Genomic DNA, 230686 nt, shown 5'->3' with positions numbered 1-230686 from the left:
GCGGAATGGTCGTTCCGGCGCTTTATCCTGCATTACGCGAAACTCTGCGCGCTGGCGGGCGGGGTCGATGCGTTCCTGTTGGGCTCGGAATTGCGCGGGATCACCACGACCCGCGATGAAGCCGACAATTACCCGGCCGTGGCGCAGATGATTGCGCTGGCGGGCGAAGTGCGCGCCATTCTCGGCCCATCGGTGAAGATTTCCTATGGCGCCGACTGGTCTGAATATTTCGGCCATCAGCCCGGCGACGGCTCCGGCGATGTGTTCTTTCATCTCGATGATCTGTGGTCGGATGATGAGATCGATTTCATCGGCGTCGACAATTACATGCCGCTCGCCGACTGGCGCGATGGTTTCGCGCATCTGGATGCGCTGGCTGGCGCCAAGAGCCAGTATGACCTCGCCTATCTTCAGGGAAACATCGAAGGCGGCGAATATTACGGCTGGTATTATGCGAGCGATGAAGACCGCGCGGCGCAGACAAGAACGCCGATCGCCGACGGCGCCTATGGCGAGCCATGGGTGTTCCGGCCCAAGGATTTCAGGAACTGGTGGTCGAACGCCCATTATAATCGTCCGGGCGGGGTGCGCGATGCTTCGCCCACATCGTGGGTTCCGCAATCGAAACCGTTTTATTTCACCGAGACCGGATGTCCCGCCATCGACAAGGGCGCGAACCAGCCCAATGTTTTTGTTGATGCGAAAAGCAGCGAAAGCGCGATCCCCCATTTCTCCAGCGGGTATCGCGATGACATGGCGCAGCGGCGCTTCTTAGAAGCGCAGGCGGCTTATTGGGGCGAGGCGTCGAACAATCCGTTGTCATCGGTCTATGGCGAACCCATGGTCGCGGCGTCGCGGCGCTATGTGTACGCATGGGATGCGCGGCCCTTTCCGGATTTTCCCGCCCGCGCCGATGTCTGGGGCGATACGGCGAATTGGGAGAAGGGCCATTGGCTCAACGGCCGGCTTGGCCGCGCGCCGCTCGACATGCTGGTCACCGCGCTCGCTGCCGAGGCGGGCTTTGATGCGGTGGAAAGCGATGCGCTGGAGGGCGTGCTTACCGGCTATGTGGTTGACCGGCCATTATCGGCGCGGGAAATGATTGATCCGCTGGCGGATGTTTTTCAGTTCGATGTGGTGGAGTCGAATGGCGGCTTGCGGTTTCAGCCGCGCCATGGCGAGCCGGTTCTGTCGCTCTCATCGGGCGCGCTGACCGAGCGCGGCGAGGGCGCGTTTTCCCTGTCACTCGGTCAGGAAACGGATTCGCCCGCCGCCTTCCGGCTCGGTTTCTTCGATGAGCAGGCGGATTTCGCCGCCGCCGTCGCAGAGGCGCGCGACCCCGGCGCGCGGCCGCACCGTCAGGCGGGCGCCGATATTGCGGCGGTCATCCCAGCGGCGGAGGCCGAAGCGCGGGCGCGCTCTATCCTCGCCGATGCGTGGGTGATGCGCGAGACATTGGCGTTTTCCCTGCCGCCATCGGCGCTGGCGCTGGAGCCCGGCGATGCGATCATTCTCAGTGATCTCGGCGCCGAGCGGCGCTATCGCATCACCGAGATTGATGACGGGCTTGCCCGCGATTGCGCTTTGGTGCGGGTTGCGCCGCCGGTTTATGACGCGCCAGCGGCGGGGGCGGGCTTTGCGGCGCCGGGCGAGGTGGCGGTGTTCGCCGCGCCGGTCTGGGCCTTGATGGACCTGCCCTTGATCCGCGAGGGGCAGGACCCGGCGGCGCCCTGGTTCGCCGTCTTTTCCGATCCGTGGCCCGGCGGCGTCGCCTTGTATAAGAGCGCCGGCGGCGCGCCGTCGCTTGCCGGTCTGGCGCCCGCGCGCGCAGTGATGGGCCGGCTGGAAAGCGCCTTGCCGCCCGCCGGCGCCGGGCGGCGCATCTGGCGCAGCGTCGAGGTGCGGCTTTCCTATGGATCGCTGTCGTCAAAGGCGCAGGAAGACTTGTTCGCCGGGGCCAACGCCTTCGCGGTCATGGCCGATGGCGGCGGCTGGGAGGTCTGTCAGTTTCAGGATGCGGCGCTGCTCGAAAACGGCGCCTGGCGGCTTTCCGGTCTGTTGCGCGGACAGGCGGGCAGCGAGCTTGAAGCGCTGAGCGGCGCCGGCGTCGATGCGCGCTTTGTCCTGTTGTCGGCGGCGGTGACGCAGGCCGCGTTTTCCGCCAGCTCGCGCGGCCTCGCCCTTGACTGGCAGGCCGGGCCGGAAGCCGATCTTCCCGATACGGAGCATTTCACCAGCGAAAGCCTCGTCATGAGCGCGCGCGGGCTTGTCCCCTTGTCGCCGGTGCATCTGCGCGCGGGCTGGCAAGGCGCAGACATTCGCCTCAGTTGGATACGGCGCGCCCGCGAAGGCGGCGATAGCTGGGAGGGCGAGGTTCCCCTTGGCGAGCTGACCGAGGCTTACCGCGTCACCATCTATGATGGTGAAACTCCGGTAAGAACGGCCCAGCTTTCAACGCCGGACTATCTTTACGCCGCCGCCGACATCCTCGCCGATTTCGGATCGCCGGACCCGGGCGAGGCGCTCTCCTTCTCCGTGGCGCAGATCTCCGACGCGGTGGGGGAAGGGATTGAGGCGTCCGCTGCGCCCGCCATCGCACACTAATTCAACCACACCAATAAGGAGTAGCAGGCCATGCCAAAACAAAACCATTTTAAAGGCGCAAACCTCGCCCAGGCGGTTGCGCAGGCGACGGCGGTTTATCGCAAGCCGCATGCTGACTTGGAGCATAAAGACGCATGTAGTGATCTCGCTTTAGATCTTGATGATTTTAAACGTGAAGCGGCGCGTGCTTTGGATCGCGCAGCGGCTTGCGCGGGAAGCAGCAAGGGAAGAACAAAATGCAGACCGTTTGGGCGATGAGATATTGCGGATAGCCGACCAATATTCGCGACTGAATTGCGGCGCCTCAAGTCGAATAGCCTGATACGTATTATGCTATGGCTGCGTGAAGAAGTCGCGCAGCCAGAATACCTCCAGCGCCGCCAAGCTGACAATCAATACAGCCACGAGGATAATTGTTAAAAGGGAAGAGGCGCCCAGATGTGTACGTGCAAAAATCGCAGCGCCGGCAGCCATGGCCACAGCAATTAAAATTGCCGTGGCATTGTAAGTGAGATCAATAATGAAATTGTCGGAGATTTTTCCTTCATTGGCTTCATGGAAGACCATCCAGACAAGACCGGCCCATGCAAAAATCAACAGGAAAGATCGCAAGCGGGTCATCATCCCTCCCCATCGTCTCCCCTGCGTCAGGCTTTCCACTTATGCATATGGCCCGAGCATGGCCATTGGCGTGGCGTCAGTCAAACCGGAACAGCCTCGCAAATCCCCCGTCCGCTCCAATTCCGCGCCCAAAATTAACCCTAAACTCTTCATTTCGGGGGAAAATCACTTATCTCTATGCCTGCGGGCGGATTGCGCCCATAGAGCAAGGCTTAACAAGGATTTAACCGGCAGTGGCGCGGAACCCTTACATAGTGCTGGGCTTGAGCCCGAAGGCCACGGATTCTGAAATCCGCGCCGCCTTCCGCCAGCTCGCCAAAAAGTACCATCCGGACCGCAATCCCGACGACAAGAAGTCCGAGGAGAAGTTCAAGGAAATCTCCGGCGCGTTCGACATTCTCGGCGATTCAGAGCGGCGCAAGAAATATGATCGCGGCGAGATCGACGATGACGGCCGCGAACGCCCCAACCCGTTCCATCAATGGACCCAGCGCGAGGCGGCGGCCGGGCGCGGTCAGGGCGGCTATGCGGGCGGCCCCCATGGTCCCGGCGGCGGACCCGGCGCGGGTGCGTCCTTTGAAGATTTGTCCGACATCTTTTCCGACATTTTCGGCGCCCGTCAGGCGCGCGCCGGCGCGGCCGGTCAGATGCGCGGCCGCGACACCCGCTACCGGCTGGAAGTGGAGTTTCTCGATGCGCTGAACGGCGCCAAGAAACGCGTCACCATGCCCGACGGCAAAACCCTCGACCTGTCGATTCCCGCCGGGCTTGAAGACGGCCAGACCCTGCGCCTTAAGGGACAGGGCGAACGCGGCGCCGGCGGCGCGGGCGATGTGTATGTGGAAGTGAAGGTCAAGCCGCATCTTCTGTTCGAGCGCAAGGGCGACGACATTCATATCGACGTGCCGATCACGCTGCGCGAAGCGGTGCTTGGCGGCAAGATCACCGCGCCGACCATCGCCGGCGATGTGTCCGTCAATGTGCCGAAATATTCGAGCTCGGGCACGGTGTTGCGGTTGAAGGGGCGCGGCGCGCCAAAGAAAACCGGCGGCGCGGGCGATCAATATGTGAAACTGAAAATCGTCCTGCCTGATGGCGGCGACAAAGAGCTCGAAGAGTTCGTCAAGAGCTGGAAGGGCGCGGAGAAAACCCGCAAGGATTTCGCCGGGGCGTAAGCGCGCTGGCGCGCAAAAAGTTTGGCGGCGGTTTGACCGCGCGACCATGAGACCGTACGACTGAGGACGATCTTCGAGACGATCACCGGCAGGACCAGAACCAAGCGTCATGACCCTTTCTCCACGTAAAAGAGAGCGCCTTGCTGCGTTTTTGGGCGAGCTGCCGGTGGCGGTCGCGCTGAAGCTGTTTTCTGCGCTTGAGATGGACCGCGCCGCTGGGGGAAAAGGCATTCCCCATGACGCCATTCTCGACGATTTGCGCAGCCGTCTCGTGGAGCGCGGCGTCCCGCTGGCCCGGCCGCTCAGCGCCAAGCGGACCTTTTTCGATCCGTTCGACGATTTCTTCGTCACCGTCAGGGCCGGCCGCAAGCGCCGGGCGCAGATCGCGCGGACTTCGCTGAACCCGATCTGGCGGATGATGATGACCGACCCGGCGCTGACCGAAACCGCCATGGCGGCCGCCGCGCTTGATGACGCTTACGCCGCCGGGAAAAAAACCGGCGAAGATGTGAAGGCGCTGGAGCGCGCCATGTTCGGCGCGGCGGAGACCGGGCTCGCCCGGCTTGGCGACCGGATCAAGGAAAGCGAAGTCGCGCGCGCCGGTCTGATAGAAGATCTCGGCGGCGAGGGCGCGCTTGGCGACCTTGAAGAAATCCGCATACTGATGGATTGCGCCGAAGCCTTGCGCACCCTGCGCGTTGTCGCGCCGTCTTCTTCGCCGGCGCTCACCGAAGAACAGCTTTATGATCTGCGCCAATTGTTTTTGAGCGCTTATGAACAATCACCTTCCGCCGGCGCCTATTTGTTGCTGGCGCTGAAGGGCCGGCTCGAGGCGCCTTGGCGCGCGCTCGGCGTTTACTACCATCTTGCGCAAAGCGCGGACGAACGGCTGACGCCGGCGCGCGAAACCGTGATGGCGCTGCCGGAAAGCCTGTTTGAAGACCTTGAGGGCATGGCGCGGGCGCTGGAGCGCGCGGGCGTGAATGAGCTTGATGCGCGCACGGCGACGGCGCGGCTCTCCTGGTTCACCGATTATGCGGAAGGCCTGTCGCGGCAGGCGGCGCGCGCCGGCGATAATGTATTTCTGAACCGCATCGAGGCATGCCGCGACGTCGCCGGCGAGGCCCATGCGCGTTTTGTCGAACAGGCTTTTGCGGCGCTTCGCGCATCCTTGCCGGTGCGCCATGCGGGCGCGTCGAGCCGGCTGGTGTCGCCGCGCCCCGACATTTCCAAAGCGCTGGCGCCGGAGATCATCGATGATGCGCGCGGCGCGGTGGAGCTGCTCAATGCGGCCCCGGCGGAAGCGCGCCGTCTCGGCGCTGATCCCGGTCTTGTCCAGAGCGTGCTCGAAGAGGCGTCCGACAAGGCGCGCACCTACGCCAATGATCTGGTGGCGGAAATTCGCGCCGCGGAAGGCGCGGAACGGGCCGCCGCACGACGCCTGCTGGAACAGACGCTGGATGTGGTCACGCCCTTGCTGAAAAGTGATGAGCTGGGCCTGATCCGTGATCGCGCTGCGGCTGCGGCGGTGACGGTTTAGGGCTACCTCTTCGGCGGCCATATAGATGAGTCCGGCCGGGCGGTTCTACGAGCGACAGACCGCGAAGCGGGCGCAGGAAGGATCACGCTGATGACCGGAGAAACCAGAAAAACCGAATTCAAATCCGCCGCCGGGGAGACGCTCGCCGCGGCGCTGGAACTGCCCTCGCGCCCGCATGCCTATGCGCTGTTCGCCCATTGCTTTTCCTGCACCAAGGACATCAAGGCCGCGCGTGAAATCGCCAAGGCGCTGCGGGCTGAAGGCTTCGCGGTGATGCGCTTCGACTTCACCGGGCTCGGCGCGTCGGAAGGCGATTTCGCCAACACCAATTTCTCCTCCAATGTGGACGACCTGGTCGCTGCGGCGGACTTTCTGCGCGAGACCTATGAGGCGCCGTCGATCATTATCGGCCATTCGCTGGGCGGCGCGGCGGCGATCGTCGCGGCCTCGCGCATTCCCGAAGTGAAAGGCGTCGCCGTGATCGGCGCCCCGGCGGAAGCCGATCATGTGGCATTGCAGATCGGCGACAGCCGCGCCGAGATCGAAGCCAAGGGCATAGCGACGGTAAAGCTTGCAGGGCGGCCCTTCACCATCAAGAAACAGTTTCTCGACGATCTCGCCAATCAGGATGTGCTGACCTGCGCGGGCAAACTTAAAAAACCGCTGCTCGTCATGCATGCGCCGCTGGATGAAACCGTCGGCATCGACAACGCCACGAAGATTTTCACCGCCGCGAAACATCCGAAAAGTTTTGTCAGCCTCGACAGCGCTGATCATCTGCTGTCGAAAACCGAAGATGCGCGTTATGCGGCGAATGTTCTGGCCGCCTGGGCCGGGCGCTATATTGGCGCGCCGGTGAAAGACCGCGCGCCGACGGGTGCAATGACGGGCGCGGCGGCGTCTTACACGGCGCCGGAATTTCTGGGCGGCGCGCTGGGCGAGAACATGCCCGGAGAGCCCTTCGCCGTTGCGCTTTCAGTCGATGGCCACCCGATGGTGCTCGATGCGGGGATAGAAGAGGGCGGGCATAATCTCGGGCCGACCCCGACCCATGCCGCCGAAGGCGCGCTCGCTGCTTGCGGCGCCATGACCATCCGCATGTATGCGCGCCGCAAGAAATGGGATGTGCAGCGCGTTGAAGTGCGCATCCGCCGCGCGCCGTCACAGGACTCCCACGCGCCCAAAGTGCTTGAAAAGGAGGTCAGGCTGGAAGGCGAGCTGGATGAGGCCCAGCGGGCGCGGCTCCTTGAAATCGCCGACAAATGCCCGGTTCACCGCATGCTCACCGAGGGCGTCACCGTAAATTCCCGAATCGTTTCATAGATTTAACAAATTTTAATGCGGGCTGGGCGCTTTTGCTTAGGTCTCGCCATACTTAATTACATTATGGTCGATCGTAGGGGCGCTTTCGATTCTGAAGGCAGAGAAGGAACATGAAGTTGTCGATACAGTACAAGACCAAATCCAAATCCCGTCTCGCCGCAATCGCGGCTGCAAGCATCGCCGCGACCGCCTTGACCGCCGCCAGTTTCGGTTTTTCCGGCGCGCAAGCACAAGCGCCGCGCCTGATGGCGCCGCCACTCGCCGCTGACGGCACACTGTCTTTCGCCGATCTCGTGGAGCGGGTCAGCCCCGCCGTGGTCAGCGTTCTCGTCGAGCGCGAAGTGGAAGCCCGCCCCAATGTTCCTTCCGAGCTTGAGGGCCTGTTCCAGTTCCGCTTCGGCAATCCCAATGAAGCGCCGGCACCGGACCAGTTCGACAATGGCGTGCGCCGCATGGAAGCGCAGGGATCGGGCTTCTTCATCGATCTCGAAGGCCATGTGGTCACCAACAATCATGTGGTCGAAGACGCAGACAAAGTGAAAGTCCGCCTCGCCAATGGCGAAGAGGTGGATGCAAAGGTCGTCGGCGTCGATCCGCTGACCGATCTCGCCGTGCTGAAAGTCGCGCCGCAATCCGGCCAGCCTTATGTTGAATTCGCTGATGATGTGAATTTGCGCGTTGGCGACTGGGTCGTTGCGGTGGGCAATCCCTTCGGCCTTGGCGGCACCGTGACCAGCGGCATCGTCTCGGCGATTGGCGGGCAGAACCGCGAAAACCAGTATCTCGATTTCATCCAGATTGACGCGCCGATCAATCGCGGCAATTCCGGCGGTCCGACTTTTGACCTCAAGGGCCGCGTTGTCGGCGTCAATACGGCGATCTTTTCACCCAATGGCGGCAGCGTCGGCATTGGTTTCGCGATCCCCGCCCGCGTCGCCAAGGAAACCGTGGCGCAGCTTATTGAAAACGGATCGGTCACGCGCGGCTGGCTCGGCATTCAGCTACAGGAAGTGACGACCGAAATCGCCGCGGCGATCGGTCTGAAAGAAAAAGGCGGCGTGCTTGTCGCTGACGTGATTGATGGCACGCCGGCGCAGAAGGCCGGTCTTGAAGACGGCGACGTCATTCTCGGCATCGCCGGGGAAGATGTTCAGTCTGCGAATGAATTGTCGCGCCGGGTCGCCTCCTATGCGCCGGGCAAGAAAATTGATTTGCGCGTGCAGCGCGACGGCAAGATCCGCAACGTCAAGGTGACGCTCGGTCAGCGTGACGAAGATACGCAGGTTGCTGAAAACGATGTTCCGTCCAATGACAATGACAGCCTCGCCGCCAATGTGGGCGTGCGGGTTTCAAATCTGGACCCGGCGCTGCGTCAGCAGTTCCGCGTGCCTGATGATGTGGACGGCGTGATCGTGACGGCGGTGCGTCCGGGCAGCCCGGCGGAAGATGCGGGGCTTCAGCCCGGCGTCGTGATCCTCCAGGTTGACGGCCAGTCCGTCCGCTCCGGCGACGATTTGCGCGGCAAGATCGACAACGCCAAAAAGTCCGGCAAGGACGCGGTGCTGTTGCGCATGCAATATGGCGCCAATCGCCAGTTCGGCGCCTTGTCGCTCGACAAGAAATAGGCGTTTTCCACGCTTTTTCGCGCCCGCGAGCCCGGCTGGAACGGCCGAATCGCGGGCGCAAGTTTTTGTACAGATCGAACAATTTCGGCTAAGGTGTCCCTATGCAGATCCTTTTGGTTGAAGATGATGCGGAAGCGGCGGCCTATGTGGCCAAGGGCCTGCGCGAGGCCGGCCATGTGGTCGATCATGCGCTGGACGGCGAGGCCGGGCATAATATGGCGTCCTCGGGCGGTTACGACGCCTATGTGATCGACCGTATGCTGCCGAAAATGGACGGGCTGTCGCTGCTTTCCAATCGCCGCGACGATGGCGACGAAACTCCGGCATTGTTCCTTTCGGCCCTGGGCGAGGTTGATGACCGCGTGTCCGGCCTGAAGGCTGGCGGCGACGATTATCTCGTCAAACCCTATGCGTTTTCCGAATTGCTGGCGCGCATTGAAGCGCTGGGACGGCGGCGTTCCGGTCCGACGGAAGTGACGACGCGGTTCAAGGTCGGCGATCTTGAGCTCGACGTTTTGACGCGCACCGTGCGCCGGGCCGAACGCAAGATCGATTTGCAGCCGCGCGAATTCCGCCTGCTGGAATATTTGATGCGCCATGCGGGCCAGGTGGTGACGCGCACCATGCTGCTCGAAAATGTCTGGGAATATCATTTCGATCCGCAGACCAATGTCATTGATGTGCACATCTCCCGACTGCGCGCCAAGATCGACAAGGATTTTGACAAGCCGCTCCTGAAAACCATCCGCGGTGCGGGCTACCGGCTCTCCGACGCCGAATAGGCATTTCATGCTTCGCATTCTCCGCACGACATCGTTCCGCTTCACGCTGATCTATGTCGTGTTTTTCGCCGGGGCGGTGGCGCTGCTGGGCGCCTATCTTTATTCGGCGACATTCGGCGATGCGGCGAAGCAGACCGACAGCGTTATCGACACCGAAATCAGCGTGCTCGCCGATCTGTTCTCGACCAGCGGGTCGGGCATGCTCACCCGCGTCATCCGCCAGCGCACAGCCTGGTCTGATGATGCGATCTATATGCTGATCGGCGCGCCGTCGGGGGCGGTGCTGGCGGGCAATCTCACCGCGCTGCCGCCGGAAGCCCTGCAGGCCGAGGGCGATTTCTTCGATTTCAAATTTGAAAAACCGCTGGTGGATGCGGCGGGCCGCGAGATCGGCATTCAACAACGCGAAGCGCGCGGCAAGATGATGCGCTTTCGCGCCTCGCCGGAGGCGGAGCAATCCTTTCTGGTGGTTGTCGCGCGCGATGTGGCGAGCCGGGAATATCTGCGCAGCCGGACCCAGGCGGTGATCACGCGCGCCGCGCTGGTGACGGTGGCGCTTGGCGTGGTCATCGGGTTGTTGTTCTCGCGCACCTTGTTGCGCCGGGTGGAGACCGTGAACCGCACCGCGCGGGCGATCCGCGGCGGCGACCTTTCCCAGCGCGTGCCAATGACCGGCGCCGGCGACGAGCTTGACGATCTGGGCGCCAATCTTAACTCCATGCTCGATCAGATTGAACGGCTGATGGCCGGCATGCGCGATGTCTCCGACAATATCGCCCATGATCTGCGCTCGCCGCTCACCCGCATTCGCAACCGCCTCACCAATGCGCTGGAGGGCGATGGCGACGCGAAGGATGCGGCGCTGCGCGCCACCATTGATGATTCCGAAAAGCTGCTGGCGACGTTTAACGCGCTGCTTTCCATTGCGCGCATTCAATCCGGCGAAGGCGCCGGGGCGATGAAGCCGATTGATATTGTCGCCATCGCCGAAGAAATGGCGGAGCTTTACGAGCCGGCGGCGCAGGATGCGGGCTTTGAATTCACGCTGATCACGGCGCCGACCCCGCCGGTGAAAGGCTCGCGCGAGCTGGTCAGTCAGGCAGTGGCGAACTTCCTCGACAATGCGCTGAAATATGCGGAAGGCGGCGCCCATATCGAACTGAAAGTGGCGCCGACGAAAAATGGCGGCGCGGTGCTTTCCGTCGCCGATGACGGGCCGGGCGTCGCGCCGGAAGATCGAGAGCGCATCTTTGAACGCTTTGTGCGGCTGGAGGCGAGCCGCTCAACGCCGGGCTCGGGACTGGGGCTTTCGCTGGTCTCGGCGATTGCGCGCGCCCATGGCGCCAAGCTGGAGCTGACCGACGGGCTCAAACACGCCGATGATGACGGTTTCGGCCTCGGCATTGTGATGACGTTTTCGCCATCTGTTTGAGGCGGGTTTGTTTCCGCTTGCGCGCGCGGCGCAACTTTCCATAAAACAAATGGCGTTCCAGTACAGATCACAAATCACCATTGCGCCGCGTGCAAATGCGCCGCGCATGAAAGGACGAGATATATGAGCAAAACGGAGTTCATCGCCAATGTCGCCGAAGCGGGCGGGCTTTCCAATGCGGAAGCAAAACGCATGATCGAACTTGTCTTTGGCGAAATTGAAAACGGATTGAAGCGCGCCCGCAAGGACGGCAAATATACGATTGGCACATTCGGCACGTTCACCATCTCCAAGCGCGCCGCGCGCAAGGGGCGTAATCCGCGCACCGGCGAAGAGATTGCGATCAAGGCGTCAAAGTCTTTGCGCTTCCGCCCTTCCGCCGCCTTGAAAGAGGCTGCGGGGTGTTGACGCGCTAGCGTATTTAGTTGGGTTTTTTGCTGGATTTCATCGCCGCGCCAGTGTCATTTGAAGGCTTATGAACAACGTCTCAGACGATCACAGTCTCGCCGCGCGCCTTGTGAGCGCGCCGGCGATCTATGACGGGGAGGCGTCGGCGCGGTTTGTTGATGCCTTTGGCGCGGCGCTTGCCGACTTTCCCGAAGCGGCGCGCGCGCTGTTAAAGGGCGTTGCGGGATGTTCGCCTTATCTGCGCCGGCTCGCCTTGCGCCGGGCTGACGGGCTCGCCGCAATGTTCGCCGCGCCGCCCGAAAAAACCCTCGAGTCGATACTCGCCGCCGCCGAAACGATAACCGCCCATAGCGACATGGACGCGCAGATGAAGGCGCTGCGCGAGGCGAAGCAGGATGCGGCCTTGTTGATCGCGCTTGCCGATATTGGCGGCGCTTGGGATGTGATGGAGACGACGAACGCCTTGTCACGTTTTGCGGATGCGTCCTTGAAGGGCGCGCTGGCCGCCGCGATCGGACGCTCGAAGCTGGAGACAAGCGACGGGATTGTGTTCCTCGCCATGGGCAAGCATGGCGCCTTCGAGCTCAACTATTCCAGCGATATTGATCTCGTTGTTTTGTTCGATAGCGAGCGGATGCAAATCGCCGATCGCTATGACGCGCAAAAACACGCCGTCGCGGTCACCCGCGATGTGGTCAATATGATGCAGATGCAGACCGCGGACGGTTATGTGTTTCGTACGGATCTGCGCTTGCGTCCCGATCCCGGCGTGACGGCGCTGGCGCTCTCTGTCACGTCGGCGGAAGGATATTACGAAGCCTTCGGTCAGAACTGGGAGCGTATGGCCTTCATCAAGGCGCGTCCCTGCGCCGGCGATGTGGAATTGGGCGAGACCTTTCTGAAAACCCTGCGGCCGTTTATCTGGCGCAAATTTCTCGACTATGCGGCGATTGAAGACGTGCATGCGGTGAAGCGCCAGATGCATTCCGCCAAGGGCGGCGGCGAGATCGCTTTTGAAGGTCATGACGTCAAGCTCGGCCATGGCGGCATTCGCGAAATCGAATTCTACGCGCAGACCCAGCAGCTCATTCTCGGCGGCAAGAACCCGGCGCTGCGATTATATGCGACGCTGGATGCGCTGGCGGCCTTGGCGGCGGCGGGCGCCATTACGGAAGCGGACCGCGATGAGATGAGCGCCGCCTATCGCTATTTGCGCCATGTCGAGCATCGCCTGCAAATGGTGAATGACGAGCAGACCCACCGTGTGCCGCAAGCTCCGGAAGACATCGAACGGGTGGCGATTTTTTCCGGCGCGCAAAACACGGACGCCTTCCGCAAAAAATTGCTGGCGACTTTTGAATGCGTCGGCGAGCGCTATGACGGGTTGTTTGAAACCGCTGATGTTCCCGAATCGCGCCTCGGGCCCATGGTGTTCACCGGCGTCGAGCCGCATCCCGCAACTGTTGAAACCCTCGACAAGCTTGGGTTCAAGCGCGGCGCGGAAGTCAGCGCCGCGATCATGCATTGGCACAAGGGCGGTTTGCGTGCGACCCGCACCGAACGCGCCCGCGGGCTGCTCACCAAGCTGGTGCCGCCCTTGCTTGAGGCGCTGGCGCAAGCCAGCGAGCCCGACGAGGCGTTCTTTGCGTTTGAACGGTTTCTCGCGCGCTTGCCCGCCGGGGTGCAGGTTTTCTCGCTGCTGCTCAACAATCTCGACATCTTCGATGCGCTGATCCGCATCATGACGATCTCGCCTTATCTCGGCCGCGAATTTTCAAAGCACATAAACCTGGTCGAGCGCGTGCTCGATAATCGCTGGTCCGAACCGCCGCCGCCCTTGGAAAGCTATGAGCCCGCATGCCGGGCAGCCGTCGCCGCCGCGCCCGATTATGAAGGAGCGCTCAATGCTGTGCGCCGCTGGGCCAGCGAGCAGCAATTTCAGGTGACGGCGCAATTGGCGGTCGGACTGCTGGCGCATGATCTGGCGGCGCGCCATTTCACCGCCATCGCCGACGCCTCGATCCGCGCGCTGGTGGACGCGGCGATTGCGGAAATGCGCGCCCAGCATGGCGCGGTCGATGGCGACTTTGTGGTGGTCGGGCTCGGCCGTCTCGGCGCGCAGGAAATGACCGCGACTTCTGACATCGATTTGATGTTCATCTATGACGCGTCGATGGAGGCGCAGTCGGATGGCGCCCGGCCCTTGGGGGCTGTCGACTATTTCACCCGGCTGGTGCGCCGCGCGGTGACGGCGCTGTCGGCGGCGACCGAGGAAGGCGCGCTTTACGAGGTCGATATGCAGTTGCGGCCATCGGGGAAAGCCGGGCCGGCGGCGGTCAGTCTCGCCGCATTTCAGCGTTACTATGCTGAGGAAGCGTGGACCTGGGAGGCGATGGCGCTGGTCAAGGCGCGGGTGATTGGTCCGGCGGGCCCGCTTGCGGATGCGGTGTCGACCGAGATTGAGACAATTCTCTCCCGTCCGCGCGATCCCGGCGAGTTGGCTCAGGATGTTGCGAATATGCGAATGCGCCTTGATGAGGCCAAACCCGGCGCCGGACCATGGGACGTGAAGAATATTATCGGCGGTCTGACGGATATCGCCTTTATCTGTCAGTTCTTAACCTTAAAGTCAGGTGCGAGGGCGCCGCGCGCCATGGCGGAGGCGCTCGCCTGGTTTGCGAAAACCGGCGAACTGGCGCAGAAAGATGCGGATATGTTATTGGCTGCGCAGCGCATATTTGAAGCGGCGTTGCAGGCCAGCCGGGCGGCGACCGGCGGCGTGTTTTCGCCAGAAAAGGCAGGGGAGGCCTTGTGCGTCAGAATGGCGTCCGTATGCGGAGAACGCTCCATAGATGCGGCGGAACAAAACTTGCTGCTATTGGAAGCGCAGACCGCCGAGCTGTTTACCAAGATTGTCGGCGAACGGCGCGCCCGCCAATAGTAAATGGGCGGACGAAGACGGGGTAGACTGCGCGGAGCATGAACGGGCAATTCGATTTTCTGGTCGTCGGTGATGACGAAGCAAGCCTTGCGGCGGCCGGCGCCGCGGCGAAGGCGGGCGCACGCATTGCGGTTTACCGGCCGGCCGAGCGCAAAAAGCGCTCTCCGGCGGCGACCCCGGCGGTGCCGAATTTCGTCTGGCGCCGGCTCGATTTGCAGGATTATGATCTGACGCTGGAGCCGGTGAGCGCCCGGGTGACCTTGCTCAGGGATGGCGATCCGGTGAAGAGCTTTGCGGGCGCGCGCGAAACTACAGACGCGATTGAAGCCTCTGACAGCGGCGATCACGCCCTTTGGCGCGACTTTCTCGAAGACATTGCGGCGCTGGCGGAGAGCAATTACCTGACCAATACGGTGTTTCAGGCGGCGACGCCGAACGGGCGCCAATTCGCCGCGCTGCTCGCCGACCCGCAATTGCTCGACAAGGCGGGAAGGCTGTTCGGTCCGTGTGCGGACCTCCTGGATGATTATTTTTCCGACCCGCAATTAAAGGCCCATGTGGCGGCCCATGCGCTGGCGCTGGCGGGCGAGGGACCGCGCACGGCAGGGTCCGCTGCGGCGCTGTCTGAATTTTTCGATGCAGACGCCTGGCGCGTGCGCACGCCGAAAGACGGACCGTCCCTGCGGGCGGTGCTGGAACGCGTGTGTCAGGATGCGGGCGTGGAGTTCACCTCGGAAAAGATCGCGTCGATTGCGCCGGCGGGCGGCAAGCATGCGACAGTCACTTTCGCTAATGACGACAAGGCGAAGGTGCGGCACATTTTCTTCGCCACCCCGGACGGCGCGGCGAAAGCCGGCGCCAGCGCGGGCAAGGCCGGGCTCGGACAGGCGGCGCATGCGGCGTTTTCCATGCGCTTCCGGCTGGCGGACGGGATTGAGCCGCCGGGCGGCGACCAAAAGGCGCTGTATCAGATCCTCGATAGCGCCGATGATATGCAGAACGCCCGCGATGCGGCGATTGAAGGCAGGCTTTACGACAACATGCCGGTGGAATTTGAATTCGCGCCGAATGGCGAGCTGATCGCGCGCTCGTCTTATTTGCCGGCGGCGTTTTTTGAAGATGGCGAATGGCGCGGCTGGACCGGACAGGACCGCCAAGCGGTTGCATCGATCATCAAGGAAAGACTGGCCAGCAGGATGCCGGGTTTTGCAAGCCACATCCGCCGCTCTGAAGCGGAAGTGTCTGTTTCGCCTGCGGGCCCATCGCCCTTCGGCGCCTGCGACCGCATTGTGGTCCAACCGCGCCGCCATGACGCAATCAGCGCTGCGGTGAAACTCATTGATCAGGTGATGGCCGGCGATGAGTGATCCGAAAACAAATCCAGTCGGCGATCAGGACGAAGGCGAAAAGCAAAGCGCCAGCGCGCACCGGATTGAAGGCGGCATTGACGCCATCGTCATCGGCGCCGGCGCAGACGGTCTCGCCGCCGCCGCCTATCTCGGCCGGGCCGGACTGCACACGGTGCTGGTCGGGGCGGGGCCGGAAATCGGCGGCCGCATCGGCGCGCGTGAAATTGCGCCGGGCGTTGAAGGCGTCGATGGCGAGCATCTCATCACCCAGCTCGATCCCGATGTCATCGCGGAGCTTGATCTCTACCGCCATGGACTTGAATTCGCGGCGCGCCGACTCGACACGACGTATTTTTTCGAAAGTGGCGGCGTGTTGCGCTTTGACGGCGATCTGACCCAGGCCGCGCTGATGTCGCTTGATGATGATGGCGACCGTGAAGCGCTTGAGGCCTTTATGGCGGATGTGCTGGAAATGTCGGCCTATCTGCGCCCGGCGTTCAAGCCGCTGGCCTTTCCCGGCGGCGAGGGCAATGCCCAGCGCGCGCTTGAAAAAGCGCTGACGTCTGCGCCGCCGGAACTGGCGGCGCGCCTGCGCCAATATCTCCTCGCCAATGCCGATGATATTTTGCGCGGGCGTTTCGGCGATGGTCCGCTGCGCACCTTGTTGTTGGCGGAGACTGCTTTCCGCAGCGCCGCGCCGCCAAATGAGCCGTTCAGTTTCCTGTCTTTGCTGCGCCGCTATGCGGGAGAGGCTGCTGGCCTGCAAGGGGCGGCGGCCTATCCCAAAGGCGGCGCCGTCTCGGTGATTGCCGCCCTGCGCCGGGCCGCGCAAAGCGCGAAAGTCGATGTGCGCGCGGCGACGCCGGTGAAGTCGATCCTGATCGAGGGCGACCGGGTCGGCGGCGTCACCTTGCTTGATGGCGGGCAATTGCGCGCGCCTTTGGTGATTGCGGCGATCGATGCGGAGCAGGCTTATCTGAAGATGATCGGCGTGCAGATGATCGATATCGGCTTGCAGCGGGCGCTGACCGCGCGCCGTCCCGAGGTCGCCAGCGCGCGTATGCAAATCGTCCTGAAGGGCGTCGCGCAGGATGAGGCGACGCGGCGGAACATGATGCGCCGGCTGGTCTATGCGCCCTCGCCCGAAGCCCTCGCCAAGGCGTTCAATGATGCGCGCGCCGGCCGTATTCCCGAAAGGCTGATCGTTGAGGCGATTTTCCCGACCGCGCTTGATGAGGGCGCAGCTCTCGACAAGCGGCAGGTGATTTCGGTGATGGCGCATCCCCTGCCATTTGACGCCGAGCCGGGCGCCGAGCGGCGCGAAGCGATCCGCTCCGCCATTCTCGATTCCATCGAAATGTTCGCCGCCGGATTTTCCGGCCGCATCGAGGCGGATGATTTGCGTCTCGCCTGTGATGAGGCCGCCGCCGCCAAGGCAAGCCCGTCCGCCTACGCGGCCAAGCCCGACATGGTGCGGCAATGGGCGCTGGCCTCCGCCGTGACCGGTTCCGGCGATATTAACGGCTTTTATTTCTGCGGGCCCGAAGCGCAGATCGGCGCGGGCCTTTGCTGCGCCTCCGGCCGCGCTGCTGCAAAAGCGGCGCTGCGCGCCTTTAAGAAGGGGGCGGCATGATTTTTCCCGCAGAAGACTTCTTCGCCGATGCGCCGCGCCCGACGCCGCTTTTCGCCGCCGTCGCCTCGGTCAGCGAGGCCAATCTGTGGACCTCGGTCAATGGCTGGACGGCCGCAAAGGTTTATTCTTCCGTAACCGGAGAATATGAGGCCGCCAAAAGCGCCGCCGCGCTCGCCGATCTGGGGCCGATGGCGCGCTATGCAGTGCGCGGGCGCGAAGCGGCGGAATTTCTCGGGCGCCTGACCACGGCGCCGGCGATTGCGCTGCATGTGGGGGAGAGCGCGCGCGGGCTGATGCTCAACGATCAGGGTTTCGTCATCGATCTGGCGGAAGTCTCGCGTTTGTCGGACGATCTTTTTCTGCTGACCTTGCCGACGCCTCATGCGCGCCATATCGCGCTCGCCGCGCGCGGCATGGATGTGGGCGCTGACGATATTTCCGGACAGGTCGCCGCGCTCGGCGTGTTCGGACCGCAAACCGCCGGCGTGTTGTCGGCGGCGGGATTGAAATCGGTGAGCGAGACCATGGCGGCGTCGGGCGTGTTGCGCGGGGTTGAAACCGCAGCCCGGCCGATCCAGTTCGGCTCGATGCCGGGGGTCGAGCTGATCTTTCCGAAGGAAGAAGCGCTGACCATCTGGGAGCGGATCATCCGCCGCAGCGCCGGCGCGCCGATCGGCCTCGACGCGCTGGAGATCTTGCGGCTGGAAGCTGGCGCCCCGCGCCCGGGCGTCGATTTCACCCCGGCCGGCAAGGCGGGCGCCAGTCCGCGCACCCCGGAAGAGCTGGGCCTTGCGCATCTCGCGCCGCTTGATCGCGGCTGGTTCAATGGCCGCCGCGCCCTGAGCCATATGGCCGGCAAGCCCCGGCGGCGGCTGATCTCCCTGACCGTCGATGATGAGCAATCCATGGCCGGCGCGGCTGTTTTCTATGAGGGCAAGCCGGTCGGACGGGTCACCAGTTGCGCTTGGTCGCCCGCCCGCAAGCGGGTCATCGCATTCGCCGATGTGGATGCGGTAACACGCGGAAATGAATACGAAATTTCCGTTTCAGGCCCGGCGGAAGGCCGGGTCGCGGCGAAGCGCTTCGAGACCGCTGAAAGCGGCCTGGCGCGGGTTTTCGCCGGGGTGCAGGGAACTTCGACGGATTTTCGCCGCTGAGCCGTTCAAGAGGGGCTGGTTAGGCGAATTAGAGAGGACCCCTCGATGAAGAAGATCATGATAGCTACGATAGCCGCCGCGGGCGCTGCGCTGATGGCGACGACTGCGATGGCGGCGGGAGAAGGCCGCGGTCACGGCAAGGGCTTTGACCGGATGGATGTGAATGGCGACGGCGTGCTGACGGCGGATGAACTGTCCGAAAAGCATGCCAAATTCATTGCGGATGCGGACGCCGATGGCGATGGCGCGGTGACGAAGGATGAGATGAAAGCCTTCCACGAAGCCAAGCGCGCGGAATTCCGCGAGAAGCATAATCCGGATGCGAATGGCGACGGCGTCGTTGACCGCACGGAATATATCGCCGCCGCGCAGGAACGCTTCGAGAAAAAAGACAAGAATGGCGACGGCGTTCTGAGCGAAGATGAGTTGGATCACCGGCGCGGCCGCCATGGCCGTCGCGGCGGCGACAAGGACTAATTGTTCTAGACGTTTTTCGGTCTCGCCCCCGCTGGGGGCGGGCGGGACCGGAACCAAACCCAGACCGGCGCTTTGTTGAAGCAGGAAACCGATAGCGATGAGGCGCTGGTCAGGCGCGCGGGAGCGGGGGATCAATCCGCTGCGGCGCTGCTTGTGGAAAGGCATACGCGGATGATTTACGCCGCCAGTTACAGGATGCTCGGCTCCAAACACGCAGCAGAAGATGCGGCGCAGGAGACGTTTTTGCGGCTGTGGCGGCATGCGGGAAAATGGAAGCCGCAAGGCGCGAAGTTTGAGACTTGGCTGTATCGGGTGGCGATGAATATCTGCCTCGATCAGTTGCGCAAGAAAAAGCGCGAGGCGCCGGAGGATGCGGCGCCGGAACAGGCCGACAGCGCGGACAGACAGGATCAGGCGATCTTCCTGCGCGAACGGCGCTTTGCGATTGACGAGGCGCTGGAGAAATTGCCGGAGCGGCAAAGGATGGCGATCACGCTCTGCCACTATCAGGAGCTGAGCAATATCGAGGCCGCAGAAATTATGGAGGTCAGCGTGGATGCGCTTGAATCCCTCCTGGCGCGGGGCCGCCGGGCTCTGCGTGACGCGCTCGCGCCCATGCGCGAGCATTTGATGGGAAAGATGGACGATGGTGAAAGCGCAATTATCAATTGACCAGCTCGACGCGTTGCGTCGCTGCATGGACGCCTATGGCGCTGAACCGGCCCGCTGGCCGGAAGCGATGCGCGCCGAGTTGCGCGACATTCTGGATGCGGATGAAGCGGCAGGCATGCTTGCAGAGGCGCAAGCGCTAGACAGCTTTCTGGATGCGGCGACGGCGCCGCGCATGAGCGAAGATCTGACGCGGCGCATCATGGCGTCTTACCAGGCGCCGGCGGCGCCGGCCGGTCTGTTCGATTTTCTGCGCGGGCTCGCGCCGGGCATGCGGCTGATCCCGGCCGGAGCGCTGGCGGGACTTGGCGCGCTGGGGATGGCGACCGGGGTGATGAGCGCATCGGCGCAGGATGTCTTGTCGCCGGAAAATGAAGCGCTCGCTTATGTGAATGATCTTTCGGTTGCGACGCTGGATGAAAATGGAGACCTGTCATGGGACGCGGAGTAGCGATTGCGCTTGGCGCGCTGTTGTTCATATCGCTCGGCATTAATGTTTTCACGCTGGGTCACATGTCGGGCCGGATCATCGCCGGACAGCCGCCGGCGCATGGCGAAAAACATGGCCCGCGCGGCGGTTTTGACGATCCGTTCAAAATCCTGCGCGATGCGGAGAACCTGTCTCCCGAATTGCATCAGCAATTTCGCGAAAGCTTCCGTGAACAATTACCTGCGATGCGGGAGGAGCATCGCGCCAAGGGCGCCTTGCGCCGCGAGCTTGGCGTGCTGATGAGCGCCGAGGAGTGGGATCGCGCTGCGATCGACGCCAAGCTGGAGGAGCTTCGTCTGGTCGAGGATCGCCAGCAAAAAGCCTTCGCCGACGCGTTCCTCGACGTTTTTGAAAGCGTGCCGGCGCAAGAGCGCAAGGCCCTGATCGACGCCGCGAATGAACGGCGCGCCGAGCGGCGCAAGCGCTGGAAAGACAAGATCGGCGAAGGCCGCGGCGACCACAAGAGAGACGGACCGCCTCCGCCGCCGGAAGAAGACTAGGAAACCGGACGATCAAACCGCATCAGCTCTTCATCCTGAGGAGCAAAAATCCTTCATGTTCTTCGAGACGCTTCCGCTTCGCGAAAGCCCTCAGGATGAAGGATTTTTGTGTCTCGAAGGACGATGATGCGGATTTATCGTGCGGTTATTCCGCCGCCGGTTTCTTGTCCCAGTCGGTCTTTCCTTCATCCTTGCCGGCGACCGAATACATGATCTGCGCGTTGCGGGTCTTCTGGAAATCCTCCAGCGTTTCGCCGCGCATCGCCGCATAGATATGCAGGTTGGAAACCCCGACCGCAGCGCCGAGTTTTTCCAGCATGAAAAAGATCACCCCGTAATGGATGAGCCCGCGCCAGTCGCGCTCCCGCACCAGCTTGCGTTCCTCTTCGGTTAGCGCTGCCTGTTCAAAGCTTGCTTCTTCATCTTCGAGGAACAGTTTGCGCGCCGCCGGTTCGATCAGGCTATGCAGGTAATTGTTAAGGCGGAACGCCTGGACGCCGCGCCCGATGGTGAAGGGATAGGTGCCGTCAAGTTTTTCAATGCCGGCGGTCTGGTGGTCGATGCGCTTGAGATAGGCGGCATCGGTCTCTTCGGGTTTTTCGTCCGACGTTTCTTCCATCACCATCGTCGCGATCGGACACATGGAGGGCAGGTAGTAAGCCTTGTGCGTCGTCTTCACCTCTTTCGACAGGGCGCCGCGCATGATCATCCACATCACTACTTCCGCGCCTTCAAGCCCGCCAAGCTCGGCGAGTTCCGCATGGGTGTAGTCGAGGAGGCCTTCCGGGTCTTTTTCCAGCCGCTCCATGAACTCCATGTCCCAGGGCGTGTTGTTGAAGCCGCAGCGTTCGCCATGGACCTGATGCGAAAGCCCGCCCGTGCCGGCGATCGCCACTTTGATGTCTTCGGGAAAGTGCTGGATCGCGCGGCGGATCGACTGGCCGAGCTTGTAACAGCGCCGCATGGTCGGCGCCGGAAATTGCAACACGCCCACCTGCAGCGGGATGACTTTCAGCGGCCATTCTTTCTCATGGGGCAAGAGCAGCGACAAAGGCGAGAAACAGCCATGGTCGAGGCCCTTGTTCTGGAAGGTCGCGATGTCGAATTCATCGGCGACAACGCCCTTGGCGATATGCTCCGCCAGCGGAGGATAGCCTTTCAGCGCCGGCAGGGCGCGCGCGCCGCCGCCTTCATCGGCGACCGGAAATTCCGATCCGACGCCGAATGTATAATGCGAATAATGGTCGATGAAGAATGACGTCATATGATCGTTGAATATGTAAAACAACACATCAGGCGCGGTGTCGGCGAGCCATTTCTGCACCGGCTCATAGCCTTTGAAGATCGGCGCCCAGACCGGATCGTCATGCTTGCCCGCATCAAGCGCGAAACCGATTGTGGGCGTGTGCGATGTGGCGATGCCGCCGACGATCTTGGCCATGGGATCCTCCGTTTGTGTTTTCTTGCCCGCCTTCTATCACGGTGCGCGCGCCGCGTGAGACAAGTCTCGGTGCTATTACTTCCGGCGCCACCTTCACAATCAAGCGCAGCGCCGATAACCTTTATGTTCGGTCAGCAGATGGGGGCGCAGCAGCCCCGACAGAGAAGGAAAAACGATGATTTGGCGGCGCATTGGAATGGGGATCGTATCCGCGTTGGCATTGCTGGCGTTGTGGCTGGGCTTTGCAATGACCGGCTATCCTTCCGCGCTGAAACCGGCGCCCGCAGCGCCTGCGATCCTGATCGACAATGTGCGCCTCGTTTCCATGGCGCCCGGCGCGCCGGAGGCGCAGGACAATGTCGCGGTCCTCGTCGCCAACGGCGTCATCGAAACGATTGCGCCCGCCGGATCTCTGTCGGCGCCGGAAGCGGTGGAGGATGTTGTCACGATAGACGGCGCCGGCAAGACGCTGCTGCCCGGCCTGATCGACGCCCATGTTCATATCTGGGACGAAGCGGAGCTTGCCGGTTATCTCGCTCACGGCGTGACCGGCGTGCGCAATCTGTCGGGCATGCCGTTTCACCTGCCGTTGATCGAACGCATCGAGGCGGGGCGCATTCTCGGGCCGGATATGAAAACCACCGGACCGATCCTGAACAGTCCCGGCCCCAATCAGCAGGACAATCACCAGCTTGTGGTTACGGGCGAAGAAGCGCGCGCCGCCGTCGCCGAACAATATGAAGACGGCTACCGCGCGCTCAAAGTCTATTCAAACCTCCGCCGCGAAGCCTATGACGCGATCCTTGATGAGGCCGCCGCGCGCGGCATGAGCGTTTCCGGTCACACGCCTGAGGGCGTGAGGGACGAGGGCGTGCCTTATGACAAGCCCTATGCAATTGCGTTTGAAGAATCGCTGGGCCGCGGCTTTGAAACCATTGAGCATGTGGAGTCGATTGTCTGGCACGGCCTGCGCGATGAACTTGATGACGACAAAATGCGCGCTTTGGCCGAACAGATCGCCGCGGCCGGCGATGTTGTGACGCCGACGCTGGTCGCCCACGCCAATCTGGTGCGCGTGGCGGACTCCAAAGGCGAGTATATCAACCGGCCCGGCGTGAAAACGGTCAACCCGCTTTTGCGAAAGCTGGATGCGGGAACCTATGAGTTCTGGAGCAATATGGACCCCGCGCCGCGCGAGGCGCCGCGCGCCGCCTTTTATCTCAAGGCGACAAAGATGCTGCATGATGCTGGCGTGCCGCTGGTCGCGGGCACCGATGCGGGCATCTTCGTCAATGTTCCCGGTTCTTCTTTAACCCGCGAGTTGGAATTGCTGGTGGAGGCGGGGCTGACGCCTTACGAGGCGCTGGAAACCGCGACCGTGAATGCGGGTGCGGTGCTGGGCTTTGACAATACCGGCGAGGTCGCGCCGGGCTATCGCGCCAATCTGATCCTTGTCGATGGCGATCCGCTTGCTGATGTCAGCGTCGTTGAAAATCCTGATGCGGTGATCCTTCGCGGAATTTATCTTGATGCGGACAAACTCGCCGACCTGCGCAAGGGCGCGGCGCAAACATCAATCCCGCGCACGGCGCGCCGGGTGATCGCCTTGCTTCTTGAATTTTAGCCTTTTGCCATTCTGGTTCACTTGTAGATTCCCGCAAACTCAGGGTGCTTTTTTATATAGTGGTCAATTTCAGTCGGCGAAGGCGTTCCGAATTTAGTCGAAAAGAAACCCACTGCATTTGAGTCAGCGATAGTACCTAACGGGTCGTCACCAACATCTAAGTCAGCGCCAATCAAAAAGAATGCGAGCGCTTCTACCGAATATATAGATTTTTCAGCTTCATCGTAGTTTTTGAAAAATATTTCGCCGTGGGCGGTTCTGCCGCGTGTCTTCCAAGCGTCGTGGACCTGACCGTATAGCCACGGTGACAGTTCCGGTGAGGTTGGAAATCGATTTTGCAAACTGTTGAAGAGAGAGGTAAAACGACGTGGTCTTGCGCTATTTAGCTTGAGCAGCAGGCTTTCAATTCGTGTTTCAATGTTTCTATCAGTTAGGCCAAGCTGTTTTGCCTCGTGCTTTGTCCTTTCTATTAGCGAGGCTATTCGGCTTTTTCGTTCGCCATCGTGATTAGTTTCGGCATCGACTTCGTATGGAACGGATTCAATCATTTTAAAGGCATTTTCTAGCCGTTCGGCGCTAAATACATTTCCATATCCAAGTTGTACGTCTAGGAGTTCATACAGAGTGCGCCATTTGTCACGGCGATCCATCCAAACGCGCATGCTTTTTCTGATTCGGGACATGGATGCTTCGTCATTTATATGCCAAATTGTCTTGTGGCGCAGGATGCGCTGACCTTGGTCTTGATGCTTTGGCAAGCATGCAAAAAGCAAAAAATTTTCCGTTCTCGGGTGCTGCGGTCCGTATGGCGCCTCTTCGTAAATGCACATGCTGTGCGGGGTTACGTTTTTTCCTATCGAGTAGGAAAAGAACCTAGCAAATGAGATGGCGTCTTGGACGGCTTGCTTTGCAGGTACAGGGTTAAAAAAGCCTATTGAAATAATAGGGCGTACTGTAACTGACTGCGAATAATTGTCAGGAGATACTGAGCTAAATCCAAAAAAGATGTCGATTTGTATATCACGACAAGTTACCGAAATTGTATCTTGTTTTGCGTGTTGCCAATACGAAGCGGCTCTTAAACTCTCGACGAGCTTGTGTGGTAAGTAGAGCGCTATGTCAGAGTCGCTTATCTCGAACGTGATGCGTTCAACCTTGCTATTTCTTGGCCATATGCGGCTGCCGCATACAGACAAGTTCGACCAGAGTGAAAAGTGCCTTACGGATTGTTCGCGCCAAATTGCGCGACTATCTCTGTGTGATACCTCCGTGTTGTCTAAGACGGAAACGCGTGCAGCATTCGCAAGGATTAAGTTTAATTCGGTTTCAGGTGTAATTTCGATTTTTTCGTTTGAAAACGAATATAGTTGTATTTCAGCCCAGCCCTCTATTACGCTGAACGTACCAGAATAGCTGCTGTTGAGCCCGGTGGTCTGACAAGCTATCTTTTCGTACTCATATATTTTATCTGGAAAAGCTGTCATTAGAAATTAAGAATGTAGTTTCGTTTTGTGCCGGGTTCGCTACCGATAAAGTGTTCATCGGCCATACTAAAAATATGCCAGCTACTCCGCCGCTTGGGTCGCGACGATCTGCGCCGGGGGCTGATCGCGGCCCGTCAGCACATGGGCTTCCTTGCGCACGAATTGCGGCAGGCGGACTTTCGCTTCCTTGCGGCGCGGGAAGGTGGCGCAGGCGACGGTGCCTTTGCCCGGCTGGGAGGCGAGCGCGAGAATGCCGCCCTGCATGTCCATCAGCGATTTCGACAGAGCGAGACCGATGCCTGAGCCGCCGCCGGCGCGGGCGAAATGGCTGTCGGACAGTTCAAAGGGCGCGCCGAGCTTGATCAGCTTGGCGCGGTCGATCCCAGAGCCTGAATCGGCGACGATCACCGTCACGCCATCAAGATCGGCCTCGGCGGTGAGGGTGACTTCGCCGCCCTTGGGCGTGAATTTCAGCGCATTGGACAACAGGTTCAGCGTCACCTGTTTCAGTGCGCGGGAGTCGGCCCAGACCGCCGGAGCGTGCCCGATGGAGGCGGTGAGTTTGACGCCGCTATCGCCGGCGCGTTTGGCCACAAGGCGCACGCATTCATTGAGGATTTTCTCAAGCTCGATGCGCTTGGGTTCGAGCGTCAGGCGGCCCGCCTCGATCTTCGACATATCGAGCACATCGTCGATCAGCTCAAGCAGATGGCGTCCGCTGGAAAGAATGTCGGAGACATATTCCTTGTATTTATTGTCGCCCAGCGGGCCGTAAAGCTCCGACTGCATGACTTCGGAAAAGCCGTTAATGGCGTTGAGCGGCGTTCTGAGCTCATGGCTCATATTGGCGAGGAATTCCGACTTCGACCGGCTCGCTTCTTCCGCGCGGTATTTTTCATATTCATATTTGCGCAGCGCTTCGGAGAGTTCCTTGCGCGAGCTTTCAAGGTCTTCAACCGTATGCTGAAGTTCGCGCTCTTTTTTCTTCTGCGCCCAGGCGCGGCGTTTGAGGTCGGTCACATTGCTGGCGACGCAGACATAGCCGCCTTCCGCCGTCTTGCGGCGCGAGACATGGGCCCAGCGCGAGCCGGGCAAGGCGACCTCGATATTTTCCTCGTCGCCATCGTCAAGCGGGCCGAAATGCGCGGCGAGCACGTCGCCGGCGATCCCGGCGGTGGTGACCACTTCATCGAGGGTCAGGCCGGGCTTCAACACTTTCGCCGGGATGCGGAAGATCGCGGTGAAGCGCTTGTTCCAGATGGCGAGACGCCCTTGCGCATCCCACAACACGAAGGCTTCGGGAATGCTTTCAATCGCATCGCGCAGGCGCGTTTCGGCGATCGCCGCGCCCGGCGCGATATTCGCCGCGCCCACCAGATCAAAGGCAACCCCTGCGCGATGGAAACGGGTGGCGTCCGGCGCGGTGCGGAAATAGCTGCGCGACCAGCCGCCGCCGGGTTCGCGCACGCGCACAACGCCCTCGGCGACGCCGGAGGGCTCGCCGGAGATCACCGCCATCGCCATGCGCAGATCCTGCGGATGCACCAATGCGGAGATTTCGCGCATGGTGAATTTGCGGTCGCGCGCGGATAGCCCCAGCGGCTGCAGGAACGCCTTGGTCAGATGCACCGTGCGGTCCTTGTGATCGTAAAACCACGGCGAACAACGCCCGCCGGTCAGCGCGGCGTTGAAATCGGTGAGCGTCGACAGCGCATGCGCCGCGCTTGCGGCCGCCTGGGATTGGCGCATGAACGCCGCCATCAAAGAGGCGATGACCAGCGTGATCGCGCCCATGATGATTGCGTATAGAACCCAGACCCGCGAGCGGTCGAACATGTCGCGCGCAGGCGCGGCGACTAAAAACGCATCGCCATTGTCGAGACGGCGCCAGGCGAGGGCGACATCGCCGCCGGGCAGGTCGAGGCGCGCATGGTTCGCCCCGTCAAGATCGAGCGCCCGCACGGCGCCGGCGGGAAGGTCGATCAGATCCGTGCGCCCGTCCGCCGTCAGAATGTCGCCGGAGGGCGAGAGATGAAATTGCGCGGTGAAGCCGCCGGGCCGCACGCTCGCCATGGTGTCGCGCACCGGGGCGCCGGTCATGATCGAAATGTTGAGAGCCGCGGCGCCGTCGCTGGCGGCTTGCGCCAGGCGCAATTGGGTTTCGGTTTCGCGTAAATGCGCCTTCTCGTTCATTTCGAAAATGAACAGGGCGGCCAGCGCGATCAGGAAGGCGCCGGTCAAAATGGCGAGACGGCGCGGGCTGAGCGCGTCAATGCGCGCTGCAAGCTTGTCGCCGTCCATTTTTTGAAACTCTTCCGCCATTTTTATTTTAGGGCCCGGATTCCAGAGGCGGCGCATGCAGGGGGAAAACCCGCAAGAGCCGAAAATTTTCAAGAGACGCAAAACTACCATTCCGGCGCGCCCGCCGCCAAGCGGGGAACCGGTTAACGTTTTGGAAACTATTCTGTTTCGCTCGAAACTGTCACGCCCGAATCGCTCTTTGGCGGGCGCGGTATTTTCCCCAATTCTCCCCGCTATTTGGCCCGATGAAGCTTGGAATTGGCCGAACTGACCGCTAAACACCGCCGATGAAACATTTTCTGAACACAGCGGACTGGAGCCGCCCCGACCTGCAGGCCATGATTGACGAGGCCCGGACCTTCAAAGCCTCTCCTCACGGGGACGCCCTGAAGGGCAAGACCGTGGCGCTCTTGTTCCTCAATAATTCGCTCAGAACCCGCACCTCCTTTGATGTGGGCGCCCAGCAGCTTGGCGGCCATGCGGTGGTCCTGTCCCCCTCCGGCGGCATGTGGCCGCTGGAATTCGAGGACGGCGTGGTCATGGATGGCGACGCGGAAGAGCATGTGAAAGAGGCCGCCAAGGTCCTCTCGCGCTATTGCGACATGATCGGCATCCGCGCCTTCCCGAAATTCGTCGACTGGCAGGAGGACCGCAAGGACAAGATCCTCAACGCCTTCGCGAAATATTCCGAGGTGCCGGTGGTCAATATGGAGACCATCACCCATCCCTGTCAGGAGATGGCCCATGTGATGGCGCTGCAGGAGCGGCTGGGCCAGCTCGACGGCAAGAAATTCGTCCTCACCTGGACCTATCACCCCAAGCCGCTGAATACGGCGGTGGCGAACTCCGCGCTGATGATCGCTGCGAAATTCGGGATGCAGCCGACGCTGCTCTGCCCGACGCCGGATTACGTGCTGGATGAGCGCTATATCAACCAGGCGACGCAAGACGCCGAGGCGCATGGCCACAAGCTGACCATCACCCATAACATCGAAGACGCATATAAAGGCGCTGATGTGGTCTATGCGAAAAGCTGGGGCGCGTTGCCTTACTTCGGCAATTGGGCGCCGGAAAAACCGATCCGCGACGCCCACAAGGATTTCATTGTCGATGAAGAAAAAATGGCGATGACCAACAATGCACTCGTCTCTCACTGCCTGCCCATGCGCCGCAATGTGAAGATGACCGACGCGGTGTTCGATAGCGCGAACTGCATCGCTTATGAGGAAGCGGAAAACCGGCTTCATGTTCAAAAGGCGATTATGAAGGCGGTTGTGGGGTGAACGGCGCTAGCCCCCCTTCATCCTGAGGAGAAAAATCCTTCATGTCCTTTGAGACGCTCGCTTCGCTCGCCCTCAGGATGAAGGATTTTTATCTCCAAGAATTCAAGAGAGAGGGGCGTCGTGGATCAAGTCACCGTCTGGGTTTACATGCTGAGCTGCGCTGACGGCTCCTATTATGTGGGCAAATATCAGGGTGACGATCTTCAAACGCGCGTTCATGAGCACAACAATAAGCAATATCCGAACGCTTACACCGCTAGACGTCTCCCGGTAAAGCTCGTCTGGTCGGAATGGTTCTCCCGCTTTGACGCTGCTGTCGCATTTGAGCGTCAGGTCAAAGGGTGGAGCCGGGCGAAAAAAGAAGCGCTAATTCGCGGCGATTGGGATGGGCTTAAGGATTTGTCCAAGCGAAGTGCGCGCCCTGCGTCGATCCTTCGAGACGGCGCTACAGCGCCTCCTCAGGATGAAGGCGTTTCGCTAGGGGACGGATTTAACAAAGGGTCAAAAAATCCTTCATCCTGAGGAGCCGCACATTTGTGCGGCGTCTCGAAGGATATGGAGGATTTTTGCCTCGAAGGACGAAGGGTGTATTGGTAAGAGCGGCGAAAGCGGAGTCACCCATGAAACTCACCCGCGTCACATCCTTCAAAGCCGACCGCCCATGGGGCAGCGAGGAGCTGGCGCGTTTCGGCGACATCGCGGTCAAGGCGCATTGGACCGATCAGCCCTATCGCTGGCACGCCAATACCGGCCGTGAGGTGTTCATGGTCGTCGATGGCGTCGTCGACATGCATGTCCGCGAGGGCGGCGCGGAAAAGATCATCACCCTGAAGGCCGGGGACGCCCTGACCATTGAAGACGGCGAGGAGCACATCGCCCGTCCGCGCGGCGAGGCGCGGATCCTGGTGATCGAAGACATCAACAGCGAATAAAGCGCGGCTGGCTAGCCGCTTATGCTTAAGCACCGCGTCTGCTGCCCGGAAATCTCCCGCCCGGACCCGGCCTGCCCTTTACAAGAAGGGGTGGAATGCGCATCAAAGCGCCTGAAATCGCTGTTATTTGGTAGGCCGACGCAAGCTCATGACCCAGACCGCCTTCACGCGCCAGACGATCGTCCAGTTGCTCTCCAATATGAGCGACGGCAAGGAAATCCGCGCCTATCTCCAGCGCTTTTCCGAGGTCGATCAGTCGCGATTCGCGGTCATCAAGATCGGCGGTGCGATCCTCGGCGAACAGCTCGAAGAGACCGCCTCGGCGCTCGCCTTCCTGCATACGGTGGGCCTGACGCCGATCGTCCTGCATGGGGGCGGACCGCAGCTCGATGTGGCGCTGAATGAGCGCGGCGTTGAGACCAAAAAGATCGACGGCCTGCGCGTCACCGATGAGGCGACGCTGGATGTCGCCCGCGACGTCTTCATCGGCGAGAACATCAAGCTGGTCGAGGCCGTGCGCAAACAGGGCGTCGAGGCCGAAGGGCTGGTCGCCGGGGTGATCGAGGCGGATTATCTCGACAAGGACAAACTCGGTTTCGTCGGCGAGCCGACGACCATCCGTAAGGGGCTGATCAGTTCGGTGGTGCGCTCGGGCGCCATGCCGATCATCACCTGTCTCGGCATTGCGCCCGGCGGGCAACTGGTCAATGTCAACGGCGATAGCGCGACCCGCGCGCTGGTCGCCGAACTCCAGCCGATGAAGATCGTCTTCCTCACCGGCGTCGGCGGCCTCTTGGACAAGCATGGCAAGGTGATGCACTCGATCAACATCGCCTCCGATTTCGACAAGCTGATGAACGCCAGCTGGGTCGAGGGCGGCATGCGGCTCAAGCTGAACGAGATCAAGCGTCTGCTCGAAGCCTCGCCGCTTTCCACTTCGGTCTCGATCACCACGCCGGACGGGCTGATCCGCGAGCTGTTCACCCATGGCGGCTCCGGCACGCTGGTGCGCATGGGCGAGGACATTCATTGCCTGAAAGACAAGGCGAAGATCGATCGCGCGCGCACTGAAGCGCTGGTCGAGAATGCATTCGGCCGCAAGCTGAAAGACAATTGGTGGGACGGCGTCGATCCGCATGAGGTCTATATGTCGGCGAGCTATCGCGCCGGGGCGATCCTGACCAAGGTCGATGACTTCATCTATCTCGATAAATTCGCGGTGGTCGAGGATGCGCGCGGCGAGGGGCTGTCGCGCACGGTCTGGCGCAGCTTTACGAAAACCAATCCGAGTTTCTTCTGGCGCTCGCGCACCTCGAACGGGTTTAACGCCTTCTATCACGACAGCGCCGACGGTTCGGTGAAAGCCGGTCCGTGGACCGTGTTCTGGAAAGGCGAACAGGATTGGGGTCGGATTTCGCGCATTGTCGAACGCGTCGCCGGCATGGCGCCGTCTTTTGTGGGGGATGACGCATTATGAGCACGCCCTTTCTAGTCGGTCTTGTCGGCGCGCGCGGCCATACGGGCCGCGAGTTGATCCGGCTTATCGCCGGTCATCCCGAACTGATGCTCGCCTATGCGGTGAGCCGCGAATTCGCCGGCCGCCCGGTCGCCGACATCGCGCCGGAAGACAAGGACGAATGCGTCTTCGAAGCTTTGTCGCCGGAAGAAGTGGCGAACCGCCGCGCCGATGTGGTGATCCTCGCCATGCCTGACGGCGCCGCCGCCGATTATGTGGAGGCGATCGACCGGCTCGCGCCGCAGCGCATCATCGTCGACCTCTCGGCGGATTACCGCTTCAATGATGACTGGGCATACGGATTGCCGGAGCTCAATCGCGCGAATATCGCCGGCAAGACCCGGATCGCCAATCCCGGATGCTATGCAACTGCGCTGCAGCTCGCCATCGCGCCGCTGCTGTCGCGGCTCGGTGGCGTGCCGTCGGTCTTCGGCGTCTCGGGCTATTCCGGCGCGGGCACCAAGCCGTCGCCGAAAAACGATCCCGAACGGCTGAAGGATAATCTGATGCCGTATTCGCTGACCGGTCATAATCATGAACGCGAAGCGACCCGCCATCTGGGTACGAAAGTGCGCTTCACCCCGCATGTGCATCCGGCCTTCACCGGCATTGTCGTCACCGCACATATTCCGCTTGCGGAGAAAATCGATGCGGCGAAGCTTGCTGAAATTTATGAAGAAAAATACGGGCGTGAGCCGCTCATCGCCTTGCGCAATGCGCCGCCCGAACTTAAGGATGGAACAGGCCGCAAAGGTGTTCTCATCGGCGGCTTCACGATCAGCGAGGATGGCGGACATGCGGTTGTCATCGCAGCGGAGGACAATCTCCTCAAAGGCGCGGCGGTGCAGGCGATCCAGAATGTCAATCTGGCCCTAGGTCTCGATGAGTTGAAAGGCATTAGCTAACGAAAGGATGCGATAGGAGCCTATGGCGGCGGCGGAAAGCGACTTCCTGGTTCAGTCTGCAACCTATCTCGGCGCTGCGGCGATCGCGGTTCCGCTTTTCAATCGGCTCAAACTCGGCTCCATCCTTGGCTATCTCGCCGCCGGCATTGCGGTCGGCCCTTTCGGTCTCAATCTTCTGCATCAGGCGGAGGGCGTGTTTCACATCGCCGAACTTGGCGTTGTGCTTTTCCTTTTCGTTATCGGGCTAGAGCTTTCGCTGTCGCGCCTGTGGTCCATGCGCCAGCAGATTTTCGGACTGGGCGCGGCGCAGATGGGTCTCACTGGCGCGGCCATTGCGTGCATGTTTGTCATGGCGGGGGTGATGCCGCCGCCCGCCGCCGCCATCGCCGGTTTTTCGCTCGCCTTTTCGTCAACCGCCTTTGCGCTGCAATGGCTGAAGGATCGCGGCGAATTGAGCACGCCTTACGGGCGTCAGTCCTTTGCGGTGTTGCTGTTTCAGGATCTGTCGGTCATCCCGCTGCTTGCCGCGGTGCCGATCATCGCCGGGGCGGGCGGCGACGGCGCGGACTGGATCGCGATTTTCAAATCCGTCGGGGTGATCGCCGCGGTCGCCATTATCGGCAAATTCGGACTCGACCGGATGTTCCGCCTGGTCGCATCATCAGGCTCGCGCGAGGCGTTTGCGGCGGCGGCGCTGCTTGTGGTGGCGATTACGTCCCTGGCGGTCGCCTGGGCCGGGCTGTCCATGGCGCTCGGCGCGTTTCTCGCCGGCGTTCTGCTCGCGGAATCCTCGTTCAAGCACCAGATTGAAACCGATATCGAACCGTTTCGCGGATTGCTGCTCGGCTTGTTTTTCATTTCCATCGGCATGCGGCTCGATCTGTCGTTGATCCTGCAATTCTGGCCGGTGGTGATTGGCGGCGCGCTCGGGCTGGTCTCGATCAAGTCGATCATTCTCTACGCTTTGGCGCGGATTACGGGCACCGCGCGGGAGACGGCGCTGAAAACCGCGGCGACCCTGTCTCAGGGCGGTGAATTCTCCTTCGTCGTGTTGAGCCTCGGCGTCGGCTCGGCCTTGTTCACGACCGGTCAGGCGAGCGTGATGACGGCGGTCGTCACGCTGTCGATGGCGCTGACGCCTTTGCTGGCGGCGCTGGCGGCGCGCATGGCGAGCGATCCCGGCGAGAGCGCAGACGGCCTCGATGAACCGGAAGGCGGCCGCGATCATGCGCTGATTGTGGGTTTCGGGCGCATGGGCCAGATCGTGTCGCAGGTGCTGGTGAATTCGGGCGTCGAGATCGTCGCCATTGACCGCAATCCCGGTCACATTCGCAACGCCGAACGCTTTGGCTTCAAGGTCTATTATGGCGACGGCGCCCGTCTCGACATGCTCATGAATGCCGGCGCGGCGGACGCCAAAGCGATTATTCTGTGTATGGACGATCCGCCATCGGTGAATCTCGCGGTGACGATGCTGCGCGAGAAGCTGCCCAATGCAACGCTGATCGCGGTCGCCCATGACCGGTTTCATGAAATCGAATTGCGCAAGCTGGGTCCGGATGTGATCGTTCGCGAAACCCTGGAGTCGTCGATCATGATGGCGCGCGAGGCCCTGCTGCATATGGGGCTCGAGGCGCCGGTGATCGAGGACTATATCCAGCAATTCCGCTCGATGGACCGCGAGCGCCTGCTGGCGCAGATCGACGCCGGGCCGGAAGCCGGCCAGCATCTGATGCATCGGCGTTACGTAAAACCGGAGCGGGAAGACGCGCGCTAGCTCGCCTGTTCGCCGGCGATTTCGATCACCGCTTCGCAGATGAAATCGACCTGATCGGGCGTGAGGTACGGATGCATCGGCAGGGAGAAAATCTCCGAAGCGACCTTTTCCGTCACCGGCAGGCCGTTCGCCGGCGCGAAGTCGGCAAATGCCGGCATCAGATGCAGCGGTGTCGTGTAATAGATCGCCGTGGGAATGCCGTTTTGCTTGAGTTGCTTGACCATGTGGTCGCGATTGGCGACGCGCAGGGAGTAATAGCCAAAGCCTGACTCGGCGCCGTCCACATGGGCTTGCGGCTTGGCGACTTGGGCGAGGCGCGCATCATATTCCGCCGCGATCCGGCGGCGCGCTTTGCGCTCATCATCGAAGATGGCGAGTTTTTCCAGCAGCACCGCCGCCTGAAAACTGTCCATGCGGCCGTTAAAGCCAACACGCACCGATTCTTTGCGTGCTTCATCCGTGCCGTGCCAGCGGATCGACGCCCAGCGTTCCTTGTCCAGCGAGTTGCGGCTGAAAATCGCGCCGGCGTCGCCATAGGCGCCGAGCGCCTTGCCCGGAAAGAAGCTGGTGGCGGTGGCCGGCGCCAGCGCGCCGACTTCGCGGCCGTCAAGTTCGCCGCCAAAGCTTTGCGCCCCATCGGATAACAGGAACAAGCCTTCGCGGTCAGCGGTCGCCGAAATCGCCCGATAGTCCGCCGGCGAACCAAACAGATCCACCGGAATGACCGCGCGCGCCTGCAATTTGCCTTCCGCTCGCACGGCGGCGACGCGGCGCTCAAGATCGACAGGGCAGATGTTGAAAGTGTTCGGGTCGATATCGACAAAGACCGGCGTCGCGCCCGCAAGAAGAATGGCGTTCGCCGTGGCGTTGTAAGTAAAGGCTGGCGCAAAGACCGCATCGCCCGGACCGACGCCGCGCGCCAGCAAGGGAATGATCAGCGCCGCCGTGCCGCTTGCGCAGGCGATGACGGTTGAAGCGCCGGTGCGCTCCGCCAGCAAGTCTTCAAGCTCGTCGATTTCCGGGCCGGCGATATAACGGCCATGATCGAGCACATTCTGCAGGCGTTTTTCAATCGCCGGACGGATGCGTTGCTGCTGAGCCTTCAGATCAATGAAAGCAATGTCGCCGACACGGGATTTGCCGGCGATGGAAAGATTGACGACGCTGTTCATGCCCTCAATCTTTCATTTGCTTCGAACGCATCTGCAAGTCCGATGTCCGCCGCCGCCTCAATGCGCCGCGCCCAATCCAGTGCGTTGCGTCCATCCTCGCCGGTGACGATCGGTGTTTGCGAGCGTGCAATGGCGCGAATAAAGGCGTCTGAGCCAAATCCGAGCGGATCGGAGAAGGCCAGCGGCGGCGCGTCCATGTCGAAACTGCTGTGAAGGGTTGTGCCCGTTGTGTTGGCGGTCTTGCGATTGACGAAGTCGAATTCAATGATCCCGTCTTCATAGACCAGCGTCATGCGCCGTTCCGGCGTGCTGGCCCGGCGGCTCGCCGCCAGAGTCACTGTCGCGCCATTGGAGAGGATCAATTCCGCTTTCGCATCATGGGCGTCGCCGCTGGCGGCAACGGTTTCGATCTCGGCGCCAGTCAGTTTCCGGATGAGGTCGAGATCATGCACCATCAGATCGAGGACGACGGATACGTCTTCGCAGCGCCCTGACGCGGCGGTGCGGCGCACGCTGTCGATCTTCACCGGAGATTTCCCGATGGCGAGCAGGCCCGCCGCCTCGGCGACATAACGTTCCTGATGCCCAACTTGCAGAACAACGCCTTTGTCATTCGCTATCGCGATCAGCCTATCGGCGTCCGTGGTATCAAGAGCGATTGGTTTTTCGACGAACACATGCTTGCCGGCGGCCAGCGCGCCTTGCGCCAGCGTGAAATGCGCGCTCGCCGGAGCGGCGATAACCACCGCATCCGCAGCGGCGAGAAATGCGCTGTAGTCTGAGAAAGCTGGAACATCCAGCCGCGCCGCCAAGGCGTTTGCGCGGTTCTGGTCAATATCGAATATGCCGATTAGGGACGCGTTCTCATGCGCAGAAATTTTTGCGCTGTGGTGTCCGCCAAACACACCGGCGCCTGCAACGCCGATCTTGATGGGCTCTTTCACAATATACACTCCGCCAGTTGCGCCCCGCACCGGCGGGAACGGCCCCTGAGAACACCGCTCCCAATATTATCTTAGCCTGCGTCATCTTAAGGAGAAGCACCCCTCAACTATTAGGGCGTTCACACTATATTTCCACCTGTTTCGCCTGATGTGAAGCGAGCAGTTTATGACAAATTGATCACAAGCTGGCGATTAGGCGCCGGCAGTGCGTTTCGCCTTGAACCGGTCTGCAAGAATGAAGGCCAAATCAAGGGCCTGACTTGCGTTCAGGCGGGGGTCGCAATGTGTGTGGTAGCGTGAGTGAAGGTCTTCTTCGGAGATTTCCCGTGAGCCGCCGAGGCATTCCGTGACATTTTGCCCCGTCATTTCGAAATGCACGCCGCCGGGAATAGCGCCTTCAGCGTTGCAGACATCGAAGAACGACCCGACTTCCGACAGGATCGCGTCCACATGGCGGGTTTTATAGCCATTGCCGGACTTCACCGTATTGCCGTGCATCGGATCGCAGGACCAGACCACATTGCGGCCTTCACGCGTCACGGCGCGCGCCAGCGCAGGCAGTCCTTCTTCGACCTTGCCGGCGCCGAAGCGTGAAATCAGGACGATGCGGCCTTCCTCGTTTTTCGGATTGAGCGCGTCGAGCAGCGCGAGCAACTCATCCGGGTCAAGGCTCGGACCGCATTTCATGCCGATCGGATTTTCGATGCCGCTGCAGAACTCCACATGCGCGCCGTCAAGCTGGCGGGTGCGGTCGCCGATCCAGACCATATGCGCGGAGGTGTCGTACCATTTTCCTGTGGTGGAATCGACGCGCGTCATGGCGCTTTCAAAACCGAGCAGCAGCGCTTCGTGACTGGTGTAGAAATCGACTTCGCGGATGGCGCGCACGGTCGAACCGTCAATGCCGCAGGCTTCCATGAAGGTGATCGATTCCGAAATCTTGTCGGCGATCTCGCGATAGCGGTTTTCCTGCGGATTGCCGGAAACGAATTCGAGGTTCCATTTCTGGACGTTGCGCAAATCCGCATAACCGCCATAGGCGAAAGCGCGAATAAGGTTGAGCGTCGCCGCCGCCTGCCCATAGGCCTTGAGCAGCCTTTGGGGATCGGGCGTGCGCGAACCGGATTCGAACTCCATGCCGTTGATATTGTCGCCGCGATAGCTCGGCAGGGTTTCGCCGTCGATTTTCTCAACCGGCGAGGAGCGTGGTTTGGCGTATTGCCCGGCGATGCGGCCGACTTTGACCACCGGCATGGCGGCGCCGAAGGTCAGGACGACCGCCATCTGCAGGAGCACGCGAAAGGTGTCGCGAATATTGTTCGGATGGAATTCCTTAAAGCTCTCGGCGCAATCGCCGCCCTGGAGCAAAAACGCTTCGCCGCGGCCGACCTGCGCAAGCGATGAGCGCAAAGTTCGGGCTTCGCCGGCGAATACCAGCGGCGGATAGCTCGACAGTTCCTTTTCCACGGCAGCCAGCGCGTCCGGGTTGGGATAGTCAGTCGGGATGTGCAGCGCGGCTTTCTCGCGCCAGCTTTGAGGTGTCCATGTCATCTTAAAAAACTCCGTACGCGTAACCCTTTAGCCCGCAGGTCCCGGCGCCGCAACACGCGCCGGGCGAGGTTGTGGAACGCGGCGGATAAAAAAACGGCGCCCGATACAAGGGCGCCAGTTTTCAGGGTTGATTTTGGGGTCTTGCCTGCAGCGGGCGGGCGCGTAGTGACAGGGACGCCGCCCGTTACAGGGTATTTGCGGTTCTAGGCTTTGACCGCAAATTCGGTGACTTCGCCGCGGCGGATCTTGCATTCGGCGGTGATGGCTTCGCCCTGGTCCGGGCGGAGCTCGATAGCGACGGTTTTGGTTGCGGCGCCTGAGCCTGTGAGGAATTTCGCACGATATTCGCCGGCGGTGACGACGCCTTGCGATTCCGCGTGGGCGGCGCAAATTCCGACCTGTTTTGGCCAATCGGCGGCGTTAGCGGGGGCGGCTGCGAACGCGACGGCGCAAAGGGCGGCGCCAGCGAAGATATTGTTACGCATAGGGTTTCTCCATTTGAGGCGCCCGGCCTGGCGCATGTTTTATATTCGCCGATTGAAAACACGGTGGAGTTTACTATATAAAAATGAAGTGTCAAATATATTTTGTACATAAGCTGCGATTTTGTTAGAAGCAGAACAAAGTAGCGGCGCTTGTAATACGTTAAGAAAAACTGCCGGAACAAAGACGTGGAGGACGCCGAATGGCGCGCACATATAATCAGGATTGTATTTTGGCTCACGCGCTCGACCTTCTGGGCGAGCGCTGGACGCTTTTGATTCTAAGGGATCTGTTTTTAGGGCCCCAGCGTTTCGGCGATTTACAGGCGGCGCTGCCGGGCATCGGCGCCAATCTGTTGAGCAAACGATTGAAGGAACTTGAAGAGGCCGGGTTGATCGACGCGGTGTCGACCGGCGATGCGCGAGGGCGCTACCGGCTGACCGACACCGGCGAGGCGCTGCGGCCAACCATTCGCACGCTGATGAAATGGTCGATCCTGTATTTTATGGAACGTCCGGAATCATCCCCGGCGCGCGAGTGCATTTACACGGATAATTTGCAGCCGGACTCGGTTGCGCTGGCGATCGAAATTTTCGCCGCCTATTGCCCGGAGCCGGACAATAATTATGTGGCCCATATCCTGATCGATGATTTTCCTTATACGATCTATAATATGAACGGACAGATGACGGTGCGCCGCGGCGGCGACGGCCCGGCTGTGGCCACGATCATTTCCGATGTGGCGACCATCATGCAATCATTCCGGATGGAGCTGACGCTAGAGGAAGCGAAATCCCGCATGAAAATGAGCGGCGACCAAAAAGCGCTCGCCCATTTGCTGCGCTGTATCGTGCACAAGGATGTGCATGACAGCGAGAGCACTGTCACGCCGATGGCGGCGTCATTCTAGCGTTGCAGCAATAAGCCTAGACGGCGACGTCGAATGTGGCTTCGGTCATGGATTTGACCTCATCGACCGTGACGCCGGGCGCCAGTTCAGTGAGTTTCATGCCCTTGCCGCGCTCAATCTCGAACACGCCGAGATTGGTGATCACCATATCGACGACTTGCTTGCCGGTAAGCGGCAGCGCGCAATCATGCAGCAATTTCGGGTCGCCCGCTTTTGAGGCGTGATCCATGACAACGACGACGCGCTTTACGCCGGCGACGAGGTCCATCGCGCCGCCCATGCCCTTGACCATTTTGCCGGGGATCATCCAGTTGGCGAGGTCGCCCTTTTCGGAGACTTCCATAGCGCCGAGGATCGACAGGTCGATATGGCCGCCGCGGATCATGGCGAAACTGTCGGCGCTGGAGAAATAAGACGTCCGGCGTAATTCGGTGATGGTCTGTTTGCCCGCATTGATGAGGTCGGGATCGACTTCATCCTCATAAGGGAAGGGGCCCATGCCGAGCATGCCGTTTTCCGATTGCAGCGTGACATCGACGCCATCGGGAATGTAATTCGCCACCAGCGTCGGAATGCCGATGCCGAGATTGACGTAAAACCCGTCTTCAAGTTCTTTGGCCGCGCGTTCGGCCATCTGATTGCGATCCCAGGGCATAGCAAGTTCCCTTCTTTACATCCGTTTTTTGTCAGCATGGGGCGGCAAACGCAATATCGGCATTCGCCGCCGGTTCATTTCATCCGGTCTTTTGCGGGCTCGCCGCCATTCGGGCCGTGTTCCAGCTGCCGGTGGGGATGGTTTCATCCGCAAGGCAGGCGTCAATGTCGTCTTTCAGCAGGGAATAGAAGTAAGCCCTTTCGCTGTCCGATAGTTTCAATTGTCGGCGGAAGGCGGCGTCTACGACGTCGCGGCCTTTTTCGCGCAATTGCGTGCCCGCAAGTTTGTCGGCGATAAAGCGCAGGGCGGGGTTTTTGCGGACCGCCCAAACGCCCGGATCGACAAATTCATTCGACTGGTTCAGGCGGGGCGGCTGGCGCGGCGCGACGGCGGCGCCCATGAAACGCGATACCGTGTCGGCGGTTTCTTCCGGCGACGCCAGCGCTTTGTAATCCAGCAACAGCAGATCGTCGCCGAAAGCCTCCCGGTATCGCGCAATATCCGCATAATAGCGGCTGCGGCGCTGATGAAAAAACAGCGGCTGCCAGCCTTCGGCGATGCGTTTTGGTTCAAGCTCCAGCGATTTGCGAAAGCTCACGGTTTCCAGGCCATCGCGCCGCGTATGCTGATATTCGGAAAAAGCGCGGTCTATGGGGTCGCGCAGCATGCACAAAAGTTTGACCGACCGTCCTTTTGCGAATTCCTTCAAGCGGTCCGGCGTGTTCTCGCAGGAGAGGTAATCGGTGGACGCGTCGATGGCCCATTGGTCGTCGCGCGCGGTTTCGAACAGGGCGAGATATTTTTCAAAATCGAAATTGACCTTGGTCGATGTGCGCGCGCCATGGGCGTTGAGCACATAGCTGTCCTGCTGGTCGCGGAAGTAACCGGGCTCCTTGAATTCGGGCTCGAAGAAGCCGTCATTCTGACAGAGCCAGCTCGCGAAGGAGGTGGTCCCAGCTTTCGGCGCGCCAATAATGAACAGATATTGCGTCGCCGCCATGAATTAGCGGGTCCGGACGGTGCGGTTTTCGATGCGCTTTTCGTGTTCGCCCTTGATCAGGCGCTGCACGTAAATGCCGGGCGTGTGAATATTGTCCGGATCGAAGCTGCCGAGCGGGACGATTTCCTCGACTTCGGCGATGGTGACTTTGCCGGCTGTCGCCATCATCGGATTAAAATTGCGCGCTGTTTTGCGGTAAAGCAGATTGCCCTGCGGGTCGGCCTTCCAGGCTTTCACAATCGACAGATCCGCCACCAGACCGGTCTCCATAATATAGGTCTCGCCGTTAAAGTCCTTGTGTTCCTTGCCTTCCGCGATCAGCGTGCCGACGCCGGTCTTGGTGTAGAAACCGGGAATGCCCGCGCCGCCGGCGCGGCAGCGTTCGGCCAGCGTGCCTTGCGGATTGAATTCCAGCTCCAGCTCGCCGGCGAGATATTGCCGCTCGAATTCCTTGTTTTCACCCACATAGGAAGAAATCATTTTCTTGATCTGATGCGTATGCAGCAGCAGCCCGAGGCCAAAATCGTCAACGCCCGCATTGTTGGAAATGAACGTGACGTCTTTCACGCCGGAATCGCGCAGCGCGGCGATCAGGTTTTCCGGAATGCCGCACAATCCAAATCCGCCGGACATGATCGTCATGCCGTCAAAAAGCAGCCCGTCGAGGGCTTCGCGCGCGTCCTTGCAGGTCTTATCCATGAGTGTCTCCGACTTTGCGCATTCGACTAGCGCAAAAGCTGCGGGGCGTCCACATTCAGGCGGCGCCCGAATAGGCTGTTTTCGCCGCTTTGCGGTCGCATCGGGCTGGTTTAGGCTTGCGGCCATGACGGAATGGAAAACACAGCACAAAATTTTCGCCGGTCTGGGAGCGCTCGCAGCCCTTGGCGTCATCTATGCCGGGGTCAAAGCGGACCGCCTGGCGCGCATTGGCGCCGGCTATAAGGCCAAGATAACCTGCTCTGAAGTTTTCATCGCGGGCCGCGATGCAAAGACCGTGATCAATGGGGAATTCAAGGGCATGCCCGCGGCGATGGCGCAATTGTCGGTCAAGGTCGACAAGAACGCCAACGCCGTTCGCGCCCGTGGTCCGTTCGGGCTTGGGCGCGCCCGGGCGATCTATCGCGAAGGATATGGCTGCACCCTGGCGAATGCCGGCCGGGTGGCGCCGCTGCCCGCGCCGCCGCCGGGCTTCGCCGCCGAACCCTGGGGGAGGCGCCGCCGGTTTCCGGCAAGGCGATCATGCGTGTCGATTATGGCGCGCTGGCTTTCGCCTTGACGCGCGCCTTTGACGAAAACACAACAAACCATCGCGCCGTCCTCGTGGTTGTCGACGGCAAGATCGTCGATGAGCGCTATGCGGACGGGTTCGAGGCGACGACGCCGTTCCTGTCATGGTCCATGGCGAAAAGCGTGACCACCACGCTTGTGGGCGCGGCGGTGAAGCAGGGCTTCATCGACATCAACGATCCGGCGCCGGTCCCCGAATGGGCGGGCGATGCGCAAAAATCGAAGATCACCTGGAACGATATGATGCGCATGCAGTCGGGCCTCGCATTTGGCGAGGAATATGGCGAAGTGCGCTCCGACGTGAATGTCATGCTGTTTGAAAAAGCCGATGCGGGCGCGGCCGCCGCGCGGATGCCGATGGAGCATGCGCCGGGCGAGGTCTGGTATTATTCCAGCGGCACAGCGAACCTTATTGCGCGGACCTTGCGTCAGGTGCTGACGGATCAGGGCGTTGAATTTTACCGCTTCGCCCATGACGCTATTTTTGAACCGATCGGCGCGTCGAGCATCATCCTTGAGCCCGACGCATCAGGCACATTCATCGGCTCATCTTTTGTTTATGGCACGGTGCGCGATTGGGCGCGTCTCGGACAGCTCTATCTTCAGGACGGCGTCTGGAATGGCGAACGCCTGCTGCCTGAGGGCTGGACCGATTATGTGCGCGAACCGGGGGCGGCGTCCGATGGTCAGTATGGGGCGCAATTCTGGCTCAATCTCGATGGCGAAACCCGCGAACGTTTTTTCCCCGGCGTAAGCGAAGAGATGTATTTCTTCGCCGGTCATGAGGGGCAGTATGTTTTCATCATTCCGGAAAAACGCATGGTCATCGTGCGGACCGGCATGACGCGCGGCGAGCCGGGCATGGCGGCGGTCGGACCGCTGGTGAAAGAAATCTTCGATGCGGTCGGCATGCCTGATGAGACGGTGAATTGACCGAGCCGGATCTTGAAGGGTTCGACCGCCTTGTGCGGGCCGCCTATGCGGGCCTACCGGTAGCGTTCCGCGCTCTATGCGGCAATGTGGTGGTGCACACGGCGGAAGAGGCGGAGCCAGACATTCTCGCCGATCTCGGCATTGTCGATCCGCTGGAGCTTTCCGGCCTGTTTGAAGGCGTCGCCTTTGGCGAAGCCGACGAGGCGCCGCCCAATCATGTCCATTTATACCGCCGGGCCATCCTCGATGAATGGCGCGAGAGCGCGGAATTGAGCCTTGAAGAGCTGGTGACCCATGTGCTGGTTCACGAAATCGGCCATCATTTCGGGCTTTCCGACGCGGATATGCACGCTATTGAAGATGCGTCGGCCTGACTTCGGGTTGGGACCTTAACATCTGCTCAAAAAGAGCATAAATGCGGAATATGACAGAAACACTCGCCATAGCCCTTTGCCAGATCGCGCCTGTCGTTGGCGACATTGACGGCAATGTCGCGCGCATCCTGAGCGCACGCGCCGAGGCCGAAAAGCAGGGCGCCGATCTCGCCGTCTTTTGCGAGCTGGTGGTTTCCGGCTATCCGCCGGAAGACCTGGTGCAAAAGCCCGCCTATCAGCGCGCCTGTATGGAGGCGGTGGAAAAGCTCGCCGCCGAAACCGGCGATGGCGGGCCGGCGCTGATTGTCGGCTCCCCCTGGCGGGAGGGCGATGCGCTGTACAATGCGGCGTTCCTGCTCGCCGACGGCAAGATCGCCGCGACGCGCTACAAGGTGCGCCTGCCGAATTACGGCGTCTTTGACGAGCCGCGCCGGTTTACGCCGGGTCCGGACTATCCGGAACCGATAGTGTTTAAAGGCGTCAAGCTCGGCCTGATGATCTGCGAAGATATGTGGCTGCCCGGCGCGGGCGAACATTTGGCGGGCAAGGGCGCCGAGATGTTCATCGTGCCCCATGGCTCGCCTTTTCGTAAAACCGCGATCAAGGAACGCACGCAAGCGGCGCGGGCGCGCGTCAGCGCGACGGACAAGCCGCTGATTTTTGTGAACCAGCTTGCGGGGCAGGACGAGGTGCTGTTCGAGGGCGCCGCCTTTGTGATGGACTCCGCGGGCGTGGTGCAATATCGCGCGCCGCAATTTGCAGAATCCATTGCGATCACCCGCTGGAAAAAAGACGTCGCCGGTTGGGCCTGCATTGAAGGGCCGCAAGCTGAATGGGTGGACGGCGAAGAGATGGTCTATCGCGCGGTGACAAGGGCTGTGCATGATTATGTGACCCGCAACCACTTCAAGGGCGTTGTTATCGGGCTTTCCGGCGGCGTCGATTCAGCGCTCACCGCCGCCATCGCTGTCGATGCGCTGGGCGCGGATGCGGTTCACTGCGTGATGATGCCGTCGCGCTATACCTCGAAAGAAAGCCTTGAAGATGCGGCGGCATGCGCTGACGCATTGGGGGTTGTCTATCGTTCCATCGATATTGAGCCGGGGGTCGAGGCGTTTGACAAAATGCTGGCGCCGTCTTTCGACAATTTGCAGAAAGACGTGACCGAGGAAAATATTCAGTCGCGCTTGCGCGGCGTCTTGTTGATGGCGCTCTCCAACAAGTTCGGCGATATGGTTTTGACCACCGGCAACAAGTCGGAAATGTCGGTCGGCTACGCAACGCTCTATGGCGACATGAATGGCGGCTTCAATCCGCTCAAGGATCTTTACAAGCTGGAAGTGTTTGCGCTGTGCCGCTGGCGCAACGCCCATCACGCGCCGGAGCTGAAGGGGCCGAAAGGCGAAGTCATTCCCGAGCGGATCATCACCAAGCCGCCTTCGGCGGAATTGCGCGAAGACCAGAAGGACGAGGACTCGCTGCCGCCATATGAGGTGCTCGATCCGATCCTTGAAATGCTGGTCGAAAAAGAAATGGGGGTGAAGGACATCGCCGCTGCGGGCTATGACGAAAAAACCGTGCGCCGCATCGAACACTTGCTCTATGTCGCCGAATATAAGCGCCGCCAGGCGCCCCCCGGCCCGAAAGTCGCGAGCGTCAATTTCGGCCGCGACCGCCGCTATCCGATCACCAATGGCTGGCGGGATAAATAAACTGTTGCCATTATGTTCTCAATAGGGCAAGGTGCAGGAGTTCTATATGTAGACGTAGGAGTCCAAGGTGGCCCTAAATGCTACCAAATCTAGTACCCACACGGGATGGATTGCGAGGAAATCTGCTGAAGGGCTGTTTCATGCCGTGAGGTACGCAGATGAGACCGGCCGTCCATTGAATCAATTGGTTACGATAAATTTTGACTGCTTGAGCGTGCCAGCGGAAGCCGCTCCGAAACAGTTTAGCCGCCTACGTGAAAATACGGTTCGTGCCTGGGCTTATCAAAGGCGGCTCGATGGCACTTTAGGTCCCTTTGCGGATTGCCATACTCATGAAAATCCAGCGAATCAGCAGCCACATGTCCATTGGATGATCCATGTGCCGCCACAGCACTTGGCCCGCTTTCGACGCGGGTTGCTGAAAAGGATGAAGCGGCAATTCTCGCTTGAGGAGCTTGGTGCAGCAGTGGAATTTACGCCGGTAAAAGGTGCGGGTGGCTTAGCTAAGTACATGGTGAAGGGGGTTGATCCTCTCTATAAAGATTATTTTCATATGGACTATGTTTCGGATCAGGGGAAAGTATTCGGGCGTCGCGTGGGAATAAGCAGAAGCATTGGAAGAGCGGCGCGCGCCAATGCTAAATGGAAAAGACGCAAACAGCACTAAGCGTGCAATGCCGAGATCGCTAACCGCAAATCACCTTCAACGCTTTCGCCAGCGCCATCACATCATCCGGTGAATTATACATGGACGGCGTGACGCGCACGCAAGCGCCCGCCGCGACGCCATCGCGATACACCGTGAAAATGTTGAACTCGTCGAGCAGTCGTTTCGAAAGTGCGACATTATCTGCAATGGATGTTTTGCCCGCGAGGCGCAGGGACGTGATGCCCGCATGCAGGCGCGGATCGTCCGGCGTCAGGATTTCCAGGCCGGGAAGGTCGCGCGACGCCTCGACCCAGAGATTGCGCAAATAAGCGAGGCGGTCGGCCTTCGGCGCCGGGCCAATCTCCAAATGGAATTTCAACGCGTCGGGAATGGTGAGCGCTGCGGCGAAATCCGATGTGCCGGTGTGGATGCGCCCTGAGATGCGGTCCTGCTCCCATGCGCCCGCGCCCGGATCGGGGCTGATCGCATCGAGGCGGTCTTTGCGGATGTAAGCGAGGCCGACGCCGATCGGCGCGCCGATCCATTTATGTAAATTGAAGCCGACGAAATCCGCGCCGAGATCGTCCGCGGTGAAATTCATCTGGCCCCAGCTATGGGCCGCATCGACAATGCAGTCGGCGCCGGCAGCGCGCGCGGCCGCGACGATTTCCTTCACCGGAATCGCAAGGCCGGTGCGGTGGCTGATATGGGTGAGCAACAACAGCTTGACGGACGGATTATCCGCCAGCGCTTTTTTATAGAACGCCACAAGCCCGTCATGACTCGCTGGTTCGGGAATGTTGACGCGCACCACCTCGCAGCCGCTTGCCGCCGCGCGCCAGTCCATCATCGCCTGCATGGAGCCGTAATCGAGATCCGCATACATCACTGCATCGCCCGGCTGTAAGCGGTTATAGCCGGTGATCAGCGCTTTCAAGGCTTCCGATGCGCCGCGCGTCAGCGCGATCTCGTCTTCACCTGCGCCCAGAAAGGAGGCGAGTTGCGCATGCACTTGTTTGTAGTCGCCCGCATAGGCGCGCCGCGCATAATAGGAATTGTCGTGATTGACCTTTTTCAGGTTTTCAAAATAGCGCTCGGTCACCGGGCGCGCCATGACGCCCCAATTGCCGTTTTCGAGATTGATGATGTCTTGTCTGACGTCATAGGCCTTGGCGATGTCGCGCCAGAAGGCCTCGTCCTGAACGGCGTCGCCGGATGAGGATGCGCTGGCCGCCGCGCCGATGAAAGAAGGCGCCGCCAGTGCGGCGGCGCCTTTCAATATTGTGCGTCGTGACTGGTTCATGCTGCGAAGTCTATCACAGCTTGACGTCAAACCGAACGTAGTAGAACCCGCCATCGGTGTCGTAGGGCGCGTTGCGCGAATAGATGAGGCCGCGGCTCGCCTGGAACTCGGCTTCATCCGGATAGGTGTCGAGGATGTTTTCCGCGCCGGCGCGAATGGAGAGCTGATCGCTCACATGATAAGTCGCCGCGAGATCGAAAAACACTTCTCCGCTGAATTCCTGGAAGATGTCGCCGTCGGAATTGAAGGAGAAGTCCGTCCAGCCGCCATAATACCGTGCGCGGGCGAGAAGGTCGAAAGCGCCGAGCGTATAGCCGACGGATGCGGTCGCCGTGTGGTTCGGCAGCAATTCCTCAAACCGCACGCGGTTTGTTTCATTGTCGGCGAGTTCGCCATCGGTGACCTTTGTGGAGTTGTAATTATACGCCGCCGTCAGGGTCATGTCGCCCGGACCGGCCGGCGTTGCATAGGTGGCGACGATGTCGACGCCGCGTGTGCGGGTGTCGAAATCATTCTGGAAGAAGTTGACCCGCGTGATGCCTTCGCCGCCGGGCACGCCGAGCGCCACAAATTGCGCTTGCTCTTCCGCGGTTGGGTTGAAGGTCTGCGAGGTGCCGAAGCGGTCGGCGATGTTGATCTGATAGAAATCAACCGTTGCGGTCAGCCCGCCCTGACGCCAGGTCATGCCGACTGTGTAGTTTTCCGAGGTTTCCGCTTCGAGCGCGCGGATATCTGCGTCGGCGCGCATATTGATCACATCCGCCACGGCGCCTTGCGGGCTGAACCGGCCGGCGGTGAAGATGTTGAGCGTCACCGTGTCGAGGCCTTGCGAGGTGCGCTCACTAAAGAGCTGGCCCGGCGTCGGCGCGCGGAAGCCGGTGGAGGCGGTGGCGCGCAGAGCAAAGCCCGGCGTCAGTTCGATCCGGGTTGAGATCTTGCCGTCAACCGTATCGCCATATTCGCTGAAGTCTTCGTAACGGCCAGCCAGACCAATCGTCCAGATATCCGTCAGCGGGACTTCCACATCGATATAGGCAGCGTGGCTGGTCTGTTTGAACTTGCCCGCTTGCGCTTCGCTATAGCCAGGAAAGCCGTTGGAGCCCGAAGGCAACCCGTCAGCGGCGCCCGGCCCGATCTCGTAAGAGGCGAGATCGCCGGCGACGATCTCATAGGTTTCTTCACGGCGTTCAGCGCCCCAGGCGATGTTGACCGGCTCGGCGAAGAGGCCTGAATCCCAAGCGTAACCGAAATCGGCGTTCAGGTTGAATTCGCTTTGAATGAGCGAACCCGGATTGAACGTCGTCGGGCTGTTCGGGCCGAGCGACGCGTTGATCGTCTCCGACATGAAATAGTCGATGTCGTTGCGGCCATAGGTGGCGCTGACATCATAGCTGAAGGCGCCGTCGCCATTGCTGCGGAAACCGCCGGCGATGGAATAGTCTTCGTCATCCTGACCGAATTGGGGCGAGAAGCCCGCCGGGAAGATGTCATTGAGATCGAACTCAGGGAAGGCGGCGCTAGAATTATAAGCGCTGGTCGTCGCCGGGTTGCGCCAGTTGAAATCCGACACGCCCGTGCCCCAGCCATAGGTTCCGAAGGCGTAGAGTTCGGTAAAGCCCGCATCGAATGCGCTGTTGGCGGCGAAGCGGTAAGAGGTGCGCTCCGGCTGACCCCAGTTCTGCACCGGATCCGCGACATCGATGTCCGGATTGGCTTCCTGGAACGCGATGGCGTCGGCGCGCTGGCGCGAACGCGAAGTGCGCGCAGAGTCGGAGAACTCGAAAGTGGCGTTCAGGAAACCATAATCGCCGGAAATTCCACCTTGAACTCCGGCGCGATACTGGTCGCCGTCATTTTCGTAATACTGTCCGAACTGACCGAAGGCATTGAGGCCCGGCTCGTCGTCGAGAATGATGTTGATCACGCCTGCAATGGCGTCCGAACCATATTGCGCGGAAGCGCCGTCGCGCAGCACTTCGATGCGCTTCACGGCGGAAGAAGGGATCTGCGCAAGGTCAGGCGCCTGCGCGCCGTTTGACCCAAGCAGGGCGGAACGATGCAGGCGCTTGCCATTGACCAGCACCAGCGTGTGGTCCGGCGAAAGATTGCGCAGGCGCGCCGGGCGAACGAAGATCAAGCCGTCATTGAGCGGCAGCCGCTGGACATTGAAGGACGGCGTTAGTTGCGCGAGCGAGATCCATGATTTCATCGGAAGCGGTCAGATCGAGCGCTTCATCGGAAATGACATCGACAGGCGCGAGGCTGTCGAATGCAGTGCGCCCCGTGGCGCGCGTGCCCGTTACAATAACGGTGTCTTTGTTGTCCGCAGACGATCCCCCCAGATCTTGCGCATAGGCTTGCGGCGCGATGCTGACGGCGAGCGCCAGCGTGCTAACGGATAGTTTTTTGAGCATACCCCACCTTTTGGTAAAACACTTAATGGGGCGGCGATTAACCCGAATGTGATGACGCTTTTGTTTTAGAAATGTGAGAGTTTTTTGATCCTTGCGTAGCGCGCAATGAATGCGTAATCCGCGCCCTCGCATGCATTCATCGGCGCCATTGTTTCATGCATGTGCGAAATGGATATGTGCATTGCGTGCAGGCCTGTGAAACCGGTTTGACCGCCCCTGACCGCGCGCCTAAAAACAATGCGCATCTCCGAAGGCGGTAAATGACTGACATCACCATCAAAAACGGGTCGATCAATCTCGCTGCTTCTGTCTATGGGCCGGAGGGCGCGCCAGACCTGTTGTTTCTTCACGGCATTGCCGGGGCGCGCGACACTTGGGACGAATCGGTCGCCCGTCTTAAGGACCGTTTCCACATCTGGACGCTCGATTTTCGCGGACACGGCCATAGCGATCGCGCCGTTAGCTATCTCGTTGAAGATTACGCCGCCGACGCCGCTGCGGCGCTTGATTTAATTCGTAGACCAACGATCATTGTCAGCCACTCGCTCGGGGCTGTGACGGGCGCGCTATTGGCGCAGGCGCCGCATCCCTATCTGAAGGCGCTGTTCATGGAGGACCCGCCCTACTTCTTTGGCGAGGCGGCGGAATTCGCGAAATCCGGCAATGACAAGCGCTTCGCCGCTGTACAGGCGAGGCTGGTCGAGATGCAAGGCGCGGGGGCCGAGCTTGGCGACTATCTGCGGCTCGCTGCTGATGCGCCGGCGCCCCAAGGGGGCGTGCAGGCGGACCATTCGAGCCCGCGCCATATTCTCAGCGCTGCCTCGGGTCTGATGCGTCAGGACCCGGATTGCTGGACGCCGGCGAAGACGACCGCCGTCTTTGAGCGCTTTGACGGCGACAAACCGCTTGAAGTTCCGGCGAAGCTGTTGCGGGCTGACCCGAAACTGGGCGCCGGTTTCGCGCCGGAACATGAAGCGCGCTTCCTGAAGGCCAATCCTGCGGCGAGTGTTGAGCTGATTGAAGGCGCGCCGCACCGAATTCATGCGACGGCGGCGAGCGCCGGGCGTTGTCTTGACGCCATCGACGCTTTTGTGACGGCGCAGACGCGCTAGCGAACACATGCATCGTCAGAACGTGAAAAAGGCCGGGCGATGCCCGGCCTTTTTCGCCCCGTCCCCTCGATAATCTATTCTTTGCGTTGTCTGCGGCTCGCAAAGCCCAGTCCCGCGATGCCGGACAACAAGAGCGGCAACGCAGCCGGCACCGGCACAGCAGAGGTAATCAGGTCCTGCGTGCCGCGTGCATGGAACACGTCGATCGCAACGGCTGAGTAGTTTCCTGAGATGATCAGCGCCCACAAGGTGTTGGCTTCGGTGAGCACGCTTTGGGTGAACAGTTTGAAATCGCCGGCGGCAAGGTCAAAGGATGTCGCGCCGTCTTCAACGATTTCCCAGATGATCGCTTGAGCGGCGGCGGCGGTGTTGGCGTTTTTAAGGCCGGTGTCGGTGGTCAGCAGGTTGCCGTAAAGAATGCCCAGGGCTTCAAGGTCGTCCGCGGAAGCAAAGTAGGCATCACCCGCAACGCGCTCATGATCCTTCGGCAGGGTCAGATATTCGGAAAGCTGGAGGCAGAAGGTGACGAAATCGGTCCAGCCGTCGCCTTCATTAAACTGCAGCGAAAACGCGCCAGCCTGAACGTTCCGGTTCGCGCCGTCATGCTGGATGCTGATCGAGCGGCCGAGGCCGTTGGCGAAAACCGATCCGCCATTGTCAGGATTGTCCCGAACGGAAACAGTCGCCGCATTGGCGATACCGGGCAGGGCGATGGCGGCGGCGAGGCCGATGAGAGCTGTTTTAAGGCGGGACACTTTTATTCTCCTACATGCTGCAACGGGTGTTGCTGGCCCTCCCATTTCAAATTCGGGACCAACCTTCCGGGCGGGGGCCCGCCGCTAGCTCTGCGCCAGCCCTTTTCCGGGCCAATGCCGGGCCCGTTTGACCCCGCTTCGCCGAAGGGCTAGAGCGTCGATTTTTCAGATGCTGGAAGCCTCATGACCGTCAAAGTCCGATTTGCGCCGTCCCCGACCGGGAAAATCCATGTGGGCAATGTGCGCGCCGCCCTGTGGAACTGGCTGCTCGCGCGCAAATCCGGCGGGATTTTCGTGCTGCGGATCGACGATACGGATCTGGAGCGCTCGACCAAGGAATATGAAGACGGCATCCGCGCCGATCTCGCCTGGCTGGGCCTGACCTATGACGAGACCTTCAGCCAGTCCTCGCGCATCGACAGCTATGACGCCGCGACGGCGAAGCTGAAAGCCGACGGGCTGCTCTATCCGTGCTATGAAACCGCCGAGGAGCTTGATCGCAAGCGCAAGATCCAGCGCGCGCGCAGCCTGCCGCCGGTTTATGATCGCGCAGCGCTGGCGCTTACCGCCGAAGAGATCGCGGCTTACGAAGCGGAAGGGCGCAAACCCCATTGGCGCTTCAAGCTGACCCAGGGTCAAGTGAAATGGAACGACCTCATTCGCGGTGAAACCACGGTGGATACGTCAAGCGTTTCCGACCCGGTGCTGATCCGCGAAGACGGCATGTATCTTTATACCTTGCCGAGCTGCGTTGACGATATTGACGCAAAGATCACCCATGTGATGCGCGGCGAAGATCATGTGACCAATACGGGCGTGCAGATCGAGATCATCAAGGCGCTGGGCGGCGAGGCGCCGCAATTCGCGCATCACTCGCTGCTGGTCGGCGCCGACGGGCAGGGCTTGTCCAAGCGTCTTGGCTCCTTGTCTATTGAGGCGATGCGCGAGGACGGGCTTGAGCCGTCGGCCATCACCAGCCTTCTCGCCAAGCTCGGCACCGCCGATCCGGTGACGCCGCAACGCGATCTGATGGCGCTCGCGGCGAGCTTCGATTTCGATCAGGTCGGCCGGGCGCCGGCGCGTTTCGATATGGCCGAGCTTGAAGCGCTGAACGCCAAGATCCTGCATGAAACGCCCTTCGAAGATGTAGCGGCGCGGCTGGAAAAGATCGGTGTCGGCCCTGCGCTTTGGGAAGTGGTCAAAGGCAACATCACGCGGTTGAACGACGCGGCGGACTGGATCGCCGTGGTCGATGGCGAGATCGATCCGATAATCGACAATCAGGAATTTGCTGCAGCGGCGGCGGCGCTGGTGCCCGACGCACTTGATGGCGAAAGCTGGAGCGCCTTCACCAATGCAGTGAAGGAAAAAACCGGCGCCAAAGGCAAAAGCCTGTTCATGCCCTTGCGTCATGCTTTGACGGGGCGTCAGCGCGGTCCGGAAATGGCTGCGTTGTTTCCGTTGATCGGGGCGGAAAAAGCGCGCGCCCGCCTGCGCGGCGAACGCGCCTGAAAAAGCCTGCGCGTCGAACGCGCCTGAGAAGTCTCAGGCGGCGTCATGCGCGGGCGCGCAGCGAGTGATTTTCCGCTGTTTCAAAAACCGCTTCGACTGTCGGCACAAAGATCAGGTCATTGACCAGCCGTTTGTCCGCCAGTTCTTTTTCCACGAAATGGCTGAGCAGTTCTTTCAGGGGCGACCAGAAGCCGTTGATGTCGAGCACGATGATCGGCTTGCTGTGCAGGCCGAGTCGCGCCCAGGAGACAACTTCAACAAGCTCTTCAAGCGTGCCGATGCCGCCTGGCAAAGTCAGGAAAGCGTCTGACTCCTCATACATCATCATCTTGCGCTCATGCATGTTGGTGACGATTTTATGATCGACGCCTTCCAGCACGCCTTCCATCTCAACGAGGAAATCCGGGATGACGCCGAACACCGCGCCGCCGGCGTCGCGCGCGGCGCCCGCTGTAGCGCCCATCAAACCGAGCTTGCCGCCGCCATAAACGATGCGGCAGCCACGTCGGGCGGCGACTTGTCCGACTTCGATTGCGGCTTTCTCAAATGCCGGATCATTGCCCGGTCGGGAGCCGCAGTAAACACATAATGATTTCATAGTCTTACACGTTTCTTGTTGTTGGGGTGGCATTGTACGCCAATTTGCATATGGGTAAAGTACATTCGAGGCTTCATAAAAAGCGTTAAGGGGCGGGTTTCCATGCGTGTCATCATCATAATCTTGTTACTGATTGTTCTCGGCTTCATCGGCTGGAAGGCCGCCGAGCGGTTCAAGATCATCGAAGGCCCTGCGCAGGAAACGGTAACGCCCGCCAAACCGGACGCGCAAACGCCGGAGGCGGAAGAACCCGCAGAAGCCGCCTTGCCGAGTTTTGACATCGTGCGCGTCGATCGCAGCGGTTACGCCGTCATCGCCGGCCGCGCCAAGCCCGGTTCTGAAGTCACTCTATATGCAAATGATGAAGAGCTTGCGAAGCTCCCGGCGGAAGCTGACGGCGCATGGGTGGTCGCGACCGACACGCCGCTGGATGCGGGGCCGGTCGAGCTGAGCCTGTCCATGAAAACCGCCGACGGAACCGTGATCCGGTCGGAAGACACGATCGTGATTTATGTGCCGGAGCGCGAAGGCGATCTGCCGCTGGTGCTGCGCACCACGCCGGGCGGCGCGACGGAAGTCTTGCAGGACCCGAGCGAGCGTCCTGAAGGACTTGGGCCTTTGTCGCTTGACGTCATCGACTATGACGATACGGGCGCGGTGATTTTTTCCGGACGCGCAACGCCGGGCCGCGTGGTTGAACTCTATATCAACCGGCAATTGATTGGCCGCGTGCCGGCTGATGAAGATGGCCGCTGGACGATTGCGCCGGAAGTGCAGATTGAGCCGGGCGTCTATCAGCTTCTGGTCATTCAACTTGACGAACAGAACCGGCCGGAATTTGCAATCGAATTGCCGTTCCAGCGCGAGCGGCCCGATCAGATTGACCTGCGCGACGGCCGCGTCGTCGTGCAGCCGGGCAACAGCCTGTGGCGGATCGCCCGGCGCGCTTATGGCGAAGGCTCGCAATACACTATCATCTACGCGGCTAACGCAGCGCAGATCCGCAATCCGGATCTGATTTATCCCGGCCAGATTTTCGATGTTCCTGAGACGGATGAAGAGACCGCGCCGGAAGAAGACGCCAACTAGGATTATTCCGCCGCGCGCGGCACATCCTGATCGGGGCGGGGCTGGGTTTCCAGCGCCGCCGCATCGCTGCGGCGTCTGATGATGCGTTGATTGACCCATATGACCGCGCCGGGAATGCGGTTGCGCAGGATTGTCGGCGCCGCCAGCATCACCGGCGTCAGGATAAGCGTCAGCACGGTTGAAAAGGCGAGGCCGTAAACCACAGCCGATGACAGGAGCACCCACCAGTCCGACGTGGTTGAGCCATGGGTGACGGTCCCGGCGCCGAAATCCACATTGATTTCAAACACCATCGGCAACAGGCCGAGAATTGTTGTTGCGGTGGTCAGCAGCACGGGACGGATGCGCTGCGCGGCAGTGCGCACAACGGCGTCTTCCACCGTAAGACCCTTGCGCCGCAAATATTGATAGGTGTCGATGAGGACGATGTTGTTGTTCACAACGATGCCCGCGAGCGCGACGATGCCGGTGCCGGTCATGATGACGCTAATATACTGGCCGGTGATGGCGATCGATAAAAGCACGCCGAACACCGACAGGATGACCGCGCTCAACGTCAGCAGCGCGTGATAGAAGCTGTTGAATTCCAGCAGCAAGATCATCGCGATCATAAACAGCGCCGCCAGCATGGCGTTCTGGAAGAAGCTCGCCGCGGCTGCGGTTTCTTCATCGGCGCCGCGCATCACCCAGGTGACATCTGACCCGAGCGCGCCTGTTTCGAGCCATTCCTTCATCAGGTTGATGGCGCGGTCCTGACTGACCGCATGGCCTTCAACGCTGGTGTTGCCGTTGGCTTTTACTTCGATGATGCGCGCGCCGTCGCGGCGCACGATCCGGTCGATTTGCGGCTTGGCGGTTCGGGTGACGAAATTCGACAGCGGCACGGAGCCTTGCGGCGTCTGCACGCGGACCTGATCGAGCGCGAAAATATTGCGGTTTTCTTCCGGATAGCGGACGCGAATATCAACTTCGTCATCGGCGTCTTGCGGGCGGTATTTGTCGACCAGAAGGCCATTGGTGACGAATTGCAGGACTGCGCCGGCCTGCTGAACGGAAAGCCCGTAACGCCCGGCGAGCGCGCGATCGACTTCGATCACCCAGTCAATGCCGGGCAGGGGCAGCGTGTCTTCCTGATCCATATAGGCCGGGACTTCCTGACCATCGATGGTGATTTTCGCGGTGTCCATAAATTCGCGCGCTTTTTTCGACGCGGCCACCATCGCTTCGAAGCTTGGCGAGGAAATCTCCACCTGCGCGTCCTTGCCCACATCGGGGCCTTGCGCGCGTTGGCGCACTTCCACATGCACGCCGGGAATGCCTTTGACCTGTTCGCGCAGTTGCTCGAGCACGATCAGCGAGTGCTCGCGCTGTGTGTAATCTTTCAGCGTAATCCCGACCTGACCGATGGTCTCGACCGGCATTTCCCGGCCGCGCGCCAGTTCCGGGCCGGTTTGCAGATAGATGTGTTTGATCGCCGGATTGTCTTCGATGCGCGAAGCGACATCTTTGACGATGTCGATTTTCTGGCCAGCGGAAAGATTGCCCCGCGCCAGCACCAGCACATTGATCTGATCGTCGTCATTGCGAATGAAGAATTCGACTTCCGGCGCTGCGGCGATGAACGAGGATATGCAAATGAAGACAACGCCGACAGCGGCGGCGGCGACCATTAACGGCCGCCGGACAAGCTCTTTTAGAACCTTCGAATAAGTCGCAATGGGTCCGTCCAGCGTCGTCGGGTCGATCTCGTCGACTTCGTAACGCCGCTCCGTTCCCTCGGTCTTGCCCTTCATGTGGAATTTTTCTTCATCCATTCGGGAATGCCGAACAGCGAACCGAGCACCGGCAGGAAGATCAGCGCCACGAGCAGCGAAGACAGCAATACGAAAATCAGCGTGATCGGCAGGAACTTCATGAACTGCCCGACCATGTCGTTCCAGAACAGGAAGGGGACAAAGGCGGCGAGGGTGGTCGCGGTCGAGGTGATCACCGGCCAGAACATGCGCTTGGACGCTTCGAGATAGGCGTCGCGCCGGCCGGCGCCTTCCGCCATGCGGCGGTCTGCATATTCGACAATCACAATCGCGCCGTCGACGAGCATGCCGACCGCGAGGATGAGGCCGAACATCACCATCATGTTCAAGGTAAAGCCGAAGGACGACAGCAGCAGGAAGCCCATCAGAAAGGTGCTGGGAATGGCGATGCCGACCATCAGCGCCGAGCGCAGGCCGAGCGCCGCGACGACAACGATCATCACCAGCAAGATCGCGGTCATCACCGAAGCGGTCAGGCCTTCAAGGCTGTCTTTGACGAAGACCGACTGATCGCTGATGAATTCGTAGTGAATGGTGGCGGGCCAGTTTTGCGAGTCTTCGGCGATCACCTTGCGCGCTTCTTCGATGGTCTCAACAATGTTGAAACCGGAGCGCTTGGAGATCTCGACGCCGATGGCGAGATCGCCATTGAAAATCGCAGAGCCTTCGCGGTCTTTAAAGGTGCGGCGCACGGATGCGACATCGCCGATGGTGACGACATTTTCCCCGCTAACGCGCACCGGCGTATCGGCGAGGTCTTGCGCATTGCGCACCAGGCCCGGCGCCTTCACAGTGAAGCGGCCATCGCCCAGATCGACCGAACCCGCTGTGACAAGCTGGTTGTTCGAGGTCACGGCGTTCAGGACTTCAAATTCGGTGAGGCCGTAGGATTCGAGCGTTTCCGGATCGACAATGACTTCCAGCAATTCCTCGCGCGCGCCGGTGAGGCGCGCTTCGAGAACCCCGGAAATGCTTTCAAGTTTGTCCTCAAGCCGCTGCGCGAGCTGCAACAGCGTGCGCTCGGGCGCATTGCCGTAAATGATCGTTGTCAGGATTGGAAATTGCGTCTGTGCGTTGAATTCGGTGACGATCGGTTCTTCTGCGTCAGTGGGCAGTTCTGATTTGGCGCGGTCCATCGCCTCGCGCACATCAAGCACCGCCTGATCGATGTCGACCGTCGCCTGAAACTCCAGAATGAATTGCGCCGCGCTGTCATAGGCATAGGCGTCCAACTGCTTGAGGCCTTCAACATTTTGAAGTTCAAGCTCGGCCGGCCGCAAGAGCAGCCTTTCACCGTCTTCGGGCGAGATGCCCGGCAGCGGAATGGTGACGCCGACAAACGGCGCCGGCACATCCGGGTCCGCTTCGCGGGGGATTGTTTTATAGGCGTAGAGACCGAAAAACACGATGACGACAAGCGCCGTCATGACGACGCGCATGCGTGAGAATGCAGCGTCGATTATCGAGGTCATGCGCCCGCCTCGTCGGCCTCAACGGCGCCGACTTGCTGGCCTGCGGTTACGTAAAGCTGTCCGCCGGTGATCACGCGGGCATCGCCGGAAAGCCCGGCGACCCAGACGCCCAACGGCGTCTCGCCGATCAGGCGCACGGGATTAAACTCGACGATGTTGTCCTCATTCAAGGTGCGAACGCCGATCTCGCCGTCATCCGCCAGCACCAGCGCGACGCGGGGAACCCGGTGGGCGCTGCGCGCTTCGGCGAATACGGTGAACTCCGCGGTGACGCCGTCGCGCAGCAATCCGTCCTCATTGGGAATTTCCAGCTCCACATCGAAGGTGCGCGTCGCCGGTTCGGCGCTGGTCGAGACAAAACGCACGACGCCTTCGACGGTTTCGCCGGTGGCGAGACGCGCGCGGCCGCGATCGCCCTTGTTGATTTTCGCGACATCGCGTTCCGACACGGCGCCGACCACCAGAAAGGGCGAGCGCTGAATGACTGTTGCGCAAGGATCGCCGACATTCATGAAGTCGCCGGTTTCTACATGGCGTTCATCATAGACGCCGTCGAAGGGCGCTTTGATATCCGTCTTCGCCAGATCATTTTGCGCGCGTTCAAGCTGCGCCGCGGCCTGGTCGCGCAATGCTTTTGCGGAGGCGACGGCGGTTTCGGAACGGAACCCGCCTTCGCTCAGTTTCACCGCCGCATCATAATCGAGTTTGGCCTTGGCCAGGCTGGCGCGCGCTTCCGCAAGCTGCGCTGCGCGGGCGTCGACATTGATCCGGCATAAAACGTCGCCCTCGGAAACGAGTTCGCCAAGCTCCGCCGGGGTTTCCGCAATCGCGCCGCTGATTTCCGCGCGGACGACAACCTTGCGTTCGGCCTTGGTGCGGCCGCGCACGATCACTTCATCGCGCCAATCCGCCGGGGCGATGGTTTGATAAACAACGGTGAAGCTTTCAGGCGCAGCGCCGGGCGTTTCCTCTGACGGCGCAGCGCCGCCGCCGAACAGGCCCTTCATCAGAAAATAAAGGACGATCAGGGCGACGAAGATGCCGGCTAGCTTGACGGACTGGGATACATTCATGGCGCCGGCTTTGCGAAAATAAGGATAACAGGGAGTTAAAAGGGTATTGCGTGAATAAAGTCTTCACAGCGCACTATACTGGTAAGTTTACCGGCCCGCTTCAAGCGAAACAGGCAGCCTTAGCCGCGAATTGGCGCATTTATGCAACGCCTTGGCGCAACACGGGGCGCAACACTGGGGCGCAAGGCCGGGCGGGGTCGTCGGCCAGGGTCGCGCCCCGGCGGAGACACAACGCCTAGTAGTACTGGTTGGGCAGGAAGGCGGAGGGGGACTTGTTGAGCACCGAGCCGACAATATTGGACCGGCTCAAAATCCGCTTGGCCTCTTTAAGTTCCTGAACCCGCGTATCGCCGCTCGCCGCCACCAGCAGCACGCAGTCGACCTTGGGCAGGAAGGCGATGGTGTCATCGCAGCCCAGCAGAGGCGACATGTCGAAGATCACCGTCTGCGATCCGAATTCGTTGATGGCGGTGTCGATCATCTCATCTGCTTTCGATGAGGTCAGATGCTCCGCCCCGCGGCGGCTCACGCGCTCATTCGCCGCCAGCACCACATCAGACAGGCCCGGGCGCACGGCGACGTCGCGGAAATTGCGCTTGCCCTCGAAGAAATCGAGAACCGACGGGGCCGCTTTCAGGCCGAGATAGCGTGCGACGCTGGGGCGGTAAAAGTCGAGATCGATCAAGGTGGCGCGCGAGCCGGCCTTGCTGCTGATGGCGATCGCCAGATTGATCGCCGTCACGGTTTTGCCGGCGCCCGACCCCGGCGACACGACGGCCAGGGTTCTCCACCCCTCCGCCTGCATCTTTTGCTGAACGCGGGTGCGCAAGACGCGATAGGCGTTGAGCACAGGGTCCTGCTCATTGGCGATGATGCGGTTGCGCGCGAAATTTGCGAGATTGCATTCGACTTTTTGCAGCCCGAGATCATCGCCGTCCTGCAAGGGCGCCGCCGGGGTGCGCGTCGCGTAAGCCGCGCTTTGCGCCTGCTGTGCGGCGGCGATCGGCGCCGATGCTGATTTCGGCGCGGCGGGCGCTGCGGCGCTATTGCCTTCTCGGGTCTGACGGGCGCGGGTCACCGCGTTGCGAATACGATCCATCGGGACGCCTTATCTCAATTCCGGGTTCAACATGTTACAGCGCTGCTTCCGGTTCTTGCTGCGCGAGTTTGGTTTTTCTCAAAAGCTTGCCGGCGAAAGAGGTCAGGACCCGGCGCCAGGGCGTGTCCTTGTCTGCATCGCTGTGAATATAGGGAATGACCGCAATAGGCTGGGTTTCCAGCAAGCCGGTCAGATGCGAACGCCCGCGCAGCTTGGCCTGCAACAGCTCCATGCCGAGCGCTGCGGCGCCGCCGGCCCCGAATGCGGCAAACAAGGCGAGGATCAGCAATTTCGCGCGATCCGGGCTGGACGGTTTGTCCGGGCGCAAAGCGGGTTCGAGAATTGAGAATTTCTCCGCCTGCTGGTTTTCTTCGAGATTTTCAGCGAGCTGCGCATCCTGCTGTTTCGCGAGCACGTCCTGATATTCCGCAAACAGATTGTCATAGTCGCGGGTCAGGCTGGCGATGCCGCGCTCGACTTCCGGCGTACGGGCGATGCGCTGCTCCAGATCGGTGGTTTGCTCCATGGTGTTTGTGAGCTGCTTGTTGAGCATGCGGATGCGGTTTTCGATGACGGCGATGCGGCCTTCGATCTGCACGCCGGTAATGTCCGAGGTGCCTTTCCGGGTCTCCTCTGCGATGCGGTCGCTAAGGGCGTTCCGTGCGGCTTCGATCCCGGCTTCCGCCGTTGCAATCGCCTCAGGGTCTGGCGTTTCAGCGCGCTCGGCGGCGGTCAATCTGTCTTCGGCGATGGCGAGCGCCTCGCGCATGCGTTTGATGTCCGCGCTGGGCGCCATGCGCGCCTTGATCGAAGCGATCTCCTGGCGCTTTGCAACGACTTCAGGATAGTTGTCATGATAGGTGGCGCGCATGCGGGCAAGCTCCGCCTCAAGGCGCGCCAGTTCGTTGGACAGGCTGCCATCGCCGCTTGTGCCGCTGATAAGCTGGGTTTCCAGAAAACGGCGCTCTTCTTCAAGCTGAGTGATCGATGACTCTGCGGAGCCGAGCGTATTGCGGGCGCGCTCCAGCATGCTGAGATGCATGTTCAAATGCTCGGGCAGCGAGTCGCTGTTTTGCGCTTTATATTCTGAAACCCGGGTTTCCATTTCCGCCACGGCGTTGCGCAGGCGGGTGGCTTCCTTGGCGAAAAACTCGGTTGTGTTCGATGCGCCGGCGGTCCGTGCGCGCACATCTTCGTCGAGGAAAAGCGTCATGAATTTATTGGCGACCAGAAACGCCTTGCGCGCATCGCGATCCGTATAGGCGACCGTAAAGGCGATGGTGCCGTCGCGATTGCGATCATTGCTTCGACCGGCTGAGGTGATCAGGTTGACGCGCAATCTTTCGCGCATCAAGGAGACGCGCTCGCTCTCGGACAGGCCGAGCGATCTCGGAAACAGGCTGTATTCATCCGCGACTTCAAGCAGGCGGTTATGGGTCATGACCCGCTGGCGGATGGTCGAGATGCGCTCTTGCGCATAGGCGTTAATGGTCGAGCGAACATATTCGGTTGGGATTTGCTGCGACTCGACGAGGATCGTGCCTTGCGCTGTGTATTTCGCCGGCAGCAGCATGACCGCGATAATGCCGATCGGCGCCAGAACCAGCACCGGCAGCAGAAATGCAAGGAAGCGCCGCTGCAAGATGATCAGCGCGTCTTCAATTGAGAATTCTTCACCCATAGCTACTCGCGTTCCGTAAAGCTGCACATGCGCCGCGCGGGACGGCTGCGCATCCCGTTAATCTGTTGCGTTCGGTCAGGCCAGATGGCGCTGACCTCCTGCGGTTGCAAAACCCGCGCCGTTTTCTGGGGGCTGTCCCAATTGCGGGCAACCCGCCATTCAAGCGCTGATCAGCACTTTAGAGCAGGACCGTGCTGGAAATAAGGCCTTCGGGCGACTGATTTCGCCGTCGGGTCCGGCAAGCCGGCGCCAATTGGGCCGGCCTGCGCTTTCCTGGCTCGACCTTTATGCGTCTGGATCGAAGCTTTTCGTCGCCGGGGCGTCCGCTGGCGGGATATAGGGGTCCAGCATCGGGTCCAGCTTGTTCATGAAGCCCAACAGGCGGGCGTCGCCATCGGCCAGGGACTCGCCCTGCGCCAGCGGGGTCAGGATCCGGATCATGGCGCCGTCGGTTCTGCGCAGGCGCACCGCGTCGAAGATCAGCATCGCTTTCATCACGAATTCATTGGCGATTTTGCGGCCGCGCTGGTCGTACCAGTAATAGACGAGCTGCCTTGCGCCGCGATTTTCAATCACGATGCGGTTGTAATGGAATGTCGATCCGTCGGCGAGGGTGACCGGCTCGACCTGATGGTTGACGATTTGCCAGCCGCCGCCCGGAATGCATTGGCGCGGCGAGTGCCAGCTATGGCCGTGCCGCTGCATGTTGAGATAGGCGATGTAGAGATTGAACCGTTCTTTCTCGGGGCTGACCAGATTGGTGATCAGGAAATCGTCCGCGCCGAGCACTTCGACGGTGGCGCTGTCGACTTGCTGAATGTCGCTGCTCCAGCCTTCAAGCTCATAAGGAAGGGCGGCGAGGCTGATCCGGTCCGGCACGCGCAGAATATTCGAAATCCCGAACTGCACATAGGCGCCGGCGGCGGCGAGCAGGACAATGGATACGCCCGCATGCAGCATGAAGCGGTCTTTGGTCCAGACGGTGGCGTCGGGCTGGGGCTCAATGTCGGGCATGCCGAGCAGCTCACCGAATGATTTTCGGCCGGAAATCCGCGCCAGCAAGGCGATAATGGCGAACAGCATGGCGAGGCACATGATGAACACCACCCAGCCTTCGAACATGTGGATGAAGCCTTCAGCCTGTTCCGGTCCGAATTGCTGAACCAGCGCGCCGGTCATTGCGATGCGGAAGCTGTTCATGATGATGGTGATCGGGATGGTCGACAGAAACACGATCGCGCGCTGCCACATGGGCGCGTGGAACAAATAGGCGGCGAGGAAGCCGAGGCTCAAAAACGGAAACAGATAGCGCAAGCCCGAGCAGGCTTCCGCCACTTGCAATTTATAATCGCCGAGATCGATGATGTTGCCGGACAGGAAGACCGGAATGCCCATCATCTCGATCATCGCGACGCCGAGTTGCGACGACCAGAGCTGGAAGTGCTGCGACAGCACGGTGATCACCCAATAGGGCGGCGGGACCATGAACAGCATGAAGCCGATAGGCAGAAGCGTCAGCCAGAAAATCCGCCAGCCGCCAAGCGCGAGCGCCAGCGACGAGCAAAGCAGGATCATGGCGAGATGCTGAAAGATCATCAGCGACGTGACGGTGAGTTCCGACAAAACCAGCACGAGCGCGGAAATAGCGACGCCAGCGACGCCGAGCAGCGCCGGTTTGCCCAGGCTGCCGCGCAGCGCGTCGCGGCGCGACCACAGCATCCATCCGGCGATCACCGGCAGGAAATAGCCATGGCTTAGTTCCTGTTGTTCGCCCCAGCGTTTGAACAGGTTTTCGATCCCGCCGGAAAACGCCAGCGCGGCGACCACCCCGACAGCGGCCACGACATAGATCGGGCGCAAGTCAAAGCCATTGCCGGAAGAACCTGCGCCGGCGGGGCCGGCGCTCATGTTACTTGTCTGCGCGGTGCTGGATACGGACATATGGGTCGGATTTTTCCTGCTGAATCGGGACCCCTTCTTGGCTGTGGGTCTGCCGAATTGAATCCCGGAATCGGGGCGTGATCTCTTTTGGAGCGCCTGCTGCGTTCTCCCTGCACAGCTTAGTCGGTCTGCCCTAATGAGCAAAATCGGCGCCGCAAATCTTTTGCGTCTGGCGCGTGGGAAGTAAAGACCTGCGAAACGTAAATTTGGGCTTATTTTGTTAGCTTTGTCGCGGCCTGATAACCTTAACCGGCAATTGGCGAGGCCCGCGCGCGCCGCCTGCTTCGCCGGGGAGGCTGCGCGGCGCCGGTTTGCGTGATCGGCCGGCTCGGCCGCGCGGCTAGGTGTTTTGCGGGTTTCCGGGGTAAATAAAGGATTAAGGACACGCAAGGGGTGAATCTTGGCCTGACGCTTGCTGATAGGGGCCTGCGCGAAGGCGCAAAAGTGGTTTATTGCGGCGCTGGTTTCGAACTGAGACGCCGTTAACGGGTTAACGAATGGAACGGCCTTTTTCGATGAGCATGACCGACCCCCTTGCGACACAGGACGCCCAGATTGAAACGCTTCGCGGTGCGGGCGCAGTCGCGCCATTGCGCCGCGATGATTTCGACCGGGATGTCTGGTGCCTGATGGGCCTTGCGGTCGACGCCGCCGATATCAATCGCGCCGTGGCCGAGATCGATGAGGCTGCCCGCACCGGCCGCAAGCTGTCCTTTGTGACCCCGAATGTGAATTTCCTTATCCGCGCAGCCGGCGATGCGACCGCCCGGCGCGAAATTCTCAACGCCGATTTGAGCCTGGTCGACGGCGCGCCGCTGGTGATGATGGCGAAACTGCTCGGCGTGCCGGTGCCCTCGCGGGTCGCCGGGTCTGATCTTTTTGAGGCGCTGCGCCGTCGTCCGGGCTTTGCCGGGCGCCGTCTCAAGGTGTTTTTCTTCGGCGGGCGCGACGGCGCGGCGGAAGCGGCGGTTGATGCGCTGAACCGTGAGCGCGGCGGCGTTGAAGCGGTGGGCTGGCACAATCCCGGTTTTGGCGACGTCGAGAGCATGAGTTCGGATGCGCTGATCGAAGAGATCAACGCGTCTGGCGCGGATTTCGTCATGGTGGCGCTGGGCGCGAGCAAGGGACAGGCCTGGATCGAGCGCAATCGCGATCGCTTGACGGCGCCGGTTACGGCCCATCTTGGCGCAGTCGTTGATTTCACCGCTGGCGGGATTTCTCGCGCGCCGGCCTGGGTCTCCAAGGCCGGGTTCGAATGGGCGTGGCGGATCAAGGAAGAACCGGCCCTGTGGCGGCGTTACTATAAAGACGCGCTGGGTCTGGCTGGTCTGGCGCTCACCGGATTGGCGCCCCAGATGGGCCGCGGCCGTCTGCAGCAAGCGAATATGGGTTTGCCGGGCGCGGGGGCGGAAATTGAGGTCGTTGCAGGCGAAACGATTATCCGCTTGTCCGGCGATCTCGGCCATCGCAATCTCGGTCCGGTCCGAGAGGCTTTCCGCAAGGCGGCGGCACGAGGCGCTTCGGTCAGGCTGGATTTCGCCGGCGTCTCCCGGATTGACCGCGCCTTTCTGGGTCAGGTCTTAATGCTGGAGAAGCATCTGTCTCGCCAGAACGGCGAAATTCGCGTCAGCGCGGCAAATCGGCGGGTAACCGCGCTTCTGCGCGCCAATCGCATGGCCTACGCCGCGACCGCGCCAGCGGCGGATGCGCCTAACGCCGCCGCGCAGACGCGGAATGCGGCGGTTTAACAGACAGTCTCATTGTATCAGCGGCCCATCAGTGGCACATCAACGGTTCTTGGTAAAAAGGGTGGAGAACATGACGGCACCAGCAGAAAATTTCAAAAACACCGCGCAGAAGTCGCGCCCGGGGCGGATATCGCGGTTCGCCGCCGTATCGCTGCTGGCGCTGGCGGCGTCTTGCGCCTCGCCGGAACAGAAAGTTGAGCGTTATTCAAAGGATGCGGTGGAGCTGTATGAAAACGGCGAACTCACCAAAGCCTATATTCAGTATCAAAACGTCCTGAAAATCGACGAAGAAAATATCCCGGCATTGCTTGGCCTTTCAGAGATCGCCGAGCAGCGGCAGGATTTCCAGGGCATGTTCGGCTATCTGCAGCGTGTCGTCCGTCTCGATCCCTCACAGGTCGGGGCGCATGTGAAGCTCGGCAAGCTTTATCTGATCGGCAGCGATGAAACCACGGCGCTTGAAGAAGCTGAAAAAGCTCTGGCCCTCGCCCCTGAAGATATCGACGCAAAAGGTTTGAAGGCCGGCATATTGCTGAAAATCGGCGACAATGCCGGTGCGGTCGCGCTTGCCCGCGAAGTGCTCGCCGTTGAACCCGCTCACCCCGAAGCGGTGACGGTCGTCGTCACAAACTATATGAGCGAGAATCAAAAGGAGCCGGCGCTCGCGGAACTCGACAAGGCGCTTGCGGTCAATCCGCAATTGGCGATGTTGCAGCTCCTGCGCATCTATGTCCTGCAGTCTCTCGATCGCAGCGATGATGTGCGCCAGGCCTATGTGGAGATGATTGAACTGTTCCCTGAACAGACAGCCTATCGCCGCGTTTACGCCACCGATTTGATCCGCCGCCAAGATTACGACGGCGCGCGTGAGCAGCTCGAAGCCGTCGCCGCGATGGAGCCGGGCAATCTTGAGGTCAAACTCGACGTTATTCGCGTCATCAAGGCGGGCGATTCCGACGCCGCCGCTGAGGCGAAATTGCAGGAATACATCGCTGCCAACCCGGACAATGTGGATCTGAAATTCGCGCTTGCTGACTTTTACCTGACCACTGATCAGGAAGATAAAGCCAAGGAATTGCTGACGGGTCTTGCCTCCAACAAAAAAGACACGGATGTCGCCTTGCGCGCCAAAAACAAACTTGGCGGCGTATTGATGTCGCAAGGCGACAGCGAAGGCGCCCGCAAGCTTGTGGAAGAAATTCTCGCCGCCGATGAGCGCAACACCCAGGCGCTGTTGCGTCAGTCTGCGTTCGAGATCGAGGCGAAGAATTACGACCAGGCGATCGTGAATCTGCGCACCGTGCTCAACAACAGCCCGGATTCCTATGAAGCGAACATCTTGATGTCTGCGGCTTTCGAAGCGCAGGGCAACGCCAGCTTCGCGCAGGCGGAACTGGCGAAGGCGTTCGAAAACAGCAATCACGACGCCAAAGTTGCGAACCATTACGCAAAATTTCTGCTCCGCCGCAAGAATGACGATCGTGCGGAAGAGGTGTTGCTGGACGCGCTGGCGGTCGATGCGGGCGACGTGGAAAATCTCAAGCTGCTGGCCGCGATCCGTCTCGCCAAACAGGATTGGCGCGGCGCAGAGGAAGTCGGCGCCATGCTTGAACGCGCCGACGATTCTGAGCGCGCTCGCGTCCAATATCAAATCCGCCGCCTATATCGGGCTGGAGGATTATGACGCCGTGATCAACACGCTGAGTGCGCAGCGCGAAGATGCGCCGCTCGACACGCAGCCGCTTGCCGCGCTGGTCAACGCCTATATTCGTGAAGACCGTGTCGATGAAGCGCAAGACATGCTGGATCGCATGCTTGAATCCGATCCGACAGATTATACGGCGCTCATTCTTCGCTCGCGTATTTATCAAGCCAAGAATGATCCGGAAAATGTCGAAGCGGTATTGTTGCGGGCGACCGAAGCCCATCCTGATCGCGCCCAGGCATTCGAGATTTTGTATCGGTTGTATCTGAGCAAACAGGAGCAGGAAAAAGCAGCGGCGTTGATTGATCGCGGCCTCGCTTCTGCGCCTGACAGCGAAGCGCTCAAAGTGTTCAAGGCGGACGTCCTGCTGTCGCAAGGCGAACGGGAACCCGCGCTTGAGCTATATTCCGAGCTGATCAAGATCCGGCCCAATGACCGCATCATCGCCAATAACTTTGTCAGCCTGTCCAGCGATCTGCGTCAGGATGAGGCCAGCATCGCGCGCGCGCTGGAAGTTGCGAAACGGCTTTCAACGCTCGAAAATCCATATTTCCAAGATACCGTCGGCTGGGCGTATTACCGCGCTGGCGAGTATGAAACAGCGCTTCAGCATTTAAACGAAGCGTCAAAAGGGGCGGAAAACAACGGCGAAATTCTTTATCACCTCGGCGCGGCGCAGCTCGCAACGGGTGATCAGGCCGCTGCAAAGGAAACGCTTGAAAAAGCGCTTTCGGCGGGCGGCGCGAATTTCGTATTTGTCAACGAAGTGCGGACACTGTTAGACCGCATGTAGTGATTGCGCGGCGCGATGGTCCGTCTACGAAGCAGCGCCGTCAGCGCCGATTGGAAGCGTTGAATAAATGTACGAGCAGTTTTTCGGCCTAGCGGAAAAACCTTTTTCGATCCAGCCGGACCCGTCCTTCCTGTATTGGGGACGGACCCACCGGCTGGCCTATGCGATGCTGGAATATGGCGTTCTCAACCACGCCGGTATTTCGGTCATCACCGGAGAGGTCGGTTGCGGGAAAACAACGCTCGTACATCGGCTGCTTGACCAGCTTTCCGATACGCACACCGTCGCCCTTCTTTCCAATATTCAAGAAGGGCGCGGCGATCTTTTGAGCTGGGTGCTGATGGGCTTTGGCCAGCCTTTCACCGACACCAGCCATGTGGCGCTGTTCTCCCAGTTGCAAAGCTACTTCATCGGAGAATATGCGAGCGGCCGTCGCATCGTGTTGATCATCGATGAAGCGCAGAACCTGTCGATGGATATGCTGGAGGAGCTGCGGCTTCTTTCCAACATTAACGCCGGCAAGGACCAGCTCCTGCAATTGATCCTGATCGGCCAGCCGCAATTGAAGGACCTGCTTAACCGGCCGGAATTGCTGCAGCTCACGCAGCGCGTCGGCTCCGATTTTCACCTGACGCCGTTAAGCCGCGATGAGGTGCATGCCTATATCGAAACGCGGCTGTCCATTGCGGGCTGCCGCCGCCGCGTGTTCACCGAGCGCGCCATCGACTTGATTGCAGAGCAATCGCGCGGCGTGCCGCGCGTCATCAACGTGATCGCCGATACGGCGCTGGTTTACGCGTTTTCAGCCGAAGACCTTGTCGTCGGCGTGGAGACCATTCGCAGCGTCGTGCGCGATAAAAAAGCGTTCGGGGTTTTCGGCATTGCGGCCAATGAGCCGAGCATGCCGCCAATCGCGGCGAGCGATGATGAAGATGACGGCCCGGATGCCTTTGTCGGCGAGCAGGCCCGCCTGGCGAATGGGGCGGCGGCGCATTATGAAGATGATGACGATGCGCAGGCGGATGATGTCTATCCGGGCGCTGCGGCGCCTTTGGATATGCGCGCCGATGTGAGGGCGGATATCCGCGCCAAGCTAATGCCCGCAAGCGCTGACCTAGCGCCGGCGCCCGCCTATGAGACGGCATATGACGCGAAATCCTATGCGGAGCAGCCCGATCCTTCTGCTGAGGCGTATCAGGATGCTCCCGACGCCGCGCCCGAATCGGCCCCAGCGCCGGAATCCGAGCCGGAACCCGAGCCTGAGCCTGAAATCGTCACCGGCGTCGTAGTGATCGGCAGTGATCCGCGGGTTTCGCCGGAAGCGGCCATCCGTTCAGTCGGCGAGGGGATTCCCGTTGTGTTCGTTCCCATGGGCCCGATGCAGGATGCGATTGCGGATGCGCGCAAGGCGGGCGCCGTCATTGTCGAGCCTGGCAAGGGTGTGCAAACCGGCGGCCGGAATAAAAACGCCGGGTACAGACAATTAAAGAAAAATGCGCCCGGCCTCACTTATGTGCAGTTTCTCGATGCCGGCGCCGCGCTTGATCCGGACTGGCTGGCGTCGGCGGAGAATTTCATGGAGCGGCGGCCGGAAGTCGCTGTCATTGATGGCCGGATGCGCGACGCCAAAGGCGAGTTGGCGTCCTTTGCGACACTCGCCGAGCAACGCCGGCGCGATACGGCGGGAGAGGTTGTCTGCGTTTCCGGTGGTGGCGCCTTTGTGCGCGCGGATGCGTTTGAAGCGGCAGGCGGCTTTCGCGGCGATTTGTTGTCCTGTGAAATCGATGATCTGTGCATCCGGCAGCGTCGCCGCGGCGCCCATGTCTGGCGCTTGGAAGCGGACATGTCGATTGGCGGCGAAAAGCGCAAAGGCGGCTGGTGGCGCCGCGCGGTTCTTCGCGGTTTCGATAATGCTTATGCGATGTCGCTTCATGGCGGCCCGCCGGAACATCATGGCGTCGGCGAAACTGTAAGCGCCATGATCTGGGGTTTTGCCTTTCCGTTGTTTTCGCTTTTTGCGGCGGGATTTGGCGCGCTGGTCGCGTCGAAGCTCGCGCCGATGATGCAGGCGCCGCTGGTGGCGATTGGCGTGCTCGTCCTGTGCGCGGGTGTTTATGGGCTTAAAATCCTTTCCAGCCTGCTGCTGCGCGGCCCGTTCAGACTGTCTTCCTGGGGCGAAGCATTTGGCGCCGTGCTCGGGCGCATTCCGGAATCGCTTGGCGTTCTCAGCTTCTGGTTCGGCGGCAACCGTCCCGCGCGATGAGCCTGATCGTCCTTCTTGTGTTGGCGCCGGCGGCTTTTATCGGGCTCGTTCTGGCGGTCTTTCTCGCGCTTGAAATTGCGGCGGCGCTGACCTCGCGCGAGTCCGGGCGGGTTTATGCGCCTGCGCCATCTTTTGTTGTCATCATCCCCGCGCATAACGAGGCGGCGTCGCTCGCGCTGGTGCTGGCGAATGTGCGCGGTTCTTTACGCGCGGCGGACCGCATTTTGGTCGTCGCCGATAATTGCACAGACAACACCGCAGACATTGCACGCGCGGCCGGCGCCGAAGTAATCGAGCGTCACGACCCGCAGCGGCGCGGCAAGGGATACGCCTTGCAATTCGCGCTGGATCATTTGCGTGCAACCCCGCCGGCGCTTGTGGTGTTTACGGATGCGGACTGTCTGTTTGCGCCGGATGCGTTGCAACGCGTCGCCGCCGCCGCACATGAAGAACAGCGCCCGGCGCAGGCGTTGTATTTAATGAAAGCGCCGGCCGATTCGGGGCCGCGCCTTCAGGCGTCGGAATTTGCATGGGCGTTTATGAACAATGCGCGCATGCGCGGATTGCAGAGTCTGTGCGACGTCACGCGATTCACCGGCGCCGGTTTCGCCGCGCCCTGGACGATGCTTTCCGATCTCGATCTCGCCTCCGGCGAAATTGTTGAAGATCTCGCGTTGAGCATGACGCTGATTCGCAAGGACGCCGCGCCGATGCTGATCAGCGACGCGCTGGTGACAAGCGAGTTTCCAACCGATGAAGACGCGCTGACGCGGCAGGCCGCGCGATGGTCCATCGGCTCCTTGCGTTATTCGGCGCGCGCCGCTTTGTCGGCCTTGATCGACGGCGCCCGTGACAAGCGCGCGTCGCAGATCGGCGCGGCGATTGATTTGATGATTCCGCCTTTGACCGTCTTCGCCGGCGGTCTCGTCGCGCTCGCCCTGATCAGTATGCTGGCAGGATTGGTAACAGGCATTTGGAGCGCATTTATCTTGTCGCTTTGGGCGCTTTGCATCGCGGCGGCGGCGGTGACCGCAGGATGGTTCCGCTATGGCCGTGAGGCCTTGCCGCCCGAATCGCTTAGGGGGCTTTTTGCGCTGCTTGCATCGAAATTTTCCGTATTCGGCGCGCGCGGACGAAAGAGCGCGAAATCCTGGACCCCGACGCGCGGCGATCCCGGCGGCGAAAACAACTAGCGCGATAAGAACGCACTTTTTCCGTGCATACGCGCATTAACACGCGCGCAGGGTTAATCTTCCAGTAAATATTGTTGATGGAATCGCCGTGATTCGTGGCTTTGTCATGCGCGAAATCGTAAAGTGTGCGTTAGCGATTAACTATGTGTAATATGTCCGCCAAGCCTGTAAATTCGGCGATATGAAATCAATTCTAACAAAACCGTCAATGAACCTTTTGCGCGCACTCCGTTACGTTCACGTTCTGGTTGCGTCGGTCTTTGTTTGTGGGACATTTATGAGTTTTGAAGCACATGCCCGTGATATCGGTATTGTTGGCGACTTCACCGATTTTGTGGATGCGGCGAATAAGGGTTTGCTGCCATCTGCGAAAAAACGTGGACGCAAGCCTTGTGGTCCCGGTGTAAAACAGCGCCTTAGCCAGGCCGCGCTAATCGCGCCATTGCTCGCAATGGAAGGCTGTCTCACGCTTGGCGATGAAGGCGGCGCTTTGGTGACGGATCAGGAGCCCGTGGGCGGGGTCGGCCCGACGACCGTTCAGGCCGTCGATGATTCTGAATTTTCATGCAGATATTGACGGCGAGCTGTTCATCGCGCCATCCGACCTGCTTGCAAACGACCAGGCGCCAGAGGGCGTGACGCTGGAGATCGTCCGCGTGTTTGGCGCGACACATGGCGAAGTCGTGCTGGTCGACGGGCTCATCCATTTCACGCCGGATTTCGGCTATGAGGGCATGGCGAATTTCTTCTACGAAGTTCGCGACAGCAACGGCAATCTCAGCCAGGCAAGCGTTGGCATTCATGTTGGCGAGCCCGTAGAGGGCGGTCATAGCGGCGGCGGACATTCCGGCGGTATGGCGCATCCGGACGATCCCGACAAAATGTCAGAGCACATGGCGATGCTTGAACTGGTTCCGGTTGAAGACGCGACCCATGTGGCTGTGAATAACGGCTCGTGGTTTGATCCCAACACCTGGCAGAACGGCGTCATTCCCGGCGACGACGCAAAGGTCTACATCCCCGAGGGCATCGAAGTTCTCTATGATGGTGAAAGCGCGGTCTCGCTCTTTACTGTTCGTGTTGACGGCGCGCTGGAATTCGCGACGGACAAAGACACCTTCATGGAAGTCGATACGATGGTCGTCACGCCTGCAGGGCGTTTGACTATTGGCACAATCGACAATCCTGTGGCGGCGAATGTGCGGTCGGTGATCCAGATCGCCGATAACGGCCCGATCGATGTTGGCTGGGACCCGCAATTATTGTCGCGGGGATTGATCAGCCATGGCGAAATCAATGTGCATGGGGCGTTCAAGGACACCTTCTTGAAAGTCGCCGCCGACCCTATGGCCGGCGATACGTCCATGACGCTTGAGAGCGTGCCTGCGGGCTGGCAAGTCGGCGACCGCCTGGTCCTGACCGGCACCCATCTGACGGCGACCGAATATCCAAAATCCGGGGAGCCTCGCAATAGCGACACTGAGGATGAAGAGCTGATCATCACCAGCATCTCCGGCAATGTCATTCATTTCGACCGTCCGCTGGAATATGATCATGAAGGCGCGCGCGCAGACCTTAAAGCCTATGTGGCGAACTATACGCGCAATGTTGTGGTCGAAACGGAAAATGCTGACGGCCTTCCGCCTTCTCAGCGCGGTCATGTGATGCTGATGCACTCGGACGATATCGATGTGCGCTATGCCGAATTTTCCGACCTTGGGCGCACGGACAAATCGGTGCGCGCTGTCGATGTGGCCGATCTCGACACGGTTGAGAGCGACTCAAACATCAAGGCCCGTTACGCGTTGCACCTGCATCGCGTCGGCGTCGACGATCCCGAAAATCCGGCTGTGCTTGTTGGCAACACGGTATGGGGTTCGCCGGGCTGGGGCTTCGTGCAGCATGATTCCAATGCGCTCATGACCGACAACGCCGCCTATGACACATGGGGCGCCGGCTTTGTCGCGGAGACCGGCAACGAAATCGGGCGCTGGTCGCATAACATCTCCATTAAAACCACCGGCACGGCGGGTGGTCCCAAATGGCATGAAGATGTGCTTGCCTTCGATCTTGGCCGCACGGGCGCGAATTTCTGGTTCCAGGGACGCCTGGTCGACGCTGTCGACAATGTGGCGGCCGGCTCGCCCGGCGGGCATGGCTTTGTCTATATGTCGCGCGGCAACGGCATGATCGATGTGAAGACGTCAACCGCGGACCACCCTGAAACGCTGCACTATTTTGACTATGTGCGGGTGAACCTGCCGTCTATTTCGCAATTTGAGAATAACGAAGCGATTGCGGTGCGCGTCGGCGTGCAGGTCGTCAAGGCGAACTCGCAGCAACATCATGACGATCGCACTGTGCTCGCTGATTTCCTGGGTTGGGAAGTTGAGACCGGCGTTCACATTCAGTACACGGCCCATTATACGCTCGAAAATATAGACGTTATCGGCGCCACGCAAAAAGGCGGCGGCGTGGCGGGCTGGCGCGGCATTGAGTTCGGTCCGTCCGTCATTGATACTGTTGTGAACGGCGCCAACATCGCCGGGTTCAGAGACGGTATTAATTACTCCAAGAGCACAACAGGTTTGAACGAGTCTTTTGACGGATCCTGGGATTATGTGTTCATTGATGTCAATTTTGAGGACACTGTAAACCACATCCCGAATCTGGGTCCTGAAGATACGATCCTGTCGAGCAGCGATTTACGTTCCGGGCCACTGTTGTTCGACCCCGATTATGACGGCATTTGGGATGTGCCAGCCAAGGGCGGCGATTATTTCGTACTCAGCGCCACGAAGACCGATGGCATTGGCGAAGTCGACATCTCGCCGGAATGGGATCCCGAAAAAATCAACTTCCTCTCGGTTCGCGCCGCGATTCAGAAGGAAGGTTACTGGACCTTGCCGGACGGCCGAATCGTTACGCAGGTCGAACAATATTACAGTGACCGCGTAACCGGTGAAATCGACAAGATCTCGCATTTTGTTTATTGGGAGCAGAACCTTGACGGGCTTGAGGTCGCGCCGGTCTATCACGGCATTCTCGATCTCGACAGCAATGTGCCGATTGCGCGTGCTGACTTTGCGACGACCGGCGTTGAAGAACGTGTCGTCATCGACGTGCTGGCGAATGATTACGATCCCGATGGCGATCAAATTCAGGTCGACGGCATTGATCAGCCGACCCATGGCTCAGTCTTCCTGAACGACAATGGAACACTGACCTATGCGCCTGATCCGAATTATGTCGGGTCCGATGAATTCTGGTACTGGGTCGAAGATGACAATGGCAACTTCGCCAAAGGCCATGTCACCGTCACGGTGGAAGTTTAGTCCGCCGCTTCCCATTCCGTTCTGACGTCTTCGTCCGTTTCTGTCGCAAGATGTTGGCGGCGAAACATGTCTGTGGCGTCGGGCCTTAACTGCCTGAGCGCCCAGACAGCGGCGCCGCGCACCAGCGGGCTTTCATCCTCCAGCAATTTTTCAGCGCTTTCGGCGAGCTGCGCATCACCGGAATTGCCGATTGCGATCAGCACATTGCGCAGGAACCGGTTGCGCCCGGTTCTTTTTATCGGCGAGCCGGAAAACAGCGCGCGAAATTCCGCGTCATCGAGCGCTGCGAGGTCGCGCAACAAAGGCGCACGCAATTCTTCTCTGGCGTGAAAGGCGCTCTCGCGCGCATGGGCGGCGAATTTGTTCCATGGGCAAACCGCCAGGCAATCGTCGCAGCCATAAATGCGATTGCCCATCGCCTTGCGAAGCGGGCGCGGAATCGGCCCTTGATGTTCAATGGTGAGATAGGAAATACAGCGCTGCGCATCGAGCTGGTAAGGCGCGGGGAAAGCCTTGGTGGGGCAGATGTCGAGGCAATTGCTGCATGACCCGCAATGATCGCGCTCGGCTTTGTCGGCGGCGAGGTCGAGCGTTGTGAAAATCGCGCCGAGAAACAGCCATGACCCGAAATCGCGCGAAACCAGATTGGTGTGCTTGCCCTGCCAGCCGAGACCTGCGCGCGCCGATAGGGGCTTTTCCATCACCGGCGCCGTATCGACAAACACTTTCACCTCTGCGCCCGTCTCTTCAACAAGTTGTCGAGCCAGGCGCTTCAGGCGTTTTTTCACGAGGTCATGATAGTCGCGATTTTGCGCATAGACGGAAATCACGCCGTTTGATTTGCGCTCAAGCGCTTGCAGCGGATTGTGATCAGGCCCGTAATTCATGCCGAGCATGATCACGGATTTTGCTTCCGGCCAAAGCGACTGCGGATGCGCGCGTTGATCGGCCCGCGCTTCGAGCCAGCCCATATCGCCATGGCGGCCGAGCGACAGGAAGCGCATCAGTCTATCCCGGATCGTATCGGGCAGCGCTGCTGCTGCAAAGCCGACAGCATCAAATCCGCATTCGCCGGCCCATGCGCGAATGCGGCCCTCAACTTCGTCCGCAGCGGCTGACATTAAAAATCCGGATTGTCGTAATGCGCAGGCGGGGAAGGCCGTCTATGCGGTCGCGCAGGATCGGGCGCATGGCGGGCCGTGATTTCAGCCGCGCATACCAGTCTTTCACCGGCGCGAATTTTTCCCACGGCACAAAGTCTATGTAGTCGAGCGCCGACAACTGCGCCGCCGCAGCGATATCGGCGACGGTCATGCGCTCACCCGCGAGCCAGTGCCGCTTGTCGAGCAGCCAGGCGGCGTAGTCGAGATGCCAGGACAATGCCTCGGCGCCGGCTTTCAACAATTCATAATCCGGCTGGCCGCGGCGCATCAGCCTTTTGTCGACGCGTTCGCGCAAGGTGAAGGCGGAAACATCCGCTTCGAACTTGTCGAGAAACCAGGCGCTGAGCCGCCGGGTTTCCGCTCGCGCGGCTGAGGTCGCCGGCATTAGCGGGTCGTTCGTATAGGCTTCTTCGAGATATTCGATAATGGCGCTGACCGGCGAGATAGAGATTTCGCCCCCGGTTGGCGGTTCATCAATCAGCACCGGCACCGTGCCGGCGGGGTTCGCCGCGCCGAGCGCGCCATCGTCATCAGCCCAGGGTCGCTTTTCCACAAGCTGAACCGGCAGGCCCTTTTCCGCCATGAGAAGACGGATGGCCCGGGAGGCCGGATCGAGGGGCATATGTAAGAGGGTGCGCATGGCCGCTGACCATAGCAGCGCCGCCGCGAAGTCAAAGGCGGAATCGGACATTCCGACCCTAAATTCCCGTTAAAGGCGAGCCATCGGCAGGCGGCTTGCAATGCACCCGCCGAGGCAGGGCCGCGCAGGGGCCTTGCTGTGGGATGAATGCAAAGGTGTCTCAAATGAATACAACGGCCGCACAAGACCGGATTGAGCCTGATTTCGCATGGCGCGCTGGCGCGCCGCGGGCCCGATCCCTGGCGATGAGCCTGTTTTCCTGGCGCCAGCCGGGCTGGGTGTTTTTGTGGTCGATTGGCGCCGCGTCCCTTTTTGTGGCCGCCGCTGCTTTCTCACCTGCGCTGTTAAGCCTGTCGCCGACAGTGGACATGATCGGGCCGATCGCCGAAGCGCGCGCGGTCGTGGCGGGCGAAGCAGATCTCGCAACGCAGGATGCGCCGTTTCATCTGATGCTGTTGATGGCGGCGGACATTTTCGTGGACGCGCCGGGCCGCGTTCACCTGGTGGCGAAAGCCATCGGCGCGGTGCTTGTTCTGTACAGTTTTGCGTTTCTCGCCACCACCCGTTTTCCGGCGTTGTTTGCGACGCTCGCGACGGCCGGTCTTGCGGCCTATGTGGCGGCGCCGTTTTCGAGCGCCGCCGAACTTGGCGTCGCGATGTTCCTGATTTGCGGTCTGTCGTTCCTGTCTGGATCGGCTGAAGAAGGCCCTGTTCGCGCCCGCATTGAGGGCGCGTTCGCCGGCGCCTTGCTGGCGGCTTTGTGGCTGCTCAATCCGGCATTCGCGTTGATAGGTTTTATCTTGCTGTCGGCTTGTCCGTTTCTGACCGGGCGTTCCGGTCTGTGGCGTTACGCCTGCGCCCTTGGCGCATTCGGATTGATTGCAGCGATCATGGAATTGATTGCGCCGGGCATTAACCTCGCGCGCGCCGCCGCGGCGCCTGAAGCGTTACAATTGCATGCGCTGCTGACCGGCGGACAAAGCGCCATCGGGCTTGGCGGGGCGGCCTATGGCGCGCTCATGGTCATACTCTCAAGCGCTGTGTTTGGCGGCGGCGCCCATTGGAAAAACTGGGCGGCGTCTTGCGGGTTGATGGTTGCGGGTCTTATCGCGGCAAGGCTGACAGGCGCGAATGCATTGCCGGTATTCGCCTTCGCGGCGGGCCTTGCATGCTTTTCGGTTTCCTCGCCCTTTTATGACGGGCTGTTTCGCGATCATGACCGCGCCAGTGTTGCGACAGCGCTTACAGCCGCCGCGCTGACCCTGTTTTGGACGGGGGCGATTGCAATCCATGCGGCCGGGCAATTCTCGCTGCAATATCAGGTGGCGAAATCAGCGCCGGCGGATATTCGCAGCGAATTGGCGCTGGTTCAGCCGGGCGGGCCGACCATTGCGAAATGGGTGGAAGAGGGGCGGTTCTCCACGCCGGAAGCGCGGGAGTTTTTCGCGCTGACGCCCGTGGATCAGTCGGCGATGTTGCTGGAGGCCGCCTCGCGCGCCCGCAAGATCGCGGCGGTCGGGCTTGATGTGGCGTTCCTGACCGGCGCTGATACGGCCTGCGTCCTCGCTGAAAAGCGCGAGTGCCATGCGGATGGCCCGGCGGCGGCGCATGAAGCCAGCGTCGTTTTCGTTCCGCGCCTTGATATGGACCCGAAGACCGAAGAGGCGAAGGGCCGCGCGGAAGTGCTGCTCTACACGCAATTCAAAATCGTGGAACGCACGGCGCTTTGGGATATCTGGATGCGTCAGGACGCGATAGCGCCGGCGGGGCTGTTTCCCTCAACGGAAACAGTCGCTCGTTAGCGCGCGCCCCAGGCGATGAAATGCGGATTGTCAAAACCGCGCGCCCGCTTGCCGTAAGAAAGCAATTCGCCTTCCGGATGCACGACAACCTGACCGCCGGCGGCTTCCAGCACCGCCTGGCCGGCGCCGGTGTCCCACTCCATGGTGCGGCCGAAACGCGGATAAATATCTGCGGCGCCTTCTGCAACAAGGCAGAACTTCAAAGATGAACCGGCGGCGGTGAAGTCGCTTACATTGAGCGTGTCGAGATAGGCGTCGGTTTCCGGCGACCGGTGCGACCGGCTTGCAACCGCAACCATTCCGTCTTCAGGAGCCGTCCGCACCCGGATTGTTTCACGCGCGCCCATGACGCCGTCTTTCACAGCGGCTTTCCAGGCGCCCTTTGGGCCGCCGAAATACAGCCTGTCGCCCGCCGGCGCATAGACCACGCCGAAGGTTGGGCGGCCATGCTCGATGAGGGCGATGTTGACGGTGAACTCGCCGGTCTTTTTGATAAACTCTTTGGTGCCGTCCAGCGGGTCGACCAGAAAGAACCGGTCGCCGAGCGCGGGCGGGATCTTGCCTTCGGACGCGCTTTCTTCCGCGAGCACCGGGATCTGCGGCGCGAAGGCGGCGAGGCCGGCGAGGATGATTTCTTCGCCGAGCTGATCTGCTTCGGTGACCGGCGACGCGTCTGCTTTGGTCTCCGCGGTGAAATCGCGGGCGTAAATTTCCATCGCCGCAGCGCCGGCTTTCAAGGCGAGGGCGCACAGGGCTTCGGACAGTGTTTCGTCTGTGAAATGATGATCGCTCATCGTCACTCCTTGGCGGTGGCTGTGTGAAAAGGCAACCGGTGATTTTGCCGCGCTAGCGGAAGGCGACAATCGTAAAGGCTGCGGTCTGGCGAGGCGTCAGGCCGGGCGCAGGCAGGATTTCCTGGATGATCCAGCCTTCGTCGGCCAGTTGGTTCAGGCGCGTCTGCAGCGCCGCGGCGGCGGCCCGGCCATAATCTCGCTCATCGGCGAAAAGCCCGATGGGGCGCACTTTGGCGTCCCGCCAGCTTACGTGGAACGCCGCAAACTGTTTCGACATGGCACAGGTAACCTTTTTGACGTAAAATAGTCGTATTCGTAGTCAATTGACATTCAAGCATCGGGCCGGTCTTTTCCGCGCGGATATCCGGGCGTTATATGGCTGGATGAGAATGGCAGGAAAGGACTGGGAGCGGTAGTCGAAATGGGGGAGCAACTGAGTACCGGAGTAGATCATTTTTCGACTGACGGCGTCCGGCATCGGGGGCCGGTGGCGCGCGCGCTGTTTGGCGACATCGTGCAGTTTGTCGATTTTATCGTGGTCATCCTGACGGCGGTAGGCGTTGCGTGGTTTTACCATGCCTTCGCGCTCAAATCGGAATTCGATCTGCAATATTACGCCGCCGCCGGGATCATGGGCGCAACCGGTCTGACCGCGTTGATGCGCCGTGACGGATTTTACGATTTCGACCAGATTGCGAGAGCCGAACATTCCGTTCGCGCCATTCTTTCGCGCTGGGCGCTGGTCCTGCTGGGATTGTTGGCGTTCGGCTTCGCCCTGAAAATTTCTGACAACTTCTCGCGCATCTGGCTGTTGGCCTGGTCGGGGACGACCGTGATGTCGGTGATCGCGGTCCGGATTTCGGCCAACGCATTTGTTCGAAAAATGAGCCGCGATGGCGGCGTGTTCGCGCGCCGCGTCGCCGTGGTCGGGGCCACGTCGCTTGGCGTGAAGTTCGCCGAGCAAGCCAAGGCTTCGCCTGCGGGCATCATCATCACCGGTATTTATGACGCAGGGCTCGCGGACCAGGGCGATGTGAATCTCAACGGCATCAATGGCGATCTCAACGATCTCGCCTTCGCTGCGCGCAATGGCGAAATCGACGACATCGTGATCGCCGCGCCGCGCGCGTCGAGCGACGACATGCAGCAATTGGTGCGCAGGCTTTCAATACTGCCGGTGTCGATTGCGATCTGCCCGAATATTCACTGGCTCGATCATCTTGGCGGCGCCATCACCCGCGTTGGCGGCGTGCGCGTCTTGTCGCTTTACCGCCGTCCGCTGGAAGGCTGGGGCAGCGTCATCAAAACGATCGAGGATTATGTGCTGGGCGCGTTGGCGTTGATCGTGCTGTCGCCCGTCATGCTCGCTGTCGCCATCGCCATCAAGATGCAAGGCAAGGGGCCGATCCTGTTTGCGCAAAACCGCCATGGCTTCAACAACGCCGTGTTCAAGGTCTACAAATTCCGCACCATGACCGTTGCTGAAGACGGCGATGTGGTGACACAGGCGAAGGTCGGCGACGCCCGCATCACGCCGCTGGGCGGTTTCCTGCGCCGTTACAGCCTTGATGAGTTGCCACAGTTGTTCAACGTCATTCGCGGGGAAATGTCGCTGGTGGGGCCGCGCCCCCATGCGCTCGCCCATAATCACCAATATGCGCGCACCATCGAAAACTATTCCGGCCGCCATAAGGTGAAGCCCGGAATCACCGGCTGGGCGCAGGTCAACGGCTTTCGCGGCGAGACTTCCGAGAATGAACAGATGGCGGACAGGGTGCGCTTCGACCTCGCCTATGTCGACAACTGGTCCTTGTGGTTCGACATTAAAATCCTGTTTTTGACGGTCAAAGCAGTGGTTTTTCCGACAAACGCCGTTTAAGACCCCGGACGAAGACCATAGCGTCTTTGCAGTATTTTTTGCTTCGCCTTGTGACCCGCGCGCCGTCGCTTTCAGGATGCAAGACGAGAAATTACGGTAGGATTTCGCCATGCGCGTCACGATGATCGGCACCGGCTATGTTGGACTGGTTTCCGGCGCCTGTTTCGCAGATTTCGGTCATGACGTGGTTTGCGTCGATAAGGACCGCGCCAAGATTGAGAAGCTCGAAAAGGGTGAAATCCCGATTTACGAGCCGGGTCTGGAAGCGCTGGTTGCAGAGAATGTGAAGGCCGGGCGCCTTTCCTTCAGTCTCGATCTCGCCGCCTCAACGCCGAATTCCGATGCGGTCTTCATTGCGGTCGGCACGCCGTCGCGGCGCGGCGACGGCTTTGCTGATCTTTCCTATGTCCACAAAGCCGCCGAAGAGATCGCCGAAGTGATGGACGGCTTCACCGTCGTCGTGACCAAATCAACCGTGCCGGTCGGCACCGGTTCGGAAGTGGAAGCGATCATTCGCAAGGCGCGCCCGGGCGCGGATTTCTCCGTCGTGTCCAATCCTGAGTTTTTGCGCGAAGGCGCTGCAATTGAAGATTTCAAACGCCCCGACCGGGTCGTTGTCGGCGTCGAAGATGAGCGCGCCAAAAAGGTGATGCGCGAATTGTATCGTCCGCTCTATTTGAACGAGACGCCGATTGTGTTCACCAACCGGGCGACGTCTGAGCTGATCAAATATGCAGCGAATGCGTTCCTCGCCACCAAGATCACCTTCATCAACGAGATGGCCGATCTGTGCGAAAAGGTCGGCGCCAATGTTCAGGAAGTCGCAAAAGGCATCGGCCTTGACGGACGCATTGGCGGCAAGTTTCTGCATGCGGGCCCCGGCTATGGCGGTTCATGCTTTCCAAAAGACACGCTCGCGCTGGTGCGCACCGCGCAGGTCCATGACTCGCCGATCAAGATTGTAGAGGCGGTGGTTGAGGCAAATAGCGCGCGCAAGAAAAAGATGGCTGACCGCGTCATCGCTGCTTGCGGCGGGTCGCTGAAAGATAAAACCGTCGCCGTGCTGGGCCTTACATTCAAGCCGAATACGGACGATATGCGCGATGCGCCGTCGCTCGATATTGTGCCGGCGTTGAAGGCCGCGGGCGCGACTGTGCGGGCCTTCGACCCCGCCGGCATGCATGAGGCGCAAGGCCTGTTGAAAGACATCGAATATGTCGACGGGCCCTATCAGACGCTTGAAGGCGCGGACGCTGTCGTCATCATCACTGAATGGGACGAGTTCCGTGCGCTTGACCTTGAGCGCGTGAAGTCGCTGATGAAGTCGCCGGTCATGGTTGATCTGCGCAATATTTACCGCCCTGATGAAATGGCGGAATCCGGCATCAGCTATCACTCCATCGGCCGGCCGACAGAACGCTAGGCGATGCGCTAGGCTGCGCGAAGTTTCTTGAGGATTGCGTTTTTGCGCGAGCCGCTATGGCGCGACGGCGCGGCGATGTCGAGGCGCGCGCGGCTTAGAATGTCCGTCGTCACCATCGGCGCTTCGCTGCGGAACAGCGTCTTGCCGTCATCATCCACATAGATCACGTAGAACCCGCCTTCCGCATTCAGCGCATGGCGCAGCAATGCCGGATCGAGCCAGTCCATGGGCTCGCCATTCTGGCGCGGGGTCGCTTCGCCATAAACTTCCATCACCGACACTTCTTCGCGGATCAATGCGGCGATGGCGGGTTTCAACAGCCGGCGCTGCATCTTGCAGGCAGGGTGATTGGCGCTTGAACCGATAATGAACAGCGTATTGCGCGGCGAAAATTTCTTCACCGTCTCCGTTTGACGGAGACTTGAACCGATCTCTGGGATGAGATTAGGCCGGAAAGAGGCGAGTGCTGCGATGAATCCGAAGACGAGGCAGATCGCGATGATGGCGAAGGTGAGTTCCATAGCCTGGGGAAATTACCGTTTCGTCCTTGCCGTCCCGTTAACCGGATCTGACTAAGGCCCCGGAAAACAGGCGTTTTCGCCTGAGAAATCCCTTGCGCGCCAGAAAAACGCCGGGCGGGCGGGAAGGTTAAGAAAGTCTGAATATCACGCGGGGGGCGGGGGCGACAGCTACGTTTCTGCAATTATTGCGCTTGTTGCATTGGCGGCGACGCGTCCGACAGCATTTCGTCGTAAATTCCCTCGGGCATTGTCCGCTTTCGATAAAACATGATCGCGCCAATAATCAGCATGGCGATCCCGGCGGCGACAAAAGCCAGGCGCGGGTCAGCGCCGGTTCGGGTGACGGCCAGCACCGAAAGCGATCCGGGAATGGCGAAGGCGGCGTAAGAAAAAGCAGCGGCGGCCATGATCCGCGCCCGCACCTCGCGCGGCGCCCGGCGCTGCATCGCTGCTTGCAGGGGCGCAATGTAAACGCCGGTGAGGGCGGCGGTGAGAATAAGGACGCCGATCAATAGCAACCCGCCGCCAGAGCCGAAAATGCCGCCAAGCGTCAGCGGCGCTTCCGGCGTGCCGGCGGCGAGCGGGGTCACCAGGTAAATTGAGGCGCAGGAAATGCCGCCCAGCGTTATCGCGCAAGCCGAGGCGCCTAGTCCGGAGCGCCGCTTGGAAAGGCTCGCGGCGGTAATGGCGCCGATCCCGGCGCCGATCGCGAAGAAGCCGTTCAGCGCGGCCCAGACCAATGGCGTCGCCTGCAGCGCATCGCGGCCGTAAAGCGGAATGACGACTGTCAGTGCGGTTGAAAGGAAATAGAAAACCGCGGCGCCAAAAAGCGGCGGCGCGACCCCGCGCGAGGCGAACACCTGACGGAACATGAAGGCGGTTTGCGCAAAGCCGTTAAAACTGAGCTTCAGGGAAGGCGAGTTTGCAGCGGCGTAAGGCGCGCGCCACGCAGCGGCGAGGCCGATGCTGGATGCGGTAACTAATGTCGCGCCGACCATGACGCCGCCGCCGGGCAGCACAATCAGTGATCCGCCAAAGAGATAGCCCAGCAAAATAAAGCCGAACAGGCCGGCATTGCAGAGCCCGTTGCCGCGCACCAGTTCATCGACGGCGAGATATTTCGGCATCGCCGAAACCCGCACCGGTGAAAAGAACGCGGACTGCGCGCCCATGGCGAACAACATGGCGATGGCGACGATGCCCCAGCCAAATGCGAAGGCGGCGCCGGCGGTCAGCATGAGCGCCAGTTCGGAAAGTTTTGTGCGGCGAAACATCATCGAGGTTTCGTATTTATCCGCCAATTGTCCTGATACGGATGAAAAAATCAGGATCGCCGCCGGCAGCAGCGTGCCGATAAGCGGGACCACATCATCCGCGCTGGAAAAAATCGGCACGGAAATCACGCCCGCCGGAATGCCGATCAGCAGCGCCTGACGCAGCGTGTTGTCAGCAAATGTTCCAAAGGAAAGCGCTGTCCACATGGGCAGGAAGCGCCGTTGGAAAAACAGCGGGGCCTTGTCGGTGGTGAGGGATTGAGAGACGGTCAACTGGTCTGCTTCCCAGGGTCAGGGAGTGTGGCGCCGATATCGACGCCTTCCGGTTTTTCCTCGCCCAGAAGTTCAATAGACCGCGCTTCGACCATCGCCTCAAGCCGCGACATGAAGGTCTCCTTGTCGAGGCCCGGTTCAATGGGGTCGAGAAATTCAATCACAGCCTCGCCAGGCGTCAGGCGCCAGCTTTGCTGCGGCCATCTGAGGCCCAGATTGGTGGCGACTGGCGCTGCAGTGCACCCATAAGCCTCATACATGTGATAGACGCCTTTCTTATAGCGATATTGCTGGCCGACCGGCGCCAGATTGCCTTCCGGGTAAATCAGGATGCGGCGATTCTGGGCCTGAGCGTTCTTCAGTTCATTATCAACGAGACGCGCGCGCGCATAGGCGCCGCCGCAGTTGTCGACGACGATCGCGCCCATCTTGCGCAGCAATCCGCCGACCAGCGGGAAATTTTCCAGATGATCGCCGGTGACGAAGGCGAGGTCGTGAAATTGCGAGAATATGAGGAATCCATCGCCCCAGCTCTGGTGTTTCGCCGCGATGATGCAGGGGCCGTCAGGCACTTTCTCCTTGCCGACAACGCGAATGCGAATGCCTGCCAGCACGCGCATCCATAAGCACATAGTGCGTGTATATAGCTGGATCCATGTCATCAGGGGTTTGCGGCTGGGGATCGCCAGCAAGGGCAGGGCGCCAAGCACATAGAGCGTTGACGTCACCCAATAGGCAGCCTGAAACAGCAAAGATCGTATCGTGATAAGCATGACGACATTCCCTCAGGATTTAAGCACGGCGATGACGGCGCGCGCGAGCGGCGCCTCATGCGAACGCAAATCGCCGGTTACGCGGCCGTAAATTTTGTGCAGTGCGGTCTGGAGCACGACCCCCAATGCGGCGGCGGTTTTCGCGGCTGCATCGCCCTCCGGCAGTTCGCCTTTGTGCATCGCCGCAATTACGACATCCTCAACGGTCTTCACCAGATTCGCGCCGGTCGCATTGGCGGATTTCTCCGCATAGGGAAGAAAACGGTGGGTGGTGAGGAGGTGATAGGAAAACAAGGTCCAGTCTTCATCAGCGGTGCTGACATAGGCGGCGACAATGGCGCGCGCTTTGTCTTCGATTGTGTCGGCGCTGGCGGCAGCCTGCGCAATCTGGTCAGCCAGACGCGCATGGATGGCGAAGAACATGGTTTCGCTGAGGGCGTCCTTGCCGGGAAAATGCCGGTACAAGGCGCCTTCCGACACGCCGCTCGCCGCTGCGATCTCGCGGGTCGTCACGGCGTCGACGCCGCGCTGGCAAAACAGCATTAGCGCCGCCCGCTCAATCCGCGCTTTTGTGGTGCCGGCTGCGCCGGTGACTCCGCGTTCTTCGGTCTGTTCCGCCTGCATCTGGCCTGTCCCTCTCCCAGCGCTCCCGCTTCCCCGCGACGCAAAGTCGATGAAAAGCGGATACAGTGAGCGTTCACTCACATATCTAGCAATGGCATTTGCGCCTGTCAAGTGAGCGCTTACTCACATTCTTCGGTGGCCAGGCGGATGGTGGCGGCTCTGGCTGTGCGGCGTGCTGGCCGGGGCGCGACCGCGCGGGATGGCGGATGAGGGGGCGTCATGCATCATTCGCGCGGCGCCGCGTTGATCATGTCAGGTCATATGACAACGCCCGCCAGACCGATTTCACGAGGCCGCAGGAAGCTTAATTCGCGAAGCGCCGTCGTTGCGCGAAGCGGCGCATTGCAACCGGGTTCGGGATTGCTATATATCCCGCGAACTTGCTGGCGGGGCAGGGCGGGCTAAGCGGCTCATCTTCTTAATGTTCCGGCCATCGCTCAAGGGAGTTAACCACTGATGTTCTTCTCGCCCGCATACGCTCAGGCCGCCGACGCCGCCGGGCCGAACCCGCTGCTCAACCTGGCGTTTCCGGTCATGATCTTCGTGATCTTCTATTTTCTTCTCATTCGCCCGCAAATGACGGCGCGTAAAAAGCATCAGGAAATGGTCTCCAATGTGCGCCGCGGCGACGTTGTGGTCACCGCCGGCGGCATTGTCGGCAAGGTCACCAAGGTGCTTGAAAGCGACGAAGTGATGGTTGAACTGGCTGACAATGTGACGGTGAAGGTCGTGAAAGCGACACTGACCGATGTGCGCAACAAGACGCAGCCGCCTGCCAACGATCAAGACAAGAAATAAGAACAGACGCGATCAGCGCGCCGCATCCGGACCAATTACATGCTCCAGTTTACGAAGTTCCAGACTGCCGGCGTCGCGCTATTGGTGTTTCTCGGCGCACTCTTCGCTTTGCCCAACTTGCTTTCGCAAGAAACACGCGATTCTTTGCCGGGCTTCATTCCGAAAGGCACGATCAATCTCGGCCTCGATTTGCAAGGCGGCTCGCATCTTCTGTTGAGCGTTGATACGGGCAAGGTGATTGATGACCGGATGCGCGCCACGATGAGCGACATCCGCCGGGAAATGCGTCCGAATCGCGCGGCGAATCGCGACCGCATTTCGATTGAAAGCCTTTCCTATAACGATACGTCGGGCGTGATTTCGATGTTGATTGCTGATCCGGCCGATGCGGAAGATGCTGAAGAGCGGGTGCGCGATGTGACGCGCGGCGGCGTCGGGGGCGCGCTTGGCCTCGGCATGCGCAGTTACACAGTGACCGCTGACGGCGCGCGCATTGAAACCGCCATGACGCCGGAAGCGCGTCGCTTTTATGCGGACGAGGCGGTGCGCGATTCCATCGAGGTGGTGCGCCGCCGTATCGATCCAGCCGGCAACAAGGAAGTATTGATTGCGCCGCAAGGTCTCGACCGCATCGTTATCCAGGTGCCGGGCGATAATGATCCTGAAGCGCTGAAGAGGCTGATCAACCGCAGCGGCCAACTGAGTTTTCACCGCACCGATCCGACGGTCAGCTATCAAGACGCCATCGCAGGTCTCTTGCCGCCAGGCCGTATCTACGCGACGTTTGCGTCGCTTGAAGGGTCAGGGCGCCCCGGTCTCGTGCTTTATGAAGATGCGGAAATCACCGGCGACATGGTGCAGACAGCGTCCGCCAGCCCGAGTTCCGATGGCGGCGGGTTCCAGATCAATTTCACTTTCGACAATCGCGGCGCCCGTCGTTTCGCCGATTACACGCGCAGCAATGTCGGCGCGGTTTTCGCGATTGTGCTCGACAATGAAATCATCTCTGCGCCGACCATCCAGACGCCGATCACTGGCGGTTCGGGGCGCATCACCGGCAACTTCACGGCGCTTGAAGCATCGCAGACGGCGCTGCTTATTCGTTCGGGCGCTTTGCCGGCTGAACTGGAGACGATTGAACAGCGTTCTGTCGGCGCCCAGCTCGGTCAGGATCTCGGTCGAGGCAGGCGCCAAGGCGCTGATTATCGGTTTCGTCGCCGTCATTATCTACATGATCATCAGCTATGGACGGTTTGGCGTCTACGCTGACTTCGCGCTGATCGCCAACATTATCCTGATCGCCGGCCTGTTGTCCTTGATGGGATCGACGCTGACCCTTCCGGGGATCGCCGGCATCGTGTTGACCATCGGCATGGCGGTGGACGCCAATGTGCTGATTTTCGAGCGCATCCGGGAAGAAATGCTGGCGGGCAAGCCGCCGATCAAGGCGGCGGAAGTCGGCTATGACAAAGCGCGTTCTGCGATTATCGACGCCAACATCACCACCTTCCTTGCGGCGCTGATCATGTTCCAGCTCGGCGCAGGGCCGGTGCGCGGCTTTGCGATCACGCTGGCTGTGGGCGTCGTCACCTCGGTCTTCACCGCTTATGTGCTGACGCGGCTTTTTGCGGGTGGGTATCTCCTCGCGAAACGGCCGAAAGAACTGAAACTTTAAAGGGCTGACCGATGCTGCTCAAACTGATCCCGGACCAGACGTCTATCGGCTTCACCCGAATGCGTTTTGTTGCGCTCGTTTTTTCGGCGGTGCTGGTCGTCGCATCGTTGATCTCGCTGTTTACGATCGGGCTCAATTTCGGCGTCGATTTTAAAGGCGGCGTGACCATTGAGGTCGCCGATGACGAGCCGATCGACATCGGCGCTGTGCGCACTGTTGTTTCGGACCTTGGTCTTGGCAGCGTCGACGTGCAGGAGATCCAGGATTTCGCCAATGCGGACGAAGCCGTTCTGATCAGGATTTCACAACAAGAAGCGACCGACTCTGACGGCGAGGCTAATCAGGAAACGGCGCAACAAGCCGCCTCCGCCGCGGTGCAGGAGGCGCTCAAAGAGCTGCTGGGCGAGGGTGTGGACTTCCGCAAGGTGGATGTTGTCGGCCCCACCGTTTCCGGCGAGCTTGTGCAAAAGGGCGCGCTATCGGTTGCGCTCGCGATCGGCATGATGCTGATTTATATCTGGCTGCGGTTTGAGTGGCAGTTTTCACTCGGCGCGATCGTCGCCCTTATTCACGACGTCATTATCACGCTTGGTCTGTTTGCAGTGACGCGGCTGGAGTTCAACCTGCCGATCATCGCGGCGATCCTCACCATTGTCGGCTATTCCATGAACGACACGGTGGTCGTCTATGACCGGGTGCGCGAGAATTTGCGCAAATACAAGCTCAAGCCCCTGGCGGAGCTGATCGATGTCTCCATCAACGATACGCTGACCCGGACGATCATGACCTCCGGCACCACCATGCTGGCGCTTTTTGCGCTCGCTATTTTTGGCGGCGAAGTGCTGCGCGGCTTCACGCTCGCGATGATCTGGGGCGTTATTATCGGGACCTATTCGTCGATTTTCGTCGCTTCGCCATTCCTGTTGGCGACTGACGTGAAGCGCGACTGGTCGAAAGCGGTTCCCGCCGGCGCCTGACGCTGCAGGCAACCGCAAGCGTTCCCAATTAAATCGCCCGGCCGGTCGCCTGTTAGTCGCCCGGTCAGTCGATTGAATAGGGAATCATTTTGACGCGGCGCTCGGCGCCAGGTCGGGATTTCGCGCGAAGAGTTTCAGGACGAAAAATTCAACCGCTGGCTGTTGTCCGGTTCAAGGAAGCGGCAACTATCCAGTTGATTGTGCGAGCTAATTTTTGCGGACTGCTCATCGCAAGCCGTCGAGTGTTCTCAACTGTGCAAAGTCAGCGGCAGCATTTTATAAGTTGCAAGTTATATTTTATAAGTTGGTGGCGAGGTTTTGCGCGATTTTGCACTACAGTCTAGCTAGCGACACCTACAGTACAGACTTTGTTCCGCAAGTAGTTCAGCAGTGATCGCGCGCGTCCGTTGATGCGTAAATGTCACAAAATCTCCGAATTGCAGCGGCTATTCGGCTTACTCGTTGACTCCATTGCAGTGCGCAATGCTTACTAAGTGCAATGTTGCTTACTTGCAGCATCATGTAGCTCACGGGTCATCTCACCGGGTGACGCGCAAGTTACTGAAAGTATTGAAAGTCAACGAAGACGGGGCAATTTAATGAAAACCACCAAAACAAAGCCGGGCGCTTTGCGCTCATGGCTGACCGCAGGTGCGTCCGCACTTGTCGTCGGCTGCTTCTCGACGGTGTACGCTCAGGACGATGTTGAAACCATTGAGGATGACGTTGTCCTTGATGAAGCAGACACGAGTGACCGTATCGTCGTCACAGGTTCGCGTATTGCGCGAAAAGAATTCACCAGCGCCTCTCCGGTGCAGGTGATTTCAGGACAGATCTCGCGTGAAGCCGGCCTGTCCAGCTTGGATGAAATCCTGCAAACCACGCCGCAATCGACAGGTTTCCAGATCGACCAGTCGTTTGTCGGTTTCGTGCTCGACAACGGAACCGGTGCGTCGCAGGTTTCCTTTCGCGGTCTAGATGCAGAACGGACGCTCGTTCTCGTCAATGGCCGTCGCATGGCGCCGGCCGGCGCTGGCGGCGCGCCGACCACGCCTGACCTGACGCTGGTTCCTTCAATCCTGGTTGAGCGTATTGAAAACCTGTTTGACGGCGCCTCATCGGTTTACGGTTCTGACGCCATCGCCGGTGTTACGAACGTCATTCTGCGGAACGACTTTGACGGCCTTCAGCTTGAAGTTGACGGTTCTGTTCCGTTGCAAGGCGGCGGTGAGCAATACACCGTTTCCGGCGCCTGGGGCGTTACTGGTGATCGCGGCTATATCGGGTTTGGCGGCGAATACAGAAAAATTCAGCGTACGCGGCTGTCGGATCGTGATTTCCTTGGCGATTGCGAAAGCGAACTTCACGTCACTGAAGCCGGCGAACTTCTCAATCTGGATATCGACTATCCGCCGGGTGTTACGATTGACAATTGCTATCTGTTCCCGCTGCAAAATCGCATGAGCATCACGCAATTCGGATCAGTCTATTATACGCCGGGTGAAACCAATATTGGTATTTCGAACTATTCGGAAACTAACTTCTTCGGCGATTTCGACTTGGATGGAGACGGCCTTCAGGATGTCGACATCAAGGATCCGTTCTACAGCCTCGGCAAGACGGACGATGTCCGCAATTCCGACTTCTTGTCCGAACAGGAAACTTATTCGCTCTATACTTACGGCGAATATGAAACGGATCTTTATGGCGGGATCACACCGTTCTTCGAGGTACTTTACGCCAGCCGTCAAACCGACCGCCGCACCGCAGGCCGTCAGATCTTCCCGGAAGTGGCGGGCAGCAACCCGTTCAACCCGTGTAACCTGGAAGGCATCCGCGGCAATAACTGCTTGGCCTTATTCGGGATCGAAGATGCGGACTATCTAGCAGCATCGCAGGACCTGTTGGGTTTTGACACCTACCCAACCGCAACGCCGATCATTGGCATCAGAGGCGACCTAAACGACGCTTCCGTCAGTGTCGACTTGCTGCGTCTTGTCGGCGGCGCCCGCGGCGAACTGCCGTTCCTCAATGAAATCCCAGGCTTCAGCGACTGGAACTGGGAAGCTTCGGGGACCTTCTCGCGTTCGGAAGGCAATGAACGCACGCAAGGCATTCACGCAGACCGCCTGGCGATCTCGCTGGACACCAGCGTTCTCAATGACGATGGCTCCATCACCTGCGGCGAAGGCATTCCGATGAGTGTGGAATGCGTTCCGGTTGACCTCTTCGCACCGAATGTCTACCGGACGGGACTTTCGCACTTAACGCCTGAAGAAGAGGCGTATCTCTTCGTCGATCGTACCTTCCAGACAGTAGTTGAGCAGACCATTGCAACGGCGTCGCTTTCTGGCATCGTCGGTCAAGTGCCATGGAACCAGTCTGATATTGCTCTTGTTCTCGGCGGTGAGTTCCGCAAAGACTCGATCAATTCCATTCCGGACGTTGTCGCCCGGGACGGTCTGCTGGAAAACTATTTCCAGGACTCAGGCGCGGTTGGTTCTCGCAACCTTTTCGAATTCTTCATCGAAACGGAATTTGACGTTCTGAAAGACCTGCCATTTGCAGAGGTGTTGACGCTTAACGCCGCTGCACGGTGGACTGAAGAAAGCAACTATGGTTCCAGATGGACATACAGCGTTAAAGGCATCTACAAGCCTGTGGACTTCCTGACGCTGCGTGGCACTTACGGCACCGCTTTCCGTGCGCCGAACTCTCGTGAGCAGTTCCTGATCGGGACGACAGGCTTCCTTACCGTGAACGACCCTTGTATCGTTCCGCTTGACGCTCGGATTGCTTCAATGACACCGGGCGGTCTTCCAACCTATGATGCGACGAATGACAGCCGATCCGCTTTCACACTTGATCAGTGTGCGAAGGAAGGTGTCGATCCGACATCCTTGGGGATTACTGAGAACCCCATTTCGACGACAACAAATGGTTCGCCGGAAGTTATTACGGGTGGCTTTGAGAAGCTGAATCCGGAAACTTCGCGTTCCTATACGGGCGGTATCGTTTTCGAACAGCCCTTCACTGACGCCTTTGCGCTTACATTGTCGGCCACGTACTACAATGTTAACGTCAAAAACTCGATTGAAGAGCCGACGCTGGCCAGCGTCATGAACCGCTGCTTCATCACGATGGACCCATCTTCAGATACGTTCTGTGGTCGGGTTAATCGCGACAGCGACGGCTTCTTGAGCCTGGTTGATACTGGTTTTATCAATATCGGGAAATTGACGGCGAAAGGCATCGACTACAACGCGCTGATCTCGAAGGATTTCGACGCCTTCGGCAAGCCGTTCGATGTTTCGCTTGATCTGCGCGCCTCTATGGTGCTGGAGCAAGCGGTTGAGATCCTCGACTCTTATGATGACAACAAGGGCGAGACGGACGTACCGACATGGCGCGGAACGGCCAACCTGCTGGTCTCGACGGGCGACCTTCGCTTCAACTGGCTGACCCGCTTCATCGGCGGCGGCGAGGAAGACGAGCCCGGCTTTGACTACTGGGAAGGCTGCCCTGCACCAGGCGCAAGCCGTCCGCTTTCGACTGGCGAGCTTTGCCAGCCGGTCTACTACACGGGTGACTACATGGTGCACAACGCGTCTGTGACTTGGGCGCCTGAAACCTGGTGTTCACCGTGGGCGTGCGTAACCTGTTCGATCGGGCGCCTGAATTGGTCGACGCTGATGGCGTGTTCTCAGTGAACAATGTTCCCATCGGCGTAGGCTACGACCTGAGCGGACGGACACTCTTTATGTCGGCTCGCAAGTCGTTCTAAACAGCGACGCCTTAAAAATGAAAATGGCGGGCTTCGGCCCGCCATTTTTTTTGCCATTCGCCAATAAAAAAGGCGCACCGCAGGTGCGCCTTTTCTTGTTCTCGAAATACGTTCCGCCGTTAGGCCTTCGCGAAATTCTCCGCAGCGAAGTCCCAGTTCACCAGCTTGTCGAGAAAAGTCTCGATATAAGCCGGGCGCTTATTCTGGAAGTCGAGATAATATGCGTGCTCCCATACATCCATGGTGAGCAGCGGGGTAACGCCGGCTTCGGTCAGCGGCGTCTCGGCGTTCAGCGTTTTGCGAACTTCCAGCTTGCCGCCTTTTGCGACCAGCCAGGCCCAGCCTGAGCCGAATTGGGTTGCGCCGGCGTCTGCGAATGCTTTCTTGAATCCCTCATAGTCGCCGAAAGCGTCATCGATGGCTTTGGCGAGATCGCCCGTCGGCTTGCCGCCGCCCTTTGGCGTCATGGAGTTCCAGTAGAATGTGTGGTTCCAGGTTTGCGCAGCGTTATTGAACAGGCCCTGATCGCCCTTTTCCGCCGCTGCGCGGACAATGTCCTCAAGCGGCGCATCGTCGAGCGGCGTTCCCTTGATCGCCGCATTGGTTTTATCGACATAGGCCGCGTGGTGCTTGTCGTGATGAAATTCGAGGGTGTTTTCCGAGATATGCGGCGCCAGTGCGCTCTTGCTGTAGGGGAGGTCCGGTAGTTCGATTGACATAAACGCCTCGTGTTGTTTCTGTTACCAAATAGGCGCCGATTAACGCATGGCGCCCGGCGAAGCTAGACTTAGCGGGATTGCGATGTAGATCATCCCGGCATTGGCGCCGTCTTCCTTCCGATTCCGGTTGTTCGTTTCGTGCGAACCAGCGTCTTGCTTTCCCGGAAAACCTGTTATCAAGCGCCAATATGACTGTTTCACGAACACAGCCGGGGGATTATTGTTCCGACCTTCTCCGCCGCGGCGATGAGGACCGGTGGCTTGCGTCACAATATGCCGCAGGGCCGGTTCGGCATGCATTGCATGCGCTCTATGCGTTTCAGATCGAATTGCGGCGCATTCCTTCCGCCGTGAGCGAGCCGCCTTTGGGTGAGATTCGCCTGCAATGGTGGCGTGAGGCGCTGGAGGAAATTCGCGCGGGCAAACCGCCGCGCTCGCATCCCGTCGTGGAGGCGATGGCGCAAGCGGGGCTTGCGGCGCCCGCCTATGCCGAGCGGTTTGACGCCGTGATCGATGCGGCGGCGCGCCCGCTTTATGGCGAAGGCTTTTTTGCGATCGCGGACCTGGAAAGCTGGCTGGTCGCTGCTGAGGGCGGATTCGATGCGCTGGCGGTGAAGCTTGTTAGCGGTGATGACAGTCTGGCGCAGGTTGCCGCACAGGCCGGCGGCGCTTTCGCCCTGGCGCGCGAAGGCGGCAAGATTGCATCGTCATTGGCGGACGCCGCTCTCGAGCGCGCGCAAAGTCTTTATCGTGATCATGCGGATGCGTTATCCGGCGCAGCGCCCGAGGCGGCGCCGGCGCTGCTTCATCTTGCGCTGACGCCGCAATATATTCGCTGCAACGGCAGGGCGTTTCCGGCGCGCAAGCGTTTGCGTCTGTTCACGGTGATGGCGTTCGCGCGCTATTGATCGCGCTAGGTGTGGTGCTCGATATTTTCTTCGATCAGCGCCTTGTTATAGGCGGCGAGCGCTTTCACCCGCGATAGATACCCCACGACCTGTTCGCGGTCGCTGGCTTCGACCACCGGCAGACCATGCTCTTCGGCTTCGTTTAAAATAGCGAGCGCTTCGCCCAGCGACTGACGCGTTTCCAGCCGTTCGGCATTGGCGGGAAGGGGCGATCCCGGCGGCATTTTCTCCATCACATCGCGCACCCGCGTGGTTTTCAAAATGATCCCTTGCGGGCCTTCGGAAAGATCGTAGCCGCGCCGCGACAGTTGCCAATGGAAAAACGATTTGCCGCAAAGCCATTGGGTGATCAGCGTCGAAATGGCGACCGCGACCATCAGGGATATGGTGATGCCATATTCGCCGGTGAGTTCGAAAATGATCAGGGTCGTTGAAATCGGTGCGCCGAGTATGGCCCCGCTCGCTGCGCCCATCCCGATCACAGCGTAATAGACGGGGCTCGCCGTGACGCCCGGAAATAACTGGCTCAGGCCCGCGCCGAAGGCGGCGCCGGCGAATGCGCCGATGACAAGCCCCGGTGAAAACACGCCGCCGCCAAAGCGGCAGGACAGCGTGACCGCGGTCGCCGCGCATTTCATCACCACAAGGATGATCAGCAGATGAACGGTGTATTCACCGTTCAGCGCCTTGGTCACCGCCTCATATCCGACGCCAAACACTTCCGGGAAGAACATCCCGATAAAGCCGATAATCACGCCGCCAATGGGCGGCAGCAGCAAATAGGAGATCCCGCGTTTTTGCGCGAGTTCGCGCACATCGACCGTCAGCTTTTCGGTGAACAATAAAAATCCGGAAGCGATGAGGCCGCACACGATGCCAAGCAGCGCCGCCAGCGGCACATCGATCGTTGCGATTGCGCCATATTCCGGCGGTGCGAAGGCCGGAAAGTTTCCAAGATGAATGCGCGTGACGATGGCGGCTGCAACACTCGCCGCCGCAATCGGTCCGAATACCGACAGCGCGTAATTGCCGAGAATGACTTCAAGCGCAAACAACACGCCGGCGATTGGGGCGTTAAAGCTTGCTGACACCGCCGCCGCTGCGCCGCAGCCGAGCAGCGCGCGCCGCTGTTTGGCGTCAAAGCCGAGCTTGCGATTGATGAGAGAGGCGATGGTGGCGCCGAGATGGACCGCCGGTCCTTCGCGGCCGGCGCTGGCCCCGGCGCCGAGAGAGACGGCGGAGACGGCGGCGGCGGCGAGCCCTGCGCGCAGCGACACCCGGCCGCCGGATACGGCTCGCGCCTCAATGACATCTGCAATGGCTTGGCCACGCCCGCCAGGCAGCCAGGAAAACCGGTCGGCGAGATACAGCATGCCGGAGACCACAAATCCGCCGATCACCGGGGCGGCCCAGGCCCGCCAGGGGCTTAAGGAGACGGCGCCGCTAAGCATGCTGGCCTCGGTTTCGCCATAGGCGAGCTCGGAAACCGCATCGATGGCGAACCGGAACAGGATCACCGCATAGGCCGCGGCTGCGCCGATCAGGACCGCACAGACCCAGACGCGCAGCACATCGACCCGCTGCAGGCGGCGGCGCAGCTTGCGCAAGGCGATAAGGATGCGCGCTACATTCCGCGTCATGGCCGTTCACAAAGGTTAAAGGACATTGTTCATATCAGCATTCCTACGGGAGTTCAAATGTCACGGATTGTTTAACGCAGCATTCACCCTGGCTTGGCATGATCGCTTGTCTATCAGCTTCAGGGCACGGGGAAGAGCATGGCTGCGCCATCGACGCAAGCAACACGCAACATTGCCGATAAGATCGATCCCGCACGCGCGCCGGCGGCGCTGGAGCGCTGGCGCCGGGCGGTGGCCGAGTCCATGGGCGGCGATCCGGGCGCGCCGCTGGACCAGCCTGACCGCCGTTTGTTGATGCTGCGTGTTTTTGGGGCGACCCGCCGCCTGGCCGAATTATGCATGACCCATCCCGATGCGGCGGCGACGGCGCTGATTGACGGCGCTTCGCCGGTGCTCGCTGAAGCGGCGAGGGATTTGACCGCGCTGGATCGCGGCGTCGGCGGGCCGGAAGCGCTGCATGCGGCGTTGGCCCCGCTGAAAAACCGCGTCGATGTTGCGGTCGCCATCGCAGAAATCAGCGGGCAGTGGAGCATTGCGAATGCGACTGCCGCGCGTGTCGACTTCGCCGAGCGCATGGTTGAAACCGGTCTGCGCTGGCTTGTGCGCGCGGCGGTGAAACGCGGCGAACTGACGGTCGAGGATTCTGAGAATTTCCTGAAGGGCGTGTTCGTCGTTGCGGGCAGTGATTTTGCTCATGAGGATCTGTCTCCTTACGGCCCGCTCGACATGATCATTTTGTATGACGAGAAAGTTTTCTCCGGACCGAATGCACGAGGCGCTGATCGGATATTCGTGCGCATCGGCGCTGAGATCCGCGAAGCCTTTGAAGGCAAGCCCGGCGAGTTCACGCTTTATGCGTTGAAAACGCCGCTCGGCTCTGGCGTCGGCGGCGCGGGATCTCGCTGACAGTGTTGCACGGGTCAAGGCTACTGCTGGCGGACCGCAAGCGGACGCCCTTAAAATGTGGCTCGGCTCGGCGCGGATTGTCGCCGGTGATCGCGAAGCGGGCGGCGCTTTCCTGGAAGATATTGAACAACTCGTATGGGCCGACAATCCGATTGCCGTCGATGCGCTGCGCAGCTTTGTTGAAAAAAGCGATGATGACCCGCGCAGCCCATTCCGCCGCGTCGCCGGGCTTTGTCGCCTCGCGATCGGGGGGTTGCGTCCGGTATTTCGCACCGCCTCTGCGCGCGAAATTTTTGACACCGCTGCGCGCTCGCGCACGCTGTCGAAGGACGCGGCGCGCCGTCTCGTTTCCGGCGAAGAACTCGCTCATATCGCCGTATCGCGCCTGCAAATGATGAAGGGCGCCGCGGTTTTAGGCGTTGAGCGCGAGGATGAACAAAGCGCCCTGGCGCTGCTTTGCGGCTATAGCGATTATGCTGACCTGGCGACGGCCATTGCGGGCGCGCGGACCGATGCGTCCAATACGCTGCGCCGGCTTGCCGCCGGACCGCAACAGGAAATGGCGCTCTATCGCAGCGCCGGCGAAGCCAAAGAAGGCGACGCAGACAAGCTTGAAGATCTCGGCTTCCTGCGCGGTGAAAGCCTTTCTGTCGCTGTCGATAGCTGGGTCAAGCGCGCAGAAGGCAAAGCCGGTGACAAACGCTTTTCCGCCCATGCGCCGGGCCTGCTCACGGCATTCGGTGAAACGCAGCATCCAAACGATGCTTTCCGGCTGTTCGATCAGCTTTTGAGCGCCGCCGGTAAAAAGCACGACGTGTTTACGCTGGTGGGCGAGGGCGCGCCGCAGCGCGAAGGGCTTGTCGATGCATTCGGCTCCTTCGGCGCGGTCGTGGAGCCGCTGACCCAGTCAGCGGAGTTGGCCGAAACCTTCTTTGAAGATTCTGGCGCGCAAACGCCGCAAAGCGGCAAGGAATGGCTCAGCCGTTTCACGCCGCCGCCCGCCAAAGGCAAAAACGCTTTGGGCGATCTGGCTGAATGGCGCCGGGATTTGATGGCGCGCGTCGCCTATGGCGCCGCGACCGGCGCGACGAGTTTCGATGCTGCTGTGGAAGCCTTTGAAGACATCCATCTGCGCACGCTCGCCGATGTGTTCAATATTGTGCGCGACATGGCGCCGGGCGCTGAAAAAACGGCGGCGGGCAAGATCGCCATGCATGTGTTTGAGTCCGACGGACCGCATCTGCCGGGCGCTGCAACGCATGTCGGCTTCATCTGCGGCGGTGCAGGCAGCGACGCGGGCGAGGCGTTTGTACAGCGCTATTTGCAGGCGCTGAGCGAGATCGGCGAAGGCGCATTCGCCATCACGCCGGACACGAGCCACCGGCCATCCGGCGTTGGCGGGCCTGTGGCGCCGGAGCTTGCCGCCTTCAAAGCCTATGTGCAGTCGGAAGCAGTCGCCCATGAACAAATCATGCTGGCGCGCGGCCGGGTGATTGCTGCGGGCGATGACGCCATCGCCGAAAAAGCCCGCGAAGCTTTGCGCGGCGCTGTCGCCGGCGCAAGGCGCGCCGATATTCTTTTCCGCGATCTCGATCGCGCCCGCGCTCAGCGCATGCGCCGCGAACGGGCGACCTCCGATTGGGATATTGACCGGCTCGAAGGCGGTCGCACTGATGTTGAATTGGTGATCAGCACGCTGATCTACAAGCACGCTTCGGCGCATCCTTTTGTGCAGGAGACTGCCCCCGCAGAGGCGCTTGAGGCGATGGCGCGCTCCGGTCTGATTTCAGAAGATACCGCACAGGCGCTGCGCAATGCGCGGGCCTTCTGGGCGCGGTTGCAACTAGTCCGGTCGCTGTCCGGCTGGAGTGATCCGTTGCATGCGCCGGTTCGCCGCCGCTTTGGCGGACTGCTGGCGCGCGCGGCTGGCGTGCAGAAATTCGATCAGGTGCGCCCGATGATGCGCGGCTATGTGGATGAAGTGACCCGCAGCTATGCGCAGATCGTCCTCGGCCGTCCGTCAATGAATGTGGCTTCGCATTCGGCGGGTTAGTCGCGCGACGCTAGCCGCTTAAGCACGTAAACGCGTATCGCCGACGCCAGGCCCGGCGGCGGCGTTTGTTTCAGCCGGTTGCGGTCAATCATATTGATAAGCGCGGGCAGGGTGCGTTTGTCGGTTTCGGCGAAGCCGTCGAGCGCGTCCCAGAATTCCGCTTCCAGCGCGATGCTGGTGCGATGGCCCTTCAACGTGATTGATCTTTTGCGCATCATGTCAAAATAGAAAAACCGGCTTCCTCACCCCCATGAGGAAACCGGTTTGTATGGGCGGTGCAAGCAGAAAGTCGAAAGGCTTTAGCTTTTCGCCCAATTGTCGAGGCCATGGGCGCGGATTTTCGCGGTGGCCAGCGTCACGCCGTCGATGATTCCCGCCATATGCGAGACCGCTTCGGAATCGGCGCTGGAAAGATCCGCGCCGAGCGCCGAATACAGCGTCTCGATGTCCACATTATGCGCGAACAGAAACTGCGCGAGCAGAAGCCGGAGCTGGCTGTCGGAAGGTTTGTCGGCCATGTTGGTTCGTCCTTGTCCCAAAATGCGTCAGGCGCAAAAAGCACCCACCCGAGTTAGGCAAGATCCGGTCCAGTTGGGCAAGCCCCTGGCGTGCGCGGGTTCGCGCGCCGCAACACGCTGAAATCAGGGCCTATTTCGGGCCGATCATCTTTTCCGGACGGACGATGCGGTCATAATCGGCGGCGCTGACGAGGCCCATTTTCACGGCTTCCTCTTTCAAGGTTGTGCCGTTTTTGTGCGCGGTCTTGGCGATCTTGGTGGCGTTGTCATAGCCGATCTCCGGCGCCAGCGCCGTCACCAGCATCAGTGATTGCTCCATCAGCGACTTGATGCGGGTTTCATTGGCTTCGATTCCGACGACGCATTTATCGGTGAAAGAGCGCGCGCTGTCCGACAGCAGGCGGATCGATTGCAGCGTGTCATAGGCGATGACCGGTTTGAACACATTGAGTTCAAAATGGCCCTGGCTGCCGGCGAAGCTCACCGTTGTATTGTTGCCCATCACTTGAGCGCAGACCATGGTCATCGCTTCGCACTGGGTCGGGTTCACCTTGCCCGGCATGATCGACGAACCGGGTTCGTTTTCTGGCAGCGAAATTTCGCCGAGACCTGAGCGCGGACCGGAACCGAGCAGTCGAATGTCATTGGCGATCTTGAACAGGCTGACGGCGATTTCGTTCAGCGCGCCATGGGCTTCCACCATCGCGTCATGAGTGGCCAGCGCTTCGAATTTGTTCGGCGCGGTGACGAAGGGAAGCTTGGTGTATTTCGCGACTTCCGCCGCGAAGGTTTTGGCGAATTCTTTTTTCGAATTGACGCCGGTGCCGACCGCAGTGCCGCCTTGCGCCAGCGCATAGACCGGCGGCAGCACTGCTTTCGCACGCTTGATCGCATTCTTGACCATCGCCGCATAGCCGGAAAATTCCTGGCCGAGCGTAACGGGCGTTGCGTCCTGCAAATGGGTGCGGCCGATCTTGATGATCTTGGCGAAGGCCTTTTGCTTTGCGACCAACGCTGCATGGAGATGTTCCAGCGCCGGGATCAGGCGGTGATTGATCTCTTCCGCCGTCGCAATATGCATTGCTGTCGGGAAGGTGTCGTTCGACGACTGACTCATATTGACGTGGTCATTCGGATGCACCGGGTCTTTCGAACCGATGACGCCGCCAAGAATTTCGATGGCGCGATTGGCGACCACTTCATTGGTGTTCATGTTTGACTGTGTGCCGGAACCGGTCTGCCAGACGGAAAGCGGAAAGTGATCGTTGAGCTTGCCTTCGGCGACTTCGATGGCGGCTTTTTCGATGCCCTTGCCGATTTTCACCGGCATTGTTTTCAGCGTCATATTGGTGCGCACGGCGCAGAGTTTGACGATCCCGAGGGCGCGCACCAGCGGCGTCGGCATGATCTCTTCGCCGATCGGAAAGTTGATCAGCGAACGCGCCGACTGCGCGCCGTAATATTTGTCTGCGGGAACTTTGAGGTTTCCGAAGCTGTCGGATTCGGTGCGGGTCTTGGTCATGATGGGATCTTTCGGCAGATGATTGGCCTGAGGGCGGGTGATGGCCTGGCCGGTTTAAATCCCGGCGGCCCGGCAAAGCAAGCGGGCGGGCGCCTGCTTTTTATTTCTTCCGGAAGGAATCAAGGCTGACGACTTCCGCGCCGTCGGTGTTCTTGGGCTCCGGTGCGTCTTCCTCGGCGCTTTCATCAGCATCAGCCGATGGCTCGGCTTGAGCGTCTTCGGTTTCGTCTTCCGGCTCAGGCGCGTCAAAGCTGACGCCGAACTGGGCGCTTGGGTCGGCGAATTGCGTGACCGCATCGAAGGGGATTTCAAGCCGCGCTTCGCGACCCTTGAACCAAAGCGTCACCCCGACATGGTCGTCGCTGACCGTGAGGTTTTCAAATTGGTGCTGGAGCACAATGGTCATGCGCTCGGGATATTGTTCCTTGAGGTGGTCGGGAATGCTCACGCCCGGCGCCGTGGTGACGAATTCGATGAAAAAATGATGCTCGCCCGGCGCGTCGCCCAGTTCTGCGATGATCTGCAATACGTCGCGCATCAAAAAGCGATAGGCCTTTTTCTGCGCATCCTGGATGAGTTCATTATAATCGAGTTCGACGTCTTCGCTCACGGGGGGATCGTCCTTCCGGCCTTTGTTCCGGGCGCATTTGTAGCGGGGTTAGGCCAAAGAGGCCAGAAGGAGCGGTTTCCCGGGACGCAACGCATGGTTGAGACCAATCGACGCCGCGATGGGCGCCAGCACTGTAGGGAAAATAAGTGGGAGCTTCTGGCGCCAGAGTGCTCCCGCGCCCGAAGGGGCGCAAATCCCAGAATCCCCGGCGCCTGAATGCCGAGCATGTTGAAACGCCCAAATAAAATAAAAGTCCCGGCTTCTGTTGCCAGGCGCCGGGGGCCCCGCCTGACGCTTGGAAGGGCATCAGGACTTCAGTAAGCGAGTCACTCAGCTACATTAAGCAGCGAGAGCGAACTCTTCCCGATTGTTGTCATTAGCAACTATTCAGGTTTAGCCAAATAACGGAGGCAAACCGGGCGAAAACTTCGTCTTTAGACGCTCGTCGATCCTAGTTCGGCCCCGTCAAAGCCTCCCGAAAAATGGAGAGGGGTTTTGGTGGAGCCGCCGGGTACCGCCCCCGGGTCCGAAACGGTTATTGCACGGGTCTTTTATCGCCATATCTCGCTTGCGCGAGCCCACTGAATATAGGGGCGGGAGGTAAAAAATCAAAGGCCAGTGACCCCAAAGCCGCGAAAAAACGCTGGAACGTCAAGATTCTGTTACATCCATGCATTATGTGCGCACCTATGGCTGGCGATTTGGGCATCGGGATGACGGCGATGGAAGCGGGCGATTTTAAGAAGTGGCGCAAGACTTTGGGCCTGTCCCAAAAAGATGCTGCGCATCTGCTCGGCCTGAAGCGCCGGATGATTCAATATTATGAAAAAGGCGAACGCGACGGCGACAAGGTGAAGATCCCGCGCTCGGTGCGGCTCGCCTGTTACGCCATTGCTCAGGGCGTTGAGGACTATAACGGTCCCAACCGCAAAGTGCACATGATCGAAAAGACTGAAAAAGCAGTCGAACCCGCCTAAGCTTTCCCGCCGCAGGGCGTTTGTATCCAACAATCCATTGAGCTGGCGATCCTGCGCTGTGGAGCGCAGGCTGGCTGCTATTCGTCTTCACATGGGGGAAAAGCGCCATTGGCCCGGCGCGGCGGATTGCTACACTGCGGTAATTGCAGGAGATCTCGCGACCCTATGCGCCAATATCTGGATTTGCTGACCCGCGTCATGGAGGCGGGGGACGCTCGGCTCGATCGCACCGGAGTCGGCACGCGCGCGGTGTTTGGCCATCAGATGCGGTTCAACCTCGCAGACGGGTTTCCGCTGCTGACCACCAAAAAGCTGCATATGAAATCCATCGTGCACGAGCTTTTGTGGTTCCTCGATGGCGACACCAATATCCGTTATTTGAAGGACCATGGCGTCTCGATCTGGGATGACTGGGCCGATGAGCGCGGCGAACTCGGTCCGGTCTATGGGCGGCAATGGCGGTCATGGGCGGCGCCGGACGGGCGCGCCATCGATCAGATCAGCTGGGTGGTCAACGAAATCAAAACCAACCCGGCCTCGCGCCGCTTGGTGGTCAGCGCCTGGAACCCGGCCGATCTCGACCGCATGGCGCTGGCGCCCTGTCATTGCCTGTTCCAGTTTTTCGTCGCCGATGGACGGCTGTCCTGTCAGCTCTATCAACGTTCGGGCGATGTGTTTCTCGGCGTGCCCTTCAACATCGCGTCATACGCTCTGCTGACGGCGATGGTCGCACAGGTGTGTGACCTTGAGCCGGGCGATTTTGTTTACACGCTTGGCGACGCGCATCTTTATTCAAATCATATGGAGCAGGCGCGCGAGCAACTGACCAGACAGCCCGGACCGCTGCCGTGTTTGGTTCTCAACCCGGATGTGAAAGATATTTTCGGCTTCAAATATGAAGACATCGCGTTTGAGGGCTATGAAGCCCAGGCCCATATCAAGGCGCCGGTGGCGGTATGAGCCTGGCGGTCAGGAAAGCAACGCAAGGCGATGAAGGCGTCATTTTAGGCTTCATCAAAGAGCTTGCCGACTATGAAAAGCTTTCACATGAAGTGGTCGCGACGCCTGATCATCTGACGCGCACATTGTTTTGCGATCATCCAAAAGCCTTTGCGCTTATTGCCGAAAAAGACGGCGCGCCAATCGGCTTTGCGCTCTATTTTTTCAACTACTCCACCTTTCTCGGAAAGCACGGTCTCTATCTTGAAGATCTTTATGTGCAACAGACCCAGCGCGGCGGCGGCGCCGGGAAGGCGCTGCTGAGCGAGTTGGCGCGCATCGCGCTGGAAAACGATTGCGGCCGCATGGAATGGTCGGTGCTCGACTGGAATGCGCCGTCGATTGCTTTTTACAAATCCCTTGGCGCGGTCCCGATGGATGGCTGGTCGGTGTTTCGTTTGGTGGATGCGCCGCTCGCCGATCTTGCAAAACTGCAATCATGAAAGCCCGGCTGGTCATTGCGGTTGCCGTTGCGCGCAACGGCGTCATCGGCGCCGATGGCGGGCTGGCCTGGAAAATTTCCGACGATCTCAAATGGTTCAAATCGGTGACTTTGGGCAAGCCGGTGATCATGGGGCGCAAGACATTCGAATCGATTGGCCGGGCGCTGCCGGGCCGGGACAATATCGTACTCACCCGCGCGCCGGATTTTGCGGCGGAAGGCGTCTATATCGCCCGCAGCCTCGATGGCGCGATCAAGCTCGCCGATGCGCTGGCCGGCGCGGCCGGGGCCGATGAATGCTGCGTCATTGGCGGCGCGGATATTTACGCCCAGACGCTGGCGCACACGTCGCGCATATATCTGACCCGGGTTGCGGCGGATGTTGCGGGCGATGTGACCTTTCCGGCGCTTGATTCGGCTGCCTGGAACGAAACCAGCGTCGGCGGCTGCGAAAAAACCGCCAAAAACCAGCATGCTTGCGAATTTGTCATTCTCGACCGCAAGCCCCGAATCTCGGGAAAAGAGCGCTGATTTTTAGGGATTTTAGCGACGCCGCGTTTAAGGGTTGGCGCTTATGTTAATCATTCAAGCGCTTAAGGTTCCTGCCGGAGCGGCTTCTGCGTTAAGCTTTGCCAAGCGCCGGACCGGCGCTGATAGACGACAAGAGATTGAGGAGGGGACATGAAACGCGGCGCATCTGTCATTGCACTTTGCTCGGCGCTTTTTGCAGCCGGGGCGGCGCATGGCGCTGAGGTCAAAACGACCTGCACGCGCGGAGCCGATGCGCGCACCATTGAGGTGGTTGCGCCCGGTGAAGTCGGTCAAAGCTGTGACGTTCGCTATGTTCGCAGCGGCGGCGCAAATGTTTCCGTTCCCTATCATGCGGATAATTCAGACACCTTCTGCAACGAAAAAGCGCGCGAGATGGTGGCGAACCTGGCTTCGTCAGGTTTTTCCTGCGCCGCTGCGCCGCCGGCCTTGCGTGCGGAAACCGCTGCGGCGACGGATTACGTCGTTGAAGCGCGCCGTCAGGCTTCAGTGGAGCCAGCGCCCGCTGCAACACCCGTAACGCCTGCGCCAACCCTTGCGGAGGCCGCGCCGGTGATCAACGAACCGGCGGCTGTTGCAACCGAAGTCGCCGCTGCGGCTGCGCCATCACCGGCGCAGATTGCGCCGGCGCCGGCAAAAGCCGTTGAGCCGATGCTCACCGCGGTCGCCGAGGCGCCGATGGACGAGGCCGCTGCGCTTGAAGAGCAGATGAATGACATTCTGGCCCAGCCTGCTGTGGAGAGCGCGTCCGGCGCGCCGGCGCAGCTTGTCGGGCAACGCGCCGAAACACCCGCCGCCCGTCCGCAGCCAGAGGCCGTTGGACGCCTGGTCGGGGCCGTGCCTGAAGCCGTGCAGCAAGCGACGCCGGTGACCCAGGCGGCGATGCCGGCGCCGGAACCGGAACCCGAGCCGGAACCCGCCGCAGAAGAAACCGCCGCCGCGCCAGAACCGGCGCCGGTCGCCGCACCAGTCGCGGCGCCCGCAGCGACAGCGCAGCCGGAAAAGGCCGCGCCCCAAAAAGCCGCCAATGGCAAGACCGACTTGCGCGCGCCCCGTGACGTTATTCGCGCCACTTTGATGGCGCAGGCCGCCGCCTGGAATGAAGGCGATCTTGACGGCTTCATGAATACGTATTGGAAAAGCGACGATCTGAAATTCGTTTCCGGCGTCAACATGACCAAGGGCTGGACCGCGACGCAGAAGCGTTATCGCGATCGCTACGCCAGCGGCGAAGGGCTTGGTCAGCTTGCTTTGGACAATCTAGACATCAAGCTTGTGACGGATGATGTCGCTGTCGCCACCGGCAAGTTCAATCTGGTGCGCGCCGGCCAAACCTCAACCGGGTTGTTTACGCTCGTGTTCCGCCGTGATGGCGGCGCATGGCGGATCGTGCACGACCACACCAATCCAGATCCTGCATCGCAGTAATTATCGCAGCTTGGCGGCAGCGGCGATTTTGTCGGCGAGGTCGGCGAAAATGTCCGCAGCCGGATGATCTCTCGCCGCGATCGGCAAGCCGTCATCAGACGCCTGCCGTAATTCCGGAAAGAGCGGCACCGCGCCTAGGAATGGCGCCGACAGCGCTTCGGCGGCCTTGCGGGCGCCGCCTTCACCGAACAGATATTGCCTTTCGCCGCCGGGGGTTTCGAGCCAGGCCATGTTTTCGATCACGCCGATGACCGGCGTTTCGGTTTGGCGGAACAGATGCACCCCGCGCCGCATATCGGCGAGCGCCATCTCCTGCGGCGTTGAGACAATCACCGCGCCGGTCAGGCGCTTTGTCTGAATGAGCGATATATGCGTGTCGCCCGTGCCGGGCGGCGTGTCGATAAGCAGAATGTCGAGCTCGCCCCAATCAACATCGCTGATCAACTGGCGCACCGCGCCCATCACCATCGGCCCGCGCCAGGCGACCGCTTGCTCCGGATCGACGAGAAATCCGATCGACATCAGCTTCACGCCGAACGCTTCGCGCGGAACGATCTTGTTGTCGCGCATGACGGGCTTGTCGGTGATGCCGAACAAGGTCGGCAAGGAAGGCCCGTAAATATCCGCATCCATCAGACCGACCTTGAGGCCGGTTTTCGCCAGCGCCACGGCGAGGTTTGCCGCGACCGTCGATTTGCCGACGCCGCCCTTGCCGGAGGCGATTGCGATGATCGATTTCACCCCGCCCAGCGCGTCAGCGGCGGATTCGATCTGCGGTTTGTTTTTCAGCCCGATGGGGTTGTCATGGGCGCTCTGCATTTTCGGGTCGGGATGGCGCTCCGGCGCCTGGCCGCCTATGCCGGGAACGGGCTTCGCGGGCGTGCTGCGCGGGGCGGCATGGGCCGTCGCGACGGCGTTGACACCCGATACGCCCGGCGCAGAGGCGGCCGCCTTTTTTGCGGCCTCCAGCATGGCTTCCGCGCGCACCCTGTCCCCTTCCGGGACTTCCAGCGTGAAGCGGACGACGCCCTTATCGTCAGCGGTCAGCCCGCGCACCGCGCCGGACGCGATTATGTTGCGACCGCTAACGGGATCTTTGATGGCGGAAAGCGCCGCACGGACGCGCATGATCAGGGAATCGCTCACTTTGCCTTTGAAATCCTTCAAAAAAACTTGCCGGGCGCGTTGCGCCGGGTGGAATCGGTAACATATATACGGGCCAAGACAGGTTCTTCCACCAGCGCCTGCGCCCCGATAGCGTGCGCGGCGAGAAATTTCATGAGAGTGAGGCTAAATGCCCTGGCAAGATAATTCCGGCAATCGCGGCGGTGGCGGGGGCCGTGGCCCCTGGGGCCAGCCGCCGCGCGGCAATGGCGGTCCGAGCAATGGCGGCGGACGCAACGATCCGCCCGATCTTGAAGATTTGCTTCAGGCGTCGCGGCAACGATTAAAACGCGCATTTCCGCGCGGCGGTCGAGGTGCCGGCGGACCGGGCGGCCCAGGCGGCATCCCGATCAACCGGACGAGCGGCGGATTGATCGCGGCCGGCCTGGTGGCGTTATGGCTCGCCAGCGGCGTCTATCAGGTGGAATCCGAAGAGCTGGCCGTCGTCACCACCTTCGGCGATTACGCCAGCGTGCAGGGGCCTGGCTTGCACTGGCACATACCGGCGCCTGTTCAAGGCGTGAAAAAACAGCCTGTGCTTTCTTTGCGGGACATGGTGATCCCGGTATCTGACCGGCGCGGCGGACAGCTTTCTCCGGGGCTGATGCTGACGGGCGATAAAAATATCGTCGATATAGCGTTTACGGTGCAGTGGCGGATCAAGCCGAATTTGATTCCGGAACAGGGCGAGGAAATGCCCGGCGTCGCGCAATATATTTTCAATATTGAAGACCCGGAAGCCTTGGTCCGCATGACCGGCGAAGCGGCGATGCGCGAAGTTGTCGGCCGTAATACGCTGGACGTCGTGCAGACCGAAGGACGCTCGGAAGTATCGGAACAAACCCGGTTGCTGATGCAGTCGGCGCTCGATTCCTACAGCTCCGGCGTGCAGGTCGAACTCGTCAACCTGACCCTGGCGGAGCCGCCGACCAATGAAGTGAACGAAGCGTTTCGCGATGTTCAGGCTGCGGAACAAAATCAGGCGACGGTCATCCAGAACGCGCGTCAATATACAAACCAGGTCGTGCCGGAAGCGCGCGGTCAGGCCCAGCGCATCCTGGAAGAAGCGGGCGGATACGCCTCGCGCGTCACCGCTGAGGCGCGCGGTCAGGCCCAGCGCTTTGACAACATCTATGAAGAATACCGCAAGGCGCCCGATGTTACGCGCCAGCGGATGTATCTAGAAACAGTGGAGCGCGTGCTCGGAGATATGGATAAGATTATCGTCGACGAAGACGCCGGTTCCGGCGTTGTTCCGTATTTGCCGTTGGATCAAGTGCGCCGTCAGCCGTCACAGCAGGGAGGGAACTAGGATGAATAATTTTTCTCTTCCGATTATAGGCGTCATTGCAGCCGCTATAGTGGTTGTTCTCGTGAACTCTGCTTTCATCGTGCCTGAAACGCATTCAGCGCTGGTGTTCCGCTTCGGGGAGCCCAAAAGTCAGTACGGTGAGGCCGGGCTGAAGTTTAAAGTTCCCTTTGCGGAAAACGTGAACTTCATCGACAAGCGCAATCGCAATCTTGAGCAGGGACAAACCGAAATCATCGCGCGCAATCAGGAGCGTTTGATTGTCGATGCGTTCGCGCGCTACCGGATTGTCGATCCGTTGCTGTTTTATCAGTCGGTGGGCAATGTGGATCAGGGCGAAGTCAGATTGGGTTCGCAGTTGAACAACTCCATTCGCGCCGTGCTCGGCAATGTGACGGTGGATGAAATCATTTCCGAACGCCGTAGCGAACTGATGGGGCGCATCCGCGAACAGCTCAGCGGTTCTGCGCGGCCGCTCGGCATCGAGATTGTTGATGTCAAAATTCGCCGCGCCGACCTGCCGCAAACCAACTCAGAAGCGGTGTTCCAGCGCATGATCGCCGAGCGTAATCAGCTTGCACAGCAATATCGTTCTGAAGGCAGCGAGCGGGCGAACCAGATCCGCGCCCAGGCCGACCGTCAGGTGATCGAGATCAAGGCGGAAGCGAACGAAGAAGCCGAGAAGATACGAGGCGCCGCCGATGCCGAGCGAAACGCGATTTTCGCCGCGGCCTATGGCAAAGACCCGGAATTCTTCGCGTTTTATCGTTCCCTGCTGGCTTACGAGGAAGCGCTGAAAAAGGGCGGGACGACAATCCTGCTTTCGCCGGACAGCGAATTCTTCCGCTATTTCAATAACTTGCAAGGAACGCGTCAATAGGCGTTTGCCTTTGCACTTAATTCCTGCCCGCCCGCAACGCCAAAGCGTTTGCGGGCGGTCTGCTTTGCGTTAACCTGTTTTGCGCTACGGTTTTTGGCCACGGGGAAGATAGAGGCGGTTATGGCTCGTTTGGGTGCGGTTCGGGGATTTTTGGCTGGGGTCGTCGCGGTGGGCGCGCTGGCCGGAGCGCAGGCGGGCGCGGTTGCGCCATCGCGCGGCGCGCCGGAAAGCTTCGCTGACCTCGCGGAAAAGCTCACTCCCTCTGTGGTGAATATTTCATCGGCCCAGCGTTCGCGCAGCGGCAAGACCAGCGGCGAACTCGCGCCGCTTCAACGCAAATTCGACCAGCCGGCGGTGTCGCTCGGCTCCGGCTTCATCGTTGATGACTCCGGTCTGGTGGTCACCAACAATCACGTTATCGACAATGCGGACGACATTACTGTCACGCTGCATGACGGACGCGAATTCGTTGCGACTGTAAAAGGGCGCGACCGCGAAACCGATCTTGCTGTTCTGCAACTCGAAGGCGGCGGCAAATTTCCCGCCGTGGATTTCGGCGATTCCGATTCGGCGCGGGTTGGCGACTGGGTGATCGCTATCGGCAATCCATTCGGTCTTGGCGGGACGGTGACGGTCGGCATCGTGTCGGCGCGCAATCGCGACATCAATTCCGGTCAGTATGATGACTACATCCAGACTGACGCCGCCATCAATCGCGGCAATTCCGGCGGACCGTTGTTCGACATGACCGGCAAGGTAGTCGGCGTGAACACGGCGATCTATTCCCAGACCGGCGGTTCGGTCGGCGTTGGTTTCGCCGTGCCCGCCGATCTTGCGGAAACTGTTGTCACGCAGCTTTTGACTTATGGCGAAACCCGCCGTGGCTGGCTCGGCGTTTCAATTGACGATGTTACGCCGGAGCTGGCGTCGAGCTTGAACCTGCGCGCGCCGAAAGGCGCAGTGGTGACAATCGTGCGGCCCAATAGCCCCGCCTCGGATGCAGGGCTTGAGCCAAATGACGTCATCCTGCAATTCAACCGCCGCGAGATCGCGAGCGTTCGCGATCTGACGCGCGCGGTCGCCGACACGCAAATCGGCTCGACCGTGCCGATGGAAGTGCTGCGCGACGGACGCCGCATGACCGTACAGGTTCGCATTGACCGCCGCGAAACGCGCCAAATGGCGTCGGCCTCTGGCGGCGTGTTGCCGGCCAGCGCGGCGAAGGGATCAGGCTTGACCTTGCAGGAGCCGACCGACGATGTCCGTCAGGCCTATGGTTTGCCGCCGACAGTCCAAGGTGTGGTGGTGACGGCGGTGGACCCTGAAAGCACCGCCGCGATCGTGCTGCAGCCGGGCGACATCATTCTCGAGATTGGCTGGGAGCGGGTGACGCGTCCGTCAGCGGCGGTCGACAAGCTTGGCAAGCTGCGCAACCTCAATAGCGGTCCGGTGCAGATCTATGTGCAGCGTGGCGATCTGCTGTTCTATGAGTCCTTGCGTCCGTAACCAGACGCGCCGCTCAGTTTGAAAATTCAACCTGCGGAATGCCTTGCAGATAGAGCAGGGCGGACAAGTCGCCATGCTTGATAGAGGCATGGGCGGTTTTGGCCACGGCGGGCTTGGCGTGAAAGGCGACGCCGACGCCCGAGCGCCCGAGCATGGAAAGATCATTGGCGCCGTCGCCGACCGCCATGGTGTCGGCAAGATAAATCTTCTTTTCTCCGGCGATGCGCTCGAGGGCTTCCTGCTTGGCGGCGCGACCGAGGATCGGCATGGCGACCTTGCCGGTCAGCACGCCATCCTCCACCAGCAAAATATTCGCCTGATTATACTGGAAGCCGACCTTTTCTGAGACCCGGCCGGTGAAATAGGTGAAGCCGCCAGACACCAGCGCGGTCATGGCGCCTTGTGCGTTCATTGTCTTTACAAGTTCCAGCGCGCCGGGCGTCAGCGTGATGCGTTTTTTAAAAGTTTCCGCGAGCACGCTTTCCGGCAAGCCCTTCAGCATGGCGACGCGTTCGGTCAGGGCGCCTTCGAAGTCCAGCTCGCCGCGCATGGCGCGTTCGGTGATGGCGGATATCTCGGCGCGCTTGCCTGCATATTCGGCGAGTTCGTCGATGCATTCCTGCTCGATAATGGTTGAGTCCATGTCGGCGATCAGCAGCTTTTTGCGGCGGCCTTCAGCGGACTGGATCACCGCATCGATTGGCGCGTCGCCGATAAAGCTCGCCACAGCAGATTTTAATTCCGCTTCCGGCATTTGTCCGGTGCACAGAAAATCAAACGCGACTCCCTCCGCCAGCATGACAGGAGCGACCGTCCCCAGATCCATCTGGTTCAGATAAGCGGAAAAGCGGGCGGAGAATTCATCATCGAGCAATGGTGTTGCCCGATTACAAATCAGGGTGATGGCGGTACGGTGCATGGGGATGTCGATTGAAACCTCAGATTTGGTCGTTTGTATTGCAGGGCCGACCGCCTCCGGCAAGTCGGCCGCCGCGATTGAGCTCGCCGCCCGGCTTGGCGGGGAAATCGTCAATGCTGACGCCATGCAGGTCTATGGCGATCTGCGCATCGTGACAGCCCGTCCGTCCGAGGCTGATGAGGGCGCAGCGGCGCATCACTTATATGGCGTCCTTGATGGGGCGGAGCGCTGTTCGGCGGGGCGCTGGGCCCGTCTCGCGGAGACGGCGCTGAGCGAGATAGCCGCGCGCGGCAAAGCGGCGGTGCTGACAGGCGGCACGGGGCTTTATTTCCGGGCGCTGGAGGAGGGCTTGTCTCCGGTTCCCGAGGCGCCGGCAGAGATCCGCGCCGCCGCTCTCGAGCGCTGGCGTGACCTCGGGGCGGCGGCTTTCCGCGAAGAGGTGGTGTCGCAGGATGCGAAAATGGCGCGCCTGCCCGCTGGCGATGCGCAGCGTCTCAAACGCGCCTGGGAGGTTTTCACCACGACGGGACAGCCCATATCGCATTTTCAGTCCTTGCCCCGCACGCCGCTCATTGGCGCAGTCGCCGCGCGCATTGTGGTCGAGCCGGCGCGTGAGGTGCTCTATGCGCGCTGCGACGCGCGGGCAGCGGCGATGCTCGAAGATGGCGCCATTGAGGAGGTGCGGGTGCTATTGCTGCGCGATCTCGATCCGTCCCTGCCGGTGATGAAAGCGCTGGGCGTCGGTGAAATTGCAAAATTGTTGCGCGGCGAGATGACCCGCGAAGATGCGCTGGCGCAATTGCAGCAGAACACGCGTCACTACGCCAAGCGTCAGCTCACCTGGTTTCGAAACCAGGCGGCGAATTGGCCGCGTGCGGAAAATTCTGCGGCGGCGGTCTCGGAAATCTTGCAGCAGTTGGAAAGCAACACAGCCTAACCGTATGATCATATTGACGCCTTGGCGGTAGCTTAGATGCCGCGCCGCAAGATTGCATTTTCGAGGGGGCGGCGTTATCAAATCACGGCATGTTCCGGGCCGGGTGGGGGCTTGGGCGGCTTTCTTTTCGGGTAATTCAGCGCTGGGCCAGGAAGGCCGGGTGCGTCGGACGGCGATCGCAGCGGGGAAGCGCGACGGCCGGGTCAGCGTAAGCGGGACCGCAAAGGGTATGGTCGAGTTCCTGCGCCGGTTGGCGCGATTTTTATCCTCCATGGACGCCAAGGCGATCACCTCGCTGGCGGTCTCCATCATTCTTCTCTTCTTCGTCGTGGTGATGCTCGCTTTCGGCCAGCAATGGTTCAATCTCGAGCAGGACGGCCAATTGCGTAAGCTGATCATGGCGGCGGCCGAATCCCCATGGGCGGTCGTCGGAGTGGTGTCGATTTTCGTGTTTCTGGCGCTGACAGGGTTTCCCCAGGTCGGCCTGATCACAGTCACCGTCATCGTGTTCGGGCCGAAAAACGGCGCGATCTATTCGTGGATCGCCACCATGGCCAGCGCCACGCTGACTTTCGGCCTCGGGCATTTTCTCGGCGGGCGCTGGGTGCGCCGGTTTGGCGGCGACCGGGTGCAGCGGACGATAGATTTCATCGGCAGCCACGGAATTCTAGCCAGCGGGCTGGTGCGCGTGGTGCCGTCTGCGCCCTTCATCGTCGTCAATGCGGCGGCCGGCGCTGCTCACATCCCCATGTGGAAATACTGGGCCGGCACCGGAATAGGCATCATTCCGAAAATCGCCCTGATCGCGGTGCTTTCTGCATTTTTCCCTGATCCCAACGCCTTACAGGGACAAATGGACAATGTTGTTGAATTCTTCATGAGCCGGGATCCGGGTGATCTCGGGCTGATCGCATTGATTATCGCCGGATGGCTGGGCTTTCTCGTGCTCATGCGCTGGCTCTATCGCCGCCTGCGAAAGCGGGAAAATGTTTATTAAGAAAGCCGTCGCCAGCCGGAGAATCTTGTTAATGCGTATTGAGGCGATTGCCGGAGATGATCCCGCAAAGAGCCGGGGGAATGCCGGATTTTCGGGCTTTGTTGACGATTTAGGAACGCATTAAGGATAAAACCGTCGGTGACTTTCAGCACCCACGCATAGGACCAGCCCAATGCTCTCCACACTGTTCGGCATGCTTTCCGCAGATATGGCCATCGATCTTGGTACGGCCAACACGCTTGTTTACGTCAAAGGCCGGGGCATTGTCCTCAATGAGCCGTCGGTCGTTGCGATCGAAACCCGCGGCGGGCGCAAGCTGGTTCGCGCGGTCGGCGTTGAAGCGAAAGAAATGCTGGGCCGCACGCCTGGCGAGATCGAAGCGATCCGCCCGATGCGCGACGGCGTCATCGCCGACTTCGAAGTCGCCGAAGCGATGATCAAACACTTCATCCGCAAGGTTCACAATCGCCGCTCCTTTGCGAGCCCGCGCATTGTGGTTTGCGTGCCCTCCGGCGCCACCGCAGTTGAGCGTCGCGCTATTCAGGAATCAGCGCTTTCCGCTGGCGCTCGCAAGGTTGAACTGATCGAAGAGCCCATGGCCGCCGCGATTGGCGCCGGCCTGCCGGTGACCGAGCCCACAGGCTCCATGGTCGTTGATATTGGCGGCGGCACGACGGAAGTCGCGGTCCTCTCGCTGGGCGGCATCGTTTACTCGCGCTCTGTGCGCGTTGGCGGCGACAAGATGGACGATGCGGTGGTTGGCTATATCCGCCGCATGTACAACCTGTTGATTGGCGAAGCTTCGGCCGAGCGGATCAAAAAGGAAGTGGGCTCCGCGATGATCCCGACCGAAGGGTCAGGGGTTACAATTCAAATTAAAGGCCGTGATTTGATGCACGGCGTGCCCAAGGAAGTCCGCATTGGCGAGGCGCAGGTCGCCGAAGCCCTGGCGGAACCGGTCAGCGCCATCATCGAAGCGGTCAAAGTTGCGCTAGAAGCGACGCCGCCGGAACTGGCGGCCGATATCGTCGATACCGGAATTATGTTGACTGGGGGCGGGGCGCTCCTCAAGAATCTAGATCAGGTGCTGCGTGATGAAACCGGCTTGCCGGTTTCCGTTGCCGACGACCCGCTTTCCTGCGTGGCGCTCGGTACAGGCGCGGCGCTTGAGAACACGAAAGCAATGCGCGGCGTTCTTTCGTCTGCAATCTAGGGTTCAGCCAGCCACGCTGTCACTTTAGGTTCTGCGAACGAAGGCGTTGTTGAAGTAGAATACGGTTACGTTCGCAAAGCATGGATTATCTGGGTCAGGACAGACGCGAAGGGCTGGGGCGCAAAGCGCATTCCCGCTTCACCCTTGTCTTGCTCATTCTTGTCTCCGTGCTGTTGCTGCTGTCGAGCCTGTATTCCGCGCAAGCCTCTGTTTTCAAGAAAGCCCGCGAAGGCGTCATGGATGCGGCGTCGCCGGTGCTGTCGCTGTTTTCAGGACCGGTGAACTACATCCACGAAGTCGCCGGTTCGGTCAGCGACTATTTCAACGTCATGGAACAGAACAAGGCGCTGCGCGAAGAAAACGCCGAGCTGCGCCAGTGGATGAATGAAGCGCTGGAACTGCGCGAGACCATCACAACCTATGAGGCCCTTGAGGGCTATGCCGCGCCGCCGCAGGCGCAACCGATCAGCGCGTTCGTCATCGGCGAGGCCAATGACGCTTTCGCCCGCTCGATGATCGTCAATGCGGGGCGCGCCAGCAATGTGGAAATCGGACAGGCCGTGGTTGATGATAGCGGCCTTGTGGGCCGCATCGTTGAAGCGGGCGGCGGCGCCTCAAGGGTGCTGCTGCTCACCGATATTCAAAGCCGCATTCCGGTCTATATTGAAGGCGCGGATGTTGAAGGCATTCTGGTCGGCAACACCCGCAGCAATCCGGTCATCAGTTTCACCGCCAATGACGATGTCGAAGCCGAGCCCGGCCAGCGCGTACTGACGTCGGGCGCTGGCGGCGCCTTGCCGCGCGGATTGCCCGTCGGCGTCGTCAAGGGCGAGATCCGCGGCGGCATCACGGTGGACCTGTACGCCAATTACGCCCGCACCCGCCTGGTTCGGGTGATCAATTATGCATTTCCCGCAGTGGTCGATTCAGGACCATTGGAAGAGGCCGCCAGCGATGGCGAAGACGCTGAGACGCAGGATGAGCCGCAGCAGCCCCCGGCGGGGGAATAGCCATGGGATACCGCGCTGAGACGTTGTTTCGGCTCTTCAGGGCGGCCGCCCCGACCATGCTTGGCTTGCTTGGCGTGGTTATTCTGGCGGCGCCCATCCGCATTTTTGAAGGCTTCGCGCCGACGCCGATCCTGCCGCTGGTGATCGTTTTTTTCTGGTCGGTCTACGGGCCGGATTATTTGCCGCCGCTCAGCGTCTTCATGATCGGGCTTTTACAGGATTTGTTAACCGGCGGCCCGCTTGGTTTGTGGCCGGCGGTTTACCTTGTCACGCAATTCATCGTGATGTCGCAACGCGCCTATTTTCTCGGTCGTGAACGCAAGGTTGTCTGGCTCGGTTTTGCATTGGCTTCCGCCGGCGCGGGGCTTATTCTCTGGCTTGTGATGAGCCTCATGTCCGGCGTGTTGTTGCCTGTGCGTTATTTGCTGCTGCAGCTTGCGGCGACGGTTCTCATTTACCCGCTTTTCGGCATTGTCTTTGGTGAGTTGCACCACCGCGTATTGGTGGAGGCGTAAGGATGGCCAGCGTCAACGCCCATGATCCGGAACGCTATGAAACGGTGCGTCGCCGCACGGTGCTGCTCGGCGGCGGCGTCAGCTTGCTTTTCGCCGGCATATCCGCGCGGCTTTATCAGTTGCAGATCGCCGAGCATAAAAAATATCTCGATCTTGCGCAGAACAACCAGTTCAACCGGCGCATTCTGACGCCGCTGCGCGGTGAAATCGTCGACAGATTTGGCGAGCCGCTGGCGTCCAATCGCAAGAATTTCCGTGTGCTGCTGGTGCCGGAACAGGCGCGCGACGTTGACGCTGCGCTCGACAAGATTTCGAAGATCACGCCGGTAAGTGAAGAAAAACGGGCGCGCATCATGCGCGAAATTCGCCGCCGCGGATCGTTCACGCCGGTGCAGATCGCCGACAACCTGTCCTGGGAAGACTTCTCCAAGATCAATTTCGAATTGCCGCATCTGGCTGGCGTGCTGCCGAATGTGGGCGAAACCCGCGATTACCCGCACGGCGCGGAGGCGGCGTTTGTGATCGGTTATGTGGGCGCGGTCACTGAACGCGACCTCGCCGCGCAGGAAGGCGATGACGAGCGCGTGCTGTTGCGCCAGCCCGGTTTCAAGGTTGGGCGCGAGGGGCTGGAGCGCACATACGAAAAAGAACTGCGCGGCGGCGCCGGCGCGATGAACGTCAAGATCAACGCCCATGGCCGCGTCATTGAGGAAATGGTCGACAGCGCCGTGCCGCCGGTGCAGGGCAAGACGCTGGCCCTGACCATCGATGTGGAATTGCAGGCGCACGCCATGTCAGTGCTGGCTGAGCCCACTCCCGGCGTTGAGCAGGATGAGCAAAGCGCCGCGGCCGTCGTTATCGACGCCATCACGGGCGATATTCTGGTGCTTGCGTCGACGCCGGCGTTCAACCCGAATGATTTCAATGTCGGGATTGATCCGACGCTCTGGAAAGACCTAAACGCCAGCCCGTATAAGCCGCTTTTGAACAAACCGATTTCCGGCGTGTACCCGCCAGGTTCGACATTCAAATTGATTTCCACCATCGCCGCGCAGGCGGCCGGCGTTAAGCCGAACCAGACAGCCCATTGCAGCGGCCGCGTCTGGTACGGCAATCGCTATTTCCATTGTTGGAAACGCGGCGGCCACGGCACCGTCAATATGAAGGATGCGCTCAAGCATTCCTGCGACGTCTATTTCTACGAAATCGCCAAGACGCTTGATATCGACCTTCTCGCGGAGACTGCGCGCAAATTCGGTCTCGGCCAGTCCTATGAACTCGGCATTTCCGGCCAGCAGCGCGGCGTTGTTCCTGACCGTGAATGGAAGAAGCAATATTTCGCCGGCAATCCAGCGCAGCAACCATGGTTTCAGGGTGAAACCCTCTCCTGCATTATCGGCCAGGGTTACGTGACCTCGACGCCGCTGCAACTTGCGGTGATGGCGGCGCGTGTCGCCACCGGGCGCGCGGTGCGTCCGCGTCTCGTGCGGGCGGTTGGCGATCTGGTGTTGCCGGCGCCCGAAGCGCCGTTGATCGATGTGAATCAGGATTACCTGTCTGTCGTCCGGGCGGGCATGAATGCGGTGACCAACGAATATGGCACCGCCGCGCGCTCGCGCCTCGATGATCCCGAATGGCAGATGGCGGGCAAGACAGGCACCAGCCAGGTCTATGCGATCACGACCGAAGACCGCGCCCGTGGTCTCACCAAGCCTGAAGATCTGCCCTGGGCGCGCCGCGACCATGCATTGTTCGTCAGCTATATGCCCTATGAAAACCCGCGCTATGCTTGTTCGGTTGTGATCGAGCACGGCATTGGCGGCGCGCGGGCGGCGGGTCCGAAAGCCCGCGACATTATGAAGGCGGTCGCCGAAAAAGATCCGGCGTCGCGCACCCCGCTTGACCCGCGCACGCTGGCGCGCGCCTCCGGCGTGAAGGAGAGCTAGGTCATGTCTTCGATCATCCTTCCCGGACGCCGCCGCGGTTTGCGTGATAAATTATCCAGACTGCATTGGCCGATGCTCATCCTGCTGACGATGATTGCGGGCGCCGGCGTGATTACCTTGTTCTCTGTTGCGGAAGGCCACTGGGAGCCTTGGGCGCTCAAGCATGGCCTGCGCTACGCCGCGGCGCTCAGCATTTTGATCGGCGTTGCAATGGTGCCGATCCGGTATTGGATGGCGCTCGCTTATCCCACCTATTTCGCCGCGCTGTTCGCGCTGGCGCTGGTGCCGGTGATCGGTGAAGTGAATATGGGCGCGCGGCGCTGGATTGAATTTGGCGGCCTGCAGTTTCAGCCTTCAGAAGCGATGAAAATCGGCCTCGTCATGGGGCTGGCGCGTTATTATCACGGGCTCAGGGCCGAACAGGTTTCGCATTTTCTCTATCTCATTCCCCCGGCGCTTATGGTTGGCGCGCCTGTCGGGTTGATCTTCATTCAGCCGGATCTCGGCACGGCGCTGTTGCTGGCGGCGACCGGCGCGATCATGATTTTTGTCGCGGGTCTTTCCTGGCGCATCGGATTTGGCGCGATTATAGGCGGGGCCGCTGCGGCTTATGGCGCATACCGGTTCGACATTCTGAAAGAGTATCAGGTGAACCGGATTTTGACCTTCCTCGATCCGGAACGCGATCCGCTGGGGCAGGGCTATCATTTGCTGCAGTCGAAAATTGCGCTCGGCTCAGGCGGCCTTGACGGCAAGGGCTATATGGAAGGCACGCAGAGCCAGCTTAAATTCCTGCCGGAAATGCAGACCGATTTTATCTTCACGATTTTTGGGGAGGAGTTCGGTTTTGTCGGCGCGATCGGTTTGTTGCTGGTCTATCTCGCGATCATCTTTGTTGGCTTTTCCATCGCCATGTCGACCAAGTTGCATTTTGCAAGATTGATGTGCGTCGGCGTGGTCGCGACATTCACGCTTTATGTGTTGATCAATACCGGCATGGTGATGGGGCTGGCGCCAGTTGTCGGCGTTCCGCTGCCGCTGGTTTCATATGGCGGCACCGTGATGCTGACTATTATGGCCGGTTTCGGACTGGTGATGAGCGCCCATGTCCATCGCGATCAGGATATGTATCGCTCCGGTGATTTTCTGGGATAAGACATGCCGGACGCGCCATGCGCGGGGCCTGCGAAAATTATTCGGCTTAAACCTGCGCCAGATGCGCTTCGAAATGCTCGCAGAAAATATCGAACAGGACTTGCGCTTCACCGAGCATGCCCGCGGCGGTCGAAGCGTCTCCCGCCTTGCAGGCTTTCTCAATTGTCGCTGCGGTCTCGGCGAGCAATTGCGCGCCGACATTCGCCGCCGATCCTTTCACCGCATGAGCGGTTCGGGATGCGTCATTGAGCTCCCCGCCATTCACGCCTTCCCCAAGGGAAACCAGAAGGTCAGTGGTCGAGCGCTGGAAGGCCTCGAGAATCGCCCGCGCGCCGTCGACTCCAGCAGCGGAGACCAGGCTGTTCACCTGCTCCAACTGAATATGCGCTGGCTCTATGGTCCGCGGTTCAGTCACTCTTCCAGTCCCTAGATACGGCCGGTTTGGCGCACCCCACGCCTTATTTGATCTATTTACGGCCGCACGCTTGAGCAATATTTGCTAACAAACGTAAAAATTTGTCTAAAATCACAGAATACGCCACTCTGGCGATCAAGTTTTCGAGGGATAATAACAGATGCAAGGCACGGCGGGGGAAAACACCCATTGGTCTTCACGGGCGGCCTTTATTATGGCCGCCATCGGCTCCTCGGTGGGCCTGGGCAATCTATGGCGCTTTCCTTATGTCGCCGGTGAAAATGGCGGCGGGGCGTTCGTCCTGTTTTACCTGCTCTGCGTGGTGCTGATCGGCCTGCCGGTGCTGGTGGCAGAGCTGTTTATCGGCCGCCGGGGCGGCATGTCGGCTGTGGGCAGCGTGGTGAAAATCGCCAAGGCCGAGGGCCGGTCGCCGCTCTGGTCGATGCAGTCCTGGCTGGGCATGCTCGGCGCCTTTGTCATCTTAACCTTCTATTCAGTTATCGCCGGCTGGGTGATCGCCTATGTGGTGATGATCGGGGGCGATCTCGCCGCGTCTGTCGGCGCGAATGGATTGGCCGGTCTCGCCGCGCCCGCATTTGCGGAGCTGACCGGCGAGCAGGTCAGCGCGAAGCTGGGCGAGCTCCTCAACAATCCGACCCGGATGATCATCTATCACGCGATCTTCATGGTGCTCACTGTGGGCATCGTGATGCGCGGCATTAAGGGCGGGATCGAAGCGGCGGTGACCTATCTCATGCCGGCGTTTTTCATATTGCTCATCGTGCTGTTCTTTTATGCGCTCGCCACCGGTGATCGCGGTCAGGGCATTGATTTCCTTCTTGGCGTGCGGCTGCAGGATACGGTGCTGGCTGACGGCGCCATTCGTCGCGGATTGCTGCACGGTCTTCAAGACGGCTCGGTGATCTCCGCTGCGCTGGGGCAGGCGTTCTTCTCAATCGGCCTTGGCTCCGCGTTGATGGCCACTTACGGCGCCTATATGCGCGAAGATCAGGACCTGCCGCGTTCGGCGCGTCTTGTTGCTATCGCCGATACCGGCGTCGGCATTGTGGCGGGCCTGGCGATCTTTCCGATCGTGTTCGCCATGGGCCTTGCGCCGGGGGGCGGACCGACCCTGATGTTCCAGACCTTGCCGCTTGCTTTCCACGGCATGCCGGTCGGCGGGCTGTTCGGCCTTGCTTTCTTCCTGCTCGCCTTATTCGCCGCAATCACATCTTCGATTGCGCTGCTGGAGACCTCGACAAAATGGGTCGATGAACAATCCAAAGGCGACAACCGCATTCTTTCCGCTGGCGGCATTGGCCTTGTCGCCTTCGCCATTGGCGTCGCCAACGCGCTCAGCCAGGTGCCGCAGCAAGGCCCGAATGGCGAAGCGCAGGCGGGCTTCTGGAATACATGGCAGCCGCTTGGTGAAATGTCCCTGTTCAAGGGTATGGTGCTGCTCGACTTTCTGAGTGCGACGACCGATATCATCCTGCCTGTCAGCGGTCTCATCGCCGCGATCTTCGCCGGATGGATCGTTTCAACATCGACTGCGCGCGAGGCGATCGGCTTTAAGTCCGAGATCTGGTTCAAGCGCTGGCGCTTCCTGATCCGCTGGGTGTGTCCGATCGGAATTTCCATGGTGATCGCCTATTCGGCGATCTGGATTCCCTATGTCGCGCCGATGCTGGTGAATGTAGCGGAGTAAACGCCGCCCGCCCGGACTATGATCGTCCGGGCGGCGCGATTGCGCGTTGCATATATTCCTTATACGGATCGCCTGGGGCGAGCCCTGAAATTCGCCCGAAAATGCGCGTGCGGCGGGCGGATTTCGTTAACCATTTGCCCCTTGCCAAGCGGGAAAACGCACCCCATTATTTGCACAGGTTCAAATCAACGAGAGGAGGTGATCTGATGTCGAGTGATTTCTTAAAGCCAATGAGGTCTTTGTGGAAAGAACGCGCCTCGGAGCAGCCTTCGAGCGCCGTTTGACCACCGGATTTTAGGAAAGATCTTGAGGCCTGTTGGCTGAAGAAATTGCGGATCTTTTTATAAAGATTCCAGGGCCGCTCTTTGTGAGCGGCCCTTTTCCGTTCGGGCTAGAGCGAGAGATCGACGCCCAGCCAAAAGGTGCGCGGCAGGCCGGGGCGCAGGCCCGCCGGCTGGTGCGCGGCGATGTAATCTTCATCAAAAAGATTTTCGACTTTGCCGCGCAATGTCACGCCATCGATAATGCCGACATAGGCGGACAAATCGAACACGGTGTGTGCGTCGAGCCGTTCAGCAAGAGGGATCGCGCCCTGACCGGCGACCGTGCGGCGTTCCGATTGGTAAAGCATGGCCAGTTCGCCGCCCCAATTATCGCCTTCAAGTCCCGCGGTTAAGAACAACTGATGGTCGGCAAGATATGGCAGTTCGTCGCCAACGCTCACTTCGCCCCAAGGCCCATAGCCGGACGAGAAGGCCGACTGAAATTCGCCATGGGTATAGGTGTAGACAGCAGAAAGCGGGATCGCGAAGGGGGCTTCGACCCAAGCAGCGGCGTCGACGCCCGCCACCAGTTCAAGACCATAGACATCCACACCGCCGCCATCGAACTGGTCGCCGATGACGCAACCGCCGCCAGTTGACGCGGTGCAGGTGCCGAGCAGATTTTGGTAATCGTTGAAAAAGGCGATGGCTTCGAAGCTCGCCGCGCCGTCGGCCCAGCGCAAGCCCGCTTCCCAATTGGTCGATTTCTCTTCGCTGGAATTGGAATTACCGGGCGAGGGAGGGGCGAAACCGCGATAGACGCCGCCGAGCACGGATAGCTGATCTGTAAGATCATAGACGATGCCGATAGCGGGCGAGACCGCCGTCAGCGTGTTTTCGCGCGTTGAAAGATTGGCGCCCGTGCGGTCCGGGTCCATGCGCCCATAGTCAAAGCGTTTGAGGTCAATGTCTTCGATGCGAACGCCGAACGTCGCGTGCAAGCGACCCCAATCAATATTGTCCTGTACGAAAATCGCCAGCGCCTCGCCGGTCTCGATGCGGTTGGAATCGGTTCCCGGCGCGCCGACGCTGGTCCGCAGCAATTCGGCGTTGTCGGCCCGGAAGAACTCGAAATTCTGGAAGCGATCCACTTCGTCTTCATGCCAGCGAAGGCTGGCTTCGAATGTGTGGTCGATGGCGCCGGTCGTGGCTTTGTAAGTCAGAATGCCCTGAATGCCTTTGGCGTAATATTCGCGCGCATTGTGGCGGATCTCGAGGGCGTCATCCGGACCGATGAAACCGGGCTGGGCGAGGATGTTTTGGAATTCCATCGCATAGGTGATCGGGTCATTGAGGATCGAAGACGTTGATACGCCCATTACGCGTTCCAGCTTGAACCAGTCCCGCGCGAATTCCGTGCGATAGGCGATGACATCAAGGGTCAGGTCCGGCGTGAGTTCAGCGAAGTAGCTGAGCTGGAATGTTTCATGGTCGCCATTGAACTGGTCTTCCTGCGACGCGTTATAGCGGCGGCGCGTGTCCGCCGAAAAATCGGAGCGGGTCAGTCCGAGATAGGTCTCGTTCGAGGTTTCATCCGAACGCTGATATTTAAACTCGAGGCTTTGCGGAACGGCGGCGCCGTCTTTGGTGTAAAGGCCCGCCTTTACAACATAGTCGGAAACATCAAAGCCCGTATCGCCGCCGGCGTCGATGCGTTTGAAGCCGTCAGTATTGTGCTGATAGGTCTCGATCAGGAGGCCGGCGTCGAGCGCGCCGAGGCTCTCGCGGCCGCCGGCCCAGACATGCAGGCGCTTGCCGTCATCGGAGCCGAACAGGATTTGCGCTTTCGCGGCGAACTCTTCCGGGATCGGTGTTGAATACAGATTGATCGCGCCGCCGGTGGTGCGCGGTCCGTATTTGACGACGCCTGTGCCCTTGGTGATTTCAATTGCGTTGATGCGGCCCGCATAGGGAAAATAATAGGCTTCCGGCGCAGCATAGGGGGCGGGGGCGATGGGCGCGCCGTCTTCCATGACGGTGATCCGCGCCGAACGGTCTGAGCCGGAACCGCGCAAACCGATATTCGGCCGCAGGCCGTAGCCGTCTTCTTCCTGAATGTTGACGCCCGGCGACCGGCGCAGCGTGCGCAGAATGTCCGTATTGGACTGCTTGGCCAGGTCGTCTGCGTCGAGATAGGTGATCGCGCCGGGTACTTCGTCGAGGCCGCCTGCAGCGCCAAACACGTTGATCTCATCAACAAAGGCGATCGCTGAAATTGCACTGCTTCCATCTGCATGCGCCGCGCTAATAATCGCCAGGTTCGCGGCGGCGGCGAGTAGACTAGTCCTCAACATCGGGGGGCTGCTTTCTTCTATCTGGATTTGCGATTGATTATTACTAACGGACGGCTAGCCAGCCTGCGAATGATTGTCAATCACAGAACGTGATAAGCGGTGGTTTTGCCGCGCGCCGAAATCCCGGCGTCAAAGGCATGACAAAGCGGCCAGCCGGGCCTAAATGGCCCTATGCAAGCGCCTGACAGGGTGAAGGAGAAGAGAATGGTCGCGAAATTGAGCCCCGATGCGAGGGCCGCCTTTTTGAAGGACCATCCGGGCTGGGCCCCGACCGAGGGCCGGGACGCCGTCAAAAAAAGCTTTGCTTTTGACGATTTCAACGCGGCCTGGGGCTTTATGAGCCGGGTGGCGCTGGCGGCGGAAAAAGCCGACCATCACCCGGAATGGTTTAATGTCTATAATCGGGTGGATATCACGCTGACGACCCATGATGCGGGCGGCCTATCAGAGCGGGATGTGGCGCTGGCGGGCTTTATTGACGCCGCCGCTGGGGATGATTGAGCGGAAATGCGGCTCCGGACACAAAAACGCCTCCTCCGCGCCTTCTATACGCCCGCGAGCGCATCTAGTAAGATTTTGAATTCACAAGGGGATTGAAAGAAAGATGGCGACAATCGCGCTTGTCGATGACGACGAAAACATTCTGGCCTCGGTTTCCATCGCTCTTGAGGCGGAGGGGCATACGGTCAAAACATTTGAGGACGGCGCCGCGGCGCTTGAATTTATTCAGTCGACCCCGCCGGACATGGTGGTCTCCGACATCAAGATGCCGACCATGGACGGCATGGAGCTGTTGCGCCGCATTCGTCAGAATTCTGCGCTGCCGTTGATTTTCCTCACCTCCAAGGATGAGGAGATCGACGAGGTGCTCGGCCTCACCATGGGCGCGGACGACTATGTCAAAAAGCCGTTTTCGCAGCGCCTGCTGCTGGAACGGGTGAAGGCGGTGTTGCGTCGTGGCCAGGCCGGCGAAACACCGACCGAAGAAGAAGAAAAGAAAATCATGCGCCGGGGCGACCTGACGCTCGATCCGATGCGCCATGCCTGCAACTGGAAAGGCATGCCGGTGGTGCTGACGGTGACGGAATTCCTGATTCTGGAATCGCTGGCGCAACGGCCGGGCTTTGTGAAAAGCCGCGATGCGCTGATGGACGCCGCCTATGACGACCAGGTCTATGTGGACGACCGTACAATCGACAGCCATATCAAACGGGTGCGGAAGAAATTCCGGCAGGTCGACAAGGAATTTGATTCTGATCGAAACGCTTTATGGCGTCGGTTACAAATATAAGGACGCCTGATCGGCAATGGATAATGAGGGCGGGATCGCGCGGCGAAGACGTGCGCCGATGGCGGTGTCGCGGCTAACGCTGACTATCGTTCTCGCCAACCTCATTGGCCTTGTCATTTTGTTGCTCGGTTCATTTGCGCTGACGCAATATCGGGACGGTCTCATCCAGGCGAAACTTGAAGGCGTGCGCGCGCAGGCGCAGATCATCGCCGACGTGCTGGCGCAGGTGGCGATTGATGAAAATAGCTGTCAGCCTGTAGAGGCCGCCGATATTGCAGGACAGGAAGGCGAAGCGATTTGCGCGCTGTCCCTGAGCCAGCGCGATGTGCGCGAAGTGTTCAACCGGGTGTGGGACAGTTTTGAAGGCCGGGTGCGGATCTTTAACGCGCCGCAGACCTTTGAGGACCCGCCTGTCAGCGACGCCAAAGCGCTGCTGATTGAAGATGTTGTTCTGCGCCAGGATGAAATCGTCGCGCAGGCGCTCCCGCCCATTCAGGAAAACGGCACACTGACCGAAGTGTTGGATGAGGAAGGGGTATGGCGAAAGCTGTCGCGGTTTTTCTCTCGTGATTACCGTATGGAGGCCTCGCGACGATCAATCGAAGATGAGCTTAATGCGGCGCTCGCCTCTTCGCCATTTGCATCAGAGCGCGGGGCCGCATCGGTGCGCCTCGACGAGGAAGGCGAGCTGGTTGCGTCGGTTTCCGTGCCGATCCGCCGTGTGCAGGCGATCTATGGCGTGGTGACGGCGGAAAGCGGCGGCATTGACGCGCTTGTCGAAGATGCGCGGCTTTCGATTTTGCCGTTCTTTGGCTGGGCGGTGGCGGCGGCGATCCTTTCATCCTTGTTGCTCACGACGATGATCGCGCAACCGATCCGCCAGCTTGCGGTGGCGTCGGACAAGGTGCGCGAGGGCATCGCGGCGGCGGGACGGGCGCGCATTCCCGATTTCACCAACCGCAAGGACGAAATTGGCGAGCTGTCGGCTTCATTGAAATCAATGACCCAGGCGATCTATGCGCGCATCGATGCGATTGAAAGTTTTGCGGCGGATGTTTCGCATGAGTTGAAAAACCCGCTGACCTCGATCCGCAGCGCGGCCGAGACCTTGCAGATCGCCAAGACGCCGGAACAGCAGGCGAAACTGTTGGCGGTCATTCAAAAAGACGTGTTGCGCATGGACCGGCTGATCACCGACATTTCCAATGCGTCGCGCCTAGATGCGGAGCTTGCGCGTGAAACCCGCGAAGCCATCGACCTTGGCAGGCTGATCAAAGACATTGTCGCGATGTATGGCGACACGACGAGAGACGGCGAGGTTCGCGTCGCTTTCAATGATCCGTTGCAGCAGGGCTATGTCCTCGGCAATCCGTCGGCGCTGGGGCAGGTGATTCGCAACCTGATCGACAATGCGCGTTCCTTCAGTCCGCCCGGCGGCGAGGTCCGCGTCTTTCTGGAGCCGCCGACGGCGCGCAACGGGCTCGCCCGGATTGTTGTGGAAGATGACGGACCGGGTATCCCGCCGGACAATCTTGAATCCATATTCAAGCGTTTCTACACCAAACGCCCCACTGGCTCGGCTTTCGGCAACAATTCCGGCCTTGGTCTGGCGATCTCCCGGCAGATTGTGAACTCTCATGGCGGCAGGATTTTCGCGGAGAATCGCCTGGTTGATCCTGATTTCGCTGACAGCGCACGCAAGGGCGCGCGCTTTATCGTAGAAATTCCGGGCCGTTAATCGTCGATTTGGGTAGACATTTTTAAGCAAAGCAGCACCATATTGGGCGCTGTTACGGAGTTGGATGCGAAACGAATGATCGGTCTTGTTGTCGTCACCCATGGGCGTCTTGCGGAAGAGTTTCTGTCCGCCGCGGAACATGTTGTTGGTCCGCAGGAGCAGGTGAAGGCCGTGTCCATCGGTCCCGATGATGATATGGAAAAGCGCCGGCAGGATATTCTCGATGCGGCGAAGGCTGTCGATTCCGGCGAAGGCGTCATCATTCTCACCGACATGTTCGGCGGCACGCCGTCAAATCTGGCAATCTCCGTCATGGAAAAGGCGAATGCCGAAGTTGTGGCGGGCGTCAATTTGCCGATGCTGATCAAGCTCGCTTCGGCCCGCGCTGAAGACGATCTTCCCGAAGCCGTCAAGGCGGCGCATGAGGCGGGACGCAAATATATCAATGTCGCGTCCTGGGTGCTTTCGGGAGAGGCGGCGGATTAAGTGTCAGACCAGGACGAAGCGTCGGTGACCAAGACTGTTGAAGTCTGCAACAAGCTTGGCCTGCATATTCGCCCATCGCGCCATCTTTCGTCTCTGGCGAAGTCCTATGACGCGGTGGTGTCTGTCCGTAATAATGACCGGGTGGCGCTGGCGGATTCGCAGCTTGATCTGTTGATGCTGCTCGCCAGCAAAGGCGCCAAGCTGGAAATTTCCGCGACCGGTCCGCAGGCCGCAGAGGCGGTCGATTCCATTGTCAAACTTGTGCAGGACCGCTTCGGCGAAAAGGACTAGCCGCGAAGCCGGGCAGGGCAAGCTAGTTGGCCTGGCCTTCTGCTTCCCGCTCTAATTCTTCGCGACGGCGTTCAATCTTTACAAGTTCTTGTTCCAGGTTCGCCTTTGCGTCGCGAATCGCCTCTTCGCGCAGCGCGAGAATTTCCGCTTCATTCATGCTGCGCGCACGTTGTTGCTCACTTTGGCGCTCGGCCTTGGCGCGTTCGCGTTCGACGTCGCGCATAACGCGCTTCATTTCCGCTTCACGCTCAAGCCGGGCTTCTTCCGCTTCCGCTCGCACTTCCGCCCGGGCGGTCGCGCGCGCGCGTATTACTTCAGTCTCGGCAACCGCCTTTTGCGCGCGCTTCACCGCGCTTTTTTGGGCGCGATGAATGGCAGCGAGTTGACCTTCGCTCAAGCCCGCATCCGCGAGGGCGACCGACATGTCGGAGAAGTCGAGATTGACCTGCCCCAAACCTTCCAGACGCAGCATTTGTTCATCGATCAGTTCCGCCAGCCGGTCTGCGCCTTCAATCGCGCCAACCTCAATGCCTTGCAGTTTGACGTTTAAAGTGTCGAGGCCGGATTGCGTATCGAGTTTTGCAAGTTGCTTGCGCAGGTCACGTTCGAGCCGCGCCATTTTCTTTTCCAGCTTGCGCGCTTCTTTTTCCTCGCGCTTGACGTCGCGCGGCGCAACCTCCCGGCTTTCCGTTCGAATTGCATCCACCGGCGCAAGCACGACCTCCCGCGTCGTCTTTTCTCTTGCGACGGCGCGCGGGGCGATCACGGGAGAAAGCGAAGCCTCGCGCAGGACGACAGGCGCAGGGTCGATTGTAGCGCCGTCTTCGATCACTTCGAAATGAAGATGCGGACCGGAAGCGACGCCGGTTGAACCGACTGCGGCGATGACATCGCCGGCGTCGACGCGGTCGCCCTTGTGAACAAGATAGCTATCGAGATGGGCGTAGCGTGTGATCAGCCCGTGGCCGTGATCGATGACGACGACTTTGCCCCAGGCATCGCTGTTTTGATATTTGTCCGTCGCGTCTATCACCTTGCCGTCGCCAGCCGCACGCACTGGCGCGCCGCGCTCTGCCTTGATGTCGACGCCCTCATGGGCCGGACCGGAAGCTTTCATCTTGGCGCCGTAGTTCAGCGTGATCTCGCCCTTTACCGGCGCAACGGGCAGCGCGTCGCGCGGCGCTGGCGGCGAAACAGCGAATGCAGCTTGCGCAAAGGCCAGTCCCGCGGCAATGAATGCGCAAGCGCCAAGGCCGAGCTTGCCGGCGACGGTAAGCAGTGGCTTTTCCGGCGCGCCGGTGAGGATTGCATCGAGGCGTTCGCGGCGCGAGCGTTTGTCGAACGGCGTGAAGGAGGGGATCAGCTCACCGGCGAACCCGTTGCGCGCGCCAGCGGCGAGGCGCAGGCCCTGCACAAAGCAATGCGCATATTGGCGCCGGTTGACGCCGCGCGCCAGCACCAGCGCATCAGCGCCTTGCTCTGCGGCGAGCGTGGCGCGCGCGCAAATATGGCGCATGAACGGATTGAACCAGAATACCGCTTTTGCAACCGAACACAGAGCGAAGAGCGCGACATCGCCGCGTTTCACATGCGCCATTTCATGAGCGCCCATTAGGCTGGCGTCCTCAATCGAGACTCGGTCGAGAAGGTTAAACGGCATCACGACGATCGGCCGAAACACGCCATATACGCAGACGCTGGTCACGATATGTGAAAACAAATAGCGCGGGCGCTGTTTCACGCCGATGCGTTCACGCCAATATTCCAGCGCTTCAACAAGTTTCGGTTCGTCCACGGGGATTGCGTAGTTAAGGCGATAGGCGAACCAGACATGGCGCACCGCGGCGAGTAAAAACAGCATCAAAAAGCTGTAGAAATAGATCACCGCCGATGCGCGCAGAATGTCTGCGATCGATGCAGTGGCCGGCGCTTCATAGGGCGCCGCCAGCGCCATGTCTGTTTCAAGGGCGATGGGGGCGGCGAATTCGGTCATTGGCGGCAAGGGCGCCGGGGCGCGCAAGGACAAACCGAGCGCGGCGACAATGGGGGCGATCAGAACCGGCAATGCAGCGAGGATAAGGGCGGCGGGCCATAAATGACCGGCAAGCGAGCGAACGCCGGGCGCGCCTTTTTCCGTAGCGGCGATTTTTGAGGCCGCGATGTAAATGACGGGCGCCCAGATCATCGACGCCAGAAGGCAATAGAAAAACGGTTCGACCAACGCGCTCATTGCTCATTCTCCGCTTTTTTGAGGACGCCCGCGAGTTCTTCGAGTTCGTCATCACTGAGTAATTTCGAGTCTGCGAAAAACGCCGCCGCCGGTGTCGTGTCGAGTTCAAGGACGCGACTGGAGAAATCGGCGATCATGCGCGACAGCAGCGCGATCTTGCCGACTTGCGGTTCGTAGATGTTGACACCGTCTACCGGTGTCTTGGAGATCAGCCCTTTGTCCGCCATGCGCTCCAGCACGGTGCGCACGGTGGAATAGGACCAGCCGAAAAGTTGTTCGATTTCTCCGTGAATTTCACGAGCGCTCATTTCTTTCGACCGCCAGAGCAGTTTCAAGATGGCGAGTTCAGGTTTGGTCGGGTCTGTGCCCTTATGTTCGGTCATGGCGGCGTCCAGCTATGGCGGGGACGCAAGTCAGTCCCCTGCGACAATTGTGGCCAGCTTACCCCTTTGCCACAGTTGTCGCAAGCAACGCCCGCCCGGATTCGCAGTTTCTGCGGCGAGGCGTGGCGGTTTTGCGGTGAGCTGAGCCAGCCGGGCTATTGCGCCAGGGCGTCCAATACCGCCGCCAGACGCTCCAGGTCCGCCGGGGTGGAAAGCCGGTGGTCGCCCCTCGGCGTCAGGCAAATCTCCACATCCGCGCTCTCGAGCATTTCGGCGAAGGCGAGAGCGTGGGCGTAAGGAACGGCGTCATCCTGCATGCCCTGCAGGATCCTCACCGGGCAGGAAATCGGAATCGGCCCGGTCATCACTAATTGGCGGCGTCCATCCTCGATCAGCCTGGCGGTGATGATCTCCGGCTCGTCAGAATAGTCGGAGGGCAGTTCGATCCGCCCGGCGCTCAGGATCGTCTGGCGCTGGGCTTCCGTAAATGACGGCCACATCAGCCTTTCGGTGAAATCCGGCGCCGGCGCGATAAAGATGATGGCCGCCACGCGCTCGGGCCGCGCCAGCGCCAACAGGGAGGCGATCCACCCGCCCATGGACGATCCCACCAGGATTTGCGGCCCCTCGGTCAGATTGTCGAAGACCGCCAGGGCGTCGGCGAACCAGTCGCCAATGGAGCCGTCTTCAAAAGCGCCCTCGGATTCACCATGGCCGGAATAGTCGAAGCGTAAATAAGACCGTTCATTTTTCTCGGCCCAATGGTCCAGAAATTCCGCCTTCGTCCCCAGCATGTCGGACCGGAAACCGCCGAGCCACAGGACCGCAGGCGCGCCATTTTGTCGGCCTTCGCGGCGGCGATAGGCGAGGCGGCCATGGGGGCCGTCAAAAGCAGAATGCGGGGAAGGGGCGGTCATTGCGGTTCCGGTCTCCAATAGCGCGCGGGCGGCGGGCCTGAAACCCCGGAAAACTATAGCTTCTACGGCTTCCATTAGCGCTTGACGCCCGCCGCACGCTAGCCTAAACCGCGCGCTCCGATAAGCCTTCTGGCTTGTCTGATGCGGGTGTAGCTCAGTTGGTTAGAGCGCCGGCCTGTCACGCCGGAGGTCGCGGGTTCGAGTCCCGTCACTCGCGCCATTTTATACCGCACAACCAGCCCCTTATAATTGAACACGCGTTTCGTCCGCGCCAGCCGGGCGTTTTGGTCGCCGTCGCGCTATGTCGCTCGCCGGATTTTCGCGCTGGTCGCCCTTTTCATTCCGATTGCGCATTCTGATCGCCGCCTTGCGCTTGGCGCCGGTCCGCGCTGCGCCTATTTGGAGTTTGAAGGTTCGGGCTTTTCCAGGTTCCGCAGGATTTAAAGACTTATCCAAAGGAGTGGCGAGATGAAATTGAAGGATCAGGTTGCGCTGGTGACGGGCGCCGGAAGCGGCATTGGCCGCGAGATCGCGCTGGAATTCGCCAAAGCCGGGGCCAAAGTGGGGATCGCCGACATCAATATGGATGGCGCCGCTGAAACGCTCGCCAAGATCGAGGCCGGCGGCGGCGAGGGTCTGACCGTAGAAATGAACGTCACCGACGAAGACGCGGTCAATGCGGGAACCGATCTTGTCGCCGAGAAATGGGGCCGGATTGATACGCTGGTTTCCAATGCCGGCGTTCAGATCGTGCATCCGATCGAAGATTTTCCGTATAAGGATTTTCAGAAGATCATGGATATCCATCTGGGCGGGGCGTTTTTAACCACCAAGGCGTGTGTGCGGCATATGTATCCGCGCAAATCCGGCAGCCTGATTTATATGGGCTCGGTCCATAGTCACGAAGCCTCGCCTTTGAAGTCGGCCTATGTTTCCGCCAAGCACGCCATTCTCGGCCTGTCGCGCGTGATGGCGAAAGAGGGCGCCAAACATGGCGTCCGGTCCAATGTGATTTGTCCGGGCTTTGTGAAAACGCCGTTGGTGGAAAAACAGATCCCCGAACAGGCGCGCGATCTCGGCATCACCGAAAAACAGGTCGTCGAAGAGGTCATGCTCGGCGATACGGTCGACAAGGAATTCACGACGGTTCAGGACATCGCCGATCTTGCGGTGTTCCTGGCGTCTTTCGACACCAATGCGCTTACCGGCCAGTCGATCGTCGCCAGCCATGGCTGGTCCATGCGCTAGCAACGGCGCAGCCCGCACCTCTCTGCGGGCTGTCGTTCCGGGCTGATTTGGCCTGACAGGCCCGCAGCAGTCACGGACCGGCGTCAATACTGACGCCCACGCGCGGGGTATTTTATCTTAAAAAGCAGCGACTTAGCGGAGATTTCGCCTGAGGGCGAAGTTTGCGCTTTTCAATCATATAAAGAAATGTATATATCCTGATGTAATAACGGGTACTGTTGATACCAGTCAAATTTCAGCCCCCGTGACCGCTCAGGAGAAAAGTCATGTCGCCGCTTGCGCTGTCATTCGAGATATTCCCGCCCAAATCCGATGAGGGCGCGGGAAAGCTGTTGGAGACGGCGCGGTCGCTTGCGGCGCTGGGGCCGGATTTTATTTCGGTGACCTATGGCGCCGGCGGTTCATCGCGGGACCGGACGCTGGGCATGGTGCGCGACCTCAACGAAAAGGCCGGCGCGCCGGCGGCGGGGCATATCACTTGCGTAGGCGCCGCGCGCGACGAGATTGATGATGTCTTGCGCAATTACTGGTCATCGGGCGTTCGCCGGATTGTCGTCTTGCGCGGCGACCCGCTGGAAGGCATCGGCGCGCCCTATCGTCCGCATTCTGAAGGATATGCCTTCGCGTCGGATCTCATCGCCGGTGCGCGCGCCATCGCCGACTTCGATATTTCAGTCGGTTGCTATCCGGAAACCCATCCGGAAGCGCGCGGGCTTCAGGACGAACTGGATAATTTGAAGCGAAAATTCGATGCAGGCGCGGACCGGGCATTGTCGCAGTTCTTTTTCGAGCCGGAAATCTTTTTGCGCTATCGCGACGCCGCCGCCGATGCGGGGCTCGACAAGCCGATTGTGCCCGGCGTGATGTTGCAGTCGAATTTCGCCGGGCTTTCAAAAATGGCGCGGCTGTGCGGCGCCTTTGTGCCGCTGAAAGTGTTGCGCGCCTATGACGGCCATGACGACCAGGAATCGCGCGATCGCATCACGGTCGAACTGACCACGTCTATATGCGAACGCTTGCGGGCTGAAGGCGTTGAGGCGTTCCATTTCTACACCATGAACCGGTCGTCGCTCGCCGCCGATCTGTGCCGCAATCTCGGCGTCACCAAAGACAGGAGAGCAGCGTGAGCGAACGTCAGGCCCGTATCGACGCGCTGAAACGCGCAGCAACGCAACGCATTCTCGTGCTTGATGGCGGCTGGGGCGCAATGATCCAGCGCAAGGGGCTTGAAGAAGCTGACTTCCGCGGGGACCGCTTCGCCGAGCATCCCGGCCAGATGAAAGGCAATAATGATATTCTATGCCTGACGCGCCCGGACATTGTGAGCGAATTGCACGACGTGTTTTTCGCCGCCGGGGCGGATATTTCCGAGACCAACACATTCTCGTCGACGACGATTGCGCAGGCCGATTACGAACTCGGCGCTGATGAGGTCATCGCGATCAATCGCAAGGGCGCCCGGTTGGCGCGCGCGGCGGCGGATGCGTGGACGGCGAAACAGCCGGACAAGCCGCGCTTTGTCGCCGGTTCGATCGGCCCGTTGAACAAGATGCTGTCCATGTCGTCGGATGTGAATGATCCGGGCGCTCGCTCGGTCACTTTCGACGAGGTGTACAACGCCTATCGGATGCAGATCGAAGCGCTGAATGAAGGCGGCGCCGATCTCTATTTGATCGAGACGATCACCGACACCTTAAACTGCAAGGCGGCGCTGAAGGCGATCATGGACCTTGAAGCGGAGGGGCTGGAGAAGCTTCCGATCTGGATTTCCGGCACGATCACCGACCGCTCCGGCCGGACGCTGTCCGGCCAGACCGTCGAGGCGTTCTGGAATTCCGTGCGTCACGCAAAGCCATTTGCGGTCGGCCTTAATTGCGCGCTCGGCGCTGATCTGATGCGTCCGCATATCGCCACTCTGTCGCGCATCGCCGATACGCTGGTCGCCGCTTATCCCAATGCCGGCTTGCCGAATGCGTTCGGTGAATATGATGAAACGCCGGACACCACTTCGGCGATGCTGGGCGAGTGGGCGCAAAGCGGCATCGTCAATATTCTTGGCGGCTGCTGCGGCACCACGCCGGAACATATCGCCGCCATCGCGCAAGCCGCGAGCACCGCGGCGCCGCGCGAAATGGCGGAACGCCCCCGCGCCATGCGCCTATCCGGCCTTGAGCCTTTTGAGATCGCCTGACCCATGACCAAGCAAACAGCGACATTCGTCAATATCGGCGAGCGCACCAACGTCACCGGCTCCGCGGTGTTTCGCAAGATGATCACCGAAGGGCGCTATGGTGATGCGGTGGAAGTCGCGCGTCAGCAGGTTGAAAACGGCGCGCAGATCATTGACGTGAATATGGACGAGGGCATGCTTGACGGCCCGCAAGCCATGCGCACCTTCCTCAATCTGATCGCTGCCGAACCGGATATCGCCCGCGTGCCGATCATGATCGACTCGTCGAAATGGTCGGTGATCGAGGCGGGGCTGAAATGCGTGCAAGGCAAGGCCATCGTCAATTCGATCTCCCTGAAGGAAGGCGAGGCGCCATTTCTCGAACAGGCGCGTGAAGTGCTGGCCTATGGCGCCGCGACGGTTGTCATGGCCTTTGACGAAAAGGGACAGGCCGAAACCGCTGACGAGAAAGTGCGCATCTGTAAGCGCGCTTATGATTTGCTAACCGAAAAAGTCGGCTTTCCGCCGGAAGACATCATATTCGATCCGAATATTTTCGCTGTCGCGACCGGCATTGAAGAACACAATGACTATGCGCGCGCCTTCATCGAGGCGGCGGGGCGCATTCGCGAGGAAATGCCCGGCGTGCATGTCTCGGGCGGCTTGTCGAATGTTTCCTTTTCTTTCCGCGGCAATGAGCCGGTGCGCCGCGCCATGCATTCGGTGTTTTTGTATCATGCGATCAAGGCCGGACTGAACATGGCCATCGTCAATGCGGGCCAGCTCGATATTTATGACGATATTGAGCCGGAACTGCGCGAGCGCTGCGAAGATGTGATCCTTAACCGCCGCGATGACGCGACGGATCGCTTGCTGGAAATCGCGGAGCGCTTTCGCGGTCAAAAGGGAGAGGTGCAAAAGAAAGACCTCTCCTGGCGTGAAAAGCCGGTCAGTGAACGGCTGAGCCATTCGCTGGTTCACGGCATTAATGAGTTCATCGTTGAGGACACCGAAGAGGCGCGCCTCGCCGCCGAGCGTCCGCTGCATGTCATTGAAGGCCCGTTGATGGACGGGATGAATGTTGTCGGCGACCTGTTTGGCGACGGCAAGATGTTCCTGCCGCAAGTGGTCAAATCCGCCCGGGTGATGAAGCAGGCGGTCGCGGTTTTGCTGCCCTATATGGAAGAAGAAAAAGAACGCAGCGGATTGGCGGGTACGTCAAACGGAAAAGTCGTCATGGCGACGGTGAAGGGCGATGTGCACGATATCGGCAAGAACATTGTCGGCGTGGTCCTGCAATGCAACGGCTATGAAGTGGTCGATCTTGGCGTCATGGTTCCTGCTGAAACCATTCTCGATACGGCGGTCAAAGAGAATGCCGACATTATCGGCCTGTCCGGACTGATCACGCCGTCGCTCGATGAAATGGTTTTCGTCGCTGCGGAAATGCGCCGCCGCGGCATGAACAAGCCTCTGCTGATCGGCGGCGCCACAACATCGCCCGCGCATACGGCGGTGAAGATCGAGCCCGGTTACCACGCAGCGCCGGTGATTCATGTGGCGGACGCCAGCCGCGCAGTAGGCGTCGTCTCTTCGCTCTTGTCGGATGAGGCGCGGCCAAAACTCTGGGAAGAAACGCGGGACAAATACGCCAAGATGCGTGCGGCGCGCGAAGGCGGCGGCCCGAAAGAACGTCTGACTATCGCGGCGGCGCGCGAGGCGCGGTTTACGCCGGACTGGAAAGCCCATGAGCCGGCGAAGCCGTCCTTCATCGGCGCGCAGACCATCGATGATGTCGGTCTTGAAGATGTATTGCCTCTGATTGACTGGACGCCGTTTTTCATGAGCTGGGATATGCCCGGCCGCTATCCGCAGATTTTGGAAGACTCAAAACGCGGGGAGGCGGCGCGGGGACTTTGGGCCGATGCGCAGAAAATGCTCGACCAACTCGTGTCGGAAAAATGGCTGACGCTGAAAGCGGCGGTCGGGTTCTGGCCCGCCAACGCAAATGGCGATGATATTACGCTGTGGACGGATGAAGCGCGCGACATAGACCACGCGCAGCTTTTCACTTTGCGCCAGCAGATCAAAAAGAAAGAAGGCGCGAATGTCGCGCTGTCGGATTTTGTCCGCACGCGCGATGAGGGGCCGGACTGGATCGGCGGCTTTTGCGTCACTGCCGGTCATGGCGAAGTGGAAAAAGCGGAAGCTTTCAAAAACGCGCATGACGATTATTCCTCCATCATGGTGAAGGCGCTGGCCGACCGGTTCGCCGAAGGCTTCGCGGAATATTTGCACGCGAGGGTTCGCCGTGAGTATTGGGGCTATGCGCCGGACGAAAATTTGTCGGTCGAAGATCTGGTCGCCGAAAAATATGCGGGCATCCGCCCGGCGCCGGGTTATCCCTCGCAGCCTGACCACACCGAAAAGGAAACCCTGTTCCGCTTGCTCGATGCGCCGGGCCGCGCCGGGGTGGAGCTGACCACGAGTTTCGCGATGACCCCGCCCGCCAGTGTTTCCGGGCTCTATTTCGCGCATCCCCAGTCGCATTATTTCGCGCTCGGGCGGATCGAGAAAGATCAGGTCGCCGATTACGCCCGCCGCAAGGGCTGGGATCTGGCCACCGCAGAGCGCTGGCTTGGGCCAGTCCTCAATTACGCTGCCTAATTGGGTGGGCTATACGGGCCCGGCCAGACCAGGGCTGTCTACGGTTTCATCTTTGCCACATTGCAGGGGCGCGGAATCGGCGCGACAATCGCGACGGGACAGCCCGGAGCTTGAAATGACGCAGATAACGAAAAAATTGGCCGTGATGGCGGGCATCGTCGCGCTTGGCGCTTGCAGCGCGGAGAATTCAGGCCCGGCGCCGGCGGTCGACGAAGCCTCCGTCAGCCTGAAACCGGCGGTTTCCCGCAATCTCGATCCGTTGGTCGGCAAGTCGCTATTTGTGGAAAAAGGCTGCGTCATCTGCCATTCCGTCAACGGGGTGGGCGGCAAGGCCGCGCCGGCGCTGGATGTGGAAATTGGCGCGCCGGGGGTCGATCCGCTGGATTTCGCCGCCCGAATGTGGCGCGGCGCCCCGGCGATGATCGAGCTGCAGGCGATTGAGCTCGGCTACACTATTTACCTGACCGCCGATGACATCGCCGATCTGGCCGCCTTCGCCTCAGATCGCGACGCCCAGAAAACCCTCGTGATCGATGATTTGCCGGAAACGATTCGCGCCGGCCTCCTCGATGAGCGGTTCTGGGAAATGGAGGATTGGGACCAGTTTCTGAGCGAAGGGCAGGAAGGCGAGTTCGCCGAAGAGCTTGAAGACGCCCTCTCGGAAGTAGATTAGGCGCCGAAAAACTGCGGTGAAGGGTCTCACGGCCCGGATTCGAGTGAATTCGCCTCGAATCCGACCCGAATTCGCGTTGCCTTTGCGCCCGCACCTTTCTAGGTTCCGCGCGTATTTGCCCGGCTTCCGGGCGCGCCTCTTCAGGAGACATATCCCGTGGCGACCGCCGATTTTCTGCTCGACTGGCTACCGATCATCGTTTTTCTGGGGATCGCCATAGCGCTTGCGCTGGGCTTTCTGATCGCCCCGGTGATTATCGCCCCGAACGAGCCCGACCCCGAAAAGAATTCGACCTATGAATGCGGCTTCAACGCCTTCGATGATGCGCGGATGAAATTCGATGTGCAGTTCTACATCGTCGCCATTCTCTTCATCATCGTCGATCTCGACGTGGCGTTCCTGTTCCCCTGGGCGGTGACCTTGTTCAACCCGGAACTGGGCGCGGATCGCGATTTCCAGATTTTCGCCTTCTGGTCGATGTTCGTCTTTATCGCCGTCTTTGCAGTCGGCTTTTTGTATGAGTGGAAGAAAGGAGCGCTGGAATGGCGCTAGACCAATCCAAACTTCCTTACGGAACCGCCGCGCGCGTTGGCGCGCCGGGCTACAACCCGTCGGCGAAAGACCCGTTCTATTCAGAACTGTCCGATCAACTGGCTGACCGTGGCTTCATCACCGCCCCGGCGGATGCGCTGATCAATTGGGCGCGCACCGGCTCGCTGATGTGGATGACCTTCGGTCTCGCTTGCTGCGCCGTTGAAATGATGCAGGCGTCGATGCCGCGCTATGACGTTGAGCGCTTTGGTTTCGCCCCGCGCGCATCCCCGCGCCAGTCTGACGTGATGATCGTTGCGGGCACGCTGACCAACAAGATGGCTCCGGCGCTGCGCAAGGTTTACGACCAGATGCCGAACCCGCGCTACGTCATCTCCATGGGCTCCTGCGCCAATGGCGGTGGTTACTATCACTATTCCTATGCGGTGGTGCGCGGCTGCGACCGGATCGTGCCGGTCGACATTTACGTGCCGGGTTGCCCGCCGACGGCGGAGGCGCTCGTTTACGGCATTCTGCAACTGCAGAAGAAGATCCGCCGCGAAGGCTCGATTGTAAGGTAATCCTCTGGTGGAAGTAACAGTCCATAACCCCACAGACGGCATCTATCCGGCCGACGATTTCGTGCATGCGATCGAAGTCAAAAATCCCGGACGGTTTCTGTTTGTTTCAGGCACCATGGGACTGAAGCCGGATTGGAGCGCGGGCGCGGGAATTGACGATCAGCTCGAGTTGTTATGGTCAAACATTCGCACGATCTTGGGCAGCGCCGACATGAGCGTCGACAACATTGTTCGACTGACTTCATACTTAAGGGACGCGGAATTCGCGGAGAAAAACGCCAAAGCGCGTTTGAAAGCGCTTAACGGCAGAAAAATTCCCACAACCGCGATCGTCGCCGGCACGCTGCTCGAAGACTGGCTTGTGGAGATCGAAGTTGTGGCGGCAGGCGAATGAGGCGCACCAATAGCAGGCGGACTGGATGAGTGAAGAACTGAAAGAACTGGGCGAACATATCGCCGCGACCATAGACGCCGACATCCGCTCCTGGCGGGTGGAGCATGGCGAGTTGACGATCGACGTGCGCGCCGACCGCATCGTGCCGGTGATGCAATTTCTGCGCGACGATCTGCTGGCTAAATTTCTGGTGCTGATCGATCTCACCGCGGTCGATTACCCGCAGCGGTCGCAGCGTTTCGATGTCGTCTATCACCTGCTTTCCATGCACAACAACACGCGCATCCGCGTGAAGGCGCAGCTTGGTGAGACCGAGACGATCCCGACGATCACCGATGTATTTCCCTGCGCTGACTGGTTCGAGCGCGAGGCGTTCGACATGTTCGGCGTTGTGTTTTCCGGCCATCCGGATCTGCGCCGTCTGCTCACCGATTACGGCTTTGAAGGCCATCCGCTGCGCAAGGACTTCCCGCTCACCGGCAATGTGGAAGTGCGTTATGACGACGAGCAGAAACGCGTTGTCTATGAGCCGGTGAAGCTGGTGCAGGAGTTCCGCAATTTCGACTATCTCTCCCCATGGGAAGGCGCGAAATATGTATTGCCCGGCGATGAAAAAGCCGAAGAGAAGGGCGCCTAGACATGGCTGATGGTCACATCAATCCCGAAGATTCAACGTCTGACGCCTCATCCGAGCGCAATTTCACGATCAATTTCGGCCCGCAGCATCCGGCGGCCCATGGCGTGTTGCGCCTGGTGCTTGAGCTTGACGGCGAAATCGTAGAGCGCGTCGATCCGCATATCGGCCTCCTGCATCGCGGCACCGAAAAGCTGATCGAGTACAAGACCTATCTGCAAGCGATTCCGTATTTCGACCGTCTCGATTATGTGGCGCCGATGAACCAGGAGCATGCATTCTGCCTCGCCGCGGAAAAACTGCTCGGCATCGAAGTCCCGAAACGCGCGCAGCATATCCGCGTGCTGTTCTCCGAGATTGGCCGCATTCTCTCGCATATTCTCAACGTCACCACGCAGGCGCTGGATGTGGGCGCGCTGACGCCGCCAATCTGGGGCTTTGAAGAGCGCGAAAAGCTCATGATTTTTTATGAGCGCGCCTCAGGCTCGCGCATGCATGCGGCCTATTTCCGCGTCGGCGGCGTGCATCAGGATTTGCCTGAACAACTGATCAACGACATTGATGCGTGGTGCGACCAGTTCCCGCAGAAGATGAAGGACATCGAAACCCTCATCACCGACAACCGCATCTTCAAACAGCGCAACGCCGATATTGGCGTCGTGACGCAGGAAGAGGCGTTCGCTTGGGGCTTTTCAGGCGTGTTGGTGCGCGGGTCGGGCATTCAGTGGGATTTGCGCCGGGCGCAGCCTTACGAGTCCTATGACGAATATGATTTCCAGATTCCCATCGGCAAAAACGGCGATTGCTATGACCGCTATCTCTGCCGCATGGAGGAAATGTATCAGTCCGTTTCCATCATGAAGCAGGCGATTGCGAAGCTGCGTGAAACGCCGGGTCCGGTGATGACCACGGACGGCAAGGTCGCGCCGCCCAAACGCGCCGACATGAAGGGCAATATGGAAGCCCTCATTCACCACTTCAAACTCTACACTGAAGGCTTTCACGTCCCGGCGGGCGAAGTCTATGCGGCGGTTGAAGCGCCGAAAGGCGAGTTCGGCGTCTATCTCGTCTCCGACGGCTCGAACAAGCCTTATCGCTGCAAGATCCGCGCGCCGGGCTTCCCGCATTTGCAGGCGATGGACTGGATCAATCGCGGCCACATGCTGGCTGACGTCTCGGCGATCCTCGGTTCGCTCGACATTGTTTTCGGTGAAATTGATCGGTAGGCGCGCCATGCAGCGACAACAATTCGGGCTTCGGAAAGTTGTTGCTGTGGCTTGCGCCGTTCCGTCCCTTTTTTCGATTGCGATTGCCGAGGAAAAGTCGCTGGACGACCAGCGCCGGGAGATCATGCAATCAAGAAACTACCTCAAAACATGCGAGAGGCTGCACAAGAAATTCCCGATCCAGCAATCTGAACTGGCGCAAGCTGGCAAAGAGCCAAAGCTATTATGTCAGTCTGCGCCTGTTTATGAAGAACGGTGTATGTTGGGTGACAAATCTCCGCATAAAGAAGTCAAGTTTGTTTATGACGTCACACCGGATGGATACACATATAATTTAAGGCTGTTATCCACGGATGACGACTGCGTTGTGAAGTCCGCAGCTTCCTCACTCATGCTCTGGTCTTATGAGCCTACGGAAAATGGCGGGACCAATCTGGAAACCACCATCACATTTAAACTTAAGCTTTAATGGCGAGCGCATATCGTGAATGATCTGAGCGCGAACGCCTCTTACCCCTCCGGCATGAATCTCTACATCGAGATTTTCGTCGCGGTGATGATCATGATTTTTTTCGTGGTCGGCTCGCTCGCAACGCTGCGAAAGCGCCATTGCGACATGTCCGCCTGGCATGTGCATTTGGGCGCGGCGATCTATGGCGCGATTTTCGGGCTGGTGATGGGCTTCGGGATTGTCCCGCTCAGAATGTATATGGTTCAGGGCGACATGCCGCCCCAGATCGCCGGCTATGCGGGCATCGCGATTCTCGCCCTGGTCATCGCGCTGCGGCGCGGGCTGATCGGGCGGTTGCCTTTTCTCGGGCCGCAGGTCAAAGCCTATCGCCGCGCCGCCCTGCGCCGTCAGATCGAGGGCGCGCAAAAACAACTTGATGCGATCCAACCCAAGACAGAAACGTAAATGCAAGTCCCCTCCGTCACCTGCGGCACCCATGGCAAACAGCCTCAGACCTTTGTCTGCGTGCACATCATCGAATCGATCAAAGAGGGCGAACCCAAGGGATTCTGGTGGTCGCGCGGCCCGGATGGCGTCTGGGATGCTGTCTGCACCGAGTGCAACGAGCTGTCTCAGGAGGCGTTTGAGGCGCTCGGACCAGAGAATATCGGCGTCATCTGCCTGGGGTGTTTTGAGGACGCGGCGGCCCTGAACGAGGTGGAGCTGGATTAGGGCCGGATTTGGACCGAATTCCGGGCGGCTTGCGACACCTCACCCCTTCCGTTTCGCGGCCAATCCGTTATGTCTCACCCCAATGGAATCAATACCGGCGGGCCTCATGCGGCCCCCGGCCGAGGAGATAAGCCATGGCGAGCCGCCGCCCTGCAAAAGACCAGCCTGCGTCCTTTCAATGGACGCCTGAAAATCAGTCCTGGTGCGACGCGCAGATCAAGAAATATCCGGAAGGCCGGCAGGCGTCCTGCGTGATCCCGTTTCTGTGGCGCGGCCAGAAGCAGGAAGGCTGGTGCTCGATCCCGATGATGGAGCTGATCGGACGCCAGCTCGATATGCCGTATATCCGCGTCTATGAGGTCGCGAGCTTCTACACCATGTTCAATCTCGCGCCGGTCGGCGAGTTCTTCGTCCAGCTTTGCGGCACGACGCCCTGCATGTTGCGCGGCTCGAATGAATTGCGTGATGTCTGCAAGCGCGTCATTGGCGATGAAAACCATGTCAGCGATGACGGCAAGCTTTCCTGGCTTGAAGTGGAATGCCTCGGCGCCTGCACCAACGCGCCGATGATCCAGATTTCCACCAAGGACGGCGATCATTATTATGAAGACCTGACGCCGGAAATTCTCGAAGACCTGCTGGCGAAACTGCGCCGCGGCGAGAAAGTCAAAATCGGCACCCAGCATCCGGGCCGTCACACCTCCGATCCCGAAGGCGACAACACGACATTGCTCGATCCCTCGCTCTATGACGGCTCGCGCGCTGCGCCGCTGAAAGAAATTCCGAATTCAGCGCCGAAAGCGCCGGCGGAGTAGGGCGCTATGGAAACGCCCGACGACATCAATCGGCGCGAAGCCATGAGGGGGCTGATGAATCTCGCCCTTCTGGAAGGCGCCGTGTTGATCGCAGTGGTCGGGATCTATTTTTACACCCAAAACCTGACGCATCTGATTGGCGGCGTGGTTGGGACTGCCATTATTTTTGGCCCGCTTTTTCTGCGCTGGTTTAACGCGCATGGCAAAGCGCTGAAGGCCAAACCGAACAGCGAAACAACATCGAACTGAGCGACAAGGTTTCAACATGATGCTCGAAGATAAAGACCGGATTTTCACGAACCTTTACGGCCTCCATGACTGGCGGCTGGAAGAGGCGAAAAAGCGCGGCGCCTGGAATGGCACGGCGGATCTGATCCGCATGGGTCCTGAATGGATTATCCAGCAGGTGAAAGATTCCGGCTTGCGCGGGCGCGGCGGCGCGGGCTTCCCCACGGGACTCAAATGGTCCTTCATGCCGAAGGAAGTGGGCGAGCGCCCGCACTACCTCGTAGTGAACGCGGACGAGTCCGAGCCCGGCACCTGTAAAGACCGTGAGATGATGCGCCATGATCCGCATCTCTTCATCGAGGGCTGCCTGATCGCGTCATTCGCGATGAAGGCGCATGCCTGTTACATCTATATTCGCGGCGAATATGTCGACGAGCGCAACAATCTTCAGGCGGCGATCGATGAAGCCTACGCCGCCGGCCTGCTCGGCAAGAACGCCGCCGGCTCCGGCTGGGATTTCGATTGCTATGTGCATCACGGCGCCGGCGCCTATATCTGCGGCGAGGAAACCGCGCTCCTGGAAAGCCTTGAAGGCAAGAAGGGCCAGCCGCGCCTGAAGCCGCCATTCCCGGCTGGCGCAGGGCTTTATGGCTGCCCGACCACGGTCAACAACGTGGAATCGATTGCGGTGGTGCCGACCATCCTGCGCCGCGGCGCCGACTGGTTCCAGAAATTCGGCCGTGACAACAACAAGGGCACGAAAGTCTTCTGCATATCCGGACACGTTAATCGTCCGTGCAATGTGGAAGAGGCGATGTCTATTCCGTTGCGCAAGCTGATCGACACCCATTGCGGCGGCGTGCGCGGCGGCTGGGACAATCTCAAAGCCGTGATCCCCGGCGGATCGTCCGTACCCTGCCTGCCGCAGAATATTTGCGACGACATGCTGATGGATTTTGACGCCTTGCGCGATGTGAAATCCGGCCTCGGCACGGCGGCGGTGATCGTCATGGACAAGTCCACCGACATTGTTCGCGCCATCGCCCGTATCAGCTATTTCTACAAGCATGAATCATGCGGTCAGTGCACGCCTTGCCGCGAAGGCACGGGCTGGATGTGGCGCGTTCTTGAACGCATGGCGATTGGCGATTCCACCACAGCGGAAATCGACAAGCTGATGGAAGTCTCTACGCAGATCGAGGGGCACACCATCTGTGCGCTTGGCGATGCGGCGGCCTGGCCGGTGCAGGGCTTGATCCGTCACTTCCGTCACGAGATCGAAGAGCGCATCAACCTTTATCGCAATGACCGCCCGCATGTGGCCGTCGCCGCGGCGGAATGAGCCGGCAAGTAGAGATCCGGCGCGCGACGCTTGATGATGCATCTGTGCTCGCCGAGTTCGGCGCTGCAACGTTCATCGATGCGTTCGGGCGTCTCTATAATCGCGAAGACCTCGACAGCTTTCTCTCGGACTATCATTCGCTCGCCTATTACGAAGATTTCATCGGCCATCCCGAAACGGAAGTCTGGGTCGCCGAAAGCGCCGATGGAGACGTGATCGGCTATGCGACGGCGGGGCCTTGCGGGCTGCCGGAACAGGACCTGCCGCCGCGTTCCGGCGAGCTGCAACGCATCTATCTGGCGCGCGCGGCGCAAGGTCTGGGGCTTGGAAAAGCCTTGATGGATACGGCTTTGGAATGGCTTGAAGACCGCTTTGATCACCTCTATGTGGGCGTCTATTCGGAGAATGAACGGGCCCAAAATCTCTACCGGAAATACGGTTTTGAGAAGGTCGCGGAGTACAAATTCATGGTCGGAAACCACGCCGATCATGAGTGGATCATGAAAAAAGGCGCCCAAAAGGCCTGAAAAGCTCGATTTTATAGGCCTAAATGCGCTTTTTAGAGTCTCACTCTCGCGCGAATCACACGCAATAATAAAAACACAGCAGGCGGAACCCCCGAGTTTTAGGCTGCTTTGAGCATTCAATGACTGACAAAGGATACTGACATGGCCGTAAAACGGAAAACTGCAAAAAAGGCCCCGGCGAAAAAAGCAGCCGCCAAAAAAGCCCCGGCGAAAAAAGCGCCTGCGAAAAAAGCCGCCGCCAAAAAAGCTCCGGCGAAAAAAGCGCCAGCTAAGAAAAAAGCTGCTGTGAAAAGACCGCTCCCCGATGTGTTGACAATCAAGCACCTCGCAGCGGAACTCGCAGAAGTTTATGAGATGCCGAAGAAACAGGCCGAGACTGTTGTCGCTGACCTGATCGACCGCATGGGCGGCTACCTCAAAAAAGGCAAGAAGCTCCGCATTGGCGGCCTCGGCATTTTCCAGGTTCGCCACCGCGCAGCACGCATGGGCCGCAACCCGGCGACCGGCGAAGCGATCAAAATCAAAGCGTCCAAGAAAGTCGCTTTCCGTCCGTCGAAAGACCTTAAAGAACGCGTTCTTTAAGCTTCGGCAGACACAGAGACCAAAGCGCCCGGCTTGCGTTGATTTCGCAGCCGGGCGTTTTTTATTGCCTTGCCCACATCATCAGTCTGCGGACAGTAACGCCTGGCAAGAGGGAACAGGTTAATCAGCCGCGTCCATAAACATGGGCGGCGCGCCATGGGGGCGCGGGGACGTTGCGCCGTTCGCCGACGCCATATTGAAAGCCGGTGAGTTGCGTCGCGGATATTTCCTCCAGAACGCACAGATACAGTTTCAGGCTAGCCGTTTCGCTGGTCTCCAGCATCAAGATGGCGTCCTCGCCGGTGGCGGCGGGCCGGGCCGGGTTCGTCCATACGACCTCGCCGGTGTAAAAACGCGGCGCCATTGCGTTGTCCGGTGCGTAAAAGCCGAACACCAGATCCGCGCCGGAAAATTGCGGCGCGCGCGGCCGGCGCTCGATGATTGAGCTGCGGTCGATGGTCCAGACGCCGGCCTCGCCAGCCGTTGCGCGATAAAGGGGGGCCGTCCCGTCATCTGGCGCTGCTGGCGGCTCGCCTTCGAATTCGGCGGTGTTTTCCGCAAACCCGCCGCCGGGGCTGACGCCCAGATAATCGGCGGCGCGCTGGGCTTCCTCGAATTTCAGTCGACGGTCGCCGCGCAGCATGCGGGACACGCCGGATTTGTCGATGTTCAGCGCGTCTGCGAGTCCGGATTTTGTTTTCGTCCGGTCGCGCGCCAAGGCATCGATAATCCAGTCAACTTCCCGTTGCATGGCGAGCAACATGAAAGGCAAGGGGTTGAATTGCGATGGACAAAATCGCAACAATTTGCTGCAAACGTTGACAAAATCGCAAATTTATCGAGTCAGGGTCGCAATTGTGAGCCAACGCGGTCGAGCCATGAGGGAGGCGATGAGGCGATGCAGAACGCAGACACGGACGCAAACAGGGACACCGACAACAGCGGGGCAAAGGACACTTATGACCGCCGGCTGGCGGCGCTTGGCGAAAAGGTGGACGCCCTCACGGCGCTGCTGGGCCAGATCGACGCGCGGCTTGGCGGCCTCCATGAAGAATGCCAGCGCGCCGCCAGCGCCGGCCAGCGCATGTTGCTGCGTCAGGAGGGGTTGGCGAAAAGCCTCGCCCGCCTCGAAGACCGCCTATACCGCGACTAGCGGGCGCAGTTTCGCGCAGGCGGGACAATCCGGCGCTTGTCATTGAAGAATTCCGCTTTATGCAGGGGCTGTTGCAAGCGGGAATCACCCCTTGCGCGGGTCCGAAAACGGGAAATCCAGCGATGTCTGACAAGCGGCTGATCAAGGTCAACAATCGGGAAGTCGAAGTCCCCTCCAATCTCACGCTGCTGCAGGCATGCGAAGAAGCGGGGGAGGAGATTCCGCGCTTTTGTTACCATGAGCGCCTTTCGGTCGCCGGCAATTGCCGCATGTGCCTGATTGAGGTGAAGGGCGGGCCGCCAAAGCCGGTCGCTTCCTGCGCCCAGAACGTCAAGGATTTGCGCCCCGGCCCGGACGGCGCGCCGCCGGAATTGTTCACCAATACGCCGATGGTGAAAAAAGCGCGTGAAGGAGTGATGGAGTTCCTCCTGATCAATCACCCGCTCGACTGCCCGATTTGCGACCAGGGCGGCGAATGCGATCTTCAGGATCAGGCCATGGCCTATGGCCGCGACGGTTCGCGCTATGCGGAAAACAAGCGCGCGGTCGAAGAAAAATATATGGGCCCGCTGATCAAGACGATCATGACCCGCTGCATTCAATGCACGCGTTGCGTCCGCTTCGCGACGGAGATTGCGGGCGTCGATGATCTCGGTCTTGTCAATCGCGGCGAGAATGCGGAAATCACCACCTATCTCGAAAAGGCGGTTGAGTCTGAACTGACCGGCAATTTGATCGATGTCTGCCCCGTGGGTGCGCTGACCTCGAAGCCATACGCCTTTAATGCGCGCCCGTGGGAGCTGCGCAAAACCGAATCGATCGACGCCATGGACGCCGTCGGCTCCAACATTCGCGTCGATGCGCGCGGCCGCGAAGTCCTGCGCATTCTGCCGCGCCTGCATGAAGGCGTGAATGAGGAATGGATCGCCGACAAGTCGCGCTTCGTCTGGGACGGGCTGAAGCGCCAGCGCCTCGACAAGCCGTATATCCGTAAAGACGGCAAGCTGGTTCCCGCTAGCTGGGACGAAGCCTTCACCGCCGTTTCGGAAAAATTAAACGCCACACCGAAAGAAAAAGTCGCGGCGCTGGCCGGCGATCTTGTTCCTGCTGAAGCGGTGAAAGCGCTGAAAGACCTGATGGCGGCGATTGGCTCGACCAATCTCGACTGCCGTCAGGATGGCGCGAAAATCGGAACCGGCGATCGCCGCAGCTATCTGTTCAATACGGGTATCGCCAATCTCGAACAGGCGGATGTGATTTTGCTTGTGGGAACCAATCCGCGCATCGAGGCGCCGATGGTCAATGCGCGCATTCGCAAAGCGTGGCTGGGCAATCTCAATGTGAAGGTCGGCCTGATCGGCGAACAAAAAGATCTGTCCTACGATTACGACTATCTTGGCGCAGGGCCAGAAACGCTGACTTCGCTGGCGAAAGGCGAGGGCGCGTTCTTTGAAACATTGAAAGCCGCGAAAAACCCGGTCGTCATTGTCGGCATGGGCGCGCTGATCCGCGAGGATGGCGCTGCGGTATTGAATGCGACGGCTAAACTTGCGGACGCTGTCGGCGCCATTCGCGGCGACTGGAACGGTTTCAACGTATTGCACACGGCTGCGGGCCGGGTCGGCGCGCTTGATCTCGGCTTTCTGCCGGGCGAGGGCGGCAAGAATTTCGCCGGCATCCTCGACGGCTGCGAGAATCGCGAAATCGACTTCGTTTATAATCTCGGCGCCGACGAATTCGATGCGCGCCGCCTCGCTGGCGCTTTTGTCGTCTATCAGGGCAGCCATGGCGACGCCGGCGCCCGCCATGCGGATGTGATTTTCCCGGCCGCCGCCTATACCGAACAGAGTGCGATTTTCGTCAATACCGAAGGCCGCGCGCAGATGGCCAATCGCGCCAGCTTCCCGCCGGGAGATGCACGCGAGGATTGGGCGATCATTCGCGCCTTGTCCGGGCGCATCGGCACGACCCTGCCATATGACGACATGTTCGCCCTGCGTCAGGCGATGATCGCGGACGCGCCGACCCTTGGCCGCATCGATCAGCTCGATGCTGCGGAAGAGCGCTTTGACGTCAACGCCGTCGGCGCAGCAGGCGCGCTCGATGCTGCACCCTTCGTTTCTGCTGTGGCCGATTACTATCTGACCAATCCAATCGCCCGTGCGTCGAAGACCATGGCGGAATGTTCCGCTGTCATGAGCGGCGCAGCGAAAATCGCGGCGGAATAAATGCTGCCGGCGAAGGACCGGACGCAGGACACGCTCGATCAGATCCGCGTCAATGTCGCCTTCGAGAACATGGTTGTGGCGGTGCTTGCGGGCGCCGGCGCGGGCGGGGTGATGACGCTCCTCGTGACGCTGGCGGGCGTGTTGGTTGCCGATTTTTCCTTTGCGGCGCTGCTGGCGGCAGTGCTCGGCGCCTTGCTCGTTTCATTCATGATTTTTCTGGTTGGTTTTTTCGCCAGCGTCGCGCTTGGCGCGCCGTTGTTCAAGCTGTTGGAAAAACGCAAGCAGCGCGCGCCATGGCCCTATCTCGTCGCCGCGCTCGCCATGGCGGTGGTGGCCACAATGGTGTCGGCGCGCGGCATTCCGGGTCCGGACGATTTGCATATCGAAACCCTGACCGCGATTTTTGCGCCGGCGGTCCTTATAGCATTCATCTTTGCGCGCAATATGAGGCCCCATTGGCGCGCCGCCGAACGCGCGGAACGCGAGGCGGCCAACCCGAACATCCTCCGCCTGCATTAGATTTGCGGGCTCTTCTCGACCAGTTGCGCAGGGCGCGCGACGAAGCGAGCTTCACCCGGCCCATGCAAGTTGCTACGCTCGTCGCAATTGATGGAGGCGTGTGATGAAGAAATTTCCGGCAATCGCCGCTGGCGCAATGGCGTTGGCAGTCGCGAGCGTTTCGCTTGCAGGCGAAAGGGAACTGGTGACGCAGGAATTCGGCCTTGCCGGATTTGACCGGATTTCGGTTGCGGGCGTCTACGAGATCGATGTGCAGGTTGGCGAAGATTATTCCATCCGCCTTTCCGGTCCCGACTATGAGATGGATCGCCTTGAAGTATCCGTGAAGGATGGGGCGCTCGTGCTCGATCAGCGCAAGCGGAAAAATGGCGAGAAGAAACACAACAACCGTCAGGGCATTGATGCGGTGATCACCATGCCGAGCTTGAGCGCGTTAAGCGTTTCCGGCGTCATTGACGGTACGATCACCGGCGTCGATTCCAAGGAATTCGAACTCGATATTTCCGGCGTTGGCGACATCTCGATTGATGGCGAATGCGCAACGCTGAAAGCGAACCTGTCCGGCGTTGGCGATCTTGACGCAAAGAAGCTCGAATGCGCTGCTGTTGACGTGAAAGTTTCCGGCGTCGGCGATGCGCGCGTATTCGCGAGGGATTCTGTGAACGCCCAAGTCTCCGGCATGGGCGACATTGACATATATGGTTCGCCCAAAGACGTTCGCAAGAACAAAGGCATGTTCGCTGACATCACGGTCCATTGAACCAGCCGCATCGAACGGAACAAACGCCGCGCAGAGAGTTGCGCGGCGTTTTGCTTTTTGGCGGGGCGAAACGAAATTCGACGGGGCGAGGGGCCTGCGCGTCTGGCGGCGTTCTAAGACTGTCATCCGGGTGCTATAGTCTGTGACGGGAATATGGGAGGCGAGACATGAGAATTTTTCTTGGCATTATCATCGGACTGGTCTTGGCGATTGGCATCGCTTTTGGCGCGGCGAAATACGCTTTTGGCGATCTCTCCAATGTGGGCGAGCGCGACAAGTCCAGGGACGTGACGCAAACGCTGGAACTGGCCGGGTTTGACCGGATCGATATTGGCGGCGTCTTTGAAGTGGATGTGACCGTGGGCGGCGAATTCTCAGTCGTCGTCACCGGCGCGGAGGATGCGATGGCGCGCCTCGACGCCGTAGTTGAGGACGGCGTTTTAAAGCTTGATCAGGACGAGATCAGTTTCGGCAAGCGCCCCTGGCGCAATCAGGGCATGAGCGCGGTTATTTCATTGCCGGCGCTAAACGGATTTGACCTTGCCGGCGTCGCCGATGGCGAGGTGAGCGGGATCGACTCCGAAGCATTTGAGGTCAATCTGGCCGGGGTGGGCGATCTCACCCTGGAGGGAAGCTGCGGCCGCCTCGACGCCCGGGTGTCCGGCGTTGGCGAACTCGACGCCGAAGGGCTTCAATGCCGCGACGTGGAAGTCGATGTTTCCGGCGTCGGGCAAGCCTCGGTCTATGCCAGCGAAACCGCCGACGCCTCGGTCGGCGGGATCGGTTCGATCGACATTTACGGCTCGCCGTCGCGGGTGGAGAAAAACACCAGCTTCATCTCCTCGATCTCGGTAAAATAGGCCGCAGAGGCCTCCTGGCGAAAAACCGGGCCAATTGCGACCGATTGGCCCCTTTTTCCCTCGTGACTAGCGGCGCGATCCCCGTTATGACGCGGGCCCATGGAAGCGATCTGGACCTATATCACCTCGCGACCGGCCGATGCAGGCTGGCTCGCATGGCTTATCCCTACAGTCATCCAAGCGCTCGCGCTGGTGGTGAGCCTGCTCGTGGCGCAGGCGTTCCTCATGTATTTCGACCGCAAGGTCTGGGCCGCCGTGCAGATGCGCAAGGGCCCCAATGTGGTCGGCCCGTTCGGATTGCTGCAATCCTTCGCCGACCTGCTCAAATTCGTTTTCAAGGAAATGGTCATCCCCGCGGGGGTCAACAAGGTCGTCTTCGTTTTGGCGCCGATCATCACCTTTGTGCTCGCGCTTGTCGGCTGGGCGGTGATTCCCGTCGGCCCCGGCATGGTGGGCGCCGACATCAATGTGGGCATCCTCTATCTCTTCGCGATTTCCTCCCTCGGCGTTTACGGCGTCATCATGGGCGGCTGGGCGTCGAACTCGAAATACGCCTTTCTGGGCTCCCTGCGCTCGGCGGCGCAGATGGTCTCTTACGAGGTCTCCATCGGCTTCGTGATCATCACCGTCCTGCTGCTGGTTGGATCGCTCAACCTTTCCGACATCGTTGAAAGCCAGGCCCGCGCGGGCGGCGGCTTCTGGAACTGGAACTTCATTCCGTTGTTCCCGATGTTCGTGGTGTTTTTCATCTCGGCGCTGGCGGAAACCAACCGTCCGCCCTTTGACCTGCCGGAAGCGGAGTCAGAACTCGTCGCCGGCTATCAGGTGGAATATTCCTCGACCCTGTTCTTGATGTTCATGATCGGCGAGCTCGCCAATATCGTGCTGATGTGCGCGATGTTGACCTTGCTGTTCTTTGGCGGCTGGCATTCGCCGATTCCCTGGGCGCCGCTTGAGACCGTGCCGGTCTTCTGGTTCTGCCTGAAAGTGCTGTTCTTCTTTTTCATGTTCGCAATGGTGAAGGCGATTGTGCCGCGCTACCGCTATGATCAGTTGATGCGCATTGGCTGGAAAATCTTTCTGCCGCTGTCGCTGGGCTGGGTATTGCTGGTGTCGGGCATCCTGATCATGTTCCCCGATGCGGTCGATTACCTGCAGAGCTGGAGAAACTAAATGGCCCGCATCGCACAGGCGCTGAAAGGCTTCATGCTCTGGGATTTCGTCAAGGCGTTCGGTCTGGCGATGAAATATTACGTGCAGCCCAAGCCGACCTTGAACTACCCGTTTGAAAAAGGCCCGCTGTCTCCGCGTTTTCGCGGCGAACATGCGCTGCGCCGCTATGCGAATGGCGAAGAGCGCTGCATCGCCTGCAAACTCTGCGAAGCGATTTGCCCGGCGCAGGCGATCACCATCGAGGCCGAGCCGCGTGACGATGGTTCGCGCCGCACGACGCGCTACGATATCGACATGACCAAATGCATCTATTGCGGTTTCTGTCAGGAAGCCTGTCCGGTGGATGCAATTGTCGAAGGGCCGAATTTCGAATTCGCCACTGAAACCCGCGAAGAGTTGTTCTATGACAAGGATCGCCTGCTTGCGAATGGCGATCGCTGGGAGCGCGAGATCGCGCGCAATCTCGAACTTGACGCGCCTTACCGTTAATTCCGGCGCCCTGTTGCGCCATTTCTTTTCCCGGATGGAGTTCTTGCGGTGACCGACAACGTTTCCGCGACAACGCCGGACTGGTCCCGCGAACGCCCTCGCGGGTTTTGGGATCCGAGCCGCAAGCTTTTGAAATCGGTCCGCGACTATCAGCGGATCGCCGCGCAAAAAGACCTGCTGTCAAAGATTCGCAAAGGGCTCATCGCTTTGCGCCACGGGTTCTGGTCGGTCGCGACCGCCGCAGATATTCCCTTGAAATGCGCCTTTATTGAAGGCGGCTTGATGATCCCGCATCCGACAGGCGTGGTCATACATCCGGACGCGGTCATCGGCCCCAATTGCCTGTTGATGCAGCAGGTGACGCTTGGGGTGACGCACCGTCCCGGCGCGCCGAAGCTTGGCGGGCATGTGGATATCGGCGCCGGCGCGCGGGTGCTGGGCGCCATTACGGTTGGCGATCATACGCGGATAGGCGCGAATGCGGTGGTGGTGAAAGACTTGCCCGACGGCGTGCTCGCGGTCGGGGTGCCGGCGGAAATCGTAAAATCCTGATTTTCGGGGCTTAATCCGGCGGCTGATTGGCGCGCAGCCCTGGTTGTGTTTTACTCGCTCCTGCAAAGCGGGGAGCCGGACAATGCCAAACACGTCCTGCCATTCAGGGAAAAACGGCCATTCAGGCCGGGCCGCCATTTTGGGGCCATTGGCCGTGTTCGGCCTTGCCGCTGGGATGCTTGGAGCCTGCGCCAGCGACGCCGGGTCGGAGGGGGCGGCTTCGGGGATGGCGACGCATGGGGACTTTAGCGCGTCGGCCGTGGGCCTTTCTTATGCGCGCGAGGCTTGCGCCTCCTGTCATGCGGTCGAATTGGGGGAAATGAAATCGCCCATGGCGTCAGCGCCGGCTTTTCAATCGCTCGCCGACCGCCCCGACATGTCGCGCCAGGCCCTGGGCGCGCTTTTGCTCTCACCACATCGCACCATGCCGGATCTGATCGTCGCGCCGGACCGGGTCGACGATCTGGCCGCCTATCTGGCCGCTCTTGGAAATGGCGAATAGGCGTTTCTGTGGCGTTCTGACGACCTTTGGCTGCAGGGAAGGGGGACGGCGTTTCCCCGCGCCAGCGTCAGTCCGTCGCGCATGCCGCAAGGTGCGGGCAAAACACCCGTTTTCTAACGGATTTTGCCGGGCTATCCCTTTGCAAAGTCGATCCAATGCCTCTAAAAGCGCGGCGAGTAGCGCCTGCCGCTTGAGTCGCCCGATTTTTGTGGGGTGTAAGCGAAGGGTGCGCCAGTCCCGTTAGCGCCGTCCGGCGTGATTTCTAAAGAGCTGTTTCTTCCGAGAAAACGCCGTCGTCCAAGAAAGCCCTGCGCGCCGAATTTTATGTCGATAGCTGCATTTGCATTTTACCTGTTCGCCTTCGCCGCCATCGCTTCCGGGCTGATGGTTGTTGCGTCGAAGAATCCGGTTCATTCGGTCCTGTTCCTGATTTCGGCGTTTATCGCCGCCGCCGGCCTGTTCGTGCTGATGGGCGCGGAATATCTCGCCATGGTGCTGGTGGTTGTTTATGTGGGCGCGGTCGCGGTGCTGTTCCTGTTCGTGGTGATGATGCTCGATGTCGATTTCGTCGAGATGAAGCAGGGGTTCCTGCAATATCTGCCGATCGGCGGCGCGCTGGCGGCGATTGTCGTGATCGAGCTGATCATGGTGGTGGCGGTGTGGGTGTTCCCGTCCGATTCCGAACTCGCCCGGGCGCATCCGTCACCGACAGCGGCGCAGACTGTGACCGATCCGAATGGGCCGACCAATATCGAGGCGCTGGGGCTCATCCTTTATACGGACTATGTCCATTATTTTCAGATCGCCGGCATGGTTCTGCTGGTTGCGATGATTGGCGCGATCATCCTCACCTTCCGCTCGCGCGAAGGCATCAAGACGCAAGACGTCGCCAAGCAGACTGGCCGTAAACGCGAAGAAGGCTTCGAGCTTGTGGACATCAAGCCCGGCCAGGGACTTTCGTAAGGGGCGCTTTAGGCATGGATATCGGGCTAGGTCATTATCTTTCCGTTGCGGCGATCCTGTTCGCCATCGGCATGGCGGGCATTTTCCTGAACCGGAAAAACATCATCGTCATCTTGATGTCGATCGAGTTGATGCTGCTCGCGGTGAATATCAATTTCGTCGCCTTTTCGCAGTTTCTGGGCGATCTGGTGGGCCAGGTGTTTGCGTTCATGGTGCTGACCGTGGCGGCGGCCGAAGCGGCTGTCGGGCTCGCTATTCTGGTGGCTTTCTTCCGCAATCGCGGCGACATCGCAGTCGATGACGCCAGCCTGATGAAAAACTAGGGGCGCGCAGCGTTAATGGAAGCCTTTGTCGTCTTATTGCCGCTCTTTGGCGCCATGCTGGCGATGCCCGTCGGGCGCGCGCTCGGGCATCGCGCGGCGGAGCTTGTAACCACCGGATTGCTGCTGGTCGCGGCGATCATTTCCTGGATTTTGTTTTTCGATGTGGCGCTTGGCGGCAACGCCCGCACCATCGAGCTGTTCAGCTGGATTGTTTCCGGAAGCTTTGATGCGAAATGGGCGGTGCGCCTCGACACGCTGTCGGCGGTGATGCTGGTCGTCGTCAACTCGGTTTCGTTCCTCGTGCACACCTATTCCATGGGCTACATGAAGGACTATGGCGAGCAGTCGCGTTTCTTCGCCTATCTCTCGCTCTTCACCTTTGCGATGCTGACGCTGGTGACCGCTGACAACTTCCTGCAGCTGTTCTTCGGCTGGGAGGGCGTTGGTCTCGCCTCCTATCTGCTCATCGGTTTCTGGTTCAAAAAGAAATCCGCCAATGACGCGGCGATCAAAGCCTTCGTCGTCAACCGGGTTGGCGATTTCGGTTTCGCGCTCGGCATTATGTGCGTGTTCTATGTCTTCGGGTCGATCCAGTTCGACGAAGTCTTCCAGATGGTGGCGACCAATGCGGTCGTGACGCCGTGGAACGCCGCGAGCGGCGCGCATGTCCAGGAACTGACCATCCATTTCCTGAGCTGGGACTTCCATGCGCTGACCGTGATTTCCGTGCTGCTGTTTATCGGCGCCATGGGCAAGTCGGCGCAGTTCATGCTGCACACCTGGCTGCCCGACGCGATGGAAGGCCCGACGCCGGTCTCCGCGCTGATCCACGCCGCGACCATGGTCACCGCCGGCGTGTTCCTCGTTTGCCGGTGTTCGGTGTTTTTCGAATACGCCCCAAGCGCCGCCGCGATGGTGACGCTGGTCGGCGCAGTGACGGCGTTTTTCGCCGCGACCGTCGGCCTGCTGCAGGACGACATCAAGAAGATCGTCGCTTATTCGACCTGCTCGCAGCTTGGATACATGTTCTTCGCCGCCGGCGTCGGCGCCTATGACGCGGCGATGTTCCACCTGTTCACGCACGCCTTCTTCAAAGCGTTGCTGTTCCTTGGTTCCGGCGCCGTCATTATCGGCATGCATCACGAGCAGGACATCAAGAAGATGGGCGGCGTCAAATCGCTGATGCCCTTCACCCATATTCTGATGGTTGTCGGCACGATTGCGATTACCGGGGTCGGCATTCCGGGCGCGTTCCTGTTTGGCGCGCCGCTCGGCACCGCTGGTTTCGTTTCCAAGGACATGATTTTGGAGAGCGCCTTCTTCGCGGGTGAAGCGGGCGCGGCGTTCGGCTATTTCGCCTTCACGCTTGGGCTTCTCGCTGCGGTGATGACGGCCTTCTATTCCTGGCGCCTGATCTTCCTCACCTTCTGGGGTCCGTCGCGCGCGCCGGAGCATGTGCGCAAGCATCCTCATTCAGTGCCTGACGCGATGATGATGCCGCTGGTGCCGCTGGCCATTGGCGCGCTTGCCGCGGGCATGGCGTTTTACGGTAATTTTGTCGGCGACGATTCTGACCGTTTCTGGAACGGCGCGCTTTACTCGGCCGAGGCGAGCCACGATGCGCCGGCAAGCGCCGCGGATCATCTCAACGCCGAAGAAGTTGCCGCCCTGCATGACGAGCATGGGGCGCCGGCGGAAGATCATGGCGTAGAAAGCGCGCATGGCGCCGCCGCAGATGATCACGGCGAGGCGGCGGCGGAAGACCATGGCGGCGGCCATCACGACATTCCGCTTTGGGTGTTGTGGGCGCCGTTTGTCGCGATGTTTACCGGCAGCTTTGCTGCGGCGTGGCACTATCTTCGCGGCGATCCGCTCAAGCCGGGCATGTTGCGTCCGGGCGGCATGATCTACGCCTTCCTCAAGAACAAGTGGTATTTCGACGAGATTTACGACTTCCTGCTGGTCAAGCCGGCGCTGGCGATTGGCCGCTTCCTCTGGAAGGACGGCGACGGCAAGACGATTGACGGCATCGGTCCGGACGGCATCGCCACGGTCGTCGCTGCAAGCGCGCGCCGCATCGTAAAAATGCAGAGCGGTTATGTTTATCACTACGCCTTCGCCATGCTGGTCGGCATTGCGTTGCTTGTAACCTTTATTCTCATCCGGGCAGGGGGCGGCCAGTAATGACCGAAAGTTTCGCCGATCAACCCTGGCTGACCTTCATCACCTTCGCCCCACTGGTTGGCGCGCTGTTCATCATCGCTGCGCGCATGATGGCGCGGAAGAACGATGACGGCGTCATCGCCGGTGAAGACCTCGTCAATGTGGAGCGCAATGCGCGCTTCATCGCGCTGGTGTTCACCACAGCGACCTTCCTGCTCTCCATTGGCGTCTATGCGCTCTATGATCCGTCGATCGCCGGCTATCAGCTGGTGGAACGGGCGGACTGGCTCGGCGGCGGCATCAGCTACAAGCTTGGCGTTGACGGGATTTCGATCCTGTTCGTGTTGCTGACGACATTCTTCATGCCGATCTGCGTGCTCGCTTCCTGGGACTCGGTCAAATCGCGCGTCGCCGATTTCATGATCGCCTTCCTGGTGCTTGAGACGCTGATGATCGGCGTCTTCTGTTCGCTCGATCTTTTCCTGTTCTACTTCTTCTTTGAAGGCAGTCTCATTCCGATGTTCCTGATCATCGGCGTCTGGGGCTCGAAGGGAACCAAGGACTTCGCCGGCGTCACCATGCCGAGCCGGATTTACGCGTCGCTGAAATTCTTCCTCTACACGCTGCTCGGCTCGCTGCTGCTCCTCGTCGCGATGGCGTGGATGTATGCGCAAGCCGGCACCACCGACATTCCGACATTGCAGGGATACGACTTCTCTGCCGGGGCGCAGAAATGGTTGTGGCTCGCCTTCTTCGCATCCTTTGCGGTGAAGATGCCGATGTGGCCGGTGCACACCTGGCTTCCCGACGCGCACGTTCAGGCGCCGACGGCGGGGTCGGTCGTGCTGGCGGCGATCCTGCTGAAGATGGGCGGCTACGGCTTCCTGCGTTTCTCGCTGCCGATGTTCCCATTGGCCAGCGTTGATTTCGCGCCCTTCGTTTTTGCGCTGTCGGTCATCGCCATCATCTACACCTCGCTGGTGGCGCTGGCGCAGGAAGATATGAAAAAGCTGATTGCTTATTCTTCCGTCGCGCATATGGGCTTTGTAACCATGGGTATTTTCACCGGCACGGAGCAGGGGATTGAGGGTGCGCTGTTCCAGATGCTCAGCCACGGCTTCATCTCCGGAGCGCTCTTCCTTTGCGTCGGCGTTGTCTATGACCGCATGCATACGCGTGAAATCGCGGCTTATGGCGGTCTTGTTCATAGCATGCCGCTTTACGCGTTCCTGTTCCTCTTCTTCACCATGGGCAATGTGGGCCTGCCGGGCACCAGCGGGTTTGTCGGTGAAATCCTGACCATGACCGGCGCCTTCAAGCTCAATAGCTGGATCGCGTTCTTCGCGGCTTTCGGTGTCATCCTGTCGGCGGCCTATGCGCTGCGGCTCTATCGCGCCGTGATGTATGGCAAGCTCGAAAAAGAGCCGCTGAGCACCATCGCTGATGTGAATATGCGCGAACTGGCCTCGCTCGGCGTGCTGATGGCCTTTGCGCTTTACCTCGGGTTCAATCCCGGTCCGGCGCTGAATGTCTTTAGCCCGGCGGTTGATCTGTTGATTGAAAATTACGATGCGGCGCTCAGCCAAGCTGCAGCCATTGAGGGCGGAGCACACTGATGACGCTGTTTGAAACCCTTTCTTACGCCGGGCCGGAACTGGCGCTCGCCATTGGCGCCATGGCGTTGCTGATCACCGGCGTGTTTCTCGGCGACAAGGCCGCGCGGCAGATTTCGCTCGCCTCTGTCGGCCTGCTGGTCATCGCCATCCTTTTGGTGATTTTCTCACCGGGCGCCGACGCGACCGCCTCTTTGTTTAATGGCGCGTTTCGCATCGACGCCTTTTCCGATTTCTGCAAGGTGTTGATGTTCGCCGCCGCCGCCTTCGCGATTTTGATGTCGGACCGTTATCTCGCCGGCGAAAAGCTCGGCCGGTTTGAATATCCGGTGCTGATCCTGCTCGCCGCGCTCGGCATGTCGCTGATGGTGTCCGCAACGGATCTGATCTCGCTCTATATGGGCGTGGAAACGCAAAGCCTCGCGCTTTATGTGCTGGCTGCCTTCAATCGCGACAGCCGCCGATCGACCGAGGCGGGGCTGAAATATTTCGTCCTTGGCGCGTTGTCTTCATGTCTGCTGCTTTACGGCTCGTCGCTGGTCTATGGCTTCACCGGCTCGACGGAATTTTCCGAAATCGCGAAGGCAAGCGCCGCGAGCGGGCACAATGTCGGCCTGATCATCGGCCTCGTCTTCATGATTTCCGGCCTGGCGTTCAAAGTGTCCGCCGCGCCTTTCCATATGTGGACGCCGGATGTGTATGAGGGCTCGCCGACGCCGGTGACCGCGTTTTTCGCAGCGGCGCCAAAGCTCGCCGCCATGGCGTTGTTCACGCGCGTCTTGATGACGTCCTTCCCCGGCGCGGTGGAAGACTGGCAGCCGGTGATCGCCTTGATCGCCGTCGCCTCCATGGTGATCGGCGCCTATTCCGCGATCGCGCAGACCAATATCAAACGCCTGATGGCGTATTCTTCGATTGGCCATATGGGCTATGCGCTGATCGGGCTCGCCTCGGGCTCGTCCGCTGGCGTTTCTTCGGTGCTGATCTATATGGCGATTTACATTGTCATGACGATTGGCGCGTTTGCGGTCATTTTGATGATGCGCCGGCGCGGCGGCATGACGGAAAACATTTCCGATCTCGCCGGCTTGTCGCGCACCAACATGCCGATGGCGCTGATCCTCACCGTGTTGCTGTTCTCGCTTGCGGGCGTGCCGCCGACGGCCGGGTTCTTCGGCAAATGGTATGTCTTCTTCGCAGCCGTGGATGAAGGCCTGATCTGGCTTGCGGTCGCTGGCGCCGTGCTGAGCGCTGTGTCGGCGTTTTACTATCTGCGCATCGTCTGGTTCATGTGGTTTGACGAGCCGGCTCCGGCTTTTGAGCGCGACAAGGGACCGACGCTTTCCGTTGCGGCGTGGGGCTCGGCGATCTTGATGTTCCCGGTGCTGACGGTCGGAATGGGAACGTTGAGCAATCTCGCCCAGTCCGCTGCGGCGTCGCTTTTCTAGGGCGAAGGAATTTTGGCTCCTCAGGATGAAGGAGAGGACGTAAATGCGCAGACTGTCCTCTGGAACGACGCTTGAAATCTTCGACACGCTTGATCTCGACCAGCGCGGAAGCAAAACGCCGCGCTGATGCGGGCGGACGGGCGCCGGTCTGGTTTCTGGCGCTGACGCAAACCGCCGGTTACGGACGGCGCGGCCGCAGTTGGGAGCAGCGCACGGGAGATTTTTCCGCAACGCTCTTGTTCAGACCCGACGCGCCGCCGGAAAAATGGGGGCAGATCTCCTTTATCATTGCGCTTGCCTTGGCCTCGACGCTTGATGAGTTGATGGCGGAAGACAAGATCGCCCTTAAATGGCCAAATGATGTGCTGGTCGCCGGCGGCAAATGCGCGGGCATCCTGCTTGAAAATCTCGGCGGTCATCTCTCCATCGGCGTCGGCGTCAACATCGTCACCGCGCCCGAAGGCATGCCTTACGCCGTTGCGCGCCTGCTTGATCATGCAGAGACAAGCCCGGCGCCGAATGCGCTCGCTGAACGGCTCGATCATCATTTCTGGACCTATTTCCGATTATGGCGGGCCGACGGTTTCGCGCCGATCCGCGACGCCTGGCTTGCGCGCGCGATTGGTCTCGGCAGCGAAATAACCGTTCGTTTGCCAAACGAAGAGCTCGATGGCGTGTTTGAGGGGATGGATGAAACCGGTGCGCTCATATTGCGCTCACCCGCGGGAAAGCGGACAATCGCGGCGGGCGATGTGTTTTTCGCCCGCAGGCCCAAGGACTGACCCATGCTGCTTGCAATCGATGTCGGCAACACGAATTCGGTGATCGCCCTTTACGACGGTGAACAGCCGGCGGCGCAGTGGCGCGCCTCGACATCGACCACGCGCACGGCGGACGAATACGCCGTGTGGCTGGCGCAGCTGATGAATTTTGTCGGCTACAAGCTCGACGACATAACCGAATGCATTATTTCGACCGTGGTGCCGCAATCGCTGTTTCACTTGCGCAACCTTTCCCGGCGCTATTTCAATTGCGAGCCTTTCGTCATCGGCCATGACAATATTCCCGGCGTTGCGGTGAGGATCACCAAGCCGTCAGAGGCGGGGGCCGACAGGCTGGTCAATGCGGTCGGCGCCTTCACCGCTCATGGCGGCCCGCTGGTCGTGGTCGATTCCGGCACCGCCACCAATTTCGACATTGTCGGCGCCGATGGCGGGTTTGAAGGCGGCGTCATCGCGCCGGGCATCAACCTGTCCATGCAGGCGCTGCATGAGGCGGCGGCGCGCCTGCCGCGCATCGCCATTGAAAAGCCCGAAAAAATCATCGGCACCGACACGGTCGGCGCCATGCAGACCGGCGTGTTCTGGGGTTACATTTCCCTGATCGAAGGACTGCTGGCGCGCATCAAAACCGAATATGGCGCGCCCATGAAAGTCGTGGCGACGGGCGGCATCGCCTCGCTCTTTGAAGGCCAGACCGACGCCATCGATATTTTTGATCATGACCTCACCATTCGCGGGCTCTACGAGATCAGCAAAAGACTGAAGGCCAAATAATGTCCCGCAAGGAACTTGTCTTTTTGCCGCTCGGCGGGTCCGGCGAGATCGGCATGAACATGAACCTTTACGGGTTCGGGTCGGCGGCTAACCGGCAATGGATCATGATTGATTGCGGCGTCATGTTTGGCGATTTAACGACGCCCGGCATCGACCTGATTTGTCCGGACCCCTCCTATATTCTTGAAGAAAAAGAAGCGCTGCACGGGCTTTTGCTGACCCATGGCCATGAGGACCATATCGGCGCTGTGGCGCTGCTGGCGCCGAAACTCGGTTGTCCGATTTATGCGACACCCTTCACGGCGGCGCTGGTCGAACGCAAGCTAGAAGAATATGGCGGCGACAAGGTCGAGCTCAACATCATCGAAATGAACGCCCGCTTCAAGCTGGGGCCGTTTGATGTTGAATATGTCACGCTCACCCATTCCATTCCGGAGCCGAGCGGCATCATTCTGCGCACCGATCTCGGCACGGTGTTTCACACGGGCGACTGGAAAATTGACAAATCGCCTTCGCTCGGTCCGTTCACCGACAGCAATACGATCAAAAAAATCGGCGATGACGGGCTTCTCGCCATGGTCTGCGATTCAACCAATGTGCTGTCTTCCGGCGAATCCGGATCGGAATCCGACGTGCGCCGCTCGCTGACCAAGCTGATTGCGAAACAGGAAGGCCGCGTTGCAGTGACGACCTTCGCGTCGAATGTCTCGCGCGTGGTGTCGATCTGCGAAGCGGCGATGGCGGCCGATCGCAGCGTCTGCCTGCTTGGCCGCTCGATGCTGCGGATTGTCGAGGCGGCGCGCGACACCGGCATCCTTCCCGAAGGGTTGAATTTCGTCGAGCCGAAAGACGCCGGGCACCTGCCGCGCCAGCATGTGCTGTATCTGTGCACGGGCAGTCAGGGCGAACCGCGCGCGGCGCTGTCGCGCATCGCCCGCAACGACCATCGCGACCTTGTTCTTTCCGATGGCGACACGGTGATCTTCTCGTCGAAAATCATCCCCGGCAATGATCGGGAGATTTACAATCTTCAAAACGACCTGGTCGAACTCGGCGTGAAGATCATCACCGAGAAAGACGAGTTTGTGCATGTCTCCGGCCATCCCTGCCGGGAGGAATTGCGCGCCATGTATGAATGGGCGCGACCGGAGATTTCAATTCCGGTGCATGGCGAGGCGCGCCATCTCGAAGAACACGCCGAATTCGCGCTTGAGCTCGGGGCGAAGGAATCCTTTGCGCCGCGCAATGGCGATCTCATCCGCATCGCGCCGGACGGGCCGGAGCGGATCGAGGAAGTCCCGGCAGGGCGAATGTATCTCGATGGCGACGTTCTGTTGCCCGATGGCGCCGCGCCGATGCGCGAACGGCGCAAGCTTTCCTATGCGGGCATGCTGGCGGTTTCGGTGGTGTTTGACGGCCGCAGCGAGCTTGCCGACGATGTTTCTGTTACTGGTTTCGGCGTCGTCAATGACGATGAAGAGTCTGAAACGCTTGCCGGGCTCGCCGATGATATTGAAGACGCCGTCACCGGCCTTCCCAAATCCAAACGCCAGGATGACGAGGCGGTGATGCTGGCGGTGAAGCGCGCGGCGCGCATCTATTATGACGATGTCTGGGGCAAGCGTCCGGTCATCGTCACGCATATTCACAGGACGGGCTGATGAACTGGGCCGGCGCAATTGTTATCTATATTCTTTGGTGGTGGCTGTGCTTTCTCGCCATCCTGCCGCGCAATATTAAAAGCCGCTGGGAAGCGCCCGATGACGGCGTCGAAGGCGCCGACCCCGGCGCGCCGACCGATCCGCAGCTAAAGAAAAAGGCCTGGCTGGCGACCAAGATCGCTGCGGTTTTCTGGATCGTGACGGCGGCGATTATCCTTAGCGGCGTCTTTAATTTTCGCGATTAAACGATCCTATTGCGAGGCTCTTGCGTTCGCTAATGGGCTGGCCTAGCAACATGCTAAGGCAATCCCAACCACCTGACTCCAGCCGCAACAGCGAGGGGCAGCTATGAGCGACACCGCGCCCATTGAGGACGAAGCGCGCCCGGACGATGAAGCGCCCGAGGCCGACACTCAGTTTGCGGAAGACCGTACGCTGACGCCTGAATTCGTGCGCGCGGTCGCCGACGCCATTGAGGCGGCGGATGCGGACGCCTTCGCCGAACTGACCAGCGAATTGCACCCGGCCGACCTCGCCGACCTGATCGGTCTGCTGCATGAAGAAGACCGTGACGCGCTGATCGCCCTGCTTGGCGGCGCGCTGCCGTCCGAAGTGCTGGCTGAACTCGATGAGGATCTGCTCGAAGACATTATCGAGGCGATGGGGCCGTCAAAGGTCGCCGAAGCTGTCGCCGAGCTGGATACCGATGACGGCGCGTTTCTTCTCGAAGATCTCGATGAGGAAAAGCAGGCGGAGATTTTGTCTTACGCCCCGATCGAAGATCGGCTGGCCCTGCGGGCGGCGCTGGACTTTGAGGAGGAGAGCGCCGGCCGCCTCATGCAGCGCGAGTTTTTCGCGGCGCCTGCTTTCTGGACGGTCGGCCAGATCATCGACCGCTTGCGCGGCACCGAAGAATTGCCTGACCGTTTCTACGAAGTGTTCGTCGTCGATCCCGCCTTCAAGCCGGTGGGGTCGGTGCCGCTGTCGACGCTGCTGAAGTCGCCGCGCGATACAGTGATCGAGACGATCATGACCAGCCGGGACATGCGCCCTGTGCCGGTCACCATGGACCAGGAAGAAGTCGCCTATCTCTTCGAGCAGTATAATCTCATTTCCTCGCCGGTGATCGACGACGCCGACCGGCTGATCGGCATGATCACGGTGGATGACGTGGTCGAGATGGTCCGCGAGGAAACCCATGAAGACATGCTCGCCCTGGGCGGCGTCGAGGCTGACACCGGCCTTTCCGATACGGTGTTTGAAACCGTTCGTTCGCGCTTTTCCTGGCTGGCGATAAATCTGGCGACGGCGATCATGGCGTCGCTGGTGATTTCCCTGTTCGATGCGGCGATTGGCCAGATCGTGGCGCTCGCCGTGCTGATGCCGATCGTTGCGTCCATGGGCGGCAATGCGGGCACGCAGACGCTCACGGTTGTCGTGCGCTCCATGGCGACCAAGGATCTGACCGCATCCAACGCCGCGCGGATCGTGCTTCGCGAAGGCCTGGTGGGGCTCCTCAATGGCGCGATCTTCGCCGTGATTATGGGCGCGCTGGCCGGCGTGTGGTTCTTCCTGAGCGGGTGGGGCGGCGAGGATGCGGCGATGCGGCTCGGCATCGTCGTCGGCGTCGCCATGATCATCAATCTGCTGGCGGCCGGCCTTGCGGGCATTCTTGTGCCTATCGGCCTGCAGCGCGCGGGCGCCGACCCGGCGGTGTCTTCCGCCGTGTTCGTCACCACTGTCACCGACATTGTCGGATTTTTCGTGTTTCTTGGTCTCGCGGCGCTGGTCTTGCTGCCGGCGGCGTAAGTTTTACGCGGTATGCGGACGGTTCCGGCGCAGCCAGTAAAGTCCGCCGCCCAGCATCAAGATCAACAGCAAGCCGGGTTCCGGCGCATCGACGGGCGGTTCTTCCGGTTCGTCGCAATCCTTGTCATCGGGATTGTCTTCGTCGCAGGGCGGTTCGACCGGGGGAATATAGACCGGCGGCACGATCACCGGCGGGAAATACGGCCAGCGCGGCGTGTACATCGGCGGCGCAGGTTCGTCCGTGACCGACACCGGCGCGACTGGCAGAGGAGTGGTTGGCGGAACCCGCCGCGTTTCCTGTGGGGCGACCGGATTATATCCGGCGAGCCTGGTCGGAACCGGACGGGGCGCTAAAAAGACTCGGCGGCGGCCCTCCGGGGGCCTTCATCGCCGCAGCAGCCGCAATTGACGACAATATCGTTATTGATGTCGCCGACGGCGCGCGCATACCAGGCGGCGAACTCTTCTTCGGACATGCCGCCTTTGTTTCGGTCGCCGCCAAAGCCGCCTGTCCACACAATGGCCAGGGCGATGATCGCCGCCGCGATGATGTTCGTGATCCCGTTACCCAACATATCTCACCTCGAAACGCCTTCACCGCTTTACCCCTGAGGCCAGGCCCGGGGGCTGGCCTTGGCCAAATCCGGACGTGGCTCGCCCGCGGACAGGCTCTCCCGGGGCTTTACACACAAGACTTGTGCCAGAATCACCCGGCGCTGGAGCTGTGTCGAATCATGGAAAGTTTTTTGAAATCAGCCGCTTAGGAAGGCTTTTCCGACCCTGTGGATAAAACGGAGGGCAAGTGCCGTCCCGCGCGCGGTGCGGCCTGTGCCGTTTTGGCGCCCTTTGGCGCGGAATTTCCCCCCGGATATGGGGCTCCGTCTACCCAATCGGGCCCCGGCGTGATAGGAATCGTTAACGGTGTTTAATTGGGGGAAGCCGCGGAAAACACCGGGTTCCGCGGGTGTGGCTTCCTGAGTACGACTTGCGCGCTTGCGGAAGTGAATGGCCAGAGGGGTTCGAGGGGTCTGATGCGGACGGGAGAGACCGGTCTCAATCTGATCAAGGGGTATGAGGGTCTGCGCATGTCAGCGCATTACGCCCCGACCGAACAATGGACCGTCGGCTATGGCCATACGGGCAGCGCGCGCCATGGCATGAGCGTCACCGAGGGGGATGCGGAACGTCTGCTTAAAGACGACGTGAAACCAATCGAACAGCTGATCGGCGATACGGTTCGCGCGCCCCTCAATCAGAACGAACATGACGCCATAGTTTCGCTGATTTTCAATATTGGCGAGGATAACTGGCGCCGCTCGACCACGCTTCGCAAGCTGAATGCAGGCGACAAGCTTGGCGCGGCGAACGCTTTCGAGCTTTGGACAAAAGCCTTCGTCAATAATGAACTCGTCACGCTGGACGGGCTGGTGCGCAGACGCGCGGCGGAAAAGTCGCTGTTCTTGATGCCGACCGATGCGGCGCTGGTTGTTCCGACCTCGGATGTTAATCCAGCGGCGGAGTGTGAGCCGGAATTCGTATCCGACCGGGTGCTGAACGCGAAGGCGATGGTCGATTATGACGATTACAAATCGGACGAAAAGAAAGCGCTGATGCCGGAAGAACGCGCGGCCAGAACCCGTGCGCTGTTCGCAGCGACGCAGGCGCTGTCCGGCGACCCGTCCAAGATGATCATTTCAAAAGCCGAAGAGCGCGCCGATATGGGCGTCACCTTCGGCGCCATGCTGGCGGGATTGCTGGCGTTCGCCATGACATGCGTCGGCGCGATCTTGCTGCTTGGCCAGGAAGCGCCAGGCGTCGCAGAAGCGATTGGCCTGTCCTATGACCGCTTCACCACGATTTTCGAAAACCTGCCGATCTGGCTCGCCGGCATTGGCGCGGCGATGTCGTATTTCATCTTGTACATCCTCGTGAAGCGCGCCGCGCGCCACGATTTGAAACGCCAGCGCGCGCGCGACCTCGCGCGATTGCGCGTGGCGGAATAACGGGCGCTTCGCCCCCTCAACACACCGGGCCATGACGCTGCATCTCGTCAAACTCTGCGCCGGCGCCGATGGCGTTGAAGATCTTGTTCACCGTATCGAATACCGCGTCGCGGTGAACGAAAAATCGGGGCTTGGGCGAGTCCATGATCATGTCACGCGCATGCATCCGCGCCGCGAGGCGGAGTTGCTCAATGGCGGGTCGATTTACTGGGTGATCAAGGGCGCGATACTCGCCCGCCAGGCGATCACCGGTTTTGAAAGAAGGACGGGGGCGGATGAAATCGAGCGCACGGCGATCCTGCTCGATCCTGTTTGTGTTCTGACCGAGGCGCAGCCGCGCCGTGCGTTTCAGGGCTGGCGTTATCTTTCCGGCGAAGATGCGCCGAAGGACTTGAAAACACGGGGGCGCAAAGCGCCGCCGCCGGAACTGGGACGAGCGCTCGCAGAATTGGGGCTGTTGTAATGTCGACATTCAAGATGGCTGTAATGGGGATCGGCGCAGCCGGCGCGGCCGGTGTCGCGGTGATGACGCAGCCCTTTGGCGACACGGACAAGCGCGATCTTTCGCATTCGCCCGCAATGGAGGAAGTCTGCCTGAAGGGCGACTTCGCGCTTTTCGCCGGCATCGCCGCCGGGTGCTATTCGCGCGCGCAGATCCAGCGTATGTCTGACATGGCTGTGGTCGATCGCCTCGGCGCGGAAATCACCGTCACCATGGCGCATCCGACAAATTTGAGCGTCGCGCCCGCCGAATGCCGCACCTGTCGCGACTTTCGCGAAGCGCGGTTTGACGGCTGGTACGCGGCGACGTCCCGCGACATGCGGCGCGAAGCCTATTTCATCCGGGCTTGCGGCGCGCTCTCCATGCTCACCAAGGCAAGCAAAGCCGAACATTCCTATTTCACAAGCGGCTCGCCGCAGGCGGAAGAAGTGGCGGACTTCGCCGGCGCCATGAAGTTTGGCGAATCTGTCGCTGGGCCTGACGCCTTGCGCGTCGAAAAGGGGCAGGGCCATGTCTGGCGCGTCGAAGCGGATGACCTTTCCATCGCCATCCATGAGCTCGCCAACGCCGATTTCGACAATGACGGCATCGAGGAAATCCTCGCCTTCACCGCCGGCGCGCCGGTCGGCGGCACCGCGGCCTTCTATGAAGTCGGCCTTTTGGAGAAAGACAGCCCCGATGCAGGGCTCAGCTTCTCGCCGCTGGATTTCAGCCGGGAAGACGCCGCCGGCGCTGCGGGCTGAAAAAGTCGGTTTCGCGAGGATTTTTCGCCGCCGCGCAGTCTTGGCCTTGGACGCCCGGCGGCGGATGACTATGATAGTAACGATTCTCGATATTGACTGACTTTTCAGGGAGTAACGGGCCCTTGGCTCTTATCAGGAACACCGGCGCTATAATTGCGTTTGCGCTGCTCTCGGCTTGCGCGTCCTTACTGGGCGCCGAGGGCGAGGACGCGACTCCGCTGACGCATTCCCAGCAGGATGCGGAAGAAACCCAAATGCAGGTTGCATCGCTGGAAGCGGAGGTGTCGCGCCTCAAATCCCAGAATGCGCGTCTCGCCAATGAAGTGCTTTCCCTGCAGCGCGAGCGTGACCGCACAGCCGCCGCGGACGCGGCGCTAGCCGCCGAGCAGGAAATGCAGGCGGCCTTGCCGCCAAAGCCGGAATATCTTGTCGAAGACCGGCCCGCGCCCTCAACGGCGGTTGTCGATGACGCGGCCTCGCCGGCGCTCGCCAAGACCGATGTGCCGGTTGAAACGGCGCCGCGGCTGGTCCAGCCGACCTTTGCGTCGAACGAGACCGTGTTCGAGAACGAAGCGGAAAGCGGCGACATCAAAACCGAAAGCGTCTTGTTCGGCGTGCACCTCGCATCTTACCGCCATATGGAAGAAGCGCGCTCGGGCTGGCGCCAGCTACAGCGTGAAAACCCCGATGAGCTTGGCCTGCTTGAGCCGCGCGTCGAAGCGGTGACGATTGACGGCAAGGGCAAGTTCCTGCGCCTGATCGGCGGCGGTTTCGCTGCGCGCGACAAGGCGGAAGCGCTTTGCGGGCAGCTTAAAAATAGCGGGCTGTTCTGTTCGGTGGCGAGCTTTGAAGGCGAACGCCTGTCGCTTGCGGAGAATGGCGGCTAGCCGGACTAGTCTTGCGGCGGCGGCTTGATGTCGAATTCGCGCTGGTCGAACACTACGCCTTCGAACTCCGCTGCGCCCTCATAGCGCACCACAAGTTCGCCCTCGCCGAGAGAAACAAAGCCGAACGGCATGGTCACCTTGCGTTGTTTGGCGTCGGTGAATCCGGCGACATTGTCGCGAATGCCGAGCAATTCCTTTTCACCGCCCTTTGGCTGGAAGGTGACCACCATCCGGCCATAGCTCGATAGCTCGCCATCCGGCGCGATCATGGTTTGCAGCATCAACATGCCGTCATTGTCGCGCAGCAGTTTGACGTCGGCGATTTCCGCATCGGCTTTGCCGCCATTGCGCAAGATCACCGGCGCCGACATGCCGAGCCCCACATCAACCTGCAACCCGGAATTGCTGGCCTTGCGCAGGGCTGTGCGCGCAGCTTCGGTCTCGATAAGGAGGTGCGAGCGGCGTTCGCCTTTGGGCGGCTTCGCGCCCTTCTTGATTTCAACGCTGATGGTCTGGCGCCCGCCGGGCTTCAGCCGGAAATGAGCCGGCGATACGACGAGATAGGGCGCGGCGCTCAGCGTCTCACGCAGCTCGGGCAGGGCGGGCTCATAGCCGGATTCCGCCGCCGCCAGATCAATCCAGCTGACGCGCCCGTCGACAATCCGGTCGGAAGGGTTGGAAACAACGAATTCAGCTCTCGGATGTTCGGCGCTCAACACATGGCGCAATGGCGCAAGGCCCATATCGGCCATCGCCGGGCCCGAGGCGAGCAGCATCGCAGCGGGGCTGAAAAGGCCCGCCAAAAGCTTGCGCCAGCCGCGCCAGCGACCATTTGTGTTCACTATCGCCATGGGACCCAGAATCGTCTCACAGTCGAAATTACAGGGTGAGAGTTTCCCATCTGTAATCAAAATCCATGCAAACCGGCCCTTCGGGGCCGATCAAGAGATGCTCCCTATGACTCATGTAATCGTCCTCGGTAACGAAAAGGGCGGCTCGGGCAAATCGACGACGGCGATGCACCTCATTGTCGCGTTGCTGCGCTCGGGGAAAAAGGTCGGGGCAATCGATCTCGACCTCCGCCAGGGGAGCTTAACCCGATATATCGAAAATCGAAGAAAATTCAGCGAAATCAAAGGGAAAGAGCTTGTATTTCCTAAGCTGGTTGAGGTGCTGCCCTCCAGTCTCGACAGCCGCAAAAAGGCGCAGGAGACGGAAACCGACAATCTCAAAACGGCGCTGAACTCGCTTGCGGACTGCGATTTTGTGGTGATCGACTGCCCCGGCGCGAACACCCATCTGTCGCGTCTGGCGCATCTCCATGCGGATACGGTGGTGACGCCCCTGAATGACAGTTTCGTCGATTTCGACCTGCTCGCCCGCATCGACCCGGAAACCGGCCGGGTGATCGGCCCAAGCCTTTACAGCGAGATGGTCTGGGACGCGAGAAAGCGGCGCGCGATGATGGGGGTGAAGGAGAGCATTGACTGGGTGGTCATGCGCAACCGGCTTTCCGCCACCAGAGCCCGCAATAAAAAGACCATGGGCGACAAGCTCGAGGAGCTGTCTTCGCGCATCAATTTCAGGCTGGCGCGCGGATTTGGCGATCGGGTGATCTATCGCGAGCTGTTTCCCATCGGCCTGACCCTGCTGGATCTCGGCGGAGTTGATTCCTCGGTGCGGCTTTCGACCATGAGCCATGTCACGGCGCGGCTTGAAATCCGCTCGCTGGTGGCGTCGCTCAACCTGCCTGCCGGTGAAAAATCCGAAACTGCGAGCGAGGCCGCCGCAGCCTAGGCTGCTTTCAAGACGCGGTCCTTTTCGCGTCGCCGCGCGGCGGCGAAGCAGCTATGCTGGCCTCTATGGGTTTTGCTGTCTTCGCCATTTTAGTTGCTATCGGGGCTGCGGGCTGGCTGCTGTTCCGTCTCGCGGGCAACGGCAATCAGGGCGCGCGGCAGATGACGACGATGAAACTTGTGGTTTGGCTGGTGCTTGTTGCGGTGCTGTTTGCGGCAAAGCTCTGGCCGCTGGCCTTTATGGTGCTGGTCGCGGTGGGCGGCGTCACCGCGATTGAGGCCTGGCGGGACCGCGCCGGCGCCGCTGACGGGGAAGGCGCGCCGACGCCTGCGCCTTTGCCGAAAAGAATGAATGAGGAAGAGGCGCTGTCCGTGCTGGGCTTAAAGCCCGGCGCCAATGCTGACGAAGTGCGCGCAGCCCACCGAAAGCTCATCGCGCAATTGCATCCCGATAAGGGGGTACGGACTACCTCGCCGCCAAGATCAATGAGGCGCGCGACTTCCTGATGCGCCGGCTTGGCGAGTAGGGTCAGCCCTTTGCTGTCGGCGGCAGAACAAAAGTGCCCGGATAATGGGCGTTGCCCCATTTCGCGATCTCCCGCAGCGCCGGCCCCAGCGCGCGGCCCTTTTTCGTCAGCGCATATTCATAGCGAACCGGATTTTCCTGATAGGCGGATTTTGTAATCAGCCCGTGCTCTTCAAGCCGCTTCAATCGTTCGGCGAGAATGTTCGTCGTCACGCCTTCGGGCGATTTCAGAAACTCATTATACCGGGCGACGCCGCGAAACAGATCGCGAATGACCAGCATCGACCATTTGTCTCCAAGGATATCGAGCGACACCGCAAGCGGGCAGGGTGAGCGCGGAAAGGTCGGCTGCTTCGGCACAAGGACTCCAAGGTCACTTTTTTATTGCAAGTTACGCTTTCTCTCAGTAACTTGCAAAATGCAAGTGATTATTGATCAGGGAGAGCTGCATGACCTCAACATCAAGCATCCGCGTCTATCATGGGTTTCGCAGTCCCTATTCACGGCTCGGGCTGCACTTTCTGAAGAGATCTGGCCTGGCGGCGGAACTGATTCCTTTCACCGGGCCGCCGGAGGGCCATGCGTTCGTCGACCCGACGCAAAATCCGCTCAAGCTTTCCTATTACTTTCTGGATGCGCCGCGCATGACCATGCGGCTTGGGCTGCCGATCAGGCCGCCCAATCCGTTCGAAGTGGACATGACCGCCGCCAACAAGGCGTCGGTCGCCGCCGAAATTGACGGAAAGGGACTGGATTTTGCGTTGGCGGTCTCAGATGCGCGCTGGGGCAAGGGCCGCGACGTGTCTGACCTGTCAGTGCTGGAAGCCTGCGCCGAGAAAGCCGGATGGGATCCTGCGCAGATCGCCGCCGCCCAGGATGATGGCGAAGTGGCCGACGCCATGCGACGCCATCGCCAGATGATCGAAGGCGATGGCGTGTTCGGCGTGCCTTTTGCGGTCATGGGCGCCCAAAAATATTGGGGCCATGACCGGTTTCACATTCTGGCGGAGGATGCCGGCGCGGCGGTTTAAGCCGCGCCCTTGCGGACGTCGTCCGCTGGCGCTTTGAGCTCATCTTCATCAAAGACGCGGTTTCGCCCCGCGCCCTTTGCTGCGTAGAGACATGCATCCGCACGCTCGATGAAGCTGTCCATCGTATCGCGGGCATGCAGCGCCGCGACGCCCATCGACATGGTGACGGCGCCGAGATCTTCATTGGTTCGGCGCTTGCGCAATCGGCGCGCTTCCACGGCGATGCGGATTTTCTCCGCAACCTTGTGGGCGTTGTCCAGGCTCGTGCCCGGCAGGACCACGGCGAACTCCTCGCCGCCATAGCGCGCCAGTAAGTCCATGCCTTTGACATTGGCGTTCATGACTTCGGCCACAAGCCGCAGAACCTGATCGCCGGTCAGATGCCCCCAGGTGTCATTGAATTTTTTGAAGTGATCAATGTCGCACAGGACCAGCGATAGAGGCTGATCGTTTTCGGTCGCTTCGCTCATATGTTTTTCAAGAGAGCGATCGAATGTGGCGCGGTTGGCGACGCCGGTCAGCGCATCCTGCATGGCCTCGCGCTGGATCGTCTCGACGTCGCGGTGAAGGGAATTGACCTCTTCCACCGATGCGGCGAGCCGGGCCTCGAGATGCTCGTTTTCTTCGCGCATGGATTTGGCGACCGAAATCACCCCTTCCAGCAGCGCGCCGACAGCCGGATAGGCTTGCGACGAGTCCTGCAATTGGTCGGAAATATCGGACAGTTTCGCCGAGTGGCCTTGTGCGTTTTCGCCGCTCTGCTCCACCAGATCGTAAAGCTCGGAGACTTCGCTATGGAAGCGCGTCACCAGCTCTATCACATCGTTGGATATGTCTGTTTGCTGAATAAGTTTCTTATAAAGAGCGTCAGCCTTTTCCTGGCTGACTTTCCCTTTGGCATCCATCGCTTTCTGGACATGCGCGGACAGGGAAGGGTTCTTCCCTTCCACATGCGCATACCAAAGCTCGTAATTTCGCGGACTGGCGGCGAGGCCAGTCTTTTTCAATGCTGCAAGCGCGAGCTCGGCAAAGCGGTGGCTCGTATCTGTTTCTAAACTCATGACGCCCCAAATTTGTCCCGTGGGTGCCTCTCCCCGAATGGGCGAGCTTAGTCAGGCGCAGTAAAGGATTGCCTAAGACGCTTGCTGCGCCTGTAGGCAAACCGTTGAATAACCTCAATTAACGGCAAATTAAAACTGCCTTGAACGCGCAGGCAATACATAGCTTTCAGCATATGTTCCTGCGCGCTTGCAGTTAATGCGGCGCGCAAACCGGCAGGCCGGATTGCGCAAGCCGCGCCCTAGCGGGCGACTTCGCGCATCATGAATGCAGGCACATGATCGCCAAGGCCGACGACGCTTTCTTCGCGCTGGCGCGGTTGCGCCCGACCTTCGCCGCTTCGGCGGCGTTGTTCGCGCGGTTGGCGTGGTTCACGCGGCGCCGGCGCCGGGCTGGCCTCAGCCGGAGCCTCTGCTGCGGGCTGTTCAGCGGCCGGCTCTTTCGCCGCCGCTGTTTCGCCGGCTGCATCGTTCTTGGCTTCGCTGGTCGTTTCTTCGCCAGCGGGCTTTTCGCTGGCGCGTTTGGCGCCGGAGCGCCCGCCTGAGCGTCCGCCGCGCCGTGAACCGCGGGCTTCGCGGCCGCCTTCTTCCTTGCGGCGCGAAGGTCTTTCCGAGGCCGGGTTTTCTTCAAAAAACTTGCTGAAATCCAGCGCCTCAATCTCTGTCGCGCCGGTGGTGGCGAGGATCGCATCGAGATGTTTGCCATCCGCCGGGGTCACCAGCATCATCGCCGCGCCCTTGCGTCCGGCGCGTCCGGTGCGTCCGATGCGGTGGACATAATCATCCGCATGAATCGGCACGTCGAAATTGAACACATGGCTCACCGCCGGAATGTCGAGACCGCGAGCGGCGACATCGGAAGCGACCAGGAATTGCAATTCATCGCTGCGGAATTTTTCCAGCGTCTCGGTGCGGAAGGATTGCGTCAGATCGCCATGGATCGGCCGCGCATTGAAGCCATGCTTGAGCAGCGACTTGGCGACGATATCGACCGTCGATTTGCGGTTGCAGAAGATGATGCCGTTCTTGACGTCATCCTGGCTAAGCAGTTCGCGCAATACATTGCGCTTCAGCTTGTCGTCCTTGCCGGGCACGCGGATGATGCGTTGCGTGATCGTGTCGGCGGTGGTCGCCGGGCGCGAAACCTCGACGCGGACAGGATTGTGCAGGAACTGATCCGTGATGCGCTGGATCTCCGGCGGCATGGTGGCCGAGAAGAACAGGGTCTGGCGCGTCATCGGCGTCATTTTGAAGATTTTCTCGATATCGGGAATGAAGCCCATATCGAGCATGCGGTCGGCTTCGTCGATCACCATGACTTCGATGCCGTTGAGCAGAAGCTTGCCGCGCTCGAACTGGTCGATGAAGCGGCCAGGGGTCGCGATCAGCACATCGACGCCGCGCATCAATTTTGCGTCCTGATCGCCGAAGGAAACGCCTCCAATCAGCAGCGCCATGGTCAGCTTGTGGTTGACGCCGTATTTTTCAAAGTTCTCCGCGACCTGCGCGGCGAGTTCGCGCGTCGGCGCGAGCACGAGGGAGCGCGGCATGCGCGCTCTGGCGCGGCCTTTCGAAAGGCGCTCAATCATCGGCAGGGTGAACGAGGCGGTCTTGCCCGTGCCGGTTTGCGCAATGCCGAGCACGTCATGGCCGGCGAGGGCGGGCGGGATCGCTTCTTTCTGGATCGGGGTAGGGTTCTCGTAACCAGCTGCAGCAATAGCTTCGAGCAATTTCGGCGATAAGCCGAGTTCGGCAAAGGACATTCAGTCTCCGTGGGGTTGTACTGATGCGGCGCACTTATGACGCTTCGGATCAGTCTTCGCATCGGCGGGGTTGTTGTTCATTCAACGCCCCGCTCTTCCGCCGTGGAAGCGATGCGTCATCAGTGCAATGGGCCGGATCAAATGGCGATACGCCGAAGATCTCGAAGCCGGTGCGGATGCGGAAAAGCGCTGCGTCTTATATTGGGACAATCCGCTCTGGAGAGTCGGGTGCGCGCGCTGCATCGCAACATTGCGGTGCTGCAGGTAGGACGCTTTCACAGGTGAGTCAATGTTTGCGGGGCTTTTGCCGGCGTTTAAGGCTGGTCCGTGTGCGCAATGTTGCCTAAAATCACCATATGCGTGACCTATTGGCGATCACTGTCATTTCATTCCTGATCGTAATGCCGAACGCCGTCGCGAGTGACGGTTTCGACAAAGAAGCCTGCGCCTTCAAGGGGTTCGCGCTGTTTGGCGACATTCAAATCGTCGACAGCTTCCCTGATGTCAGGGTGCAAATCGTGCAGAGTTTTCCCGATTTGAATGTGCAATATGTCGAGAGTTTTCCGAGCAATTGCGGTCAATGGAAAATCGTGACGAGCTTTCCGGACACCAAAATTCAGTATGTGGACAGTTTTCCGGATGTGAAGATCAAGATCGTGACGAGCTTTCCCGGCGCGCCCTAAGTCGCGCTTATGCGTTGCGCCGCTTTTTCATCAGCGTCGACCACAGCACGACATTGTCGCCCAGATTCTGGCTCTGCGGCGGTCGGGCGCGCCGCACCGGTTTCGGGACCGGGGCGAAAAATGCGGCCCATAACATTGCGGCGAACATGACCCCTGCGGCGAGCGACATGGCGAGCACGCCGGCGTCGTTAGCGAGACCGGGCAGGTTTGCCGCGCGCCAGATAAAAAACGCCGCCGCAAGCATGGCCGCGCCCAGCGGCGGGCGTAGCGCCGCGCAGTAAAGGAGCGCCAGTCCGATCAGCGCCCAGTCGCCAACATGCAGTGGCGCGATTGCGAGGATGGCAAAGACTGCGATCATGAAAGTGTCGATGCTTTTGAGCGGGCGCATGCGCTTGCGCCCGGCAAGACCGGCGGCGCAGACCGCTGCGAGCGCCAGCAGCATGAAAAACCGGGCGCCGAGATCCGGCGCGCCCATCACCCAGAGGACATGGCGCAGACCGGTCATTGCCGCGGGCAGATTGGCGGGCAGTTGCGCATGTTGTCCGGCGCTGGCGATCAGCGCGGCGGCGATATCGACGCTTGGCGTCATCGCCAACACGGGCGCGGCCATGAGGAAGCTGACAAGGCCGCCCAGCACGATGGCGCGGCGGCCAAAGGCGGACAGGGCGAGGGCGGCGACGGCGATCAGGGCGAGCGGCGGATTGAGCATCACCAGGGCGACGCCGGCGGCGCCGGCCACATCATGCTTTGCCGCCAGTCCGTATAAAACAAGGCTCGCGCCGAAATATATCAGGAGCGATGACCCGCCGGACGCGATGGCGAAACCCGACGCCTGCGTGGTCGCCATGAACCCCGCATGCAGCATGAACAACATCAATGGCGACAGGCTATTCAACAGCGACGCGAATTCCGTTTCGCCAAACAGCGCCGACTGCGCGGCCATCTGGCGGAAGGCGGCGACGTTGAGCGCGCTGGCGCCGAGCAATAAAACCGCATTGAAAAGCAGCCAGACGCGCGCGCCGGTCAGCGGGTCGAAAAGTGAGGCAAGCGCGGCGAGGGGAAACCAGTTCGGCGCCGCGCGCCAGACCGATTGATCGGCTGCGGCGACGGCGAAGTCATTCGTGTAAGGATTGCCGCCCTGGGTCCAGAAATCGCCCGCGAGCCAGAGCATGCGAAATTCTTCCGACGGCGCATTCCAGTGCAGGCCGGTCTGCCAAGCGAGATGGCCCAGCCCGGCGGCGCATGCGGCGGGCGCGAGATAGGTCAGCAGGTTTTTCGCTGACGGCATGCCAGACTAGCCTCGAATTACACAACTACGGGGTGCGCAGCCTAGCCGCGCGGCGCTGAAGGCCCGGTTAACTCCGCCGTCGCGATGCAACTATCGGGCGACGCAAGCCCTTCAAGCGAAATTTAGTTGAATTTATTTTATCCCCGCCCTTCGCGCAGGGCGTATGATCATCTTCATCGGCGCCGGGAAACGCTGTTTGCGCGGCCGCCGAACTTTCAATTGGTCAGAACCTCAATGGAGACGAACGGCATGACATACGCCGCGTCGATACGACTGGACTGCGCCCGATTTTTAGAGGGCCCCTTGCGCGCCGCCATTTTCGCGGGCGTAGAGCGCTTCGCGTTCTTCAGGCGCCATGCGCATGGCGTCGATCGCCGCGCGCGCCGCCTTGAAGCGGGCAAGCGCATCGCCTTCAAGCGTCTTGCCGGTGGTGTCGATCTTGAGGCGTTGCGGGTTCACCGCCGAGCCGCGCAGATGCACTTCGTAATGAAGATGCGGTCCGGTGGAGCGGCCGGTCGTGCCCACATAAGCGATGATGTCGCCCTGGCGCACGCGCTTGCCGGCGCGAATGCCGCGCGCAAAGCCGTTCAAATGCGCATAGGCGGTTTCATAGCCATTGGCGTGACGAATTTTGACGTAATTGCCGAAAGAGCCATAGCGGTTGGCGCGCACCACTGTGCCGTCGCCCGCCGCCTTGATCGGCGTGCCGCGCGGGGCCGCGAAGTCGACGCCCTTATGAGCGCGGCGATAGCCGAGGATCGGATGCTTGCGCGAACCGAAGCCGGAAGACAGCCGCGCGCCGTCGATCGGGGTTTTCATCAACAGGCGTTTGGCGCTCTGGCCCGTCGCGTCGTAAAAATCGGAATGCTCGCCATCTTCGGAAAAGCGGTAATAGCCTTTTTCGCGAGAGCGGCCGCGCCATTTCAGCCGCGCGTAAAGAATGTCGCCGGCGGTGACCATCTTGCCGCGATCATCATAGCGGACTTCGAAAATCGCCTCGAATTCATCGCCGCCGAAAATCTCGCGCTGGAAGTCGACATCATAGGAAAAGGCGTCGGCGAGATTGGCGATGATTTCGTCCGGCGCGCCCACATGTTTGGCGGAGAGATAAAGACTGCCATTGATCTGTCCGGCGATGGACATCACCCGGGTCGTCAGCGGCACGGTTTTCTTTTCCGCGATCATGCCGCCATCGCTCTCGCGATGCAGGAGGATGCGGTTTTCAGGATCGGCGCGGAACTCAAGCGCCAGGAGCTGGGCTTGCGAGTCTGCGGCCGCGGCCTGCTCAAACAAGGTCTGATTGCGCCAGCCAACCGTCAGGGCGAGTTCCTGTCCGGGCAAGAGGCGGCGCAAATTCTGGTGCTTGCCGAAAGCATAGGCGGCGGTGTTGGCGTCAGCCGCGCTCACGCCGGCGCGCTTCAGCGCATCAACGAAGTTTTCGCCGCGATTGATCCGGATGCGGATGTCTGCGGGCTCTTGCGCCATGTCAGCAGCGAGCGCGATAGCGGGCGCCGTGCGGTGGATTTCATTGCGCGTGATGTCGCTTTCGAAAAAGAAGGGCGGCGGCTGGTCGTCAGCGGAGGCGTAAACGACGCCGCCGATCATCGCCGGACGCGCGGGCGCCGGTGCGACTTGGGCTACCGGTTTCAGGCTCGGCGCGACGCCGGCCGTTTCAACAAGACCCGGTTCAGCGGCGGCGTTGAGGGTTGGCTTCAGGCTGGGAACAAACCCGCCGGACTGCGCGGGCTTTTCGCCGCCGCCGGCAAGCGCCAATTCCTGTTTCAGATTGGCGCGGGCCGCGCGCGATTCCGCCAGCGCGTCGGCGACGGAAAGTGCCGGCTTTTCAACCGGCGCGGCGCCCGAAAGCGGTTCGGAGAGTTGCGTAGCCGGGGCGGCTTCAACCGGCAGCGCCCGGGCGATCCGGCCTTCGCCGCTTGCCCCGGCATTCGGGGCTTCGGCGATTTGGTGTGGCGTACTGGCGGCGGAAAACATCAAAAAGGCCCCGCCGGCGACCATGACGCTGAGCGCGGCCATCAGCGCCGCCGGACCGCGGCGCTTGCGCTCAAGCGGGCAGTAAGCGTCACCGCTCCCCGTAAAGGTCTGACCTGTATGAACAAACTCGTTCGTCATCCGCGCCTAATCGCCGCCTGCCTAGGTCCATTCAATAATCTGGCCAGCCTTGCGGCGGCCGCGGAGGTTCATTCTCGCATGCCTCGCCAAAGCCCGCAATTTTTTGCATGCTGAGGCGACGAACCGCGGTCATTAGACGAAATCAGCGTTAATCAATAGAGAAAACCAGCGGTCATGTTTGAGGGAGTTAAGTAACATCATGCGGGCGGCGCGTTTCATCGCGGTTTTGTTAACCCTTGCAGCGATCCTTGCTGTGGCCGCCTATCTTTTGCGCATGCCGATCGCTGGTTGGGCGGTGCGCTCCGCCATGGTGGGGGCGGGGCTTGAAAACCCGCAAGCGCGGGTCACCGCCTTAAGCCTTTCGGGCATTCGCCTTGAAAATGTTGCGGCGGGGCCGACTCCAGCCAGGGATATCTCCTTTGAAACGATCGCCGCTGATTTTCACTGGCGGCGGGCGTGGAAGGAAAAGAAGGTTGATGCGGTGCGCGCCGGGCCGGGCGCAGTCCGGGTTCGGATCGATGAGAGCGGAAGCATCGCCGTCGCCGGGTTTAAAATCGGCGACGATCGCGCCGGAGGGAGCAGCGGCAGCAGCGCGCTGCCCTTTGACCGGTTATTCCTGCAAGGCGTCGCGCTGATTATCGACGCGCCTGAAGGCGATGCGCGCGGAAGCATCGATGCCGAATATGACGTAGCTCATGGCGGCGCAGGCGCGCTGCAGCTCGAAGCGGAGACATTCGTCTGGCGCGCTATTACATTTTCGAATGTGAAAGGCGCGGCGAGCGTTGATTTGTCCCCGGACGGACAGGTGAAGCTGCAAGCGGACGCCAAGGGCGGCGCAGACATGGCGGGCGCAAGCCTGCGAAATTTTCAGGCAACGCTGGCCGGCGACGCCGCGTCATGGCGCGAGGCAGTGAACGGCGCGACCGACAAGCTGGCCGGTGAGATGCGCATTTCGTTCAAAGCGCCGGAGATTGAATTGCGCGAGACTGAGGCGCAGCCATTGATGAGCGCGGCGCAGATGCAGACTGTTTTCGGTGAGGAGTTGCATCGCGCGGCGCTCTCCGGCGCGGTTGATGTTGTGTTCTCCGAAAATGCATTCGCCATGCGCTTCGCAGAAGAGGCGCCCCTGGCGCTGACGACGCCTGATGGCGCTGCGTTGACGCTGACGCCGCAAGGCGATGCGCCGCTCTTTGCGCGCAATGGAGAGAATGAAAGCGCGTCCTTCCGCTTTGTGCTCGCCAGCGATGGCGTCGACGCATCCGGCGGACTGGATTTGACCCATGAAGGCGCGCAATGGCGGCTCGCCGCGCCGGTCGATATCGCTGAGTTCGCCTCCAACGGGCTTTCGCTGGCCAACAGCCGCATTGATCTGTCAGCGCAAGGCAATGGCGACGAGATTGACGCCGACATATCGGTGAAATCCGCTTTACGGCGCGCAGCGATTGGCAGGCTGACAATTTCCGATGCGCCTTTTGGCGGCGTGTTCAAGATCAAAGCAGACATGGGCGCGCAGCGCGCGACGATCGTCAGCAAGAGCGATTGCTTTGCGGTGGAGCGCGGGCGCGGCGCCATCAAGGCGCAGGATCTTGAGTTGAAAGCCGCCGCGCTGACCTTGTGTAATGCGGAAGGGCCGTTGGCGGTTGTCGATTGGGGCGACAACATGATCATCTCCCTCGCCGGAGAAGTGGCGGCGCGCACAGCCGACTTCCGCATGGGTGAAACCCGCGCTCAGGGCCGCCCGCCGGCGATCCGCTTCGATGCGGCTTATCATCCGGCGCAAAACCGCACGATTCTGAAAGGCTCCGCCGCCGGGGGGGCGATGATTTTGAATGACGGGCTGGATATTTCCGGCGTTATCGGCCGCTTCGAAGGCGCGCTAGATGAAACCATGCGCGCAAGCGCGGAAATCGACCGGCTTTCCATCGCGCAGCACTTGAAAGAAGGCCAGACGCGGCTGATCGCGCCTGTCGTGGCGGCCGGAACCGCGTTGCTGAAAGGCGATGAAAGCCGCTTCGCCTATACGGTGACGACGCCGGACAATTACCGCCTCGGCGCCGGCGACGGCGTTCACAACATGAAGACCGCGAGCGGCGAGACTGAGTTTTCCTTCGGCAAACTCGCTTTTGCGCGGCTTGGCTTGCAGCCCAATAAAATATTCCCGCCGCTAAAAGGGATTGTCGACGCCGCGGAAGGCGGGATGGACGGCGCGATCAAGTTCGGGTGGTCGCCGGATGACGCCGCATCCGGCGCGGAGTTTATACTTGGCGATATTTCCTTTGGCGGTCCGACGCGGGCGGTGACGCGCACCTCCGGCGTGAACGGAACCGTTCAGCTTACGGATCTTCTGCCGCTTAAAACGGACGGCTTGCAGACGATCACGGTGAGCGCCGTCGATCTCGACGCCTTGCAACTTGAAGGCGGGGTCATCAGCTTTGAGTTTCCCGGTGACGATACGGTGCGGCTTGAGCGCGGCGAGTTTCCCTGGTTTGGCGGCTCGCTCGGCGTTTATGAAGCGACGGCGAGTTTTGCGGGCGAGGCGCAGATTCCGCTGCGCGCGGACAATATCAACATCGCCCAGGTGATCGATTACACAAAGGTAGAGGGCCTGTCCGGCGAGGGCATTCTCAGCGGATCGCTGCCGCTGGTCTTCAAGGACGGCAAGGCCAGTATTGAAGGCGGCGTCCTGAAGTCGGAAGGGCCGGGGGTGATCCGCTATCAGGGGGCGGCGAGCCTCGCGGCTGAGCAGGCGGGCGACGAGGCCGCCGTCGCCTTCGATTTCCTGCGAGACCTGCGCTATGATCTGCTCGAAGTCACCGTGGATGGCGCGCTTGACGGCGAGCTCAAATTTTCCATGCGCTTTGAAGGCGCCGGCGACGTGAATGTCCGCAATCAGCGTGTCTCCAACGTGCCGGTGCTGTACCGCATCAACCTCTATGTGGAGAATCTCGACCTGCTGCGGCAGGCCAATCTTTCGCGCGACATCAAGCTGAGAATCCAGCGGGCGCTTGAGGAAGGCGGCTAAAAGCCGGGAAAAGAACGGCGAGTACGGCGCATTTCCGCCTATTTTTCGCCCCAACCATCCGATAAGATAAGGCCAACGTGAAGAACGAATGATGGATTTTCCAGGGCGGAGGGCGACCCCAATGATGCAACTGAAGACGGCAAGATTATGGATGATCGCGCCCTGCGCGGCGCTGCTGATGGCGTGCAATACGGTCAGGCTCGAAGGCGGCGACAAGCCGATTGAGGTCAATCTCAACGTCAATGTATCGGGAGAAGTGCTGGTCAAGCTGGATCGCGAAATTGATAATGCGATCGCGCAAAATCCAGACATTTTCTAACAGGGGGACGACATGAAACATTCAATGAAACAGATTTTGTCGGCGGCCGCTCTGGCGGTCGGATTTGCGTTTTCCGTTGCACCCGCTGCGGCGGCGAGCGCCATGGTGGAGAACGCTAAGGACAATTGCGTGGTCGGCGAACAGGCCGATGGTTATCTCGGCGTGGTTTCAGGCGCTGACGCCAGCGACGCATTGCGCCGCGAAATCCGCGACATCAACCAGCAGCGCAAGGCGGTCTATGCGGATATCGCCAAACGCAACGGCGTCACGGTTGAAGTGGCGGCGGCGCTGACGGCGGAAAAGCTGATGAACCAGGCGACGTCCGGGCAATGCGTCCGGCTGGAATCCGGTTCCTGGGTTAAGCGCTAAGGCCCGCCCCCGGGGAATTAAAACAGGCGGGGGCGGCGCGAATCAGGGATAACGGGACTTCACTCAGCTGAAAGTTCTCGTCCCATGTCCGAAGCCGCCAACCTCACCCCGCCCGATGATCATGAACCCGAAGAGCTCGATCTGTCGGCGCTCATTTCCTCGCGGGTTTGTCACGACCTCATCAATCCGGTGGGCGCGCTTAGTTCGGGCCTTGAAGTGCTCGACGATCCGAGCATGGAAGGCGCGATGCGCGAGGCGGCGATGGACCTCATCCGCTCCGGCGCGCAAAAAGCCATCGCGCTGCTTGCCTATGCGCGCCTCGCCTATGGCGCGGCGGGGGGCTTTGGCGCCCAGATCAGTCTTGAAGATGCGCAAAAGGCGCTGACCGATCTCTTCGCGGTCACCAAGGCTGAGCTCGATTGGCGCATCGGCACCGGCTATGCGGGCAAGGAAAACGTCAAAGTGCTGATGGTGCTGGCTTATGCGGCGGCCGATTGCGTGCCGCGCGGCGGCGTCGTCACCATTGACGGCGACATCACGGATTTCACCATCACCGCGACCGGCAAAAAGGTCCTGCTCAATGAAGCGCTGGTGCGCGCATTGGGCGGTGATGAGACCGAAATGACGCCGAAATTCACGCCGGCGCTGATTACGCACCGGCTGATCAAATCACGCGGCGGCCAGCTCTCTGTCGAGCGGGCGGATGATGTGGTGACCTTCAAAGCGTCCTTTGGGGCCTGAAGGGCGCAATCAGCTGCCGAATAGCCGGTATCCCGGCCCTTGCGTTAATCCTGTGCTAACGCCGCCACGGCAAAATCAGGCTCAGATCCGCCATTTCCAATACGGACCCTGACGCCATGACCACACAGAAGACCTGCCTCGTCGTCGATGATTCCGAAGTGATTCGGGAAATCGCGATTCGCATCCTCACCGATCTCGGTCTTGAGGCCGAGGGCGCAGCAAATGCGGCGCTCGCGGTTGAGTATTGTCGTGAGCACAAGCCGGGTGCGGTGTTCCTCGATTGGGACTTGCCCTCCATGGGCGCGCTGGATTTTCTGCGCGAGGCGGCGAGCTTGGGCGGCGACAAGCCTGCGATCATTTTGTGCGCCACCGAGAATGACCATCAGCAATTCACGCTCGCCAAAGCGGCCGGCGCCAGCCATCATATTTTAAAGCCGTTCGACAAAGGCGCCGTCACGGCGAAGCTCGCCGAGATTGGCCTCATCGACAAGCCGCCCGTCGCCGCCAACGCTTAGGCCTCTCAATAAAAAGAAACCACGCCGGACGCAGATTGCCATAGTGCGGTCATGGCGAACGGGTTAAAGATCGGGCCATGACGCTTCTTCAACTTGTCGTGCTGGCGATTATTCAGGGGATTACGGAATTTCTTCCGATTTCCTCTTCCGCCCATCTCATTCTTGCGCCGATTGTCGTCGATGGCTGGGCCGATCAGGGACCGCTGATCGACATCGCCGCGCATGTGGGGTCTCTCGCCGCCGTGCTGATCTATTTTCGCAACGAAACGGCGATGCTGTTTCGCGGCGGCATCGATACGCTGCGCTTTCAGGCGAGCGACGACCGCAAACTGTTTCTGTTCATCGCGGCCGCAACCATTCCGACGCTTGCGCTGGCGGCGGTGTTTGTCCTGTTCGATTTGACTTCGGCCTTGCGGTCGCCGGTGGTGATCGGCTGGACCAGCATCATTTTCGGTGCACTATTGTGGCATGCGGACCGTTCCAAAGGCGACCGTGAAGGCCTGGACGCCATCACCTGGCGCGACGCGCTGACCATTGGCGCGGCGCAGATGATCGCGCTGGTGCCAGGGGTTTCGCGTTCCGGCATCACCATGACCATGGCGCGCTATCTGGGGATGGCGCGCAGTGAGGCGGCGCGGTTTTCGATGTTGCTCGCCATCCCGACAATTCTTGCGCTCGGTTTTTTCGCGGCGATCGATATCGCTCAGCAAGGCGCTGGCGCAACGATGACGAGCGCCGCCATTGTGGCTGTCTTGTCCTTTGTTTGCGCCTATGCGGCGATTGCGGTGCTGATGCAGTTGACGCGAAAGATCAGCTTCACGCCTTTTGTGATTTACCGGATTATTTTCGGCATTGTGCTGCTTGCCATGGCGGGTTCGCTGACCGCGCAATAACACAGCCGCGAGAGCGCCCCAAAAAGGTCTTGGCGATGGCGGAATTTGCCGTCAGAACGCATGCAGCAATTTGCTTCATGAGTATTTTATGGATGCGCCGGTATTAGACCCAACAACCGTTTCCGCTGAGGGCGTGCGCGCCGCCGCCAGGCGCATCGCGGGCCATGCCGTGAGAACGCCGCTGATCGAGAATGTCGCGCTCAACGAGATTGCAGGCGGGCGCATCCTCCTCAAAGCTGAAGTGCTGCAGCATTATGGATCGTTCAAATTTCGCGGCGCCTATAATCTGATCTCGCAATTGAGCGCAGAGCAGAAACAACAAGGCGTCCTTGCGTGGTCGTCCGGCAATCACGCGCAAGGCGTCGCCTATGCTTCGAAACTGATGGGCGTCAGCGCCGTCATTTTGATGCCCGCCGATGCGCCCGCCATCAAAATGCGCAATGTCCGCGCCTTGGGCGCGGAAGTCCTCACCTATGACCGCTATAGCGAGGATCGCGAAGCAATTGGGGCTGAAATCATGGCGGCGCGCGGGCTTTCGCTGGCGCCGCCTTTCGATCACCCGCACACTATTGAGGGGCAGGGCACGGCGGCGCTTGAGGCTTTCGAGGATGCGCGGGCGCGCGGGCTGTCGCTGGATGCGTTCATCACCTGTTGCGGCGGCGGCGGATTGTCCGCCGGTTGCGCAACCATCCTCAACGACGTCTCGCCTGACACTGAAGTCTGGATCGCCGAGCCGGAAGGCTATGACGAAACCTGGGCGACCATTCGCGACGGCGTTCCCCATCGCGCCGATGTGACCCGTCCGACAATATGCGATGCGATTGCGACGCCGTCGCCGGGCAAGCTGACCTTGCCGATCATGCAACGGCTGGTGCGCGGCGGGACAACCTTGTCGGAGAGCGATGTGCGTGAGGCGATGATCTTCGCCCATCAGGCGCTGAAGCTCACCGTAGAGCCCGGCGGCGCGGTGGCGCTGGCGGCGATCCTGTCGGGAAAATTCGACGCAAAAGGCAAGACCGTCGCGTTGACTCTGTCTGGCGGCAATGTCGACGATGCAGTGTTCACGGCAGTTCTGGAAGGCCGCCCAATCGTAAAATCCGCCCCATAAGGAAAAGCGGTTTCCCTCGACCTCACATTTGCGCGTGTGGGAAACATGCTTATTGAATGGTTACCTTTCCTTCTTAAATAGATCGTACACCGCGAAAAATGGCGGTCCTGCCACAAAATGGGCGAAGCATCGCCCTTTACGCTGTGTAAAAAGGACCGGTGATTTTCGTGTCCGGCGTTCATGCTTTGCTAGCCAGTTTCCCTGAAAATCAGTGAAGCCAAGCGCCGGAAACGGCTGGAGTGGCGAAGGAAGAGAGAAGACGATGGCAGTGATGAAAGATGGCGATTTCCTGATGGACGGCGAGAAAAAGCCGTTGTCAGCGCGCGATTTTGCAGAACTCGGCGGGCGCAAGCTCGTCTACATCCGAACGGTCGCTGCGCGCGACGTGCTCGACGACCTTCTTGATGATGACGGTGAACTGACGCTTGAGGTGGAAAGCGACGACATTCTTTACTCGGTGCATTCCTCGAGCGGCGAACGTCTGGCTTTGGTCGGCAGTCGCGATCTCGCTTTCGCGGCGGCGCGCCAATATGAAATGAACCCGGTTAGCGTTCACTGACGAGCATTCTGCAAACTCGAAAATGAGAAATAACGCGCTAAGCGGCGTGGTGCTTCTGGTCGGCCGTGGCGATGGCGAACAATGCTTCGGCTGAGTCGGCGCCGCGCAGCGCTTCGCGTGCTTCTGCATCGCGGAACAGGCGGGAGACTTTTGCCAGCGCCTTGAGGTGGGCCGCGGTGGCGTTCGCCGGCGCCAGAAGCATAAACACCAGGTCCACCGGCTGATCATCCACCGCGTCAAAACTCACCGGCGTTTCCAGGCGGGCGAGAACGCCGACAATTTTGGACAAGCCTTCAATCTTGCCATGGGGCAGGGCGACGCCGTCGCCCACGCCCGTAGAGCCAAGCTGCTCGCGCTCCAGCAACGTCCCCATGATATCAGCAGTCGGGCGGCCCACGAGGTCGCTCGCTTGCTCCGCGAGCGCCTGCAGCGCTTCGCGCTTACATTTCGCCCGGAGGTTATGGATGACGCCCTGAGGGCTAAGAAGATCTTCAAGTCCCATTACGCTCACGCAAACTCAGCTAACCGGTTCGCAACCGCTGTCACTAAACGAATTTGTTAAGGTTTTCATTAATCATAACCCATCGGGGCGGCTGCGTTGACGCTTGCCAGCGGCGCCGCGTGTACCCCTAAGAGGCTCCCGGATCAACCCACCCGATATGGCCGTCGCGTCGGCGGTAGACCACATTGATCTCGCCCGTGTGCGGCATTCTTGAAGACCACCGCAGGTTGTTCGGCCAGATCGAGCTGCATGACAGCCGCGCCAACCGTCATTTCCCGCAGGGTTGTCTGGCTTTCCGCCACGATGACCGGGTTTAGGTCAGTCTCGACATCGCCTTCAGGATCTTCCACCTCAGCGAACGGCTCCAGCATGTAATAGGAGGCGTTTTCCGCCGGCAGTGGGTCTTTGCCGTTAATGTGATGATTTTTCAGGCGCCGCTTATAGCGCCGAATGCGTTTTTCGAGCTTTTCGAGGCTTTCCTCAAAGGCGCTATAGGCGTCGCCGCCCTCGCCATGGGCCGCCAAAAACACGCCAGAAGCGAGGTGGGCTGTCAGATCGCAGTCAACGAGATGGCGTTCTTTGGTGAAGGTGACAGACGCCTCTGCGCCTCGATCGAAATATTTGTGGACGCTGTCTTCGAGTTTACCTGAGACATGGGACTGCAGGGCGTCGCCCAAATCCATGTTTTTTCCGCTGACTTGAATGTCCATTCGACCTCCTGAAACCGGCGATCCCAAGGGGACCGCTACACCACCATTATATCGGCGCCGGGGGCCGGATTAAAGGGTTAGATTGCGGTTTGCAACAGCGCGCGGCGGCGCTGTACCGAAGAGGGAATATGTAATGTTTCCCGATACTTGGCGACAGTTCGGCGGGCGATATCGACCCCTTCTTCGCGCAAGATGTCAACGATCTTATCATCGGAAAGAACCGAGTCCTTGGTTTCCGCCTCGATCATCTCGCGAATGCGGTGGCGGACGGCCTCCGCCGAATGGGCTTCGCCGCCGCTGGAGGAGGCGATTGAGGCGGTGAAAAAGTATTTCAGCTCAAACAGGCCGCGCGGCGTGGCGAGGTATTTATTGGAAGTGACCCGCGAAACTGTTGATTCGTGCATCTCGATTGCGTCCGCGACGACTTTGAGATTGAGCGGGCGCAGATGTTTGACGCCAAAAGCAAGAAACGCATCCTGCTGCCGGACGATTTCACTCGCCACTTTCAAAATTGTTTGCGCGCGTTGATGCAGGCTTTTCGACAGCCAATTGGCGTTGGCGAATTGCTCGGTGATGTAGGTTTTGTCTTTCTCGTCTGCGCCTTTCACCGAAGAAATTTCCGTGTGATAGCGCTGATTGACAAGTACGCGCGGCAGGGTTTCGCTGTTGAGTTCGACGCGCCAGCCGCCGTCCTGTGATTTTGCGACGAAGACGTCTGGTGCAACTGATTGAACCACGCCGCCGCCATAGGCGTAGCCCGGCTTCGGCGTCAGTGCGCGCACTTCCGCGATCATGTCGCGCACGTCTTCTTCATCGGCGCCGGTGGCGCGCAACAAACCCTTCAAATCGTTTTTGGCGAGGAGTTCGATATTCTCAACAAACGCCTGCATAGACGGATCATAACGGTCTGCGTCGATAAGCTGTAATTTCAGGCATTCTTTCAGATCACGCGCGCCAACGCCTGAGGGCTCAAAGCTGGTGATCATGCGGTGGGTTTCTTCAACATCCGCAAGCTCCGCCCCAAGCCTGTCGGCGATAGCCGCGAGGTCTTCGCGCAAATATCCAGCCTCATCGATCATGTCGACCATATAGGCGCCGACGAAAAGCTGTTGGGGGTCGCGGGTCGCGAGGTGAAGCTGCTCGGTTAAATGATCGGCGAGCGAGATTTCTTTCTTCAGCGTCGCGCCGAATTCCGGATCGTCGCCGTCGAAGCCTCTCCCTGAGGACGCGGTCGCCCAGTCATTCGGGCGGTATTCGCCATAGGCGGCGTCACTGCCGGAGTCTCCCGGATTGACGTCTTCATATTCAACGTCGAGCGATTCCTGCGCGGTGTTTGCGCTCGCCTGATCGACGCCATCGGTTTCGGCCGGTTTGGTTTCCGCTTCCGCGGGTTTTTCGCCGCGCCGTTCAGCGGGGCCGTCGACCGGTGTTTCGTCGCGTTCGAGAAAGGGGTTTTGTTCAAGCTGATCGTCGACATATTCGGCGAGTTCGAGATTCGACAATTGCAGCAATTTGATCGCCTGCTGCAATTGCGGCGTCATGACCAGCTGTTGAGACTGCCTGAACTCCAGTTTCGGTGTTAACGCCACATTACCCCCAGGCCGAACTCTCTACATCTGGAAGCGGTCGCCCAAATAAACGCGCCGCACGTCCTTGTCGCCGACGATCTCGCCGGGCGCGCCCTCAATCAGGACCTCGCCCTCATGAATAATGTAAGCACGGTCAATAATGTCTAAAGTTTCCCGGACATTGTGGTCGGTAATCAGGACGCCGAGGCCGCGAGTCTTCAAATGGGCCACCAATTCGCGAATTTCCGCGATTGCGAGAGGGTCGATGCCGGCAAATGGCTCGTCCAGCAGCATGAAGGAGGGGGCGGTGGCGAGGGCGCGGGCGATCTCGACCCGGCGGCGTTCCCCGCCAGACAGCGCAATCGCCGGGGCGCTGCGCAGATGAGTGATGTGAAATTCGTTAAGCAAATCGTCGATGATCGCCTGCTGCTTGTCCTTGTTGCTCTCTATGAGCTCGACAACCGCGCGCAGGTTCTGTTCGACGGAAAGTCCGCGGAAAATCGAAGCTTCCTGGGGCAGGTAGCCGACACCCAGCCGGGCGCGCTGATACATGGGCAGGTTTGTGACGTCGTGGCCGTCAATCATGATGCGGCCGCGATCAGGCGGGATCAGGCCCGTAATCATGTAGAAACAGGTGGTTTTGCCGGCGCCGTTCGGGCCGAGCAGCCCGACCACTTCGCCGCGTTTGACGCTCATGGAGACGCCGCGCACGACCGGGCGGCGCTTGAATGACTTGCCCAGATTCTCAGCGGACAGCGCGCCGCCGCCCTCAATGACTTTAGGCGTCATTTTCTTTGTCGCGCCGGACGCATTGATGCTCGCACCTGGTTCCATATTGTCGCTCATTAAGCGCGCCTCTCTTTAACGTTTCGTGAAGCTCTGCGGTTAACCTTAACGTTCTGTTTAGATGTTGCTCTTGCGAGCAGTTTGTTCAGGACTTGTCGTCCTCGCCCGTGAAGAACAATCCCCGGATGCGCCTGCCGGGCTCCGGCATGAACAACACCTTGCCGGTGTCGATCCAATAGGTGATCTTGCCAGCCGACATGACTTGTTTGCCCTGGGTGACGATTACGTTTTCGGTCATGACAATGGTGCGCGCTGCATCATCGTAAACTGCGCGCTCGCCTGTCAGGGCTTCTTTCCCATTTGAATAACGCACCGAGCCGATCGCGGTGATGGTCTCAAAATCGCCTTCGTCATTGAGCTTTGCTTCAAGCCGTTCAGCTGTAAGAATGGCTTCTCCCTGGACGACGCGCACATTGCCGGTCCAGACGGCGAAGTTATCCTGAAACTCCGCGGTTGCGCCGGTGATATCTACGGGTTCATTGCTGTCGCCGGCAGCGATGAGCTGCGCCTCAGCGGGCGGAGTAATCGCTGCGAACAGTGCGGCGGCGAAAGCAACGGCGATTGGCGTTGCAGGTATCGAAAATCGGGTCAATTTCATTTTGGCGTGCCGGTCTCTGGGTCTTTAAGGGCGGGCTTTTCAGGGGGGCTTGGTTGCTCGGTTGCGGCGGGGTCAGCGGAGTCTTTTTTCGGATAGATGCGCATACGCACATTTCCTTCGAAGACGACGCGCCCTTCGCTATTATAAGCTTTCATTTGGTCGGCCTGCAGCGTGCTGCCGTCGGCGCCTTCGCCGCCCACGCCGGCATTGCTGGTGACAAGCTCTTCTTTAATCGAAACTGTGGCGGAAGGAGAACGAAACAGGTAGGTGTCCGCGCCAACTTCATGTTGCAGAGTGACGCCGTCCTCCAACTCGAGAATATTGACGTCGGAGCGGTAAATGCCTTTATCGGCGGTGACAACAGTCGAGCCGTTGTTCTCGCCCTGCACGGCGCGCGGCCGCTCGAGCGTGACAACATCTTTTACGCTGGTGTTCTGGGTGGCGGAACTGGCGGTGATCTCAAACGGCTTGCCCTTGTTATCGACGCCGGCGAAGCGTGGATTGGCCATGCGCAGCTCTTCAGCCGTCGCCGTCATATCCTCGAAGTCCTTCAGGAAGGCGTCGTCGACTTCGTTTGAGCTTGTGTTGAAAAGAAAGGCCGCGATCAGCACCAGCGCGAGAATCGGCAAGGCGAGGCGCAGGCGCTTCACCATGCGCGAGCGCGCGGCGGCCTGATCGCCAGTCGTGCGGGCGCGAGACGGCAGGCTCTCCAGCACGCGCCGGCGCGGCGGCGCCGACGATGGCGCTTCCGCTGAAGGTTTTTGCGTGTCCGTGATGGCGGCCGTCATGACCTGCAGGGTTTCCCTATCGTTTACAGAGCCTTGCTCCCGCCCGTCGTGGCGGCGCAGGCCCAGTCCTCATATAGTCGCGCGAGGGGCTGAGGGAAACAAGGGGGCGGGCGTTTTCACCGGAAAACGACCTTACGAATGGGAGAAGATATCGATTTCCGGCCAGCCGGCGAGATCGAGGGCCGCCCGCGTCGGCAGGAAGTCGAAACAAGCCTGGGCCAGCGCCGTACGGCCCTCCCGGGCCAGCATGGCGTCGAGTTTTTCCCGGATGACATGAAGGTGCAGGACGTCTGAGGCGGCGTAATCAATCTGGGCCTCGCTTAGCTGGTCCGCGCCCCAGTCCGAAGATTGCTGTTGTTTGGAGATTTCCGCCCCCGCTAGCTCGCGGGTGACGTCTTTCAGGCCATGGCGGTCGGTATAGGTCCGGCACAGGCGCGAGGCGATCTTGGTGCAGTAGATCGGCGTTGTCTCAACGCCCAGCCAATATTGGAATGCAGCGACGTCAAATCGGGCGAAATGGAAGATCTTCAGCGTCTCGGCGTCGGCCAGCAGCGCTTTCAGCCGCGGCGCGTCGTAAGTCTTGCGATCAAGCTGCACCAGATGAGCGTTTCCGTCGCCAGAGGAGAGCTGCACCACGCAGAGCGGGTCGCGCTGCGGAATCAGCCCCATGGTTTCGCTGTCTATCGCGACGACCGGGCCGAGATTGAGGCCCTCTGGCAAATCGCCCTTATGCAGGTAGTTGGTCATGATCGCGTCTTTCCCGGCTTGCTGATCCGGCGAGGCATATCATTCTCACCAATTTTGTGAACACCGCATTAAGCGGTTTTGCGAACGACCACGGAGCCGGCCGAATAACCAGCGCCAAAACCGCAGATCACGCCAATGTCGCCCGGTTTGAAGTCTTCCTTGTGCTTGTGGAAGGCGATGATCGATCCGGCTGACGAGGTGTTGGCGTAAGCATCGAGCACCACCGGCGCTTCTTCGCGGGTCGCGTCGCGGCCAAGAACCTTGCGGGCGATGAATTCATTCATGGCGAGGTTCGCTTGGTGCAGCCAAAACCGTTTCACATTTTCCGGCGCTACGCCAAGGGCGCCAAGATGACCGGAGATCATTTCGCTGACCATCGGCACCACTTCTTTGAAGACCTTGCGGCCCTCCTGCATGAACAGCTTGTCGGTCGCCGGATCGGTTTGCGGGTCCGCCGGCGCGCCTGTCTCGCGTTCGCAATGGTTGAGGAAGCCGAAATTGTTGCGGATATTGTTGGAGAATTTGGTTTTCAGGCGCGTGCCGAGAATGTCCCATGTCTCGCCTGACGGTGCGCCGTCTGCGCGTTCGAGAATGACCGCTGTCGCCACATCGCCGAATATGAAATGGCAATCGCGATTGCGGAAATTCAAATGCGCCGAACAGATTTCCGGATTGACCATCAGGATGCGCCGCGACCCGGCGCGGATCAGGCCGAGCCCGGTCTCGATGCCGAAGGTGGCGGACGCGCAGGCGACATTCATATCGAAGGCGTAGCCATCAATGCCGAGTGCGTCCTGTATTTCAACTGCGATCGCGGGATAGGCGCGTTGCATATTCGAGGCGGCGCAGATCACGCCGTCAATGTCTTCAGGGCCCAGGTCGGCAGCGCGCAACGCGTCGCGGGCTGCATGCACTGCTATTTCAGCAAGAAGTGAAAGCTGGTCATTCGGGCGCGGCGCGATGTGCGGGGCCATGCGGTCAATGTCGAGAATGCCCTCTTTATCGACCACATAGCGAGACTTGATGCCGGACGCCTTTTCAATGAATTCAGGCGAAGAGGGGTGCAAGGGTTCAACTTCGCCCGCCTCGATCTGCGCTGCGTTTTCTGTGTTGAACCGTTCGACATACGCATTGAGCGACGCCACGAGTTCTTCATTCGAAATGGCGTGAGGCGGGGTGTAGAGGCCGGTAGCGACGATGCGGACATCAGCGGCGGGTGAGTTGGGCATTATGGAAGGCCTTTAAAAATTGGGGTTTGCGCTAATCTGCGCCCATCGCGCCTTGCGTGCAACTGCGGGCGGCGGCGCTTAGCGAGCCAGATTCTGAACCTCTTTCCAGCGCGGGCAGCGTTGCTCGTGATCATTGACCATGCCGACCGCCTGCATGAAGGCGTAGACGATTACCGGCCCGCAAAATTTGAAGCCGCGTCCTTTGAGCTCTTTCGCCATCGCTTCGCTTGCGGGCGATTTCACCTGGTGCTTGCGATAGTCGCTCAATTTGTTGACCTGCGGCTTGCCCTCAACAAAGTCCCATAAAAAGCCGGCAAATCCGTCCGGCTCTTTGTCCATGATGTCGAGGTAGATTTTTGCGTTGCCGATCGCGGCGTTGATTTTCGTTGCTGAACGGATGATGCCGGCATCATTCATGAGCCGTTCAATTTTTTTCGGGCTATAGCGCGCGATCTTTTCCGGATTGAAACCGTCAAAGGCTTTCCGGAAATTGTCGCGCTTGTACAAAATCGTGCGCCAGGAAAGTCCCGCCTGAAATCCGTCAAGGATCAGTTTTTCAAACAACGCCCGGTCGTCATATTCCGGCACGCCCCATTCCGTATCGTGATAGTCCCGATACACAGGGTCGTCGATCGGCGCCCACAGGCAATGTATTTTTTTCGTCACGGTCTAAATATGGTGAAAGAGTCTCAAGAGCCAAATAATCAAGATTGCGATTTGCACAATAAAGAAAGCGAAACGGATAGTCACCCAAAGCCGGTCGGTCGAGACGAGGTGCGCTAGCGACTGTGCGATGCGCGCGCCGAGCAGCGCATAAGCAAGCCCGTCTGTCAGACCGGTCTGGTTGGTTGCGATTGCATACAACATGATGGCGCCGGCTGCGGGAAGGTTCTCATAACAATTGGCATGGGCGCGGGTAAGGCGTTTGCCAAACGCGTCCATATCGTCGCCGGTCGCAGCGAAGGAATTCGCGGCGCGTTTGCCGCCGACAACCAACGTCGTTCGCAAGGCGCCAAGGGAAAGAAGCAACAGAATTGACCAGGCCACATAAGCGAGCAGAGCGGTAGCGGTGGGGGTCATGACGTTTCCTCCATTTTTTCTGATCGTCAGATCGTGGGGAGGAGATTAGCCGCGTTCGAGGGCGGCGGGAACGCGCAAGAGCAGCGGGCGCCCATCGCATTCAATCGGGATTTCATCGTTTTTCGCCTTTTCAAGGCGGTCCATGCGAATTTGCGCGAGCGCGCATCCCGCGCCACCGCTCAGAATTTCGCCGAGCGTTGAGGCGCCAGCGGTGATGGCAGCGCCTTTTTCGGGCGCGGCGCCGTCGAATTCGGCGATCAGGCTTCGCCGACGGATCTCGCCCTTGCGCTTCATGCGGCTGGTGACTTCCTGGCCGATAAAGCATCCCTTTTTGTAACTGACGCCATTCAACATGTCGTAATTGACGTCCGTGAGAAACACTTCGTCGCTCCCGAAGTCTTTGCCGAATTCGGGAATGCCGAGCGCAATCCGGCGGCGGTCATAATCGCCATCCGACGCGTTAACTCCATCGCTGATTATCGCGCGCCAACCGAGCGATGGGTCGCGCGGGTCGGGGAAGGCGAGGCCGCTCGAAATCTCTGCGTCACTGGCGATAATGTGCAGGGCGGGATCCACCGCGAGGCTCACCTTCGCCCGAAGTTTGTACATGGATAATCGTTTCAACAATGCCGGCGCGGCGTCCGCATTGCAATCGATCAGCAGTGCATCGCTATCGGTCACGACGAAGAAGTCGAACAGAATTTTTCCTTGCGGCGTCAGCAGAGCGGAAAATATTGCAGGCTGCTTTTGCAGCAGGTCGACATCCTGCGTGACCACCCCTTGAAGGAAGGTATAACGATCCTCGCCGGTAAGGCGGATGATGGTGCGGTCGGATAATGATTCGATCTGGCTCATATCGCGCCATGTAAGCGCCTTTGGCGCATATTTAAAGCGGCCCTTGTCTCACGGGCCTGCGAGGGCCTAAAAGCCTCACCATAGCAAGGACAGAGGATAGAGTGGCGGACCGTATTACCCTGCGCAGACCCGATGACTGGCATGTGCATTTGCGCGACGGGGCCATGCTTGAAGCGGTGGCCAACTACACGGCGCGACAGTTCGCGCGCGCAATCGTCATGCCCAATCTTGCGCAACCGGTTACGACGGCGAAGGCGGCCGAGGCTTATCGCCAGCGCATAATCGCGGCGACCGACAACGCTCTGGCCTTTGAGCCGCTCATGACGTGCTACCTGACGGACACGCTTGAGGCGAGCGAGGTCGAGCAGGGCTTTGCATCCGGCGTGTTCACCGCCTGCAAGCTTTACCCGGCCAATGCGACCACGAATTCAAGTTTCGGCGTGACGGACATCGCAAATATATATCCGGTGCTGGAGGCCATGCAGCGCATCGGCATGCCTTTGCTCGTGCATGGCGAAGTGACGGACAGCCAGATTGATATCTTTGATCGAGAGGCGGTGTTTATTGAGCGCGTCTTGTCAAAGGTGATCACGGATTTCCCGGCGCTTAAAATCGTTTTTGAGCATATTACGACTGCGGATGCGGTCGACTTTGTGAAGGCGGGGAGCGCGAATTTGGCGGCGACAATTACGCCGCATCATTTGCAGTTTAATCGCAACGCAATTTTCGCGGGCGGCATTCGGCCACATTTTTATTGCTTGCCCGTGGCCAAACGGGAAAAGCACCGCCTGGCTTTGCGCGCCGCCGCGACCTCTGGGTCATCCAAATTTTTTCTCGGGACGGACACTGCTCCCCATGCGGTGAGCGCCAAGGAATCCGCCTGCGGGTGCGCCGGCATTTTCAACGCGCCTTACGCGCTGGAGAGCTACGCAACCATCTTCGAAGAAGAAGGCGCGCTCGACAAGTTTGAAGCCTTCGCCTCGGAACATGGTCCGAATTTTTACGGCCTGCCGCTCAATAGCGGGCAGATTGTGCTGGAAAGAAAAGAGACTCTTGTTCCTGAACAAGTCGGGCCTTCGGACGCGCCGCTTGTCCCGTTCATGGCGGGCAAACGGCTCGGCTGGCGGCTTGCCGACGCTTAGTCCCGGCTAGTCCTAGGGTTTCGTCGCGTCAGTCTGTTTGCGCCGCGGCGTCAGGCTCTCCGCGCATCGGCATGCCGTAAACGGCGTCGCGAAACTTCTTGTGCAAGGGAACGCCGTTAAAGGGGATGAATTGCACGAACAGCACGGCGGCGAGGTCGTTTTCCGGGTCGACCCAGAAGAGCGTGCTTGCATAACCGTCCCAGAAAAATTCGCCAACGACGCCATAGTTTTCGGCATCCTCCGCTGGCGGCGCGGTGCGCACGGCGAAGTCGATTCCGAAACCGACCCGCCCCTTGCTCGGCAACCAGGAGCGATCGGTGACGGTTTCCGAAAGATGGTTGGTCGCCATCAACTGAACCGTTTCGCGATCAAGAATGCGCGCGCCGTCAATCTCGCCCTCATTCTCCAGCATCCGCGCAAAGGTCATGTAATCGTCAATAGAACCGACAAGGCCAAAGCCGCCCGGCGTCATCGCCCAGTGCTTGTAATTTAAGGCGCGCACCTGTTCGTCAGGCTGGCGTACGAGATCATCGCCGACTTGATAGAGCGCCGCCATCCGGTCGCGTTTAGCTTCGGGAACGTAGTAGGCGGTATCAGCCATATTGAGCGGCTCGAGCACATGCTCGCGCACATAGTCGCCATAAGGCGCGCCGGAAATCCGTTCGACCAGAAACGCCTGAACGTCTACGGAAGGTCCATATCGCCATTGCGCGCCCGGCTGAAAGGAGAGCGGCACATCGCCGAGCTTTTCCGCCATTTCGGTAAGCGTATTTTCCCAATTCAGCGGATCCGCTTTCTGCATCAACGCCGCAGCGCCGGACTCATCGCCCAATCCGGAAAACCCGGCGGTGTGACGTGTGATGTCGCGAATGGTGACCGGCCGCTCTAGATCAACGAGTATTGGCGCACCATTGGCGTCCTCGCCGGCATAAACCTTCATGCCGGAAAATTCCGGCGCGTATTTCTCCAGAGGATCGTCAAGATCAAACTTGCCTTGCTCATAGAGCGTCATCAGCGCCACGCCGGTGACGGGTTTGGTCATTGAATAAATCTGAACCAGCGTGTCGCGGGTCATCGGCTTACCCGCTTCGATATCGGCCATGCCGAACGCGCCGAAATAGGCTTCTTCTCCGCCTTTGTAGACAAGCGCCGACACGCCGGCGATGTCGCCCCGCTCAACAAACCCGGACAGTGTCGCATCGATAATCTGCTTGTCAGCAATCGCTGGTGTCGCGACCGTTTTGTCCTGAGGGGTGGGGGAGCAGGCGTTCGTTACGCCTAATACGCATGCTGCAATAAGCGCCATGAAGCGGTTGGTCATCATGAGTTCCGGTCCGCCCTTTTTATTATTCGAACGACTCAATAGCCGGCTCTCGTAATGCAGCGCTGAGCCGCATCACGATTTCATCGCCTTGCGCCGCGCGTCCCGCTGCATAATCGCGCGCGCGCCGGTCGCAAGTGGGAAAGCGTTGCTGGGCGCCGCGATAGCCTTTGTTGAATTGCTGAACCAGCGCCTCGCGTTCATCCGCCTGCGGCTCTTCCAGTTCGATCATCTTTTTCATCCGCTCGCGCCATATGTCGCCCTCCAGCCGCGGCTCACAGCTACGCCGCAAGTGATGGAGCTCTCCGAAGAGCGTCGCCAGGGAAGCGAGGTCACGCTGGCGCTGCTGATAGGATTCGAGGTCCTGGCTCCAGGCGGGCGCCGAAAACACGGCGGGCGCAAGGAGCAGTAAGACGGCGGCGATGAGATTTCGGACGAACATGAGGCTTCTTTCGCGTGGAATTATAGCCGGATTATGACGCCGGGCCATAGCGGGCGCGCCAGTCTGCGGCGCGGGCGATGGCGCGCCTTGTCGTATCCCAGGAAATCCGCCGCTTCGCCTCCTCAAGGCTGACAAATTCCGCTTCGACGGCGTCATCGCCTGCCACCGGCTCGCCAGAAACCCATTCGGCCACATAGTCGATCATCAGCATATGCGGCGCGCCGGATTGGGGCGGCAATGCTTCGAACACGTCAAGCAGGCCCAGCACGTTGATATCGATGCGGGTTTCCTCGCGCACCTCGCGGGCGACGGCGGCTTCCAGCCGCTCTCCATATTCAAGGCCGCCGCCGGGGATCGACCACTGGCCCTTGAATGGCTCCTTGCCGCGGCGGATCACCAGCACCTCTTCGCCGCGGAACACCACAGCGCCGACGCCGGCGAAGATTTTCTCGCGGTCGCTCATGGTTTTCCTCTATGCTGGGCTTTGACAGGAACTTGGCATGTGCGGACGCTTTTACTTTAAATCGGCACCAGCGGAAGTCGCGGCGCTATTCGGTGTCGACGTGCGCGACAATTTTCCGCCGCGCTATAATATCTGTCCGACCCAGCCAGTGGCCGCTATCCGCCGGAATGAAATGCGCAAGCGCGAATATTCCCTGATGCGCTGGGGCTTTGTTCCGTCCTGGGCGAAAGGCGAATTTCTCGAAAATCTCGCAAAGCGGCCACTGATCAATGCGCGCAGTGAGACAGTGCTGGAAAAAGCGAGTTTCCGCAGCGCATTCAAGCGGCGCCGTTGCCTGGTGCCGGCTGACGGCTTCTATGAATGGCAAAGCAAGCCTGCAAAGGCGAAGCAGCCCTTCGCTATTCACAAGCGCAAGGAGGGGATGATCGGTTTCGCCGGCATCTGGGAGACGGCCGTTGATCCCGACGGCGGCGAAATCGATACGCTGGCGATCCTGACCACGTCGGCAGGGCCGGATTTGCGGGGGCTTCACAGCCGCGAGCCGGTCGTCATTGCGCCGGAATCCTTCAACCTGTGGCTTGAGGCTGACGAGCGGGATGTGAATGCGCTGCAAGGGCTCTTGGCGCCTGCGCCGGCCGGCTATTGGGCGTCCCACCCGGTCTCGACGGAAGTAAACTCCCCGCGCCATGACGGGCCGCAATTGATTGCGCCGCTTGCCGTTTAGTCGCGGCTTACCGGGTTTTCAGGAAAGCAAAGCTGTTCCCGGTCGCGCCAGTCCGTGGTGACGTAGTTGAGAATCAAAGATTTGCGCACGCCGGCGATCTCACGGCGTTCAAAGCCATGATATGTGTTGTCGCTCGGCACAAACGCTGTTGCGCTATTGGGTGTGAAGGGCGCGCGTTTGGCCCAGCTCTTGTCGCTATTGTAAATATCCGTGCCCAGATCGTCCTGACCTTCGCCATTGGGAAGGTAGATGAGCAGGGTTAGGCGTTTGACGCCAAGATCCGTATGAGGCTCAAGCCAGAAGCCGGTTACGTCTTGTGCGTATTCAATACGCAGGAACGTCCCGTCGATTTCGGTTTCAAAGAAAGCCTCTACCGCGCGGATCATTCGCGGCGCCTGAAATGCGTTGGCCAGCGCTGCGGCGCAGTCGAATTGCGCAATATTACCGGCATCTACATAGTGCCGCGTTTCATTGTGATATTCGCGTTTTCCAGACAGGTCGCCGACGCCGGAGACCGGGAATTCGAGGGAGGCGAAATCTGAGACAACATCCTTTGGCAGGACATTCCTGACTTGCCAATGTCGATAGGGCTCCTCAAAGCGCGTTGCGCGCCCTAACGCTGCGGCGAAGCTCGCGAAAATCCGGTCTTCCGTCGGTGCGGGTGTGAATTCGTGGTGAGCTTCGGCGCCAGCGCCCATTAAATCGCGTCCCGGCCGGTTTCTCCGGTTCTGATGCGAACAGCGTCGTCGATTGGCGACACGAAGATCTTGCCGTCGCCAATGCGCCCCGAATGCGCGGCGTTTTTGATCGCTTCGACGGCGCGTTCGACCACGCCGTCATCGACGACAAGCTCAATCTTCACTTTCGGCAGGAAGTCGACGACATATTCAGCGCCGCGATAAAGCTCCGTATGCCCCTTTTGTCGGCCAAAGCCGCGCACATCTGTGACGGTCATGCCCTGAAGGCCCGCTTCTTGAAGTGCTTCCTTTACATCGTCTAGTTTGAAAGGCTTGATGATCGCTTCGATTTTTTTCATGGCGGCTCGCGACGGTTACGTTTTGGCTTTTGCAGGAATTTGCTAAACTTTCATATAAGAGACGGCGCGTTAGGAAAGGTGTCAAGCGTGAACCCCTTTATTGTGTTGACTGCGAGCGAAATGCGCGCGGCTGAGGCTGCGGCGATCGGCGCGGGAACCGCTTCTGCGGCGTTAATGGAGGCGGCGGGCGGCAAAACCGCCGAAATCCTCCTGCGCGGCTGGACCAGGCGATCCGTCGCTGTGGTTTGCGGTCCGGGCAATAATGGCGGCGACGGTTTTGTGGTGGCGCGGGTGCTGGCGGAAGCCGGCTGGCCGGTGCGGGTTGCGCTGATTGGCGATCGGAACGGGCTCACCGGAGACGCCGCCCTCATGGCGGGGCTCTATGACGGCGATATTGACGCTTTTTCGCCGGACGCGCTGGCTGACGCCGGCCTGATCGTTGACGCTATCTTCGGAACGGGACTGGACCGCCCCGTTGAAGGGGAGGCGAAAACCGCGATCGAGGCGATCAATGCCCATCCTGCGCCGGTGCTTGCGGTCGATCTTCCCTCCGGCGTCAATGCAGATACGGGCGCAGTGATGGGGGTTGCTATACATGCGGCCCGAACGGTTGCCTTCCACGCAAGAAAGCCGGCTCACCTCCTGATGCCCGGGCGCGTCCTTTCTGGCGCGGTTGACATCGTCGATATCGGGATCAGCGACGAGGCCAGCACCGGCGCCGGTGCAAAGACATTTGAAAACCATCCTGCGTTGTGGGGCGGTCTCCTGCCGCGGCCGCAATGGGGTGGGCACAAATATCATCGCGGCGCCGTGATGGCTTTGTCTGGCGGACTACTCAATACAGGTGCGATCCGCCTCGCCGCAGAGGGCGCGTTGCGCGCGGGCGCGGGCCTTGTGACCATGCTCTCTCCGGCGGATGCAGCGTCTGTGCACGCAGCGCATCTGACCGCGATCATGTTGAGTATCGCCGACACCGCTGATCATGTTTCGGCGCATCTCGCTGACGCAGAGCGCGTCTCAATGTGTGTCGTTGCTGGCCCGGCCATGAGCGTCAGCGCGCTCACCCGCGAAAAGGTGCTGGCGGTGCTAGGAACCAAGGCCGCCGCTGTGCTTGATGCGGACGCTCTCACCAGTTTTGCAGACAATCCGCAAACATTGTTTTCAGCGCTTCGCGCTGATGATGTGTTGACGCCTCACAGCGGCGAGTTTGCACGGCTGTTTCCTGAGGAGATCAAGCTTGACGGCAAGCTCGCGGCGGCGCGCGCGGCGAGCGCGAAAGCCGGATGCGTTATTGTGCTGAAGGGGGCGGACACGGTGATCGCCGCGCCGGACGGTCGTGTGTTGATCAACGCCAATGCGCCGCCTGACCTCGCCACAGCCGGCGCAGGTGATGTCCTTGCCGGCTTTATCGCCGGGCTCCGCGCGCAAGGGATGGATGGCTTCGCAGCGGCTGCTGCGGGAGTCTGGCTCCATGGGGCGTGCGGGCAGGCGGCCGGTCCCGGCCTTACCGCCGAGGACCTGCCGGGCGCGCTGCCGGGTGTACTGCGACAGCTTTTTGCGCCGCCCCAGCAACAGATGCGCGAACCGTCGCCTCAGGCCGGCGCTGCGCAGCAATGAGCGCGGTTACGATCCGTCTGGCTGGCCCCGATGACGCTGCCGGGATTAATGCGGTCTACAATCCGTTCATTCGGGATACTGCGGTGACTTTTGAGACCGTGGAACACACCGATGCGGATCGCCGCCAGTGGTTTGCGGCCCGGGCGGGCGATCCGCGCCAGCCGGTTTTCGTGGCGGAGCAGGCGGGCCAGGTTGCGGGCTTTGCCTCGGCTTCAGCGTTCGATCCAAGGGGCGCTTATGAGACGTCGGTGAAAACCTCGGTCTTTCTGGCGCCGTCGGGGCAGGGCGCCGGCTTGGGGAAAAGGCTCTATGGCGCGCTTTTTGAGGCGCTTGGCGGCGCTGACGTGCACCGGGCCTACGGGCTCGTCGCCGCGCCAAACCCGGCCTCCGTTGCGCTGCACCTTTCCTGCGGATTCGCCCATATTTCGACCCTGAGCGAGGTCGGGCGCAAATTCGGCAGGTTTCACGACGTGATGTGGTTCGAAAAACGGCTGTGAGCCTCCGCTACGCCTCGACAGGGCGGTTTTCTCTGGTATAGAAGCCCGCTCGCATTTGGGGTCGCAGCTTACGCCGCGGCCCGTTTGCGTTTGCGAGCGTGGATTTGACGCTCGTTGTCCTGCGGATGTGGCGGAACTGGTAGACGCACCAGATTTAGGTTCTGGCGCCGAGAGGCGTGGAGGTTCGAGTCCTCTCATCCGCACCAGCTTCCGCCCTGATCGCGAGGGCGGATGTGACGACAAAGAGATGGTTTTACGGCCCTTTGGCCAGATGAGAGACGAGACAAGACATGGAAGTCATTGAGAAAAGCGCCGAAGGGCTTGATCGCCAGTTTCAGGTCAAAGTGACCGCAGCCGAGCTCGACGAAAAACTGCTCGCGCGCCTGAACGAGGTCAAAGGCCGCGTGAATCTGAAAGGCTTCCGCAAGGGCAAGGCGCCTGTCTCCTTCCTGAAGAAAATGTACGGCAAAGGGATGATGAGCGAAATCATCCAGGAGATCGTCAACGAGACATCTCAAAAAGCGTTCACAGATCGCGACCTTCAGCCTGCCGGTGCGCCGCGCCCTGAGCTTATCTCCAAGATCGACGATGTGATCGAGGGCAAGGCTGATCTGGAGTATGATCTGCATGCGGAAATTTTGCCCAGCTTCGAGCCTATGGATGTCGCCGGCCTGAAGCTCACCCGTCCGGTCGCAGAAGTGCCTGCCGCCGATATTGACGAGGCGCTGAACAACATCGCCGAACAGCAAACTTCTTACAAAGAGCGCGGCAAAACCGCGAAAGCGAAAGAAAAAGACCTGCTGGTGATCGACTTTGTCGGTAAAGTGGATGGCGAAGAATTCGCTGGCGGAAAAGGCGAGGGGATCGAGCTGGTGCTTGGTTCGAATTCCTTCATTCCCGGATTTGAAGACCAGCTTGTCGGCGCCAAGACCGGCGACGCCGTGGAAGTGAAAGTGACCTTCCCGGAAGACTACGGCTCAGCGGACCTGGCCGGAAAAGACGCGGTCTTTGATGTCACGGTGAATGAAGTCAAAGCGCCGGAGAAAGTCGAGATCGACGACGAACTCGCCAAGAAAGTCGGCCTTGAAAGCCTTGAAGATTTGAAATCCCGTTTGACGGAGCGTCTTGAAGGCGACTTCAAGCGTCAGTCGCGCGGTCATTTGAAGCGCTCTCTCCTCGATAAACTCGATGAAGGCCATAATTTCGAATTGCCGAAGGGCATGGTCGACGCAGAGTTTGAGCAGATTTGGCGTCAGGTCGAAGGCGCTGACCGCGACGACGAGGACAAAGACAAAACGGAAGACGAGTTGAAAGAAGAGTATCGCAAGATTGCTGAGCGCCGCGTGCGCCTCGGTCTCGTGCTCGCGGAAATCGGCAAGCGCGCGGATGTGCAGGTTCCCTCGGCGGAGCTGCAACAGGCGATCCAGCAGCAGGCGATCCGCGAGTCCCAATACTACCAGATGCAGGGACAGAACGTTTCTCCGCAGGATGTGCTGAAACTTTACCAGCAAAACCCCGGCGCGATTCAGCAATTGCGCGCGCCGCTATTCGAAGAAAAAGTCGTTGATTACATCATCGAGCGCGCCGAAGTGACGGACAAAACCGTCACCAAAGAAAAGCTGATGGAAGAGCCTGAAGGCGAAGAAGCGTTCGGCTAGGCTAGGCCGAACGCCACCTCTCGCAGAAATGGGTTTTGAATGACTCTCAGCCGTTTTGATCGGAAGTTCATCTTTATCGGCGGCGCCCATCGAAGTGGTACGACTTGGTTGGCGAATTTGCTGGCGGAGCATCCCGCGATCAGCGGTTTTCACGACACTAGCGCCCATATGGACGAAGGCCAGCACCTTCAGAGCGTCTATCCATCAACCAAAGGGTTAGGGAGTGACGCCTTTGGGCGTTTCGCCTTCGATCCCTTCGCCTATATGAACGAGAGTTCACGGTTTGCGGCCCCGGAAAAAGCTGACCGTCTGTTTTCTGAGTGGGCCGCGCATTGGGACCTTTCATGTCCAGTGCTGTTGGAGAAATCGCCGCCCAACTTGATTCGGATGCGCTATTTGCAAGCTTGTTTTCCGAACAGCTATTTTATTTTGATCACGCGCCATCCTATTGCTAGCTCGATAGCTACGAAAAAATACTGTCGTCGCAATCCGGTCGCAGGCATTTTGGCGAACTGGACCTTGGCGCATCGCGGTTTTCTTCGTGATCAGCCGCATCTGGGCCGTTCAATTATCGTCCGTTACGAGGACCTGGTAGAGCGGCCCAGTGAGGAGCTTGCGAGGCTGGCGCATTTTATGGGGCTTGAGCCGGACTTCAAAGCGCCCGGTGATGTGCGGGTTGGCATTAACGAAAAATATTTCGCGCAATGGCGAGATATTGCGGCAAAGCCGTTAGGCTGGGCGACCGTGGCGGCGGCCCGGGCCCTATATGAGCCGACATTCCGGCGTTTTGGCTATAGCCTCGAGGATGCCCAGTCTTGAGCGGCGTCCGCGCCCTCCAGGTTTGGTCGGGCCATTTTGAAACTTTATCGGACGAGCTTGGCGTTCGTTAACCCATTGCCGAGGAAAATCTTGCATTTTCAAAAGAATAACCCTCGCTTAAGCGGAGGGCGCTAAGGTTGAAAAAAGGGGCTGGCGCCTGTCGTTCGAGCCCCCATCTTAAGGAATTGGATTAACCAGCCGGACCCGCCTTTTCGCCGGCTGAACGAGTTGGAACGCCCCCGGGACGGCGCATTTGGGAATGGCCGGGCCCCGTAGTTTGAGAAAGAGGATGTCGATGAAAGACCCCCACGATATTTACATGAACACGCTCGTGCCGATCGTCGTCGAGCAGACCAGCCGGGGCGAGCGCTCTTACGACATCTATTCGCGGCTCTTGAAAGAGCGGATCATTTTCCTGTCTGGCCCGGTCCATGACGGGATTTCGACCCTCATTGTCGCGCAATTGCTGTTCCTTGAGGCGGAGAACCCGAAAAAGGAAATTTCCTTTTATATCAACTCTCCAGGCGGTTCGGTCTCGGCCGGCCTCGCCATGTATGACACCATGAAATTCATCCGCCCGGCGGTTTCCACCATGTGCGTCGGCATGGCGGCTTCCATGGGGTCGCTGCTGCTGACGGCCGGGGAAAAGGATATGCGGTTCTCGCTGCCCAATTCCCGGATCATGGTCCACCAGCCATCAGGCGGCTTCCAGGGACAAGCGTCCGATATTGAGCGCCACGCCCAGGATATCATCAAGATCAAGCGCCGGCTCAACGAAATCTATGTCGAGCACACTGGCCAGTCCTATGAAACTATTGAGAAAACCTTGGACCGTGACCATTTCATGGATCCGGAAGAGGCGGTCGGCTTCGGTCTGATCGACAAGGTCCTGAACGAACGTGCCGCAGCCGCGGAGGCGTAGAGACAAGATTCACCATATCCGTTAAGGCAATAAGGAAATGGTTCCTTGATTGGTTTGGGCGGAATATGGTCCTATGGCGAAAGGTTGAAGATGCCTTGGCGCCATTCGTGCAGCTTTGCCATGGCGCGGCCCAGCCGTCCCGGCGAGGGTGCGCAAAGGTGATAATTAGGCGCGGCCCCCAATTCGGGGATATTTTCGGCGCTGACGAAGGAGTGCGGTTATAGTGAGCAAGATCGGCGGCAAAAGCGGCGGCGGAGACGGGAAAAACACCCTCTACTGCTCATTCTGCGGCAAGAGTCAGCACGAGGTCAGAAAACTGATCGCGGGCCCGACAGTGTTCATCTGTGATGAATGCGTCGAGCTGTGCATGGACATCATCCGCGAAGAATCAAAATCGTCGCTGGTCAAGGCGAGCGACGGCGTTCCCAGCCCGCAACAGATCAGCAAGGTCCTCGACGATTACGTGATCGGTCAGCGACAGGCCAAACGCGTTCTCTCCGTCGCGGTGCACAACCATTACAAGCGCCTCAATCATGCGGCGAAAAATAATGATGTTGAACTTGCGAAGTCGAACATCCTGCTGATCGGTCCAACCGGTTCAGGTAAAACGCTTCTGGCGCAAACGCTCGCGCGGATTCTCGACGTACCTTTCACCATGGCTGATGCGACGACGCTCACCGAAGCAGGCTATGTTGGCGAAGACGTTGAAAACATCATTCTTAAACTGTTGCAGTCTGCGGACTACAATGTTGAGCGCGCCCAGCGCGGCATCGTCTATATTGACGAGGTCGACAAGATTTCGCGCAAATCCGACAATCCTTCCATCACTCGCGACGTATCAGGCGAGGGCGTTCAGCAGGCGCTGCTGAAGATCATGGAAGGCACGGTCGCATCGGTGCCGCCCCAGGGCGGACGCAAGCATCCGCAGCAGGAGTTCCTGCAAGTCGATACGACGAATATTCTGTTCATCGTTGGCGGCGCGTTTGCGGGTCTGGAAAAAGTCATTGCCGGTCGCGGTGAAGGTTCGTCGATTGGTTTCAGCGCTGAAGTGAAGAGTGCGGATGATCGCCGTATCGGCGCCATTCTTCAGGAAGTCGAGCCGGAAGACCTGTTGAAGTTTGGTCTCATTCCGGAATTCGTCGGACGTCTGCCGGTTATCGCCACGCTCGAAGATCTCGACGAGTCGGCGCTGATCCAGATCCTGACGACGCCGAAAAACGCGCTCATCAAGCAGTATCAGCGCTTGTTCGAAATGGAAGATGTGAAGCTCACCTTCACCGATGACGCGAAAGCCGCGATCGCCCGGCGCGCGATTGCGCGCAAAACCGGCGCTCGGGGATTGCGGTCGATCATGGAGGGCATCTTGCTCGATTCCATGTTTGAACTGCCGACCCTTGAAGGGGTGGTGGAAGTGGTCGTCAATGGCGAGGTCGTCGATGGCAACGCCAAGCCGCTTTATATTTACGCTGAACGCGACAAGCAGGCCCTGGAAGCAGACGCCAGCGCCTAAGCATTTAGCGGCCCATGACGTAATTGTGAAACGCCGCGCCGGGGCTCCTGGCGCGGCGTTTTCCACAAAAGGCGCCCTATTGCTTGGCCAAGCTTGAAATCACCCAAATTAGCGCCAAATTAACTCCAAGTTCGCCGCCGCTGTTGTATTGCGGTGGTTCCGTCATTTGGGCCCTCAGCGCTGCTGTTCGGCCCTGAGCGTAGCGGCTTTCGCAAAGCGTTGCGCAATTTGGCGAACCGCCGCCCTACTAGGGGCGAGCGCGAGAAGCAGGCGTGCGCCATATCGGGTGCGCCAACAGGAGTAATAAATGAGCGAGACCGTAACTTACCCAGTGCTGCCTTTGCGCGACATTGTCGTGTTCCCAGGGATGATCGTGCCGTTGTTTGTCGGCCGCGAGAAATCCGTGACGGCGCTCGAGAACGTCATGCAGAACGATCAGAAGATCCTTCTCGTCGCGCAGCGCGATGCGAGTGATGATGATCCTGAAGTCGAAGACATTTACGATATCGGCGTCATCGCTTCTGTGATGCAGTTGCTGAAATTGCCGGACGGCACCGTGAAGGTGCTGGTCGAAGGCGAGGCGCGGGCGAACATCAAGAATTATGTGCGCACCGACGAGTATTTTGAAGCAGAAGCCGCGTATCTGGAAGAAGGCGAAAGCGACGAGGCTGAGCTTGAAGCGCTCGCCCGCTCGGTGGTTACGCAATTTGAGTCCTATGTGAAGCTCAACAAGCGCGTGCCGCCTGAGGTGATCGTTTCGATCAGCCAGATTGAAGAATACGCAAAGCTGGCTGACACCGTCGCTTCTCATCTCAACATCAAGATTCACGAAAAGCAGGAATTGCTTGAGATCGCCGGCGTCGCTGAGCGCCTTGAGCGCGTCTACGCGCTGATGGAAGGCGAAATGAGCGTTCTGCAAGTTGAGAAAAAGATCCGCAATCGCGTCAAACGCCAAATGGAGAAGACGCAACGCGAATATTATCTCAATGAGCAGATGAAGGCGATCCAGAAAGAGCTTGGCGAGTCCGATGACGGCCGCGATGAGCTTTCTGAGATTGAAGACAAGATCAAGAAAACGAAACTCACCAAGGAAGCGCGCGCCAAGGCTGAGGGCGAGCTTAAAAAGCTGCGCCAGATGAGCCCGATGTCGGCGGAATCCACGGTTGTGCGCAACTATCTTGATTGGCTGACGTCAATTCCGTGGAGCAACCGGTCCAAAGTGAAGAACGACCTCGCCAAGGCGGAAAAAATTCTGGATACGGATCATTATGGTCTGGAGAAGGTCAAAGAGCGCATTGTCGAATATCTCGCCGTGCAAAAGCGGATGAACAAGCTGAAAGGCCCGATCCTCTGCCTCGTCGGCCCGCCAGGCGTCGGCAAGACCTCGCTTGGCAAGTCTATCGCTGAAGCCACGGGCCGCGAATTTGTGCGGGTGTCGCTGGGCGGCGTCCGTGACGAGGCGGAGATCCGTGGTCACCGGCGCACTTATATCGGTTCGATGCCCGGCAAGATCATCCAGTCGATGAAGAAAGCGAAGAAATCGAACCCGCTCTTCCTGCTCGATGAAATCGACAAGATGGGCCAGGATTTCCGCGGCGATCCCGCGTCTGCGCTGCTGGAGGTTCTTGATCCGGAGCAGAACTCAACCTTTGCGGACCACTATCTGGAAGTCGACTATGACCTCTCCGATGTGATGTTCATCACGACAGCGAACTCACTAAACATGCCGCAACCGCTGCTGGACCGGATGGAGATTATCCGGATTCCAGGGTATACGGAGGATGAGAAGCTCGAGATCGCCAAACGCCACCTGCTTCCCAAGTTGATGGAAAACCATGGGCTGAAGGGTGACGAGTGGAAGATTGACGATGCCGGTCTCGCCCTGCTGATCCGCCGCTATACGCGTGAAGCGGGCGTGCGCTCGCTTGAGCGCGAGCTTTCGAAACTCGCCCGTAAAGCGGTGCGCGATCTCGAAACCGGCGCTGCGGAGAAGGTGCTGGTCACCACAGAAAATCTCGCAGATTACGCCGGCGTGCCGAAATACAGGTATGGCGAGATCGACCGCGAAGACCAGGTCGGGATCATTACAGGCTTGGCATGGACCTCTGTCGGCGGCGATATTCTCACCATCGAGGCGGTGAAAATGCCGGGCAAAGGCAAGATCACGCCGACCGGCAACCTCAAGGATGTGATGAAGGAGTCCGTTTCGGCAGCGGCGTCTTATGTCAAAAGCCGCAGTGTCGAGTTCGGCATAGAACCGCCGGTCTTCGAAAAGACGGATATCCATATCCACGTTCCCGAAGGGGCGACCCCGAAAGACGGGCCATCGGCCGGCGTCGCCATGGCTACGGCGATCGTGTCGGTGTTGACCGGTATTCCGGTGCACAAGGATATCGCCATGACGGGCGAGATTTCCCTGCGCGGCCGGGTGCTCGCCATTGGCGGGCTCAAGGAAAAGCTGCTGGCGGCGCTCCGGGCAGGGGTCAAAACCGTGCTGATTCCGGAAGAAAACGAGAAGGATCTCGCGGACATCCCGGATAATGTGAAGCAGGGCCTGAAAATCATTCCGGTTACAACCGTGGATGATGTGCTCGCGCACGCGCTGACACAAAAGCTCACGCCGATTGAGTGGACCGAGCCAGTCGAGCCTGCGCCCTCCACCGAGGCTGGCGATGGCGCGTCTGTGGTGACCCACTAGGCGCCCTTTCAAGGACCCTTTTCGGGTCAAAACGAATCGGCCGCTCCCTTCGGAGGGCGGCTTTTTTGTTGAAAGCCCTGAATTTCCGCCATTTTTCGCAATTGCGAAGGAGTTTTTCTTTGCAAAAATAGGGAACAATAACAGCCGCTTAGGTGGGGTGTGGAAAGGAAACCCTTATTTTACGCCATTTTTCCTTGGCTTTGATTGCGGGCGCCCGCGTAAAATCAGGGGCAGGTCGCAGTTTTCAATTCCCGAAACAATGAAAGGCCGGAGGAATGAACAAAAACGAATTTATCGACCGTGTCGCTGACATGGCGGATATGAGCAAATCCGAGGCGGCGAAAGCCGTAGACGCGGTGTTTGACGCGATCACCAATGCGCTCAAGGCGGGCGACGATGTGCGCCTCGTCGGCTTCGGCACCTTTACGGCTGCCGCGCGCAAGGCTCGCGAAGGGCGCAACCCGCGCACCGGCGAAACCATCCAGATTCCGGCGTCGACCCAGCCGAAATTCTCTGCCGGCAAAGGCCTTAAAGACGCGCTCAACTAGGCGCGAAGACCATTTCGAAAAAACGCCGGCGCAGATTTGCGCCGGCGTTTTTCTTTGTGCGCATTTTGGGCCCGTATTTCACCACGACGCATTGATCCTGCGGGGCCTCCGCGCTAGGAGTTGCGCCCCGCAGATATGCGCGGGCACGGGCGGTTAGCTCAGCTGGTAGAGCATCTCGTTTACACCGAGAGGGTCGGCGGTTCGAACCCGTCACCGCCCACCATTTTCGCAGAGGCGACCAGCGCCCTGCGCCGATTTTCCAGCATTTCATCGGGCCGTCTTTCTGCCGCCTCCCGGCATTTTGCTTGAAACGGCACAATTTATTACCTTCGATGGCCCTTTTGGGCGGAGTTTGCCTTGGTCGCTTGATCGTCGAGCCGGAGAGGTTGCATCACTATCATCGAAGCCAGCAAGCAGGCGCCTAAAATGCAAAAACTCGTTACAAGCCTCAAAGCGCGCTCAACCGGCATGTTGGGCACCTGGGTGAAAATTCCCGCGCTGGAGACGGTGGAAATGCTTGCGCGCGCGGGCTTTGACTTCGTCGTCATCGATATGGAGCATGCGCCGCACTCTTTGAGCGAGATGTATCGCTTCGTATTTGCAGCGCAAGCGCTTGGCATGTTTGCGGTCGTGCGGATGTCTGATCCTGAAAGTCCTGACGCGCAGCGCATACTCGATGCTGGTGCGGATGGCGTTCTTATTCCCCGTGTCACCTCTCCGGCGATCGCAGCGGCGCTGACTGAGAAAATGGTGTTCAGCCCGCGCGGCAAGCGCGGCCTCGGTCTCACATCGCGTGCAGGTGGTTGGGGGACGGTTTCGATGCCGGAGTATGTTGCTCGCGGCGACGATGAGTGCTTGCGCATGCCCCAACTCGAAGACTGGGAAGCGCTCAACGAGGTGGAGGCGTTTGCTGCGCTCGACCATGTAAACGGACTATTTCTCGGGCTTGGAGACCTTCAGCTTTCGAGCGGGAGGTCCCCTTCAGATCCCCAGGTGCAGGATCTGGTCAAAAATGTCGTTGCGGTTTGCAAGAAAGCCGGCGTGTTTTCCGGTATTGCCGCCGGTAGCCCGGAAGAGGGGCGGCGATATCTTGATCTCGGCTATTCGCTTGTAATGGTCAGCAATGATGCTTCGATTTTCGCCCGCGCAGCGTCCGATATGGTTAAGCGCACATTGGCTGACTGATTTTAGCGCCGTGATGCGGAGGCATGTTGCAGCGCAGCGTTTGACCCCTCCGGCGCCCAAATTTTACGTGCCCGGCACTTCTTCGCATTTGTGTTGACCCGTCGCCCGGAAAACCCGGACGGTGTCCTCAAACCAATAAGGCAAAGGGACCGTAACGGTTTGAAGGTCCTGAAAAAAGGAGCGGCTAGTGAAATACCGAGGAGCTCAATTCGGTCGAGGCGTTTTTGCTGCGGCGTGCCTCCTGCTGCTTGGCGCCTGCGCCTCTTCGACGCCGCCCGCGCCGCAAGAGCCTTTTCGTGTGCATGGCAATAAGGTGACGCTGGAAATCGCGCCGGTGCTGCTTGCTTCGGACCGGGTTTATCCCAAGCCGTCGACCGTCAAAATGGGCGGCATTCCCAACCTGTTTGGCGAGCCGCCAATTCCCGGTTTTGGCGAGCCGGGCGTTGCGGATGTGGCGACGCATGCGGAGACCCAAGGGCTTCGCTATTCGGTGAAGAACCCGGATTTGCGCATCATCATGACAGTGTCGGAAGGGTTGTACCGGATTGTCGGGCGCAAATCTGCGGGCATCAGCGAGCTCTCTGATTTGCGCGGCAAGCGTATCGCGACCATTCCAAACACCTCATCCGCTTTCTTCCTTCACAACATGCTTAAATCTGTCGGCATGACTGAGGCGGACGTCACGATCGTCCGCATCCTGCCATTGAGCGATATGCCGAAAGCGCTGGCGAATGGTGATGTAGATGCGGTGACAATCTGGGAGCCGGAGATTGAGAACGCCGCACACGCCATTGGCGATGACGCGATCGAATTCGACGGGCGCGACATATATCGGGAGATCTTCAGTCTCAATACGACTGCGGCCAATCTCGCCGATCCCGAAAAGCGCGCGCAGATAAAAGAATATGTCGAAGCAGTTGTTGAAGCATCGGCGATGATCCGGGAAGACCCGAGCATAGTCTGGCCATTGGTTGCGGAGTCTACTGGATTCGCCCCCGACCTTATTGCGCGCTCATGGAAGCACCAGGCCTATCCCGGCGTCATGGTTCCGGATTTGCTTGATGTTCTCGAGAAAGAAGAAAAGTGGCTTGCCGAGATTGATGATCGCCCGGCGCGCTCGCGTGAAGAGCTTTCGACGCTAATTGACGACAGCATCATTCGTGAAGTGCTGGGGAGCGGTAAGCTCATTATGAACAAAGCCTCGGCACAATTTCTTGTAATGTTACGAAGCGGCCTCGCTGGCGCGGCGGTGGTTTTTGCGGCGGTCATTTTGCTGTCCGCTTGTGGCAGAGCAGATGATGCGCCGAAGGCGCCAACGCCTGTCGAAAGCGAAGATGCAGCGCGGATCGCGGTGTTATCCGCCGACGCCGAGAATGTGCAGTCGGTTCGTGACATCAAGCGATTGCAACACACATTTGCCCATTACGCAGAAGCGGGCGACTGGCGCGCAATGGCGGGGCTCTTTTCAGACGATGGTCGATACCTGACTTCCGGACAGGAAATTTCCGGTGCAGACGCTCTTTATACGCATTTTCGTGAAGAATTGGGGGCGGGTGCAGAGACGCTCTCCGCCGATCGCTTGAATATTCGCCTGTTCCTGTCGCCGGTCGTGACCTTGGCTGCAGATGGAATGTCCGCGAAAGGCCGCTGGCACGAAGTCGCAATGCTGGGACGGTATGAAGAGGATGCGTTTTGGAAGGGCGGCATCTACGAAAACGAATATGTGCGGGTTAATGGCGAATGGAAGATCGCGACGCTGCATTATTATCCGCAATATGCCGGGCCTTACGACAAAGGTTGGCGCAATGTCGCCGAAATGGTGCCGCTGACGCCTTATCATTATACGGCTGATGAAGCGGGTGCGCCGACGCCGCTTATCGCAAAGCCTCGGGACATACCGGAAAGCAGGGTCAATGCGGCGCAGATGACGACGCGTGCTGGTGCGATCGCCGAGGGGTTGCTTGACGAAAGCGCCGTGCAGAATCTGCAAGCCGCATATGGATACTATATTGATCGCAAGATGTGGGACGACCTCGCGGATCTGTTCACGGATGATGCGAGCTACGACGTTGCCGGGGAGGGGCGCTATCAGGGGCGCGGCGCAATTCGCAAACGCTTCTCCGATCTCGGCGAGGCGGGGTTGCATGAAGGCGAGCTCAACGATCATTTGCAGCTGGACCCGGTGATCACGCTGTCGCCGGACCGCCGGACGGCATCCATACGCGGGTTTGAATTGCAAATGACCGGGCGGCATGGCGCGGAGTCTGGTTGGGCCTTCGGCGTTTTTGATAATGTTTATGTCAAAGTGGATGGCGTCTGGAAAATTCAGGCGGTGAATATCTATCCGCGCTTTTCTGCAGACTATAATATCGGCTGGGCGCGCGCATTATTGCCGGCAACGCTGGCGGGAATTATCGCCCCTGAAGCGTCTGCGCTGGCGAGCGCGGAATATCCTGCGCATAGCAGCCCTGAAATCAATTTCCCCGCAAAGCCAACGCGTTCAGCGATTTCGAGCGAGCTTTCGCTTGATGAGATCGAGCGCAAGCTCGCCATTGCGAAGGCCTATGATGGAGCGGAAAATGTTTCTGACGCTTATGGCTACTATATTGATGAGTTCAAATGGGACGGCACGGCGGACCTCTTCTCCGAGGATGGCTGGAAAGAGCTTTCCTATATTGGCGCGTATTACGGGCGTGAGCGCGTTCGCGGATCATTGTTCTCGCGCTATGGTGATCGTGGCAGAACCTCTTCGTTCATGGCCATTCACCAGAAAACCCAGCCCTTTGTCACTGTTGCGCAGGACGGAAAGAGCGCACAAATCCGTTTGCGCCTGTTCCAGTTCAACAGTCAGTATGATGGCGATGGTTCATATATTTCCGGCATTTACGAAAACCAGGTGAAGCTCGAAGACGGCCTCTGGAAAATCGCCGGCATGGATCTCGATTATGTTTTCCTCGCCAATTACACGGGCGGTTGGGCGGCGGTTGAAGAGGGCTCCGCGAAGCGCTTCGCGCCGACACCGGAAAGCGTTGCGAAATACCCGCCTGATGGCCCATTGCGCGGCGTCACCTTTGCGCCATTCCCGGAAATTGCGCCAATGGGTTTTCATTTCAACAATCCAGTGAGCGGACGCGCGCCCGTAGTAAAACTCGATTGGCAGATTTCTACGCGCCCGGGCGACGAGAATGGCGATGCGGGCGCGCTCACTGACGCGCCATCAGCTTCGGAGTAAAAAGTGTATCTAAAGGACGACCCCCGATCGAAACTCGCCGCCAAAGGCGCTACCGCCACATCAGCTGATGGCGGTGAAGCATATTCGCCTGCGGTATATGCGCGATTTTATGAAACGCCGCCCCAAGAGTCCGACGAAGTGAAGCAAACCTGGTATGCGCGTGGGCAGAACTTTATTGTCGCCTATTCGAAAGCGGAAGCGGGCGCTCGCTTTTTGCGGCGGGACCAGCCGGACGAATTTGTGCTTATTCTCCCCGAGGCAGAGAGCAGGGCGGTTGTCACAGCGGGCGGCGAAACGAAAGAAATCGCCGGCTACTCCCTGACGGTGGTCCCTCCCGGAGATAGCGAGATTGAAATTCTGGCGGGCGGAGAGGTCATCAGATTGATTTCGACGCGCTCAGCGGACATCGCCGCGATGTGCTCAAATGCGTCAGACTATAACAAGCCTCACCCACATATTCCGGCATTCGAAAGCTGGCCCGAACCGCCGGACGGTTACAAGATCCGCAGCTATAGTCTGGATGTTGCAGACGAGCCGGGCCGCTTCGGTAAAATCTGGCGTTGCACAACTTTCATGGTGAATGTGTTCCCGCCACAGCTCGGCCCGCGCGACCCGTCGAAATTGTCGCCGCATCATCACGATGAGTTTGAACAATGCTCGCTCGTAATCGGCGGCTCCTATGTTCATCATTTGCGTTGGCCGTGGACCGCAAATTTAGCGGACTGGCTGCCGGATGATCATGAGCAATGCGGCGCGCCGTCGGTTACAGTGATCCCGCCAAAGGCCATACATACGTCAGCGGCGGTTGATCCCGGCGTCAATTTGCTCATCGACATTTTTTCACCGCCCCGGGAAGATTTTTCCAACATGGAGGGCTGGGTTCTTAACGCATCAGAGTATCCGGCGCGAAAATGACTTACCAGGTTGCGACGGAAAAGGCAGGAAGCGAAACCGTGAGCGGTGTTGAAGACAACATTGCGCCGGTGGTCGATTGCCATGCGCATATCTTCCAAGCGGATATGCCGCTTAGCAGCAATGCGTGGACGCGAACGGACTACTCATTCACCGCTGATGACTATCTAGCATTGCTGGACAAATATGGCATTCATTTTGGCATTATTTCCGGCCTGAGTATTTCCGGCCTGTACAACGACTATATGATTTCGGAATTGCGCAAGCACAAGCGATTGCGCGGTACGGCTATCGTCGCGCCAACGACGGACAGATACTCGCTAGAACGCATGCGCGATGATGGAATCATCGGCATTCGCCTCCAGCTTGCGCGGATGGCGGAACTGCCGGATTTTCGCAGCGAAGAATACAATTTGCTGTTCCGCCGCGTACGCGATCTTGACTGGCATGTGCACGTAGCGATTGAAGGACCTCTTTTGCCTCCGGTGCTTGAAGCGCTGGAGGAGAGCGGCGTTAAAGTCGTAATCGATCATTTCGGACATCCGGATCCAAAGCTTGGAGTGCAATGCCCGGGATTTAAGGCGATGCTTGCTGCTGTTGATCGCGGCAACACCTGGGTCAAGCTCTCTGGCGGATTTCGCTTGCTTGGCACTGCCGCCTGGAGAACCAATCCGGAAGGCGATGCAGACGAAATCGCCTCGACGCTTGCGACCGCGTTGTTGTCGCATGCAGGGCCGGAGCGCCTGTTGTGGGGAAGCGATTGTCCGTTCGTTGGGTATGAAGGCCGTATTGCTTTCGACCACGCGCTTGAACGTTTCCGCTGCTGGGTGCCGGATCCGCAAATGCGTTGGCGTATCTCTCAAACGGCGCTTCAGCTTTATTTTGGTTAATCGACTTCTGATTAGGGCGAACAAGTAAAAGAAGGAGATTGCGGGCGACGACAAGGGCGTATAAATTAAAAAGAAAACATCCACTTAAGTGGGGAATGGCCCGAAAGATCGGTCTCCTGGGAGGGGATGTATGGAGTACTATCGGACTGCGGATTTTCCCGCTGCGCGGCGGACGGCTTCATGGAACAACACTTATTCCAGCCGCTTTGCGCAAGTGACGTTTCAACCATCATCGAAAGGCGTTTTCGACGCGGAACTGCGCGTCACGTCGCTCGGCTTTCTTGGTTTCGCTGATGTACGCACAAATGGCGCTAGTATTGAACGCACTGCGGCGCATATCAGTGAAACCAAGGCGCATTTCTTTTCTTTTCTGTTGATGGCGCAAGGCGGCGCGCAGTTTTCACATTATGGCAATGAAACCCGGCTCGATGCCGGCGATTTCACCTTGTGCGACAATGCGGCGCCACATCGCATTCAGCTTGATGACGGCGCGCGGTTTTTAATTCTTCGCGCTTCGCCGAAAATGTTGAAGACACATCTTCCTTGCCCGGAGCAACTTTGCGGTTTGCGCCTGCCGGCTGAACTTGGCTTGACCAGCACAGCGTCGGCGATGGCGCATAGTCTATGGCGGAAGGCGGAAGAAGGGCTTCCCGCAGAGTTTGGCGACCGGATAGCTGGCCACCTTCTGGACGTGCTTGGCACGGCGTATTCCATCAGCCTCGGTCACAAGATGACCAACTCAACTGTGGTCGGGCTGCGCAAGGCGCAGGCAAAACAATTCATTGAAGCCAATCTGAACGACCCTGAACTTTCACCGGGAACCGTTGCCGAGGCCATGCGGATATCGCCTCGATATCTGCGCGTTTTATTCGCTGAAGAAAAAGAAACAACGTCCGCCTATATTTTGCGACGCCGCCTAGAAGAATGCGCATCGCAGATCGCGAATACTGCCTGGCGAAGCCTCACAGTATCGGAGATTGCATTCTCTTGGGGATTCAATAGCGCCGCTCATTTCGCCCGCGCATTTCGCGCGAAATATGGCATGGCGCCGTCCGAATACAGACGAATGCAATTGCGTCCGCATTAAGCGAGCGCTCGCCTGTCTCTCCGGTTGTTGACGCTGCAATGCAGCATAATCTCACCTTGAATCGCAACGCTCATGGGCGCCTCGTTCAATGCCGTCATGCGCAAACTGATATGCCATCAGGTGCAAGCTGTCCTCACGCAACTATGCGAGCTTCAAAATGGCGAAAACGCGCCGACCGGCCTGATGCAATAGACCGGTGTCGGCGGTGTAATAATAACGCCTGGGAGGGTAATCCGTTGCGAAATTTCAAATTGAACCGCATGTCGAAAACTGCGTTGTTGTCCGGCGCATCGATGGCCATGTTTGCGCTAGGGGCTTCGCCGGGGATGGCTCAGGGCGAGGGTGAGGCCGCTGCGAGCAGCGACCAGATCATCGTTACTGGATCGCGCATCAAGCGCGATGGCTTTGATCTCGCCGATCCCGGCCACAATCATGGACGCTGAGCTGATCCAAAATCTCGGCCAGACCAACGTGGCTGAAACGTTGCGGCTAATTCCGCAAATATCGTTGTTTCAGTCGGATGCGACGGCGGGCATCACGGCAGGTGCAAATGTCGGCGCGTTCTACGCGAATTTGCGCGGCCTTAATCCTTACAACGGCACGCGCACATTGACGCTGGTCAATACACGGCGCTTTATTCCGACTTCTGACGGCGGTGCTGTCGATCTCAATATCATTCCTTCATCGATGATCGCCCGAGTTGAAACGGTTACGGGCGGCGCCTCGGCGGCCTATGGCTCAGACGCTGTCGCCGGTGTCGTAAACATCATTCTCGACACCGATTTTGAAGGCTTTCGCGGACAGGTTGATTACGGTCAAACGTCACGCGGCGATGGCGAGACATATCATGCGTCGCTGACCCTGGGCTCAAGCTTTGCTGATGATCGCGGTCATATCGTTTTTGGCGGCGAATTCGAGAAGAAAGAAGGCATTGGCGATTGCGCCGACGTGCGACTGTGGTGTGCGGAAGGGTGGGATCGCTTCACCAACGCCAGCAATATCCTCGATGATGGCACAATCTCCGGATACAACCTGCCCGGCACGCCGGGCTATGGTTTGCCGAACTTCATCATCGGTCCAGATTCCAAGCAGGCGTTTAACGATCCGCATGGTGTTGTCCGCAACAGAAATCCGGCTGACCCTGCGGCGCGCAATAAGCGCTTCAATGATGACGGCACCGGCATTCTCGACTTTGACACCGGGCAATATGTATCGACATCGACATTCGGGGCGCGTCAAGGCGGTGACGGCGCTTCTACTTACGCCGACTCCGATCTACAGACGCCGACCGAGCGCTATGTCGGATATCTCTATGGCGAATATGAACTGACGGACGCTGTCAATTTTGTGACGGAATTTACCTATGCCAACCGCACCGCAAGCAATAGCGGCGTTACGGCGGGCCCGCGGTCGACATTTTTTGTAAAGCCGACCAACGCATATTTGCCGGCCGAACTTGTGACCTTGCTGGACGGCACGTCTTTCAGTCTCGGCAAGGATCTTGATGGTCAGGTCGCTTCATTCAACCAGGTGAAGACCGAAGTTTTCCGCGGCGTCATCGGGTTTAATGGCGAGCTTGGCGACAACTGGTCCTGGGACCTTTACTATCAATACGGAAAGAATGACAGGCAGCTCGACCGCACCAATTCGCGGGTTAACACGCCATTCGTTTATGCGTTGGATGCTGTCTTCGACCCGATGAGCGGCGATATTGTGTGCGCGGAATTGCTGGAAGCTGATCCCGATCCAATTGCAGATGGATGCGTTCCGTTTAATCTTTTTGGCCTCGATAATCTTGACCCTGCTGCGGTTGCCTATGCTTACCGCCCGGTCGTCGAAGATTTCAAATATGACCAGCACGTCATCGCCGGCACCATTCAAGGGGAAATTTTTGAAGGGTGGGGCGCAGGTCCAATCGGCGTAGCCGCAGGCGGCGAATATCGCAGCGAAGGCGGCGACGTCACGCATGGAGATATTCCAAACTACAACGACTACGCGTTTACGTTTGGTCTCGACTATGCCGGTGACATCAACGTCGCTGAAGGTTTTGTTGAAGTGAACGTGCCGGTTTTGCGCGACTCGGCGATCGGGGATTTTCTCGAAGTCAACGGCGCCGTGCGCCAGACTCGCAATCACGCCAGCGACCGCCTGACGGGTGAAGTAAAAACCACCAATGCAACAAGCTGGAAGGTGTCGACGATCTACGACATCACGGACGGCATTCGGTTCCGCGGTTCTCGGTCTCGCGACATTCGCGCCGCTGGCTTCCGCGAGCTTTTCCTCAAAAACGTGCCGACTGAGGAAGGTTCGTCTCAGGGCATCGTAGACAACCCCGCCATTCCGGGATCACCCGGTGGCGGCGGGGACGATCCGACGCCGATCCTGTCTGGCGGCGCTTTCTCCCTGACGCCAGAAAAGGCCGACACCACGACAGCGGGTTTTGTTGTCTCGCCTGGTTTCGTTCCGGGGCTGACGGTCTCCGCTGACTGGTATCAGATCAAGATCAAGGACGTGGTGTCGACTCTAACAGGGCAGGGCATCGTCGACTTCTGCGACGAGTACGATCTATTCTGCGACCGCATCACTTATAATTCGCCAACCGATATCAGCTTTGTCGATGCGCGACAGGTGAATCTCGGTCAGCTGACGGTGCGTGGGTTCGACTTTGAGATGGCGTATAATTTGCCGCTGGCGAATATCAGCGACGGCATGGCCGGGGACTTAAATCTGCGCCTGCTTGCAACTCATCAATATGATTTCGTTGTGCTGCCGGATCAGACTGTGACGCCGACTGACTATGCCGGTCAGTCCGGTCCCGTGCTGGATGGCGGTGACTTTAACCCATCCGCGAAATGGATCTGGAATGGGTTCATCTCTTACGATTACGGCGGGTTCAACACGACGGTATCGGTAAGGCGCGTTGGCTCGGGCATCTATAATGTCGATTATATCGGACCTGAAGATGCAGGCTATGATCCGACATTGATCAATAGTGTGAGCACCAACCGTGTCGACGGCGCCACTTACGTCAATCTCGCTATGTCCTACCAAATTCAAACCGGATCTGGCGGGCAGCATGTGGAGGTCTTCGGAACCGTCGACAATCTGTTCGACAAAACACCGCCGGTCGCGCCTGGCGGCGGCGGTTTGGGCGGCTCAAACTACCCGACAAACCCGGTCTATTTCGACACATTCGGAACGCGGTTTAAAACCGGTGTCCGGGTCCGCTTCTAGGGATTTTCTTCCCTTTGCTTTTATCTCCCTAGCAATAGGGGAGCCGGGTCTTGTTGCCCGGCTCCTCTCTTTTTGACCCTTGTTGCAGACGCGGAAATGACAGAACAAGTCGGACTCTTTCTTGATCAAGTAAAGCGATTGGCTTTTGGGCCCGGAGTCGCGGATGCGTTGCCGGACGATGTCGCCCGGCTGGGCCTTAAGTCGCTGCTGATCATTACGACGCCGCCGACACGGAGTTATGCTGATCGCATCGCCGAACGCGCAAAAAAGAACGGCGTTAAATCCGTCATCTGGGATGACTGCGCCGGCGAACCCGGCATCGTCGATTTCGAAAACGCGCTTGCGGCGGGGCGGTCGGCGTCAGCCGATGCGGTCGTCGGCCTTGGCGGCGGCAGCGCGATGGACCTCGCCAAACTTGTGGCGGCGTTACTCGATGGCACGCAAGGCATTCGCGAAGTTGAAGGTGTCGGCCGACTCGCGGGACGCGCTACATGGCTTGCCTGTGTTCCGACAACCGCCGGCACAGGCAGTGAAGTCTCTCCCATCGCAATCCTTCTCGATGAATCGGCGCTTCTGAAGAAGGGCGTGGTCAGCCCGCATCTCACCCCTGACGCAGCCTATGTTGACCCGCTTCTAACTGCGACCGTACCGGCGGGCGTGACTGCGGCGACGGGTCTGGATGCGCTGACCCATTGTATTGAGGCATACGCAAATAAATACGCCAACCCGATGATAGATACATTGGCGATAGAGGGCGTGCGGCTGATCTCCCAGAACCTTCTGCGCGCAGTGCGTGATGGCGATGACATCGAGGCGCGCACTGCAATGGCGCGGGGCAGTCTTTATGGCGGTCTGTGCCTCGGCCCGGTCAACACCGCCGCCGTCCATGCGCTCTCCTATCCGCTGGGCGGAGAGTTTCATATAGCGCATGGGATTTCAAACGCGCTGTTGCTGCCGCATGTGCTGGCTTTCAACCTGCCTGCAGCGCTGCCCCGTTATGCCGCGATTGCCGAAGGCTTGGGCGCTGAGGCGGGCGGCGCAGACGAAGTGGTCGCTCGGCGCGGGCTTGAACTTGTCGAACAATTAAGCGCCGATTGCGGCGTGCCGCTGCGATTGGCGGATCACGGCGTCAGCGCTGACGCGATTCCGCGTTTGGCGGATGGCGCCATGACCGTGACACGGTTGCTTGAACGCAATGTAAGAGACGTCACTTGGGACGACGCTTGCCGTATTTATGAACAGGCCTTTTGATGAGTGAAAATCATCCCGTAAGCGCGCAGGAAAGAGGCGGCCTGTTTGCCTGGTATCGTCAATCTACCAAAAAAGTCCGGCGTGTTTTCTGGACCTGTTCCGTCGCCTGGACACTCGATGCGATGGATGCGCTCGTCTATCAGTATCTCATTCCGGTCCTGATCACCGTCTTCGGGATGACGCTTGCACAGGCCGGCGCCATTGCCAGCGCGAACTATTTCGCCTCCGCGATTGGTGGCTGGATGGGGGGCTGGCTTGCAGATCGCTTCGGGCGTGTGCGGGTTTTGCAGATCACAATCCTCTGGTTCTCCTTCTTCTCTTTCCTTTCAGGCTTTGCTGAAACATATGAGCAATTGCTGATCATCCGGGTCTTGCAAGGGCTTGGCTTTGGCGCTGAATGGGCGGTTGGCGCCGTCTTGCTTGGGGAAATGATCAAGCCGGAGCATCGCGGCAAAGCACTTGGCACGGTTCATAGCGGCGCCGCCGTGGGCTCAGGGCTCGCAGCGCTTCTTGCCGGGCCGGTGGTTGCCTTCTTTCCTCCCGAATGGGGTTGGCGCGTTGTTTTCTGGATCGGACTGGCGCCGGCATTGCTTGTATTCTTCATCCGCCGCGGCGACGACGAGCCGGAAATTTTTAAAAAAATCAGGCGCGTGCGCGAGCTGAAAAGCGTAGCGTCTCGCCATGGGCGATTTTTCGGCCGAAATATTTACGCATTACCATGCTCGCAGCATTTCTGGCGGTCGGCGCTCAAGGCGCCGGCTACGCCGTCAGCAGTTTCCTGACGACATTCCTGCAGTCAGAACGCGGAATTTCTCCGTCAGCGGCCGGGCTGTTTGTCTTGATGAACAGCATCGGCGGTTTTTTCGGTATCATCACAAACGCCTATCTTGGTGATCGGGTCGGTCGGCGCATGGTGTTCCGCATTTTCGGCGCCGGATTTATCATCGCGACCATCGTCTATCTTTTTGCACCGCTCGGGAGCGCCGCCTATCTTCTTGTGCCGGCCGGGTTTGTGCAGTGTTTTTTCCAGTTTGGCATGTATGCCTCGTTCGGACCTTACTTCACTGAACTCTTTCCGACCGAAGTGCGTGCGACGGGGCAGGCTTTCGCTTACAATTTTGGCCGCGCGGCGAGCGGCGTCTTCATTCAAGGTGTCGCCATCTTGTCGGTCGGCATGGCGTTAAGCACGGGCATGACCATAATGGGCATCGCCGGGGTCACCTGCGCCATCATTGCAACGCTTTTATTGCCGGAAACTGCCGGGCGAGATCTGGAAGAGTTGGATGACAGCGCAAACGATAGCAAAATCGCCAACTGATGCGGATGCGCTTTGCGCGGCGCTGCATTCCGGGGCATGGTTCAGAGAGCGCGTCGCTAACCCGCCTGTAGCCAGATGATGAGCAGGAAATCGTGACAGAAAACACACCCCTTCTTTTGATCATTGGCGGCAGTCGCGGGATCGGCGCGGCGAGCGCGCTCGCCGCAGCGCGGGACGGATTTGATGTGGCGCTGACCTATGTCGGCGCCAAATCGGCGGCGGAAGCTGTTGCAGAAAAAATTCGCGGATTAGGCCGTCAGGCGCATGTGATCAAAGCGGATATGTCGATTGAGAGCGACATCGAAAAACTATTCACGCAAACGGACGCGATCGGCGGGCTGACAGCGGTTGTGTATAACAGCGCCATCACCGGCAAAAATTCAGCGCTTGCGGATGTGCAGACAAATACGTTGCGCGAGGTTGTTGAGGTGAATTTACTCGGCGCGATGATTGTCGGACGCGAGGCCGTGCGGCGCTTGTCCAACAAGCGCCGCGGGGCGGGCGGATCGATTGTTTTCATTTCGTCGCGTGCGTCCGAATACGGGGCCGCTGGAGAATATGTTTGGTACGCAGCATCGAAGGGCGGCATAGATAGTCTGACGATTGGACTTGCCCGTGAAGTTGCTGGCGAGGGCGTGCGAGTCAATGCGGTTGCGCCGGGGCCAATTGATACGGAGATGCACCGGCCCGGGCGTCTCGAAGAGGCGATCAAGCGATTTCCCTTCGGACGGGCGGGTACAGCCCAGGAAGTGGCGGACGCCGTGATGTTTCTGGTCTCCGAAAAATCATCCTTTACCTCCGGGGCGATCTTGAACGTATCCGGCGCGGCGTAGTCCCGCCCCCGAAAGGTGACGTGACCGTGCTCCCTGCTTGCGTGTCGCGCGGAGGCAATGCACATTCGCGCCCATGCAGGATCCCGCGAAACATCCCATTTCCGTAAGGTTCGAGCGCGTAGCGCCGCTTGTGGAGAGCGCGCGCGGCGAAGGGATCGACCTTGAAAAGCTATTTTCATCGTTGGACTTGCCGGTGGATTTGCTTGATGGCGGCAAAGCTGACTTTATTTCTCTCGCCGATTTCTATCGGCTACAGAACCGGCTTTCGATTCTGACCGGCGACGAAACCGTACACCTGTCATCGCGGCAACTGCTTCCCGGCAGCACTGATTTTGTCCTGTCGCATTTGACCGACTGTGAAAACCTTCATGAAGTTATGTGTGTCGTCGCCAAGTCCTATAACTTGTTGCATGGTGGACAGTTCAATCAGGTGGAAAAGAAGCGCGCCTCAATTGACTATCTGATAGACGATCGAAAATTTCCCTATGCCGGGATCAACGCCAAAGATGAAATTTATTTCCAATGCGAATGTATTTTGATTTTCCTGCATTGTTTGCTGATGGTGATTTCGCCTTCTGTGCGTGATGCGATCAAGTCGCTGGCGATTTGCCGACCCAGCCCGGGCGGAGATTGCGGGCATCTTGGATATTGGAACGCGCCCATCCGGTTCGGTTCGGAGATTTATAAGGTCTCATTTGACCGCGATGTCGCCTTGGCGCCGATAAAAATGCCGGCGCCGGAGGTGCTGACGGCAAACGCGGTCTATCAAATGATCGTTGAAACCGTGGCGGGCAAACATGCAGCGCTCGGGATTGCAAACCCGTTTTCGACGCGGGTGCGCGACGCGCTGGCGCGCGGCATTGTCGAACAGCCGGACGTTGCCGGACAGATGGGGCTTAGCGTTGCGACCTTGCGCCGGCGTCTGGCGGAAGAGGGCGTTCGGTTCCGCGAGCTGCGTGAGCAGGTGTTGAATGAGACCGCAAAGCGCCTGTTGGAAGAGGGGCGCTCGGTTGCCGACGTCTCAGAAGCGCTGGGGTTTTCCGAGGCGAGGGCGTTCAACCGCGCATTCAAGGATTGGAATGCAATGACGCCAAAATCTTTTTTAAAACAATAGTATAAAAAGGCTGGCGCCCTGACAACCCTCACAAATTCGATCCAATTGGCAACTCGGTGAGCGAAAATGTCCTCATTGTGTGAGCTATCGGGTCATTATGCGTGCAAGCATTCCCGCCTACTTTCCCGGCAAAACAACAATTACGCGTTTAGGGAGGTTCACATGAAAACAAGCTTGAAAACTGCTTTGTTGAAATCCGCAGGCAGAGCCGGGATCGTCGCTTTTTGTGCAAGCGCAGCGTTTGCCGCGGGCGGGACGGCAGCGCTAGCCCAAGGCGATCAGGCGTCTGGCGAAGGCGGCGACCGCATCGTTGTCACCGCACGGCGCCGCGAAGAATCGCTGCAAGACGTGCCGCTCGCGGTCTCGGCGTTTTCCGGCGATCAACTTACCGATCTGGGCGCCCAGGACCTAACCGACATCGAAGCGATCGCGCCGAACGTTACGCTTGAAACATCGCGCGCCACCAATTCCACGCTGACGGCCTTTATCCGCGGCGTTGGTCAGCAAGACCCTGTCAGCGGATTTGAAGCAGGCGTTGGCGTATATGTTGATGACGTTTACCTGAACCGTCCGCAGGCGGCATTGCTTGATGTTTATGAAGTTGATCGCATTGAAGTGCTGCGCGGTCCGCAGGGTACGCTGTACGGCCGGAACACCATCGGCGGCGCGGTCAAATATGTCACCCGCCGATTGACCGATGAACCGGAAGCACGGTTGCGCCTGACCGGCGGAAATTATGGCCAGTTCGATGCTGTCGGTAGTTTTAATCTGCCGCTCGTCAAAGAAACGGCGTCGGGCGCCTATCTACGCGCTGGCGGAACAATTGCTTATCTCACCCGAAACGGGTTCGGCGATAACCTCACCAATGGCCTTGAAAACTACAATAAAGATATCCTCGCGGGCCGGTTGAGCATGGATTGGGGCGTTACCGATTCTTTCTCGGTTCGCGTCAGCGGCGATTGGACTGAAGATAATTCTGATCCGCGACAAGGTCATCGTCTCCTGCCTTATACCGACCTGACCGAAACGCCGGCTGTTGACTATCCTGTGCTGGACAATGTTTTCGACACGCGCGCGGGCCTGAACAATCCTGAGCAAAGCGTTGTTGCGAAAGGCATCTCTGCGACGGTTGAATGGAATGTGTCCGATCAACTGACATTGAAAAATATCGTGGCGTTTCGCGAAGACCGCACCGAGGGGCCGATTGATTTCGACTCTTTGCCGATCGCTGACCTCGATGTTCCCGGTATCTATGACAATGATCAGTTCAGCGAGGAATTTCAGATTCTGTATCAGGGCGACCGCCTGAGCGGCGTCGCTGGCTTCTACTATCTTGATGCGGGCTCCGTTACGACGTTCGACGTCATTCTCGAAGAAACCGGCGCTTTGCCGGTTGTCGGACTTCCTGGCCTCAACGCCTTTACCAATTCCGATGTCAGCACCTCCACCTGGTCGATTTTTGGTGATTTCGCATTTGACATTACCGACACAATCTCGATTTCCGCTGGCGGGCGTTACACGTCCGACACGCGCGGCATGTCGCTGGATCGTACGACCTATCTTGGTGGTTTTTCTCCGACATTCGGCGGGCCGGACAGAGCGCCGATTGCTGTGGCGGCCGATCTCGATGCGGAGAAGAAATTCACTGATTTCAGCCCGCGCGTCAGCCTTTCCTGGGAGCCTTCGCCGGAACATACGCTTTATGTGTCCTACTCCCAGGGCTTCAAAGGCGGCAGCTTCGATCCGCGCTGCGGCGCCAATGCGGCGCCAGATTTGGACGGTGACGGGCAAACTGGTGCAACGGATGTTGATGACCAGATCGCATTTTGTCAGTTCGATCCTGAGAATATCAACACATATGAACTGGGTTGGAAAAACAGCCTTGCCGGGGGCGGTTCAATTCAAGCCTGGCGTTCTTCTACAGTGACTACAAAGACGTGCAGGTGCCTGGGTCGGTTGGTGTCGATGCGGATATGGACGGCATCGCCGAAACCTTTGCCGGCGTGACAACGAACGCCGCCGAGGCGACGCTCTATGGTCTTGAAGTTGAAGGCTTTGCGGTCTTGGCTGAAGATTTGGCGGCGTCAGGCGACTCGCTGAACTATCAGTTCTCGTTGGGTTATATTCACACTGAATATGACGAATATCTCGGACGGACAGGCACGGATATTTCCGACCTCGCAGTGTTCCAGAACACGCCGTCTATCACCGCATTCAGCCGGCTTTCCTATGAAAGGCCAGCGGCGCTGTTTGGCAAAGACGGTGACGCGAAATTGTCGACCTCTGCTTCCTATCGCAGCTTCACGCACCAGTTTGGCTATCCGTCGCCGCTTGATCAGCCGGAAGTGTGGCTGATGAACGCCGGAGTCTCCTGGACATCGGCAGATGGCGGGCTGCGTCTCAGCGTCAACGGCTCGAACCTGTTGAACAAGGAATATGTCGTCGCTGGCTATGACTTTGTGACGTCATATCCGGAATTCGGAAACTCTCCGCTTGGCCTTAGTGGTGTGCTGACGACCTTCTATGGAAATCCTCGCCAGGTGTTCGGCACTGTGGAAGTTGCGTTCTAGACATTTCCTCCCGGTCTAGGACATGAGCGGCGATCAGTTTATGCTGATCGCCGCGGCATTTCGCGGATAAGCGAAAAGGGCGTGTTGTGAAAAAAATTGTCTTTGGCCTTTTGAGCATTGCAGGTCTTGTTCTTGTGGCAGGGGGCGTACTGGTCTGGCGCGCAAGCGCCGGACTCGCCCCGGCCGCGCTTGAACAAGAATATATGCAGCCCATGGACCGCTTCGCGGAGATAGCGGGCGCCCGCGTGCGAATACGTGAAGAAGGCCCGATTGGCGCGCCGGCGATATTGCTCATTCATGGCTTCACCCACAGCCTTGAAACCTGGGACGGTTGGGCCGGGCGGCTTTCGGAAAATTATCGCGTCATCCGTTAT

215 protein-coding genes, 3 tRNA genes, 1 other RNA gene and 2 pseudogenes (2 of these 221 running past the window's edge) are annotated in these 230686 nt (G+C 59.8%); 152 read left to right on the top strand and 69 right to left on the bottom strand.

Annotation, left to right across the window (positions count from 1 at the left end; translation table 11 throughout):
* Together AC0L8G_RS18945 and AC0L8G_RS18940 are read left to right on the top strand one after the other, a co-directional pair.
* Window positions 1-2604: the 3' portion of a baseplate multidomain protein megatron gene (locus tag AC0L8G_RS18945; RefSeq protein WP_473385731.1), read on the top strand. It extends 1245 nt beyond the left edge of the window; 2604 of the gene's 3849 nt are visible here — the last part of the coding sequence; its start codon lies off the left edge, out of view; it ends in the stop codon at window positions 2602-2604.
* 30 nt (window positions 2605-2634) lie between these two features.
* Window positions 2635-2862, top strand: coding sequence for a hypothetical protein (locus tag AC0L8G_RS18940; protein ID WP_473385729.1), 228 nt, complete (start codon window positions 2635-2637; stop codon window positions 2860-2862).
* A 75-nt stretch (window positions 2863-2937) separates the two neighbouring features.
* Here AC0L8G_RS18940 and AC0L8G_RS18935 read toward each other — a convergent pair whose 3' ends face one another.
* Window positions 2938-3228, bottom strand: a complete 291-nt coding sequence (locus tag AC0L8G_RS18935; RefSeq protein ID WP_473385728.1) for a hypothetical protein — start codon at window positions 3226-3228, stop codon at window positions 2938-2940.
* A 251-nt stretch (window positions 3229-3479) separates the two neighbouring features.
* Between AC0L8G_RS18935 and AC0L8G_RS18930 the strand changes: the two genes are divergently transcribed.
* The 15 genes from AC0L8G_RS18930 (at window position 3480) to AC0L8G_RS18860 (ending at window position 20726) form a co-directional block, all read left to right on the top strand.
* The gene (locus tag AC0L8G_RS18930; RefSeq protein ID WP_473388913.1) at window positions 3480-4400 is read left to right on the top strand and encodes a DnaJ C-terminal domain-containing protein; all 921 of its coding nucleotides are present in this window, start codon (window positions 3480-3482) and stop codon (window positions 4398-4400) included.
* Between the two features lie 109 nt (window positions 4401-4509).
* On the top strand, window positions 4510-5940 hold the full coding sequence (locus AC0L8G_RS18925) for a hypothetical protein (protein ID WP_473385727.1): 1431 nt from the start codon (window positions 4510-4512) through the stop codon (window positions 5938-5940).
* 90 nt (window positions 5941-6030) lie between these two features.
* Window positions 6031-7263 (top strand): bifunctional alpha/beta hydrolase/OsmC family protein, encoded by a 1233-nt coding sequence (locus AC0L8G_RS18920; protein WP_473385725.1) that lies wholly within the window; start codon window positions 6031-6033, stop codon window positions 7261-7263.
* A gap of 110 nt (window positions 7264-7373) precedes the next feature.
* Window positions 7374-8888 carry a Do family serine endopeptidase gene (locus AC0L8G_RS18915; protein ID WP_473385723.1) on the top strand — a complete coding sequence of 505 codons (1515 nt, stop codon included), beginning with the start codon at window positions 7374-7376 and terminating at the stop codon, window positions 8886-8888.
* A 101-nt stretch (window positions 8889-8989) separates the two neighbouring features.
* Window positions 8990-9670 carry a response regulator transcription factor gene (locus AC0L8G_RS18910; protein WP_473385721.1) on the top strand — a complete coding sequence of 227 codons (681 nt, stop codon included), beginning with the start codon at window positions 8990-8992 and terminating at the stop codon, window positions 9668-9670.
* Between the two features lie 7 nt (window positions 9671-9677).
* On the top strand, window positions 9678-11102 hold the full coding sequence (locus AC0L8G_RS18905) for a sensor histidine kinase (RefSeq protein WP_473385719.1): 1425 nt from the start codon (window positions 9678-9680) through the stop codon (window positions 11100-11102).
* A gap of 123 nt (window positions 11103-11225) precedes the next feature.
* A complete protein-coding gene (locus tag AC0L8G_RS18900) occupies window positions 11226-11510 on the top strand; it encodes an HU family DNA-binding protein (RefSeq protein ID WP_473385718.1) in 285 nt (94 codons plus the stop codon).
* A gap of 67 nt (window positions 11511-11577) precedes the next feature.
* On the top strand, window positions 11578-14451 hold the full coding sequence (locus tag AC0L8G_RS18895) for a bifunctional [glutamine synthetase] adenylyltransferase/[glutamine synthetase]-adenylyl-L-tyrosine phosphorylase (protein ID WP_473385716.1): 2874 nt from the start codon (window positions 11578-11580) through the stop codon (window positions 14449-14451).
* 38 nt (window positions 14452-14489) lie between these two features.
* A complete protein-coding gene (locus AC0L8G_RS18890; RefSeq protein WP_473385715.1) occupies window positions 14490-15818 on the top strand; it encodes a hypothetical protein in 1329 nt (442 codons plus the stop codon).
* Window positions 15811-17433, top strand: a complete 1623-nt coding sequence (locus AC0L8G_RS18885; protein ID WP_473385714.1) for a phytoene desaturase family protein — start codon at window positions 15811-15813, stop codon at window positions 17431-17433. Before AC0L8G_RS18890 ends, AC0L8G_RS18885 begins: the two co-directional genes overlap by 8 nt.
* Window positions 17430-18590: a glycine cleavage T C-terminal barrel domain-containing protein gene (locus AC0L8G_RS18880; RefSeq protein WP_473385713.1), complete on the top strand. Its 1161-nt coding sequence runs from the start codon at window positions 17430-17432 to the stop codon at window positions 18588-18590. The genes AC0L8G_RS18885 and AC0L8G_RS18880 overlap by 4 nt, the downstream gene beginning before the upstream one ends.
* A 57-nt stretch (window positions 18591-18647) precedes the next feature.
* Complete coding sequence (locus tag AC0L8G_RS18875) at window positions 18648-19067, top strand: EF-hand domain-containing protein (protein ID WP_473385711.1); 420 nt, start codon at window positions 18648-18650, stop codon at window positions 19065-19067.
* Between the two features lie 75 nt (window positions 19068-19142).
* Entirely contained in the window at window positions 19143-19739 is a 597-nt protein-coding gene (locus AC0L8G_RS18870; protein ID WP_473385710.1) for an RNA polymerase sigma factor, read from the top strand.
* A complete protein-coding gene (locus AC0L8G_RS18865) occupies window positions 19714-20187 on the top strand; it encodes a hypothetical protein (RefSeq protein WP_473385708.1) in 474 nt (157 codons plus the stop codon). Before AC0L8G_RS18870 ends, AC0L8G_RS18865 begins: the two co-directional genes overlap by 26 nt.
* On the top strand, window positions 20172-20726 hold the full coding sequence (locus AC0L8G_RS18860) for a periplasmic heavy metal sensor (protein WP_473385707.1): 555 nt from the start codon (window positions 20172-20174) through the stop codon (window positions 20724-20726). The genes AC0L8G_RS18865 and AC0L8G_RS18860 overlap by 16 nt, the downstream gene beginning before the upstream one ends.
* A 145-nt stretch (window positions 20727-20871) precedes the next feature.
* Here AC0L8G_RS18860 and AC0L8G_RS18855 read toward each other — a convergent pair whose 3' ends face one another.
* A complete protein-coding gene (locus AC0L8G_RS18855; RefSeq protein ID WP_473385706.1) occupies window positions 20872-22167 on the bottom strand; it encodes a gallate dioxygenase in 1296 nt (431 codons plus the stop codon).
* Between the two features lie 196 nt (window positions 22168-22363).
* Between AC0L8G_RS18855 and AC0L8G_RS18850 the strand changes: the two genes are divergently transcribed.
* A complete protein-coding gene (locus AC0L8G_RS18850) occupies window positions 22364-23791 on the top strand; it encodes an amidohydrolase family protein (protein ID WP_473385705.1) in 1428 nt (475 codons plus the stop codon).
* 17 nt (window positions 23792-23808) lie between these two features.
* Here AC0L8G_RS18850 and AC0L8G_RS18845 read toward each other — a convergent pair whose 3' ends face one another.
* Both AC0L8G_RS18845 and AC0L8G_RS18840 read right to left on the bottom strand, forming a co-directional pair.
* Complete coding sequence (locus tag AC0L8G_RS18845; RefSeq protein WP_473385704.1) at window positions 23809-25275, bottom strand: hypothetical protein; 1467 nt, start codon at window positions 25273-25275, stop codon at window positions 23809-23811.
* Between the two features lie 81 nt (window positions 25276-25356).
* On the bottom strand, window positions 25357-27576 hold the full coding sequence (locus AC0L8G_RS18840) for a sensor histidine kinase (RefSeq protein WP_473385703.1): 2220 nt from the start codon (window positions 27574-27576) through the stop codon (window positions 25357-25359).
* Between the two features lie 287 nt (window positions 27577-27863).
* Between AC0L8G_RS18840 and AC0L8G_RS18835 the strand changes: the two genes are divergently transcribed.
* The 6 genes from AC0L8G_RS18835 (at window position 27864) to AC0L8G_RS18810 (ending at window position 33989) form a co-directional block, all read left to right on the top strand.
* A complete protein-coding gene (locus AC0L8G_RS18835) occupies window positions 27864-28859 on the top strand; it encodes an N-acetylornithine carbamoyltransferase (RefSeq protein ID WP_473385702.1) in 996 nt (331 codons plus the stop codon).
* A gap of 120 nt (window positions 28860-28979) precedes the next feature.
* Window positions 28980-29381 (top strand): GIY-YIG nuclease family protein, encoded by a 402-nt coding sequence (locus AC0L8G_RS18830; protein ID WP_473385701.1) that lies wholly within the window; start codon window positions 28980-28982, stop codon window positions 29379-29381.
* Window positions 29382-29479: 98 nt separating this feature from the next.
* Complete coding sequence (locus tag AC0L8G_RS18825) at window positions 29480-29791, top strand: cupin domain-containing protein (protein WP_473385700.1); 312 nt, start codon at window positions 29480-29482, stop codon at window positions 29789-29791.
* 148 nt (window positions 29792-29939) lie between these two features.
* The gene (locus AC0L8G_RS18820; RefSeq protein ID WP_473385698.1) at window positions 29940-31268 is read left to right on the top strand and encodes an acetylglutamate kinase; all 1329 of its coding nucleotides are present in this window, start codon (window positions 29940-29942) and stop codon (window positions 31266-31268) included.
* Window positions 31262-32212 (top strand): N-acetyl-gamma-glutamyl-phosphate reductase, encoded by a 951-nt coding sequence (gene argC / locus AC0L8G_RS18815; RefSeq protein ID WP_473388912.1) that lies wholly within the window; start codon window positions 31262-31264, stop codon window positions 32210-32212. Before AC0L8G_RS18820 ends, argC begins: the two co-directional genes overlap by 7 nt.
* Before the next feature lie 22 nt (window positions 32213-32234).
* Complete coding sequence (locus AC0L8G_RS18810; RefSeq protein WP_473385697.1) at window positions 32235-33989, top strand: monovalent cation:proton antiporter-2 (CPA2) family protein; 1755 nt, start codon at window positions 32235-32237, stop codon at window positions 33987-33989.
* On the opposite strand, the gene AC0L8G_RS18805 is transcribed toward AC0L8G_RS18810, so the two are convergent.
* From AC0L8G_RS18805 to AC0L8G_RS18790, 4 genes are all read right to left on the bottom strand, one after another.
* On the bottom strand, window positions 33986-35161 hold the full coding sequence (locus tag AC0L8G_RS18805) for a DegT/DnrJ/EryC1/StrS family aminotransferase (RefSeq protein WP_473385696.1): 1176 nt from the start codon (window positions 35159-35161) through the stop codon (window positions 33986-33988). The two genes, AC0L8G_RS18810 and AC0L8G_RS18805, sit on opposite strands and share 4 nt — an antisense overlap.
* Entirely contained in the window at window positions 35158-36105 is a 948-nt protein-coding gene (locus tag AC0L8G_RS18800) for a Gfo/Idh/MocA family protein (protein ID WP_473385695.1), read from the bottom strand. Before AC0L8G_RS18800 ends, AC0L8G_RS18805 begins: the two co-directional genes overlap by 4 nt.
* Before the next feature lie 192 nt (window positions 36106-36297).
* Window positions 36298-37656 carry a class II 3-deoxy-7-phosphoheptulonate synthase gene (locus tag AC0L8G_RS18795; protein WP_473385694.1) on the bottom strand — a complete coding sequence of 453 codons (1359 nt, stop codon included), beginning with the start codon at window positions 37654-37656 and terminating at the stop codon, window positions 36298-36300.
* A gap of 203 nt (window positions 37657-37859) precedes the next feature.
* Window positions 37860-38141 carry a hypothetical protein gene (locus AC0L8G_RS18790; protein ID WP_473385692.1) on the bottom strand — a complete coding sequence of 94 codons (282 nt, stop codon included), beginning with the start codon at window positions 38139-38141 and terminating at the stop codon, window positions 37860-37862.
* A gap of 200 nt (window positions 38142-38341) precedes the next feature.
* Between AC0L8G_RS18790 and AC0L8G_RS18785 the strand changes: the two genes are divergently transcribed.
* Window positions 38342-39049, top strand: a complete 708-nt coding sequence (locus AC0L8G_RS18785; RefSeq protein WP_473385691.1) for a winged helix-turn-helix transcriptional regulator — start codon at window positions 38342-38344, stop codon at window positions 39047-39049.
* A 16-nt stretch (window positions 39050-39065) separates the two neighbouring features.
* Here the strand turns inward: AC0L8G_RS18785 and AC0L8G_RS18780 are convergent, their stop codons facing one another.
* The 3 genes from AC0L8G_RS18780 to AC0L8G_RS18770 all read right to left on the bottom strand — a co-directional run bounded on the left by AC0L8G_RS18780 (window position 39066) and on the right by AC0L8G_RS18770 (window position 41403).
* Window positions 39066-39704: a 3-oxoacid CoA-transferase subunit B gene (locus tag AC0L8G_RS18780; RefSeq protein WP_473385690.1), complete on the bottom strand. Its 639-nt coding sequence runs from the start codon at window positions 39702-39704 to the stop codon at window positions 39066-39068.
* 79 nt (window positions 39705-39783) lie between these two features.
* Entirely contained in the window at window positions 39784-40704 is a 921-nt protein-coding gene (locus AC0L8G_RS18775; protein ID WP_473385689.1) for a sulfotransferase domain-containing protein, read from the bottom strand.
* 3 nt (window positions 40705-40707) lie between these two features.
* Window positions 40708-41403 (bottom strand): CoA transferase subunit A, encoded by a 696-nt coding sequence (locus AC0L8G_RS18770; protein ID WP_473385688.1) that lies wholly within the window; start codon window positions 41401-41403, stop codon window positions 40708-40710.
* A gap of 124 nt (window positions 41404-41527) precedes the next feature.
* Between AC0L8G_RS18770 and AC0L8G_RS18765 the strand changes: the two genes are divergently transcribed.
* The 5 genes from AC0L8G_RS18765 to AC0L8G_RS18745 all read left to right on the top strand — a co-directional run bounded on the left by AC0L8G_RS18765 (window position 41528) and on the right by AC0L8G_RS18745 (window position 45677).
* A complete protein-coding gene (locus AC0L8G_RS18765) occupies window positions 41528-41980 on the top strand; it encodes a hypothetical protein (RefSeq protein ID WP_473385687.1) in 453 nt (150 codons plus the stop codon).
* Window positions 41944-42924, top strand: coding sequence for a serine hydrolase domain-containing protein (locus AC0L8G_RS18760; protein ID WP_473385685.1), 981 nt, complete (start codon window positions 41944-41946; stop codon window positions 42922-42924). The genes AC0L8G_RS18765 and AC0L8G_RS18760 overlap by 37 nt, the downstream gene beginning before the upstream one ends.
* A complete protein-coding gene (locus AC0L8G_RS18755) occupies window positions 42921-43298 on the top strand; it encodes a metallopeptidase family protein (protein ID WP_473385684.1) in 378 nt (125 codons plus the stop codon). Before AC0L8G_RS18760 ends, AC0L8G_RS18755 begins: the two co-directional genes overlap by 4 nt.
* 41 nt (window positions 43299-43339) lie before the next feature.
* Window positions 43340-45010, top strand: a complete 1671-nt coding sequence (locus AC0L8G_RS18750) for an NAD+ synthase (protein ID WP_473385683.1) — start codon at window positions 43340-43342, stop codon at window positions 45008-45010.
* A gap of 175 nt (window positions 45011-45185) precedes the next feature.
* The gene (locus AC0L8G_RS18745; RefSeq protein ID WP_473385682.1) at window positions 45186-45677 is read left to right on the top strand and encodes a hypothetical protein; all 492 of its coding nucleotides are present in this window, start codon (window positions 45186-45188) and stop codon (window positions 45675-45677) included.
* A 19-nt stretch (window positions 45678-45696) separates the two neighbouring features.
* Here AC0L8G_RS18745 and AC0L8G_RS18740 read toward each other — a convergent pair whose 3' ends face one another.
* The 3 genes from AC0L8G_RS18740 to AC0L8G_RS18730 are packed head-to-tail and all read right to left on the bottom strand — an operon-like array spanning window position 45697 to window position 49376.
* The gene (locus AC0L8G_RS18740; RefSeq protein ID WP_473385681.1) at window positions 45697-46962 is read right to left on the bottom strand and encodes an aminotransferase class V-fold PLP-dependent enzyme; all 1266 of its coding nucleotides are present in this window, start codon (window positions 46960-46962) and stop codon (window positions 45697-45699) included.
* A gap of 13 nt (window positions 46963-46975) precedes the next feature.
* Entirely contained in the window at window positions 46976-49171 is a 2196-nt protein-coding gene (locus tag AC0L8G_RS18735; RefSeq protein WP_473385680.1) for a TonB-dependent receptor plug domain-containing protein, read from the bottom strand.
* Entirely contained in the window at window positions 49104-49376 is a 273-nt protein-coding gene (locus AC0L8G_RS18730) for a hypothetical protein (protein WP_473385678.1), read from the bottom strand. The genes AC0L8G_RS18735 and AC0L8G_RS18730 overlap by 68 nt, the downstream gene beginning before the upstream one ends.
* 260 nt (window positions 49377-49636) lie before the next feature.
* On the opposite strand from AC0L8G_RS18730, the gene AC0L8G_RS18725 reads away from it, so the two are divergent.
* On the top strand, window positions 49637-50488 hold the full coding sequence (locus AC0L8G_RS18725) for an alpha/beta hydrolase (RefSeq protein ID WP_473385677.1): 852 nt from the start codon (window positions 49637-49639) through the stop codon (window positions 50486-50488).
* Window positions 50489-50562: 74 nt separating this feature from the next.
* Here AC0L8G_RS18725 and AC0L8G_RS18720 read toward each other — a convergent pair whose 3' ends face one another.
* The gene (locus AC0L8G_RS18720; protein ID WP_473385676.1) at window positions 50563-51243 is read right to left on the bottom strand and encodes a VPLPA-CTERM sorting domain-containing protein; all 681 of its coding nucleotides are present in this window, start codon (window positions 51241-51243) and stop codon (window positions 50563-50565) included.
* A gap of 183 nt (window positions 51244-51426) precedes the next feature.
* Here AC0L8G_RS18720 and gltX point away from each other — a divergent pair, with 183 nt between their 5' ends.
* The gene (gene gltX, locus AC0L8G_RS18715) at window positions 51427-52755 is read left to right on the top strand and encodes a glutamate--tRNA ligase (protein ID WP_473385675.1); all 1329 of its coding nucleotides are present in this window, start codon (window positions 51427-51429) and stop codon (window positions 52753-52755) included.
* Window positions 52756-52798: 43 nt separating this feature from the next.
* Here gltX and AC0L8G_RS18710 read toward each other — a convergent pair whose 3' ends face one another.
* Entirely contained in the window at window positions 52799-53353 is a 555-nt protein-coding gene (locus AC0L8G_RS18710; RefSeq protein WP_473385674.1) for an LOG family protein, read from the bottom strand.
* Between the two features lie 102 nt (window positions 53354-53455).
* Here AC0L8G_RS18710 and AC0L8G_RS18705 point away from each other — a divergent pair, with 102 nt between their 5' ends.
* Window positions 53456-54442, top strand: a complete 987-nt coding sequence (locus AC0L8G_RS18705) for a LysM peptidoglycan-binding domain-containing protein (RefSeq protein WP_473385673.1) — start codon at window positions 53456-53458, stop codon at window positions 54440-54442.
* Window positions 54443-54444: 2 nt separating this feature from the next.
* On the opposite strand, the gene AC0L8G_RS18700 is transcribed toward AC0L8G_RS18705, so the two are convergent.
* The 6 genes from AC0L8G_RS18700 to xrtD all read right to left on the bottom strand — a co-directional run bounded on the left by AC0L8G_RS18700 (window position 54445) and on the right by xrtD (window position 63489).
* Window positions 54445-56256 carry an efflux RND transporter permease subunit gene (locus AC0L8G_RS18700; protein WP_473385672.1) on the bottom strand — a complete coding sequence of 604 codons (1812 nt, stop codon included), beginning with the start codon at window positions 56254-56256 and terminating at the stop codon, window positions 54445-54447.
* Window positions 56232-57728, bottom strand: a complete 1497-nt coding sequence (locus AC0L8G_RS18695; RefSeq protein ID WP_473385671.1) for an efflux RND transporter permease subunit — start codon at window positions 57726-57728, stop codon at window positions 56232-56234. Before AC0L8G_RS18695 ends, AC0L8G_RS18700 begins: the two co-directional genes overlap by 25 nt.
* Complete coding sequence (locus tag AC0L8G_RS18690; RefSeq protein ID WP_473385670.1) at window positions 57725-58801, bottom strand: efflux RND transporter periplasmic adaptor subunit; 1077 nt, start codon at window positions 58799-58801, stop codon at window positions 57725-57727. The genes AC0L8G_RS18695 and AC0L8G_RS18690 overlap by 4 nt, the downstream gene beginning before the upstream one ends.
* 235 nt (window positions 58802-59036) lie before the next feature.
* On the bottom strand, window positions 59037-59900 hold the full coding sequence (locus AC0L8G_RS18685) for a CpsD/CapB family tyrosine-protein kinase (protein WP_473385669.1): 864 nt from the start codon (window positions 59898-59900) through the stop codon (window positions 59037-59039).
* A gap of 34 nt (window positions 59901-59934) precedes the next feature.
* Window positions 59935-61581, bottom strand: a complete 1647-nt coding sequence (locus AC0L8G_RS18680; RefSeq protein WP_473385668.1) for a GumC family protein — start codon at window positions 61579-61581, stop codon at window positions 59935-59937.
* Window positions 61582-61866: 285 nt separating this feature from the next.
* Window positions 61867-63489, bottom strand: coding sequence for a VPLPA-CTERM-specific exosortase XrtD (xrtD, locus tag AC0L8G_RS18675; protein WP_473385667.1), 1623 nt, complete (start codon window positions 63487-63489; stop codon window positions 61867-61869).
* Window positions 63490-64037: 548 nt separating this feature from the next.
* Between xrtD and AC0L8G_RS18670 the strand changes: the two genes are divergently transcribed.
* The 7 genes from AC0L8G_RS18670 to AC0L8G_RS18640 all read left to right on the top strand — a co-directional run bounded on the left by AC0L8G_RS18670 (window position 64038) and on the right by AC0L8G_RS18640 (window position 74559).
* Window positions 64038-65270, top strand: coding sequence for a WecB/TagA/CpsF family glycosyltransferase (locus AC0L8G_RS18670; RefSeq protein WP_473385666.1), 1233 nt, complete (start codon window positions 64038-64040; stop codon window positions 65268-65270).
* 70 nt (window positions 65271-65340) lie between these two features.
* Window positions 65341-66954, top strand: coding sequence for a tetratricopeptide repeat protein (locus tag AC0L8G_RS18665; protein ID WP_473385665.1), 1614 nt, complete (start codon window positions 65341-65343; stop codon window positions 66952-66954).
* A complete protein-coding gene (locus AC0L8G_RS18660; protein WP_473385664.1) occupies window positions 66878-67768 on the top strand; it encodes a tetratricopeptide repeat protein in 891 nt (296 codons plus the stop codon). Before AC0L8G_RS18665 ends, AC0L8G_RS18660 begins: the two co-directional genes overlap by 77 nt.
* A 67-nt stretch (window positions 67769-67835) precedes the next feature.
* Window positions 67836-70031, top strand: coding sequence for an AAA family ATPase (locus AC0L8G_RS18655; RefSeq protein WP_473385663.1), 2196 nt, complete (start codon window positions 67836-67838; stop codon window positions 70029-70031).
* Window positions 70028-71224, top strand: coding sequence for a glycosyltransferase family 2 protein (locus tag AC0L8G_RS18650; protein WP_473385662.1), 1197 nt, complete (start codon window positions 70028-70030; stop codon window positions 71222-71224). Before AC0L8G_RS18655 ends, AC0L8G_RS18650 begins: the two co-directional genes overlap by 4 nt.
* A gap of 277 nt (window positions 71225-71501) precedes the next feature.
* Window positions 71502-71801: a hypothetical protein gene (locus tag AC0L8G_RS18645; protein WP_473385661.1), complete on the top strand. Its 300-nt coding sequence runs from the start codon at window positions 71502-71504 to the stop codon at window positions 71799-71801.
* Window positions 71773-74559 carry an Ig-like domain-containing protein gene (locus tag AC0L8G_RS18640; RefSeq protein WP_473385660.1) on the top strand — a complete coding sequence of 929 codons (2787 nt, stop codon included), beginning with the start codon at window positions 71773-71775 and terminating at the stop codon, window positions 74557-74559. The genes AC0L8G_RS18645 and AC0L8G_RS18640 overlap by 29 nt, the downstream gene beginning before the upstream one ends.
* Here AC0L8G_RS18640 and queG read toward each other — a convergent pair.
* Together queG and AC0L8G_RS18630 are read right to left on the bottom strand one after the other, a co-directional pair.
* A complete protein-coding gene (gene queG, locus AC0L8G_RS18635) occupies window positions 74556-75680 on the bottom strand; it encodes a tRNA epoxyqueuosine(34) reductase QueG (RefSeq protein ID WP_473385659.1) in 1125 nt (374 codons plus the stop codon). The two genes, AC0L8G_RS18640 and queG, sit on opposite strands and share 4 nt — an antisense overlap.
* Entirely contained in the window at window positions 75655-76413 is a 759-nt protein-coding gene (locus AC0L8G_RS18630; protein ID WP_473385658.1) for a glutathione S-transferase family protein, read from the bottom strand. The genes queG and AC0L8G_RS18630 overlap by 26 nt, the downstream gene beginning before the upstream one ends.
* A 113-nt stretch (window positions 76414-76526) precedes the next feature.
* Here AC0L8G_RS18630 and AC0L8G_RS18625 point away from each other — a divergent pair, with 113 nt between their 5' ends.
* Window positions 76527-78164 carry a hypothetical protein gene (locus AC0L8G_RS18625; RefSeq protein ID WP_473385657.1) on the top strand — a complete coding sequence of 546 codons (1638 nt, stop codon included), beginning with the start codon at window positions 76527-76529 and terminating at the stop codon, window positions 78162-78164.
* On the opposite strand, the gene cysQ is transcribed toward AC0L8G_RS18625, so the two are convergent.
* Both cysQ and AC0L8G_RS18615 read right to left on the bottom strand, forming a co-directional pair.
* Window positions 78161-78958, bottom strand: a complete 798-nt coding sequence (gene cysQ / locus AC0L8G_RS18620) for a 3'(2'),5'-bisphosphate nucleotidase CysQ (protein ID WP_473385656.1) — start codon at window positions 78956-78958, stop codon at window positions 78161-78163. The genes AC0L8G_RS18625 and cysQ overlap by 4 nt on opposite strands.
* Window positions 78959-79010: 52 nt before the next feature.
* Entirely contained in the window at window positions 79011-79235 is a 225-nt protein-coding gene (locus AC0L8G_RS18615; RefSeq protein WP_473385655.1) for a hypothetical protein, read from the bottom strand.
* A 144-nt stretch (window positions 79236-79379) separates the two neighbouring features.
* Here AC0L8G_RS18615 and AC0L8G_RS18610 point away from each other — a divergent pair, with 144 nt between their 5' ends.
* Both AC0L8G_RS18610 and AC0L8G_RS18605 read left to right on the top strand, forming a co-directional pair.
* The gene (locus tag AC0L8G_RS18610) at window positions 79380-80837 is read left to right on the top strand and encodes an undecaprenyl-phosphate glucose phosphotransferase (RefSeq protein ID WP_473385654.1); all 1458 of its coding nucleotides are present in this window, start codon (window positions 79380-79382) and stop codon (window positions 80835-80837) included.
* A gap of 109 nt (window positions 80838-80946) precedes the next feature.
* A complete protein-coding gene (locus AC0L8G_RS18605) occupies window positions 80947-82260 on the top strand; it encodes a UDP-glucose dehydrogenase family protein (RefSeq protein WP_473385653.1) in 1314 nt (437 codons plus the stop codon).
* Between the two features lie 8 nt (window positions 82261-82268).
* Here AC0L8G_RS18605 and AC0L8G_RS18600 read toward each other — a convergent pair whose 3' ends face one another.
* From AC0L8G_RS18600 to AC0L8G_RS18585, 4 genes are all read right to left on the bottom strand, one after another.
* Window positions 82269-82781, bottom strand: a complete 513-nt coding sequence (locus AC0L8G_RS18600) for a hypothetical protein (protein ID WP_473385652.1) — start codon at window positions 82779-82781, stop codon at window positions 82269-82271.
* 182 nt (window positions 82782-82963) lie between these two features.
* A complete protein-coding gene (locus AC0L8G_RS18595) occupies window positions 82964-84328 on the bottom strand; it encodes an MFS transporter (RefSeq protein WP_473385651.1) in 1365 nt (454 codons plus the stop codon).
* Window positions 84325-85101 carry a lysophospholipid acyltransferase family protein gene (locus AC0L8G_RS18590; protein WP_473385650.1) on the bottom strand — a complete coding sequence of 259 codons (777 nt, stop codon included), beginning with the start codon at window positions 85099-85101 and terminating at the stop codon, window positions 84325-84327. Before AC0L8G_RS18590 ends, AC0L8G_RS18595 begins: the two co-directional genes overlap by 4 nt.
* A 12-nt stretch (window positions 85102-85113) precedes the next feature.
* The gene (locus AC0L8G_RS18585) at window positions 85114-85725 is read right to left on the bottom strand and encodes a TetR/AcrR family transcriptional regulator (RefSeq protein WP_473385649.1); all 612 of its coding nucleotides are present in this window, start codon (window positions 85723-85725) and stop codon (window positions 85114-85116) included.
* Between the two features lie 456 nt (window positions 85726-86181).
* Here AC0L8G_RS18585 and yajC point away from each other — a divergent pair, with 456 nt between their 5' ends.
* The 5 genes from yajC to AC0L8G_RS18560 all read left to right on the top strand — a co-directional run bounded on the left by yajC (window position 86182) and on the right by AC0L8G_RS18560 (window position 92885).
* On the top strand, window positions 86182-86523 hold the full coding sequence (yajC, locus tag AC0L8G_RS18580) for a preprotein translocase subunit YajC (protein ID WP_473385648.1): 342 nt from the start codon (window positions 86182-86184) through the stop codon (window positions 86521-86523).
* A gap of 39 nt (window positions 86524-86562) precedes the next feature.
* Window positions 86563-87792, top strand: a complete 1230-nt coding sequence (locus AC0L8G_RS18575) for a SecDF P1 head subdomain-containing protein (RefSeq protein ID WP_473385647.1) — start codon at window positions 86563-86565, stop codon at window positions 87790-87792.
* The gene (locus tag AC0L8G_RS18570; protein ID WP_473388910.1) at window positions 87695-88198 is read left to right on the top strand and encodes a SecD/SecF family protein translocase subunit; all 504 of its coding nucleotides are present in this window, start codon (window positions 87695-87697) and stop codon (window positions 88196-88198) included. Before AC0L8G_RS18575 ends, AC0L8G_RS18570 begins: the two co-directional genes overlap by 98 nt.
* Before the next feature lie 11 nt (window positions 88199-88209).
* Complete coding sequence (secF, locus tag AC0L8G_RS18565) at window positions 88210-89175, top strand: protein translocase subunit SecF (RefSeq protein WP_473385646.1); 966 nt, start codon at window positions 88210-88212, stop codon at window positions 89173-89175.
* Between the two features lie 599 nt (window positions 89176-89774).
* Window positions 89775-92885 (top strand): TonB-dependent receptor domain-containing protein, encoded by a 3111-nt coding sequence (locus AC0L8G_RS18560; protein ID WP_473385645.1) that lies wholly within the window; start codon window positions 89775-89777, stop codon window positions 92883-92885.
* 193 nt (window positions 92886-93078) lie between these two features.
* Here AC0L8G_RS18560 and AC0L8G_RS18555 read toward each other — a convergent pair whose 3' ends face one another.
* Window positions 93079-93678: a superoxide dismutase gene (locus AC0L8G_RS18555; protein ID WP_473385644.1), complete on the bottom strand. Its 600-nt coding sequence runs from the start codon at window positions 93676-93678 to the stop codon at window positions 93079-93081.
* Window positions 93679-93866: 188 nt separating this feature from the next.
* Here AC0L8G_RS18555 and AC0L8G_RS18550 point away from each other — a divergent pair, with 188 nt between their 5' ends.
* Complete coding sequence (locus tag AC0L8G_RS18550; protein WP_473385643.1) at window positions 93867-94586, top strand: squalene/phytoene synthase family protein; 720 nt, start codon at window positions 93867-93869, stop codon at window positions 94584-94586.
* A gap of 5 nt (window positions 94587-94591) precedes the next feature.
* On the opposite strand, the gene AC0L8G_RS18545 is transcribed toward AC0L8G_RS18550, so the two are convergent.
* Window positions 94592-96226, bottom strand: coding sequence for a chloride channel protein (locus AC0L8G_RS18545; protein WP_473385642.1), 1635 nt, complete (start codon window positions 96224-96226; stop codon window positions 94592-94594).
* A 138-nt stretch (window positions 96227-96364) separates the two neighbouring features.
* Here AC0L8G_RS18545 and AC0L8G_RS18540 point away from each other — a divergent pair, with 138 nt between their 5' ends.
* Entirely contained in the window at window positions 96365-97132 is a 768-nt protein-coding gene (locus AC0L8G_RS18540) for a hypothetical protein (RefSeq protein ID WP_473385641.1), read from the top strand.
* Window positions 97133-97187: 55 nt separating this feature from the next.
* Entirely contained in the window at window positions 97188-99185 is a 1998-nt protein-coding gene (locus AC0L8G_RS18535) for a hypothetical protein (protein ID WP_473385640.1), read from the top strand.
* On the opposite strand, the gene AC0L8G_RS18530 is transcribed toward AC0L8G_RS18535, so the two are convergent.
* From AC0L8G_RS18530 to ssrA, 5 genes are all read right to left on the bottom strand, one after another.
* Window positions 99182-99379, bottom strand: a complete 198-nt coding sequence (locus AC0L8G_RS18530) for a ribbon-helix-helix domain-containing protein (RefSeq protein WP_473385639.1) — start codon at window positions 99377-99379, stop codon at window positions 99182-99184. The two genes, AC0L8G_RS18535 and AC0L8G_RS18530, sit on opposite strands and share 4 nt — an antisense overlap.
* Window positions 99380-99484: 105 nt before the next feature.
* Window positions 99485-99703, bottom strand: coding sequence for a hypothetical protein (locus tag AC0L8G_RS18525; protein WP_473385638.1), 219 nt, complete (start codon window positions 99701-99703; stop codon window positions 99485-99487).
* 130 nt (window positions 99704-99833) lie between these two features.
* Window positions 99834-101225, bottom strand: coding sequence for a class II fumarate hydratase (gene fumC / locus AC0L8G_RS18520; RefSeq protein ID WP_473385637.1), 1392 nt, complete (start codon window positions 101223-101225; stop codon window positions 99834-99836).
* A gap of 100 nt (window positions 101226-101325) precedes the next feature.
* Window positions 101326-101835: an SspB family protein gene (locus tag AC0L8G_RS18515; RefSeq protein ID WP_473385635.1), complete on the bottom strand. Its 510-nt coding sequence runs from the start codon at window positions 101833-101835 to the stop codon at window positions 101326-101328.
* Window positions 101836-102086: 251 nt separating this feature from the next.
* Window positions 102087-102452, bottom strand: a transfer-messenger RNA (tmRNA) gene (gene ssrA, locus AC0L8G_RS18510).
* A gap of 72 nt (window positions 102453-102524) precedes the next feature.
* Between ssrA and AC0L8G_RS18505 the strand changes: the two genes are divergently transcribed.
* From AC0L8G_RS18505 to AC0L8G_RS18485, 5 genes are all read left to right on the top strand, one after another.
* Entirely contained in the window at window positions 102525-102812 is a 288-nt protein-coding gene (locus AC0L8G_RS18505) for a helix-turn-helix domain-containing protein (protein WP_473385634.1), read from the top strand.
* Between the two features lie 165 nt (window positions 102813-102977).
* A complete protein-coding gene (locus AC0L8G_RS18500; protein ID WP_473385632.1) occupies window positions 102978-103772 on the top strand; it encodes a thymidylate synthase in 795 nt (264 codons plus the stop codon).
* Complete coding sequence (locus AC0L8G_RS18495; protein ID WP_473385631.1) at window positions 103769-104254, top strand: GNAT family N-acetyltransferase; 486 nt, start codon at window positions 103769-103771, stop codon at window positions 104252-104254. The genes AC0L8G_RS18500 and AC0L8G_RS18495 overlap by 4 nt, the downstream gene beginning before the upstream one ends.
* Window positions 104251-104784: a dihydrofolate reductase gene (locus tag AC0L8G_RS18490; RefSeq protein WP_473385630.1), complete on the top strand. Its 534-nt coding sequence runs from the start codon at window positions 104251-104253 to the stop codon at window positions 104782-104784. The genes AC0L8G_RS18495 and AC0L8G_RS18490 overlap by 4 nt, the downstream gene beginning before the upstream one ends.
* A gap of 150 nt (window positions 104785-104934) precedes the next feature.
* Entirely contained in the window at window positions 104935-106230 is a 1296-nt protein-coding gene (locus AC0L8G_RS18485; protein WP_473385629.1) for a YybH family protein, read from the top strand.
* Here AC0L8G_RS18485 and AC0L8G_RS18480 read toward each other — a convergent pair whose 3' ends face one another.
* Window positions 106231-107376, bottom strand: coding sequence for an Mrp/NBP35 family ATP-binding protein (locus tag AC0L8G_RS18480; protein ID WP_473385628.1), 1146 nt, complete (start codon window positions 107374-107376; stop codon window positions 106231-106233).
* A gap of 148 nt (window positions 107377-107524) precedes the next feature.
* On the opposite strand from AC0L8G_RS18480, the gene hflK reads away from it, so the two are divergent.
* The 3 genes from hflK (at window position 107525) to AC0L8G_RS18465 (ending at window position 111089) form a co-directional block, all read left to right on the top strand.
* Window positions 107525-108706, top strand: coding sequence for an FtsH protease activity modulator HflK (gene hflK / locus AC0L8G_RS18475; protein ID WP_473385627.1), 1182 nt, complete (start codon window positions 107525-107527; stop codon window positions 108704-108706).
* A complete protein-coding gene (gene hflC / locus AC0L8G_RS18470) occupies window positions 108645-109583 on the top strand; it encodes a protease modulator HflC (RefSeq protein ID WP_473385625.1) in 939 nt (312 codons plus the stop codon). Before hflK ends, hflC begins: the two co-directional genes overlap by 62 nt.
* Before the next feature lie 120 nt (window positions 109584-109703).
* Window positions 109704-111089 (top strand): Do family serine endopeptidase, encoded by a 1386-nt coding sequence (locus AC0L8G_RS18465; RefSeq protein WP_473385624.1) that lies wholly within the window; start codon window positions 109704-109706, stop codon window positions 111087-111089.
* A 13-nt stretch (window positions 111090-111102) separates the two neighbouring features.
* Here AC0L8G_RS18465 and serB read toward each other — a convergent pair whose 3' ends face one another.
* On the bottom strand, window positions 111103-112008 hold the full coding sequence (gene serB, locus AC0L8G_RS18460) for a phosphoserine phosphatase SerB (RefSeq protein WP_473385622.1): 906 nt from the start codon (window positions 112006-112008) through the stop codon (window positions 111103-111105).
* 4 nt (window positions 112009-112012) lie between these two features.
* Here serB and miaA point away from each other — a divergent pair, with 4 nt between their 5' ends.
* The 7 genes from miaA (at window position 112013) to rodA (ending at window position 119781) form a co-directional block, all read left to right on the top strand.
* Entirely contained in the window at window positions 112013-112945 is a 933-nt protein-coding gene (gene miaA, locus AC0L8G_RS18455) for a tRNA (adenosine(37)-N6)-dimethylallyltransferase MiaA (RefSeq protein ID WP_473385621.1), read from the top strand.
* A gap of 160 nt (window positions 112946-113105) precedes the next feature.
* Window positions 113106-113942 carry a TVP38/TMEM64 family protein gene (locus AC0L8G_RS18450; protein ID WP_473385619.1) on the top strand — a complete coding sequence of 279 codons (837 nt, stop codon included), beginning with the start codon at window positions 113106-113108 and terminating at the stop codon, window positions 113940-113942.
* 172 nt (window positions 113943-114114) lie between these two features.
* On the top strand, window positions 114115-115155 hold the full coding sequence (locus tag AC0L8G_RS18445; protein ID WP_473385618.1) for a rod shape-determining protein: 1041 nt from the start codon (window positions 114115-114117) through the stop codon (window positions 115153-115155).
* A gap of 80 nt (window positions 115156-115235) precedes the next feature.
* Window positions 115236-116165, top strand: a complete 930-nt coding sequence (mreC, locus tag AC0L8G_RS18440; RefSeq protein ID WP_473385617.1) for a rod shape-determining protein MreC — start codon at window positions 115236-115238, stop codon at window positions 116163-116165.
* Window positions 116166-116221: 56 nt separating this feature from the next.
* Window positions 116222-116680 (top strand): rod shape-determining protein MreD, encoded by a 459-nt coding sequence (locus AC0L8G_RS18435; RefSeq protein WP_473385615.1) that lies wholly within the window; start codon window positions 116222-116224, stop codon window positions 116678-116680.
* Window positions 116681-116682: 2 nt separating this feature from the next.
* Window positions 116683-118626 carry a penicillin-binding protein 2 gene (gene mrdA / locus AC0L8G_RS18430; protein ID WP_473385614.1) on the top strand — a complete coding sequence of 648 codons (1944 nt, stop codon included), beginning with the start codon at window positions 116683-116685 and terminating at the stop codon, window positions 118624-118626.
* Between the two features lie 3 nt (window positions 118627-118629).
* Complete coding sequence (rodA, locus tag AC0L8G_RS18425) at window positions 118630-119781, top strand: rod shape-determining protein RodA (protein ID WP_473385613.1); 1152 nt, start codon at window positions 118630-118632, stop codon at window positions 119779-119781.
* Window positions 119782-119827: 46 nt separating this feature from the next.
* Here rodA and AC0L8G_RS18420 read toward each other — a convergent pair whose 3' ends face one another.
* Complete coding sequence (locus AC0L8G_RS18420) at window positions 119828-120196, bottom strand: Hpt domain-containing protein (protein WP_473385612.1); 369 nt, start codon at window positions 120194-120196, stop codon at window positions 119828-119830.
* A 160-nt stretch (window positions 120197-120356) separates the two neighbouring features.
* On the opposite strand from AC0L8G_RS18420, the gene AC0L8G_RS18415 reads away from it, so the two are divergent.
* Window positions 120357-121904, top strand: coding sequence for a sodium-dependent transporter (locus AC0L8G_RS18415; RefSeq protein WP_473385611.1), 1548 nt, complete (start codon window positions 120357-120359; stop codon window positions 121902-121904).
* Window positions 121905-122295: 391 nt separating this feature from the next.
* Here AC0L8G_RS18415 and AC0L8G_RS18410 read toward each other — a convergent pair whose 3' ends face one another.
* Complete coding sequence (locus tag AC0L8G_RS18410; RefSeq protein WP_473385610.1) at window positions 122296-124521, bottom strand: TonB-dependent receptor family protein; 2226 nt, start codon at window positions 124519-124521, stop codon at window positions 122296-122298.
* 204 nt (window positions 124522-124725) lie between these two features.
* Between AC0L8G_RS18410 and AC0L8G_RS18405 the strand changes: the two genes are divergently transcribed.
* The 5 genes and pseudogenes from AC0L8G_RS18405 to AC0L8G_RS18385 all read left to right on the top strand — a co-directional run bounded on the left by AC0L8G_RS18405 (window position 124726) and on the right by AC0L8G_RS18385 (window position 128327).
* Window positions 124726-125022, top strand: coding sequence for a 4a-hydroxytetrahydrobiopterin dehydratase (locus tag AC0L8G_RS18405; RefSeq protein WP_473385609.1), 297 nt, complete (start codon window positions 124726-124728; stop codon window positions 125020-125022).
* A gap of 103 nt (window positions 125023-125125) precedes the next feature.
* Window positions 125126-125822: pseudogene (locus AC0L8G_RS18400) on the top strand (response regulator transcription factor).
* A gap of 6 nt (window positions 125823-125828) precedes the next feature.
* Window positions 125829-127550, top strand: a complete 1722-nt coding sequence (locus AC0L8G_RS18395; RefSeq protein ID WP_473385607.1) for an ATP-binding protein — start codon at window positions 125829-125831, stop codon at window positions 127548-127550.
* 75 nt (window positions 127551-127625) lie between these two features.
* Window positions 127626-128036 (top strand): PTS sugar transporter subunit IIA, encoded by a 411-nt coding sequence (locus tag AC0L8G_RS18390; protein WP_473385605.1) that lies wholly within the window; start codon window positions 127626-127628, stop codon window positions 128034-128036.
* Window positions 128037-128327, top strand: a complete 291-nt coding sequence (locus tag AC0L8G_RS18385; protein WP_473385604.1) for an HPr family phosphocarrier protein — start codon at window positions 128037-128039, stop codon at window positions 128325-128327.
* A 22-nt stretch (window positions 128328-128349) separates the two neighbouring features.
* On the opposite strand, the gene AC0L8G_RS18380 is transcribed toward AC0L8G_RS18385, so the two are convergent.
* The 3 genes from AC0L8G_RS18380 to AC0L8G_RS18370 form a co-directional block, all read right to left on the bottom strand.
* On the bottom strand, window positions 128350-130557 hold the full coding sequence (locus AC0L8G_RS18380; protein WP_473385603.1) for a peptidoglycan DD-metalloendopeptidase family protein: 2208 nt from the start codon (window positions 130555-130557) through the stop codon (window positions 128350-128352).
* Window positions 130554-130940 (bottom strand): BlaI/MecI/CopY family transcriptional regulator, encoded by a 387-nt coding sequence (locus tag AC0L8G_RS18375; protein ID WP_473385602.1) that lies wholly within the window; start codon window positions 130938-130940, stop codon window positions 130554-130556. The genes AC0L8G_RS18380 and AC0L8G_RS18375 overlap by 4 nt, the downstream gene beginning before the upstream one ends.
* 155 nt (window positions 130941-131095) lie before the next feature.
* Window positions 131096-131857 (bottom strand): alpha/beta hydrolase, encoded by a 762-nt coding sequence (locus AC0L8G_RS18370; RefSeq protein WP_473385601.1) that lies wholly within the window; start codon window positions 131855-131857, stop codon window positions 131096-131098.
* A 143-nt stretch (window positions 131858-132000) separates the two neighbouring features.
* Here AC0L8G_RS18370 and AC0L8G_RS18365 point away from each other — a divergent pair.
* The 19 genes from AC0L8G_RS18365 (at window position 132001) to AC0L8G_RS18275 (ending at window position 146658) form a co-directional block, all read left to right on the top strand.
* Window positions 132001-132077: transfer RNA gene (locus AC0L8G_RS18365), tRNA-Asp, on the top strand.
* 248 nt (window positions 132078-132325) lie between these two features.
* Window positions 132326-133105 carry a 3-hydroxybutyrate dehydrogenase gene (locus AC0L8G_RS18360; RefSeq protein WP_473385600.1) on the top strand — a complete coding sequence of 260 codons (780 nt, stop codon included), beginning with the start codon at window positions 132326-132328 and terminating at the stop codon, window positions 133103-133105.
* Window positions 133106-133371: 266 nt separating this feature from the next.
* Window positions 133372-134232 carry a methylenetetrahydrofolate reductase gene (locus AC0L8G_RS18355; RefSeq protein ID WP_473385599.1) on the top strand — a complete coding sequence of 287 codons (861 nt, stop codon included), beginning with the start codon at window positions 133372-133374 and terminating at the stop codon, window positions 134230-134232.
* Window positions 134229-135296: a homocysteine S-methyltransferase family protein gene (locus AC0L8G_RS18350; protein WP_473385598.1), complete on the top strand. Its 1068-nt coding sequence runs from the start codon at window positions 134229-134231 to the stop codon at window positions 135294-135296. The genes AC0L8G_RS18355 and AC0L8G_RS18350 overlap by 4 nt, the downstream gene beginning before the upstream one ends.
* 3 nt (window positions 135297-135299) lie before the next feature.
* Window positions 135300-137942, top strand: a complete 2643-nt coding sequence (metH, locus tag AC0L8G_RS18345; RefSeq protein ID WP_473385597.1) for a methionine synthase — start codon at window positions 135300-135302, stop codon at window positions 137940-137942.
* A 115-nt stretch (window positions 137943-138057) separates the two neighbouring features.
* Window positions 138058-138615, top strand: a complete 558-nt coding sequence (locus tag AC0L8G_RS18340) for a c-type cytochrome (RefSeq protein ID WP_473385596.1) — start codon at window positions 138058-138060, stop codon at window positions 138613-138615.
* 156 nt (window positions 138616-138771) lie between these two features.
* A complete protein-coding gene (gene ndhC, locus AC0L8G_RS18335; RefSeq protein WP_473385595.1) occupies window positions 138772-139167 on the top strand; it encodes an NADH-quinone oxidoreductase subunit A in 396 nt (131 codons plus the stop codon).
* Window positions 139158-139727 carry a NuoB/complex I 20 kDa subunit family protein gene (locus tag AC0L8G_RS18330; protein WP_473385594.1) on the top strand — a complete coding sequence of 190 codons (570 nt, stop codon included), beginning with the start codon at window positions 139158-139160 and terminating at the stop codon, window positions 139725-139727. The genes ndhC and AC0L8G_RS18330 overlap by 10 nt, the downstream gene beginning before the upstream one ends.
* Before the next feature lie 7 nt (window positions 139728-139734).
* On the top strand, window positions 139735-140121 hold the full coding sequence (locus AC0L8G_RS18325; protein ID WP_473385593.1) for a RidA family protein: 387 nt from the start codon (window positions 139735-139737) through the stop codon (window positions 140119-140121).
* Window positions 140122-140146: 25 nt separating this feature from the next.
* Window positions 140147-140758: an NADH-quinone oxidoreductase subunit C gene (locus AC0L8G_RS18320; protein WP_473385592.1), complete on the top strand. Its 612-nt coding sequence runs from the start codon at window positions 140147-140149 to the stop codon at window positions 140756-140758.
* 2 nt (window positions 140759-140760) lie between these two features.
* Window positions 140761-141981, top strand: coding sequence for an NADH-quinone oxidoreductase subunit D (locus AC0L8G_RS18315; RefSeq protein ID WP_473385591.1), 1221 nt, complete (start codon window positions 140761-140763; stop codon window positions 141979-141981).
* Between the two features lie 7 nt (window positions 141982-141988).
* Window positions 141989-142450, top strand: a complete 462-nt coding sequence (locus AC0L8G_RS18310; protein WP_473385590.1) for a hypothetical protein — start codon at window positions 141989-141991, stop codon at window positions 142448-142450.
* Between the two features lie 15 nt (window positions 142451-142465).
* Entirely contained in the window at window positions 142466-142897 is a 432-nt protein-coding gene (locus AC0L8G_RS18305; protein WP_473385589.1) for a hypothetical protein, read from the top strand.
* Complete coding sequence (locus AC0L8G_RS18300) at window positions 142898-143164, top strand: hypothetical protein (RefSeq protein ID WP_473385588.1); 267 nt, start codon at window positions 142898-142900, stop codon at window positions 143162-143164.
* A 134-nt stretch (window positions 143165-143298) separates the two neighbouring features.
* Window positions 143299-143979 (top strand): NADH-quinone oxidoreductase subunit NuoE, encoded by a 681-nt coding sequence (gene nuoE / locus AC0L8G_RS18295; RefSeq protein WP_473385587.1) that lies wholly within the window; start codon window positions 143299-143301, stop codon window positions 143977-143979.
* 6 nt (window positions 143980-143985) lie between these two features.
* Entirely contained in the window at window positions 143986-144228 is a 243-nt protein-coding gene (locus AC0L8G_RS18290) for a hypothetical protein (protein WP_473385586.1), read from the top strand.
* Between the two features lie 19 nt (window positions 144229-144247).
* Window positions 144248-145549, top strand: a complete 1302-nt coding sequence (gene nuoF / locus AC0L8G_RS18285) for an NADH-quinone oxidoreductase subunit NuoF (RefSeq protein ID WP_473388909.1) — start codon at window positions 144248-144250, stop codon at window positions 145547-145549.
* On the top strand, window positions 145546-146076 hold the full coding sequence (locus AC0L8G_RS18280; protein ID WP_473385585.1) for a GNAT family N-acetyltransferase: 531 nt from the start codon (window positions 145546-145548) through the stop codon (window positions 146074-146076). Before nuoF ends, AC0L8G_RS18280 begins: the two co-directional genes overlap by 4 nt.
* Window positions 146077-146361: 285 nt before the next feature.
* Complete coding sequence (locus AC0L8G_RS18275) at window positions 146362-146658, top strand: HU family DNA-binding protein (protein WP_473388908.1); 297 nt, start codon at window positions 146362-146364, stop codon at window positions 146656-146658.
* Between the two features lie 124 nt (window positions 146659-146782).
* Here the strand turns inward: AC0L8G_RS18275 and AC0L8G_RS18270 are convergent, their stop codons facing one another.
* Window positions 146783-147409 (bottom strand): helix-turn-helix domain-containing protein, encoded by a 627-nt coding sequence (locus AC0L8G_RS18270; protein WP_473385584.1) that lies wholly within the window; start codon window positions 147407-147409, stop codon window positions 146783-146785.
* 147 nt (window positions 147410-147556) lie between these two features.
* Between AC0L8G_RS18270 and AC0L8G_RS18265 the strand changes: the two genes are divergently transcribed.
* The 19 genes from AC0L8G_RS18265 to mgtE all read left to right on the top strand — a co-directional run bounded on the left by AC0L8G_RS18265 (window position 147557) and on the right by mgtE (window position 166430).
* Window positions 147557-147811 carry a hypothetical protein gene (locus AC0L8G_RS18265; protein ID WP_473385583.1) on the top strand — a complete coding sequence of 85 codons (255 nt, stop codon included), beginning with the start codon at window positions 147557-147559 and terminating at the stop codon, window positions 147809-147811.
* Window positions 147812-147933: 122 nt separating this feature from the next.
* Complete coding sequence (gene nuoG / locus AC0L8G_RS18260) at window positions 147934-150039, top strand: NADH-quinone oxidoreductase subunit NuoG (protein ID WP_473385582.1); 2106 nt, start codon at window positions 147934-147936, stop codon at window positions 150037-150039.
* Entirely contained in the window at window positions 150040-150558 is a 519-nt protein-coding gene (locus AC0L8G_RS18255) for a hypothetical protein (RefSeq protein ID WP_473385581.1), read from the top strand.
* 103 nt (window positions 150559-150661) lie between these two features.
* Window positions 150662-151318, top strand: coding sequence for a head GIN domain-containing protein (locus tag AC0L8G_RS18250; protein WP_473385580.1), 657 nt, complete (start codon window positions 150662-150664; stop codon window positions 151316-151318).
* Between the two features lie 167 nt (window positions 151319-151485).
* Window positions 151486-152178, top strand: a complete 693-nt coding sequence (locus AC0L8G_RS18245) for a head GIN domain-containing protein (protein WP_473385579.1) — start codon at window positions 151486-151488, stop codon at window positions 152176-152178.
* 99 nt (window positions 152179-152277) lie between these two features.
* Window positions 152278-153351, top strand: a complete 1074-nt coding sequence (nuoH, locus tag AC0L8G_RS18240) for an NADH-quinone oxidoreductase subunit NuoH (protein WP_473385578.1) — start codon at window positions 152278-152280, stop codon at window positions 153349-153351.
* The gene (gene nuoI / locus AC0L8G_RS18235) at window positions 153352-153840 is read left to right on the top strand and encodes an NADH-quinone oxidoreductase subunit NuoI (RefSeq protein WP_473385577.1); all 489 of its coding nucleotides are present in this window, start codon (window positions 153352-153354) and stop codon (window positions 153838-153840) included.
* 48 nt (window positions 153841-153888) lie between these two features.
* Window positions 153889-154392 (top strand): serine O-acetyltransferase, encoded by a 504-nt coding sequence (locus AC0L8G_RS18230; RefSeq protein ID WP_473385576.1) that lies wholly within the window; start codon window positions 153889-153891, stop codon window positions 154390-154392.
* Between the two features lie 331 nt (window positions 154393-154723).
* Window positions 154724-154894 (top strand): hypothetical protein, encoded by a 171-nt coding sequence (locus AC0L8G_RS18225; protein ID WP_473385575.1) that lies wholly within the window; start codon window positions 154724-154726, stop codon window positions 154892-154894.
* Between the two features lie 324 nt (window positions 154895-155218).
* Complete coding sequence (locus tag AC0L8G_RS18220; RefSeq protein WP_473385574.1) at window positions 155219-155857, top strand: NADH-quinone oxidoreductase subunit J; 639 nt, start codon at window positions 155219-155221, stop codon at window positions 155855-155857.
* A gap of 14 nt (window positions 155858-155871) precedes the next feature.
* The gene (gene nuoK / locus AC0L8G_RS18215; protein WP_473385573.1) at window positions 155872-156180 is read left to right on the top strand and encodes an NADH-quinone oxidoreductase subunit NuoK; all 309 of its coding nucleotides are present in this window, start codon (window positions 155872-155874) and stop codon (window positions 156178-156180) included.
* Window positions 156181-156195: 15 nt separating this feature from the next.
* Window positions 156196-158364 carry an NADH-quinone oxidoreductase subunit L gene (gene nuoL, locus AC0L8G_RS18210; RefSeq protein ID WP_473385572.1) on the top strand — a complete coding sequence of 723 codons (2169 nt, stop codon included), beginning with the start codon at window positions 156196-156198 and terminating at the stop codon, window positions 158362-158364.
* Window positions 158364-159959, top strand: coding sequence for an NADH-quinone oxidoreductase subunit M (locus tag AC0L8G_RS18205; protein WP_473385571.1), 1596 nt, complete (start codon window positions 158364-158366; stop codon window positions 159957-159959). The genes nuoL and AC0L8G_RS18205 overlap by 1 nt, the downstream gene beginning before the upstream one ends.
* Window positions 159959-161404 (top strand): NADH-quinone oxidoreductase subunit NuoN, encoded by a 1446-nt coding sequence (nuoN, locus tag AC0L8G_RS18200; RefSeq protein WP_473385570.1) that lies wholly within the window; start codon window positions 159959-159961, stop codon window positions 161402-161404. The genes AC0L8G_RS18205 and nuoN overlap by 1 nt, the downstream gene beginning before the upstream one ends.
* Before the next feature lie 71 nt (window positions 161405-161475).
* Entirely contained in the window at window positions 161476-162186 is a 711-nt protein-coding gene (locus AC0L8G_RS18195; protein ID WP_473385569.1) for a biotin--[acetyl-CoA-carboxylase] ligase, read from the top strand.
* A 3-nt stretch (window positions 162187-162189) separates the two neighbouring features.
* Window positions 162190-162960: a type III pantothenate kinase gene (locus AC0L8G_RS18190; RefSeq protein WP_473385568.1), complete on the top strand. Its 771-nt coding sequence runs from the start codon at window positions 162190-162192 to the stop codon at window positions 162958-162960.
* Entirely contained in the window at window positions 162960-164621 is a 1662-nt protein-coding gene (locus AC0L8G_RS18185; RefSeq protein ID WP_473385567.1) for a ribonuclease J, read from the top strand. Before AC0L8G_RS18190 ends, AC0L8G_RS18185 begins: the two co-directional genes overlap by 1 nt.
* Window positions 164621-164866: a DUF1467 family protein gene (locus tag AC0L8G_RS18180; protein ID WP_473385566.1), complete on the top strand. Its 246-nt coding sequence runs from the start codon at window positions 164621-164623 to the stop codon at window positions 164864-164866. Before AC0L8G_RS18185 ends, AC0L8G_RS18180 begins: the two co-directional genes overlap by 1 nt.
* 103 nt (window positions 164867-164969) lie before the next feature.
* Window positions 164970-166430 carry a magnesium transporter gene (mgtE, locus tag AC0L8G_RS18175; RefSeq protein ID WP_473385565.1) on the top strand — a complete coding sequence of 487 codons (1461 nt, stop codon included), beginning with the start codon at window positions 164970-164972 and terminating at the stop codon, window positions 166428-166430.
* Between the two features lie 3 nt (window positions 166431-166433).
* On the opposite strand, the gene AC0L8G_RS18170 is transcribed toward mgtE, so the two are convergent.
* On the bottom strand, window positions 166434-166682 hold the full coding sequence (locus tag AC0L8G_RS18170) for a PEP-CTERM sorting domain-containing protein (protein ID WP_473385564.1): 249 nt from the start codon (window positions 166680-166682) through the stop codon (window positions 166434-166436).
* A gap of 98 nt (window positions 166683-166780) precedes the next feature.
* On the bottom strand, window positions 166781-167005 hold the full coding sequence (locus AC0L8G_RS18165) for a hypothetical protein (RefSeq protein ID WP_473385563.1): 225 nt from the start codon (window positions 167003-167005) through the stop codon (window positions 166781-166783).
* A gap of 456 nt (window positions 167006-167461) precedes the next feature.
* Between AC0L8G_RS18165 and AC0L8G_RS18160 the strand changes: the two genes are divergently transcribed.
* The 4 genes from AC0L8G_RS18160 (at window position 167462) to AC0L8G_RS18145 (ending at window position 170565) form a co-directional block, all read left to right on the top strand.
* Complete coding sequence (locus AC0L8G_RS18160; RefSeq protein WP_473385562.1) at window positions 167462-168433, top strand: lysozyme; 972 nt, start codon at window positions 167462-167464, stop codon at window positions 168431-168433.
* 31 nt (window positions 168434-168464) lie between these two features.
* Complete coding sequence (locus AC0L8G_RS18155; protein ID WP_473385561.1) at window positions 168465-168896, top strand: DUF1489 family protein; 432 nt, start codon at window positions 168465-168467, stop codon at window positions 168894-168896.
* Window positions 168896-169678, top strand: a complete 783-nt coding sequence (locus AC0L8G_RS18150) for a hypothetical protein (protein WP_473385560.1) — start codon at window positions 168896-168898, stop codon at window positions 169676-169678. Before AC0L8G_RS18155 ends, AC0L8G_RS18150 begins: the two co-directional genes overlap by 1 nt.
* Window positions 169679-169800: 122 nt before the next feature.
* Window positions 169801-170565 carry an SPOR domain-containing protein gene (locus AC0L8G_RS18145; RefSeq protein ID WP_473385559.1) on the top strand — a complete coding sequence of 255 codons (765 nt, stop codon included), beginning with the start codon at window positions 169801-169803 and terminating at the stop codon, window positions 170563-170565.
* A 5-nt stretch (window positions 170566-170570) separates the two neighbouring features.
* On the opposite strand, the gene AC0L8G_RS18140 is transcribed toward AC0L8G_RS18145, so the two are convergent.
* A complete protein-coding gene (locus tag AC0L8G_RS18140) occupies window positions 170571-171416 on the bottom strand; it encodes a fimbrial biogenesis chaperone (protein WP_473385558.1) in 846 nt (281 codons plus the stop codon).
* Between the two features lie 106 nt (window positions 171417-171522).
* Between AC0L8G_RS18140 and AC0L8G_RS18135 the strand changes: the two genes are divergently transcribed.
* Window positions 171523-172362, top strand: a complete 840-nt coding sequence (locus AC0L8G_RS18135) for a division plane positioning ATPase MipZ (protein WP_473385557.1) — start codon at window positions 171523-171525, stop codon at window positions 172360-172362.
* A gap of 65 nt (window positions 172363-172427) precedes the next feature.
* Entirely contained in the window at window positions 172428-172868 is a 441-nt protein-coding gene (locus AC0L8G_RS18130; RefSeq protein ID WP_473385556.1) for a hypothetical protein, read from the top strand.
* 22 nt (window positions 172869-172890) lie between these two features.
* On the opposite strand, the gene AC0L8G_RS18125 is transcribed toward AC0L8G_RS18130, so the two are convergent.
* A complete protein-coding gene (locus AC0L8G_RS18125) occupies window positions 172891-173247 on the bottom strand; it encodes a winged helix-turn-helix transcriptional regulator (protein WP_473385555.1) in 357 nt (118 codons plus the stop codon).
* An 89-nt stretch (window positions 173248-173336) separates the two neighbouring features.
* On the opposite strand from AC0L8G_RS18125, the gene AC0L8G_RS18120 reads away from it, so the two are divergent.
* Window positions 173337-173918, top strand: coding sequence for a DsbA family protein (locus AC0L8G_RS18120; protein ID WP_473385554.1), 582 nt, complete (start codon window positions 173337-173339; stop codon window positions 173916-173918).
* On the opposite strand, the gene AC0L8G_RS18115 is transcribed toward AC0L8G_RS18120, so the two are convergent.
* Both AC0L8G_RS18115 and AC0L8G_RS18110 read right to left on the bottom strand, forming a co-directional pair.
* Window positions 173915-174979, bottom strand: coding sequence for a GGDEF domain-containing protein (locus AC0L8G_RS18115; protein ID WP_473385553.1), 1065 nt, complete (start codon window positions 174977-174979; stop codon window positions 173915-173917). The two genes, AC0L8G_RS18120 and AC0L8G_RS18115, sit on opposite strands and share 4 nt — an antisense overlap.
* A gap of 239 nt (window positions 174980-175218) precedes the next feature.
* Window positions 175219-176739, bottom strand: coding sequence for a DEAD/DEAH box helicase (locus AC0L8G_RS18110; RefSeq protein WP_473385552.1), 1521 nt, complete (start codon window positions 176737-176739; stop codon window positions 175219-175221).
* Window positions 176740-177140: 401 nt separating this feature from the next.
* Here AC0L8G_RS18110 and AC0L8G_RS18105 point away from each other — a divergent pair, with 401 nt between their 5' ends.
* Window positions 177141-177422 carry a 7(1) septoil knot domain-containing protein gene (locus AC0L8G_RS18105; protein WP_473388906.1) on the top strand — a complete coding sequence of 94 codons (282 nt, stop codon included), beginning with the start codon at window positions 177141-177143 and terminating at the stop codon, window positions 177420-177422.
* A 7-nt stretch (window positions 177423-177429) separates the two neighbouring features.
* Here the strand turns inward: AC0L8G_RS18105 and AC0L8G_RS18100 are convergent, their stop codons facing one another.
* Together AC0L8G_RS18100 and AC0L8G_RS18095 are read right to left on the bottom strand one after the other, a co-directional pair.
* The gene (locus tag AC0L8G_RS18100) at window positions 177430-178710 is read right to left on the bottom strand and encodes a hypothetical protein (RefSeq protein WP_473385551.1); all 1281 of its coding nucleotides are present in this window, start codon (window positions 178708-178710) and stop codon (window positions 177430-177432) included.
* Window positions 178711-179001: 291 nt separating this feature from the next.
* A complete protein-coding gene (locus tag AC0L8G_RS18095) occupies window positions 179002-180840 on the bottom strand; it encodes a peptidoglycan DD-metalloendopeptidase family protein (protein ID WP_473385550.1) in 1839 nt (612 codons plus the stop codon).
* A 199-nt stretch (window positions 180841-181039) separates the two neighbouring features.
* Here AC0L8G_RS18095 and AC0L8G_RS18090 point away from each other — a divergent pair, with 199 nt between their 5' ends.
* From AC0L8G_RS18090 to AC0L8G_RS18055, 8 genes are all read left to right on the top strand, one after another.
* Entirely contained in the window at window positions 181040-183862 is a 2823-nt protein-coding gene (locus tag AC0L8G_RS18090; protein WP_473385549.1) for an intermembrane phospholipid transport protein YdbH family protein, read from the top strand.
* A gap of 121 nt (window positions 183863-183983) precedes the next feature.
* Window positions 183984-184181, top strand: coding sequence for a YnbE family lipoprotein (locus AC0L8G_RS18085; RefSeq protein WP_473385548.1), 198 nt, complete (start codon window positions 183984-183986; stop codon window positions 184179-184181).
* A gap of 12 nt (window positions 184182-184193) precedes the next feature.
* The gene (locus AC0L8G_RS18080) at window positions 184194-184550 is read left to right on the top strand and encodes a YdbL family probable chaperone protein (protein WP_473385547.1); all 357 of its coding nucleotides are present in this window, start codon (window positions 184194-184196) and stop codon (window positions 184548-184550) included.
* Between the two features lie 84 nt (window positions 184551-184634).
* Entirely contained in the window at window positions 184635-185291 is a 657-nt protein-coding gene (locus AC0L8G_RS18075) for a histidine phosphotransferase family protein (RefSeq protein ID WP_473385546.1), read from the top strand.
* Window positions 185292-185407: 116 nt separating this feature from the next.
* Window positions 185408-185806: a response regulator gene (locus AC0L8G_RS18070; protein ID WP_473385545.1), complete on the top strand. Its 399-nt coding sequence runs from the start codon at window positions 185408-185410 to the stop codon at window positions 185804-185806.
* A 77-nt stretch (window positions 185807-185883) separates the two neighbouring features.
* Complete coding sequence (locus tag AC0L8G_RS18065; RefSeq protein ID WP_473385544.1) at window positions 185884-186699, top strand: undecaprenyl-diphosphate phosphatase; 816 nt, start codon at window positions 185884-185886, stop codon at window positions 186697-186699.
* A gap of 88 nt (window positions 186700-186787) precedes the next feature.
* Complete coding sequence (locus tag AC0L8G_RS18060; RefSeq protein ID WP_473385543.1) at window positions 186788-187807, top strand: threonine ammonia-lyase; 1020 nt, start codon at window positions 186788-186790, stop codon at window positions 187805-187807.
* Between the two features lie 262 nt (window positions 187808-188069).
* On the top strand, window positions 188070-188366 hold the full coding sequence (locus AC0L8G_RS18055; RefSeq protein WP_473385542.1) for a DUF1150 family protein: 297 nt from the start codon (window positions 188070-188072) through the stop codon (window positions 188364-188366).
* 37 nt (window positions 188367-188403) lie between these two features.
* Here AC0L8G_RS18055 and ptsN read toward each other — a convergent pair whose 3' ends face one another.
* The 11 genes from ptsN to ygfZ form a co-directional block, all read right to left on the bottom strand.
* Window positions 188404-188868 (bottom strand): PTS IIA-like nitrogen regulatory protein PtsN, encoded by a 465-nt coding sequence (gene ptsN / locus AC0L8G_RS18050; protein ID WP_473388905.1) that lies wholly within the window; start codon window positions 188866-188868, stop codon window positions 188404-188406.
* 143 nt (window positions 188869-189011) lie between these two features.
* Window positions 189012-189578, bottom strand: coding sequence for a ribosome hibernation-promoting factor, HPF/YfiA family (gene hpf, locus AC0L8G_RS18045; RefSeq protein WP_473385541.1), 567 nt, complete (start codon window positions 189576-189578; stop codon window positions 189012-189014).
* 77 nt (window positions 189579-189655) lie between these two features.
* Window positions 189656-191167: an RNA polymerase factor sigma-54 gene (rpoN, locus tag AC0L8G_RS18040; protein WP_473385540.1), complete on the bottom strand. Its 1512-nt coding sequence runs from the start codon at window positions 191165-191167 to the stop codon at window positions 189656-189658.
* A 21-nt stretch (window positions 191168-191188) separates the two neighbouring features.
* Window positions 191189-191935 carry an LPS export ABC transporter ATP-binding protein gene (gene lptB, locus AC0L8G_RS18035; protein ID WP_473388904.1) on the bottom strand — a complete coding sequence of 249 codons (747 nt, stop codon included), beginning with the start codon at window positions 191933-191935 and terminating at the stop codon, window positions 191189-191191.
* Window positions 191936-192077: 142 nt separating this feature from the next.
* Entirely contained in the window at window positions 192078-192590 is a 513-nt protein-coding gene (locus AC0L8G_RS18030) for an LptA/OstA family protein (RefSeq protein ID WP_473385539.1), read from the bottom strand.
* On the bottom strand, window positions 192587-193378 hold the full coding sequence (gene lptC / locus AC0L8G_RS18025) for an LPS export ABC transporter periplasmic protein LptC (RefSeq protein WP_473385538.1): 792 nt from the start codon (window positions 193376-193378) through the stop codon (window positions 192587-192589). The genes AC0L8G_RS18030 and lptC overlap by 4 nt, the downstream gene beginning before the upstream one ends.
* 132 nt (window positions 193379-193510) lie before the next feature.
* Window positions 193511-194125, bottom strand: coding sequence for a ribonuclease D (locus AC0L8G_RS18020; RefSeq protein ID WP_473385537.1), 615 nt, complete (start codon window positions 194123-194125; stop codon window positions 193511-193513).
* A 68-nt stretch (window positions 194126-194193) separates the two neighbouring features.
* Window positions 194194-195354, bottom strand: coding sequence for a beta-ketoacyl-ACP synthase III (locus AC0L8G_RS18015; RefSeq protein WP_473385536.1), 1161 nt, complete (start codon window positions 195352-195354; stop codon window positions 194194-194196).
* 78 nt (window positions 195355-195432) lie between these two features.
* Window positions 195433-196020, bottom strand: a complete 588-nt coding sequence (locus AC0L8G_RS18010) for a DNA-3-methyladenine glycosylase I (protein ID WP_473385535.1) — start codon at window positions 196018-196020, stop codon at window positions 195433-195435.
* A 3-nt stretch (window positions 196021-196023) separates the two neighbouring features.
* Window positions 196024-196434 carry an MAPEG family protein gene (locus AC0L8G_RS18005; protein ID WP_473385534.1) on the bottom strand — a complete coding sequence of 137 codons (411 nt, stop codon included), beginning with the start codon at window positions 196432-196434 and terminating at the stop codon, window positions 196024-196026.
* A 45-nt stretch (window positions 196435-196479) separates the two neighbouring features.
* Entirely contained in the window at window positions 196480-197289 is an 810-nt protein-coding gene (ygfZ, locus tag AC0L8G_RS18000; protein WP_473385533.1) for a CAF17-like 4Fe-4S cluster assembly/insertion protein YgfZ, read from the bottom strand.
* A 101-nt stretch (window positions 197290-197390) separates the two neighbouring features.
* Here ygfZ and pyrC point away from each other — a divergent pair, with 101 nt between their 5' ends.
* On the top strand, window positions 197391-198431 hold the full coding sequence (gene pyrC, locus AC0L8G_RS17995; RefSeq protein WP_473385532.1) for a dihydroorotase: 1041 nt from the start codon (window positions 197391-197393) through the stop codon (window positions 198429-198431).
* A gap of 28 nt (window positions 198432-198459) precedes the next feature.
* On the opposite strand, the gene AC0L8G_RS17990 is transcribed toward pyrC, so the two are convergent.
* Genes AC0L8G_RS17990 through AC0L8G_RS17980 form a run of 3 tightly spaced genes read right to left on the bottom strand, consistent with a single transcriptional unit; the run spans window position 198460 to window position 200657 of the window.
* Window positions 198460-199794, bottom strand: a complete 1335-nt coding sequence (locus AC0L8G_RS17990; RefSeq protein WP_473385531.1) for a serine hydrolase domain-containing protein — start codon at window positions 199792-199794, stop codon at window positions 198460-198462.
* On the bottom strand, window positions 199778-200194 hold the full coding sequence (locus AC0L8G_RS17985; protein WP_473385530.1) for a TIGR02301 family protein: 417 nt from the start codon (window positions 200192-200194) through the stop codon (window positions 199778-199780). Before AC0L8G_RS17985 ends, AC0L8G_RS17990 begins: the two co-directional genes overlap by 17 nt.
* Window positions 200195-200225: 31 nt before the next feature.
* Window positions 200226-200657, bottom strand: coding sequence for an NUDIX hydrolase (locus AC0L8G_RS17980; protein ID WP_473385529.1), 432 nt, complete (start codon window positions 200655-200657; stop codon window positions 200226-200228).
* A gap of 37 nt (window positions 200658-200694) precedes the next feature.
* On the opposite strand from AC0L8G_RS17980, the gene AC0L8G_RS17975 reads away from it, so the two are divergent.
* Entirely contained in the window at window positions 200695-201381 is a 687-nt protein-coding gene (locus AC0L8G_RS17975; RefSeq protein ID WP_473385528.1) for an SOS response-associated peptidase, read from the top strand.
* On the opposite strand, the gene AC0L8G_RS17970 is transcribed toward AC0L8G_RS17975, so the two are convergent.
* Both AC0L8G_RS17970 and AC0L8G_RS17965 read right to left on the bottom strand, forming a co-directional pair.
* Window positions 201378-202079, bottom strand: coding sequence for a 2OG-Fe(II) oxygenase (locus AC0L8G_RS17970; protein ID WP_473385527.1), 702 nt, complete (start codon window positions 202077-202079; stop codon window positions 201378-201380). The two genes, AC0L8G_RS17975 and AC0L8G_RS17970, sit on opposite strands and share 4 nt — an antisense overlap.
* On the bottom strand, window positions 202079-202417 hold the full coding sequence (locus tag AC0L8G_RS17965; protein ID WP_473385526.1) for a P-II family nitrogen regulator: 339 nt from the start codon (window positions 202415-202417) through the stop codon (window positions 202079-202081). The genes AC0L8G_RS17970 and AC0L8G_RS17965 overlap by 1 nt, the downstream gene beginning before the upstream one ends.
* Before the next feature lie 87 nt (window positions 202418-202504).
* On the opposite strand from AC0L8G_RS17965, the gene AC0L8G_RS17960 reads away from it, so the two are divergent.
* The 24 genes and pseudogenes from AC0L8G_RS17960 to AC0L8G_RS17845 all read left to right on the top strand — a co-directional run.
* Window positions 202505-204034, top strand: a complete 1530-nt coding sequence (locus AC0L8G_RS17960) for an NAD(P)H-hydrate dehydratase (protein WP_473385525.1) — start codon at window positions 202505-202507, stop codon at window positions 204032-204034.
* Window positions 204031-204531, top strand: coding sequence for a GNAT family N-acetyltransferase (locus AC0L8G_RS17955; protein ID WP_473385524.1), 501 nt, complete (start codon window positions 204031-204033; stop codon window positions 204529-204531). The genes AC0L8G_RS17960 and AC0L8G_RS17955 overlap by 4 nt, the downstream gene beginning before the upstream one ends.
* Window positions 204532-204652: 121 nt before the next feature.
* Window positions 204653-204737: transfer RNA gene (locus AC0L8G_RS17950), tRNA-Leu, on the top strand.
* A gap of 84 nt (window positions 204738-204821) precedes the next feature.
* A complete protein-coding gene (gene tig, locus AC0L8G_RS17945; RefSeq protein WP_473385523.1) occupies window positions 204822-206189 on the top strand; it encodes a trigger factor in 1368 nt (455 codons plus the stop codon).
* A gap of 39 nt (window positions 206190-206228) precedes the next feature.
* Window positions 206229-207008, top strand: a complete 780-nt coding sequence (locus tag AC0L8G_RS17940; RefSeq protein ID WP_473385522.1) for a sulfotransferase family protein — start codon at window positions 206229-206231, stop codon at window positions 207006-207008.
* Window positions 207009-207303: 295 nt separating this feature from the next.
* Window positions 207304-207930 (top strand): ATP-dependent Clp protease proteolytic subunit, encoded by a 627-nt coding sequence (locus AC0L8G_RS17935; protein ID WP_473385521.1) that lies wholly within the window; start codon window positions 207304-207306, stop codon window positions 207928-207930.
* Window positions 207931-208153: 223 nt separating this feature from the next.
* Window positions 208154-209440, top strand: coding sequence for an ATP-dependent Clp protease ATP-binding subunit ClpX (clpX, locus tag AC0L8G_RS17930; protein ID WP_473385520.1), 1287 nt, complete (start codon window positions 208154-208156; stop codon window positions 209438-209440).
* Window positions 209441-209747: 307 nt separating this feature from the next.
* Window positions 209748-212138: an endopeptidase La gene (gene lon, locus AC0L8G_RS17925; protein WP_473385519.1), complete on the top strand. Its 2391-nt coding sequence runs from the start codon at window positions 209748-209750 to the stop codon at window positions 212136-212138.
* A 275-nt stretch (window positions 212139-212413) separates the two neighbouring features.
* Window positions 212414-212686, top strand: a complete 273-nt coding sequence (locus AC0L8G_RS17920; RefSeq protein ID WP_473385518.1) for an HU family DNA-binding protein — start codon at window positions 212414-212416, stop codon at window positions 212684-212686.
* 147 nt (window positions 212687-212833) lie between these two features.
* Window positions 212834-212909: transfer RNA gene (locus AC0L8G_RS17915), tRNA-Val, on the top strand.
* A 203-nt stretch (window positions 212910-213112) separates the two neighbouring features.
* The gene (locus AC0L8G_RS17910; RefSeq protein WP_473385517.1) at window positions 213113-213871 is read left to right on the top strand and encodes an HpcH/HpaI aldolase family protein; all 759 of its coding nucleotides are present in this window, start codon (window positions 213113-213115) and stop codon (window positions 213869-213871) included.
* A gap of 187 nt (window positions 213872-214058) precedes the next feature.
* Window positions 214059-217103 (top strand): nuclear transport factor 2 family protein, encoded by a 3045-nt coding sequence (locus AC0L8G_RS17905; RefSeq protein ID WP_473385516.1) that lies wholly within the window; start codon window positions 214059-214061, stop codon window positions 217101-217103.
* Window positions 217104-217106: 3 nt separating this feature from the next.
* Window positions 217107-218018: a cupin domain-containing protein gene (locus AC0L8G_RS17900; protein WP_473385515.1), complete on the top strand. Its 912-nt coding sequence runs from the start codon at window positions 217107-217109 to the stop codon at window positions 218016-218018.
* Between the two features lie 38 nt (window positions 218019-218056).
* Window positions 218057-218905, top strand: a complete 849-nt coding sequence (locus AC0L8G_RS17895) for an amidohydrolase family protein (RefSeq protein ID WP_473385514.1) — start codon at window positions 218057-218059, stop codon at window positions 218903-218905.
* A gap of 130 nt (window positions 218906-219035) precedes the next feature.
* Window positions 219036-219992 (top strand): helix-turn-helix domain-containing protein, encoded by a 957-nt coding sequence (locus AC0L8G_RS17890; protein WP_473385513.1) that lies wholly within the window; start codon window positions 219036-219038, stop codon window positions 219990-219992.
* 260 nt (window positions 219993-220252) lie between these two features.
* The gene (locus AC0L8G_RS17885; RefSeq protein WP_473385512.1) at window positions 220253-220435 is read left to right on the top strand and encodes a hypothetical protein; all 183 of its coding nucleotides are present in this window, start codon (window positions 220253-220255) and stop codon (window positions 220433-220435) included.
* Complete coding sequence (locus tag AC0L8G_RS17880) at window positions 220425-223226, top strand: TonB-dependent receptor domain-containing protein (RefSeq protein WP_473385511.1); 2802 nt, start codon at window positions 220425-220427, stop codon at window positions 223224-223226. Before AC0L8G_RS17885 ends, AC0L8G_RS17880 begins: the two co-directional genes overlap by 11 nt.
* Before the next feature lie 96 nt (window positions 223227-223322).
* Window positions 223323-224477: an iron-containing alcohol dehydrogenase gene (locus AC0L8G_RS17875; protein WP_473385510.1), complete on the top strand. Its 1155-nt coding sequence runs from the start codon at window positions 223323-223325 to the stop codon at window positions 224475-224477.
* Window positions 224477-225259, top strand: coding sequence for an MFS transporter (locus tag AC0L8G_RS17870; protein ID WP_473385509.1), 783 nt, complete (start codon window positions 224477-224479; stop codon window positions 225257-225259). Before AC0L8G_RS17875 ends, AC0L8G_RS17870 begins: the two co-directional genes overlap by 1 nt.
* The gene (locus AC0L8G_RS17865; RefSeq protein WP_473385508.1) at window positions 225196-225795 is read left to right on the top strand and encodes an MFS transporter; all 600 of its coding nucleotides are present in this window, start codon (window positions 225196-225198) and stop codon (window positions 225793-225795) included. The genes AC0L8G_RS17870 and AC0L8G_RS17865 overlap by 64 nt, the downstream gene beginning before the upstream one ends.
* A 92-nt stretch (window positions 225796-225887) precedes the next feature.
* On the top strand, window positions 225888-226628 hold the full coding sequence (locus AC0L8G_RS17860; protein WP_473385507.1) for an SDR family oxidoreductase: 741 nt from the start codon (window positions 225888-225890) through the stop codon (window positions 226626-226628).
* Window positions 226629-226701: 73 nt separating this feature from the next.
* Window positions 226702-227742, top strand: coding sequence for a helix-turn-helix domain-containing protein (locus tag AC0L8G_RS17855; RefSeq protein ID WP_473385506.1), 1041 nt, complete (start codon window positions 226702-226704; stop codon window positions 227740-227742).
* Window positions 227743-227808: 66 nt separating this feature from the next.
* Window positions 227809-230312 (top strand): annotated as a pseudogene (locus AC0L8G_RS17850) (TonB-dependent receptor).
* Between the two features lie 86 nt (window positions 230313-230398).
* Window positions 230399-230686: the beginning of an alpha/beta fold hydrolase gene (locus AC0L8G_RS17845; protein ID WP_473385505.1), read on the top strand. 672 nt of this gene lie beyond the right edge of the window; only the first 288 of its 960 coding nucleotides appear in the window; its start codon is at window positions 230399-230401; its stop codon lies off the right edge, out of view.

Source organism: Hyphococcus sp. D3-15, assembly GCF_055809375.1.
Note: the sequence above shows the minus strand (reverse complement) of the source record. Positions and strands in the feature narration are given on the sequence as shown.

Coding starts and splice junctions, on each gene's coding strand:
- AC0L8G_RS18900 (WP_473385718.1), top strand. CDS start 11,226: ATGAGCAAAACGGAGTTCATCGCCAATGTCGCCGAAGCGGGCGGGCTT.
- AC0L8G_RS18090 (WP_473385549.1), top strand. CDS start 181,040: ATGCGGGCGGCGCGTTTCATCGCGGTTTTGTTAACCCTTGCAGCGATC.
- AC0L8G_RS18695 (WP_473385671.1), bottom strand. CDS start 57,728: ATGACCTCGATAATCGACGCTGCATTCTCACGCATGCGCGTCGTCATG.
- AC0L8G_RS18095 (WP_473385550.1), bottom strand. CDS start 180,840: ATGACGAACGAGTTTGTTCATACAGGTCAGACCTTTACGGGGAGCGGT.
- AC0L8G_RS18105 (WP_473388906.1), top strand. CDS start 177,141: ATGCCGAACGCCGTCGCGAGTGACGGTTTCGACAAAGAAGCCTGCGCC.
- AC0L8G_RS18855 (WP_473385706.1), bottom strand. CDS start 22,167: ATGGCCAAGATCGTCGGCGGCATCGCCACATCGCACACGCCCACAATC.
- AC0L8G_RS18065 (WP_473385544.1), top strand. CDS start 185,884: ATGACGCTTCTTCAACTTGTCGTGCTGGCGATTATTCAGGGGATTACG.
- AC0L8G_RS18915 (WP_473385723.1), top strand. CDS start 7,374: ATGAAGTTGTCGATACAGTACAAGACCAAATCCAAATCCCGTCTCGCC.
- AC0L8G_RS18250 (WP_473385580.1), top strand. CDS start 150,662: ATGAAGAAATTTCCGGCAATCGCCGCTGGCGCAATGGCGTTGGCAGTC.
- AC0L8G_RS18485 (WP_473385629.1), top strand. CDS start 104,935: ATGAAACGCGGCGCATCTGTCATTGCACTTTGCTCGGCGCTTTTTGCA.
- AC0L8G_RS18535 (WP_473385640.1), top strand. CDS start 97,188: ATGTGGCTCGGCTCGGCGCGGATTGTCGCCGGTGATCGCGAAGCGGGC.
- AC0L8G_RS18610 (WP_473385654.1), top strand. CDS start 79,380: ATGGGGGAGCAACTGAGTACCGGAGTAGATCATTTTTCGACTGACGGC.
- AC0L8G_RS18895 (WP_473385716.1), top strand. CDS start 11,578: ATGAACAACGTCTCAGACGATCACAGTCTCGCCGCGCGCCTTGTGAGC.
- AC0L8G_RS18685 (WP_473385669.1), bottom strand. CDS start 59,900: ATGGATCGTATTCGCAACGCGGTGACCCGCGCCCGTCAGACCCGAGAA.
- AC0L8G_RS18760 (WP_473385685.1), top strand. CDS start 41,944: ATGCGTGTCGATTATGGCGCGCTGGCTTTCGCCTTGACGCGCGCCTTT.
- AC0L8G_RS18600 (WP_473385652.1), bottom strand. CDS start 82,781: ATGGAACTCACCTTCGCCATCATCGCGATCTGCCTCGTCTTCGGATTC.
- AC0L8G_RS17935 (WP_473385521.1), top strand. CDS start 207,304: ATGAAAGACCCCCACGATATTTACATGAACACGCTCGTGCCGATCGTC.
- AC0L8G_RS18655 (WP_473385663.1), top strand. CDS start 67,836: ATGTACGAGCAGTTTTTCGGCCTAGCGGAAAAACCTTTTTCGATCCAG.
- AC0L8G_RS18840 (WP_473385703.1), bottom strand. CDS start 27,576: ATGGACGGCGACAAGCTTGCAGCGCGCATTGACGCGCTCAGCCCGCGC.
- ygfZ (WP_473385533.1), bottom strand. CDS start 197,289: ATGAGCCAGATCGAATCATTATCCGACCGCACCATCATCCGCCTTACC.
- AC0L8G_RS18300 (WP_473385588.1), top strand. CDS start 142,898: ATGCAAGTCCCCTCCGTCACCTGCGGCACCCATGGCAAACAGCCTCAG.
- AC0L8G_RS18185 (WP_473385567.1), top strand. CDS start 162,960: ATGTCCCGCAAGGAACTTGTCTTTTTGCCGCTCGGCGGGTCCGGCGAG.
- AC0L8G_RS18205 (WP_473385571.1), top strand. CDS start 158,364: ATGACCGAAAGTTTCGCCGATCAACCCTGGCTGACCTTCATCACCTTC.
- lptC (WP_473385538.1), bottom strand. CDS start 193,378: ATGACGGCCGCCATCACGGACACGCAAAAACCTTCAGCGGAAGCGCCA.
- AC0L8G_RS18680 (WP_473385668.1), bottom strand. CDS start 61,581: ATGGGTGAAGAATTCTCAATTGAAGACGCGCTGATCATCTTGCAGCGG.
- AC0L8G_RS17910 (WP_473385517.1), top strand. CDS start 213,113: ATGCAAAAACTCGTTACAAGCCTCAAAGCGCGCTCAACCGGCATGTTG.
- mreC (WP_473385617.1), top strand. CDS start 115,236: ATGGATTATCTGGGTCAGGACAGACGCGAAGGGCTGGGGCGCAAAGCG.
- AC0L8G_RS18115 (WP_473385553.1), bottom strand. CDS start 174,979: ATGAGTTTAGAAACAGATACGAGCCACCGCTTTGCCGAGCTCGCGCTT.
- AC0L8G_RS18160 (WP_473385562.1), top strand. CDS start 167,462: ATGCGGACGGGAGAGACCGGTCTCAATCTGATCAAGGGGTATGAGGGT.
- AC0L8G_RS18030 (WP_473385539.1), bottom strand. CDS start 192,590: ATGAAATTGACCCGATTTTCGATACCTGCAACGCCAATCGCCGTTGCT.
- AC0L8G_RS18905 (WP_473385719.1), top strand. CDS start 9,678: ATGCTTCGCATTCTCCGCACGACATCGTTCCGCTTCACGCTGATCTAT.
- AC0L8G_RS18725 (WP_473385677.1), top strand. CDS start 49,637: ATGACTGACATCACCATCAAAAACGGGTCGATCAATCTCGCTGCTTCT.
- AC0L8G_RS18835 (WP_473385702.1), top strand. CDS start 27,864: ATGAAACATTTTCTGAACACAGCGGACTGGAGCCGCCCCGACCTGCAG.
- AC0L8G_RS17870 (WP_473385509.1), top strand. CDS start 224,477: ATGAGTGAAAATCATCCCGTAAGCGCGCAGGAAAGAGGCGGCCTGTTT.
- metH (WP_473385597.1), top strand. CDS start 135,300: ATGACCAAGCAAACAGCGACATTCGTCAATATCGGCGAGCGCACCAAC.
- AC0L8G_RS18265 (WP_473385583.1), top strand. CDS start 147,557: ATGCAGAACGCAGACACGGACGCAAACAGGGACACCGACAACAGCGGG.
- AC0L8G_RS17890 (WP_473385513.1), top strand. CDS start 219,036: ATGGAGTACTATCGGACTGCGGATTTTCCCGCTGCGCGGCGGACGGCT.
- AC0L8G_RS17965 (WP_473385526.1), bottom strand. CDS start 202,417: ATGAAAAAAATCGAAGCGATCATCAAGCCTTTCAAACTAGACGATGTA.
- AC0L8G_RS18490 (WP_473385630.1), top strand. CDS start 104,251: ATGAAAGCCCGGCTGGTCATTGCGGTTGCCGTTGCGCGCAACGGCGTC.
- AC0L8G_RS18795 (WP_473385694.1), bottom strand. CDS start 37,656: ATGACATGGACACCTCAAAGCTGGCGCGAGAAAGCCGCGCTGCACATC.
- ptsN (WP_473388905.1), bottom strand. CDS start 188,868: ATGGGACTTGAAGATCTTCTTAGCCCTCAGGGCGTCATCCATAACCTC.
- AC0L8G_RS18020 (WP_473385537.1), bottom strand. CDS start 194,125: ATGACCAACTACCTGCATAAGGGCGATTTGCCAGAGGGCCTCAATCTC.
- AC0L8G_RS18080 (WP_473385547.1), top strand. CDS start 184,194: ATGAAACATTCAATGAAACAGATTTTGTCGGCGGCCGCTCTGGCGGTC.
- AC0L8G_RS18310 (WP_473385590.1), top strand. CDS start 141,989: ATGCAGCGACAACAATTCGGGCTTCGGAAAGTTGTTGCTGTGGCTTGC.
- xrtD (WP_473385667.1), bottom strand. CDS start 63,489: ATGAGCGCCGGCCCCGCCGGCGCAGGTTCTTCCGGCAATGGCTTTGAC.
- AC0L8G_RS18605 (WP_473385653.1), top strand. CDS start 80,947: ATGCGCGTCACGATGATCGGCACCGGCTATGTTGGACTGGTTTCCGGC.
- AC0L8G_RS18615 (WP_473385655.1), bottom strand. CDS start 79,235: ATGTCGAAACAGTTTGCGGCGTTCCACGTAAGCTGGCGGGACGCCAAA.
- secF (WP_473385646.1), top strand. CDS start 88,210: ATGCTGCTCAAACTGATCCCGGACCAGACGTCTATCGGCTTCACCCGA.
- AC0L8G_RS18730 (WP_473385678.1), bottom strand. CDS start 49,376: ATGCTCAAAAAACTATCCGTTAGCACGCTGGCGCTCGCCGTCAGCATC.
- AC0L8G_RS18270 (WP_473385584.1), bottom strand. CDS start 147,409: ATGCAACGGGAAGTTGACTGGATTATCGATGCCTTGGCGCGCGACCGG.
- AC0L8G_RS18415 (WP_473385611.1), top strand. CDS start 120,357: ATGCAAGGCACGGCGGGGGAAAACACCCATTGGTCTTCACGGGCGGCC.
- AC0L8G_RS17880 (WP_473385511.1), top strand. CDS start 220,425: ATGGACGCTGAGCTGATCCAAAATCTCGGCCAGACCAACGTGGCTGAA.
- AC0L8G_RS18940 (WP_473385729.1), top strand. CDS start 2,635: ATGCCAAAACAAAACCATTTTAAAGGCGCAAACCTCGCCCAGGCGGTT.
- AC0L8G_RS18290 (WP_473385586.1), top strand. CDS start 143,986: ATGGAAACGCCCGACGACATCAATCGGCGCGAAGCCATGAGGGGGCTG.
- AC0L8G_RS18590 (WP_473385650.1), bottom strand. CDS start 85,101: ATGCTTATCACGATACGATCTTTGCTGTTTCAGGCTGCCTATTGGGTG.
- AC0L8G_RS18015 (WP_473385536.1), bottom strand. CDS start 195,354: ATGCCCAACTCACCCGCCGCTGATGTCCGCATCGTCGCTACCGGCCTC.
- AC0L8G_RS18650 (WP_473385662.1), top strand. CDS start 70,028: ATGAGCCTGATCGTCCTTCTTGTGTTGGCGCCGGCGGCTTTTATCGGG.
- AC0L8G_RS18665 (WP_473385665.1), top strand. CDS start 65,341: ATGACGGCACCAGCAGAAAATTTCAAAAACACCGCGCAGAAGTCGCGC.
- AC0L8G_RS18330 (WP_473385594.1), top strand. CDS start 139,158: ATGGCGCTAGACCAATCCAAACTTCCTTACGGAACCGCCGCGCGCGTT.
- AC0L8G_RS18545 (WP_473385642.1), bottom strand. CDS start 96,226: ATGACGCGGAATGTAGCGCGCATCCTTATCGCCTTGCGCAAGCTGCGC.
- cysQ (WP_473385656.1), bottom strand. CDS start 78,958: ATGAGCGATCATCATTTCACAGACGAAACACTGTCCGAAGCCCTGTGC.
- AC0L8G_RS18320 (WP_473385592.1), top strand. CDS start 140,147: ATGAGTGAAGAACTGAAAGAACTGGGCGAACATATCGCCGCGACCATA.
- hpf (WP_473385541.1), bottom strand. CDS start 189,578: ATGGACATTCAAGTCAGCGGAAAAAACATGGATTTGGGCGACGCCCTG.
- AC0L8G_RS18885 (WP_473385714.1), top strand. CDS start 15,811: ATGAGTGATCCGAAAACAAATCCAGTCGGCGATCAGGACGAAGGCGAA.
- nuoH (WP_473385578.1), top strand. CDS start 152,278: ATGGAAGCGATCTGGACCTATATCACCTCGCGACCGGCCGATGCAGGC.
- AC0L8G_RS18255 (WP_473385581.1), top strand. CDS start 150,040: ATGCTGCCGGCGAAGGACCGGACGCAGGACACGCTCGATCAGATCCGC.
- AC0L8G_RS18180 (WP_473385566.1), top strand. CDS start 164,621: ATGAACTGGGCCGGCGCAATTGTTATCTATATTCTTTGGTGGTGGCTG.
- AC0L8G_RS18375 (WP_473385602.1), bottom strand. CDS start 130,940: ATGACCGAACATAAGGGCACAGACCCGACCAAACCTGAACTCGCCATC.
- AC0L8G_RS17875 (WP_473385510.1), top strand. CDS start 223,323: ATGACAGAACAAGTCGGACTCTTTCTTGATCAAGTAAAGCGATTGGCT.
- fumC (WP_473385637.1), bottom strand. CDS start 101,225: ATGACCAAGACCCGCACCGAATCCGACAGCTTCGGAAACCTCAAAGTT.
- AC0L8G_RS18770 (WP_473385688.1), bottom strand. CDS start 41,403: ATGGATAAGACCTGCAAGGACGCGCGCGAAGCCCTCGACGGGCTGCTT.
- AC0L8G_RS17975 (WP_473385528.1), top strand. CDS start 200,695: ATGTGCGGACGCTTTTACTTTAAATCGGCACCAGCGGAAGTCGCGGCG.
- mrdA (WP_473385614.1), top strand. CDS start 116,683: ATGGCCAGCGTCAACGCCCATGATCCGGAACGCTATGAAACGGTGCGT.
- AC0L8G_RS18465 (WP_473385624.1), top strand. CDS start 109,704: ATGGCTCGTTTGGGTGCGGTTCGGGGATTTTTGGCTGGGGTCGTCGCG.
- AC0L8G_RS18135 (WP_473385557.1), top strand. CDS start 171,523: ATGACTCATGTAATCGTCCTCGGTAACGAAAAGGGCGGCTCGGGCAAA.
- nuoG (WP_473385582.1), top strand. CDS start 147,934: ATGTCTGACAAGCGGCTGATCAAGGTCAACAATCGGGAAGTCGAAGTC.
- rodA (WP_473385613.1), top strand. CDS start 118,630: ATGTCTTCGATCATCCTTCCCGGACGCCGCCGCGGTTTGCGTGATAAA.
- nuoL (WP_473385572.1), top strand. CDS start 156,196: ATGGAAGCCTTTGTCGTCTTATTGCCGCTCTTTGGCGCCATGCTGGCG.
- AC0L8G_RS18920 (WP_473385725.1), top strand. CDS start 6,031: ATGACCGGAGAAACCAGAAAAACCGAATTCAAATCCGCCGCCGGGGAG.
- AC0L8G_RS18875 (WP_473385711.1), top strand. CDS start 18,648: ATGATAGCTACGATAGCCGCCGCGGGCGCTGCGCTGATGGCGACGACT.
- AC0L8G_RS18150 (WP_473385560.1), top strand. CDS start 168,896: ATGTCGACATTCAAGATGGCTGTAATGGGGATCGGCGCAGCCGGCGCG.
- AC0L8G_RS18505 (WP_473385634.1), top strand. CDS start 102,525: ATGGCTGGCGATTTGGGCATCGGGATGACGGCGATGGAAGCGGGCGAT.
- AC0L8G_RS18865 (WP_473385708.1), top strand. CDS start 19,714: ATGGTGAAAGCGCAATTATCAATTGACCAGCTCGACGCGTTGCGTCGC.
- AC0L8G_RS18750 (WP_473385683.1), top strand. CDS start 43,340: ATGCGGAATATGACAGAAACACTCGCCATAGCCCTTTGCCAGATCGCG.
- AC0L8G_RS18155 (WP_473385561.1), top strand. CDS start 168,465: ATGACGCTGCATCTCGTCAAACTCTGCGCCGGCGCCGATGGCGTTGAA.
- AC0L8G_RS18910 (WP_473385721.1), top strand. CDS start 8,990: ATGCAGATCCTTTTGGTTGAAGATGATGCGGAAGCGGCGGCCTATGTG.
- AC0L8G_RS18860 (WP_473385707.1), top strand. CDS start 20,172: ATGGGACGCGGAGTAGCGATTGCGCTTGGCGCGCTGTTGTTCATATCG.
- AC0L8G_RS18280 (WP_473385585.1), top strand. CDS start 145,546: ATGAGCCGGCAAGTAGAGATCCGGCGCGCGACGCTTGATGATGCATCT.
- AC0L8G_RS18060 (WP_473385543.1), top strand. CDS start 186,788: ATGGATGCGCCGGTATTAGACCCAACAACCGTTTCCGCTGAGGGCGTG.
- AC0L8G_RS18850 (WP_473385705.1), top strand. CDS start 22,364: ATGGGGATCGTATCCGCGTTGGCATTGCTGGCGTTGTGGCTGGGCTTT.
- queG (WP_473385659.1), bottom strand. CDS start 75,680: ATGTCAGCCGCTGCGGACGAAGTTGAGGGCCGCATTCGCGCATGGGCC.
- AC0L8G_RS18630 (WP_473385658.1), bottom strand. CDS start 76,413: ATGTCCGATTCCGCCTTTGACTTCGCGGCGGCGCTGCTATGGTCAGCG.
- AC0L8G_RS18775 (WP_473385689.1), bottom strand. CDS start 40,704: ATGGCGGCGACGCAATATCTGTTCATTATTGGCGCGCCGAAAGCTGGG.
- AC0L8G_RS18670 (WP_473385666.1), top strand. CDS start 64,038: ATGAGCATGACCGACCCCCTTGCGACACAGGACGCCCAGATTGAAACG.
- miaA (WP_473385621.1), top strand. CDS start 112,013: ATGTCGATTGAAACCTCAGATTTGGTCGTTTGTATTGCAGGGCCGACC.
- nuoI (WP_473385577.1), top strand. CDS start 153,352: ATGGCCCGCATCGCACAGGCGCTGAAAGGCTTCATGCTCTGGGATTTC.
- AC0L8G_RS18005 (WP_473385534.1), bottom strand. CDS start 196,434: ATGACCCCCACCGCTACCGCTCTGCTCGCTTATGTGGCCTGGTCAATT.
- AC0L8G_RS17980 (WP_473385529.1), bottom strand. CDS start 200,657: ATGAGCGACCGCGAGAAAATCTTCGCCGGCGTCGGCGCTGTGGTGTTC.
- nuoF (WP_473388909.1), top strand. CDS start 144,248: ATGCTCGAAGATAAAGACCGGATTTTCACGAACCTTTACGGCCTCCAT.
- AC0L8G_RS18810 (WP_473385697.1), top strand. CDS start 32,235: ATGGCGGCGGCGGAAAGCGACTTCCTGGTTCAGTCTGCAACCTATCTC.
- AC0L8G_RS17955 (WP_473385524.1), top strand. CDS start 204,031: ATGAGCGCGGTTACGATCCGTCTGGCTGGCCCCGATGACGCTGCCGGG.
- AC0L8G_RS18070 (WP_473385545.1), top strand. CDS start 185,408: ATGACCACACAGAAGACCTGCCTCGTCGTCGATGATTCCGAAGTGATT.
- nuoK (WP_473385573.1), top strand. CDS start 155,872: ATGGATATCGGGCTAGGTCATTATCTTTCCGTTGCGGCGATCCTGTTC.
- AC0L8G_RS18435 (WP_473385615.1), top strand. CDS start 116,222: ATGCTTGGCTTGCTTGGCGTGGTTATTCTGGCGGCGCCCATCCGCATT.
- AC0L8G_RS18120 (WP_473385554.1), top strand. CDS start 173,337: ATGACCTCAACATCAAGCATCCGCGTCTATCATGGGTTTCGCAGTCCC.
- AC0L8G_RS18540 (WP_473385641.1), top strand. CDS start 96,365: ATGGCTGCGCCATCGACGCAAGCAACACGCAACATTGCCGATAAGATC.
- AC0L8G_RS18245 (WP_473385579.1), top strand. CDS start 151,486: ATGAGAATTTTTCTTGGCATTATCATCGGACTGGTCTTGGCGATTGGC.
- nuoN (WP_473385570.1), top strand. CDS start 159,959: ATGACGCTGTTTGAAACCCTTTCTTACGCCGGGCCGGAACTGGCGCTC.
- AC0L8G_RS18140 (WP_473385558.1), bottom strand. CDS start 171,416: ATGGCGATAGTGAACACAAATGGTCGCTGGCGCGGCTGGCGCAAGCTT.
- hflK (WP_473385627.1), top strand. CDS start 107,525: ATGCCCTGGCAAGATAATTCCGGCAATCGCGGCGGTGGCGGGGGCCGT.
- AC0L8G_RS18500 (WP_473385632.1), top strand. CDS start 102,978: ATGCGCCAATATCTGGATTTGCTGACCCGCGTCATGGAGGCGGGGGAC.
- AC0L8G_RS18820 (WP_473385698.1), top strand. CDS start 29,940: ATGACCCAGACCGCCTTCACGCGCCAGACGATCGTCCAGTTGCTCTCC.
- AC0L8G_RS18575 (WP_473385647.1), top strand. CDS start 86,563: ATGCTCCAGTTTACGAAGTTCCAGACTGCCGGCGTCGCGCTATTGGTG.
- AC0L8G_RS18395 (WP_473385607.1), top strand. CDS start 125,829: ATGGATAATGAGGGCGGGATCGCGCGGCGAAGACGTGCGCCGATGGCG.
- AC0L8G_RS18825 (WP_473385700.1), top strand. CDS start 29,480: ATGAAACTCACCCGCGTCACATCCTTCAAAGCCGACCGCCCATGGGGC.
- AC0L8G_RS17855 (WP_473385506.1), top strand. CDS start 226,702: ATGCAGGATCCCGCGAAACATCCCATTTCCGTAAGGTTCGAGCGCGTA.
- AC0L8G_RS18190 (WP_473385568.1), top strand. CDS start 162,190: ATGCTGCTTGCAATCGATGTCGGCAACACGAATTCGGTGATCGCCCTT.
- AC0L8G_RS18785 (WP_473385691.1), top strand. CDS start 38,342: ATGGCGCGCACATATAATCAGGATTGTATTTTGGCTCACGCGCTCGAC.
- AC0L8G_RS18710 (WP_473385674.1), bottom strand. CDS start 53,353: ATGAAATCATTATGTGTTTACTGCGGCTCCCGACCGGGCAATGATCCG.
- AC0L8G_RS18220 (WP_473385574.1), top strand. CDS start 155,219: ATGTCGATAGCTGCATTTGCATTTTACCTGTTCGCCTTCGCCGCCATC.
- AC0L8G_RS18845 (WP_473385704.1), bottom strand. CDS start 25,275: ATGACAGCTTTTCCAGATAAAATATATGAGTACGAAAAGATAGCTTGT.
- AC0L8G_RS18690 (WP_473385670.1), bottom strand. CDS start 58,801: ATGAATGTATCCCAGTCCGTCAAGCTAGCCGGCATCTTCGTCGCCCTG.
- AC0L8G_RS18735 (WP_473385680.1), bottom strand. CDS start 49,171: ATGAAATCATGGATCTCGCTCGCGCAACTAACGCCGTCCTTCAATGTC.
- AC0L8G_RS18935 (WP_473385728.1), bottom strand. CDS start 3,228: ATGATGACCCGCTTGCGATCTTTCCTGTTGATTTTTGCATGGGCCGGT.
- yajC (WP_473385648.1), top strand. CDS start 86,182: ATGTTCTTCTCGCCCGCATACGCTCAGGCCGCCGACGCCGCCGGGCCG.
- AC0L8G_RS18110 (WP_473385552.1), bottom strand. CDS start 176,739: ATGTCCTTTGCCGAACTCGGCTTATCGCCGAAATTGCTCGAAGCTATT.
- AC0L8G_RS18780 (WP_473385690.1), bottom strand. CDS start 39,704: ATGCCCTGGGATCGCAATCAGATGGCCGAACGCGCGGCCAAAGAACTT.
- AC0L8G_RS18405 (WP_473385609.1), top strand. CDS start 124,726: ATGGTCGCGAAATTGAGCCCCGATGCGAGGGCCGCCTTTTTGAAGGAC.
- AC0L8G_RS18315 (WP_473385591.1), top strand. CDS start 140,761: ATGGCTGATGGTCACATCAATCCCGAAGATTCAACGTCTGACGCCTCA.
- serB (WP_473385622.1), bottom strand. CDS start 112,008: ATGCACCGTACCGCCATCACCCTGATTTGTAATCGGGCAACACCATTG.
- AC0L8G_RS18705 (WP_473385673.1), top strand. CDS start 53,456: ATGCGTGTCATCATCATAATCTTGTTACTGATTGTTCTCGGCTTCATC.
- AC0L8G_RS18100 (WP_473385551.1), bottom strand. CDS start 178,710: ATGCCGTCAGCGAAAAACCTGCTGACCTATCTCGCGCCCGCCGCATGC.
- AC0L8G_RS18560 (WP_473385645.1), top strand. CDS start 89,775: ATGAAAACCACCAAAACAAAGCCGGGCGCTTTGCGCTCATGGCTGACC.
- AC0L8G_RS17865 (WP_473385508.1), top strand. CDS start 225,196: ATGCTCGCAGCATTTCTGGCGGTCGGCGCTCAAGGCGCCGGCTACGCC.
- AC0L8G_RS18355 (WP_473385599.1), top strand. CDS start 133,372: ATGTCGCCGCTTGCGCTGTCATTCGAGATATTCCCGCCCAAATCCGAT.
- nuoE (WP_473385587.1), top strand. CDS start 143,299: ATGGCGAGCCGCCGCCCTGCAAAAGACCAGCCTGCGTCCTTTCAATGG.
- AC0L8G_RS18625 (WP_473385657.1), top strand. CDS start 76,527: ATGAATACAACGGCCGCACAAGACCGGATTGAGCCTGATTTCGCATGG.
- AC0L8G_RS18765 (WP_473385687.1), top strand. CDS start 41,528: ATGACGGAATGGAAAACACAGCACAAAATTTTCGCCGGTCTGGGAGCG.
- AC0L8G_RS18880 (WP_473385713.1), top strand. CDS start 17,430: ATGATTTTTCCCGCAGAAGACTTCTTCGCCGATGCGCCGCGCCCGACG.
- AC0L8G_RS18700 (WP_473385672.1), bottom strand. CDS start 56,256: ATGGATGAAGAAAAATTCCACATGAAGGGCAAGACCGAGGGAACGGAG.
- AC0L8G_RS18585 (WP_473385649.1), bottom strand. CDS start 85,725: ATGCAGGCGGAACAGACCGAAGAACGCGGAGTCACCGGCGCAGCCGGC.
- AC0L8G_RS18380 (WP_473385603.1), bottom strand. CDS start 130,557: ATGAGCGCGTTGGTCGAACCGTTTTTCTATTGCCTTCTGGCGTCGATG.
- AC0L8G_RS18370 (WP_473385601.1), bottom strand. CDS start 131,857: ATGACCGCCCCTTCCCCGCATTCTGCTTTTGACGGCCCCCATGGCCGC.
- AC0L8G_RS18890 (WP_473385715.1), top strand. CDS start 14,490: ATGAACGGGCAATTCGATTTTCTGGTCGTCGGTGATGACGAAGCAAGC.
- tig (WP_473385523.1), top strand. CDS start 204,822: ATGGAAGTCATTGAGAAAAGCGCCGAAGGGCTTGATCGCCAGTTTCAG.
- AC0L8G_RS17920 (WP_473385518.1), top strand. CDS start 212,414: ATGAACAAAAACGAATTTATCGACCGTGTCGCTGACATGGCGGATATG.
- AC0L8G_RS18445 (WP_473385618.1), top strand. CDS start 114,115: ATGCTCTCCACACTGTTCGGCATGCTTTCCGCAGATATGGCCATCGAT.
- AC0L8G_RS18525 (WP_473385638.1), bottom strand. CDS start 99,703: ATGGCCGACAAACCTTCCGACAGCCAGCTCCGGCTTCTGCTCGCGCAG.
- AC0L8G_RS18085 (WP_473385548.1), top strand. CDS start 183,984: ATGATGCAACTGAAGACGGCAAGATTATGGATGATCGCGCCCTGCGCG.
- AC0L8G_RS18225 (WP_473385575.1), top strand. CDS start 154,724: ATGGCGTCAGCGCCGGCTTTTCAATCGCTCGCCGACCGCCCCGACATG.
- AC0L8G_RS18165 (WP_473385563.1), bottom strand. CDS start 167,005: ATGTTGGGTAACGGGATCACGAACATCATCGCGGCGGCGATCATCGCC.
- AC0L8G_RS18645 (WP_473385661.1), top strand. CDS start 71,502: ATGAGTTTTGAAGCACATGCCCGTGATATCGGTATTGTTGGCGACTTC.
- AC0L8G_RS18495 (WP_473385631.1), top strand. CDS start 103,769: ATGAGCCTGGCGGTCAGGAAAGCAACGCAAGGCGATGAAGGCGTCATT.
- AC0L8G_RS18790 (WP_473385692.1), bottom strand. CDS start 38,141: ATGCGTAACAATATCTTCGCTGGCGCCGCCCTTTGCGCCGTCGCGTTC.
- lon (WP_473385519.1), top strand. CDS start 209,748: ATGAGCGAGACCGTAACTTACCCAGTGCTGCCTTTGCGCGACATTGTC.
- AC0L8G_RS18805 (WP_473385696.1), bottom strand. CDS start 35,161: ATGAACAGCGTCGTCAATCTTTCCATCGCCGGCAAATCCCGTGTCGGC.
- lptB (WP_473388904.1), bottom strand. CDS start 191,935: ATGACGCCTAAAGTCATTGAGGGCGGCGGCGCGCTGTCCGCTGAGAAT.
- AC0L8G_RS18550 (WP_473385643.1), top strand. CDS start 93,867: ATGACTGTTTCACGAACACAGCCGGGGGATTATTGTTCCGACCTTCTC.
- AC0L8G_RS17940 (WP_473385522.1), top strand. CDS start 206,229: ATGACTCTCAGCCGTTTTGATCGGAAGTTCATCTTTATCGGCGGCGCC.
- AC0L8G_RS17885 (WP_473385512.1), top strand. CDS start 220,253: ATGTCGAAAACTGCGTTGTTGTCCGGCGCATCGATGGCCATGTTTGCG.
- AC0L8G_RS17985 (WP_473385530.1), bottom strand. CDS start 200,194: ATGTTCGTCCGAAATCTCATCGCCGCCGTCTTACTGCTCCTTGCGCCC.
- AC0L8G_RS18390 (WP_473385605.1), top strand. CDS start 127,626: ATGATCGGTCTTGTTGTCGTCACCCATGGGCGTCTTGCGGAAGAGTTT.
- AC0L8G_RS17970 (WP_473385527.1), bottom strand. CDS start 202,079: ATGGGCGCTGGCGCCGAAGCTCACCACGAATTCACACCCGCACCGACG.
- AC0L8G_RS18410 (WP_473385610.1), bottom strand. CDS start 124,521: ATGTTGAGGACTAGTCTACTCGCCGCCGCCGCGAACCTGGCGATTATT.
- AC0L8G_RS18740 (WP_473385681.1), bottom strand. CDS start 46,962: ATGAACCAGTCACGACGCACAATATTGAAAGGCGCCGCCGCACTGGCG.
- AC0L8G_RS18055 (WP_473385542.1), top strand. CDS start 188,070: ATGGCAGTGATGAAAGATGGCGATTTCCTGATGGACGGCGAGAAAAAG.
- AC0L8G_RS18360 (WP_473385600.1), top strand. CDS start 132,326: ATGAAATTGAAGGATCAGGTTGCGCTGGTGACGGGCGCCGGAAGCGGC.
- mgtE (WP_473385565.1), top strand. CDS start 164,970: ATGAGCGACACCGCGCCCATTGAGGACGAAGCGCGCCCGGACGATGAA.
- AC0L8G_RS18075 (WP_473385546.1), top strand. CDS start 184,635: ATGTCCGAAGCCGCCAACCTCACCCCGCCCGATGATCATGAACCCGAA.
- AC0L8G_RS18925 (WP_473385727.1), top strand. CDS start 4,510: ATGACCCTTTCTCCACGTAAAAGAGAGCGCCTTGCTGCGTTTTTGGGC.
- AC0L8G_RS18340 (WP_473385596.1), top strand. CDS start 138,058: ATGACGCAGATAACGAAAAAATTGGCCGTGATGGCGGGCATCGTCGCG.
- AC0L8G_RS18555 (WP_473385644.1), bottom strand. CDS start 93,678: ATGTCAATCGAACTACCGGACCTCCCCTACAGCAAGAGCGCACTGGCG.
- AC0L8G_RS18640 (WP_473385660.1), top strand. CDS start 71,773: ATGATTCTGAATTTTCATGCAGATATTGACGGCGAGCTGTTCATCGCG.
- gltX (WP_473385675.1), top strand. CDS start 51,427: ATGACCGTCAAAGTCCGATTTGCGCCGTCCCCGACCGGGAAAATCCAT.
- AC0L8G_RS18130 (WP_473385556.1), top strand. CDS start 172,428: ATGGGTTTTGCTGTCTTCGCCATTTTAGTTGCTATCGGGGCTGCGGGC.